The sequence below is a fragment of the Geodermatophilus sp. URMC 60 genome, assembly GCF_053502585.1.
In genome coordinates, this window is sequence record NZ_CP199958.1 from 3,705,323 (window position 1) to 3,936,008 (window position 230,686).

A 230,686-nucleotide genomic window follows, 5' to 3' on the forward strand; every position below is an offset into this window, starting at 1 on the left:
TTCGCGGAGCGGGCGACCGCAACGGCGGGCGACCCCTTCTGGCCCCGGGTCACCACCGCGGAGCTCGCCCTGACCCGGCACCTGGTCCACGGTGAACCGGACCCCGGCACGGTGGAGGACGCCTACCTCCGGGCCGCCGTGCTCCGCCCCACGCCGGACCAGGTCCGTGCGGTCCTCGACCAGTTCGACCTCTACGGCCGCCTGGGCGATCCGCCCGAGCTCCTCGAACGCCTGGCGGCTCGCTTCCGGCCGTTCCTGCCCCGGCGGCCGGACGCTCGGGCGACGCAGGTGTCCGCGTACCCCCGGCCCCCCACGTAGCGGTCCTGCTCCTCGCGGTCGAGCCCGCGTCCGGTGAGGGCGCAGGCGGCCCGGACGGACTCCTCCCCCGCCCGGAGCGGTGAGGGACCCCCGGGGATCGACCGTGCCGCCGTCCGAGCCGCGGTTCTGCTCCGGTCCGGTCACGTCGGCGGCACCCCCGATCGGCCGCTGTCCTCCGTTCCTCCACGGTGGTGACGTTCCCGTGACGGCAGAGGCGGCATCGTCCTCCCCGGCCGGACGGGTGAGCGTCCGGCGTGGCCGGGGGCGGAGGCCGGGGTGGACGACGGAGCGGCCGGACCCGGGAGCACAGCCAGTGCGGGAGCCACTCGCGCTCGCGGACCGGTCCACCCCCCCTGGCGGGAGGGCACGTGGACCCGCGCCAAGGAGATCGAGTCGCTGTGCAACTGGCTCCGGCAGAACACGGAGCACGACAAGTCGGACGTGCTGTTCGCGGCCGTCGGCATCCACCTCCGGGCGGCGGAGGAGACCGCGCTCCTGCCGCGTTTCCGGCTCCGGGACCAGGCACTCCTCGAGCGCGCGACGAGCAACCTGGACGCGGCCGAGGCCCTCCTGCTCGACGTCGCTCCGGCCGACTACGTCCTGGGCCGGCTCCCCGGGGTGCTCAACGACGTGGAGCGGCACCTGGCGCCCACGGACGTCCGGCGGCGCCACCTGGAGCACATCGCCCGGCAGGTGGGGATAGCCGACTCGTCCCGGCCGCTCCCGGACGAGACCACCACGCCGACCGTGAGGGACGTCAACGGCCTCGTCGAGCGCGAGCGCCCGACCATCGCGACGGCCTACCGCGCCGCCGGCTCGGCCGCGCTCCGCCAGCAGCTCCAGATCCGCAGCTTCCGGAACGTCCTGCTCGTCACGACCGCCCTCCTGACCCTGCTCGTCATCGCCCTGGCCGTGGCCGGCTTCGTCGCCCGGACCGCCATCCCCCTGTGCTTCCAGCCGGAGCGGGGCGGGGAGACCGTGGTGGTCTGCCCCACGGCCCAGTCGCAGGAGCTCGTCACCGGGCCGGGGGCGGTGCCGGGCTCCCGCGACGTGGACGACGTCGTCCGTGACACCGCCCGGCCGGCGGACGTGCTCGTCGTCGAGGTGGTCGGACTGGCCGCTGCGGCGGTGGCGGCGGCTGCGGCGATCCGCGGCATCCACGGGTCCTCCGAGCCGCACGGCCTCCCCGTCGCACTGGCGGTGCTCAAGCTGCCCACCGGGGCGCTGACGGCGGTGCTGGGGCTGCTGCTCATGCGCGGCCAGTTCATCCCGGGCTTGACCGCCCTGGACTCCTCCGCGCAGATCCTCGCGTGGGCGCTCGTGTTCGGGTACGGCCAGCAGCTGTTCACCCGCCTGGTCGACCAGCAGGCGCACACCGTCCTGGACCGGGTGCGCGGTGGATGGCCCGACCACCACCGCACTCCGCGGGGTGAGGCGAGGACGTCGTCCTCGGGGTGAGGTCGCCCATGGCACCGGCCGGGAGCGTGCTGCGGTGTCGTGACGCCTACCGCCTGCACCTCCCTCGGCCCGCAGAGCGGCCCGGGCGCCGCCACACCGTGGAGCGCGTCAGGGCGAGCAGGGCCCCGACCGCGAGGACGAGCCCGAACAGCAGCAGCGCCCCCACCGCGCCGCCCCCGCGCGCCCCGGCAGCCGCGTACAGGAAGGCGGGCGCGACGGAGCCCAGGACGCCGGCGCCCGTCGCCACGTACCAGCGCATCGTCGAGGTGCCGGCGAGGACGGCGACCGTCTCGGCGAGGACGGGGACGGGGCGGGAGACCACCACCGCGAGAACGCCCCACCGGGTGAGCAGGCGATCGGCGCGCCGGCGTTGCGACGACGTGGTCACCCGCGCCACCGCACCCCGGCCCCGCCGGCCCAGCACGAAGCCCACCAGGGTGGCACCCGCCCCTCCCAGCATCGACAGCACCGCTCCCGGGAGGACGCCGAAGATCGCGCCGTGCGCGATCATCACCAGGCTGGACGGAACGGGCAGCAGGACGTCGCCGGTCAGCAAGCCCACGCCGATCAGGGCCCCCCAGGCGCCTGCCCGGCGCATCCCGGGGACGGGATCGGTGAGGACCGGGAGCGCCGCCCACTCCACGAGGCCGAACAGGAGCAGTGCGGTCCCCGCCAGGACGGCCGTGACCAGCAGGTAGCCACCCCTGGGGCGCCTAGCAGTCGCGTCGGGTCCCGTGGCCGGGCCGGCGACCGCGGACGGGTCCCGCTCGGCCCCGGGCACCCGGGCGAGCCGGAGCGGTGGAGCCGGGCGGAGCCTCACGCCGGGCATGATGCACCCGCCGGGACGGTCTCGTGGCGCGGATGACGGAACCGTGACGCACGGGTGACGGCGTCGCCCTAGCGTGCGGCGCAGGCCCTGGCCACGGGGCGGTCGCCCGAGGTCCCCTGCCACGACGGTCGTGCGGGCGGAGGCCGCGCTCCGGACGCCTCCCGCGAGGGGCGAGGAGGTCGACGTCCGCGTCGTGGAGGAGGTCGTGGGGATCATGGAGGCGGCGTCCGAGGGCCTGGGGCGGGCCACCCTCGCAGGCCCCGGAGGCGACGTCCTCCGTCTGCCGTCGCGGGTCGCGGTCCGCGAGCCCCGCCGGGGCGCAACCGCTCCCCGGCCACGTCGATGAGCGCCCTCCACCTGCCCCGCCTCGTCTTCTCGGGCGACTTCCAGGCCGACGTCTCCACGGTGAACAACGACGTCCGCCACTACGACACAGCCACGTTCGAGCCCCGCTTCCAGCAGCCGGCGTCCGGTGCCACGCGGAACGGCTGGTGGAACCCGTCGGGCAGCGGGGCCTTCCGGCTGATCGGGTGCGCCGTCCGCTCCGTCGCCTCCCGCCGCACCGGCGCTCCGGGGGACGAGGACCCGGTCGCCACCTGTTCCGTCAGCGGCTCTCCGTCCTCCGTCAGCGGCAAGCTCGTCGACCTCGACCCCCAGTGGCAGATGGCGTCGGAGATCTGGGGTCTGACGATCCGGCTCGTCGACGCCCGGGGCGGCACGGTCCTCGAGGGCAGCTTCGAGCCGGCGCCCTTCCGCGACATCCACTTCGGCCGCCAGTCGTCCGGCCCGAACGGACAGACCGCCTCGGCCGTCTACACCTCCCGCCTGACGGGCCTGCGGTCACACCTGCCGCCGGGACGTTCCCCGTTCCTGGACGACCTGCTCGCCGCCTCGGACGACGGCACGCTCGCCGTCCGGCTGACCACGTTCGGCTACTCCACCAACCCGCGGGACCCGCGGTTCACCCTCGGCCGGGTGGTGGGCGCCCTCGGTCCCGCGCGCCGCGGGGAGCCCCACCGGTTCGTCCTCGGCCGGCGGCTGGCACCGGCCGAGGACGGCGTCACCGCTGCGAACCTCACCTTCGCCGACGCCGTGGTCGACCCCGAGGCGGGGCTGGTCACCCTCGACCTCGGCAACGCCCTGCCGATCACCGATCCTCTCGGCACCACAGCTGACATCGGGCCGCTCGCCCTCGCGGTGCTGCGGACCCCGGACCGGCCCGACGGCGCCGCCGGTGTGCGCGAGGGCGACCTCGTGCCCCTCGCGGACGTGCTGGTGCTGGGACTGATCGACCACGGCTCGCCCGACTGGCTGTCCCGGACGGCGGGCATCGTGGACCTGGCCCTCGACGAACCGGCCGCCGCGCTCGCCGCCGACCGCCCGCTGGCGCTGGTGAGCACCGTCGGGAACGGGGCGCAGGTCCTCCTCCGGGAGACGACCGGCGGGCTGCTCGCCCGGGCCGACGACCTGGTCCTCCGCGTCGACGCCCGCAGCGACGCGGCGGTCCCTGCGACGGTCCGGTTCTCCGCCGCCCGGTGGGGCCGGCCGCTGGCCGCCGCGACCATCCGGACGCGGCTGGCACCGCCGATGTCGGGCCTGGGCGGCGGTCCGGGCAACGACCCGGACCCACCGGCGGCGCCGATCCCCGACATCGGCGTCCCGCAGGAGGCCGTCGAGGCGCCGCCCTCGATCGTCACCGACGACGACGGTCGCGCCGAGCTGCCGCTCACGGTGCACGACCCGGGACGTGCCCGGGGGTACCTGGACGGCCAGGTGTACGTGATCACCTACTCCCTCGACGGGCAGGCCAGCGAGCAGCAGCACCGCTTCGACGTCGTGGTCCTGCACGTCCGGGAGGCCTACGCGGCGCCGGCACACCCCACCTGGGTCGACGACGTCCGGCCGGTGCTCGTCCAGTACGGCGACCTCTACCCGATCATGAGCCGGCGGCTGGTCGACCTCGGGGACTACGACGCCGTCCGCGAGCACGCCGCGATCATCGAACTGGCCTTCTCCCGGCCGCTCGACGACCCGAACCACATGCCCGTCACCAGGGAGCTGTCCGACGCCCGCCGGGAGATGCTGCTGGCCTGGCTGCGCGACCGCAACGGGTACGGCGAGCGCCGCCTCGTGCACGGTCCGCGTCCGGGCGCGGCGGCGCCCGCCGCGCCCGCACCGCGGACGGCGTCGGACTCCGCCGCTGCCCCGCCGTCCGACGACGGGCGCGGCACCGGGGACATCGGCGAGATCGGCGGGAAGGCCGTGGCCCTGCCGCAGGCCCTCGAGCAGCTGCTCCGGGCAGCCGGGAGGGACGGCTGATGCTCGCCGTCGACAGGACGCTGGTCTCCGGTGTGCGGGATGCCGCCGGCCGGGCGGATCTGCACCGCTTCGTCCAGCTGGCGGTCGAGCTCGAGCACTCGACCGTCCCGCCCTACCTCACGGCGTACTACACGCTCCGGCCGGGGACCAATGCGGAGATCGCGGCGGCCGTCCGCGGCGTGGCCGTCGAGGAGATGCTGCACCTGACCATCGCGGCGAACCTGCTGCTGGCCCTCGGGGGCCGGCCACGGATCGCGGCACCCGGGTTCGTCCCCGACTACCCGACGGTGCTGCCGATGAACGTCGGGCACTCCGTCGTGGTGGGTCTGGCCCCCTACTCGCCGGACCTCGTCCGCGACGTCTTTCTGCGCATCGAGGAGCCGGAGCTGCCGCTGCACCTCCCGGGCGGGTCGGCCGACCGTGCAGCAGACCCGGGGTTCGCCACGATCGGGGAGTTCTACGCAGCGCTGCGCGACAAGCTGACGGAGCTGGGCGACTCGGCGTTCGTGGGCGACCCCGCGCGCCAGGTGGTCGACCGCGCCTGGTTCCCGCCGGACCAGCTCTTCCCCATCCGCGACGTGGCCACCGCCGTGACCGCCCTGGAGCTGGTCGCGGAGGAGGGCGAGGGCACGAGCAGCAGCCCGCTCGACCGGGAGGGCGAGCCGGCCCACTACTACCGCTTCGCCGAACTCGTGCACGGGCGGCGGCTGGTGGCGGACCCGTCGGTGCCGCAGGGCTTCTCGTACACGGGCGCCCCGGTCCCGTTCGACCCGGACGGCGTGTGGCCGATGCCGCCGGACCCCGGCCTCGAGGCCCACCGGCCCGGCAGCAGGTCGCGGTTCGCGGCCGAGCGGTTCACCGACTGCTACACCAGGCTGCTGCAGGCTCTGCAGCTGACCTTCGACGGTGCACCCGGAGGCCTGCGGCCCGCCCTCGGCCTGATGTTCGAGCTGCGGCTGCTGGCCCAGGACGCCCTGGCGACTCCGGACGCCGACGGCCGCCCCACCGGCCTGTGCTTCCGGTACTGCCCCGCCCTCGGGACGACGCAGGGCCACGCTCCGGTCCTCAGCGGACCCGCCGGGACGCCGGCGGAGCGGTGACCGACGCGGTGGCGGCGAGCTCAGGAGTCGTCCGGCGCGTCCGCTGACCGGCCGCGCCGCCGGGCCCGGTAGTCCGTCGGCGTACCCCAGCGCTCGACGTGGGCGAGCCGCCGCCGCTCCAGTTCGAGGAGCCGGCTCTCGGGCGCGGCGACCACGAGGGCGTCGGCCTGGCGCTCCCAGACGTCGAGGCCGAGGGACAGACCGAGCAGGGTCGTGATGCTGTGCCCGGCCGCAGGCGTGATCCGCGCGACCCACGTCTGTTCGCTCCCGGGCACGTCGACCTCCCGCAGCTCGCTCCCCCGCCGTCCCCGCCGTCCGTCAGCGCGCCGGCCCGCCGAGGACGTGGTCGACGAAGTGCAGCGCGGCGGGACGGTTCTCCTCCCAGCAGGGCTGGATCTGGTCCGGCGGCAGGACGAACCCGCCGTCGAGCGCGGACGCCGGGCGGAGTTCGACGGTCAACGTCGGGGCGTCGTACTCACCGTAGGTCCAGTCGGCGGTGTCGCCCGCCGTGGGGTACAGCTGCGAGGACGGTTGCGGGGTGTACGTCGTCCCGTGCACGCCCTTGATCAACTGGTGCATCTCCTCCGCGAGCTCCCGCATCTCCCCCAGATCGGCCTCGTCCTCGACGGGCTCGGAGGTGTAGCCCCACGGGTAGAGGAGCAGCTGGGAGTAGCTGTGGTAGGTGAGGACGCCGCCGAACAGCTGGCGGGCGACGAGGTCGCGCACCGCGCGCACCTCCGGCTCGGAGAAGGCGCGTGGGCCCACGTACGTCTCGTCGGCGGGGACGTGGCTGGAGGTGTTCACGTCCAGCGTGCCCCACATGTAGCCGTAGTTCCGGTTGGGGTCGACGCCGATGCTGCCGTCCCGGTTCCGGCGTCGGTTCTTGCGCCACAGCCGGTTCTCGGTGCGCGTGTACTCGTGCCCGTCGGGGTTCACCATCGGAACCACCCAGACCTCGCCCTGCTGCAGCCAGCCCTGCACCGGCTCGGACGCGGAGTTCTGCAGCAGGTGCTCGGCCAGCAGGTACGGGACCTCCACGGAGATCCACTCCCGGGCGTGGTGGCAGCCGAGGAACGCGACCTTGCGGGTGCTGCCGCGGCGCTCACCGATGCGCAGCGCCCACAGCGGCCGGTTCTCGACGCTGCGGCCGATCTCGTGCAGCTCGGCGATCTCCGGGTGCTCCTCGGCGAGACGGCGCAGGTCCTGCTCCAGGGTCGCCACCGTGTGGTACCCGGCCGCGTCGGTCGCGAAGGCCGACAGGTACTGCTCGGTCATCCGCAGCTGCTCGACGTCGTAGCCCATTGCCTGCAGCCGGCCGGCCTGGGCCTCGTCCGCCTGCAGGACCAGGTGGTCCGCCCCCACCTCCCACACGTCCAGCCCGAGGGGGCTCGTGAGCAGGCGGGCGAGCGGAGCCCGGGTGCTTGTGGACGTGACCCTCGCGATCAGACTCGCCATCGGATCCTCCTCCGTACGAGAAGACGGACGCCGGTCCTCATCCGGCGCCTCCCTGCATTCGCGTGAAGCGCTCCCGCTGTTCCGGGGTGAGCAGCTCCAGGAGCCGTGCGGACCCGGCGTCGTCCGCGTCCCTCGCCCGGCCCCGGAGCCCGGACGAGTCGCCGCTGCGCTGCCCCCCGCGGCCCCGCACCGCGCCGACCTCGGCCAGCACGCGGGTGTACTCCCGCTCGTTCTCCTCGGCCACCGTCGCCAGCAGTCTGCGCTGCTCCCCCGTGAGGTGCAGGACATCGGCCACGTCCTCGTCCAGGAGCGCGTCGCCACCCCTGACCCGCCACGACAGTCGGCGCAGACGGGCGGCGCGCTCGCCCCCGAGCAGTCGACCGACCTCGCGCTCGACCTCCTGCCGCGCCGACCGCGCGGCGGGGTCGACGTGCGGCGGGCGCCACTCGCCCCCCGCATGGAGCTGCCTGAGGGCCTCGCGGTAGCGCCGCTCGATCTGCGCCGCCCGGGTCACCTCCTCCTCGGACATCCCGAGGAGGAGGTGGACGGCCGGGCTGACGAGCAGGGTCACCACCTCACCGGCCGCGGCGTAGCCGTCGCCCGCCACCCGCAGCTCGCCGGCCTCGGGGTCGTCGATCCGCAGCTCGCCGGCTCGGTAGGCCATGTCGTCCCGGTCCCGTCAGAAGGTGCCGGTCTCGAAGTCGATCCCGGCTCGCGCGGAGTCCGCGGCATCGGCCAGGACGGGGCCGAGCAGGTCTGGCCGGTAGAGCGTGACGTGCTCCTTGATCCGGGTGACCTGACCCGGGGAGAACTCCGTCATCCCGGCGTCGTCCGTGTAGTCCATGTAGTTGGTGGTCGGGTCGTTCCCGCCGTCGTTCGGGCACGTGTCGCGCGTCGGGTCGGCGGGCCCGTAGTTGGGGCTGGCCTCGAAGGGCGTGTCCGCGATCTCGTCACCCGGCGGCATGCAGCCACCTTGGAAGGTGTGGTAGAGGCCGAGCCAGTGGCCGACCTCGTGGACGGCGGTCAGGCCGAGGTCGTACGGGCTCGACGAGCCTCCCGGGAGGGTCGAGCAGAGGATCACGACGCCGTCCCTGACCGGGTCGCCCGCGAAATCGGTCGGGAACGTGGCCCATCCGAGCAAGGTGTCGCCGATGCCGGCGGTGTAGAAGTTCAGCGCCCGGTGCTGGTCCTTGCCCAGCGCGGCCTTCGCCTTCCGCTCGGCCGGGCTGTTCATCGTCATCCGGAACCACACCGGGTCGTCCGTGCGGTCCACCGACGCCCGGGTGAACACGATGTCGTGCGGCTTGAACCGGTCGTTGAGCACGTTGAGCTGGGCCTCCAGCTCCTGGTCGGTCAGGGCGCCCGCCGCACCGTCGTGGACCACGTGGAAGTGCACCGGGATCTCCAGGCGCGTCACGGCGGAGGCGTCCATGCCGTTCGCCCGGGCGGTGCGGAGGTGAGCGCGGACGCGCTCCCTCTGGAACTCGTTGAGCTCCGGCGTCCCGCAGCGACGCCCACCGCGGACGAATGCCTCCTGGCTGTCGAACTCGCGGTCCCCGATCACCAGCTTCCCCATGACTCTCCTCCATCTCGGCCCGGGCGTGCCGGAGGGGGTGACGTGCGACCGTCCGGCACCAGAGGGCCGTCCCAGGCACACCTCGTGGCGACGGAGGGAATGTTCGCGGCCGGCCCATCACTCCTCCGTCACGCGCGCATCACGGGCGATCGGGAGCGGCGGGTCAGCCGGCCCGGGAGCCGCCCGGACCGGCCCGCACACGACACCGCAGTGACGCCGCGGTGATGCTGCGCCGACAGGCTCCCTACACCGGGACGACGGCAGGGGGCGTCCCGCTGAGCCGCTGACGGAGGTCCACGATGATCCGTCCCGACGTGACGTGGCCGGCCTGACGTCGGCGTCCGCACCGGTCGCCGCGCCGTCGCGTGGCGTCGCTGCGCACCGCTGTGCGTCCCGGTCGAGGCCGCGATGGTCGGCCACCACGCGGGGCTCGTGCTCGGCGCCTCCGTCGCCGCCTGGTGGGGGGCGGGGCACCCGCGGATGTGGCGAGACCCCGTTCCCGCGCTGCTCCTCGCCGCCGTCGGCGGCCGCTCGCTGCTCCCCGGAGTCGTGCCCCGTGGCCGACCCCGACGCCGACGTCAGGCCACCCGGCGACGCCGAGCGCCACCCGCCCGTGCCGCGCATCGACCGCGCGGTTCCCTCCCGTTCCAGGTGGATGCCATGACCGCTCCCTCCCCGCGCTCGTTGGCCGGCGGCGCCGCCGCCTACTCCGTCGACGTCGGACGCGTGCCGGACCCCCAGGGGCCGCCGCCCCCGCTGCCGGACGGGCTCCCGTTCCTGGCGCGTGACTACCGCGCCGGGCTGGGCGACACGAGCGACAGCGGACCCGTCACGCCGACCCGCACGCTGCGGGGTGGCTGCTACTTCCTGCGCTACACACCCCTCCAGACCTCACCGACCCGCCCGGGTGCGGTCCACTACCTGGGGACGCTCCGGGTGCAGCGCGTCGGGACGACCCTCACCATCAGCGGCGACCTGTACCTCCGGCACGTGTCCAGAGGCCTCCCGGCGGACGACGCAGGCGAGCCGGACCCGGCCGACGGCATCCCGGTCCTCCCCCGCGCCGACTACCGGTACTACGTGCGCGCGACCAGGGTGTCCGACTCCCCCGGCGCACAGGAGAGCTTCACCCTGACGTTCGAGCTGTTCCGGTTCAACGCCGCGATCACCGCGTGGACCAACGAGGGCGTCTCGACGGTCCAGCTGTCGTGGACGACCGCGCCACCGGGCTACCCGTCCGGCGCCGACTACCTGACCGGCGACGTCGAGAACGCGGCGGGCTCGGTGACCGGGACGCTCTCGCTCGGGTGGGTCTCCCCCTTCCTGCGCCGCTGCACCCTGGAGGTCGACCGGGTCCCCGGAGGTGTGGCGCCGAGGACCAACGGCTCGGACGGGTACGGCTGGCGGCAGGTGTTCGAGCCGGTGGGCTGGGACCTGACCGTCGTGGAGAGCGACGACACGGTCGCCGAGCCGAGCGGTGAGTCGTGGGGCGACGCCGAGATGCACGCGGCCATGCTCGAGTACCGCGACCGACGGGAGGCGCTGCTCGACGTGGAGTGGCGTTACCACCTGCTGTGCGTGCGGCGCCTCGACGAGACCGAGCGGGGCATCATGTACGACAGCTCCGCCGTCGACCTGAACAGCACGGCCCGGGAGGGTGTCGGGATCGCCTGCGACTGGGTGTTCGAGCAGGACGAGCCCAGCTGGGGAGCCCTCAGGGGCACGCGGTTCGGTGACGATCCGCCCACCTACTTCCGGACCGCCGTCCACGAGCTCGGCCACGCCATGGGGCTGTACCACAACGCGTCGGACAACGGCTTCATGAACACGACGGACGTGATCGCCCGACGGGCGCACGCGGGGCGCCCGTTCCCGCAGAACATCCGGTGGGCGTTCCACCCGGACGACGAGAAGCGGCTCCGTCACATGCCGGACGTGTGGGTGCGCCCCGGCGGCATCCAGTTCGGCGAGGACTACTCGGTGGCACCGATCGCCGCGGACGACCTGGTCGAGCGGCCCGCGGGGTTGCGGCTCGAGGTGCGTCCCGTCGAGGAACTGCTGCCGCTCGGCGCACCGGCGCGCGTCGAGTTCGCACTGGTCAACGAGTCGACGGCGCCGGTGCTCGTGCCCGCGTCACTCGGCCTGCGGGGAGGCACCGTGCGGGGGAAGGTGATCGACCCGGCCGGGACGGTCCGCACGTTCCTCCCGCTCGTCCCGTGCGTCGAGAGCCAGCCCCTGCGCGTGCTCGAGCCGGGAGAGCAGGTGTCCTCCTCGGCGACCGTCACGCACGGGCCGCAGGGTGCCCTCCTCCCCAGTGCCGGACTGCACCGCATCGTCGTGGAGGTCCGGTGGGACGACGGGGGCACACCGCGCGCGCTCAGCGGCTCGGCCACCCTCCTCGTCACGGCGGCGGCATCGGTCGGGCAGGAGCGGGCGGCGTACGGGATCCTGTCGACCCCCGACACGCTGCTGGCCATCGCCGCGACCGCCGATGTCGGTAACGGCTTCGCGGCGATCGAGCAGGCCGCGTCGGACCCGACGCTGGGCCCCCACTACGCATGGCTCGACGCGAAGCGCACGCTGCGGAGCAGGGCGACGACCGGCGAGCCGTACCGCCGGGCGCTCGAGCGGCTCGTCGACGGCGACGTGGTCGTGAGCTCCGCGGAGCGACGCCGCGCCGTCGAGGCGCTCGACCGCGTCGAGGCCACGTGGGCGCTGCACGAGGAGGCCATCCGGGACGGGGAGGCGACCGGGACGGACGACGCGCCGGACACCGGATCGCTGCGGAAGCTCGCCGCGGCCGCTCGTCGGCAGATGGACGAGGCGGGACGGCCACGGTGAACGGCGCCGGATGGCACAGACTCTGCTCGTGAGCGGTACCGGCGTCACCCTCGGCGAGCTGGTCGGGCGGTGGGGCAAGGTCGACGACGGCGGGTCGACGACCCCCTTTCCGCAGCAGATCGAGTTCTTCCCGGATCGCACCTACCGCGCAACCGGCGACGGGGTGCGCCGGCCGGTCTGGGACGAGGCGTCGTTCGACGTCCTGCACGACGGCTCGGTGCGCATCCGGACGGCGGACGACCGCGCGTCCACGTACTCGGCGGACCTCAGGGGCGAGCTGCTCACCCTCTCCGCAGGCGACGACCGGGTGACCTATCGACGGGTGCCGTCCCGGCCTGACGACCGGTGAGCTGCGGGGCGCGTGCTGCACCACGGTCCCCCGCGGGCCGGCCGTCCGCCCGGTCCGCGGTCGGCGACCCCTCCGGCTCGACGACCGCCCCGGCCACGCCGGCGACGTCCATCCGCAGGACGTCCGGAGCGCGGTCGGGATCGGTGGCGCGGTCGGGATCGGTGGCGCGGTCGGGGTCGGTGGCGCGGTCGGGGTCGGTGGCGCGGTCGGGGTCGACTCCAGGGCGTCGTCCTCGGTGTGCACTGCGGTGTCGGCGCCGTCCTCTCCGTCGACGCTGAGGGGGCCGTGATGCCGGCCCCGATGGACCGGTGATGTTCCGGTGACGCCGGAACGGCAACCTGGGTCCTGACGTCGGTCGGACCCGCCAGGGGGTGTCATGCACAGCTGCTCCCCGTCGCGGGGCTCCCCCGCTCCGGTGTCCGTCGTCCCCGTCGCGACCGTCAGGGCGATCCCGAGGACGGGCCGCGGTCGCGGGGAGGTCGCCGCCCCGCACCTCGTCACCTCTGCCGCTGGAGGCTCCTGTGGTGTTCCGACACGCTCCCGCCGTCCGGGACGACGTCCTCGACGAGCGGGCGCTGCAGCGCATGGACAACCGGGAACTGGACCTGCTCTTCCGGTCCAGTCCCGCGGGGGACATCCCGCACGGGCGCCTGCCCGGGACGGGGTTGCTGTTCCCGGGGACCCCCCTCTGCACTCCCCTGGCCCGGCTGGTCGGTCTGCTGGTCTGGCAGGGCAAGGAGACCGAGGCCTCGGGCCCGTCGCTGCAGAACCTGATCGGGCCGCTGCGGACGCGGTCGATCCGCGCGCTGCTCTCCCACGACCGCAGCTGGGTCGACGGCGGGGAGTGCGTCCTCATCGACTACTCGACGACGTCGATGGTCGCGCGCATGGTCCGCGACGAGGTCCGCCTCGTGGCTCCCGGCCTGTACCTCGGCGTCGTCTGGTTGTGGAAGCGCCGGGTCGGCTGGTTCACGCTCCGCCAGCAGTAGCCCCGCCGGCAGCCGGCATCGGGAGCGACGGCGCCACGGTGCTCCCCGGCGAGGACGGGGACCTCGACCTCCGCCGCCCGGCCGCGTCCGTCGGCCCGTACGCGGTGTCCATCGGCTGATGAGGGGGCCGCCATGCCCGAGCAGTCCGCTGTGACGGTCCTCGCGCCGTTGCCGCACGAACATCGCGACCGTGCCGCCACCGCCCTGGCGGACCTGGCCGGACCGGACCGGCACGCGCTGGCCTTCGACCGGCTCGTCGGCCTGCACTTCGCCCGGCTGATGCTGCTGGACGGCGCCGTGAGCCCGTCCGGCACGAGGCTGGAACCCAGCTTGCTCTACACCGCCGACCTCGACGGCCCGGCTGACGCCCACCTGGAGGCGCTCGCCGACGTCTCCGGTCCGGGCCTGGACCGCGCGTTCTCCTGCTGCACCGACTACCCGACGCGGCCGGATCCGGCCAGCCGGACGGCGTGGCTGCGGGCACACCGCGTTCCCGAGGCCGCCTTCTACGTGAACACGGTGGGACGCGGTGTGTCACAGGTGCTCGCCGAGGCTCGGCTGCGGAGGGGCCTGGAGGCGTACCTGGACGAGCACCGGGACGGTCTCGTCACCCGCTCGCCGGCGGAGATCCACGCGGTCCTGCGCCGGCACGCGCTCACCGACCCGGACCTCCGGGTCGGGGTCGTACCCGCGCGGCGTCCTCCGCTGCGGTGGCGGGCCAGGGAGCTCTGCCACCTGGTGGCGGTCCCGGCGGTCCTCCTGCCGCTGCTCCCGGTCATCGTCCTGGCACTGCCGTTCGTGGCCGTCGCACTGCTCGTCCACGAGCTCCGGGACGTGCCCGACCGGCAGCGACCCGACCCGGCCGCGGTGGAGCGCCTCCGGGCCGGCGAGGACCACGTCGCGCACAACCCGTTCGCCGCCGTGGGGTTCCTCAAGCCCGGACCCTTCCGGGCCGCCCTCACCCGGACGGTCCTTTTCGCCATCAGCTACTCCGTCCGGCACGTGCTCAACCGCGGCAGCCTCGCCGGGGTCAAGACCATCCACTTCGCCCGGTGGGTCTACCTCTCCCCCGAGCGGATGGTCTTCCTCAGCGCCTACGACGGCAGCCTCGAGAGCTACATGGACGACTTCATCGACAAGGTGGCCTGGGGTCTGAACGCCATCTTCAGCAACGGCCTCGGCTACCCCCGGACCGTCCTGCTCCTCTGGCGCGGCGCCAAGGACGAGGAGCTGTTCAAGGACCACCTGCGCAACCACCAGGCCCTCAGCCACGTCTGGTGGTCGGCCTACGAGGACCTCACCGCGCTCAACGCCGGCTCCAACGCGGCGATCCGCCGGGGGTTGGCCCGCCGGACGCTCTCCGACGACGAGGCACGCGAGTGGCTCACCCTGCTCTGACGACCGCAACACCCGCACATCCGGAGGGAACGGCCATGGCACCGACCCGCAGCGCGGCGCCTCCGCGCGTCGACCGCGGCGCCCGGGGGCGGGCCGCGCCCTCATCCGGCCCCGCTCCTCGCAGTGGGCGCGGCGTCGACCGGGCCGACGTCCAGGGTATCGTGGGGAGCGGGTACGGGCGGCTCCCGGAGGCGGTGTTCCTGGGCCTGCGCGTGGACGACTGCGCAGCAGGACGCGCGTTCCTCGCCGACCTCCTCCCCCTGGTGACCAGCATGGCCGGCGACCACAGCACCCGGGCCCTCAACGTCGCCCTCGGCCACTACGGCCTCGCCCGGCTGGGGCTGCCGCAGGCGGCGCTGGAGCAGTTCCCCCTGGAGTTCGCCGGCGGGATGGCCACTCCCACCCGCAGCGTCTTCCTCGGTGACGTGGGCGAGCACGCGCCCTCGACCTGGACGTGGGGCGGCCCCACCAACCCCCGCGTCGACGTCCTGCTCCTCCTCTACGCGGTGTCCGACCAGGAACTGCGAGCGCACACCGAGGCGGTCAGCCGACTGGTCCCGGCCGACGGGGTCGAGGAGGTCGTCACGCTGCCGACCACCACCCTGGCGCAGCGTGACCACCTCGGTTTCGCCGACGGGATCTCCCAGCCCGCGGTGGCCGGCCTGCACGGGGAGGGCGCCGACGGTGACGTGGCCCTGGGGGAGTTCCTCCTCGGGTACCCGAACGCCTACGGCAAGCGCACCCGACGCCCCCTCCTGCCCGCGGCGGAGGACCCCGGCCGGCTGCTGCCCCCCGCCCCCGACGCCGAGACGCCCAGCGTCGACCTCGGGCGCAACGGCACGTACCTGGTCGCCCGGACCTTCGCGCTCGACGTCCCCGCCTTCCGGGCCCACACCGAACGATGGGCGGCACGGACCGGGCTGTCCGCCGCCCAGGTGGCCGCGAAGATGGTGGGACGGTGGCCCAGCGGCACGTCCCTGACGATCAGTCCCGACCACGACGACCAGGCCCATCCGGTGGACAACGCCTTCCGCTACCACCGCGACGGCGACGCGCTCGGCCTCGGGTGCCCGATCGCGGCGCACGCCCGCCGGGCCAACCCGCGGGACTCGCTGGACCCGCGCCCCGGCTCGGAGGCCTCGGTCCGGGTCAACGACCGGCACCGCCTCCTGCGCCGCGGCCGGCAGTACGCCGTTCCGCCGCGGACCCGGGACGCCGGCGACAGGACGGGGGCGGACACCGAGCTCGGGCTGCACTTCCTCTGCCTGAACGCCAACATCAGCCGCCAGTTCGAGTTCGTGCAGCACACCTGGCTGAACAACCCGGCGTTCGCGGGCCTGCAGGACAGCCCGGACCCGATCGCCGGGAACCACGCCCCGGACGGCGGTGTGTTCCCCCTCCCGGCCGACCCCGTCCGCCACCGCCTGCTCGACCTGCCCCGGTTCGTGCGGCTCCGCGGCGGCGGCTACTTCTTCCTCCCCGGCGTCCGCGCCCTGCACTACATCGCCTCCGGCCCCTCGGCCGACGGGAGGGTCCCCCGATGACGTCGAGCGCCGACCTCGCCCGCGTCCTGCTCGCGGGCGTCCGGCTGACGATGGGGTCGGCGGGCCTGCTCGCTCCCGGCCTGGTCATCCGCCGCCTGGACATCGACCCGGCCACCCAGCCGGGGATGCGCTACCCGCTGCGCATGTTCGGCATCCGGACCGTCCTCATCGGCGCCGAGCTGCTGGCCCCCGACGCCCGTCGGCGGGGGCACGCGGAGCAGCTGGCCCCCGTCGTCCACGGCAGCGACACGGTCGCGGCCTTCCTCGCCTGGCGCCGGGGCGACCTGCCCCGGCGCGCCGGGGCGATGGCCACCGCCATCTCCGCGCTGAACCTCGCGCTCTCGCTGGCCAACCTGGGCGCGCGGCGCCGCCACCCGCCCCGCCGCCCGTTCCGTTCCCGCTGACCCGCCCGCCGGCTCGTCGGAGATCCAGGAGGCGCACGTGGAAGCGCAGGTCCGGAACCCGGTCGTCGCTCGGATCGACGTCGGCCGGAGGGACGCCGGCCAGGTGCCGCTCGCCGACCTCGGCCAGGGAGGTGCGACGTGAGCCAGTCCGATCCCGGCCGACGTGGCGACCCGGCCCCGGAGCGGGTGGGGATGGTGATCGCCGGTGCCGGTGCCCGGGGGGCGTACGAGGCCGGCGCCCTGTCCGTGATCGTCCCGCGGCTGGCCGCGGCCGGTGCCCGGCCTCGGGTGTTCGTCGGCACGAGCGCCGGGGCGATCAACGCCACCCTGCTGGCCGCAGGCGCGCACCTGCCGGCCGACGAGCAGGCCGCGGCGCTGCTCCGCGTGTGGCGCCGGATCGGGCCGCGCGACGTGTTCGGGCCCCTGCTGGCCTCCACGCCGCGGACGGCCGGGACGTGGCTCGCGCAGCGGTTCGGCATCGGCGGCGTGCGGCTGACCGGCCTCGTGGACACCACGCCGCTGGCGCGCACCGCCGACGCGGCCGTCGACTGGGGACAGCTGCGCACCAACGTCGAGCACGGGGACTGCCAGGCGCTGGCCGTCGTCGCCACGTCCGGACGCACCGGCCGCACGGTGGTGTTCACCGACCTGGCGCCCGGATCGACCCTGCCGCCGGCCGACGAGGACCGGGCGCTGGACTACGTCGCCGCCCCGGTCGGCAGCTCGCACGTGCGGGCCTCGGCGGCCATCCCCGTCGTCTTCCCCCCTGTCCGGGTGACCGAGCCGCCGGAGCGGACCGGGTGGTACCTCGACGGCGGGATCCGTCTCAACGCCCCGCTCAAGCCGGCCCTCGACCTCGGCTGCGACGCCCTGGTCGTGGCCGCGACCCACCCGGGCACCCACGCCACCGGATCCGGCCCGGCCCATGCCCACCACGACCGGCCCGACGTCGACGACGCGCTCGTCATGCTGCTGGACGCCGCCTTCGTCGACCGGATGGTCGAGGACCTGCGAACGCTGACCAAGGTCAACGAACTCGTGGCCGCCGGTGGTGGACGCAGGAGCACCGGGCGGCCGCTGTCCGTGGTGCCGCACCTCTTCGCGGGTCCGCCGGAACGGGCCACCCTCAGCCGGCTGGCCGCCGATGTGTACCGGGACCACTTCACCGGGCTCCGAGGCGCGCTGCGCACCCTGCGGGAGCCCGACCTCCCGCTGCTGGCCCAGCTCCTCGGCGGGGACGGGCCCCGCCGCGGGGATGTGCTGAGCTACCTGCTCTTCGACCCCGAGTTCATCACCCGGGCGATCGCACTCGGGCAGCAGCACGCCACTGCGATGTTCGCGGAGGCCCCGGGGACGCACGTGCCGTGGCGCACCGAGCCCGGGGCGCCACCGACGACCCCGGTGCCCCTCGGCGGGCCCGCCACGGACGCCGGCACCGGGGACGGAGGCCCCGTGCCCCAGCCGCGACCGGCACGGGCCGGCGCACCGACACGCCCCGGAGGTGGCACGTGAAGGCCCGCTCCCGTCGGCTCCGGGCGCCACGCTCTCCGTCGGCTCGGTCGACGCCGTCACCGGCCTGCCGGACGTCCTCGACCGGGTCCGTGACGGGACCGCGGCGCGGGCGACACGGGCCGGTGGCCCCGGCGCGGCGAACCCGGACGCGCGCTCGCGTATCAGCGGACTGGCCGCCCCGCTCTCTCCGGAGCCGGCTCGGCTCGGCCCGCTGGACCAGCGAGACACCACGGCACCGCACGAGGCAACCGCGCACGCCCCGAGGAGGCATCCATGACCAAGGCGTCCACGACCGAGCCACCCAGCAGCAGGATCGCCGGCAACGGAGCACCCCGGACGACGGCCCAGCCCGGCACCGCCAGGGCCGCGAGCGGCTACCGGCCGGGCCTGCCGTGGCGGGTCTACCGCGCGGCGGCCCAGGCGCTGGACCGGGTCCTCGGCTGGGACCGGCTGCCCGTGCCGCTGGGGCTGGCGGTGCTCGCCGGCCTCCGTGACGCGCTGCGCCGGCACAACCTGCACGACACCGGCGCGCTGCCGACCACGCAGCCCCCGGCCGTCCCGCCGTTCGACCCGCAGGTCATGACCTCGCGGACGGTGGACGGCAGCTACAACGACCTCGCGGTCCCGTCCGCGGGGATGGCCGGCTCGCGGTTCGGGCGCAACGTGCCGCTCGTCGCGGCCGGCCGACCGGCGCCGGCCGAGGTCGTCGAGCCCAGCCCCCGCGAGGTCAGCCGGCAGCTGATGACCCGGAACGAGCTGATCCCCGCGACGTCGGTCAACGCGCTCGTCGCCCCGTGGCTGCAGTGGATGATCCGTGACTGGTTCAGCCACGGGAAGAGCCCCACCGAGGACCCGTGGCGGGTCGAGCTGGCCGACGACGACCCGTGGCCCGAGCGGCCCATGCTGATCATGCGCACTCCCGAGGACCCGACCCGCCCGGACACCTCGTCACCGCGGACGTCGGTCAACACCTGCACCCACTGGTGGGACGCCTCCCAGATCTACGGCGTCACCGCCGAGCAGCAGCGAGAGGCCCGGACGTTCGAGGGCGGCAAGCTGCGCGTCGAGGCCAACGGGATGCTGCCGACGCCCAGGAGCGACCACCCGACGCTCGAGGAACCGGGGTTCTGGCTCGGCCTGGTACCGCTGCAGACCCTCTTCACCCGCGAGCACAACGCCGTCTGCGACATGCTGGCCGACGAATTCCCCACGTGGGGTGACGAGGAGCTCTTCCAGCGCGCCCGGCTCGTGGTCGCCGCGCTGACCGCCAAGATCCACACCGCCGAGTGGACCCCCGCCGTCATCAGCCACCCCACCACGGTCGCCGCGCTGCGGGCGAACTGGTGGGGCTTGGCCGGAGAGCGCCTCAGCACGGTGTTCGGCCGGCTCAGCGGCAGCGAGCTGGTCAGCGGCATCCCGGGGTCGCCGACGCGGGACTACGGCGTGCCGTACTCGCTGACCGAGGAGTTCAGCGCCGTCTACCGCATGCACCCGCTCATGCCGGACCTGTTCGACCTGCGCTCGCACGAGGACGACCGGCGGTACCGGGCGGAGCCCTACGACCTGCGCGAGCTGGCCGGCCCGGGGTCGCTGGCACTGCTGGACACCGTGCCGGTGGCCGACCTCCTGTACTCCTTCGGCACGGAGCACCCCGGGGTGGTGACCCTGCACAACTTCCCGAGGTTCCTGCAGGAGTTCGTCCGCCCGGACGGGAAGGTCATGGACCTCGCCGCCGTCGACATCCTGCGCCACCGCGAGCTCGGCGTCCCCCGCTACTGCGAGTTCCGGCGGCTGCTGCGGCTGCGGGCGCCCGCCGGCTTCGAGGAGCTGACCGGCGATCCCGACCTCGCGCGGCAGATGTCGCACCTCTACGGCGGGGACGTCGAGAAGGTCGACCTCATGGTCGGACTGTTCGCCGAGCGCCTGCCCGAGGGGTTCGCGTTCAGCGACACCGCGTTCCGGATCTTCATCCTCATGGCGTCGCGCCGGCTCAACAGCGACCGGTTCCTGGCCGGGGACTTCACCCCGGCGGTCTACACGGTGCCCGGCATGCGCTGGCTGGCGGACAACACCATGGCCTCGGTGATCCTGCGGCACTACCCGCAGCTGCGACCGGCCCTGCGGTCGGTGCCCAACGCCTTCCTGCCGTGGCAGCGTCCCGTCGTCCGGGGTTGAGGAGAGCACGATCATGGTGGCGACCGGGGTGGACGACCGGCTGCGCGAGATCCGGGAGCGGTGGGACGCCAGCGAGGACCAGCGCGAGGCCGCCCGCAGAGCCATCGACCGACGGGACCTGAGCCTGGTCAACCCACCCGAGGACCTCCGGAGGCGCCAGGACCGGCTGCGGCGACGGCACCTGCGGCTGGAGGGCATCGTCGACCAGGACGACTCCGTCTGGCTGAGCTTCTTCGACTGCGGGCTGAAGGCGGCCCGCTCGGTCGGTCGGGTCGTCGAGGCGCCGCGGCGCCAGCCGGTCGTGCCCATCGGCACGGGATCGCTGGTCACCGACCGCCTCCTGCTGACCAACCACCACGTCGTCCGGACGCCGGACGAGGCCGCCGGGATGGCCGTGGAGTTCGCCTACGAGTACGACGAGGACGGCGAGTCCCGGGACGAGGACCGGTGGCCGCTGGCCCCGGGCGACTGCTTCGTCACCGACCCCGAGCTGGACTACACCCTCGTCGCGGTCGCCCTGCGGGCCGGCCGGCCGCCCGGCGAGACGTACGGCTCCATCCCGCTCATCGGACAGACGGGCAAGGCCGTCATCGGCGAGGTGCTCAACGTGATCCACCACCCCGCGGGCGAGCGCAAGCGGGTCAGCCTCCGGTTCAACCGCATGGTCGCGGAGGACGACCTGTGGCTGCGCTACGAGAGCGACACCCGGGAGGGCTCGTCGGGTGCACCGGTCTTCAACGACCAGTGGGAGATGGTCGCGCTGCACCACGGCGGGGTCGCCGCCACCGACGACGAGGGCTTCGAGCTGACCCGCGACGGGCAGCGCTGGACACCCGACATGAGCGAGGACGCGGTGGCCTACGTCGGCAACGAGGGGGCCCGCGTCAGCCGGATCGTCCGCAGCCTCCGCGGGGCCGACGTCCCGCCGGAGCAGCGCCGCCTGCTGACCCCGATCCTCGGTGAGGAGCAGTGAGATGGCCGCACCGACACTGGTCTTCCTCCACGGCCGTGGACAGGAGTTCAAGAAGCCGGAGCAGCTGCTCCGCAAGTGGCTGGCGGCCCTGAACGCCGGGCTCACCGCCGCCGGCGCCGACCCGCTGCCCGCCGAACGGGCGGTCCTGCCGTTCTACGGCAACGTCCTGTACCAGGTCACCGCGGCGTCGGCGGGCAAGGCCCTCACGCTGGAGTCGACGCGGCCGACGGACGAACCGGGACCGTTCTCCCCCGCCACTCCGCCCGAGACCGGCGCACTCGAGCGGGAACTGCTCATCGACCTCGCCCGGGCCGCCGGGATGGCGGTCCCCGACCCCGACGAGCCGCCGCCGGTCGAGCGGACGGGAGGTGGGGGCCGGCTGCGCGAGGAGGGCCTGCGCGACCGGATCCTCTCCTGGGGACCGGCGCGAGAGCTGCTCGTCTCGCTCGCCAAGCGGTCGCGGGTCGACCAGCTCGTGATCACCGCGCAGCTGCGCGACGTCGCGATCTACCTCGGCGACGGCCGGGACGAGGTCCTGCAGGTGGTCCGGGAGGCCGTCCCCCCGGACGGGCCGCTGCTGCTCGTCTCGCACAGCTTGGGCACGGTGGTGGCCCGGGACCTGCTGCACGACGACGACGTGCGCAGGCGGACCGTGCTGTGGGTGACGGCGGGGTCACCGCTGGGCCTCGAGGCGGTGCAGAAGAACCTCATCCACCCGGGCCACGAGCACCCCGGGGTCGAGTGGCTGACCGCCTACGACGTCAACGACGTGGTCGCCCTGGGGCACCCCCTGCAGAAGTCCTGGGGGGCGCCGCTCACCGACCTCGAGGTGGAGAACGACACCGACCCCCACTCGATCTCGCGCTACCTGGCGCATGCAGGGGTCGCCGGCCCCATCGCGATCGCCGCGACCCGCTCGGCCTGATGAACCCGACGGCAGCGCGCCGAGCACCCTCGACCCAGGAGGAGCCCCGGTGAGCCTCGAGATCCCCCTGCGCCGGGACGACACCGCGGTGCGCGTCAGCGACGGGACCCGGTCAGTGAGTCGGGTGCGCACGGAGCACCAGCACCAGGCCGTCCTCGAGGTCCTCGGAGGGTGCGGGGCGTGCCCGCCGAGAGCCGGTGGGCGGTCGTCGGCACAGCGGAGGTCCCCGGCCCCGGGGGGACGTCCTGACCCGGCGGCACCCGCCGCCTCCTGCCAACAGCAGCGGCGAGGGCCCGCGCCGACGGAGGAGCGAGCCCGCCGCACCTCGTGAGGGGGAAGACCTGTGCGACGCACAGCAGCCGACCCGTCGACCGGACGGGACCAGCACCCGGTGACTCCGGTGGCGCGGTCCGAACGCGCGCCCTCCCGGGCAGGACTCGCCACCAGGCTGGCCGACTCGGCACTGGGCAGCGCCCTGCTGCAGTTCCTCAACGACACCGTGTTCGGCGTCGCCGCGGTCGTTCGGCGGCAACCCGTCCTCAACCGGATGCCGGGGGAGGCCGGGAGCAGCCTCATCCGGGCGGTCGTGCAGTTCCTCAAGAACGCGTTCCGCCAGGACCTGCAGCTCGGGCCGGCGGAGGAGCTCATCCCCTCCGACGAATCCGCCGTGACGGAGGAGATCATCGAGGTCTTCCGGCAGAATCTGCTCCGCCGCTACTCGACGCGCAAGGCCGAGCGCGGGGCGAACGCGAAGACCTACGGCGTGGTGCGGGCCGAGTTCCGCGTGCTGCCGGGACTGCCGGACCACCTCGCGCAGGGCGTCTTCAGCCAACCGCGGACCTACCGGGCCTGGGTCAGGGTCGCCGACACCGGCAGCGTCATCACCCCTGACGCCGAGCACGTCGGCGTCGTCGGGATGGGCATCAAGCTGCTGGGTGTGCCAGGCCCCAAGCTGCTGGACGACGAGCGGAACACGCAGGACTTCACGGTGATCGGAGTACGGACCTTCACCGCTCGGGACACGGCCGGGATGGCGATCCTGCAGACGGCGATCCTGAAGATGCGGCCGGCGACGTACTTCTTCAACCCGCTGCACCCGAGCAGGTTCCTCGACTTCGTCATGCAGGCCCTCGACTCCCGCCTCCTGGGCAGCCCCCTGGAATCGCAGCTGTTCAGCTGCACGGCCCATCTGCACGGGGAGGGCTTGGCGGTCCACTACTCGGTCAAGCCCCGCGCCGACCGGAGGACCCCGGTCCCACGGATCCCGTCCGACAACTACCTCCGCGAGGCCATGATCGAGACGTTGCGCCACGAGGACGTGACGTTCGACTTCATGGTGCAGCTGCAGAAGGACCCGCACCGGCAGCCGATCGAGGACGGCTCGATCGAGTGGAAGGAGTCCGAGACACCCTTCATCCCTGTCGCCGAGCTCCGCATCCCCCGACAAGAGTTCGCGTCACTCGCCCAGCTGGACTTCGCCGACGTCCTGTCCTTCACCCCGTGGCACAGCCTCGCCGAACACCGCCCGCTCGGCGGCATCAACCGCAGCAGGAAGGCCCTGTACCGGGAGACGAGCCGGCTGCGGCAGCAGATGAACGGCATCGCCCACTACGAGCCGACGGGGGACGAGCACTTCGACTGACCGTGAGCATGGCCAGGTCGGTCCACCGGTGATGGGGCTGACGACCGGCGGCAGCGGGCGTGACCCCCGGTCGTCGACCGGCCGGCGGCAGGACGCCGGCAGCCGTCCTGCGGTCCCTGTCACCGGGGTAGGCGTGCTCGTCCGTCGCACCTGGGGCTCACCCGTCAGCGGCACCCGAGTCCATGGCCTGCCGGGTGAAGCCGTCGAGCCAGTCACGCACGGCGTCGAGCACGCCACCGGGAGACGACGCCACGGCGACCGTCACCTGCTCCGCGGGCGCCTCCGCGGTGGCGTCACGCAGGGTCATGAGCCGCGCCCTGAACTCTCCGGGGCCTTCGAGCCAGACGCGGATGAGCAGTGCTGCACTCGGGTCGTCGACCAAGTGATCTCTCCTACGGGGTGCCACGCAGCGTCGCGGAGTCAGCCCTCCGACAACCGCTCTATGCGGTCGACGTGCGAAGACCCATGCTCAGAGGTCACGCTGCGTGGCACAGTCCCCCATACGGATGACTTGCCGACGCCGACGGTGCGGCCGCCGGACGCTGGCCCGCGGAGGCTCCGACTCCCCGGACGGACGACCACCGACGACGGACGACGCCGCCGGCGGTCGGTGCGCACGGAGCGCCGCTGCACCCTGTCCCCGGTCGAGGACCCCGAACCCGTCCGGTCGCGGGACGGGGGGAGCCGGCCGTGCCGGTCCGCTGGCGTCAGTGCCTGCGCGTCGGCTCGGACGTCGTCCGGGGCTCGGGCAGACCGGTGCTGCCGATGGGACTGCGCCCCCTCGGGCAGCTCGGTGGCTGCACGGACAGCGTCCGGCGGATCCGCGGGATGCGCTCGACCAGCCGGGTCATCTGCTCGGTCGGGGGCACGCCCAGCTCGTCCTGCAGCAACGTCCGGAATAGCTCGTAGGCCCGGACGGCCTCGGCCACGTTGCCCTCGGCCAGGTGGACGCTGACCAGCGTCCGATGGGCGCTCTCCCGCAGCGGTTCGGCGCGGACCGCGGCATGAGCCGCCTGCAGGGCCTCGCAGTGGCGGCCGAGCAAGGCGAGTCGGGCCGCCACGGCCTCCAGCGCCTGCATGCGGAGCTGGCGGAGCCGCTCACGCTCGAGGAGGACCCAGTCGTCGTACCAACCCGGCAGGAGGTCGCCGAGGAGGGCAGCGTCGGGCACGGCGACGTCATGGGCACCTCGCGGCGGAGCGATCGCCCGCTGCGCCCAGTCGCTGAGGTCACGCACGTCGACCCGGACGTCCGCCGCCAGGTGGACCGCACTGCCGGAGGCCTCGACCAGACCCGGCGCCGCCTTGTTGAGACGCCACAGCGCCGACCGGAGACTCCCGTGCGCCTGCCCCTCGGGGACATCGGGCCACAGGTGACCCGCCATCACGGTCCGGGTCGGCCGGTGGGACAGGCACAGGTGTGCCACCAGGCGCTGCACTCCGCGAGGCAGGTCGTCAGCGGTCGACCGCTGTCCACGGGCGGGCAGCTCCAGCCCGAAGCCGTCGAGCAGCGTCACGCGGGCGGCTGGTGAACGGTCCACGTGAGAGCTCCTTCCTCTCGGGACGAGCAGGTGGATCCGAGGGAGCGCCGGCGCCATCCGTCTTCCGGCTGGGGATCCGCCGCTCGGGCGACCGCCGCTGCAGAACGGCGGGCACCTGGTGCTGGAGCGCCCGCGGGACGGACATCCCCGTCGGTGGGACCTCGGAGGTGCCGGCTGGGAGGCTGCGCGACCCCCGTCGCGGTGCAGCCGCGAGCGGCCACGGGCTCACGTGGAGGCCGTCGCGCCCCGGCTACTCCGGGATCGACCAGCGGCTCACGTGCCGCGGCTCGGTGGCGCCTGGCCGGCCTTCGCGCTGGTCGTCCTGGGACACAGGTGTACGACGCCGACCGACATGGTTCCCCCTGGACGCACGCGCACGAGCTGTGGAACAGCAACGCTATTCACGTCCGAGCGCCGGGACTGTACGCAGTTGTGCGTAGTCGCGCCACCCGACGGCGGCGCACACCAGGGAGACGTGCCCGGACGACCTCCACGGGACGGCGCCATCGGATTACGCTCAGCATCGTGTCGCGCACCACGAGGCGTCATGCAGCGTGGCTGGAGCTCGTCGGCGACATCCTGCAGGAGCAGCCCGGGGCACGGGAGTTCCCCCATGCGCAGGTGGCGGCCCTGCTCCTCGAGTCCTTCGGTGCGGCCTGCTGCTCGCTGAACGCCGTGGACCGCGCATGGGTGGACCACGTCGTCGGCGGCTGGCCGGTCGGCTACCTGCCGATGACGCCGCCGTCCGGTCCTCTCCCCGACGCCACCACGCAGCCGCTCATCCGCTGGTACTCCGTCACGGGCAGCTCCGCACCGCAGACGCTGGGCCGAGTACCCCGCGCGGTGGCCGGCCCGAGGATGTGCGCGGAGTGGTCGGCGTTCGCGCGTCCCTTGGGGATCACCCACCAGCTCGCGCTGCCGCTGCGGGTGGGCCACGGGATCGAGGCCTACGTGGTCAGTCGTCCCGACGACGACTACGACGACGCTGACACCGCCCTGGCCACGCTGGTCGTCCCGGCGCTGGCCGCGCTCGTGCGCCAGCACCGCGCGCTCCACGACGTGCCGGACGAGCAGGTCGAGCGCGCCCGGGACCGCCGCCTCACGGAACGCGAGTTCGCCGTCCTCACCCTCCTCGGGGCAGGTCTCACCGCTCAGGCGATCGCCCGGCGCCTGAACACCTCCCCCCGGACGGTGCACAAGCACCTCGAGCACCTGTACCGCAAGCTCGGCGTGCGGGACAGGCTGATGGCGGTCCAGCGCGCCAGGGAGGTCGGCCTCCTGGCCACGCCGCCCGAACCCGGTGGGCGACGCGGGGTCCCGCCCACCGTGCGTGTCTCCTCCCGCCTGGAGCGGGGACCACCTCCTCGCGACGCCGGGGCCGGTGTCGACGAGCGATCCACCCCCCGATCCGCTCGATGACGCACCGGCGGCGCACGGAGGACGTTCCCCAGCAGCGGGCGGGGACAGCGGCACTCGACGACCTGTACCGGGACGCGTGGAGCCGGCGGTCGACCGACTTCCCCGACGCGGCACCTCAGGACGCGGACCGGCGCGCTGCGCCGATGCCCCGGACGAGGCGGGTCATCTGCTCGGTGGGGAGCACGCCGAGCTCGTCGAGCAGCATCTCCCGGAAGAGTGCGTAGGCCCGCAGTGCCTCGGTGGTGTTCCCCTCGGCGAGATGCACTCGTACCAAGGTGCGGTGGGCGCTCTCCCGCAGCGGCTCGGCCTGGATCGCCAGGTGCGCGGCCTGCACGGCCGTGCCGTGGTGGCCTGCGGCGGCGATCCGGGCCGCGGCGGCCTCCAGCGCGTGCAATCGGAGTTGCCTGACCCGTTCCCGCTCCAGCAGGACCCAGTCGTCGTACCAGCCGGGCAGGAGGTCGCCCCGGAGCGCCGCGTCCGGCAGGAACACCTGGTCGGCCCGGGCCCGCGGGTCCAGGACCCGGTCGGCCCACACCTGCAGCTCCCGGACGTCGACGCGGACCCCGGCCGCGAGGGAGAGGCCGCACGGCGTCCCCTCGACGAGTCCCGGCGCGGTCCTGCGCAGGCGCCACAGCGCCGAGCGCAGGCTCGCCTGGGCCTGTGCCTCGGCGACGTCGGGCCACAGCCGGCCGGCGACCTCCGTCCGGGCCGGCCCGCGCGACATGCACAGGAACGCCACCAACCGCTGCACTCCCCGCGGGAGGTCGGTCACCACCGGTTCGGGAGCCAGGGACCGGAGGGTGAAGCCGTCGAGGAGCGTGATCCGGAACACCGAGGGGATGTCCACGTCTGATCGAGCGCGCCCGGGCGCCCGTGATACAGCCCGGGACCGATCCACGGGCAACGAGCGCTCCGGGTCCGGCGTCTCGGTGACGCTGCGTGGCCCGGTCCCCACAGGGGTGACCACGAGCGAGGCGGCGTGGCCCCCATCGTGGAGGACCGACGCCGCGCCGGCCGCGATGCGGGCGGGACGGCCACCTGCGTCTCAGCAGCAGGTCAGAGCCGGTACACCCGCCGGGCGTTCTCGTGACCGATGAGGTGCAGGACGCGCTCCGCATCGGGCAGGGCCCACTCCCCGTCCTGGACCCACTGCCCGACGACCCGGCTGATGCCACGCCGCCACAGCAGTGCACCGAGGAGGTGCAGCTCGCTCGGCCCCCAGGCGTCCGACGAGTACAGCTGCTTGGTGAAGGGCGCGACCTCGAGCGACTCGGCGACGATCTGCGCGCTCTGGCTGCCGGAGTAGAAGAGGCCCAGGCCCACGTCGAAGTAGACGTTGTCGAACATCTGGGCGAGATAGCCCGCCTCGCGGTGGTACGGGTAGTTGTGCAGCAGCATCACCGGGACGCCGGTCGGCTCCACCTGGCGGAGCCAGGGCATGAGGAGCAGGGGGTTGGCCCGGTGCAGGTCCAGATCGGGGTCGCCGTAGCCGCTGTGCAGCTGCAGGGGCAGGCCGCGGTCGACACCGCACCACAGGAGGTGGCGCAGGAGCACCGGGTCGTCGACCCGGATCCGGCCGGACGCGGAGCCGAGGAGGCGGTCGACGGCGTCGACGACCTCGGCGTCGTCGGGGCGTGCCGGGTCGACGTCGAAGCCGGCGCGGTAGGCGATGATGCTCTTGGTGCCGACGGCCGCGCGGGTCGCCTCCTCCAGGACGGACGGGTACTCCCCGACGAAGGCGCGCCCCGAGTCCACCTCCCCGAGCAGCCCCTCGGCCACGGTCTCGAGCCGGACGACCTCGTGCGCGGCCGCGCCGGCTGCCTCGGCGTGTTCCGCGGGCGTCAGGACGGCGTCCCCGAGGTACCCGGTCTCGACGAGGTAGGTGTCGGTGCCGGCCGCTCCGAGGAGCCGCCGGTTGACCTCGTCCTCCCCGAGCTCGCACCGGCGCGCCCAGTACTCGTCCGCAGGCGCGTGCGGCGGCAGGTCGAGCAGTGGCGCGCACCAGCGCCGGATGGCGAAGCCGACCTGCGAGTCGAACGCGGTCCCCGCCGAGTGCGGTCTCGGCCCCTCGGTGATCATCGACTCGAACGTCGGTCGGTCGACCGCCGCCCGCAGCGCGCCGTGCACGTGGTGGTCGACGAGGAGGAGGTCGGCCACCGTCTCGTCCAGCGGCCCGGGGTGTGCGGGGTGGTCCATGCTCACCATCCTGCGTAGGGCGCGACCTGGGCGTCGCTGACCTGGCCGGAGGACGCGTCCTCGATGCCCTGCGCGAGCAGCTCCACGGCGCGGTCCACCTCGTCGTCGGTGATCACCAGCGGTGGCGTGATCTCGAGGACGTTGCCGCCGACGTAGAAGACGACGCCACCGAGCTCCCACACCCGGTAGACGGTCTTGGCCGCGAGCGTGGTGTCGCGGCCGCAGCTCGCCCGGTCGCTCACGAGGTCCACGCCGATGGCCAGACCGCGCCCCCGCACGTCCCCCACGACGTCGAGGTGCGCGGTCGCCTCCCGCAGGCCCTGCCGGAGCCGCTCGCCGGCCTGCGCGGCCCGCTCCACCAGCCCCTCGGCCCGGTACGTGGCGAGGACCGCCCGGGCGACCGCGGTGCTGTAGGGGTTGCCCGCCTGGGTCAGCAGCGCGGACGCGCCGGGCTCGTCGAGCACCCTGGCCGGGCCGATCGCCGCCGAGATGGGCACACCGGCGCCCAGCGACTTGCCGAAGGTGACGATGTCGGGGGTGATCCCGTCGTGCTCGAACGCGTGCCACGTCCCGGGCCGGCCGAGGCCGACCTTCACCTCGTCGCAGATCAGCAGCGTGCCCGCCGCGGCGCACCGGGCGGCGACCTCGGCGAGGAAGCCGTCGGGCGGGACGACCAGGCCACCGTCGGACAGGATCGGCTCGACGAGCAGGCAGGCGACGTCCTGGCCGGCCAGCGCCTCGTCGAGGGCGGCGAGGACCTGGCCGTAGCGCTCGGGCTCCCGGTACGGATCCGGGTAGGGCGTGAAGCGGACGAGCTCGTCCGCGGCGACGCTGCCGCCCTCGACGTGCACGCCCGACGCCTTCATCGCGACGCCGATGCCGCCGTGGTAACTGCGCTCGAACGCGAGCACCGTCGAGCGGCCGGTGGCGTGGACGGCGCCCCGGATGGCCACGTCGTTGGCGTCCGACCCCGCGTGACCGAAGTACACCCGCCGGTCCCCCGTGCCGGGGGTGAGCTCGAGCAGTTCCTCGGCCAGCGCGACGGCGTCCTCGTGGACGGCGCTGAGTGCGCCCGCTCCGGCCGGCGCCGCCGCCACCCGGAGCAGGGCGTCCTCCACCGCGGGGTGGCCGTGCCCCAGACCGCACGCGGTCCAGGTCGCCGACAGGTCGAGCAGCCGGCGTCCGCCGGCCTCGACCAGCCAGGATCCCTGCCCGGACTCGAGTGCCAGCGGGAAGAAGCGCAGCTTCTCGACCCCGGCGATGACCCGGTCGCGGTCGTACAGACGCTGTGCGGTCCGGTGCATCAGCGCGTCTCGGTGTCCGCGAAGGTGGCTTCCCTGTCGACGTCCTCGAGTTCCCGGGTCAGCGAGGCGCCGATCCGCTGGGCGAGGCCGCCGGCGAGGACGGCGACCAGGAGGCCGAGGACGACCCAGCCGATGGCCACGAAGGCCGGCGACAGGCCGCTGGCGTCTTTCACGCTGTAGACGATGACGACCAGGATGAACAGGCCGCCCAGGGCCGGGAGCACGAGCTCGGCGGGGTTGAGCCTGACCTGGCCCGTGCGCCATGCGGCGAACACCGCCACCTCGACCAGCAGGTAGACGAACAGCAGGCAGGTCGCCCCCACGACGGCGAAGAAGAAGTACGCGTCGATGGCGGCGTCACCGGTGCCCATGACCGGCCAGCCGGTCAGCCAGGTGACCAGGTTGACGACGATGCCGATCCCGGCCATGGCCAGGACGGCGTTGCGCGGGATCCGGTGCGTCGGGTCGATCCGGGCGAACTGGGGCGGACCGAAGCCGTCGCGCGCCAGCGCCATCGCCAGCCGCGCCGAGGCCATCACCGACGAGAGGTTCGAGGCGAACGCCGACAGCACCGCCGTCACCAGGAGCAGCAGGGCGAACCAGTGACCGACGAAGCCCTCGCCCAGGTCGCCGAGGGTGTTCCCGGAGCCCTGGAAGGCGGCCAGGCCCTCCTCGTCGGTGCCGAAGCCGATCGTCTGGGCGAACATGACGACGACGAACAGGACGCCGGTGAGCAGGACCGAGCCGAAGAGCGCGCGCGGGATGTTGCGGCGGGGGTTGTCGGTCTCCTCGCCCAGCGCGGCACAGGCCTCGAAGCCGGCCCACGAGAGGAACGCGGCGACGACCGCGGCGAGCACGGCACCCAGACCGACGCCGTCCGGCGTGAACGTGGAGAGGTCGACGCCGGTCGACTCCGCGCCGCCCTGGCCGAAGACCGCGATCACCAGGACCAGCATGGCGGCGATGCCCACGCCCTCGATGGCGAGCAGCGAGCGGGACACCGTCGTGGTGTCGCGGGTGTTCATGTAGCCGGTGACCAGCAGGCAGAGGACGGCCGCGATGCCGTAGCCGAGGCTGGTGCCCTCACCCGTGAGCGAGGCGAGCAGCGCGTTGAGGAAGGCCCCGAAGACCGCTGCCGTGCAGATCGTGAAGAAGAGGTAGGTGCCGAAGAGCGCGAAGCCGGCGACGAAGCCGGCCCGCGGCCCGAGCGTCGCGCCCACCAGCGCGTAGGCGCTGCCGGCGTGGTTGTACCGCTGGGTCAGCCGGATGAACCCGTAGGCGACCAGGGCGACGCCGATGAAGCCCAGGAGGAACACGAGCGGGACGGCCTTGCCGACCGTGCCGATGATGCCCTGGCCGTTGCCGGCCATCGCCAGCGTGGGACCCATCAGGCCGAGTGAGAGCGCCAGCGCCTCCCACAGTCGCAGCTTCCGCTTGGCCATGACACTCCTCGTTTCGGACGGGTGGTGCACCGGTGTGCACGGGCAGGTGATCCGGGACGGCGGTGGTTCAGGAGGACCAGGCGAACCTGGTCAGCGCGTGGGCGTCCTCGCCCTGGAACAGCGAGGACTCGTACTCGCGGACGGCGAGGACGGCGGCGTGCAGCTCCGGGCCCAGGACGGCGCGAGCCGCGTCGCTCCGCGCGAACAGCTCGATGCGGGTGGCCGCGTCGCTCGGGAGCGGCACGACCGCCGCTGCCTCCGCCTCGTCCGGGGACAGCTGCGTCGGGTCGACGTCGACGGCGGGGAGCAGTTCCAGCCCCCGCTCGATGCCCTCGGCGGCGAAGCCGAGGACCAGGCCGGTCGCGAGGTAGCTGTTGGCACCGGCGTCGACGCACTTGACCTCGACGTTCGCGCCGTGGGGATTGCCGTTGTTCGCGAGCAGCAGCCGGACGGCGGCCTCACGGTTCTCCACACCCCAGCAGGCCGACGCCCCGGACCAGTGGCCCGGCTGCATGCGCTCCCCGGAGACGACGGTGCCGGCCAGCACGGCGGTGCTGCCGGGCAGGTTGCGGACGATCCCGGCGACGGCGGAGGCCCCCTCGGCGGTCAGGTCCGCGGTGAGCGGACCACCGGTGAACAGCGGGATCCCGTTCCGGGTGAGGGAGACGTGCATGTGGGCGCCGTTGCCCGAGCCGCCGGAGAAGGGCACCGGCGAGAAGGTGACCCGGAGCCCGTGCTCCCGAGCGACCCGGCCGAGGACGGCCCGGGCGAGGAGCACGTCGTCGGCGGCGCGGACCGGATCGCGCGGCGGCAGGGAGAGCTCGAACTGCCCGAGGCCGTACTCGGCGTGGATCTGCTCGACCGGGACACCGGCGGCGTCCAGCCGTTCGCACACGTCCGCTGCGAACCCGCTGAGCTCGCTGTACACGCCCGCCCCGTAGCAGGGCCAGCCGTCGCGCTCCCCCAGCGGCCGCCCGGCCTCGTCCAGCAGTCCGAACTCGAGCTCGTTGCCGACCAGGGCTTCGAGGCCGAGCGCCGCCAGCCGGTCCACCTGGCGCCGGGGAACGCTGCGCCAGCAGTACGGGGACAGCTCGCCGTCCTGGTCCCGCACGTCCGCGGGGGCCCAGCCGAACCCGTGGTCCAGCACGACCGCCCGCTCGAGGTCCGCGGTCAGCCGCAGATCCCCGACGACGCCGAGCTCGGGGGTCATCGCGATGCCGTTGTCGACGCAGAAGACCGGCCACGTCAACGAGGCGCCCATGCCGGAGCGGGCGAAGGACTCGATCCGGCGCGCCGGGACGGTCTTGGCCCGGATGACGCCGCCGGTGTCGCTCACGACCCCGGTCAGGGTGCGGAGGCCGGCTTCCCGGAGCCGCTGGGCATGCACCTCGATGTCACGCACCTCGGTGTCACGCACCTCGATGTCACGGCGGTGGACCGACGATTCGGTCGGAGAGACCACTGGCACTTGACGCGTCCGTTTCGTGAAGGCGATTCTCCAAGCCGATGTAACCTCTGTTACACAGCCGCGTCTTTATACCGGGCCTCGAACGGCATTGAGAAGGGGTGTTGTCCACTTGTGCCGGTTGCTGGGATACGTGTCGGAAGGTCTCGAGTCCGCTGTGGGGGGTCTCGGAGCCGCGGGATTCCAGACCTTCACCTCCCTGTCCGCCCTGCACGGGGACGGCTGGGGCATGGCGTGGTCCCGGCCTAGTGGCAACGGGATCGACACCGCCACCTCCCCGATGTCGGCCGCTGACGACCCGGCCTACTTCGAGTTGGCAGGACAGGCCCTGGGCCCGGCCGGGCTGGTGCACCTGCGCTGGGCCACGGACGGACTCGTCGTCCACCCCCTGAACACGCATCCGTTCACCGACGGCACCCGCGCGCTGGCGCACAACGGCAGCATCTCGCCGATCGACAGGCTGGAGGGCCTGCTGTCGGGAGCCAGCCGGGCGCGGCTGGAAGGCACCACCGACAGCGAGCGCTACTTCCGTCTCGTCCTGCAGTGCATCGAGGCGGACGGGGACGAGCGGGCCGGCCTGCTCCACGCGGTCGGGCTGCTGCACGAGCACTTCCCCGAGGCCAGTCTCAACGCGCTCCTCCTGACCCCGACGCACCTGTACGCGGTGCACGTCAACAGCCGGGCGGCGACCCCGCTCGACGACCTCCGGGAGCTGTTCGGGTCCGACGACGCCATGCCGCACGGGCACGCCGCCGCGTACTTCGACATGGCGTACAAGGTCTCCCCCACCGCGGTGCACGTGATCTCCAGCGGTCTGCCGGACGAGGGGTGGACGCCGGTTCCGAGCGACAGCATCCTGGCCATCGACCTGGCCTCCCGCGAGGTCGAGGTGCTCGACCCCCGGATCGTGACCTCCGGACAGTGATCCAGTGACCATCGGTGACGCCCTCAAGGCGGACCTGTCGTCGTTCAGCCCCCAGGAGCGACGGGTAGCCCGGGTCCTGCTCGCCGACTACCCCCGGGCGGCGCTCGGCACCAGCGCAGAGCTCGCAGCGGCGGCCGGGGTGAGCCCGCCGACGGTCGTCCGCTTCGCCCGGAGCCTCGGCCACTCGGGGTTCCCCGCTCTGCAGCAGGCGTTGCTCGACGAGCTGTCCGAGCGCGTGGCCTCGCCCCTGTCGCTCTACGAGGACAGCCGAGCGGACCGCGCCCATGGACACTGGCTCGACCGCGGGGTACAGGTCGCGACAGCCTCGATCACGCAGTCCCTGACCGCCATCCCCACGGCCGAACTCGACGCCGCAGTCGGCCTCCTGGCCGATCCCCGGATGCGGATCAGGGCCGTGGGTGGCCGGTTCTCCGGTCACCTGGCGGGCTATCTCGCGCGCCACCTGCGACAGATCCGCACGAACGTCTCGGCACCGGACGACGGGCAGACGATCGACGCGGCGGACGTGATCGACGCCGGCCGGCGGGACGTCTTCGTCGTGTACGACTTCCGGCGGTACCAGACGTCGACGGTCGAGCGTGCGACCGAGCTGGCCGACGCCGGTGCGCACATCGTCTGCATCACCGACGAGTGGCTGTCCCCCGTCGCACAGGCGGCCGAGGTCGTCCTGCCCACCTCGGTGCGGTCCACGGGCGCCTTCGACTCCGCCGCGGCCGCCTTCGTGCTCACGGAGCTGCTGGTGGACGCCGTCCTCGACCGGCTCGGACCGGCCGCCGTCGAGCGGATGGGCCGGTGGGAGGCGGCCAGCGCCCATGAGGTGCTGGTCTGACGCCGAGCACGGCCAGGGCCGCCCCTCGACGTCGGCACGGTGACGGTGGCTGCGCGGCCCCGCCGTGACACCGTTGATCGAGAAGCCCGAGATCACCGTCTGCGGTGCGTGCGAGCAGGCGGATGTCGACGCTCCGCCCCGAGCCCGCCCTCCGGCCACCCGCCGACCGGGGTGGGGTGGAGGCCTCGCGCCTCCCCCACCCCACCCCGGGTCCTGCTGCACCGGGCGGACGCCCCGGCGGCGACTACCGGCTGGTGGCGGCGTACTGCTCCGGCGCCCAGGGGAGCGCCGCGCCGGCGTACTTGGCGGCACGGACGTCGCCGGAGCGGGCGTGCCCCTCGAAGAGCTCCACACGGCTGGTCCGGCCGCACAGCTCACCGAGCGCCGCGCTGGACTCGCGGTTCCGGACCTCCTGGTAGGTCACCGTCTTGAGGTACTTCCCCACCCACAGGCCACCGGTGTACCGGGCGGCGCCCCGCGTGGGGAGGGTGTGGTTGGTACCGATGACCTTGTCGCCGTAGGAGACGCAGGTGCCCTCACCGAGGAAGAGTGCGCCGTAGTTGCGCATCTCCGCCAGGGCCCGGCGTGGCTCCTCGGTGAGCACCTGGACGTGCTCGGAGGCGAACTCGTCGGCGAGCGCGAACGCCTCGTCGATCGAGTCCACCACGTGGACCTGGCCGTGGTTGCGCCACGCGGGCTCGGCGAAGTCCTTGGTCGGCATGTCCGGGAGGATGCGCTCGATGTGGTCGACGGCCGCCCGGGCCACCTCCTCGCTCGTGGAGATGAGGATCGCCGGTGAGTCGGGACCGTGCTCGGCCTGGCTCAGCAGGTCGACCGCGACGATGAACGGATCGGCGGACCCGTCGGCGATGACGAGGACCTCGGTCGGCCCGGCGAACAGGTCGATGCCGACCTCGCCGAACAGCTGACGCTTGGCCTCGGCCACGTAGGCGTTGCCGGGGCCGGCCAGCATGTCGACCTTCGTGACGGTCTCGGTCCCGATCGCCATCGCCGCGACCGCCTGGACGCCGCCGAGCAGGTAGATGTCATCGGCGCCGGCCAGGTGCATCGCGGCCACGGTCGCAGCCGGCACCTCCCCGCGGATCGGCGGGGTGCACGCCGTCACGTGCTCGACCCCGGCCACCTTGGCGGTGAGCACGGTCATGTGCGCCGAGGCCACCAGCGGATAGCGCCCACCGGGCACGTACGCGCCGGCCGCGGAGACGGGCAGGTGCTTCTGCCCCAGGAACACCCCCGGCATCGTCTCCACCTCCAGGTCGTGCATCGAGTCCAGCTGCCGCTGGGCGAAGTCCCGCACGTTGCCCTGCACCGTGCGGATGTCCTCGATGACCTGCTCGGGGACCCCGGCGATGATCTTCTCGACGTCCTCGGCGGAGAGCCGGAAGCTCTCCGGAGCCCACTTGTCGAACTTCTGCGAGTACTCCCGCACCGCCTCGTCACCACGCCGGCGGATGTCCTCTATCACGCCGACCACGGTGTCGCGCACCGACGCGTCGGGCGCAGTTCCGCCCTCGGACCCGGCGGGAGCCTTGAGCACTGTCCTGGTCATGCGAATCCTCCTCGAGAGGTGTTCGGGGTGGCACGACCGTGTCTGCATACGCATGCAGTGTCAAGGGGGTACCTGGCGGGCCGGGTACGCTCGGCTGCGCAGGTGCCCTGGTCCAGGCGGGAGACGATGGCGGCAACGAGTTTTGACGTGGCCCGACTTGCCGGCGTGTCGCAACCCACCGTGTCGCGAGCCCTGCGCGGGGAACCGAGTGTCGCGGCCGAGACCCGCCGCCGGGTGGAGGAGGCCGCGGCCGCCCTGGGCTACGTCACCAGCCACCTCGGCCGGGGGCTGGCCACCCGGCGGACCCGGCGCATCGGGGTCGTCGCGGCCGAGCTCACCAACCCCTTCTATCCGCATCTCGTGGGCCCGCTGCAGCAGGAGCTGGAACGGGCGGGCTACCGCAGCGTCATGTACGTCGATCGCGGGGACGACGTCCTGACGGTGAACGAGCTGGCCGACGGTTCCCTGGACGGCGTGGTGCTGACCACGGCGACCCTGGAGTCGACGCTCCCCCAGTCACTGACCGACCGCGGCGTTCCCCTCGTGCTGCTCAACCGCGAGGTGGACGGCGTGGTGGCCGACGCGGCCGTGGTGGACAACGTCCGCGGCGCGGCGCTCATGGCCGACCTGCTGGTCGAGCTGGGGCACGAACGGATCGGCGGCCTGCTCGGGCCCCCGTGGACCAGTACCGGACGGGACCGGGAGCGCGGCTTCCGGCGGGCGCTGGCGGCGCACGGCCGGGAGCTGCCCGAGGAGCTGACCGTCCACGGTCCGTTCGGCTTCGAGGAGGGCAGCGACGGGCTGAAGGAGCTGCTGGGCCGCGGCGAGCCGCCCACCGCGCTCTTCTGTGCCAACGACGTCCTGGCCCTCGGCGCATTCGACGCCGCCACGCGGTCGGGCCTGCGGATCCCGGAGGACCTCACCATCGTGGGTTTCGACGACATCACCCAGGCGTCCTGGGCGCCGTTCGAGCTGACGACGGTCCGCTGCGACCTGCCCGGCCTCGCCGCCGTCGCCACCGACCTGCTGCTCAAGCGGATCAACATGCCCGCGGAGTACCACCACCGGGTCGCGCTCCCGGTCGAGGTGGTCCTCCGCAGCTCGCACGCCAGGCCGCGGGTGCACGCTCCGGGGGCTCCTCCCCCGGCGCGCACCTGACGCCGAGGCGACCGCCACCGCGCCGGCCGCCACCCCGAGGAACGGTCGGCAGGACCGCGCTCCGGACGACCGTCCCGGCTCCCGCTCGGGACCCCTGACGAAGCCGCTCCCGCTCTCGTCGCGGACGGGTGGCCGGGGCACAACCCCCCCTTGACACTGCACTCGTGGGCTGCCTACCGTTGTCCCGGGTGGTGCATACGCATGCAGCCGCGCCCGCCGCCAGGTCCCGCCCCCGCCTCACTCCACCTGGGGGACGGCGACCTCGTCCGTGACAGCAGCTCGAACCGCCGCCTGACTGCACCGGCATCCGCTTCCCCATCCGGCCGTACAGAGGGAGCCACACAGGTATGCAGAACAACAGCCCGACGTCCGGGACGGTCACCCCGTCCGTACGCCGCAAGGTCCTGACCTCGAGCGTCATCGGCAGCGTGATCGAGTGGTACGACTACACGATCTACGGGACCGCCGCCGCGCTCGTGTTCGCCTCGCAGTTCTTCCCCAACTTCAACCCGGCCACCGGCACGCTCCTGGCGTTCGGCACGTTCGCGGCCGGCTTCCTCGCCCGCCCCCTCGGCGGCCTGGTCGCCGGGCACTACGGCGACAAGATCGGCCGCAAGGCCATGCTGGTCCTCACGCTGACGCTGATGGGTGTGGCGACCGCGCTGATCGGGGTCCTGCCGACGTACGCGCAGATCGGCATCTGGGCACCGACCCTGCTCATCGTCCTCCGCCTGATCCAGGGCTTCGCCGTCGGCGGCGAGTGGGGCGGTGCCGTGCTCATGGCGGTGGAGTACGCACCGGACCGCAAGCGCGGGTTCTACGGCTCCCTGCCGCAGACCGGGGTGCCGGCGGGTCTGGTCCTCGGCACGGGCGCCTTCGCCCTGTTCTCCCTGCTCCCCGACGCCTCGTTCGACGCGTGGGGATGGCGCGTGCCCTTCCTGCTGAGCGTGGTGCTCGCCGGGGTCGGCATGTACATCCGGTTCCGCCTCGCCGAGACGCCCAACTTCTCCCAGGTCAAGGAACACGGGCAGACGGACAAGAGCCCCCTGCTCGACGTGCTGAGGACCCACCCGAAGGAACTGGTGGTGGCCTTCTTCGCGCGCTTCGCCGAGGCCGGGAACTACTACATCTACACGGTCTTCATCATCGCCTTCCTCGTCGACTACGCGGGAGCCGACCAGTCGGCCGTCCTGACGGCCGTCGTCATCGCCGCGGCCGCCGACGTGCTGGCGATCCCCTTCTGGGGGCGCCTGTCCGACCGCTTCGGCCGGCGGCCGGTGCTCATCTGGGGCGCGGTGTTCCTCGCCGCATCGGCCTATCCGATGTTCCTCCTCGCCGAGACCGGCGACCCGCTGCTCATCACGATCGGCCTGACGGTCGTGCTGGTGGTCGGCCACGCGGCGGTCTACGGCCCGCTGGCCGCCTTCTACGCCGAGTTGTTCCGCCCCTCCCTGCGCTACAGCGGTGTCTCCATCGGCTACCAGGCCGGATCGGTGCTCCTGGGCGGCTTCACGCCGCTGCTGGCGACGTCCCTGGTGGTGTGGGCCGGCGGGAGCGCCTGGCCGGTCGTCCTGATGGTGGCGGTCACGTCGCTGATCGCCGCGGTCACGTTCTTCCTGGCCCGCGAGTCCTCCCGCCGGAGCCTGGCGGAGGAGTCCTACGACGCACCGGAGCCGGTGAGGGTCTGACCGGGGTCGGCGGCCGACGCGCCAGGCGGCCGCCCGCGGGAGACCCGCGGCGCTCGAGGGGTGAGGTCCACGTGGCCTCGCCCCTCGGCGTGCGATCGGCCCGGACCGTCGCACCGCGACGCACCCGCCGAGAGGACGTCGCACGAGTGGGCCGGCGGGCTCCGGCGAGCCCTCCGGGGTCGGTGCAGGTCCCGGGCCGTGTCGCGGTCGGCTCCTTCCCGGCTGCCGCGGCTGGTCGGCGACGACCTGGGACGCTGGTCAGCACGTCGACCCCCACCCGGCCCGCCGGTCGCGTGCGGGGAACCGGCCGACCCGGCCCTCGATCGGGACGTGCTCGAGGGCATCGCCCTCGTGCTCCCCACCAGGATCGGTCGCCCCGAGCTGCCGGCGAGCTCGGTTCGGGCCTGCGCCGCGCCGACGACCGCGCGCCGGGAGTGCTCGCCGATGGTGCAGGCGCCGTACGGGCTGGGTCGGTGGGCGTGGGAGCCACTACCCCCGTGAGGACCGGATCGACGCGGCAGCGTCCGCTCCACGAGGCAGGCAGCGTGGTCCGTCCGGCTCGCCGCCCGTCCGGCGAGTGCAGCGGGGCGACGGACGGGCGAGACTGACTGCCTCAGGTGACCGTCCGGCGTGGGAGCTGGCGATGATGACTGTGGTGACGACCACCCGGCTGCGCCCGGGCGGGGAGGACGAATGGGACTCGGCGGTACGCGCCCGGTTCGAGTCGGCACGCGACCGGCCGGGCTGGGTCTCGGGACAACTGCTCACGCCGGCGGGGGAACCCCGCACCCGGGTCCTCGTGGGCACCTGGCAGAGCCGGGACGACTGGGAGTCCTGGCACCATGACCCCGCGTTCCTCGACCAACGATCGACGCTCGAGCGTCTCGAGGAGGAGCCGAGCCGGACGGACTGGTACGAGGTCGTCGCGGACGCGCGTCGCGACTGACGGGTCGAGCCCGTCCGGGCCCCGGGACGCCCGGGCCCGGACAGCGGCACGGCCGGGCGCGTCCCGTGCTGCGTGAGCTGCTCCGGGCCCACTCGACTGCCGCCCTGGACAGCGCCGGGGACCACCTGTTGGTGCGCACGGACGCGACCGGACTCGACCAGCTCGCCGAGTGGCACGCCGGGGTCGGCCGTCCGCTGACCGCTCTCGACGAACGGGTGACCACGGCGCGCTACCGGCCCGGACACCGGCAGGCCGTCGTCGAGGGCGATGCCGCGGGTGACGAACGCAGCCGGCTGTGGCTGCTCGACCTGGACGGTCCGGTGGCGCGCGACCGGTCGATGGTGAAGGCCCTCACCGGCCACCCCGGCACCGTGCACCGCCTCGCCGGGATGAGCCCGGACGGCCGGAAGGCGGCCGTCCTCGCCAACCGTCGGGACCGCGTCGCGTTCGACGTCTGGCTGCTCGACCTCGACACCGGCGACGAGCGGCTCCTGTACGACGGTGGCGGCTGGTGCCAGCCCGCCTCCGGCTTCTCCCCGGACGGCCGCTGGTTGTCCGTTCTGCGTCCTGGGCCACGCCCCATGGACACCGACCTGCTGCTCCTGGACCTCGCGACCGGTGCGTCACGGGTGGTGCTGCCCCACGCCCACGAGGCGGCCGTGGTGGGCGCTCCGGCCTGGGTCGACGCAGCGACCCTGGTGGTGAGCAGCAACGTGGGCAGGGACCGCCACGCCCTGATCCGCGTCGACCTCGCCACCGACGAGGCGACCGTCGTGCTGGCGGGGGCCTGGGACGTCGCAGGGTGGACCAGCCCGGACGGGGGGACGCTCCTGGCGGTGAGCAACGTCGACGGCAGCAGCGTCGGCGAGCTCTTCGAGGCCCGGACCATGGCACCCCGGGGCAGGCTCCGGCTCCCCGACCCCGACGCGGTGGTGGCCTGGAGCCACCTGCTGCCCGACCCGCTGGTCGCTGACGACGGGAGCGTGGTCGCGACGTGCAGCTCGCCGGGGATGCCGCCCGGCGTGTGGCGTCTCCGTGCCGATGTGCCGCCGGAGCCGGTGACCCAGCGCCCTCTCGAGGCCCGCTCGACGCGGCTGCGGCGCCCGGAACGGCACACGGTGACGAGCACGGACGGGCTCGCCGTGCCGCTGCTGCTCTACCGGCCCGGCACCACGGCCGGGGCACCGCCGTCCCCGGCCGTGGTGATGCTCCACGGCGGGCCCGAGGGGCAGTCGCAGCCGGTCTTCTCCCCCATCGTGCAGGCGCTGGTCGCACGCGGCTACGCCGTCGCGCTCCCCAACGTCCGGGGTTCGACCGGCTACGGGAAGCGCTACTACAGCCTCGACGACACCACCCGGCGGCTGGACTCGTTGCGCGACCTCGCCGCCGTGCACGGCTGGCTGGCCCACGCCGGGCTGGACCCGGCCCGGGTGGCGCTGTGGGGCACCTCCTACGGCGGGTACCTGGTGCTGGCCGGATGTGCGTTCCAACCCGGACTGTGGGCTGCCGGCGTCGACGTCGTGGGGATCAGCGACCTGATCACCTTCCTGGAGCGGACGGCGGACTACCGGCGCGCCCACCGCGAGCGGGAGTACGGCTCGCTCGGCACCGATCGGGAGTTCCTCGCCACCGCGTCCCCGCTGCGGCGGGCCGGGCAGATCCGTGCACCGCTGTTCGTCGTCCATGGCGCGAACGACCCACGGGTACCCCTGAACGAGGCCGAGCAGCTCGTGGCCGCCCTCAGGAGCCGGGACGTGCCGTGCGAACTGCTCGTCTACGACGACGAAGGGCACGGCCTGGCGAAGCTGGCCAACCGACTCGACGCCTATCCGCGCGCCATGGCCTTCCTGGACCGAGTCCTGGGACGACCCCGGATCGTGGGTACGGACGACCCCATGGACCCCACCGCGAGCACGCCGGTGCCCTCCGGCCACACCCCGGAAGGCGGGGTGCTGGTCGGCAGCGACGACGCTCGTCGTCGGCTCGTCGTCGTCGAGGACCCGCAGTGCCCCTGCTGCCGGCAGTTCGAGGAGGCGTCGGGTGACCTGCTGCGCCGGGAGGTCGCCGCCGGCGCGGTCGCGATCGAGTACCGGATGCGGTGCTCCCTGGGCCCGGAGTCGGTGCGCGCCAACAACGCGCTGGCCCTCGCCGCGGAGGCCGGCCGGTTCGACCAGCTGCGCCGGGAGCTGTTCGCGGCCCAACCTCCCGAGCACAGCGGCGGCTTCACCGCCGAGGACCTGCTCGGTCTGGGCAGGCGGGTGGACCTGGACGAGCCGGCATACGTGACCGGGGTCCGAGAGGGCCGGTACGAGGCCTGGGCGCTCGCGGTCGACCGGGCGTTCCGGGAGCAGGATCCGCGGGGCACGCCCGCTGGCCTGCTCGACGGCGAGCCCGTCGACCCCTCCACGCTGTACGACGAGCAAGCGCTGGGGGCGCTGCTGCGGGCCTGAGTGCGGGCGTCCTGCCCGGCGTCGGGATCGTGGATCCAGGGACGCGGTGGCCAGCCGGCAGAGCCCACCCGCTGCAGGGCCGGTCGAGACGATGGCCGGGAGGTCTGCGGCGCGTCGGACGGAGCCGACTCGGGCTGCTCGTGCGGCTGCGGCGTGACGCTCCTCGCCGCCGGGCGTCACCGCCCTTCGACGACGACGTGGTCGGGGCGCCCGGTCCGCGCCCAGCTGACGACGTTGTACGCCGCCTTGCGGCGCAACTCCGTCTCCGACTCCTCGGAGTACCAGGCCACGTGCGGGCTGAGCAGTGCCCGGGGATGGCTGAGCAGGGGGTGGTCGGCCGGCGGCGGCTCCTGGGGCAGCACGTCGAGGCCGACACCGGCCAGCCGGCCGTCCTCGAGCGCCTGCAGGACGGCGTCGAGCCGGACCAGCCCGCCCCGCGCGGTGTTGACGAGGTAGGACCCGGCGGGCATCCGGTCGAGCAGGTCCGTGTCGACGAGGCCCTGGGTCTCGGCGGTCAGCGGCAGGTGCAACGTGACCGCGTCGCTGCGCGCGAACAGCTCCGGGAGCTCCAGCCGCTCCACCCCGGGGGGCCAGGCGTCGTCCGGGAGGTACGGGTCGTACCCCACGCGCCGGCCGAACCACGGCGCGGCGCCCTCCAAGGTCGTGCGCCCGATCCGGCCGAGCCCCACGACCCCGAGGGTCAGCCCCCCCGGCCGCCGCAGCCGCCCCCCGAGCCGGTGGTCCCAGCGCCCGGCGTGCACGTGCCGATCGTGCCCGGCGAGGTTGCGCAGCAGGGCGAGCAGCATCGCCACCGCGTGCAGGGCGACCTCGACGGTCCCGTAGTCGGGCACGTTGCACACCCAGACGCCGCGGGCGCGGGCGGCGTCGGTGTCGACGACGTCGACCCCCACGCCGTAACGGCTCACCAGCCGCAGCCGGGGCAGGGCCTCCAGCACTTCCGCGGTGATCGGGGCGTACTGCACGAGGACGGCGTCGACGTCGTGCGCGGCCGCGATCACCTCTTCCGGCGTCCGGCACCGGGCGGTGAGCAGCTCGTGCCCGGCGGCGGACAGCACCTCCGCCTCGATGTCGAGGGCTCCGTAGTCCGCGTCGGTCACCAGCACGCGCACCCCGGGCCTCCTCACCTGGTCGCTGGTCCGGTCGGTCCGGCCACGGCGCGCCCCGCCGCGGCAACGGCGTCGAACGACGCCGGGACGGGGGTCAACGGCGGCCGCACGGTACCCATGGGGTGCCCGTGCCGCTGCTCGGCGACCTTCTTCAGCACCCCGGGCGCGTCGTGCTCCTTGGTCATCGCGCGTACCTGCTGCAGGTGGGCGGAGAGCGCCGCCGCCTCGGCCGACCGCCCGTCGCGGACGTGCCGGTAGAGCGCGACCACCTGCTCGGGGACGATGTTGGCCAGGGCGGAGATCGAGCCGTGCGCGGTCATCAGCCGCCCGGGCAGGTCGTCCTCCGTGCCGACGAGGACCCCCCGCCCCGCAGCGTGCACGTCGGCGGCGTAGCCCGGTTCGCCCCCGGAGTCCTTCACACCCCACACCGGCAGGCCGGTGACCAGCTCGGCCGGCAGCGGGACGGCGTACTTCGGGATGTGGTACATCACCACCGGGTGCCGGGTCGCGGCCAGGACGCGGTCGTAGAACAGCCGCAGCCCCTCGGGCGACACCGGCTTGAAGAAGTAGGGCGGCAGCACCATGACCGCCCGCACCGGCAGCTCCTCCAGCGAGGCCAGCAGGTCGAGGGTGTCCGGCAGGTTCCCCTCGGCGACCGTGGGGACGACCTGGAGGGGGCCCGCAGCGGGGACCAACGCCTCGAGCACGGCCTGCTTCTCCCGCGTGGCCACCGACGGGCCCTCGCCGTTGGTGCCGAACGGGATGACGCCGGTGACCCCTTGCTCGGCCAGCCAGCGGACGTGGCCGAGGTAGGCGTCCACGTCGACGCTGAAGCGCTCGTCGTCGCGGAACGGCGTCACGTTGGCGACGTAGACGCCCTCGAGGACGCCGGCCGGGTCCGGCTGCTGCATCGTCATCTCCCGAGGTCGACGGTCTGGTCGAGGAACGCGGTGAGCTCACGGCGGCTGGGCAGCCCCTCGTAGTCGCCGAGGTTCTGCACGCAGAACGCGCCCATCGCGTTGGCCGTGCGCAGGCGGCCCGCCGGCTCCTGCCCCTCCAGGGTCGCGGCCAGGTAGCCGGCGGCGAACGCGTCCCCCGCCCCGACCGGGTCCACCTGGCGCGCCGGGAACCCCGGTGAGGTCAGCCGCTCGCCGTCCACCACCGCCGCGCAGCCGCGGGCGCCCAGCTTGAGCACGACCTCAGCGGGGCCGGCGTCGGCGAGGCGGTCCAGGGAGGTGTCGTCGTCCCAGCCCCACAGTGCCCGGGCCTCCTCGTCGCCGACCAGCAGGACGTCGACGTGCGGCAGCATCGCCTCGCTGGCGGCCCGGGCCGCTGCCGGCTCCCACAGCCGGCTGCGGTAGTTGACGTCGTAGCTCACCCGGACACCGGCCTCCCGCGCCGTCCGCGCCGCCCAGGGCAGGAACTCCGCCGACTCCGGCGACAGCGCCCCGGTGATCCCGGTCAGGTGCAGGAAGGCGGCCCCGTCGAGCACCGCCGGGTCGAAGGCGCCCGGCGCCAGGGTCGAGGCCGCCGACCCGCGGCGGTAGTAGTACACCCGCAGCGCGCCGGCGACCTCCTCCCGCAGGTACAGACCGGTCGGCCGGTCCACGAGCCGGCGCACGGCGCTGGTGTCCACGCCCTCGGCACGCACCCGGTGCAGGACGAGCTCGCCGAGCTCGTCCTCCCCCAGGGCGCTCACCCAACGGGCCGGGACGCCGAGCCGCGACAGCCCGATGGCCACGTTGCTCTCCGCGCCGCCGATCGACAGGTGCACCGCGCCGGCGTGCCGCAGCCGGCCCGGGGCCGGGGGGACGACGAGCACCATCGTCTCCCCGGCGGTGACGACCCGTGGCGCAGGGGCCTCCCCCGCCTCAGCCACCGAACAGGTTCTGCAGCTGCTGGTTGAAGGTCAGCACGCACAGGAAGCCGAACAGCAGGAACGCCCAGATCAGGGCGGCCACCCGGCCGGCGCCCGGGCGGATCTCCTTCGGCAGGACCCGCTTGTTCACCAGCAGCAGCAGCGCCGAGTAGATGAACATCATCAGCCCGCCGGTGACCGCGGAGATCACCAGCAGGACCAGCGGCTGCGACAGCCCGGACAGGATCACGACGACGCCGATCACGACCAGGCCCCAGACCAGCGCAAAGTAGATCTTGCTCTCGTTCGCGCCCTTCAGGTACGCGGTCTTCAGCACGTCGGCGCCCAGCCGGCTGGTGTAGTCGACGATCCCCAGCGCCGCGGCGAACAGCGAGAACGCGCCGATGATCCAGAAGAACGTGCCGAACCAGCCGCCGACGGTCTCGTTGAGCGCGTTCCCCTCCGCCTCGAGGAAGGAGATGTCGCTGGCCAGCCCCTCCTGCCCGAAGACCGTGGCGTAGGCCAGCAGCGAGGTGAACAGGATGGTGAGGAAGCTGATCGCCACGAAGGTGCTCAGCTGCTCGATGTTGGCGAACTTCCACCAGCGCCGCCAGCGGCCCAGGTTCTCCGGGGTGGGCTCGAAGACGAAGCCGGTCGACGGCGCTGCCTCGGGGTGGCCGGTCACCGGGCTGACGATGCGCGGCACGTAGGCGCCCATGCCAAAGCGCTTGTCCCGGATCCAGTTGCTCTGGCACAGGTTCTGGCCGCCACCGGCGCCGGCGAACGCCAGCGCGCCCAGCAGCAGCGCGAACCCGAGCTCCTGGTGCGGCAGCCCCGCCCTGGTGACGATGTGCGGGACGTCCGCCCAGGTGGAGGCACTGATCGCGGCGAACGAGGCGACCACGATGAGCAGCAGGACGGCGGCGACCTTGACCATCTCGATCTTCTCGAGGGCCTGGTAGACCACCGGTGCCATGGTCAGGATGACGCCGATCAGCAGCAGGATGCCGATCGCGATCGGCGGCACGCTGCCGCCGACCAGGTAGGTGATCAGCGTGGCCGAGCTGGTGGCCCACCCCGGCCAGATGTTGGCGAAGTAGGCCAGGATCGCGAAGACCAGACCCCAGTGCCGCCAGTACCGGCTGAACCCGGTGAGCGCGGTCTCCCCCGTGGCCAGCGTGTAGCGCTCGATCTCCATGTTGAGGAAGTACTGGGTGGCCAGGCCGACGAACGCCGCCCAGACGAACACCAGCCCGACCTGGGAGGCGATGTAGGGATAGAGGATGAACTCGCCGCTGGCCATGCCCACGCCGGCCGCGATGATCCCCGGGCCGATGACGCTACGGAAGCGGGCCGGGGCCTCGGGCATGTCCCGCACCTTGGGTGCTTCCAGGTGCTTGGTCGGGAAGAGGTCCACCACCGAGGACGGCGTGCCCCCCGGCTGACGGGTGCTGACCATCATGCTCCTTCGCATGTGAGCTGGGCCACTCATGGCGTGGTACCGGGTTTGTGCACCTTCCCGCCGGTCCGCGCAAGACGGGCCGGGCGGCGCGATCAGACCGAGACGTTCGGGTAGTCCCCCGCGGCGTGCGGGGTGAAGGCGACGTGCCGGTCGGAGAGGTCCTCGCTGCGTCGCACGCCCAGCAGTTGCATCGACCGCTGGTACTCCTCGGCGAGGATCTCGTAGGCGCGCAGCACGCCGTCGCGGCCGCCGGCCATGAGGCCGTACAGGTAGGCGCGGCCGATCATCACCGCGTCCGCGCCCAGGGCCCGGGCGGCCACGACGTCCTGCCCGTGCAGGACCCCGCCGTCGATGAGCACGGTGGCCTGCTGTCCCACGGCGGCGCGGATCGCCGGCAGCACGTCGAGCGTCGCCGCGGAGCGGTCGAGCTGGCGCCCCCCGTGGTTGGAGACGACCACGCCGTCGGCGCCGTGCTCCATGACCTCACGAGCCGACGCGGGCGTCGTCACGCCCTTGACGACGAGATCGCCCCGCCACCGGGCGCGCAGCCAGTCCAGCGAGGTCAGGTCCAGGCCCGGGTCGAACATCATGCTCGCGACCTCGCCCGGGGTCGGGTTGCCCGGGACCCCGGTGAGCGAGGCGAAGGTCATCCCGCCGGTGGTCAGCTTGTTGAACCACCACACCGGGAACCGCGACATGTTCAGCACGGTGCGGGCGGTCAGCGTCGGCGGGATCGTGAGGCCGTTGACGACGTCCCGCAGCCGCATCCCGGAGACCGTGGTGTCGACGGTGAGCAGGATCGTCGAGTACCCGGCAGCCTCGGCGCGCGACAGCAGGTCCTCGTTGACCGCCGGGTCCGCGGTGAAGAACAGCTGGAACCACAGGTCGCCCTCGGGTGCGGCGGCCCGTACGTCCTCGATCGAGGTGGAGCCCACCGTCGAGAGCGCGTACGGCACACCGACGTGCTGGGCCACGCTGGCCACGGCCGCCTCGCCGTGGTGGTGCATCATCCGCGTGTAGCCGGTGGGCGCGAACACCAGCGGCAGAGCGATGCGCCGGCCCAGCACCTCCACGCTCGGATCGGGGTCGGCGACCGACCGCAGCGAGTCCGGGTGGAACGTGACCCGCCGGTACGCGGCGACGTTCCGCGCGGCGGTGATCTCCTCCTCGGCCGCGCCGTCGACGTAGTCGAAGACCGCCCGCGGCGTCGTGTGCCTGGCCGCGTGGCGCAGGTCGCGGACCGAGAGCGCGTTCTGCAGCCGTCGCGCGGTCCGGCCCAGCCGCGGCCGCTTGAACTGCACGACCTCGCGCAGCTCGGCGAACCTCGGCACCTGCCGGGCGGTCCTGACCGGCGGGAGCGGCGCCCTGTCCGTCATCGTCTCCCTCACTCCCCTTCCCGGCCGCTGGACGCATCGCGGACCAGGGCCACCGCCTCTGCGGTGAGCCGGCGGACGGTCTCGAAGTCCCCCGCCCTGATCCGGTCCCGGGGCACCATCCAGGAGCCCCCGACCGCGACGACCGCCTCGATGCCCAGGTAGTCCGCCAGGTTCGCCGGCCCGACGCCGCCCGTCGGGACGAACCGCACGCCGGGGAACGGCGCGGCCAGCGCGGCGATCGCCGGCGCTCCGCCCGACGTGCCGGCCGGGAAGAACTTCACCGTCGTGAGCCCGAGCTCCAGGGCCGCCTGCACCTCGGTCGCGGTGACGGCGCCGGGCAGGGCCAGCACGCCGTGCTCGGCACACCGTTCGACCACGGCCCGGCTCAGTCCCGGCGAGACGACGTAGCTCGCCCCGGCGGCCACGGCCTGGTCGACCTGCGCCGCGGTCAACACGGTGCCCGCACCCAGCAGGACGTCCCCACGGTCGGCCATCGCCCGGATCGCGTCGCCCGCGGCCGGGGTGCGGAAGGTCACCTCGGCGACGGGGAGTCCCCCGGCCACGAGCGCGTCGGCCAGCGGCCCGGCATCGCCCGCGTCGTCGAGCACCACGACGGGGACGAGGCGGGCCCGGCCCAGAGCGGCCGGCACGTCCGAGGCCGGGCGCTGCGTCGTCACCGGTCCACCACGTCCTGCGGTGCACCGCCGGTCACCAACTCCGCGAGGCCGGGCGCGATCCGCGTGTCGGCGCCCACCGGCCGTCCACCGGCGGCGTGCGGGGTGAGCATGCGGTGCGGCGCCTCCCGGAGCGGAGAGTCGACCGGCGGCCGTTCCACCGCGGTGACCTCGAGGGCGGCCCCGGCGATCCGGCCGTCCGCCGAGGCCGTGACGAGCGCGCCCTCCGCCGGGGCGGGATCCGCGGAGCTGCTCACAGTCTCTCCTGCCGACGGACGGGCGGGTGTCGAGCCGTTCATCGAGCGAGTGGACCCCGAGAACGCCACCGCAGTCGGCCTCAGTGCCGCACGTGGGATACGGTACGTTCCTACATACGGAACGCCGTTCCGGTTCCGATGAGCACCGTAGGGCGGGTCACACTGGGACGTCAAGCCGTCATCGGCGGGCGGCAACGGACACGGCGGCCGGCCCCAGGCGGGACGGGAGCGCGATGCCGACGCCATCAGGAAGCGAACGCGGGGCCACGGCCGCCGCGCTGCCCTCCGGGAGCACGGCGAAGTCACTCCTGGTCCTGCAGGCCCTCGCCCGGGCCGACGGCGCAGTGCAACTCGCCGAACTGGCCCGGGACTGCGGCGTCTCCAAGACCACGGCACACCGGGTCCTCGCCGGGCTGCGCGAGCTCGCCTGGGTCCGCGCGCACGAGGGGGGGCGGTACTCGCTGGGTCCGCAGGCGTACGCCTTCGCCGCGATGGCGTCGCCCGCGATCTCCATCGAGCAGACCCTCGCGGGGCTCCGGGACGCCGTCGGGCACACCGTGCACGCCGGCGTCCTCCTCGACGACCACGTCGTCTACACCCACGAGCTGGACGGCCGCGACCAGTTCGTCATGCGGTCCCGGGTCGGTGCGACGGCACCGCTGCACTGCACGGCCATGGGCAAGGCGCTGCTGGCCCACCTGCCCGACGACCGGGTCTCGGCGGTGGTGGCCGCAGGCCTCCCCCGCCGGACCGCGGGGACCCTCACCGACCCCCGGGCCGTGCGCGCCGAGCTGCGGGTGATCCGGGAGCGCGGTTACGCCGTCGACGACGAGGAGAACGAGCAGAACGTCCGCTGTGTCGCCGCCGTGGTGCCCGAGGCACTCGGCCATCCCCTGCGCGCGGTGAGCATCTCGACGGTCACCTTCCTCACCGACCGCGACCAGCTGATGAGCTACGTGCCCGCCCTCCTGCGGTGCGCGCGGTCGCTGACGGCCTCCTGAGATCCACCGGGTGCGGCGCCGAGGGCAGGCCGCTCCCGCCGGCAGCACACCGCCTCCGTGGACAGCGACCGCGAGGCCGTCCCACCGGGCCGCGACCCCGGCCGGGTCCAGGACGGCAGGCAGGTCGTGGCGGAGTCCGGGTCCTCCCGAGGGGGATCGGTGTCCTGTTCCGTCGGTTCCCCGGGTGTCGCGGGCCTGGGCAGCGATGACGCCGCGGGGGTGGGTGGAGGAGGAGGGCATGGAGACGACCACGGCGCTGCTCCTCGACGCCGTCTCCCCCGGCCGGTCAGGGATGCGCCCGGCGGTCGTCGGGCCCGCCGGAGCCCTCAGGTGGCAGCCCTGGTCACGGCTGCCGCCGCACCTGCTCCAGGCTCGTGGTCGACCGAGGCGGTCCCGTCAGCTCGGCCGCGCCTGCACCGGACGGGAGGAGCACGGGGAGCTGGGCGATGCCGACGTCCGGAGGAGATCCTGCAGGCTGAGGGTTCCCGCCCGGCGGTCCGGTCACCAGGGCTCCCATCGACGCCACCGCTGCCGGCACCGTGCCGGTGCGGGTACGCCCAGCAGGACGGAGAACACCATGTGGGCACAGACGCTCAGCGGTCCCTTCCGCTTCGAGCAGGTCGAGGTCGAGCCCCCCGACCCCGCCGCCCTGCCGCCCGGGCACGTGCTGCTGGCCACCCGCGCCGGTGCCATCTGCGGCAGCGACCTGCCCAACTTCCGCGGTGGCGTGTGGCCGCACCCGGCCGCCGAGGACGGTTGGGGGGCCACGCGGGCGCCGGGCTTCCCGATGCACGAGATCGTCGGGGAGGTCGTCGCCAGCAGGCATCCCGACCACTCCCCCGGCGACCTCGTCGTGGGCTGGGCGTCGATGTTCGACGGCATCGCCGAGCTCGTGGTCACCGACGGCGACGGCCTAGCCCGCTACGACACCGGCCTGCCGGCCACCACGGCGGTCATGCTGCAGCCCCTGGCCTGCGTGCTCTACGCCGTCGAGCAGCTCGGCGACGTCTCGGGGCAGACGGTCGCGGTGATCGGTCAGGGCCCGATCGGCCTGCTGTTCAGCTCCGTCCTCAAGGCCCGTGGCGCGGCCCGGGTGACCGGCGTGGACCCGGTGGACCGCAGCGACGTCGCGTCCGCCTTCGGCGTCGACGAGATGGTCACCGCGCGGGCCGAGCGGTGGGCGGGCTCGCTGTCCGACGCCGACCGGCCGTCCGTGGTCGTGGAGGCGGTGGGCCACCAGATCTCCACGCTGCAGCCCGCGCTGGACGCCGTGGCGCCCGGCGGTCAGGTCTTCTACTTCGGCGTTCCGGACGACCCGGTCTACCCGTTCGACATGATGACCTTCCTGCGCAAGAACCTGACCCTGCGCTCGGGTGTGACCCTGGAGCGGCGCCGGGTGCTGGCGGACGCCGGCACGTACCTGGCGGCTCACCCTGGCCTGCGGGACCGCTACGTCAGCCACGTCCACCCCGTCGCCGACGTGCAGTCGGCCTTCAGCGCCGCGATCGCTCCCCGGCCGGGGCAGTTGAAGATCGCGGTGGACATGACCTGACAGCAGTCGTGGCGTCCACGCCGGACCCGGACCCGGACCCGGACCCCGAGACCCAGCGCCCCCATGTCGATGCGGAGCGTCGTGGCGATGGTGACGACCGCCAGCTGGATGGCCAGGGACAGGACCTCGGGTGACATGCCCCCTCTCCGAGGACGCAGCGGGGTGCGACGGGGAGGCGGCCGCACCGGTCCGATCAGGAGCCTGCGGGGACCTGCGCGGGCGTCCGACGGACGGTCTGGACGGGTCGCCGGTGGCCCGCCCGCGTGTGGGCGAGCAGACCGCCGGCCAGGAGGAGCTCCCGCTCGCCCGGCGACAGCTGGAGCTCGACGGTCACCGTGCCCTGCCCCTCGACCTGCACGCCCAGCTCCTGCGCACCTCCGGCGACGGCCTCGCGCAGGCCCGGCAGGCGCCAGGTGTCGCCGACCGACGCCGTCCGGGACGCCTCCCCGGCGACCAGCGGGACGATCCCCTGGGCGATGAGGTTGCTCCGGTGGATGCGGGCGAAGCCGGCCGCGACGACGGCCCGGACGCCGAGGTAGCGGGGGTTCAGCGCGGCGTGCTCCCGTGAGGAGCCCTGCCCGTAGTTCTGGCCGGCCACGATGATCCCGCCGCCCCACGACGTCGCGCGCTCGAAGAACTCCGGGTCGTTGCGCTGGAACATGAACCGCGCGCAGGCGGTGATGTCCGACCAGATCGACATCGCGATCACGCCGTCGGGGGCCATGTCGCCGGTGGAGATGTCGTCGCCGAGGACGATCAGCACCCGTCCCTCGACGTCCTCGGGCAGCGGTCCGATGTCCGGCGGCGGCTGCTGGTTCGGCCCGCGCCAGATCTCCACCTGCCGGCGCTCCTCGGGCGGCAGGACGGCGGTGATGAAGCGGGCGCCCACCTGCGGGTCGTTCTCCGCGGGCGGGAGCTCGGGCGGCTCGCCGAGGGTGCGCGGGTCGGTGATCACGCCGGCGAGGGCGCTGGCGGCCGCCGTGGACGGCGAGCACAGCCACACGCTGTCGTCGACGGTGCCGCTGCGGCCGGGGAAGTTGCGATTGAAGGTGCGCAGCGACGGCTCGCCCTTCGTCGGGGCGTAGCCGATGCCCACGCACGGGCCGCAGATCGGCTCCAGCACGCGAGCCCCGGCGGAGAGCAGGTCGCCGTAGACCCCCGCACGGATGATCGTGTCGAGGATCTGCCGGGACCCGGGGTTGACCGTCACCTGCAGGTCCGGGTGCACCCGGCGGCCGGCCAACACCTCCGCGACGGTGGCCAGGTTCTCGTAGGAGCTGTTCACCGAGGACCCGACGCACACCTGCACGATGCGGGTACCCGCCACCTCCCGGACCGGGACGACGTTGTCCGGCGAGTGCGGTCTGGCGACCAGCGGCTCCAGCCCGTCGAGGTCGATGTGCACGACGTCGTCGTAACCGGCGCCCGGCTCGGCGGCCAGCGGCCGGAACTCCTCCTCGCGGGCCTGGGAGCGCAGCCAGGCCCGGGTCTGGTCGTCGGAGGGGAAGACCGCCGTCGTCGCCCCCGTCTCGACGATCATGTTGGCGATGGTCGCCCGCTCGGTCACCGGCAGGCCGGCGACCCCGTCCCCGAAGAACTCGAAGACGACCCCGATCCCGCCGCGGACGGTGGTGCGGCGGAGCAGCTCCAGGATCACGTCCTTGCCCTCGACCCAGTCGCGCAGCCGGCCGGTCAGCTCGACGCCGACCACGCGGGGGCAGGCCAGCGTGTAGCCGTAGCCGGCCATCGCCACGGCGACGTCGAGGCCGCCCGCACCCACCGCGAACATCCCGACCGCGCCGGAGGAGGTGGTGTGCGAGTCGGCGCCGACGAGGAGCTCGCCGGGGCGGGCGAAGTGCTCGAGGTGCAGGTAGTGCGATATGCCGTTGCCGGCCGGGGAGTACCGGATGCCGTGGCGGCGGCAGAAGGACTCCAGGTACTTGTGGTCCTGCAGGTTCTTGTCGTCGATCTGCAGCACGTTGTGGTCGACGTACTGGACCGCCAGCGGCACGCCGATGCCGTCGACCCCGAGCATCTCGAACTGCATCGCGGTCATCGTGCCGGTGGCGTCCTCGATGAGGACCTGGTCGACGGCGAGCGTCAGGGTCGACCCTGGTTCCAGCTCTCCAGCGACGAGGTGGTCACGGAGCAGCTTGCGGGTCAGGTTGTCCGGCATGGGTGCCGCTCCACTTCCGTCGGTCGGGCAACCGGCTGGGGGATCCGTCGGCGACCCGGATGACCCCGGCCGAGCGCAGGTCCTCCAGCTCCCGGGAGCTCAGCTCGAGCACGGACTCGACGGTGGACGCGTCGACGACCTGGCCTCGCCCCGTCCGGTGGCGGGCCGCGAGCGCCGCGACGGCGCCCGGAGCCGCCACGGTGCCGGCCGGTGGGTCCCCGATGCGCTCGTTCCGGCCGGGGACCCGCCACCACAGGGAGTCCCCGTCGGTGCCGTGCACGCGGCCCCACTGCCGCAGGACGTCCCCCACCTCCGGTGGCTCCGCCTCGATGACGTCCGCACCCAGGTCCCCCAGCAGTTGCCCGCAGGAGGGACCGGCGATGACCTGTCCGAGTTCGACGACCCGGAGGCCCGCCAACGCGGCCTGTGCCACGGATCCTCCAGCCCCGAGGAGGCGGTTCCTGGACCCAGGAGATGATGCCCGCGCGGAGGTGCCCTGTCCGCACCTCACGGTACGTATCGGCCGGATCGTCCGGACTCACGCTGAGGCGTCGCCTCCTCCGGTGGCTCCCCGTGTCGACGCGTCGCCGGAGCCCGGGCACGTCGACCGGGGAACGTGCAACGGCTCCCGCGGCGCCGGGCGCCTCCGGTCCCGGAGCGCTGCGGCGAGCGCCGTCGCCGAGCGAGCCACCAGCGGGCATCGACCGACGACCACGGCGGACCACCACGATGACCATCGGCCTCCGTCAGTCGGTCCCCACTTCGTCGGCTTTCCTGCGAAGCCGTGCCGGAATGGGGCTGTCGCCGTCCGACGCCGCGGTCGACCGTGGCGCCATGGACCTCCTCATCGCCGTCCTGAGCACCGCCGCGCTCCTCCCGGCCCTCGTCCTGCTGCACTCGCCCGCCGCGGTCCGGGCCGGTCGCGAGGCACTCGGCCGTGCCCGGCGGTGCGCCGTCAGGTACTGGCAGGCGCAGGTGCACCTCTGGGAGGCGTTCCTGACCCAGGGGCCGTGGGGTTCCTCGGACCCGGGTGGCCGTGCGGCCGTCGGCGACGACGTGCAACCCCTGCACTGGGTGGGGCAGGTCCTCGAGGGATCCGTCCTACCAGGTCGCCGCTGCTGATCCGGGCCGCACGCCGCCGGCGCGCTCCCGAGCGACCAGCGGGATGCGCACCCACGTGCACGACCGGATCCAGCAGGTTCCTGCGCTCCTCCGACCTGCTGGTCACCCCGACCCTCGCCGCGCTGCCCGCGACCAACGCCGAGGCCGGCGACACGGTCGGTCCGAGCAGCATCGAGGGCGTGGACGTCGACCCGCTCATCGGCTGGTGCCCCACCTACCTGGTCAACTCCACCGGGTACCCGGCTGCCTCGATCCCCGTCGGGGGACGTCAACGGGTTGCCGGTCGGCGTGCAGCTGGTCGCCCGTCGTCACGGCGATGCCGACCGCTCCGTGAGGGGTCTGCCGTCCACAGCGGACGACGAAGGCGGGGAGCTCCCCCGCTCCCCGCCACTTCCAACCTATAGCGCACCAGGGGGCTTGTGACAAGACCCGGGTCGAGCCGCAGAATCGGCCGGCCGAGGCCGGGACCTGCAGGACTGCGAGTCGCGACGTGCGCGCGCTCCCGTCGACGTGCCCGTCCCGTGGGACGTCGAACCGCTGGTGGGACTCGACATGCGGTTGCGGGCACCCGGCCCGCGGAGGGGGGGTGTGCGCGCCGCCGACTGCACGGAGCAGCCGGCCGAGACGCACCTCGTCGAAGGGGGATCCATGATCGACGTGATCATCGCCGGCGGCGGACCGACCGGTCTGATGCTGGCCGGCGAGTTGCGGCTGCAGGGCGTGCACGCGCTCCTGCTGGAGAAGGACGCGGAGCCCACCAGGTGTGTCCGCGCGCTCGGACTGCACGTGCGCAGCGTCGAGGTGATGGACCAACGCGGTCTGCTGGACCGGTTCCTCGCGCTCGGCCAGCGGTACCCGCTCGGCGGGTTCTTCGCCGGCATCGACAAGCCCGCGCCGGACCGGATGGACACCGCGCACCCGTACGTCCTCGGCATCCCGCAGACCACCACCGACCGTCTGCTGGCCGAGCGCGCCACTGAGCTCGGCGCCGAGATCCGGCGCGGCAGCGAACTGGTCGGACTGAGCCAGGACGACCAGGGGGTGACCGTCGAGCTGGCCGACGGCACGCAGCTGCGCTGCCGCTACCTCGTCGGTTGCGACGGCGGTCGCAGCACGGTGCGCAAGCTGCTCGGCGTCGGTTTCCCCGGCGAGCCGGCCAGGCGCGAGTGGTTGTCGGGCGAGGTGGAGCTCACTGCGTCGCCGGAGGAGCTGGCTGCCGTGGTCACCGAGGTCCGCAAGACCCAGAAGGGGTTCGGTGTCGGGCCCTCCGGAGAGGGGTCGTACCGCGTCGTCGTGCCCGCCGAGGGGGTGACCGAGGACCGCTCGGTCCCGCCGACCCTCGGGGAGGTCAGGCAGCGACTGCGGATGGTCGCGGGCACTGACTTCGGCGTGCACTCACCGCGCTGGCTCTCCCGATTCGGCGACGCCACCCGGCAGGCCGAGCGGTACCGGACCGGCCGGGTGCTCCTGGCCGGCGACGCGGCGCACATCCACCCGCCGACCGGCGGCCAGGGTCTCAACCTCGGGCTCCAGGACGCGTTCAACCTGGGCTGGAAACTGGCCGCCGAGGTCGCCGGCTCGGCCCCGGAGGGGCTGCTGGACACCTACCACACCGAACGGCACCCGGTGGCTGCCGACGTCCTGAACACCGCCCGGGCGCAGGCCGAGCTGCTGTCCACCGAGCCGGGCCCCCGGGCAGTGCGCCGGTTGTTGTCGGAACTGATGGACTTCGACGAGGTCAACCGGTTCCTGATCGAGAAGATCACCGCGATCGGGGTCCGCTACGACTTCGGCGACGGGCACGAACTGCTCGGCCGTCGGATGCCGGACGTGGGGCTTGAGCGGGGGCGCCTCTACGAGCGGATGCACGGCGGCCGGGGACTGCTGCTCGACCGGACCGGCCGGCTCTCGGTCGCCGGGTGGGCAGATCGGGTCGACCACGTCATCGACGTCAGCGATGAACTGGACGTGCCCGCGGCGTTGCTGCGACCCGACGGCCACGTGGCGTGGGTGGGCGAGGACCAGACGGATCTGCTCGGCCGGCTGCCCGAGTGGTTCGGCGCGCCCGTCGACTGAACGTGCAGTCCCGCCCGGGGGAGCGGGCGTCGTGGCGGGGTGCACCGCCGGGGCCGGGCGCGGTCGTCACCCGATCGCCGCGCCCCTGCCCGTGGCCTTGGGTGCCGATGCACCGGACAGCCGCCCGGACGGTCCAGGAGTGCACGGTCCTACCCCTGGGCGGCGGCCGGTGCACCGGTCACCCGGACGACCACCTGCTCGTCGTTCTGGGTGTAGCCCTCGTAGCGGAAGCCGACCCCGCTGGCGGCCACGAACTCCTGCCAGGCGCGGTGCTCGTGCTCCTCCCAGCCGGCGTAGTTGAAGTACTCGTCGAACAGGATCACGGAGCCGGGACGCAGCCTCGGGCCGACGTGCTCGAGCACCGTCCTGGTCGAGGAGTACAGGTCGGCGTCGAGGTGCAGGAACGCGACCGGCCCCGGATGGCCCGCGAGGAACCCCGCCAGCGTCTCCTCGAACAGGCCCACGACCAGTTCGGCGCCCGGGATCGTCGGCACGGCGTCGACCTCGAAGGCGCCGGCCGGGTAGCGCGACCGCCAGCCCTCGGGCAGGCCCGCGAAGGAGTCGAATCCGTAGACGCCCCTGCCGTCGCGGGCCTGCGCGATCACCGTCAGCGTGCCGCCGGTGTACACGCCGAACTCCAGCGCCATCCCGTCGTCGGGCGCCAGCCGCAGTGCGTGGTCCAGGGTCGCCGAGCGGTCCGCCAGCACCGAGGCGTTCGGCATCCGCTCCTGGGCGAACCGCGCGCTGGCCAGGACGGCCGCCCGCTCACCGGCCGACCGGATGTCGCGGCGCTCGCGCATCTCCGCTTCCTGCACCGCCGCGATCACCCGCTCGGCCTGCCGGTGCAGCATCTCCTCGACGTCCCTGCCGTGCTGCTCGACGAGGTCCGCGAGATCCGCCCGTGCCCGCGCGACCAGGTCCTCGAGCGTCCCGACGAGGGCGTCGTGCGCAGCTCCCCCTCGCCCGCCCGGCCGGCCCCGCCCGACGGCTTCGCGTGCTCGCGCCACCAGTGCACGACGGACTCGACCCAGCACCCTCGGCTCCTGTCGCAACGGCTTCCAGGGAGGACCCGACCCCTGCGCCACCGCACGAGGGATCATCGGGGCGGCTCCTCGGGACGACCGCCGTTCCGCGACCCGCCCTGACCTGTCGACAGCCTCTCAGCATCCGGACGGGCCGGCCTGCCGACAGCACGGTCGACACCGACGGTCAGCTGGTCGTCGTCGCGGTGGACGTACTGTTCGCCGACGACGACCGGGCCTGGGTCGCGGTGCAGGGGGTCAGGTCGGCGTGGTGACCGCTGCCGGCCGACGTCACCGCCCGATCCGGCGGCGATGCCGGGGAGGCTGAGGCCGCGAGGATCCCGGAGCTGCTGGACGGGCGCGGATCGACGGTCGACCGGGGTGACGAACAGGACGACACCGACGACCAGGAGCCGAACCCCGGCCGTCGGCCGCCCGACGCTCCACCGACGACGCCGTCATGCTGGGTGCGGCGGGACGGTCCACTGCTCCGACGGTGAGCGGCTGCCCGACGTGCCGCGGGGCGCACCATGGGATGGCGGCCGTTCGGGCCGCGTGCGCACCGGCCGGGTCGCCTGGGACGGGAGGCAGGGCATGCCAGAGCGGGCGCCGGCTCCTGTGGGCAACAGGGGCACGCGGCGGCGGAACGCGACCCCGCCGCCGGTCGGCCGGGCGACGCTGCTGCAGCGTGAGGCGACGGTGGCCGGTCGAGCTCTGGTCATCGGCCTGACCGCCGTCGGCGCGATCTGGTTGGTGCTGCAGGTCCAGTTCATCGCGGCCGCGACGATGCTCGGGCTCGCGCAAGTGGCGATGCTGTGGCCGATCGCCCGGTGGCTGCGACAGCGCGGCGTGCCGGCTGTGCTGGCCGCGATCCTCTGCGTCCTGGCCTACCTGGCGTTCTTCGTCAGTGTCCTGGTCTTCCTGGTGCTGCAGCTCATCGGCGCCTGGCCCGGCCTGGTCGCCGCGGGCATCGAAGCGGTCGACTCGATCACCGCCTGGGTCCAGGACCGGACGGACGACCTCGACAACGCCGGGCTGGACCAGGTGATCGACCAACTGGAGGCGTCGGTGGGCGCCGCGATGAGCGGCCTCGGCGGTGCGGCGGCCCAAGGCCTGAACGCCGTCGGCAACGTCGCCACCGTCCTGGTCATCGCCCTCTTCTTCACCCTGTTCGCCCTCACCAGCGGCGACCGGCTGTGGCGGCGGTTCGTCGGGGTGCTCCCCGCGGAGTACCGGGTGCCGACCGACGCGGCGTTCCGCGCCGGCATGCGCACGGCCGGCGCGTGGTTCTACGCGGCCACCGCCACCGGCCTCATCGACGGCGTCCTCATCGGGTTCGGGTTGTGGCTGCTCGACGTACCGCTGGCCCTCCCGATCGGCGCGCTGACCTTCCTGTTCGGCTACGTGCCACTGGTGGGGGCGACGATCGCCGGCGCGGTGGCGATCGCGGTGGCCGGTGTCACCGGTGGCTGGACCACGGCGCTCTGGGCGCTCCTCATCGTCGTCGTGGTGCAGCAGATCGAGGGCAACGTGTTGGCACCGCTGCTGCTGTCCCGCGCGATCAGCCTGCACCCCCTGGTGGTGCTGCTGCTGACGACCACCGCCGCCGCGGCGTTCGGCCTCCTGGGACTGTTCGTCGCCGTGCCGGTGACCGGGGTGCTCGCGGCCGCCGTCCTCGCCTGGCGTCGGGCGGCAGCGGAGTCCCCGGACGACCTGGACGACGCCGACGACCCGGACGACGCCGACGACGCCTCCACGGCGGTCGGCGCGGACCAGGGGCACGGTGCGGGAGCCACGCGGCAGCAGCCGCGCATCAGCGTGCGCACACGACCTCCGGCCGATGCAGGGGACGAGACGTAGGGGCCACCGGGCCGACCGCCGCAGCCGGGTACCAGCCGGGAGCCCGGCACGGGTGGACCTCGCCCCCGCCCCCTGGCCGCTGCCCCAGCCCCCGGTCCGCTGCCACCGTCCCCGTGGCCGCGTTCCCGGCCAGGCCGGTGGAGGTGTCCCTCCCGACTCGTCCGGCTCCCTCGGCGGGCGTTCCGTTCCTGGACCCGCGGAGTCCGTGGTCAGCGACGCGGTTCGGGGACCTGGGGTGTGCGCAGTGATCGGAAGCCCGCGCGGAGCTCCTCGGAGAACAGTTGCGGCTGTTCCCATGCCGCGAAGTGACCGCCTCTGTCGAGCTGGTTGTAGTGGACCAGCCCGGGATAGGCCTGCTCTGCCCAGCTGCGCGGAGCCTGGTACTGCTCGCCGGGGAAGACGCTGACCGCCACCGGGATCGTGACGCCCTTGGCGTCGAAGAAGCCCCCTCGGTACTCCCAGTACAGGCGGGACGCGGAGACCCCGGTGTTCGTCAGCCAGTAGAGCGTGATGTTGTCGAGGATCTCGTCGCGCGTCAGCTCGCCCGTGGCGCTCGCGGTCCGGTCCAGGGCGGCGACGACCGCCGCGGCCGGCTGGCCGTCGGCGTCGTTGTGGTCGAGCAGCCAGGCGGCCAGGCCGACGGGTGAATCCGCGATGCCGTACAGGGTCTGCGGGCGCGCCGCCATGTACCGGGCGTACTCGACCTGCCCGAACGTCCGCACCAGCTGGTCGTAGGCGCGCCGCTCCTCGGCGGAGAGGCCGGACGGCGGGGGCTCGCCCGCCAGGGCCGCGGCGTTGACGTCGGCGGGGACGGTGGCGGGCATGTTGGTGTGGATGCCGAGCAGCGCCGGGGGCGCCTGCAGCCCCATCTGGTCGACGACGAACGCGCCCCAGTCGCCGCCCTGGGCCACGTAGCGGTCGTAGCCGAGGCGCTGCATGAGCACCGCCCAGGCCCGGGCCATCCGCTCGGGGCCCCAGCCCGTGCTCGTCGGCCGGCCCGAGAAGCCGTAGCCCGGCATCGAGGGGATCACCACGTGGAAGGCGTCGGACGGGCTGCCCCCGTGCGCCGTCGGGTCCACGAGCGGGTCGATGATCTTGAGCTGCTCGATCACCGAGCCGGGCCATCCGTGGTTGACGACGAGCGGCAACGCGTCGTCGTGCTGCGAGCGGACGTGGATGAAGTGGATGTCCAGCCCGTCGATCTCGGTGACGAACTGCGGCAGCGAGTTCAGTCGCGCCTCGCACCGGCGCCAGTCGTAGTCGGTCGCCCAGTGGCGCGCGAGTTCCTGCACCATCGCGAGCGGCACGCCCTGCGACGAGTCCGGGACCGTCTCCCGTTCCGGCCAGACCGTCGCGTCGATGCGCCTGCGCATCTCGATCAGTGCCTGATCAGGCACGTGCACGGAGAACGGCCGGATGGCCCTGCTGGTCTCTTCCGCGACTGCGGTCATGGCTGGTCTGCCCTTCTCTGTGGGGGGCCGTGGCTCGTCTCGTGGGCCGGCCTAGCCGAAGGTGACGGCGTAGGCCTGGACGCCGGGGGTGGAGAAGGTGATCTCGAACGTGCGCGCGGTGACCGGGCCGCGCTGGCGGACCAGTTGGTACAGCCGCGGTTCGGAGACCGTGCCGGTGCCGTCGTGGTCGGTGTCCTCCCCGTGGTCGGGGCCCGGCGGCTGGTCGTCGAGGCGCACGCTGAACCGCACCTGGGTCCCGCGCGCCGGTGGGGTCATGACCAGGTGCAGGTCGCGGGCGGAGAAGCGGTGGTGGATCTGCCCGCCGGGTTCGTCCAGGTGCACGGCGTCCGGCTGCACCGTCCACCCGCCGGAGAGAGCCCAGTGGTCCGGGGCCAACCGGGACGGGGCGGTGTACCGCCGCGGAGCACCCGTGGCCGCGCGCTCGGGGGAGGCGAAGTTCTCGGTGCGCCCGGAGCCGAGGTAGATCTCCGCCGAGCCCAGGTCGGCCCAGTCGGCGGCGGCCTCGATGCCGCGGGGATCGACGGCAACCGGCGCGGGGATGGTGTCGCCGGCGCCGGCCTCGTCGAGCAGCCGTCGGACGACCTGCTCCGACTCGTCGTAGGCGCCCTCGCCGAAGTGGTGGTAGCGGATGTACCCCTGAGCGTCGACGACGTAGAGCGCGGGCCAGTACATGTTGGCGAAGGCGCGCCAGATCCCGTAGTCGCCGTCGACGGCGACCGGGTAGGTGATCTGCCGGTCCCGGACCGCCCGGCGGACGTTGTCGACATCCCGCTCGAACGGGAACTCGGGCGTGTGGACCCCGAGCACCACCGCGCCGGCGTTCCGGTACGCCTCCGCCCAGGCGCGGACGTAGGGCGCGGTGCGCAGCCAGTTGATGCAGGTGTAGGTCCAGAAGTCGACGACCACCACCCGCCCGCGCAGACCCTCCGCCGTCAGCGGCGGCGAGTTGAGCCATCCGGTGGCCCCGTCCAGGGACGGCATCCTCCCCCCGGCGGCACGTCGCCCGGGCGCCCAGCCGGGGCCGCGGACCGCATCGCGGATCGCGGTGAGCAGGGACTGCCTCGTGTCCATGACGGGTCCTCGATTCCGGTGTGGGGAGGGCCGCTCCCCGGTACCTCCCGACGCTCCGGTCGGCGCAGCGGCCGCGACGTCTCCCGCGGTTCCGCTGCTCGCAGGTGGCGACGTACCCACCGCGTCCGGTCGACGAGGTGGTGGGCGTGCGCTCGCGTCGCGCGGCCCTCAGCGGCGCTCACCACGGTCTGGTCACGACGCGAGCCGGCCCAGCGCCTTCGCGGCCGAGCTCGTCTCCCACTGCTGGGAGCCCGGCGCCCACGGCCGAGGACGCCAGCGTCCACCGACCTCCCGGACCGGACAAGGGACCTCCGGCACCGGGCGAACCCCCCGGGGGTGCCCCCGTGCCGAGCCGGCCTGCTGGCCGGCCGCCTCCGGGATCGGAGTCCGGGGACGACTGCGGCCGCGGCCGCGGCCTTAGGGTCACCCGTGGACTTCGCCGACCTGAGCCGGCCGTTCGTCATCGCCCACCGAGGCGGGGCCATGCAGGTGCCCGAGCACACGATGGAGGGCTATCGGGTCGCGGTGGGCCAGGGCCTACCGGTCATCGAGCAGGACGTGTCGACGCTCGCCGACGGCGGCCTCGGCGTCATGCACGACGGCACCGTGAACCGCATGACCACCGCCAGCGGCAACGTCGCCGACCACACGTCGGTGTCCTGGAAGCAGCTCGACATCGACGCCTCGGCCATCCTCGGCGGAGGCTGGCCCGACGGGCTGCGTCCTCCGCTGTTCGAGGAGGTGCTCACCGAGTTCGGCAACCGCGTCCTCCTCTGCGCCGAGGCCAAGAGCCGTGACGCGATGGGACCGATGATCGACGCGCTCGATCGACGCGGTGTCCGCCCGGCCTCGGTGCTGCTCCAGTCCCACGCGCTGGCCGACTGCCGGCTGGCGCGGTCGCGGGGGTGGGGCGTCATCTGGCTCGGGACCACCGACGTCGCCCGGGCCACCGCCGAGGGCATCGGCTGGATCGGTCCGGAGGCCGGCCACGTCACCCCGACCGTCTGTGCACGGGCACATGCGGTGGGGGTCAGCGTGGCCTGCTACACGGTCGACCGCCGACACCAGCGGGACGCCCTCGTCGCCGCCGGCGTGGACGCGATCTTCTCCGACGACCCGGTCTACATCACGGGGGACGCGGGGCGCCGCACCTCGGACCTGTTCGCCCGGCAGGTCTGGCTGCCCGGGATGCTGCCGGACGCCGGCCGTGGCCGGTTCTACCCGGACGACGCCTCGTGGGGCTTCGACGTCTCCGGCACCGCCACCTGCACGCTCATGGGCTTCCTCGCACCGCCGGACCCGGACTCGTTCACGCTGCACCTCGAGCTCCGCATGGACGAGACCCGTGCCGACGACCGCACGGGCTGCGGGGCGGTCTTCCTGAGCACCGACGACCACCCGTACCGACCGTCCGGTTCCTCGCCCGGCGCCGACGGCTACCTCTTCCTCCTGCGAGGCGACGGCACCCTGGCCGTCGACCGGGTCGCCGAGGGTGTCGCCACCACGTTGGCGTCCTCGACGGGCGGAGCGGCGCTCAGGATGGGCACCTACGTCCCGCTCCGGATCACCGTCACCGACTCCGGCGTCCGCTTCACCCGCGCAGACAACACCGGTGAGACCCTGACCTCGGCCGACGCCACCCACCGACCCGTGCCGGTCGTCCACCTCGGCAGCGCGTACGCCGGGGTCCGCTTCAGGAACCTGGTGTTCACGTGACCGACCCGTTCGCACGCCCGGGCCACGGCCCGGCCGACCCGGAGGGCTACCTCATCGAGGAGACGCCCGATGGCTACCGGTGGACGTGCCGCGCCGACGACCGCACCGCAGGCCCGTTCGCCAGCCGGGACGAGGCCGTCGTCTCCGCCGAGGCGGACCGCACCGCCTGAGGCGCCGGTCGGGTCGTCGACGGCGCCACCGGTCGGCCGGGCCGGCGGAACGGGGGGGACACCGCAGACGTCGACCGGCCGGCGCGCCGGTTCCCGGGTCAGATGACGGATGTCCGCCCTCCACGACCCGCCGAGACTGGACCGCGCGCCGGGACCCGAGGGAGGTGGTCCCCGTCGCCCAGCGTCCGGCATGGACCCGAGGAGGAGCGGACATGTCCACCAGCGGACCTCGGGGTGTGGCACCGGACGCCGGGACGGGCCAGCACACGCAGGTGGGGCAGCTGATGAGGCCCCCCGCCACGACCGTGGAACCACGCGCCCACCTGGCAGCGGCTGCCTACCTCATGAAGAGGTCGGGCGACAGCGCCCTCGTCGTCACCACGGACGACGGCACCCGGACGCCCCTGGGGGTCATCACCGACGCGGACATCACCCAGGCTGTCGCGGACGGGTGCGACCTCGAGCAGGTGCGGATCAGCGATCTCCTCGCGCGCGGGACGGTGGACGTCCCACCGGCCACGCCGGTCGAGGAAGCGACCCGGCTCATGCTCGACAGGGGCCTGCACCACCTGCTCGTCGTCGAGGACGGTGGACTCGTCGGCATCGTCGACGTGACCGACGTGTGCCGGGCGTTGATGGGACCGGTGTGACACCACCCGGCCGGAGCCGGCAGGTCCCCCCGTCAGTCCGCCGGCTCGGCCCGGGCGTCCCCCGGCTCGGCGACCACGTGCACTGCCGCTTCCTCCGCCGAGGCCCCTGCCGCGTCGATGCCCTCGTCCACGGCGTACAGCTCGGGCTCGACGTCCCCCCATGCACCCTGGTCGGCCTCGACGAGCCGGCCGGCGCGGACGTCGCCCACCTCGTCGTCGAGCAGTTCGCCGTCGGTGTCCGACGTGTCCCCCAGGCCGTCGCCCTCGTCCGCTGACGGGACCTCCGGGAGCTCACGCGCCAGGCGGCCCGCGAGCCCCTCCCCGGTGGTCTCCTCCCGTTCGGTCGTGCCCCAGTCGGCCACGGCCCAGGCGCGCTCGGCCGGCGACCACCCCACATCGAGGACGTCGGGCACGCCGTCGACGTACTCGAGGGTGTCCTCCGGCTCGAGGACACCGGTGGCCTCCTCGGGATCGGTCCCGTCCGTGCCGTAGATCGTGGGGTCCATGGCGTTCGCCCTCCCGGCGGTGCGGCCGGCCGGCGCGTCAGGGCGCCGGGTGGTGTGGAGCTCCCTGCCGGGGCTCCTCGTCCACGGCGGTCACCGCCACGGGCACCGTGAGCAGCCCCGCGCCGCGCAGGTCCAGCAGGATGCGCCCCTCCCGGGATGCGAAGCGCAGCACGACCTCCGTGCAGGTCGGGCAGCGCAGGACCATCGCCGGCGCATCGGCGTAGAGGTGGTGCGCGCCGAGCACCGACGTCGTCCCGCAGGAGGCACAGCGGGACGTGGCGACGGTCAGGTCCACGGCGAACAGGTCGGCCAGCGACCCCGCGGCGGCGTTGCCGTCGAGGCGACGTACCGAGGTGGGGTCGACCGTGCGGCTGGGATCGGTCATGACGGCTCTCCAGAGCTACCGAAGCGTTCGATCCTGATGGAGGACGGGTCGTGGCCCAGATCGACCAGGCTGGTGGCCATCGACTCGGCGAAGACGGTGGGACCGCAGACGAAGACCCGGGGGCGGGCAGCCGGTGCGAACGTGCAGCGGACGAGCATGTCGGCGTCGATGCGGCCGGTCTCGCCCCGCCAGCCGGGCGGCGCCTCCCTGGTCAGCGTGACCGTCGTCTCGGGACCGAGGACGTCGCGCGCCAGGAGGTCGTCCTCGGCGCGGGCCGAGTACAGCAGCTGCATGCGCGTCGGACTGTCGAGCCGGCGGTGGTGGTCGAGCATGGCGACGAACGGGGACACCCCGGCTCCCCCGGCGACCAGCTGCACCGGGCGCTGCCCCGCGTCGCCGTCGGCGCGGTCGGCGGCGGCCGACCAGACGAAGTAGCCACCGATCGGGCCGCGCAGCTCGAAGAGGTCGTCGGCCCGCAGCTCGTCGGTGAGGTAGGGGGACACCTCACCGTCGTCCAGCCGCTCGACGAGGAGGTGGAGCTGGGGCACCTCCGGCGGCGATGCGAGGGAGTAGCTGCGCTGGGCGGTGTAGCCGTCCTCGGCGGTCAGGCGGACGTCGACGTGCTGCCCGGGGAGGTGCCCCGACCAGCCGGGGACGTCGAGGACCAGCCGGTGCACCCGCTGCGTCTCCGCCCGGTTGTCCAGCACCCTGGCGCGCAGCCAGGTCAGTCGCCGCTGTACCGCTGCTCGCGCCATGGGTCCCCGTAGATGTGGTAGCCGAAGGTCTCCCAGAAGCCCGGCTGGTCGTGGTGGCCGAGGGTCAGCCGGCGGAGCCACTTGGCGCTCTTCCAGAAGTACAGGTGCGGCACGAGCAGTCGGGCCGGGCCGCCGTGCTCGGGAGCCAGTGGCTCCCCCGCGTACGTGTCGACGACCCAGGCCCGGCCGCCCGTCAGGTCCTCGAGCGGCAGGTTGGTCGTGTAGCCACCGTCGGAGGTCGCGACCACGTGGGTGGCGGTGGTCGGCACGTCGCGCAGCAGCGTGTCGATCGCCACGCCCTCCCACACCGTGTCGAACTTCGACCACTTGGTGACGCAGTGGATGTCCACCGTCAGCGCCTCACGCGGGAGGGCCCGGAACTCCTCCCAGCTCCACCGCCGCAGGACGTCGGTCTCGTCGTGCAGGCTGAGGTCCCACTGCGCCAGGGCCGTGCGCGGGGTCGGCCCTGCCGACAGCACCGGGAAGCCGTCGCCGACGTCGAACTGGCCAGGGGGCAGGCGGTCGTCGGCCGGGCGGGTCCTCCCCCGCCGCCCGAAGCCACGGGACAGCACCGACATGGCGTCTCCTCCCAGGGCAGAGCGCGTCGGGGGACGCCCGGCCCCGCGGGTGGAGCAGGTCCGGAGCCCTCCGAGGCGGGAAACGCTAGGGGACGACGCGGCGGCGGCCATCCGACATCCGACCCGTTCCTGCCGGGTGCCGGCGCACCGGAGGTCCGGTCGAGGGACGGTCAGTCGTCCGGCGGGCCCGCCGGGTGCGGGCGGTTCCCCAGTGCGTCCCTCAGGGCGGCCCGGGTCGAGACCCCGAGCTTGGGGAAGACCCGGTACAGGTGACCCGACACCGTGCGAGGCGAGAGGTAGAGGCGGGTCCCGATCTGCTTGTTGGACAGCCCGGAGGCCGCCAGCGAGGCGATCTCGTGTTCCTGCGGGGTCAACGTCGCCCAGTTCGGGTGGCCGGCCGGTGACCGGTGTGGCTGCCCGCCGGCGTGCAGCTCGTGCTCGGTGCGGGCGATCCAGGGCCGCGCGCCGAGGCGCTCGAACGTCTCCAGGGCCGCGGTCAGCTGGGGCCTTGAGGCGTGCGGCGCCCTCGTCCGTCGCAGGTGCTCGCCGTAGGCCAGCTGCACGCGGGCGCGTTCGAACGGGAACCGCTCGGCACCGCGGACGGCCAGTGCCTCCTGGTACAGGGCGCCGGCCTCCTCCGCGGAGGCGGCGAGCGCCGCGGAGCCCGCGGCGATCAACGCCAGCCGGGGGCTCCGCCGGAAGACCTCGGCCCGCTGGATCGCGGCGACGTGCGCCCCGGCCTCCTCGGCGCGCCCCGTGCGCACCGCCGCCTCGACCAGGTCCCTGGCGATCCACATGGCCACGGGGACGTGGGCCGCCAGGTGGCCGGCCGGGCTGATGGACGTCGTGAGGCGGTATGCCTCCTCGTAGTCCCCCCGGCCGAGCGCGGCGAGCGTCCGTGCCCGGCTGGCGAAGTGCTCCAGCATCGTCACGCCCCGGGGCGCGGCCCAGGCCACCATCTCCTCGGTGAGGGACCGGGTGGCCCCGTCGTCCCCGCGGCCCGCGGCGAGCAGGGCGAGGCAGTAGACGCCGGGCAGGGCGATGAGCTGGTACCCGAGCCGCTCGCTCCAGGCGATGCCCTCCTCGGCCATGCGCGCGGCCTCGTCCCACCGTCCCTCCCGGTAGGCGTCGTGGCAGAGCATCATCAGGGCGTTGACGGCCGAGGCGGCCGCCCCGCCGTCGCGCCCGTCCCGGACCACCCGCCAGAGGGACCGGCGACAGGCGGCCAGCCGATCGACGTAGAAGGCGGCGATGCCGACCCGCACGATGCGGACGGGATCGACCTCCTCGTCGACCGTGGCGATGAGGGCTTCGAGCTGGTCGAGGTCGGCGCTCGATGCGCCGGCCGGGTCGCCGTACACCCGGCCCGACACCGACAGCAGCGGTGGGACGCCGGATCCGAACCTGGCCAACGCCGCCTCGAAGGGCTGCCAAGGCTCCTCCCGGCCGCTGAAGTGGCACACCAGCATCAGGTTGTGGAGGGCCTCCTCCACCGCGCCCCCGGCGTGTCCCTGTTCCAGGGTGTTCTCGATCCCCCGGACCAGCACGAGGTGGGCGGTGTCGACGTCGCCCTCGCCGTTGAGCAGGTGGTGGGCGGCGGCCACCGCCATCTCCAGGGATCCCCGGGTTCCCGGGTCCGCCCGGCGGGCCTCCCCCAGCAGGCCCGGGACGCTGGTCAGCTGACCGGCCGCATCGGCGCCGACGTACGCCGCCGCGGCCAGCCGGCGGGCCCGGTCCGCGCCGCGGGGGCTGAGGTCCGCGGCGCGCAGGAGGGCGCGGACCGCCCGGACGGCGTCCCCCTTGTGGAGGGCGTGGTGAGCGGCGAGCTCGAGCAGGTCGGCGGCGGACCGGTCCGGGCCGACGACCGCCTCGGCGAGGTGCCACGCACGTCGTTCGGGATCGTCGGTCAGCAGGTCGGCGAGGACGGCGTGGGCCCGCCGGCGCTCAGCGCTGGTCGCCAGCCCCACGGCCGCCGCGCCGATCAGCGGGTGCCGGAACGCCACCCGGTCCGCGCCGGGGTCCATGCGGACCACCCCCTCCCTCTCGGCCGGCGCCAGGCCGTCGAGCCAGCTGTCGCCGGACGAGGCGGCCCGCAGCAGCTGGAGGTCGCCCGTCCCGTCGAGGGCGATCAGCAGGAGCAGGCGGCGGGTGACCGCCGGGAGTCCGCGCACCCGCTCGGCGAACAGCGCCTGCAGCTGAGCGCTCAGGGAGAGGAACGCCGGGAGGGGCTCGGCCGCCAGCCGCTGCGCCTCCGTCATCGTCCCCGGCAGTTCCAGGAGCGCGAGCGGGTTGCCCTGGGCCGCCGACACGACACGCCGCCGGACCGGCGCGGCGAGTCCTGGGAACCGGGTCTGCAGCAGCTGGGTGGCGCCCTCCTCGTCGAGCGGCGGCACGTCGTGCTGCGGCAGGCCGGCGTGCAGGAGGAAGGAGTCGGCCCCGCTCCTGACCGCCGCGAGGAAGCCGATGCAGCTGCCCTCGAGCCGACGGGCGACGAAGCCGAGGACGCGGGCGCTCGACCGGTCCAGCCACTGCAGGTCGTCGACGACGATCAGGACCGGGCTCTGCCGCGCGGCGAGCCGCAGCAGCGCCAGTGCGGCCGCCGACACGACGAGCCGGCCCGCGGCTGGTCCGGCGCCCACACCGAGGGCCACGGTCAGCGCGTCCCGGTGCAGGTCGGGGAGAGCCTCCAGTTGGTCGTGCAGGGGCAGGAACAGCTGGTTGAGCCCCGAGAAGCTCACCTCGGCCTCGAACTCCACCCCTGAGGCCCGCAGCAGTCGCACGCCCCGGGCAGCCGCCGTCCGGCAGGCCTCCTCGAGCAGCGCGCTCTTCCCGACCCCGGGACCCCCCGTGAGGAGGAGCGCACCACCGTGGTCGGTGGCGCGGCCGAGGAAGGACCGGACGAGGTCCAGGTCCGCACTCCGCCCAATCAGCTCCGGGGCTTCCTCGCGGCTGAGGGGTCGGACGTCTGCCATCGATGTCCCCCTGGATGGGCTCCGGGAGGACGAGTCTGTCGTCCCGGTCGGACGGCGACCAGTTCCCTTCGCCCCGTGCAGCAGCCAACTGACTCATGCCCCGTCAGCTCCGGGCCGGGCACACTGCGCCGCCAGTGCCGTGCCGTCGGCCGTGCGCCTGGGGAGGGAACCCGTGTCGGTCCCAGCCGGATCCACGAACGGACCTGCGCTCCCCGCAGGGTTCGACGACCTGCGACTGTCGCGCGTCCCCGTCAGCGGGGAGATCTCGCTCCGGGTCCGTGCGGGCGGTTCCGGCCCCCCGCTGCTCCTCCTGCACGGCTACCCCGAGACCCACCTCGCCTGGGGCCTGGTCGCCGGACACCTCGCCGAGGAGTTCACGGTCGTCGCCCCGGACCTGCGCGGCTACGGGGACAGCTCCAAGCCGGCACGGGTGCCCGGCCACGAGAGCTACGGGAAGCGGGCCATGGCGCAGGACTGCATCGCCCTGATGAGCCGGCTCGGGTTCGACCGCTTCGACGTGGTCGGGCACGACCGTGGCGGCCGGGTCGCCTACCGGATGGCCCTCGACTCCCCCGGGACGGTGCGCCGCCTCACCGTTCTGGACGTCATCCCGACCGGGGAGGTCTGGGCCCGTGCCGATGCCCGCTTCGCCCTCGCCTACTGGCACTGGGGCTTCCTGGCCCAGCCACACCCGATACCCGAGCGGCTCATCGAGCGCGACCCCGAGTTCTTCTTCTTCGACGCCGAGTTCGGAGGTGCGATCCGCGGGTTCCCGCCGGCGGCCGTCGCCGACTACGCCCGTTGCGCCCGCGACCCCGCGGCGATCGAGGCGATGTGCGAGGACTACCGCGCCGGCGCCACCTGTGACCGGCAGTGGGACGACGAGGACCGGGCCGCCGGCCGGCGCATCACCTGCCCGACCCAGGTCCTGTGGGCCGGCAGGGGCGCGCTCGCGGCCTGGTACGACACCCTCGCGATCTGGCGCGACTGGGCCGACGACGTCTCCGGCCAGGCACTGGACGGTGGTCACTTCCTGGTCGAGGAGTGCCCGACCGAGACCCTGGCCGCCATCCGGGGCTTCCACGCAGGAGACCGGGTCGCCGGCGGGTCGCCCGTCACGTCATAGCGGGGCGCCGCAGCCCAGCGGGGTCAGTTGACCGTTGCACCGCCCGCTCCCCCGGGACGAGCGTGCCGGTCGTCGCGGCCGCGAGGAGGTCGATCCACCGGGTGGAGGCGCCCAGCCCGAGGTCCCACCCCGGGCGCCGCACGGCCACGGCAGTCCCCACGAGGAGGAGTTCCACGCCGATCTGCCGGCCCCCCGGCCGGCGGAGCCCCCCACCGACGCCCCACACGCCACCCGGACCGGCCGCCTGCCCCGCAGACCCAGGAGGAGATCACCATGACCGAGGCAACGTCCACCACCGGCTCCGGCCCCACCGTCGCGCTCGTCCACGGCGCCTTCGCCGACAGTTCCGGCTGGAACGACGTGGTCGCGCAGCTGCAGGCCGCAGGTGTGGCGGTGCGAGCCGTCCCCAACCCGCTGCGCGGCCTCTCCCACGACGCCGCCTACGTCGCCAGCGCGCTCGAGCAGATCCCCGGACCGGTGATCGCCGTCGGCCACTCCTACGGCGGTGCCGTCATCACGAACGCGGCCGCTCGGGCCGGCAACGTCGTGGGCCTGGTCTTCGTGGCCGCCTTCGCGCCGGATGACGGGGAGTCCCTGCAGGACATCGAAGCCGACTCCAAGGACAGCGTCCTGAACTCGTCCCTGGTCCAACTGCGCTACCCGACGGGAGACGGCACGGAGCCGGGCGTCGAGTTCGCGATCGACCCGGACGCGTTCCACCACGCCTTCGCCGCCGACCTGCCGGAGGGCCAGGCCCGGGTGATGGCGGCGACCCAGCGCCCCATCTCCGCCCTGGGCTTCACCGAGCGGACCGGCACGCCCGCCTGGAGGACCCTGCCGTCCTGGGCGGTGGTGCCGACCGGGGACAGGGCCGCCGGCAGCGACGTCCTGCGCCGCATGGCGGAGCGGGCCGGGGCCACCACCACGGAGGTCGAGGGATCACACGTGATCATGATCTCCCGGCCCGGGGTGGTGGCCGACGTCGTCCAGCAGGCCCTCTCCGCGGCCCCCCGGTAGACGCCGGGGGCGAGGCGGGCGACCGCAGGGCGTCACCGCCCGTCCGCACGGACGACGCGCCCCCCGGGACTGCCTGCGACGGCTCGAGCGACGATCCGTCGTCGCGCCGCTCGCGGTGCAGGGCGACTCCGGCGATGACGAGCAGCACACCGCAGACCTCGCTGACCGCAGGGACCTGGGCGAGCACGAGGACGCCGATCACCGTGGCCGTCGCCGGTAGCAGGCAGACCATCAGGGCGTAGGTGTTGCGGGAGAGCCGGGTCATCGCCAGCTGGTCGCACGCGTAGGGGATCACCGAGGACGTGACACCGACACCGACTCCAGCGGCCAGTGCCATGGGGTCGGAGAAGGCCGGTGCGGCATCGCCGATGCCGATCGGCGCGGCGATGACGGCGGCGATGACCATGGACAGCGCCAGACCGTCGATGCCGGCCACCGCCCCGCTGCGGGCGACCCGGTGCGCCAGGACGACGTAGGTGGCGAACAGGCCGGCGTTCGCGGCCGCGAACGCCAGCCCGACCGGCGCACCGGCCAGGTGGACGTCGGTGAGCAGCCAGACCCCGGCGCCGGCACTGAGCAGCGCCGCGCCGTTGCGCCAGGTGCGGACAGCGATCGCGGCCAGGACGATCACCGGCAGGAACTCGACGGCGGCGACGGTGCCCAGCGGGAGCCGGTCGATCGCCAGGTAGAAGCAGCTGTTCATGACCGCCAGGACCGCTCCCCAGGCGAGCAGCAGCAGCCGGGTCCTCCGATCGAGCCGCCGCCACACCGCCCAGGGGCGGCGCCACAGGGCGAACACCAACGCTGCCGAGGCGATGCGCAGCCACGCCACACCGAGCGCATCGACGCGGGCGAACAGCAGGACGGCGAAGGCCGGCCCGAGGTAGTGGAAGACCGCGCTGGCGACGAACCACAGGTGCGGCGGCACCCGGTCGGTGACCCTCGCCCGCGAGGGAGGTGCCGCCGGTCCGGCCCCCGGCGACGTGGACGGCGCAGCCGCGTCACGACCGGATGACGACATGCACCTAGTGTCGAAGGTGCCGGCTCCCAGGACCATGCGCTTCGGAAGGGAGGAGCCGCTCATGGGTTCCGGACGCGGACCTCGACTGCCCGATCGCCTTCCGGACGGAAGGTCGATCCTCGACCCGACCAATCAGCGACTCCTGCAGGTGCTGACCGAGGACCCGAGGGCCAGCGCGGCAGAGCTGGCCCGGCGCGTCGGCATGTCGGCACCGGCCGTCCGGGACCGGCTCGCCCGTCTGGAGTCCGCCGGCGTCATCCGCGGCTACCGGCTCGATGTCGATCCGGCCGCCGTCGGCCTCCCCGTCGCGGCCTGGGTGCGCATCCGGCCCGGTCCCGGCCAGCTCCCCCGCATCGCCGAGCTGGCTGCACGGTTGCCCGAGGTGTCCGAGTGCCACCGCATCTCCGGCGAGGACTGCTTCCTGGTCAAGGTGCACGTCGCCAGCATCGAGGCTCTGGAGAGCGTGCTGGACCGCTTCCTCGTGCACGGGCAGACCACGAGCTCGTTCATCGTCTCCACTCCGGTTCCGCCGCGTCCACCCATGCCCGGCTCACCGTGACCACCGCGGCCGTCACCGACCGTCGTCGCGGTCACCGCCGGAGGCGAGCACCCCCTCGAGGTCGGAGGTGCCGGGCTCGGTCGTCGTCGGGCCCGTGGGGCGGTACGCGTTGCGGACCACCGCGTCGTTGACGGCCCTGACCTGGCCGACGTGCATCTTCGCCACCCGCCGGTCATAGGTGTAGAAGCCGTTGACCTCGTGCTCGACGTCGGTGATCTGGGTGTAGACGGCGCCGCTGATGCCGCGCTGCTGCGCGATCGGGATGAGCGCGAGCTGGTTGTCCACGTACAGCCGGGTGAGCTCGTCCTCGTCCTGCGCCATCCGGTACCCGCCGCCGTCCTGGAACCACATGTGGCCGGGCACCTCGAGCCCGAAGCCGCCGTGCTCACCGTCGACCGCCACGCGGTGCTCGTCGGGCGTGGGCTGCGCGGGACCGGTGTATGCGTGCCAGTCGATGACGTCGCCGCGGCCGCTGTCACCGTGCGAGGCGCAGCAGTTCACGCCGCTGTGGGCGTCCACGAGCCGCGTGGGGTCCTGGGCGGCCAGGGAGTCGGCGATCCGCCCGGTGGCCGCTCTGCTCCACTCACCCCAGCCCTCGTTGAACGGGATCCACCCGATCACCGAGGTCCAGCTGTCGTTCTGGTCCACGATCTCGTGCAGCTGACGCTCGAACTCGGCCTGCGCGTCCGGCGGCGGGATCCCGCCCGTCCGCATGGACGGCATGTCCTGCCAGACCAGCAGGCCGAGCGTGTCGGCGGCGTGGTACCAGCGGTCCGGCTCGACCTTGAGGTGCTTGCGGATGGTGGTGAACCCGAGGCGCTTGGTCTCGGCCACGTCGAACCGCAGCGCCGCGTCCGTCGGTGCGGTGTAGATCCCGTCCGGCCAGAACCCCTGGTCGAGCGTCGACATCGAGAAGAGGATCTCGTGGTTGAGCGTGATGCGGAGGCGGCCGTCGGCGCCCCGCGCGGTCCCGATCTCCCGCATGCCGACGTAGGACCCCACCCGGTCGACCACCTCCTGGCCGTCGAGCACGGTCACCTCCAGGTCGTAGAGGAACGGGTCGTCGGGTGACCACAGCTCGGCGTCGGGGACCTGCACGCCCAGACGCCGGCCAGGTGCTCCCGCCACGGTCGCGACCTCTCCGTGGCCGTCCCTGACCACGACACGGACCGTGAGCCCGGGTGCGTCCCCGCCGGTGTCCACGGTCAGCGCGAGCGTGTCCGTGTCGACGTCGGTCGCCATGTCCAGGTCCGCCACGTACCCGCGCGCGGTGACCGGCTCCATCCACACCGTCTGCCAGATACCGGAGGAGGAGGTGTAGAAGATGCCGCGGTCGGGGACGTTGCGCTGCTTGCCGACCGGCTGCCACGTCGCGTCGGTGCGGTCCTCGACACCGACGACGATCTCCTGGGGTCCCGAGGGCTCCAGCGCATCGGTGACGTCGGCGGAGAACCTGGTGTAGCCGCCGGTGTGCTCGGCGACCTGGGTGCCGTTCACCCACACGGTGGCCTTGTGGTCCACCGCGCCGAAGTTCAGCCGCAGCCGCTGACCCTGCCCGACCTGCCACGACTCGGGGACCGTGAACGTCCGCCGGTACCACATGTGGTCCTCGTGCCGCTGGATGCCGGACAGCGCGGACTCGGTCGGGTACGGCACCAGGATCCTCTCGGCGAGGTCCTCCCCCACGGGTGGCGCCTCCCCCGCCGAGGCGCCGGCGAACTGCCACACCCCGTTGAGGTTCTGCCAGCGGGCCCGCGTCAGCTGCGGCCGCGGGTACTCCGGCAGCGCGTTGCTCGGCGACACCTGGTCGGTCCACGGCGTCGTCAGCCGCGGCCGGGCCATCTGCCAGCCGTCGTCGTCCGGCGGCTCGGCCGCCGCGGTGAGCACGGGGGCCGCCCCGACCATGGCAGCCGAGACGAGCAGTGCGGTGGCTCGCTGCCGGCATCGCGCGAGAAGCGTCATGTCTCCCCCGTCGTCGTCGCACCGCCGTCTCCGACGCCCGAGGAGCCCGGTGGCCCGGGCCTGCGGCAGGACCTGGGGCGGGCCGACGAGCGGAGGGCCGGAGGCGGGCACGGATCGTCCGGTGGTCGGCAGGTGTCCGAGGCCGTCGACCGCCCGGGTGGGACCGTGTCCGCGCCGCCATCCTCCTCCCGTCCGCCCTGCCCGAGGTCTCCGTCGGGTGCGGTCTGCCGGAAGAGCAGCCGGACACGGTCGAGCCGATCGTCCTGGCGCGGCCGTGACCCGAGCACGCACGACGGAGGGCCCGCGGTCGTCGACCGCGGGCCCTCCGCGCCCACGAGCGCTCAGCCCTGCGCCGGGGCCTCCCGGCCGCGGGCCCGCGCGAGCGTCGGCCGGTCCACGGGCGGGCCGGAACGGGCGGCCCGCCTCACGCCACCACACGCGCGGGCGTGTGCGCACCGGGCTCGGGCTCGGCGACGATCCAGGCGGTGCGGCCGTGCAGCGGCGGGGTCTTGGTGCCGTCGGTGAACCACACCACGACTCCCCCGTGTGCCTTGCAGTGCGACCGCACGAACCGGACCTGACCGCCCTGCCGGGGCTTGGCCGGCCGGACCAGCGGGAGGCCGAAGTCCGTGCCGACCACGTCGGTCGTCAGCACCGGCTCGCCGGCGGGCAGGTTGGACGTCGAGACAGTGGTCATGCGGGCCTCCTGGGCATCGGGCCGACCGGCCTCGGACGCTTCCTCTTCGGCGGTGCGGCCGGCCGCGGTCGTACGAACACGTGTTCGATTATGTGCCCAGGGGGCGACGGATGCCGACCCCCTCCCCCGGACACGCGGGGTGACGTCCGCTCCCCGTCGGGGACCGCGTTCGCACCACCTCGGTCCGCGCCGCTCCCCGTCCTGCGGCCGGCTCGACCCGGAGCGCTCAGAGACCGAGCCGCGCGGATGCCGGGTCCGCCCAGCGACTGCTGGCGTCGTACCCCCGCATGGTGGTCACCGAGGCCCACCTGCCCGTCCGGGCCAGCTCGCGCTCGCTGACACCGGCCTTGTACCCCTCGGTCGCGAAGGACCGGCGCAGACTGTGCGGGCTCAGCCCCTCCAGCGGGACGCCGGCACGGTCGGCGGCACGACGCAGGACGAGCCGCACCGACGACCGGGCCATCCGCGTCCGGCCGATGCGCGGCCGGGCGCCTCGCCCGACGCTGCGGAACAGCGGCCCGGAGCCGCCGGCGAGGTCGGCCGCGTCGACCCAGGCCTGCAGTGCGCGCACCGGGCAGGTCTGCGCCCGGACCCCCGGCGCCAGTGCCAGCACCTCGCCGGAACCCTCCTGGTCGGTCTTCGACCACCGGATGGTGACGTCCAGGCCGCCGTGTCCGGCCGGGGCCAGGTCGATCACGTCCAACCCGCAGACGTCCGAGGCCCGGAGCGCGAGGGCGAACGAGGTGAGGATGAGGGCCCGGTCGCGGAGGCCGGCCACCCCGGCCGGGAGGTCCTCGACGAGTGCGCGGATCGTCTGGGTGTCGAGCGCCCGGGCCTTCTTCGGACGACGGCCGTCGCGGGCCGCGGTGCGACGGATGCCCCGGAGGACCTCCCGGGTGCCGGGGTGCTCGGACGGACTGGGGTGTCCGGCCTCCCGGTGCGCGTGCCCGATGCCGGACAGCCGCCGGGCGATGGTGCGAGGGCTGGCCCCTGCGTCGCCGAGCGCCGCGAGGTAGGCCGCCACGGCGGCGTCGGCCGCGGGCAGCGGTGCGAAGCCGCGCTGCCGGGCCCAGATGGACCAGGCGCGGAAGTCCGCGTCGTAGGCCCTCCTCGTGGACTCGGCCTTGGCCGCGGTGAGGTAGCGCCCCACCGACTCCACGTCCCCGGGGAGCACCAGGCCGCCGGTGGCGGCTCCGCCCGCCCCGAGCCCTCCGGTCGCGGCGGTCACCGGCAGGACCCCGGTGGAGGGCCGTCCGGAGGGCGTCGCGGCCCCCGCCGCCTGGGACTCCATAACAGTTGATTATGGAGCGCTTCGCTCCGCGGTGGTCAGGCGATCCCGGAGCACATCGGTCGTTCGTCCGTTCATGTCAACTGGCCGCGACGGACGAACGAGCGTTGACTCTCGGCCATGACCGCGGCCGCGACCACGTGCGCGTATCCGGACTGCGACCGGCCCGTGGCCCCGCCCCCGCCGACCGGAGGACGCTCGTCCTACTGCGAGCGGCCGGACCACAACCGCACGACCGCCTTCGCCGCCCGCCGGGCGGAGGCTGCCGGACGCACCTCCCCCGCCCCGGAGACCTCCGCCGCTGCGCAGCCGGCAGCGCCCACCGCCGAGACGCTGACCGAGATCGCCGACCGGCTCCGCTCCACCCTGGGCGCGATCGAGGACCAGGTGGGCCGTGCCCGCGAGGTGCTGACCAGGGCCGCCGACGCGGAGGTGTTCGAGGCGGAGCGGGCGGCCGTCCGCACCGACGCACGCCGCGAGATCGCCGAGGCCGAACAGCGCGCGTCCCTCGCCGACCGGGTGCGGGCGGTCGCCGAGAGGGCGACGCGTGAGGCCCTCGAGGTGGCGGCCAGGGCCGAGGCCGACGCCGACGCCGCCCGGGATGCTGCAGCCGCAGCGCAGGACCAGGCAGCCACGGCCCGGGAGGCAGCCGAGGCTGCGGACGCGGGAGCACAGCAGGCGCGCACCGACGCGGACGCGGCTCGAGCTGCCGCGACCGCGGCCGAGGCCGGGCGACGGGACGCCGAACGACAGCGGGACGCGGCCGTGCGCGACGCCGAGTCGGCCCGCACCGAGGCGGCCCGGGCGGGAGAGGCCCGGGACCGCGCGGTCGCCGACGCCGCGGCGGCACAGGAGCGGGCGACCTCCGCGGAGGCGGCACGGGACCGGGCGCTGGAGGCCGAGCGCGCGGCTCGGGCGGAGACCGGGCGGGCACGGGCCGACGCAGCACAGGCGGTCAGCCGTGCCGAGCAGGCGGAGGCGGCCGCCCGGCTGGAGACCACCGCCGCGGAGGGCCGGGTCCAGGCGGCGGCGGCCCGGGCCGATGCCGCGACGGAGCAGGCGAGCGCGCAGCAGGCTCGCGCCGAGCGCGCCGAGCGCCAGGCCGAGGAGAGCCGACGGGACCGCCTGCGGGCGGAGGAGGCGCGGGACCGGGCACTCGCCGAGGCGGCAGCGGCACGGGCCCGGCCGGCAGCGGCGGCCCCGGCGCCCGAGGAGGTGGGTGAGGAGAGGAGGTAGAGGTGGGGCACCGCCCGCGACGGCCCCCTGCAGGGTCCCGCCGCGAGCGTGCGAGCGGCGGGGGGCGTCCGTGCTCAGTCCCGCCGGGTGCCGTTCCGCGTGACCCGGATCGTCTGCGGGCTGCGGGTCCTCCGGGTGGGCAGGACCTCACCGAGCTCGACCAGCCGCTCGACCGCGGCCTCCTTGTCCACCTGCGTGCGCAGGCCGCCACCGGACCACTCGCAGTGCAGGTCGTCCGCCGGCCCGGACCGCCCCCGCAGCCGCTCCCGCGCGTACTCCTTGTGCCGCTTGGCCTCGTTCTCCGCCGCCCGCCAGGCGTCGTAGTCGTGGACGGCGACGACGAAGTCCTCGTCGGTGACCGTCAGGCGGGACTGGCGGGAGACCTCGCCCTCGTTCTCCGGGTCCACCGGCGGGCCCCAGCACAGATCGAGGAACGGGCACCAGTCGCACATGGTGTCCACACCGGGTCCGAAACCGTCACGGGGGACGGCGTCGACCCCGTCGTCCTCCACCGCGGCGTAGACGTCGGTGAGCCACATGATCGCCTCGGCGGTCAGCGCCGGGTCGTGGTCGGCCTCGAAGACGACGTCCTCGCCCGAGTCGCGGGACAGGTAGCGGATCCGCAGTCCGTCGACGTCCTGCCCGGCTCCGGCCGGCAGCCGGCGGTCGGCGATCTGCCCGGTCCGCAGCAGCCAGGCGTAGACGGCGACCTGGAACCAGTGCCGAACGGGGACGCCGCGGGTCAGGACCCGCTCGAAGCCGAACCGGGACGTCGTCTTGAGGTCCTCCACGACCGGGGCGTGCCACCAGTCGCAGCGCCCCTTGACCTGCTCTCCCTTCAGACCGACCTCGGTCAGCCCGCCGTACTGGCGGCGCAGTGCGCGCAGCACGCCGCGGTGCAGCTCGGTGCCCATGAAGGCCTGCAGCCCGGTGCGGGTGTTGGTCGGGCGGCGGCGGGCGATCCGGTAGGCCGCCCGGCGGCGGCACTCGCCGAGCTCGGAGGCGCCGATCATCCGCTGGCGGGAGCGGGCCCGGCGGCTGTCGAGGTCACGGACCGCGGCGGCCAGGCTCGGCGCGGCGCGGCGCTCGGCGGCGCTGGGGCGGGCGGGCAGGACGGCGGTCATCGCGTCTCCCTCGGGTCAGGGGCGGTGGAGCGGGGCCGGCTGGCCGGCCCCGCTCCACCGGTGCGGCTCAGGCGACGTCCGTGCGGTCGTCGCCCGCGGCCCGCTGCGCGGCGATCACGTCGCGCACGAGGGCGGTCAGCCGCTTGGTCGCCACCTGCTCGGCAGGCCGGCCGAAACGGGCGCCGATCTGCTCCTCGGTCACGCCCAGGGCCTCCAGGCTGGCCAGCACGCCACGGCGGGCGGCGTTGAGCCGGCGCTCCCGCGGGTCGTCCGGGGTCGGCGAGGGCTCGAGCAGCGGGTTCGTCGGCGTCTCCTCCCGGCCGGTGGACGGGCGGGCCGCCGCGGCGGCGGCCCGGGCGGACTCCACCACGGCAGCCGGCGTCTCCGGAGCGGGCGGCTGCGCAGCGGCCGAGGCCCTGCGGCGCCCGGCGGGGTGGGCCCCCATCGACGCCTCGAGGAACTCCTCGTGCCGGGCCTGGATGAGCTCGGCGACGGTGTACGAGCCGCTGGGGGTGGGCACGTCGACCTGCAGCATGCCGCTGCGGTTGGCCTCGGCCCACACCTCGCGCAGCTCGTCGTCGTCCCCGGCGTCGCCGATCCGCGCGATCAGGTCGGCGGCGTCGGGCTCGCGTCGTCCGCCCGCCCGAGCAGCCGGCCGACCGGCCGGGGCCTCCTCGGTCCGCTCGTGCTCGAGCAGCCCGCCGCCGTGGAAGGACACGAGGTCGCGGACGTGCGCGGTGCCCGGATCGCACTTCAGGGCGTCGAAGACCAACCACTCCAGCAGCCGGCCGTCCGCCTTCTTGTCGGTGACCTCCTTGGCCGGGTCGTCGTTGGGCTTGATGCCCACGTGCACGCTGCGCGCACCGACGATCAGCGGTCGGCGCCCGCGGCGCAGCCGCATCCACACGCTGGCCGCGTACGGGAACTCCCGGTGGGTCTGCACCGACCAGGTCTTGTGCCCCTCGATCGGGCGGCCGTTGGCGTCGACCTCGGTGACCTCCTTGCCGCGGGCGGTCACGACGACGATGCCGGGGAAGGTGAGCAGCTCGGTCTGCAGCTTGCGCCAGCGGGAGCCGGCGTCGTTCCACAGGTTCTGGCTGATCGTGATCTCGGCGTTGGGATCGCGCTTGAGCAGCTCGCGGTTGCGGGCCGACCTCGCGGCGCGGTCGCTGGCCCAGTCCTTCAGCCCGTCCCAGATCGCCGAGCCGGTGTCGATGCCGAGCACGACCGGCGGCTCGCCGGCGTCGGCGGCGCGGCGTGCCTGGGCCTTGACCGCCTGGACCGCGGCCAGCACCGCGGCGTAGGAGCCGTCGTGCTCGACCAGCTCGTACTTCGCGCCGGGGATCGCGCCGTACTCGTCACCGGCGCCCTCGTTGAGGTCGATCCAGTAGAGCGCGCCGATCTTGTCGCTGCTGCTGAACTGGGCCAGCGCCCAGCTCTTGCCCGCCTTCTCCTCCCCCTCCAGGAGGATGCAGGGCCACGGCACACGGCCGGTGGGCTTACGGGTCTTGAGGCCGGAGACGGCCATGGTGGACTCCTCGTCGACATGGGGAAGATGTCGACCCGAAAGCTATGAGGGGGTACTGACACATCCACCCGGCCATCGCGCAAGCACATCCGGGCCCCATCGGCGGAAGTGCAGGTCAGGGACGGCACAGGAGCCCGCATCGGCGTGTCGGCCGTTCGCTGTGGGCGTAACCGGCGCCCGTCTCGGCCGCATCCGGGCCCGCGCTCGTCGGCCCACCGGACCGGGGCGGTCATGGCAGCCACGGGAGCGGTGCCCGGACCGGGGGGTGACAGGCGTCCTGTGGGGACGCGGCACGGCTTGCTGAACCCGGGAGCAGACGGCACTAGCGTTCGGCGGCGTGAGCGGCTCCTCCCACGACGGTCCCGGTGGCGATGCGGTGGACGCCGTCTCACTGCGAGGAGCGACGCCCTACGACCTGTGGCAGTGGAGCCAGGAGACCTCGCAGCGCCTCGCAGAGGTGTACGAGCGGATCCTCGACGCCGGCACCCCGCAGGCGTGCCGGGTCGACGCCGCCGAGTTCCTGCGACTGACGCGCCGCCTGCTGGCGCTGCGGCTGATCGTGGTGGCCGCCGACCGGCGGCTGGCGTTCGAGCAGCGGATGCCGCCGGCCGACGGCGTCGCGGTGGCCGCGCTGTGGGCGGAGGTGTTCTGGGCGGCGCGGGCCGAGTCGCCGGATGACGACTCCGGTGTGCTCGAGGAGGCGGCCGCGTCCATCCGCGGCCTGCTGGGCCTGTCCACGGCCGACCTGGCCGACCTGCACGCCGTGTCGGCCTGGTGGGAGCGGCTGCGGCAGGTGGAGGAGACCCTCGACGGCCTGGAGATGCAGGCACAGGTGTCGCTCGAGGCCCGCCAGGAGCTGTACGAGCACGAGCCGGAGGAGCGTCGGCTGAACACGCCGTGACGCCCTCCCCGCTCGGTCACGGGTGCCCTACGGCCGGGACGGCTGCAAGGCGACCGGCGGGTGGCGCCTCCTCACGCCGCGGGGACCGGGGAGGACGGCCGGCCGCGCAGGCGGCGGGCGAGGGCGGTGTGCCGGCGTCCGGAACCGGTGGCGCGCACGGCCTGGCCGAGCGCCCGGTTCGAGCCGACGAGGACGACCAGCTGCTTGGCCCGGGTGACGGCGGTGTAGAGCAGGTTGCGCTGCAGCATCATCCAGGCGCTGGTGGTCAGCGGGACGACGACGCAGGGGTACTCGCTGCCCTGTGAGCGGTGGACGGTGACGGCGTAGGCGTGCACCAGCTCGTCGAGCTCGCCGAAGTCGTAGTCGATCGCCTCGTCCTCGTCGGTGACGACGGTGAGGGTCTGCCCGACGACGTCGATGGCGGTCACGACGCCCTGGGTGCCGTTGAACACCCCGTTGGCGCCCTTGTCGTAGTCGTTGCGGATCTGGGTGACCTTGTCCCCGACGCGGAACACCCGCCCGCCGAAGCGCTTCTCCGCCCGGTCGGGCCGAGCCGGGGTGAGCGCCTCCTGCAGCAGCTCGTTCAGCGCGGCGGCGCCGGCCGGCCCCCGGTGCACGGGGGTCAGCACCTGGACGTCCCGGCGTGGGTCCAGGCCGAACCGGGCCGGGATCCGGTGCACCACGACGTCCACGGTGAGGCGGGCGGCCTCCTCGGCGTCGTCGGTGCTGAACAGGAAGAAGTCCTCGAGGCCGCGGACCTGGGGCGGGCTGCCGGCGTTGATCCGGTGGGCGTTGGTCACCACCCCCGACCGGCTGGCCTGACGGAAGACCTGGGTCAGCCGCACGTGCGGGATCGGGGTGCCCTCGGCGAGCAGGTCGCGCAGCACCTCGCCGGCGCCGACCGAGGGCAGCTGGTCGACGTCGCCGACCAGCAGCAGGTGCGCTCCCGGCGGAACGGCCCGCACCAGCTTGTTGGCCAGCAGCAGGTCCAGCATCGAGGACTCGTCGACCACGACGAGGTCGGCCTGCAGCGGCCGCTCCCGGTCGAAGGCGGCGTCCCCGCCCGGTCGCAGCTCCAGCAGCCGGTGCACGGTGACCGCCTCGACCCCGGTCAGCTCGGTCAGCCGCTTCGCCGCGCGGCCGGTGGGGGCGGCGAGCAGGACGCGGGCACCCTTGGCCGCCGCGAGGGTGACGATCGAGCGCACCGTGAAGCTCTTGCCGCAGCCGGGGCCACCGGTGAGGACGGCGACCTTCCGGGTCAGCGCCAGGCGCACCGCCTCCTGCTGGCCGGCCGCCAGCTCCACACCCGTGCGCCGGTGCAGCCAGGTCAGCGCCGCGTCCCAGTCCACGCTCGCGAAGCCCGGCATCCGGTCGACGTCGGCGGCCGCCAGCCCCCTCAGTCCCGCGGACAGGGAGACCTCCGCCCGGTGGAAGGGGACGAGGTAGAACGCCACGGTCGGGGGCTCCCCGTCCGCGCCGGGGAACTCCTCGCGGATCAGGCCCTGGTCCGCGACCAGCACGGCCAGGCCGTGTCCGACCAGGTCTGCCGGGACCTGCAGCATCTCGACCGCCCGGGTGACCAGTTCGGTCTCCGGCAGGAAGCAGTGCCCCTGTCCGGTCGCCTCGGAGAGCACGAACTGCAGTCCCGCCTCGACCCGCTGGAGGCTGTCGTGCGGGATCCCCACCGCGGCCGCGATCGTGTCCGCCGTCCTGAACCCGATGCCCCACACCTCCGCGGCCAGGCGGTAGGGCTCGGCGCGGACCACGCCGATCGAGGCGTCGCCGTACTGCCGGTAGATGCGCACGGCCAGCGAGGTGGACACGCCCACCCCCTGCAGGAAGACCATCACCTCCTTGATGGCCCTCTGCTCCTCCCAGGCCGCCGTGATCAGTCGCGTCCGCTTGGGACCCAGGTTCGGCACCTCGGCCAACCGCGCCGGCTGCTCCTCGATCACCCGGAGCGCGTCGGTCCCGAAGTGCTCCACGATCCGCTCGGCCAGACGCGGGCCGATCCCCTTGACCAGCCCCGAGCCCAGGTAGCGGCGGATGCCCTGCACCGTGGCCGGCAGCACGGTCGTGTAGTCCTCGACCTGGAACTGCCGGCCGTACTGCGGGTGCGCCCCCCAGCGTCCCCGCAGCCGCAGCGTCTCCCCCGGCTGCGCGCCCAGCAGCGACCCCACCACGGTGACCAGGTCACCGCCCCGCCCGGTGTCCACCCGGGCCACGGTGTAGCCGGTCTGGGTGTTGGCGAACGTGATCCGCTCCAGCGTCGCCTCCAGGACCGCCCCGGTCCGCGCCTCTGCCACCGGCCATCCCCTCGCTGACGCACACCCGGTCCGGCCACCGATGGTTCCACCCATCGGGGACACCGCAGCGGTCCTCCGCCCGCCGGACCGGACGTGGGCCCGCGGCGCACCGGTCGGCGCCGGAGGAGCTCGTCCCTCCCGTGGGCACCGGAACGGGGCCTCTCCTCCTCCGGCCGTCCTCCTCCGACAGTCCTCCTCCGACAGTCCTCCTCCGGCCGTCCTCCTCCGACCGGGCGACGAGCCCGGAACCGTCGGTCGGTCCTCGTAGCCTCCGGTCGCTCACCTGAGCACGCACCGACGACACGGAGGACCGGATCATGGCCGGCGACACAGTCATCACCATCATCGGCAACCTGACCAGCGACCCCGAGCTGCGCTGGACGCCCTCGGGCGCGGCGGTCGCCAACTTCACCATCGCCTCGACCCCGCGCACCCTGGACCGCCAGACCCAGGAGTGGAAGGACGGCGAGGCGCTCTTCCTGCGCTGCAACGTCTGGCGGCAGGCGGCGGAGAACGTCGCCGAGTCACTGACCCGCGGGTCGCGGGTGGTGGCGCAGGGCCGCCTCAAGCAGCGCTCGTTCGAGACCAAGGAGGGCGAGAAGCGCACCGTCGTCGAGCTGGAGGTCGACGAGATCGGCCCGTCGCTGCGCTACGCGACGGCGACGGTCGCCAGGTCCGCCCGTCCCCAGGACCGTCCCGGCGGTGCGAACGGGGCCGGCGATGGTGCCTCCGGGGCCGGGCGAGCCGGCTCGGACGACCCCTGGGCGGCGTCGGGCGGCGACCTCAGCGAGGAGCCGCCCTTCTGAGCCGCACCACCGCGCGCACCGCATCACCGGTGCGCACCGCATCGCGACGAGGGAGAGCAGTCCGCCGGCACGCTCATCGCCGTGCCGGCGGACTGCTCCGCGTCGGCGGCCGGCGGCCTCCCCACCGGCGAACGCGGTCCCCAGAGGGCCGTGACCGGTCCCGCTGGGCTTCGGCCGGGGAGGGGCAGCGCACCGCCCTCCTAGCGGATCCCGTCCCAGAGGGCGCGCTGGGGACCCCGCGGATCCTCGACCAGCTGCACCTGCTCGCCGAAGTCCTGCACCGGCCGGCGCTGCGTCTCGTAGGGCGCCCAGCCGGGGTCGCCGTCGGTGACGAAGCGGACCCAGGCACCGTGCATGGCGTCGGCGAGTTCCTGCGGAGCGGCCGTGCCCATCAGCGCACCGTGCGCCTCGTGCTCCAGCGTGTCGAAGGTGAAGCCGAGCTCCAGGGCGTGGCAGGCGCCGAGCCGGCCGCTGAACTGCGGCGAGGGCCAGGAGAACTCGTACACCCAGGCCCGCCCACCGGCGGCCCCTCCCTGCTGCGTCACGGCCTCGGCCAGCCGGATCGCCGGGAGCCGGAAGAACCAGTCGGTGGCGATGTCGGCCAGCAGCTCTCCCGGCGTTCCCCCGGGGCGGGCCGCGCGGTAGACCTCGAGCGCCCGGTCGGCCGGTAGCCCGTACCCGGCGACGGCCAGCTGCAGCAGCGGGTCGGTCACCATGTCGACCACTCCGTTGGGCACCAGGAACAGCCGCTGCTCGTCGCGGTTGGCGCCCACGAGGACGGCGACGTCACGAGCTGACCCGTCCGCGATCGCCCGGATCGGGAGGTCGGGCAACAGCTCGCCGTCGATCACCGGCTCGAAGGCCATGAGGTTGACCGCGACCTCGCCGAAGCGGCCGGGGTCGGGCATGACCGCGACCTCCTGGGCCACCCCCTGCTGGGCGGCGATCAGCTGGTCGACGGGGACGGCGGCCAGCGCCTCCCGCGTGGCCGGCACGTTCAGCCGCTCGGCGACGTAGCCGCCGATCCTGGTGGCCGTGGCCGCGGTCAGCGCGTGGTGGCCGGCGCCGCTCTGCGCCACGGCCTGGCGGAACAGCCCGCGCGCCGAGGGCATCGCCAGCAGGGAGCCCACGCTCATCGCGCCGGCCGATTCCCCGCCGATCGTGACCCGGGCCGGGTCGCCCCCGAAGGCGGCGATGTTCTCCTGCACCCAGCGCAGCGCAGCCACCTGGTCGCGCAGGCCGCGGTTGGCCGGACCGTCGTCGGCGAACTGCAGGAAGCCGTCGACGCCCAGCCGGTAGTTGATCGTCACGCACACGACGCCGTCGCGGGCGAAGGCCGTGCCGTCGTAGACCGGGACCGCCCCGGACCCGTTGACGAAGGCGCCACCGTGGATCCACACGAACACCGGCAGCCCGGAGGCGCCCGGGTCGGGGGTCCAGACGTTGAGGTTGAGGCAGTCCTCGCCGGGGATCTGCGGCTCGGGCAGCAGGACGTCGTAGGGCGGCGCGTAGGGGGGCTTCGGGACCGTCGGTCCGTACTCGGTGGCCGACCGGACCCCGTCCCAGCGCTCGGGCGGCTGGGGCGCGGCGAACCGCCGGGGACCGAAGGGCGGGGCCGCGTAGGGGATGCCGAGGAAGGCGTGCACGGCGTTGCGGGCGATGCCGCGCACCGTGCCGCCGGAGGTCTGGACCGTCGGTGTCGTCGTGGTCACACCGCGGACGTTAGCCCTCCGCCGAGCGCGCACCGGGAACCGCCCGGCGGCCCGGACACAGCGTCCTCCCGCCCCTACCGGGACGCTGTCAGAAGGTCTCCGGGAGGCGCCCGACCGCAGCGCCGAGCCCGCGCGCACCGGAGCGCACCGCCGCACCCGGCGCCCCGACATGCTGTACCGGGCCCCTGGACCGAGTGCGACGCGTCGAGGTGACCGGTGGACACGAGCACGCCCCGCCGCTCGCCGCGTCGGCCGGCGTGGTCCGCGGAGGCACGGCTGGCGCTGTTCGTCGCCGGCCTGGTCGCGTCGTCGCTGCCGTTCTTGCTGCTGCTGGGGTCGATGCAGCTGGACGGGTTCGGGCTGCTGCTGCCGGCGAGCGCGCTGATGTTCGTGTGCCCCGTGATCGTCGCGACGGCGCTGGCGGCGATCGAGGGCGGCCGTGCAGGGGTGGCGACGCTGTGGCGCCGGTCGGTCGACGTCACCGCCGCCCGGCACGCCGGCTGGGTCGCCGCCGTCGTCCTGCTCCCGGCACTCGTGCTGCTCGCGGCGCTCCTCGACCACGGGTCGGTCGCACTCCCGCCTGCCGCGGTGACACTGGCTGCCGTGCCGTTCCTCGCCGTCGTCTACCTGGCGACGGCGCTGGCCGAGGAGGTCGGCTGGACCGCCTACCTGACCGACCGGATGCTCCCGCGCCTCGGCACCACGGGCACCGGGCTCGTCCTCGGTGCGGTCTGGAGTGCCTGGCACCTGGTGCCGTACCTGCAGACGGGACGCGACGCCGGGTGGATCGTGCGGCAGTGCCTGGGAACGGTGGCGGCCCGGGTCCTCGTCGTCGAGGTGTACTCGGGCTCCGGGCGCTGCGTGCCGATCGCCGTCGCCATGCACGCCGGCCTCAACGTCGCCACCGCGGCACTGCCCGGAGCCGGCCCGGACCTCGACCCCGCACCCGTCGCCCTGGTCCTGGGCGTCGCAGCCGTGGCCATCGGGCTCCTCCGCGCGGGGCGGGAGGGACGGGGCAGGCGCCGCGGCAGGGCCGGCCCCGGTGGGCGGCCGATGGGGGCGTCCGGTGGGTGACCGGGGTCGGCGCGATCGTCGAGCTGCTGCCCGACGCGGACCTCGTCCGCGTCGCCCGGCTGGCGCGCCACGGCCGTGGGGTGACGCTCGGCGGCACGGCCGGCGTGGCCGCGCAGTCCCCGCGCAGCCGAGGCGTCCGCCGAGCTGCCGCGTGTGCCCGGCTGAGGGGCCACCAGGATCACCCGCTGCCCTAGCCTCGGTCCGTGACGCTCGACGGCGAGCTCCGACCCCTGTCGACGACGACGGACGCCGTCGTCCCCGTGCAGCCCGGGGACGGAGACCACCGGGACGACGACGGCATGCGGGTGGTGGCCTTCTTCGACGCCCTGCTGGACGACGAGGTCGATGCCGCCGGCCTGGTCAGGCGCACGGCGTCCTTCGCCGGTTGTCCGGTCGGGATCAGCCTGCCGGCAGGCCTGGTCATCAGCGCCGGCCCCTCCGGCTGCCGGGGCCCGGGCTCGGTGCCCGCGGGAGCAGCACGCGTGCCGCTGCGCCGCGGCGGCGAGGTCTGGCTGCACCGTCCCGCCGATCCGCACCCGCTCGACGCGGTCGTCCTCCGACGCCTGGGCGTCGCCGCAGGCGTCGTGCTGGCCAGGGTCGCGGCAGAGGCCGCGGCGCACCGGGAGACGCTGCTCGAGCAGGCACTGAGCGACCGCACCCCCGAGGTGGACCGTTCGCGGTGCCTGCGGGGTCTCCGCCTGACGGTGACGACGACCGTGCGGGTGTTTGCCCTGGCAGGTCCACGCGATGCCCTCGGCGGGCTCGTCGACCAGATCCGCGCGGTGTCGCCCACGGTCCACGGAACGCCCCTGTCCGAGGTCACCGCCGTCCTCGCCGAGGAACCAGCCGTGCCCGGCCGGTGGGACGTGCCCGTCGGCACGCACCTGGCCTGGAGCCGGCCCTGGCTCGCGTTCGAGGCGCCGGCGGCGTGGCGTGAGGCGCGCACGGCACTGCGCTTCACCCTGCCCAGCACGCACGCGCGCGGCCCGTACACGGAGCAGGAGGGCGTGATGGTCGCCGCGGAGCGCGTCGGCGCGTTCGCAGCGCTCGCCGAGCACCTGCGCGCCGAGGACATCGCGCGCAATCCGGACGTCCAGGCGCTCGACCGACTCGTGCGCGAGGAGGGGCACGACACGGTCCGGATCCTGGAAGCCGTCGCGGCGACCGAGTCGCTGCGCCGGGCGGCCGGCTACGTGCACCTGCACCACAACTCCGTCGCGACCAGGGTCCGACGCGCCGAGCGCGTCCTGGGCTTCTCCGTCACGGAGCCCTACGGCCGCTGCCGGCTGCTGCTCGCCCTCGTGCTCCGTCGGCTCCGGGACACCGCTCCCCGCAGCTGAGGACCTCGCCACCTGGCGACGTCGACGGTCGAGCCCGCGCCATCTGGATCGTGACCTCCGTCACTCCCGCCGCCATGCTCGTCCCAGCGGCCTCCCGGTCGCTCCCGAGCACGTCCTCCCGGCAGAGCCCCCGGCGGTCGGGACGGCCGCGCCCCTCCCGTCCCGACCGGCGTCCGACGCCGGTCCCGGACCCATCCCCGCAGTTGGAGGACGACCATGCCCGCGTCCGTCGCCGACCCCCAGGCCCGCACGCCCTCGGTCCCGTCATCCGTCGACGTCGTCGTCGTCGGAGCCGGCTTCTCCGGCATGTACCTGCTGCACAAGCTGCGCGGCCTCGGCCTGTCGACCCTGGTGTTCGAGGCCGGCACGGACGTCGGTGGCACGTGGTACTGGAACCGCTACCCCGGCGCTCGCGTCGACGTCGAGAGCCTCGCCTACTCCTACTCCTTCGACGCGGAGCTGGAGCAGGACTTCGAGTGGCAGGAGCGCTATCCCACCCAGCCGGAGATCCTCAGGTACGCCCAGCACGTGGCCGACCGGTTCGACCTGCGCAGGGACATCGTGTTCCGCACCCGCGTGGCCTCGGCGCACTACGACGAGGACGCCCGGAGCTGGAAGGTCCGCACCGAGCACGGGGACGCGGTGACCGCCCGGTTCTTCGTGATGGCGACCGGCTGCCTGTCGTCCTCGAAACTGCCCGAGATCCCCGGTCTCGACTCGTTCAAGGGCACGACGTACCACACCGCGCACTGGCCGCACGAGGGCGTCGACTTCAGCGGGCTCCGGGTCGGCGTCATCGGCACCGGTTCCTCCGGCGTGCAGTCGATCCCGGTCATCGCCGAGCAGGCGGCCGACCTGACGGTCTTCCAGCGGACGCCGGCGTACTCCCTCCCCGCCCGCAACCGCGCCCTGCGCCCCGACGAGGTCGCGTCGATGAAGGAGAACTACCGGGCCTTCCGGCAGGCGCAGAAGGAGTCCGGGTTCGGCATCCCGGTGCCGCCGGCGACCAAGTCGGCGCTGGAGGTGTCCGACGAGGAGCGCGAGGCCCGGTTCGAGGAGGCGTGGGAGAGCGGCAGCCTGGTCAACCTCCTCACGACCTACACCGACCTGGCCCTCGACCAGGCGGCCAACGACACGGCCAAGGCGTTCGTGCACCGGAAGATCCGCGAGATCGTCACCGATCCGCAGACCGCCTCGGATCTGTGCCCGGACTACCCGGTCGGGACCAAGCGCCCCTGCCTGGACACCGACTACTACGCCACCTACAACCGGCCGAACGTGCACCTGGTCAACCTGCAGCGGGAGCCCCTGATCGAGGTGACCGAGAAGGGCGTGCGGACGGCGGCCGGCGAGTACGAGTTCGACGCGATCGTCTACGCCACCGGCTTCGACGCCATGACCGGCTCCCTGACCAACGTCGACATCCGCGGCAAGGACGGGCTCTCGCTCAAGGAGGCCTGGGCGGCAGGGCCGAGGACCTACCTCGGGCTCGGCTCCGCCGGCTTCCCCAACCTGTTCATGATCACCGGCCCGGGCAGCCCCTCGGTGCTGTCGAACATGATCGTGTCGATCGAGCAGCACGTCGACTGGGTCTGCGACGCCATCGAGCACCTCCGGGAGCAGGGGTTCACCTCGATCGAGCCGACCCCCCAGGCGCAGGACGAATGGGTCGACCACGTCAACCTCATCGCCTCGCACACCCTGTACCCCAAGGCCAACTCCTGGTACATGGGCGCCAACGTGCCCGGCAAGCCGCGCGTCTTCATGCCCTACGCGGGCGGCGTCGGCGAGTACCGGAAGAAGTGCGCCGAGGTCGCCGCCAAGGGCTACGAGGGCTTCCTGCTCGACGTGTGACCCAGCACCCCGGACGTCGTCCGGGCCCCGGGCGGAGTCGCCCCGGCCCGGACGGCCACGGTCCGCACTCTGCGTCGGCCCTGCCCGGGCCCGTCAGCTCGCCCGCCACCCCTCGCCCCCGGACGCACCGCGGCCGGTCGTACCCAACCCACTCACCGCACCTGATCGGATGGAGCCTCCATGTCCCGTCGTGACCTGATCGACCCCGAGTGCCGCGTTCCGCTCGACGGGCTGCTCGAGGCCCTGCCCGGCGGCTTCAACTCGATCCCCGACATCGTCGCCCGTCGGGCGGCCGTCGAGCAGCTGCTGGGGGCCATCGAGGTCCCGGAGAACCCGAACGTGACCAAGGAGGACCGGTCGGTGCCCGGCCCGGACGGCCAGCCGGACATCACGGTGCGGATCTACCGGCCCGCCGGTGCGTCGAGCGGTCTACCGGGCATCTACTACATCCACGGCGGTGGCATGGTCCTGGGCAACGTCGCCGGGGAGGACGTTCCGGCGACCCTGCTGTGTGACCAGGTCGGCGCCGTCGTCGTCTCCGTCGAGTACCGCCTGGCTCCGGAGAACCCGCACCCGGCGCCGGTTGAGGACTGCTACGCCGGCCTGGTGTGGATGGCCAAGAACGCCTCGGATCTGGGAATCGACCCCGACCGCATCGCCGTCTACGGCGCGAGCGCCGGCGGCGGCCTCACCATCGCCACCGCGATGCTGGCGCGCGACCGCGGCGGCCCGGCCCTGCGGTTCATGATGCCGATCTACCCGATGATCGACGACCGCAACGAGACGGCGTCCAGCCAGGAGATCACCGACATCGGCATCTGGGACCGCGGCGGCAACATCGAGGCCTGGGGGTGGTACCTCGGCGGCAAGCCCGCCGACCAGTACGCAGCACCCGCGCGTGCCGAGGACGTGTCCGGGCTGCCGCACGCCTTCATCGACGTCGGCACCGTCGACCTGTTCCGCGACGAGGACATCGCGTTCGCCCAGCGCCTGATGGCCGCGGGCGTGCCGTGCGAACTGCACGTGTACCCCGGCAGCTACCACGCGTCCGAGACGTTCGCCCCCGACGCGGCGCTGTCCCAGCGCATCTGGGCCAACCGCATCGACGCCCTCGCGCGCGCCCTCGCCTGACCACCGCACGCGCCGGCGCCCGGCCGCTGACCGCGGCCGGGCGCCGGGTCGAACGCGACCCGGCCGGCGGCCCCGGCCCGGGGTCGCCCCGCAGCCGTGATCGTCGGAGCCGCGCACGGGCCTCGAGCCCCCCGGTGGGGTGCGGCGAGTGTCCGGCAGCGCTCAGTGGCGGCTGGTGGGTTCCGACGTCGACCTCCCCTGCGCGGATGCCGAACTCGACCGGAGTCGGTGCCCCGCCCGGAACCGCGACGGCGAGATGCCGAACCTCCCGGTGAACGCCTGGCGGAGCGACTCGGCGGAGTGGAAGCCGCACCGGCGGGCGATGGTGGTCAACGGCTCCCGGGTGTCGGCCAGCAGGCGGGAGGCCGCCTCCAGGCGGGCCTCGCGGACCAGCCGCGCGGGTGTCTGGCCCATGTGTTCGGCGAACAGCCGGCTCAGGTGCCGCTCGCTGACGCCCGCCAGCGCGGCCAGCCGTCCGGTGCTGAGGTCGCCGTCGAGGTGACTGATCACGTGGTCGACGACCCGGCGGACGAGGGCCTGCTCGGGGCGCGGGGTGCTGGTGAACAGGCTCACCTGGGTCTGGTCGCCGGGCCGTTGCAGGTAGGTGACCATGCCCATCGCGACCCAGCGGGCCAGCTCCGCGCCGTTGTCCTCCTCGACGAAGGCCAGGGTCAGGTCGAGGGCGGCCGTGACGCCACCGGAGGTGGCGACCGTCCCGTCGCGGATGTAGATCGGCGCCGGGTCGACGTGCACCTTCGGGAAGCGCTCGGCGAACTGACGGGCGTGGTACCAGTGCGTCGTCGCGCGACGGCCGTCGAGCAGACCCGCGGCGGCCAGGACCGTGGCCCCGGTGCAGACCGACGCGACCCGCCGGGAAGCAGCGGCCAGGCGTCGGACCTGACCGATCAGCCGCGGGTTGGCGGCGGCGGCCTCGTGGCCCAGCCCGCCGGAGACGATCAGGGTGTCGATCCCGTCCACGACCCCGTCGAGTCGGCCCTGGCCGCGCAGCTCGAGCCCGGAGTCGCTGCGCACCGGCCGGCCTGCAGGAGTGGCGAGCACGACCTCGTACGTCGGGCGCGCGCCCAACCGGTTCGCGTGCTCGAATCCGCTGGTCACGCAGGCCACGTCGACGAGTTCGATGCCGTCGAAGCCCACCACGACGATGAGCCGGGCGTCCACGCCGTCACCGTAGGACGGGCCGGCGCGGCCCGGCGGACAGGAATCCCAGGATTCCGGACGGCGCGACGACGACCGCTCGTCGGCAGCTCGGGCGGAGAAGACGATCTCCTGCGTGACCAGCGCTGACGGGACGGGACCCCGCCCATGGCCGCGGGCGCCGGGGTGGACGCGTCGGGATCGGGTGACCGTGACGACGCCGGCCGGTCGCGCCGATGAGCTCTCCTGCAGCTGAGGGCGCTGACCCGCGCGAGGGGCGACACATGGCACCGGAGGACCGGCAGGCTCCGCCCGTGGGCGTGCCGTGCGACTACGACACCGCCCCGGAGCGCTACCGGCTGGGGATGCGGAGCGCCCGGGCGCACACCGCGGCCGACCTGCACGGCCGCGTCGCGAGGCTGCTCGGTGAACTCGGCGCGAGCACCGTTCTCGACGTGGGGTGCGCGGACGGCGCGTTGCGCGCCGCCCTCTCCGCGCCCGGGCCGTGGCTGGTGGGCCTGGACGCGTCGGAGACCCTGCTGCGACATCACCCGCCGCCGGTGCTGCGGGCCGACGCCACCCGGCTGCCGCTGCCCGACCGCGCCGTCGACGCCGTCACCGCGCTCAACGTCCTCTACCACCTGCCCGACGTGATGCCCGCCCTGCGCGAGGCGCGCCGCGTCCTGCGCGCCGGCGGGCACCTGGTGGCGGCGACGATCGCCCGCACCGACTCACCGGAGTTCTCGACGTACTGGACCCGCTCGGCGACGAGCTTCGACGCCGAGGACGCACCCGGCTTGCTCGCCGAGGTCTTCGACCCGGTCGCCGTCTTCTCCTGGGACGCGCCCCTGGTGACGCTCCCCGACGCGGCGGCGGTCCGCGACTACCTGGTCGGCCGACAGGTGCCGGCCGAGGTCGCCGTCACGGCGGCGCACGAGCTGCCCACACCTCTGCGCGTCACCAAGCGCGGCGCTCTGATCGTGGCCGGCCGCGGCCGCTAGCCACGCCCGGCCGCCTCTCCACCGATGGTCAGGGACCGATGGTGAGGTCGTCGGCGCGGCCGGCCCCCAGCCGCGACCACTGGGCGATGGGGCGTCCGTCGATCCGCGTGTTGGAGCCGTCGACCCGCCACTGCTGTGGCCAGCCGGGAGGTGAGTCCTCCCACGGCTCCTGGCGTCCGAACACGGTGAGGTCCATGAGCGCGTAGCTGTAGTCCATCGCCTCGACCCCGCGACCCGTGGTCCAGTAGGTCTCGAAGACGCGGTGGCCGTCGCGGAGGTAGCACACGAGGTGCATCCGGCCGTGGCGGCCGAGGAGGAGCGCGTCGAGGGAGGCCTGCGCCGAGTACCACGGCACGTCCCAGCCCATGAACTCGCGGTACCGGCTGCTCTCGTCGTAGGGACCCTGACAGAAGACCGCGTAGGTGATGTCGCGAGAGTGCAGGTAGGACAGCTCCGCGACCTGGGTGGTGCACCACGTGCAGCCCTCGCACTGCTCGGCCGCGGGGTGACCGGTGTGCCACATGAAGGTGTAGGCGATGAGCTGTCGGCGCCCCTCGAAGGCATCGAGCAGGGTGAGCGGCCCGTGCGGCCCGACCAGCTCGAGGGCGGCGTCGACCTCGACCATGGGCAGGCGCCGTCGGGCCGCGGCGATCGCGTCGCCCTCCCGGGTGTGCGTCTTCTCCCAGAACCGCAACTCCTCCAGCTCGGCCTCGAAGGCGGCCCGGTCGACGGCCGTGGGCAGCCTGGGTGCAGTGCTGCCCCCGACCGCCGGCCCGCTGGCCGGCGAGGAGGCACCCGCGGCACAGCGGGCGGTCAGGTGTGTCGATCCGTCGTCCACGACTGTCTCCTCTTGTCGGGTCAGCGCCAGCGCCCGTCGGGCGGCCGCGGGTGAGGTCGTTCCGGACCCGGGCTGACGACGAGGGGGCCGGCGACGGAGCGCCGGTGCCGGTTCTCCGGGGCCGACCGGTCACAGCCGTGGCGCTCAGCGGGTCCGACCCCGGGTCGGCGTGGTGCCGGGTGCCGGCTGGGGTGCTGCGTCGTCAGCCGTCGTACTCGTCGGGGTCGACGGGCGGACCATGCGGCGGGAGTCACGCAGGCATCGTCTGTCGCGCCCCGGCTCACGGCGAGCCACCGCTGCCGAGCAGTCCGGTTTCCCGGGATTCCTGTCCGCCCGACAGCCCCCACCCGCCCGCCGGACGTGCGCGGGCACCCGACCGGTTCCGCTGGTGGGACCGCCTGCAGTGCCGTGGCCGGACCGGCGGCGGGACGCGCAACCCCCGCCGCCGGGTGTCGGTGTGCGCGGTCGACCACGTCCACCGGCTGGTCCTGGGCCGAGGTCCCGACCACGACGAGCCGACCGTCCCCGTCGCCGTAGGACGGGTGCCGTCCCGGCGGACAGGAATCCCAGGAATCCGGACGGCGTGGTGGCGATCCGCTCGGCGCCAGGGCGACCGGCGACAGGCTCGGTCCATGTTGCTGATCACCTGTCCCGTGACACGTCGGGACGAGTTGGTCGCCGCCCGCCGGATCGGCGCCGCCGTCAACCACCCCACGCACATCGCTCTGACGGTGACCTGTCCCTGCGGAGCAGCCCACGTCTACCGGACCGGGCGCCGCTGGGAGCAGACCCGCGCCGCAACCGTCGGCCACGGGCAGGACGGGCCTCGCCGCAGCGGCTCCCGAGGTGGGTGGTGACGCGGTGGCGGACGGTTCGCCGGGCAGCCGCGGTGATCGTGACGGGGCTGGTCGCCTCGGTCGCGGTGGGCGCGGTGGGGGTCGCAGGGGCGACGGGAGGGATCTACCCGCCGCGGAGCAGCAGTGCGCCACCGATCGCGGCCGACACGGCCGGGCCGCCGTCGCCCGGCCCGGGCAGGCCGACGGCGGTGGTCGTGCTGGGGTCGGAGGGCGCGAACGCCGCGGACGTGCTCGCCCCGTACGAGGTGCTGGCCGCCACCGGGGCGTTCGACGTCCACACCGTCGCCGAGCGGCGCGATCCGGTCCCGCTCACCGGTGGCCTGGACCTCGTTCCCGATCTCACGTTCGGTCAGCTGGCCGACCGACTGTCCGGGACGCCGGACGTGATCGTCGTGCCGCAGCTCCCGGGCGCCGGTGAGCCGAGCACCGCGCCGGTGGTCGAGTGGTTGCAGCGGCAGCGCGCGCAGGGCGATCCGCTGCTGGTCAGCGTGTGCACCGGCGCCGACGTACTGGCGTCGGCCGGCCTGCTCGACGGCCGCCCCGCGACGTCGCACTGGCTGGGCCTCATCGGGCTCCGCAGGGACCACCCGGCGGTGCGCTGGCAGGACGGTGTCCGCTTCGTCGACGACGGGGACGTGATCACCACGGCGGGGGTCCTGTCCGGGGTGGACGGCGCACTGCGGGTCGTCGAGCGGACGCTCGGCGAGGCCGCGGCAGCTCAGGCGGCTCGGGCGGTTCGCTGGCCGGACTACGTGCCGGGCGAGGCCGCACCGATCCCGCGGTCGCGGCCGGCGCCGGCCGATGTCGTGGGGTTGCTCAGCGCCGGGTACCGGTGGGACCGCCCGAGCATGGGGGTGCTGCTCACCGAGGGCGTCGGGGAGATCGAGCTGGCCTCGGCGTTCCGCCCCTACACCGAGCTGTCCTACCTGGCCCGCCCGGTCGCGGTCACCGTCGACGGGCGGCCGGTCCGCTCGCGGCACGGTCTGACCTTCGCGCCGCGCGCGGAGCTGACCACCGCCGCACCCGGGCTGGACCGGCTGGTGGTCCCCGGCGCCGACGCGGCCCGCCGCGCCGCTGCCGACGGGCTCGATCTGCCCGAGCGGCTGGCCCCGGTCTACCTGCACGACCGGCCCGGCTTCGCCTTCGACGGGGCGCTGGCCGACATCGCCCGCAGCGGGGACGTCGCCACGGCCCGCTGGGTGGCCAAGACGCTCCAGTACCCCACCACGAACCCCGAACTGTCCGGTCCGGGCTGGCCCTGGGCCCTCACCCTGCGTCCCGTGCTCGTCGCCGCGGCCGCCGTCGGAGCCACCGCCCTGGTGGTCCGGCTCCTGACCCGACGACGGCCCACGGCGGTCCCCGGGACAGCCGCACCCCGTCGCTCCCCTGCCCGAGGAGGCCGGCGATGACGACTCCCCGCTCCGCCCGGACCCGCGCCGAGCGGTGGCGCTTCGCGCGCCACTACCTGGAGATGGTCGTGGCGATGCTGCTCGGGATGGCGGTCCTCGGCCCCCTCGAGTCCGCACTCCTGGACCCGCTGGGCTGGCAGTCGGTCCGCGCCGTTCCCGAGCTCGACGCACTCGTCATGGCCACCAACATGACCGCGGCGATGGTGGTGTGGATGTGCTACCGCGGCCACAGCCGGGCCGCCACCGGCCTGATGGCCGCCGCCATGTACCTGCCGTTCGTCGTGCTGTTCGCACCGCTGTGGCTGGGAGCTCTCTCGCCGACCGGGATGCTGGTCGGCGGCCACGTGCTGATGCTCCCCGCGATGGCGGGCGCGATGCTGCTGCGCCGCGACGAGTACACCGGCCCCCACCCGCCGGTTCGGTCGTGACCGCACCCTGCGAGATCCGTCCCGCACCGCGGCGGGAGGAGGCCTGCGGCCTTGACCTCGAGTGCACTCGAGGTTCCAGGATCGGTCCCGCACAGCCCGCACGGGACGACGGGACCGGTGTTGATGAGTTCGGGCCGGCCACGGAGTCCTACCGACCACAGCGTCCTACCGACCACGGCGTCCTACCGAGGACGGCGACTCCGTCGACCTGGTGAGCCGGCGGTGACCGCCCGGAGGCCCGACACGCGGAAGGAGGTGCCCTGCCGATCCCGCACGACCACCGCCCCTGAACGGGACCTGGCTCGGCCTGGTCCCGCGCGCACCCGACCGGCTCGACCACCACGAAGGAACACGACCATGACCACCATCGACCGCACCGGGCTCACCCGGAACACCGGCCTCGTCCAGACCACCCGCGACCTCGTCCTGCTCGTCGCACGAGTGGGGCTCGGCGTGATGATGGTTGCGCACGCCAAGCTCGAGTACGACTTCGGCGGGAGCCTCGCCGGGGTCGGGCGGCTCTTCGCGGAGTCCGGCGTCCCCCTGCCTGCCCTCACCGGGCCGGCCAACGTGCTGTTCGAACTCGTCGGCGGGATCGCGATGATCCTCGGTGCTGCGGTCCCCGTCGTCGGCGTCCTGATGGCGCTGAACATGGCCGGCGCCTGGGTCTTCGTGCACACCAGCGGCCTGTTCGCCATGGACCGCAACGGCCCGGAACTGGTCATCGCGCTCGGCCTGCTCAGCCTCGTCCTCGCCGTGACCGGCTCGGGCCGCTTCGGGGTCGACCACCTGCTCGTCCGGCGCCGCCACCGGACGTCGCGGGCAGCGCACTGACACCCGTCGCCGTGGTCCTGACCGTGGCCGCCCGGGTCCACCGTGCGTGGTGCGTGCGGATGGGTCGGGCGCGACGGACGGAGGGGCAGTGCACGCGCGCCGTCGTCGCCCGCGGGGTGGCACGGCGTCGCACTGCCCGCCCCGTCGGTCACCGGATCCGGCATCGATCAGCCCCTGCGACAGGAGAACGTGAGGTGTCGACCATGACCGTCACCTGGGCCTACGTCTACGAGCACCCCGGAGCCGACCCCGTCTCCGATCGGTTCGTCATCGACCGCCACGGCCAGCGCACCCTCCTGGTGCCGGTGGCCGCGGCGGACGACGCCCCCGCCGTCGCCCTCGACCTCGTGGCGGAGGGCGTCCAGCTCATCGAGCTGTGCGGCGGGTTCACCCTGGTGGCCGCGGCCCGGGTCACCGAGGCGGTCGGGGGACGTGTTCCCGTCGGCCACGTCACCTTCACGGTCGATGCGACGGCCGGCGCCGCCGCCTACAGCGCTGCCTTCGACGACGACGACCAGGTACCGGCTCCCCGGAGGTCGACCTCCGGGGGCTGACCCTCAGGTGACCCCCCGGCGCGACGGGTCGGGCGCGCGGCCGGGTGGGGCAGCTCGCGGCCCTGAGCCGGGAGCTGCTCGGCCGGTCAGGCCAGCAGCGCCGCCAGCGCGGCGTCGGAGCCGGCGAGCGCGGCGCGGTCGTAGGTGGCGCCGGTGGCGAGCAACTCGTCGGCACCGGTGCGATCCGCGAGCTGCTCCAGGCGGCGGCGTACCGATCCCGGGCTGCCGGTGGTGACGGCGTCGAGACCGCGCTCGAGCCGGTCGGCGAGCTGGTCGTCCCAGCGCCGGTCGCGGATGGTCGCCACCGGCTCGAGGGCGTCGAAGACGCCGGTGCGCCGCGAGCGGACCATCGCCCACACCTCGGGGAGCGCCAGCTCGCGGGCCTCGGCGTCGTCATCGGCGATGAGCACGTCGAGCGAGACGGTGACGTGCGGACGGCTCCCGTGATGTGGACGGAAGTCGCGGCGGTACGCCGTGAGCAGGTCCCCCAGGTCGGGCCGGTCGAGCACCGGGCCACCCAGCACGACCGGGAGCCCGAGCCGCGCGGCGACGTCGATCCCGCGGCCCGTGGCGAGCACGAAGAGCGGGACCGGCGCCTGGGAAACGGGGTGGGCGGTGACCGGCGCGGTGCGCTCGAGATAGCTCCGGAGCTCGACGACGTCGTCGGCGAACGTGTCCGGCTCATCGCCGGAGCGACGCAGGGCACGGCGTACGGGCGCGGTGAAGCCGAGCGAGCGGCCCAGGCCGAGGTCGATCCGGCCGGGGTACAGGCCGTCGAGCATCAGGAACTGCTCGGCCACGACGAGAGGCTGGTGGTGCGGCAGCATCACCCCGCCCGACCCGAGCCGGATCGTCGCCGTGTGCGCCCCGATCGCCGCCAGCAGCACCGCGGGCGCTCCGGACGCGACACCCGGCACGCCGTGGTGCTCGGCCACCCAGAACCGGTGGTAGCCGAGCTCCTCCGCCCCGACGGCCCGCTCCACGCTGTGCGTCAGCGCGGCCCCCTCGGGGCAGCCGGCGCGGGTGCGGGAGCGGTCGAGCAGCGAGAGCCTCACACCAGGCGGCAACCCGGGGCGCGACGTCCGGCTTCCGGCCGGCACTGAGCCGCGGGCGGTTGGCCGCGACGGCGGCGTCGGAGGCACTAGCCTTGCTCCCCCTGTCGATCGAGCCAGCGATCGAACCCTCCGTCAACTCCACGCCGCGCAGATCCGGCGCGCGGTGGTCACGGCACCCTCCGGACCCCGCCGCCGTCGCCGGCGCTTCCCCTCCAGGAGCACGCAGGAGGAACTGTGATCAGGTACCGGCACTACGACTGGGACACGTTGCCGCGGGTGACGAGGTCGCACCCGTCCACGGGGCTGGCGAGGCTCTACCTGCCGGTCCGACTGGACGTGGACCCTAGGCTCCGGGTGTCCCCGACGCTGGTGGCGGAGTGGGACGGTCACCGCGTCCGGCTGGACGGGGCGTCCTCCCGGGACGGCCGGATCGTCACCGTGGACCGCGCCTTCCTCCAGCGGCACGGACAGCAGGAGCCCGGCCGTGCCGGTGAGCCGTTGCTCCGGCCGTACCTGGCGATGCGCGACGGCCTCGAGCGGCGCGCCTGCCAGTACTTCGAGGCTCGGCTGGACCACGTGCCGATCGGCGCGGAGGTCTCCTACGGCTTCTCCTTCACCGCGGACGGGTACGCCCCACCGACCGCGGCGGAGGCGGCGGAGACGCCGTGGTCGCTGTACGCCTCCGTGCCGACGTGGGCCTACGAGCACCTGATCGCCATGCACGCGCCGCACCCGTCCCTGGAGGGGGAGTTCTCGTGGGCGCTCTACCACCAGGTCGAGGACGGGCTGCACCACGTCCGGATCGACCTGAGCGACGTGGAGAGCCGCCTGCCCTCCCTGCGACTCACCATCGGCGAACGCCACGTCGACTTCACCCCGATGGCGTCGATGGACCGGCAGTGGACGGACCGGCGGCAGCTGCCCTGCATCGACCGCGGCAACGACTACGTCGTCGTCTCGCTGCCGGCCGGGGAGTCGGTCAGCCCCCTGACGGTGCGCAACGACATCCCTAGGCGTGACGCGGACGAGTTCCGGGTCGACGACGTCCAGCAGGCGCACGAGAGCCCGAAGGACGTCGGCACCGCGAACGTGATGCTGATCCAGTTCTGCATCCAGGCGCTCAACGACCTCTTCGAGGGACCCGTCCAGACGCGGGAAGAACTGCACGGGCCGTTCAGGGGGTGGAACACCTACATGCAGATCACCATGCGGGACCTGCAGGCCACGTACTCGAGCCGCCCGGAGTCCGAGGAGAACGGCGAGAAGGACGGATACGCCCTGACGTTCGAGGCCCATCGCAATCTCCAGGTGCCCTACCTGTGCACCTTCAACGCCGGTGTACTCGCGATGCTGGCCCACGACTGCCCAGCTGACCTCCAGAAGCTCCGCACGGACGTCCGGAGGCGGCTGCTCGACCCCACCGTGGTCGGCTGGGCGGGTCACCGCCTGGCCTACTTCCAACCGGCCACGAACAGGTACGTCATCGACCTGGGGGTGCGGATGATGCACCGCTACCTCGGACAGGAGGTCGGCGGTCGGTGGCAGGGCGGTGCGAACGACATCTTCTATCCCGACTCGCGCTTCTACCGGAGAGACACGGACAGGGAGCCGCTGAAGCAGGCCGGAGCGCGCTACCTCGTCGTCGACGCCGAGACGACGCTCGAGCTCGACACCCACCGGCGGACGGCCAAGCCACCCGTCGGTTCGCTGGTCGACGACCGCTACCTCGACCACCAGTACCTGTGGCAGGACTCGGCGTCGGATCTGTACCTCCTCATGATCCAACGTGACCTCCGTGAGGGGTTGTTCGCCCACAAGGAGAAGGAGTACGAGCAGGGCAAGCTCCCGCTCGACCTCCGGAGGAAGTTCCTCGGCTTCGCCGCCACGCCCGTCCGACGGGGCAACCTGCTCGTGTACGCGGACGACCTCGACAAGTGCGCGGGCAACGGCTGGTTCGACGGGAACTACGCCGGCACGAAGATCCGGTTCAACGACCGGTGGCGGGCATCCCTCGAGTGGATCAGCGCCCACCCGTGGGTCCGGCTCGTGACCTCCTGCGACCTCGAGGGCTCTCCGACCCCGCCCAGGAACGGCATGCCGCCCATCCCCTGCGTCGGCACCTTCGAGCTCGGCAGCGCCATCGATCCCTCCGTCGACCCCGAGGGGATCGAGTCGACGGACAGCTGGGGCAAGCCGCTGCACTTCGACGCCTGGTACGACGCGTACAAGAGCTACCGGACCCCGTGGCTCGACCAGACCCTCGAGGAGATCTCGCAGGAAGCGGAGTTCGCGGTCCTCGACTGGCCGGAGCGCTACCGCGAGCAGACCAAGATCTACGAGCTCGCGCAGATGTGTTTCGCCACCGTGACCCACGAGCTGCCCTGGAACAAGCAGCCGTTGGAGAACGTGAACCCCAACCACACCGACGTGCTCCAGCCCGAGGACTTCGTCGTCGCCGCGGGCCTGCAGGTGCGCAACACCCACGTCTACCTGGCGGCCACGGTGTGGGCGGACTGGGCTGCGGGAGAGGGCTCCCCCTGGACCGCCATGAGCGGCTCGGGGACCTTCTGCAACCGAGGCCCCGTCCTCTACAACCTCACCCGCGAGCGCTACTCCACGGACAACCCGATCCCCGCGCTCCGCGGGTCCCCGCTGCAGGCGGACGGGCTGTGCTGGGACCACGACCTGCTGCGCAACGTCATCCTCTACAACAAGGAGGTCCTCGTCGTCCTCGACCGCAACGGTGGCCGGATCACGCACATCTTCTGCATGGTCGACGGGGAGCCGCGCTGCGTGAGCGGCACCTTCAAGACGTACCAGTTCAAGAGGCCACACTGCGTTCAGGGGGAACTGCTCAACTGCGACGGACCGGTCCTGCAGAACACGGTGTTCACCCCGAACCACGCCTACGTCGCGACGGACGTCATCCAGAGCCACGGCATCCCGGGCACCTATCACGACCCGCGCGAAGAGGAACCGGGAGCCTGGTGGTACCCGGACAACTTCAACGTGTACGAGGACGGCGTGATCGGGGGCGATGGCGAGCGCAGCGTCGAGTTCCTGTACCGACCGGGGACCCCTCCCCCGCTGACGATCGACCTGCAGGAGTTCAACGCGCTCCTCGCGCAGGACCGGCGGGCCCGGCTGGGGTCGGGCGAGTCCCCCGTGGTGTGGCACGACCCCGCGTTCGGCTCCTTCGCCAAGAAGGTGACGCTCGACGGCCGCGTGCTGACCGTCTCGTACAGCCACGTCCAACCCGGGCACCTCGTCGCCAACGAGTTCTGCGTGGACCTGTGGACGGCGGTGATGGAGGGCGCCCAGCTGGACCGCGCTGTCGATGTCGAAGGGCGCCGCGGGACCGTCACCCTGCACGGGAGCAGGATCGCCGTCGCCGTGGAGCCGCGGGACGGCTGCGAGTTCAGCGAGGACACCAAGGCGAAACCGGGCGACCCCGACCGGTACCTGCGCGTGCACCGGGTCCTCACCGACCGGCTGGACATGGTGTGTCCCGACGGCGGGGACTTCTCGTACACGATCACCCTGCCCTGAGCGGACCGTCGGCCCCCTGATCCACTCTCGCGGCGCGGAAAATCCGGCCGACAGCCCGCCTGGGCGTGGGAGGCTGTGCACCGCACGCGACCGGGAGCTGTCACCAGCCGAGCCGCGGGGGGGAGGTGAGAGCCCCTGTCCCCGCAGGTGGAGTTCCGGATCCTCGGCCCGCTGACCGTCACCGTGGAGGGCGTCGCGGTCCCCCTCGGTGGGCCGCGGCAGCAGTCGGTGCTCGCCCTCCTCCTCCTCGCCCAGGGCGAGCCGGTCAGCTCGGAGGAGCTGCTCGACGCGTTGTACAACGGGCAACCGCCGCCCAGCGCCGGCAGTGCCCTGTACGCCTACGTGTCGCGGCTGCGGGGCGCCCTCGGGTCCGCGGGACCCCTGGTCGCCAGGACCGAGCGTGGGTACGTCCTGGCGGCCGATCCCGGGACGGTCGACGCGTGGCGCTTCTGCGACCTGGTGGAGGCCGGGCTGCGGCTCGACGCCGCCCGGCCCGAGCGGGTGATCGAGCACCTGGCGCCTGCCCTCGGGCTCTGGCGGGCGCCCGTCGTCCTCGGCTCGCTGCGCGGGGAGCCGTGGGCCGAGGTCGAGGCAGCTCGCCTGGAGGAACAGCGGGCCATCGCCATCGACGCGCTGGCCGACGCGGAGCTCGCCGCCGGGCGCGACGCGGCCGCCGTGCTGCGGTTGCAGCAGGCGGTCACCGAACAGCCGCTGCGCGAGGGAACCGTCGAACGCCTGATGCTCGCCCTGTACCGCTCGGGCCGGCAGAGCGACGCGCTGTCGGTCTACGAGCGCTGCCGCAGGGCGCTGGCGGACGAGCTCGGCGTCGACCCCTCCCCGCCGCTGCGCAGGATGCACGCCGCGGTGCTGAGCCAGTCCGAGGGGCTGGTCGAACGGCCCCGGGCAACGACCCGGTCGGTGGTGCGGATCCCGCCCCGGAACCCGAGCTTCGCCGCGCGGACCGAGCTCCTCGCCGACATGGAGTCCCTCGCCCGAGACCAGGGCACCGGCTCGCCCCGGCTGGTCGTCCTCCACGGGCTGGGCGGGGTGGGCAAGACCCAGACGGCTCTGGAGTTCGCGCACCGGCACCGCCCGCGCTACACGGTCACCTGGTGGGTCCCGGCCGAGCACGACAGCACGGTCCTCTCCTCGCTGGTCGAGCTGGCCCAGCGGCGCGGGATCGACGTCGGACCGGAGCAGCAGGACCTCCTCTCCGCGCTCTGGGACGACGTCCGCACGGGCGGCCGCTGGCTGCTCGTGTTCGACAACGCCGAGGACCCCGCGCACCTCGAGCCCTACCTCCCACCGGCCGGTGAGGTCGACGTGCTCGTCACCTCGCGCAGCCCCGCGTGGGGGAGGTACGGGACGCCGCTGCAGGTCACCCCCTTCGACCGCCGGGCCTCGGTCGACTTCCTCCGGTCCCGGTCGGGCACCTCCGACGACGACACCGCCGAGGCCCTCGCCGAGGCGCTCGGCGACCTGCCCCTCGCCCTCGAACAGGCCTGCGCCTACGTCGAGCAGACGGGCCTGGCGCTCGAGGACTACCTGGAGCTGTTCCGGACCCGCCGCGAGCTGCTCATCTCGCGGGGCGCACCGGCGGGGTACGGCGCCACCGTCGCCGCCGCCTGGCGGCTGGCGTTCGACCGCGTCGAGGCGGAGTCCCCGCTCGCCGCCCGGCTCCTGGAGACGTGTGCCTTCCTGGCCCCCGACAGCATCCCCCTGCTGCTGCTGGGCGGGCTGTTCCCGGAGGGCACCGCCGACCTGGAGATCGACGAGGCCGTCGCCCACCTGCGGCGCTTCTCGCTCGTCGACCGGAACCGGGCGGCCCTCGGCGTCCACCGCCTCGTCCAGGCCGCCGTCCGCGCCCGGCTGTCCCCCGACCGGCGCGCGGCGACCCTCCGCGACGTCGCGGCCCTCCTGGTCGGCGCCGAACCCGCCGACCCCACCGAGCCGGGCACCTGGGCGAGCTGGTCGCAGCTCGCTCCGCACGTGCTGGCCGCCGCCGCGTTCTGCGAGGAGCTGGTCCCTCCTCCCCCGGGCCTCATCCCCCTGCTGCGGCACATCGCCTGCTACTTCCAGGAGCGCGCGTCCTTCCGCGCCGCCCGGGACGCACTGGAGACCGCGCTGCGCCTGGCAGAAGGCGTCGGCACCCACGACGTCCTCGTCGGCGAGCTGCAGAGCGACCTCGGCGAGCTGCTCGATCTGCAGGGTGACCTGGGGGCCGCGATCGCGCGGCACGAGCTCGCCGTGGCGGTCCTGGAGAGGTCCCTCAGCCGCGAGGACGTGCGCGTGGCCTGGAGCCGCGCCCGGCTCGGGCACTGCCTGAACTGCGCCGGCGACCCCCACGGAGCGGTGCGGGAGTGCCACCAGGCCCTCGTCGTCCTGCGTGCCGCCGGCGAGCCGTCGGAGACCGCGCGCGTCCTCGTCGAGCTCGGCTACGCCCACTGGGCCACCCATGCGCTGCAGCCGGCCGCGGACGCCTTCACCGAGGCGCTCCACCTGCTGCGCGCGTCCGGCCGCGGTGACCACGCGCTGGCCGCCGCGGCGACCGCCGGCCTCGGCACCGTGCGTCAGGACCAGGGGGACCTGCACGTCGCGCGGGCCCTGCACGAGCAGGGGCTCGCGATGCTGCAGCGGATCCACGGCAAGGACCACCCCGACATCGGGCAGTTCTGGGACAAGCTCGGTTACGTGCTGCGGCTGCTCGGCGACCCGGCGGCCTCCGTGGCCGCCCACCGCCGCGCCGAGGAGATGCTGGCGGCGACCCTCGGCCCGGCCGATCCCCGCGTGGGCATGGCCCTGACCAACCTGGGACTGGCACTGGCCGCGGCCGGGGATGCCGCCGGCGCCCGCGAGGCCCAGGAACGTGCCCGCGACATCTTCGTCGCTGCGTACGGGGAGGAGCACCCCCACACGCACCTGGCCAACCGCCGGCTCGCGGTCGCCCTGCTGGACGCCGGTGCCCCGGAGGCGGCGCGCGCGCTGGCCCGGGCCGAGCTCGAGCACGCTCGCAGGGCGCTGGGGGACGACGACCGGGAGCTGGGGAACGTCCGCTCCGACCTCGCGCCGGTCCTGGGAGCCTCGGCCTCCCGCTGACCCGCCAGGGCACCGCCACGCGGGCTGCCCGCGGACTCCGACCCGGGGCACGGGCTGCAAGGTCGCTGCAAGCCTGCCGCAAGCGCTGCGGAGAAGTGTCGTCGGCGCCGCTCCCCGCGGTTCCGGCCCGAACCGGCCGGACCGATCGCCCCAGATTGGCATCGCGATGAGCACGATGACCCTCGACGCCGCCACGACCGGCTGCAGCACCACGACGCTGCTCGAGCGGGCCGGGCAGGGCGACCAGTTGGCGTGGCAGCAGCTCGTCCACGATTACGACGGCCTCGTCCGGTCGGTCGCCCGGTCCTTCCGCCTCCAGGCGGCGGACGTCCACGACGTCGCGCAGACGACCTGGCTGCGCCTGGTCCAGCACCTCCACACCATCCGTGACCCGGAGCGGCTCGCGGGCTGGCTCGCGGTCACCGCCACGCGTGAGTCGCTGTCGGTCCTGCGCCGGGCCGCAGCGCACGACCTCACCGAAGCCGCGGACGAGATCCCGGACTCGGCCGCCGATCTCGAGACGGCCGCCCTCGATCGCGACACCGCGCGCGACGTGTGGGCAGCGGTGTCCGAACTGCCGAGCCGGCAGCGGAACCTCCTCCTCACGCTGTTCCGCGAGGAGGTCGGTTCGTACGACGAGGTGTCGACGAGGTGTGCGATGCCGATCGGGAGCATCGGCCCGACGCGCGCACGGGCGCTGTCCCACCTCCGCCGCAAGCTCGAGGAACGGGGTCTGGGACTCACCGACCTGTGATCGCGCCCCCGGCCCGGTCACTCCGTCACGTAGACCTTCGCCTCCCAGGAGAAGACCGGCTCGCGCCCCACCCACTCCGGGGGCACGGGCCGGTCCTGGCCGACCTCCCGCCAGCGGCGGCCGGGCGGGGTGGCCGGCCAGGTGGGCACCACGTACTCCGCGGACGGACCGGGGGGCGTCGTGTAGTCGGAGAAGTTGGCGACCACGACCACCACCTGGCCGGAGCCGGGCACGCCCCGCTGCCAGACGACGACCCGCTTGCCGTCCAGGTCGACGTGGACCACCTCCACGTCGTTGACCGCCAGAGCGTCCGCGCTCGTGCGCAGGCGGACCAGCCGCCCGACGTAGTCCTTGATCCGGCTCCGCCACTCCTCGCCCAGCCGGGAGTAGTTCACCGGGTCCACCTGCTTGCCCCCGGCCTCGGTGACGCGGCCGGAGACGTCGACCAGGTCGTGCTGGTCGGCGAACTCGTCCCCGGCCAGGATCTGCGGGACCCCGACCGCCGTCAGCAGGCAGGCGAAGGCCAGCTTGACGCGCTTCTCGCAGTCGACCACGCCGTTGGACCGCAGGTAGTCCAGCAGCCGCTCGTTCCGGAACCCCTCCACGTCGTGCGAGGTCAGGTAGATCACCGCCTGCGCGAGGTCGGCGTACCCGCAGGCGCGGCAGTCGACCATCCGGCGGACGGTGTCCTCGAAGCCGAGGCCGTCGGCGCCCTGCCCGAGCAGGGCGGCGCGCACGTACCGCTTGAAGCCCTCGTGCCACAGGCCGTCGAGCCGGTTCTGGTGGAGGAGCGCCTGCGGTTCGGTGAGCTCCTCGCCCACGACCAGGAAGCGGGCCTCGGCCTCCGGGTCGCCGGCCGGCGCGCCGCACCGCTGCAGCCACAGCGCGCGGGCCAGGTCGCGGTAGGCACCGACGAAGTCCCAGCTGGCGACGTTCTCGATGCTGTCCATCCGGATGCCGTCGACGTGGAAGTGGTCCATCCAGCGCACCAGCGCCGTCCGCATGAGCGCCGACGCCGGGGAAAGCCGCCGCCGGTTTCCGGTCAGCGGGTCGTAGGACTCGTGGAGGGTCTCGAACCGGAACAAGGTGCTGCCGAACCCGTGGCGGATCCCGCCGCGGGAGTCGTGGCGATCCGGGTCGTCGGGATCGGCGTGCTGCGGGTCGAGGATGAAGAAGTCGTCCGTCGCGGCGGCGAGGTAGGGGCTGGAGCGCGCGAACGCGGTCACGGAGTCGACGAAGAACCGCATCCCGCAGCCGTGCAGCCGCGCGACCAGGGCCCGGAGGTCCCGGTCGGGCGTCGGGTGGGAGGAGTCGATCGGGAACCCGAGCTCGAAGTCCGGCGCCAGGAAGTTCGTCGTCCCGTACCCCCACGTGCGCTCGTAGGCGCTGTCGGCCGGCGGCAGCAGCTCCAGCGCGTTGACGCCCAGCTCGTCGGCGAGGTACGAGCGGCCCGCGGCGAGGACCTCCAGACCCGGGAAGTTGGCACCCGGCGCATCCGGGTCGACCAGCGCCTGCACGTCGCGGAACGTGCCGACCCCGCGCTCGTAGATGCCGTCGCCCCTGGTCGCCGCCCAGGCCGTCGGGAGCTCGTAGATGACGATCCGGTTGTTCGGGGGCAGCTGCGCCGGGGGCACCTCGGCGAGCTCGCCGCTCTCTCCCCCGGCGTCGCACGGCACGAGTTCCCCACCGCGGAACCCGGTGACCGCCGCCGGGTACCGGTCGTCGTCCGTGTACTCCGGGCCGGCGGGCCGTGGCGCCCGGAGCCGCCAGTCCACCGTCGTGGCCATCGGGTCGGTGACGCGGATGCGCTGTCCGGTCCGTCGGGGATGGGCGTCGGTGACCTCGAACCAGTAGTGGTACACCTGCCCGTCCGCCAGCCCGCAGTCCTCCGCGGCCAGCGACCACAGGTCGGGGTGCTGATCCGACGGCGACAGGTCGAACCGCTGTTCACCGGTCAGCGTGACCGGAGCCCCCGGCTGCAGCCGCCCGATCACGAGCGTCGGCACGGGTGACGTCCTGGCCGGGCGCCACAGGACGAAGTGCCGGGTCCGGAGGGTCAGCACGTGCGCGTCCATCGGCCTCCGATCGCCGGCACAGCCAGGGCGGCACCAGGATCCGGCACCGCCGCGGCCCTGTGAAGCGCCGGCGCGACGACCCGGGGCGGAGCCCGGACGGGAGCGGATGCCGCCACCAGCGTCGCTCGGATCTCCGGGGGCGGGTGGCGCGGACGGGCACCTCCGCCCGGACGGCCGGGCCGACCGTCCCGCGGCACGGGATGAGGACGGCCTGCACCGGGGCGGCCGTCAGGCGCGCGACGGCGACGTCCACGAGAAGACCCTCGGGGCCTCACCGGACGCCGTTGCGAGGGCTCCGCCGGCCTCTCCGAGGAGGGCCGGCAGGTAGCGGCGCTCCAGCACGTCGGTGGGCACCCGGACGCCTGCGACCGTGATTGCCTCCGGGACCGGGGTGGTGCCCAGCGCCGCGAGCGCCTCCGGCTCGACGCGCTTCTCCTCCACCGTGAACTGCACCGACAGCTCCGGTGTCCGGCGGCCGTCGGTCACCTTGTAGCCGATGCCGATGGAGGCGACGTTCGGGTCGTCCAGGTAACACTGCCCCTCGGTCCGGAGGAACCGGCGGAGGGCGGCGAGCAGGTCCTCGTACGGCACCTCGAGGTCCTCCGGACCGTGCGCGTGCGCGGGCATGGACCACCTCCCCGGGTGGGTTCTGGCCAGGAGCCGCGGCGGGACCGGCCACACCCCCGAGACGGTGGCCGGCCCGCGCCTGTACCAGGGAGGGCCGGGTGGGGTCGCCTGATACACGCCGACGTCGGCCCGGTTCCCACGAGGCGTCCCGTCACCTCCCGCCGAGCCCGTGGAGGGATCCGGTCCCCGTCGGAGCGTGCGGGGAACGCTTCCCGGCGTCAGTCCGCCGACCGGTCCCCAGCGCTGTCGGGTGGCGGAGGGCGGCGTCCAGGATGCGGATCAACTCACCGACCCGTCCGCCCCCGGCCGGTGCCGCCGGAAAGCGGGTGAGCACGTCCACGACGACGGGTGTCGCACGATGCGCCACCTGCTCGACGTGTTCGGCACCGACGGTCGGATCGTCCCCGGCGACGAGCTCGGCCGCTCTGGCCGCGTGCGCACCTGCCCCGAGGATGTGCTCGACCTGGGTGGCGTGCGCCAACGGATGCAGGTAGGCGGCGCCTGCCGCAGCCATCGCCGCCCGTCCTGCCTCGCGCGCAGCCGCGGTGTCCGCGCACCTGGCCGCCCTGAGCGCCGCCCACGCCGTGTCGCGCAGGGCTCTGCCGCGCTCACCCCCCGAGCGAACTCCCACGCGGCATCGATGGCGTCCCGGGGCCGCGAGTCGTCCGGCTGACCGGCCTCGAACACCTCGAGCACCACCTGTGCACACCCCGCGGCGAAGGCGGTGACCTCACGGAGCTCCTGGGTGCTCAGGACGATCTCGCTCGCCTCCCTCGACACGGCTCCATCCTCGACCCCGGGCTCCTGGCCGGCCGGAGGGGACGTCCCGCTCGCGGAGCAGGGACCATCCCGGCTCCGTGCTCGACCTGCTCACGCCGGGTGGGCTCGGATCGCACCGCGCCGAGGCCTCCGTCCGGCCGGTCACGCCGGGCGACGGCGCGGCGGGGCCGAGTGGGTCGCGCGCTGACCGCGGAGGTCGGGACGCCCGGTGTCAGCAGGCTCACGAGGGGGCCGTCCGAATGGCGGTGGACCGGTCGGGTAGGACTCGATCCACCGAGGGCGGCGCGAGCAGGAGTCGTCCCATCCGAGGACTGGACCCCAACACATGGGCGGTAATGCCACACACAGGTTCGGCAACACGGCTGTCCTGGCACTGCAGACGGCTGACCCCACCCGGGTCGTCACCTCCGACGCGCTCGACACCGCGCTCGCCGACACCTACCGGCGGGTGGGGCTGCGACCCGGCCTGCTCGAGCACCTCGCCGGCATCCGGGAGCGCCGCTGGTGGGGCGCGGGCGTCACGTTCGTCGACGGTGCCGCCGAAGCCGGCGCGAAGGCGATCAGCGAGAGCGGGGTCGACCCGGCCACGATCGGCGTGATGATCAACACGTCGGTCAGCCGCAGGTACCTCGAGCCCTCGACCGCGGTCGCCGTCCACCACGCGCTCGGCCTGCCGCGGTCGTGCCAGAACTTCGACGTCACGAACGCCTGCCTGGGCTTCGTCAACGGCATGGAGTTGGCGGCCGCCATGATCGACTCCGGGTTGGTCGACCACGCGCTCGTCGTCAACGGCGAGGACTCGCAGCCGGTCCAGGAGCGGACCATCGACCGCCTCAACGAGCCGGGCACCGTCTCCAAGGACGTGATGGCGCAGTTCGCCACCCTGACCCTGGGCTCGGGCGCCGTCGCCATGGTGCTCGGCCGTGCCGACCGGCACCCGGAGGGGCACCGTCTCGTCGCGTCCGTGAGCCGAGCGGGGACCGAGCACCACGAGCTGTGCGTCGGTGACAACGAGCTGATGCGGACCGATCTCAAGGGGCTGCTCGACGCCGGTCTGCAGCTGTCCGAGGACATGTGGGCCGACGCCGCGGCGGAGGTCGACTGGGCCGGCGGCATGAGCCGCTACGTCGTCCACCAGGTCTCCAAGGTCCACACCAAGGCCATGTGCGACCGGTTCTCGATCGACCCGGCGCTGGTGCCGACGACGTTCCCGACCCGGGGCAACCTGGGCCCGGCGTCGGTCCCCTACACGCTGGCCGGCGAGCAGGACTCCCTCGTCGACGGCGACCGGGTGCTCCTCATGGGCATCGGCTCGGGGCTCAACGTCTCCTGCCTCGAGATCGCCTGGTGAGGGCGGCCGCCCCGCCGGCGCTCCCGGGACTGGACCCGGCCTGGTCCCGGCTCCTGACCGTCGCCGACGCCGACGGCGTCGACCACTGCTGGCACGTGCTCGACAACGGCGTGCAGGACCCGGTGGGCACGCTGCTGTGCGTCCACGGCAACCCCACCTGGTCCTACCTGTGGCGACGGCTGCTCGCGGCCGCCCCGGCGGGCTGGCGGGTCGTCGCCCCCGACCAGCTCGGCATGGGCTGGTCCGACCGGCTGGCCGCGCCGCGGCCCCTGCGGGAGCGGGTCGCCGACCTCGGCGACCTCACTGCAGCCCTCGGTGTCACCGGCCCGGTGGTGACCGTCGGGCACGACTGGGGCGGGGTCGTCTCCCTGGGCTGGGCGCTCGAGCACCGCGCCCAGCTGCGGGGCGTCGTCCTGGCCAACACCGCCGTCGCCATGCCCGAGGGCGACCTCGGGCCGGCCCTGATCCGCCTGGCCTCCGCGCCGGGCGTGCGCACGGCGGTCACCGTGGGCACGCCGGTGTTCGTCCGGGCGACGACGGCGCTGTCCCGGCCGGCCCTGCCCGCCGACGTCCGGCGCGCCTTCGCCGAGCCCTACCGCTCGCCGGCGAGGCGACGCTCCGTGGGCGACTTCGTCGCCGACATCCCGTTCTCCCCCGGGCACCCGTCCCGCCCGGTGCAGGAGGCCATCGCCGAGGGGATCCGCACGCTCGACGTCCCGGCCCTGCTCCTGTGGGGGCCTCGCGATCCGGTCTTCGGCGAGCGGTACCTGGCCGACCTGCGCAGCCGCCTGCCGCAGGCCCGGCTGCACCGCTACGAGGGCGCCTCCCACCTCCTGCCGGAGGACGCGCCGCAGTACGCGCAGGCCGTGGCCCAGTGGGTGGCCGACCTCGACACCGGCGGCTCCGTCCCGGAACGGCCGGGCACCGAGGGCGCCGGAGGACGACGGCTGTGGTCGGCCCTGGACGAGCGGGCGGACGACGACTCCCCCGCGGTCGTCGAGGTCGGCGGCGCGACGGTCGGCTGGTCGGAGCTGTCCCGGCGGGTGGACCGTCTCGCCGCCGGACTCGCGGCGACCGGCGTCCGCGCGGGACACCGCGTCGCACTGCTGGTGGAGCCCTCGGCCGACCTCACCGCGACCGTCTACGCCGTGTGGCGGGCCGGGGGCGTGGTCGTCGTCGCGGACAAGGGCCTCGGGCTGGCCGGGATGCGCCGGGCGCTGCGCAGCGCGGCGGTCGACTCCGTCGTCGGCAGCCGGGCGGGCCTGGCCGCCGCGCGCCTCATGGGCCTGCCCGGCTCCCGGGTCGCCGCCGGTCCGGGAGGACGGACGGCGCTGCGCGGACTGGGCGCCGCGCACACGCTCGACGAGCTGGAGGTGCTGGGCCGGTCGGCACCGGCGCCCGCCGAGCCGCCGCTGGACGCCGACTGCGCCGTGCTGTTCACCTCCGGGGCCACCGGACCGGCCAAGGGCGTCGTCTACACGCACCGCCAGGCCGCCGCCCAGCTCGAGCTGGTGCGATCCACCTACGACCTCGCCGCGGACGACCGGTTCGTGGCGGCGTTCGCGCCGTTCGCGATCCTCGGGCCGGCTCTGGGCATCGGGTCTGCGGTGCCGGACGTCGACGTGACCGCGCCCGGCTCGCTGACCGCAGCGGCGCTGGCCGACGCCGCGGCCGCCGTCGACGCGACCGTGGTCTTCGCCTCGCCCGCGGCGCTGCGGCGGGTGGTCGCCACGGCTGCCGGCCTCTCCGCGCGGCAGCGCACGGCGCTGGCCCGCATCCGGCTGCTCATGTCCGCCGGCGCGCCCGTCCCGGCGTCCCTGCTGCGGTCGCTGCGGGCGGTGCTCCCGGGCGCCGAGCCGCACACGCCGTACGGGATGACCGAGGCGCTGCCGGTCACCGACGTCTCGCTCGCCGGCATCGAGGCCGCGGGCACGGACGACGGGGTGTGCGTGGGCCGGCCCCTGCCCGGCGTCGACGTGCGGGTCAGCCCGCTGTCCCCCGACGGGCGGGCCGACGGCGAGCTCACCGACCGCCCGGGCGTCCCTGGCGAGGTCTGCGTGCGGGCCGCGCACGTCAAGGACCGCTACGACGCGCTGTGGGCGCTGGAGCGGGCGACGTCCCGCGACGCCGGCTGGCACCGCACCGGCGACGTGGGCCACCTGGACGGGGACGGGCGGCTGTGGATCGAGGGCCGTCTCCAGCACGTGGTCTCCACGGCCGGCGGTCCGGTGACGCCCGTCGGGATCGAGCAGCGGGTGGAGGCGGTCGAGGGGGTGTCGGCCGCCGCGGCCGTCGGCGTCGGGCCCGCCGGTGCCCAGGTCGTCGTGGTCGTCGTCGTGCCGTCCGGGCGTCGGCCCCGGCTGGCGGGCCGACCGGCGCGGCCGGCCCTGGCCGGCACGGAGCTCACCGACGCCGTCCGGGCGGCCGCCGGCGTCGACGTCGCCGCGGTGCTGACCACCTCGCGCCTGCCGGTGGACGTCCGGCACCAGTCGAAGGTGGACCGGGGTGAGGTCGCCCGCCGGGCCGCACGCGTGCTGGCCGGCGTCCGGGCCCCCCACCGACCGTGAGGGTGCTGGTCACCGGCGCGAGCGGGATGCTCGGCCGGGCCACGGCCACCGGGCTGCTCCAGCGCGGGGACGAGGTGACGGTCCTGCAGCGCCGTCCCGCCGGGCTGCCGTGCGCGGAGGTGCTCGGGGACGTCGCCGACCCGGGCGTCGTCGGGCGGGCCGCCCGGGGACAGGACGCCGTCCTGCACCTGGCCGCGAAGGTCGACGTCACCGGTCCGTGGGCCGAGTACGCGCACGCCAACATCGAGGGCACCCGGACCGTCCTCGACGCGTGCCGGGCCGCGGGCGTCGGCCGGCTCGTGCACGTCTCGTCCCCGTCGGTGGCGCACGCCGGGACGGCCCTCGCCGGGGTCGGCGCCGGACCGGCGGACCCCGCGCGGGCCCGTGGCCGCTACTCGCGCTCCAAGGCCGTGGCCGAGCTCGACGCGCTGGCCGCGGACTCCCCCGCGCTGGCCGTGCTGGCCGTCCGCCCCCACCTCGTGTGGGGCCCGGGCGACACCCAGCTCGTCGGCCGCATCGTCGAGCGCGCGCGGGCCGGGCGGCTGCCGGTGATCGGGTCGGGCGCGGCGCTGATCGACACCACCTACGTCGACAACGCCGCAGCGGCCCTCGTCGCCGCCGTGGACGCGTGCGGACCGGTGCACGGCGAGGCGCTGGTCGTGTCGAACGGGGAACCGCGCCCGGTCGCCGAGGTGCTCGGCCGGCTGTGCCGGGCGGCCGGGGTCCCGGGGCCGCGCGGCCGGGTGCCGTTCGGTGCGGCCTGGGTGGCCGGAGCCGCCGCGGAGGCGGTCTGGGCGGGGACGCGCCGACGGTCGGTCCCCCCGCTCACCCGCTTCCTGGCCGAGCAGCTGGCGACCGCCCACTGGTTCGACCAGCGGCGGACGCGGGCCGCTCTGGGCTGGCGCCCGCAGGTGGGCCTGGACGAGGGCTTCGCCCGCCTGCGGAACTGGTACCTGCGCACTCGTGCCGCGCACTGACGGCGCCGCTCCGACCGGACCCGCCCGGCCGTACGCGCCCGCGGCACGTCCCTACCACCGGGGCCGGCGGCACGGGAGCTGGCACCATCACGTCATGAGCTATGGCCACGCCGTCCAGGAGGAGCTCCGCGAGCCGGCGCGCGCGCTGCGTCGCGCCATCCCCGAGGTCTACGACGGCTACCGCCAGATGCACACCGCCGCCTACGCCGCGGGTGCGCTGGACGAGAAGACCAAGGAGCTGATCGCGCTCGCCATCGCGGTCAGCAAGGAGTGCGACGGGTGCATCGCGTCGCATGCCCGCGGCGCCGCCCGCACCGGCGCGACCGAGTCGGAGGTCGCCGAGGCGCTCGGCGTCACCATCGCGATGAACGGTGGACCGGCCACCGTGTACGGCCCACGCGCGTTCGCGGCCTTCCAGGAGTTCGCGGAGCGAGCGGAACGGACAGACGCCCAGCAGGGATGACCGGCGGTCGCCTCGTGAGGGCCGGGACCGGCTCGGCGGCCACCGGTGGCCGGGCCGACGTGCACGGTCGGATCACGCACGGGCAGCGCCGGGTCCCCTACCGCTGTGCCACACCGACCAGACCAGGGCGAGGGTGCTCCCGGTCAGGGCGACCGTGCGGAGCAGGTTCGCCCGGAGCAGGCTGTCGACGGTGGCAGCGGACCGGCCGACCCGGTCCAGCCGGTCGTGCATCGGGATCGCCCAGAACACCGTCGACGCGATCGACACGACCCCGGCGACGCTGACGACCGCCGCGACGGGCCGGGGCACCTCGGGCGGTCGCGTCCAGTAGAACGCGGCGCCGGCGAGGAAGGAGGCGAAACCCGGCGCGACCACCACGAGGGGGATCGCCTCGTCGTACTGCCGGTGGTAAGCGGCGAACTCCGCGTCCCCCACGGCCCGGTACAGCGGGTACGACACCACCTGCGCCTGCCAGCCCAGCGCCGTCGAGTAGGCCGTGAGCGCGGTCAGACCGGCGAGGTTCAGCTGCCGCCACCGGCGGGCAGGGCGAGCGGACCGGTGCGGGAGGACGAGCCCGGCGTCCGGCATGGGGACTCCTCGATGCGGTGGGCCTTCAGGATCGGTTCCGCGGATCCTCCTCGGTGCGGTCGCGGAGCCACGGGCTGATCGCCGCGGTGACGCTCCCCGGCGGCGCGACTCCGCGGACGGAACCGGGCAGGAGTGCGTCCCGCGACGCCGGCACGGGTCCCGTCCGGGGATCGCGCCGGTGGGAGGCCCAGGTGTGCTCACCGGACGGGCAGCGGGAGCCGCAGGACGATCTCGCCGTCGTCGACCTCACCGGTGGGCTGGAAGCCGAACCGCTGGTAGAAGGGCCACGGCTCACCCTCGCCGGGCTCGTAGCTGGTCAGCAGCTCGGTGCCGCCGTCGGCCCGCACCAGGTCGACGATCTGCGTCAGCACCTCCCGGCCGATCCCGCGCCCCTGGTACCGCTTGTCGATGAGCAGCCGCCACAGGAAGTGGCGCCCTCGGAACGGGCCCTTCCGCGCCTTCCAGGACAGCATCACGAAGCCCACCGGCTCGTCGCCGCAGTACACCGCCCGGAACCACGGATTGGCCTTCGGCGTCTCGGCGGCGTCGCGGAGCGAGCGGGACACCGAGGCGACGAACCGCTTCTGGCGCCCTCGCACGCGCAACGCGCGGACCGCCTCCCGGTTGTCGTCGGTGATCTCCCGCAGGTGCACGCCGGGGGTCGTCGTGCCGCCCCCCTTCGTCCCCCCGCCAGTCGACTCCCGCTCCGGGAGCACACCCCCGTCGGGCTCGGAGCCGCACGGCGCACCCGGCAGCCGGACCAGGTCGGCGAGGACGCTCCCGTCGTCGGTCAGCCGGGCCGGGGCCGGGCTGTCGTAGACGACCAGCAGGCGCGGGCTGTCGGCGGGACCGAGCAGTCCGATGCCCTCGGCGTGGTCGTGTCCCTCGCCGTGGGGCAGCTCGAGCTCTCGCGTGAGCAGGTCGCCGCGGACCACCTGTGGCGTGTCCGCCCGCAGTGCCCCGTGCCAGCGGAAGACGTGCACCGGTCCGTCCAGGTCCATCGTCGGCCCGGCCAGCACGAGCAGGTCGTCGCCGTGCGGGCAGAGGTCTCGGATCCCGAGGCCGCGCAGTCGCAGGACGTGCTTGCGGTACGGACGGCCGTCGTCGACCGCGGTCAGGCGCAGCCGCTCCGGCGCGTCGGGGTCCACCTCGGGGCGCAGCTCCAGCACCACGGCCCAGCCGCGCAGCACCGGCCCGCGGAGGCCCAGGTACACCCGCGGCCCGGCGACGGCGATGCCCTCGACGTCCAGCCCGTTGTCCTTGCCCGGCAGCGGCAGGAACGGGCCCAGGTGCTCGTCGTCGGCCAGTACCTCCCGCAGGTCGGTTCCGTGGACGCCGAAGGACGCGGCGCGGTGCCGGACGCCGTCCTCCTCCAGCTCGGGCACGACGGTCGGCAGGCCGTCCACGAGGCCGACCGGCAGCCGGACGAGGATTTGCCGGTTGGGCTGGCCGGTGACCTGGGCGAGCCTGCCCAGGGCCTTCTCGCCGCTGTGCGCGGCCTTGATCTGCTTGCGGCGCAGGCTGTGCGACCCGACCGCCCACAGGAAGCGGCCGTGCCGGGCCAGGCCCTCGATGTCGGCTTCGTCCTCGGTGCCCGAGTCGTCGGCGGCAGGCAGCTGCACGAAGTCGGCGAGCCGGAAGCCGGTCTGCTGCGCGTAGCGCTGCGGCTGGTCGGGATCATCGGCGACCAGCCGTTCGATCGTCGCGGTCTCGTCCCCGGCCACCCAGAGGACCGCGGCGTCGCCGCGGACGGCCGAGAGGTTGCTGTGGGTGCCGGCCATCCGCGCCGACTCCTCGAACTGCAGCCGGACCGTTCGCTCCACGGTCATGCCGTCAGCCTGGCACGGGGACGGCCCGGCAGGCGCTGCCCGCAGCCGGCCGATCCGCGAAGCCCGCCGACGCGGTGCACCGCACCGCCCATCCGAGCGGCCGGCTGTACCGGCCCGGAGCCGGGTGGCGGCCGGTCGCTCCTCGGACACCAGAATGACTGCATGATCAGCCGGCCGACGCCGTCACGAGCAGTTGCAGCTCTGGTCACCGGAGCAGCCACCGCCCTGTACTACGCCACGCCCGACCTCATCTCCTCTCGCACGGCTCGCGGCTGGGCGAAGGCAGGGCTGACAGCTGTCTCCGTCGCAGCATCCGTGCCGGACCTGCGGGCGGCATGGGCCAGCGCACGCGAGCGGCAAGCGCTCGACGGCGAGGTCCTCCCCTCGGGAGCGTTCAGCGCGCTGCCCGCCGGCAGCAAGGCCGTCGTCCTCGGGTCCGTGGCCGCCGCGGTCGCCTGTTCGGTCGGCGGCGTGCTCACCGCGGAACGCTGGGTCTTCCGCCGCGGACAGGCACGGGCAGCCTCGGGCAAGCGGCTGCCGCACACCGGCCCCGCGCTGCTGTACGGGCTGCTGGCGGGCGGACTCTGGCTGGTCCCGACCCCATCGGACACGCAGTGACGTACGAGCGCAGGACGCCCCCGTGCGCGGGAGCCCTCGCCCGGGCCAGGTCCCGTGGGCTCGGCCTGCGTGCGACGGTCACCGCCCTGGCGCCACCGTGTGCGACCGTGGCGAGTCGCCCCTCGGGCACAGCATCGCCCCGGGGTTCCTGACGGTCAGGAACCCGGAGCCTCCCCGTGCCCGGCCGACACGCGCAGCGCATCCGTCAGCAACGCGACCAGCGCCTCGAGTTGCACGTCGGCCGACGACGAGACCTCCTCGTCGGACCCGTCCAGCGCCCGAGCGGCGAGCCCGGCCTTGCTGTCGATCAGCTCGGCGATCCGGGCATCGACGGTCTGCGCGGCGATGATGCGCCACGCGGTGACGGGCTCGGTCTGCCCGATGCGGTGGCTGCGGTCGATGGCCTGGGTCTGCTCCGCGTCGGTCCAGGAGAGCTCGGCCAGCACGATGTTCGAGGCGACCTGCAGGTTCAGGCCCACGCCGGCCGCGGTCAGCGAGCACACCGCGACGGCGACGCCCGGGTCGTTCACGAAGGCGTCGATGTTCGCCTGCCGTGCCGTGGGGGTCTGGTCACCACGGATCGCCGAGAACCGCACTCCCTGCCGGGCGAGGGTCTCCTCCGCGGCGTCCATCACGTCGACGTGCTTGGCGAAGAAGACGACCTTGCCGGCGCTGCGGGCCAGCTGCGCCGCGTAGTCCGCGGCGAGGCCGGCCTTCGCCCGACCGATGCGTCGCATCATGCTGAACACGTTCTCCCCGGACTGCGCGGTCGTCGCGTCCTTCAGCTCCGACCGTGCCACCCGGCGGACGAGGTCGTGGTCGGTGCCCTCGACGACGGCGTCGGAGGATCGGCTCGCGCGCGCGGCCTCGTACCGCGCCACCATCCGGCGGGCGAGGTCCCGCTCGGCCGCCCGGATCGACCGGCCGACCGGTCCGTCCAGCTCGACGGGGAGGTCGGCGATGCGGCGGGCGGGGATGTCGGCGGCCACCTCGACCTTGCGGCGGCGCACGATGCCGAGATCGATCACGCACTGACGCGCCGCGGCGGAGAAGCCCTGGTCCGCGGGCGTCAGGCCGGTGCTCTCGAGCGCGTCCATCAGCTCGTCGAGTGGGTTGTCGTCGTCGATCCAGCCCAGGAACCGCCAGATCGCCCGGAAGTCCTCGATGTCGTTGATCAGCGGGGTGCCGGTCAACGCCATCAGCAGGGGCCGCGCGCCGCGGGACCGCAGGCGGTCGGAGAGCGCGAGGACGTGCTGCGAGCGCTGGGAGGTCTGGTTCTTGATGAAGTGGGCCTCGTCCACGACCATGCCGCGGAAGCCGAAGTCGCCGAGCCAACCCACGTGGCGGTCGAGCACCTCGTAGTTGACCACGACGACGTCGGCGAAGCCGTCGACCGTCTCGCCGTCGCCCTGCACCACGGTGGCCCGGCGGCGGGGCGTCCAGCGGGCCGCCTCACGTGCCCAGTTGGTCTTGACGACGTTCGGCACGACGACGAGCAGCGGGTAGGCGTTCGCCGCCTCCGCGGCCAGCAGTGCCTGGGCCGTCTTGCCCAGACCGGGCTCGTCGGCGAGCAGGAACGTCCGGTGGCCGGCGCTGGCCGCGGCGACCAGCTGCCCCTGGTGCGGCATCAGCTCCAGGCCCGCCGGCGTGAACCGTGCCGTCGGCGCCGGGAGCGTCATGCACGCCGCTGCTCCCTCGCCGCCGCGCTCGAACGAACTCAGCAGCGGGCCGAGCAGCTCCCAGCCGGCCAGGCGGCGCGGACGGTGGTCGCGCTGCGGAACGCCGGAGAAGTCGGGGGCGAGGAAGGGGTTCGCCAGCTGCCGCGAGACCACCGACTGCGGCACGACCCGCCGCTCCGTGCCGGCGGGAGCGGTCGCGGTCTCCGCCGGCGCGACCTCGTCGGGCGCCGTCTCGATGCCGAGGTCCCGCAGCATGTCCCGCTTCATCGACCGGGCCGCGTCGGAGACGACGGCGTCCTCGGCCAGCAGCGCCAGCAGCCCGGCGTCCCGGACGGCGGTCGTCGCGAGGACGGTCGCGATGCCGTCCAGGCGCTTGAGCTGCTCGGCCCGACGGCTGTCGCTGCCGGCCGTCTCCGCCCGGACGCGGGCGCGCTCGTCCCGCAGCAGCAGGGCGACGGCGTGGAACTTCGTGCGTACGGCAGGCGTCACGCGGCCGCGCTGGGCGGCCGCCTCGATCTCCCGGACGGTGCGGGCGAGCACCGCGACGACGTCGCGGCGGTGGCGGACCCGTCGCTGGTTCCGCGGGGTGGTACGGCGAGCGCTCGTCTGGCGCTGGCCTGGTCGAGCCACAGACTCCTCCTCTGGGATGCCGGGCACGGTGGCCGCGGCAGCATGCTGCACAGTCCCCCCGACGGGGCGAGGACGTCCCGAGGGGAGCCGGCTGCTCCGAACGGGGCCGGCTCGGGATCTCCAGGGATCGTCGCCGCCGTGCTCGGTGGGCCTCCCACGGGGACCCGGGGCCGCCGGTGGATGGCCGGCACGGGGCACGTGTGAGCCACAGTCGGAGGACCGGGCTCGGTCCCTCGTGGGTGTCCCCTGTGTCAACGCGTCCGAGCGTGCACGATTCCCGGCCCGTTGTCCGCTCGGCGGGGAACGGCCGGGCGGTGAGGGTGACGCGAGCTGGGCCCTGGAGCGGAGTCGAGCAGATCGGCTCAACAGCTGCCTCACAGCCGTGTGCGTGTGTACCGAGTCGGTCCTCGGACACTCGGAGAGGCCCTGCGGTCGGTGACCACGGGGCCTTCGTCGGTGCCCGCGCGGGAGTTGACCACCCCGGCGGTGCGGGTATCCCGGTGCCGTTCCGGCCGCGGGCCGGAGCAGCCGCCGAAGAGCGCCGGCCTCCCGGCCGCGCTGGACCCGGAGGGATTCCTGTGACCCAGCAGCTGAACAGCCTGTCCCTGGACGACGCCCGCCGCATCGTCGCGGCCGGGGAGGCACGCGCCGCGGAGATCGGGCAGCCGATGAACATCGCCGTCGTCGATGCAGGGGGCGACCTCGTCATGCACGTGCGGATGGACGGCGCCTGGCGCGGCAGCGTCGACATCGCCATCAACAAGGCCTTCACGGCCCGGGCGTTCGACATCGCCACCGCCGAGCTGGCCGAGCTGGCCACACCGGGCGGGCCGTTCTACGGCATCCAGGCGTCCAACAACGGCAAGGTGATGGTCTTCGCCGGTGGCGCCCCGGTGCGCGCGGACGGGGTCATCGTGGGCGCGGTCGGGGTGAGCGGTGGCACCGGCGAGCAGGACACGACGGTCTGCGAGGCGGCCGCGGCCGGCTTCTGACGTCGTCGGACCGACCGGGTCGGCACCCGGGTGGTCTTCACGGGAGCGCAGCGCCCCGGGCGAGCGGACGCCTACACCGGCAGTCGGCTCGCCCGGCGCAGCGCGGCCAGGCCGTCGGGCGTGCCGGGCCAGTGCCGGGCGATCGCGGCCGCGCCGGCGCGGCGGACCACCGAGCGCAGCACCAGGGCGACCACGATCGCGTCGTCGGCGTGGCCGAGCACCGGCACGAAGTCGGGCACCAGGTCGATCGGGAGCGCGAGGTAGGCCAGCAACAGCCAGAGCCGCACCCGGACGCCTCGCGGCAGCGTGCCGTCGCCGGCCAGCCGGTGCACGAGCCTCAGCACGTCGGGTAGCAGGCGCAGCAGCTCCCGCAACCCCAGCTCGTCCGGGCAGGTCCTCCACAGGACCGCCACGAGCACCACCCAGCACAGGAGCAGGCCACCCAGCACTCCGACGAGCGTCCACGCCCAGTCCGGCATCCCGCCGCCACCTCTCCACTGCCCATCCACCGGCAGAGACGGTGGCCCCCTTGCAGGGTCCCGCCGCGAGCTCGCGAGTGGCGGGGGGCAAGGGGGTCCTTACCCCATCTCGACCGGGACCTCACCGAACGCGACCAGGCTGACCACCCAGTACACGACGTAGAGCGCCAGGAGGATGCCGCCGTGCCACCGCGTCAGCCGACCGGTGGAGAGCAGGTACGCGGCCAGAGCGGTGAGGACGACGAGCGCAGGCAGGTGCCAGGTGAACACGTCCGAGCCGACGACGATGCCGCCGGCCAGGAGGGTGATGCCCAGCTTCCCCGTGACCGAGAAGACGACACTGCCGATGACGTTCCCGACCCCGATCTCCGGCACGCCCCTCCGGAAGGGCTCCACCGTCAGGAAGACGTCCTCCATGGTGAGCACGGCGGTGACGATCGTGGCGCCGAACACCGTGCCCTCGAGCCCGTAGGTCTCCAGGATCCCCTCGGTCCCGGTGCTCACCGTCGCCGCGCCGACGATGAGGCCGGCGAGTGCGACCACCGCCAGTCCGAGGTGGGCCCAGCCGGCGGGCAGCTCACGTGCCCCGGCGCGGGGCTCGTCGACGATCTGCTGCGCCCGCTCAGCGCCGGTCCGTGCTGCTGCCCTGGCCGGCTGGTCCTGCAGTACGTGCGTGTCCGCTCCGTGTCGGGGAGGCGTGCCGTCTCCGGCCTCGGCGGCGGCTTCGCACACCTCCTCGTCGCGGAAGACCGCGACGCTCCTGCGGAGTTCCCGGGCGGCGACGTAGGCGATGAACAGGACGAACAGACCGAGGAGGAGCAGGCCGTCGGTCACCGTGAGCGGCCCGGTGAGCGTGAACGCGACCATCATGAGCGGTGCGGCGGCGAACACGGCGAGGTAGTCGCGCGGGATGTCGACGACGCTCGGCCGGAGGATCGCGGCGACCGCGAGGACGACCCCGGTGAACGAGAGCGCCGTCCCGAACACGACACCGAGGGCGACACCGCTGAGCTCCTCGAGGTTCAGCCCGACGCCGAGCGCGATGTCGTCGAACTCGACACCGGTGAAGACGATGGCCAGCAGGAACAGCGGGATCCGGAGACCACTCGCCGCCCCGACGAGGTGGGTGATGAGCTTCTCCGCGCTGACCACCAGCAGCGTCGCCCCGGAGATGAAGACGAACACCGAGGTCATGGCCGGAGCTCCTCCTCGCGACGGCCCGCTGGGCAGGGACGTGGACGGGCGGTCACCGGCTGCGTCCGGCGGCGGGGTACCGCCGCGGGGTCAGCACCGCCGCACCCGACCGCTCCTCCTCGTCGGCGGCGGCCACCGCCTCGGCCACGAGGCCGTGGTCGGGCGAGAGGTGGCAGACCGGGTCGGTGCGGGCGGCGTCGCCGGTGAGCTGGAAGGCCTGGCAGCGGCAGCCGCCGAAGTCGAGCTCGCGGCGGTCGCAGCTGCGGCAGGGATCGGGCATCCAGTCCGTTCCGCGGAAGCGCTGGAACAGCGGTGACCGCTCCCAGATCCACTCCAGTGGGTGCTCCCGGACGCTGGCCCGGGGCAGGGGCAGGGTGTGTGCGGTCGGACAGGGGAGGACGCCGCCGTCGGGCACCACGGTGAGCTGACGCCGGCCCCAGCCGCCCATGCAGGGCTTGGGGTAGCGGCTGTGGTAGTCGGGCAGCACGTAGATGACCTCCATGCGCCCCTGCAGCCGCTCGCGCGCCGCCCGCACCACGTCCTCGGCGCGCTCCAGCTGCGCCCTGCTCGGCAGCAGCCCGTCGCGGTTGCGCAGGGCCCACCCGTAGTACTGCGTGTGGGCCAGCTCGATCCGGTCGGCCCCCAGCTGCTCGGCCAGGTCGAGGATGCCGGCGACCCGGTCGACGTTGTGCCGGTGCAGGACGACGTTGAGCGTGAGCGGCCAGCCCAGCTCCTTCACCAGCCGGGCGGCGACCAGCTTGCGCTCGAACGACCGCACCCCGGCGAGGCGGTCGGACACGGCGGCCTCGTCGGCCTGGAGGCTGATCTGCACGTGGTCCAGGCCTGCGGCCAGCAGCTCCTCCGCGCGGCGGGGCGTCAGCCCGAGGGCGCTGGTGATCAGGTTGGTGTACAGGCCCAGCTCACCGGCGCACCGGACGATCTCGGCGAGGTCGCGGCGCAGGAGCGGCTCACCGCCGGAGAGGTGCAGCTGGAGCACGCCGAGGTCCCGGGCCTCGACCAGCACCCGCTGCCACTCCGCCGTGGTCAGCTCGTCGGCGTAGGCGGCGAGCTCGAGCGGGTTGGAGCAGTAGGAGCAGTGCAGCGGGCAGCCGTAGGTCAGCTCGGCCAGCAGGCCGAACGGCCGGTCCACGGCGCCCTCCGCGGCGCTAGGCACCGCCGGCCTCCGCGTCCCCGATCTCGAGCCACCGCCGGGCGGTGAGGCGGTCGACGAAGGCGCGCACCTCGTCGTCGTCCACGGAGGCGTACCGACCGCGCAGCACGGTCACGATCTCGTCCACCGTCCGCTGCCCGTCGCACAGCTCCAGGACGGCTGCCCCCGTGCCGTTCAGCACGGTGACCGCCTCCGGGGTCAGCAGCACGTGCCGCCCGCGTGCCCGGTCGAACCTCAGCCGGACGTGGCGGGCCAGCCGGGGGCGGTCGGCACTCTCAGCGGTCTGCACAGGCGCGGTCGATCGCATCGAGCATGCTCCAGAGGACGTCGCACTTGAAGGACAGGGCCGCCAGGGCAGCCGCTTGCGTCTCCGGCGTCCGGCAGTGCTCCGTCACCACCTCCAGGGCGTGTGCGGAGTCGCGAGGCGCCTGCGTCAGGCGGGCCCGGAAGTAGGTCAGCCCCCGCGGGTCGATCCAGGTGTAGTGGCGCTCGAAGGCGGCGAGGCGCTCGGCCATCAGGTCCGGCGCGAACAGCTCGGTCAGCGAGGAGGCCACCGCCTCGACCCACGGCCGGGTGCGGGCGAAGGTGACGTAGGCGTCGACGGCGAACCGCACGCCCGGGACGACGTGCCGCTGGTCCTCCATCTCCTCCCGGCCCAGGCCGACCGCCTCGCCGAGCCGCAGCCACGCCTCGATGCCACCCTCACCGTCGGCGGTGCCGTCGTGGTCGTGGATGCGGCGGATCCAGCGGCGGCGCACCTCGCGGTCCGGGCAGTTCGCGAGGATCGCGGCGTCCTTGCGCGGGATGGCCGCCTGGTAGGCGAACCGGTTGGCCACCCAGCAGCCGATCTGCTCACGGCCCAGCTCGCCCTCGTTCATCCGGCGGTGGAAGGGGTGCTGGTCGTGGTAGCGCCGGGAGTGCTCGCGCAGCGCGGCCACGAACTCGTCGGTCGCCGTCGCGGTCAGTGTCATGAGGGGCCTCACACCTCCAGTTCGAGCCCGTCCACGGCGACCTCCATGCCGTGCTCCTCGACGGTGCGCCGCTCGGGCGCGTCCTCGAGGAGGATCGGGTTGGTGTTGTTGACGTGGACGTAGATCCCGCGCTCGATGGGCAGCCGGGCGAGCTGCTCGAGGCTGCCCCCGGGACCGCCGATCGGCAGGTGCCCCATCTCGCGTGCCGTCCGGCCGGCCAGGCCGAGCCGGATCAGCTCGTCGTCGGACCAGCAGGTGCCGTCGACGAGCAGGCAGCAGCCGACGAGCTCGTCGCGCACCTCCGGGGTCAGCTCCTGCAGCACCGGGAGGTGGACCAGCGCCCGGCCGCTGCGCTCGTCGGTGAGGCGGTAGCCGACGACCCGCCCCTCCCGGGAACCGGAGCGGAACCGGGCGCGCTTGGTCGTGGGGACGTCGAAGGCCCGGTACGACAGCCCGTCCGCCAGCGGCACGTCCACCCCCGGAACGACCGGTCGCCACTCGACCGGGCAGTAGGCCTCCAGCGTCCGCAGCAGCGACGTCCCCTGGCGCAGGGTGTCGTGGATCGCCTCGGTGGCGTGCAGGACGAGGCCTTCCCCCTCGCGGAGCAGCAGCAGCCCGAGCGTGTGGTCCAGCTCGGCGTCGGTGAGCAGCACGGCCTGCAGCGGCACCACCCGGGCGCCGTCGGGGCCGCTGGAGGGGTGGAGGGCGGGGAAGGACTCGATCTGGGCACGGATGTCCGGCGAGGCGTTGAGCAGGAACCACCGCCGGTGGTCCGCGCTCACCGCGATCGACGACTGGGTGCGCGGTCGGGCCGGCCGGGACCCGTCGCGCACCGCGCGGCACGGGGGGCAGGCGCAGTTCCACTGCGGGTACCCGCCTCCCGCCGCCGAGCCCAGCACCCGCACCCACATGTCGATCGGTGGTCCCTCCCGCAGTGCGAAGACGGAGCCGTGCGGAGACGGAGAGGCGCCGGACCGCACCGCCCGACGCCTCTCCGCCCGGTCCCGGACGTGTCCGTCTAGTCCCAGTCGTCCTGGACGCCCATGTACGCGGTCGCCTCAGCGGACACCCGGATCTCCTCGAAGGAGGGGGCTTCCCACTCGTCTGCGCAGGACGGGGAGGCACAGAGCTCCTGGTCCATCACGGTCACCTCCCCCCCGCCGAGTCGATGTCCTCGGGCAGCGAGAAGACGAACATCGCCTGGCCGTGCGGACCGCCCATCATCCCGGGCAGGAAGCCCTCGACCCAGGCGCCCCAGCCGACCGGGACGGCGATGTACTGCTTGCCCTCGACGCTGTAGGTGATGGGGCTGCTGTGGTGGCCGCTGCCGCAGTTGAACTGCCACAGGAACTCGCCGCTGCGGGCGTCGAGGGCCACGAACGTCCCGGACGGCGTACCGGCGAACACCAGGTCGCCGGCCGTGGCCAGCACCGACGCGCACATCGGCAGGTCGTTGCGCCAGCGCCACACCTCCTCGCCGGAGGCGTTGAACGCCGACACCGACCCCGCCATGTCCTTCGCGTCCACGGTCACGGCGGCGCCCCAGTACGGGATGCTCTCCTTGAACTCCCTGCGCCGGCGGGCGACCGTCGCACCGGTGTCCTGGACCGGGACGTAGAACAGCTCCGTCCGCGGGCTGTACGCCGCGTGGGTCCACTCCTTCGCCCCGGCCGGCCCGGGGTAGAAGTGCACCTCCTCCCCTTCCTTGTCGGGGTAGATGCGGGGCGTCACCTGTCCGTCGGGGCTGATCTCGCCCCAGGTGATCCGGTCGACGAAGGGGAAGATCCGCACCCGCTCCCCGTTGGTGCGGTCCAGGATGAAGCAGTACCCGTTCTTGTCGAAGTGGGCGAGCAGCTTGCGCCCGTCCTGCTCGAACAGGATGCACTCCATGTTGCTGTCGTAGTCCCACAGGTCGTGCGGGGTGCACTGGTAGTGCCAGCGGATCTCACCGGTGTCGGCGTCCACCGCGATCACGCTGTCGGTGTAGAGGTTGTCGCCCGGACGGACCTCCCCGTCGAAGTCGGGCGCCGGGTTGCCGGTCCCCCAGTACAGGAGGTTGGTCTCCGGGTCGAAGGTGCCGGTGATCCAGCCGTTGCCACCGCCGCGCGCCCACGCCTCGCCCTCCTGCGGCCAGGTCTCCGAGCCGGGCTCACCGGGCTTCGGGATCGTGTAGCACCGCCAGACCCGCTCCCCGGTCTCCATGTCGTAGGCGTCGAGGTGTCCCCGCACCCCGAACTCCCCGCCGGAGCTGCCGACGACGATCCGGTCCTTCACGACCAGGGGCGCCACCGTGAGGCTCTCCCCGGCGCGCACGTCGCCGCTGGTGACGTCCCAGAGGCACTCGCCGGTGGTCGCGTCGAGCGCGACCACGTGGGCGTTGAGGGTGCAGACGAAGACCTTGCCGTGTGCCACGGCGACACCGCGGTTGACGTTGCCGCAGCACAGCGAGACGTCGAACGGGATGGCGTGCTTGTACTGCCACAGCAGCTGCCCGGTCTTGGCGTCGAGCGCCCAGACCCAGCCGTCCCACCCGGAGACGTACATGACGCCCTCGACGACGAGCGGGCACGTCTCGAAGGCGTAGGTCGACTGGCCGGCGTGCAGCCCGTGGGGCGAGAAGCTGAACACCCAGGCCGGTGTCATGCGGACGACGTTCTCCGTGGTGATCTGGTCCAGCGGGCTGTACCGCTGCCCGTCGTAGGCGCCGTAGTAGGTGAGCCAGTTCTGCGGCTCCGAGCGGGCGTCGAGGATGCGTTCGTACGTGACGTCCTGGGCCACCGGCGGCGCGGTCCCGGGCGCGGAGGTCAGGGACCCGAAGTCGACCGCCGGCGGGGCCTCTCCGTACTCGATGTCGGTCCTGTCCTGGATGTCGGTCATTGATCCGGTCCTGTCTACGGTCGGGGCTGCTTCGGGCGGTCGAGCCGGGCGGACTCCGGGACGTCGCCCCTCACGACGATCGCCCCGATCAGGCCGCGGCCCTCGTCGTTGCCGATGTTGGAGCTGAACCAGTAGTAACCAGGGCCGTCGAGGGTGACGGACATGGTCCCGCGCGAGTAGTTCGGCAGCCACATCCACTTGCTGTCGCCGTTGCTCGGCACGAGCGCGCAGTGCGTGTTCTGGTCGTCGTTGACGAACTCGATGTCCAGGTGCCCCCCGTGGGGCAGGACGAGGACCGAGGGGTCCCAGATCAACTGGTCGGGCACGATCCGGATCCGGGCGCGCATCCGGCCGTCGTCGCCCTCCTCGGCGTGTGCGATGTTCCCGGTGGCCAGCAGCCGACCGATGGTCGCCTGGTTCTGCCCGTCCAACCCGAGCTCGCTCAGCGCCGCGGATCGCTCCGATGCGGTGGTCGTCATCGACCTCACCTCCTAGTGCGGTTCTCCTGTCGAAGCGGACTGATGGGGTGGTGCCTGGCGGTGCCGGCGACGGTCACGGCCAGGCCCCCGGACGACGGTCCGCCCTACCGCGCTCGGTCAGGACCTGGGTGGCCATGGCACCTCCTCCCCTCCGGTTGCTGCAGCGACGCGACGATCAGGCGGCATCGGGTCTGAGCACGACCTTCGTGTAGCCGTCGACGCACTGCTCGACCTTCGAGTAGGCGTCCGGCGCGGCGTCCAGCGGCAGCTCGTGGGACACCACGAAGCTGGGCCTGGCCCGGCCCTCGGTGATCAGGTCGCGCAGCTGCCGGTCGTAGCGCCTGACGCCGGCCCGCCCGGTGCCCAGGCGCAGGCCCTTCTCGACGAGCGTGTCCATCGCGACGAGCAGCGTGCCGGGCCTGGCGTCCCCGACGACCCCGTCCGGTTTCCAGCGCACGCACGGGCCGGGGACGCCGAGCCCGCCGGTGGGCCGCACCGTGCGCACGAGCTGCTCCAGCACCGCCTCGGGCCGCTCGCCCCCACCGGTCTCGGTGGGTACCGGGAACCCGACGGCGTCGACACCCGCGTCGGTGCCCTCACCGCCGGTCAGGTCCTTGATCTGCTGCGCCGGGTCGCCCGCGGAGGAGTCCACGGCGACGGCCCCGATGTCCCGTGCCCTGGCGAGACGCTCGGGTGCGCTGTCGACCACGAAGACGCGCGACGCACCGCAGAGCAGTGCGCAGTACGCGGCCATCAGCCCCACCGGGCCGGCGCCGTGGACCGCGACGGTCTCCCCCGGCGAGACGCCCGCGAGACGGCAGCCGTGGTACCCGGTGGAGAAGACGTCGGAGAGCAGGACGTAGTCGGACTCGTGGTCGGTGCCGGCGGGCAGCGGCAGGCAGTTGACGTCCGCGTACGGGACCCGCAGGTACTCCGCCTGGCCGCCGGCACACGGTGCCGGGGTGACGCTGCCGTACGCGCCGCCCGCCCGGCGGGACGAGGCGACCGTGAGGCAGGAGCCGGTGGAGCCCGCCCGGCAGTTTCTGCAGAAGCCGCAGGCCACGGTGACCGGCATCACGACGCGGTCGCCCTGCTCCAGGGCGGTGACGCCGGCGCCGACCTCCTCGACGATGCCGAGGCTCTCGTGGCCGAACACGGTGCCCGGCTCGGCACCCGTCCGCCCCTCGTACACGTACAGGTCGGCTCCGCAGATGCACGTCGACGTGATCCGCACGATCACGTCGTTCGGCTGCTCGATCCGGGGGTCGGGGACCTCCTCCACCGACACCTCGAAGGGCCTCCGGTAGACCACTGCCCGCATGGCCGCCCGCCCCCTCGCTGCCGTGTGCGTTCTGGAAGCGAGCCCGGCCCGCTAGCCTGCTGCTCCTTCGACCGCGACCCGAGCCTGGGACGCTTCCCCCTCCAGCCCAAGGGGAACGGGATGAACGGCGCGAAAGGTCGGACGAACGGCGCACTCCCCGCGACGAACGGGGCCGCCCTCTCCGACGACAACCTCAAGCGGATCGCCACGGCCCGGGAGCGCTTCGCCGCCGGGGCGGACACCGTCCACGGGGTCCGGTCCGAGATCCTCATGTCCTGGTACCGGTGCCGCGAGGAGTACGAGGTCGACCCCGAGCTGGAACGGGCACCGGCCGCGGCCGAGGGCAGCGTCCACTCGATGGGGCACGACGTGGTGTTCGCCGAGCTGGGGGGTTCGGCGGCCTGCGCGGCCGGGGAGGTGGACGGCCTCGACGGCCTGGTCACCGTGGCCGACTGCGACGGCCGCGTCCTGGCCTGCTGGGGCAGTCGGCGGATGCTCCGCCTCGCCGCGGACAGCAACCTGACGGCCTGGTCGGCCTGGGGCGAACGGACCAGTGGCACCAACGGGATGGGGACCTCGCTGGAGAGCCAGCGCCCGGTCCTGGTCAGGGGCCCGGAGCACTGGTGCCGCAACTTCGAGGCGTGGACGTGCGCCGGCGTCGCGGTGCGCGACGTCGTCACGCACGAGCCGCTCGCCGTGCTGAACGTCTCCTGCTGGAGGACGTCGCCGTCCGATGCCGTGGTGCCGTGGCTGAGCAGGGTCGCCGCGGCCACCGAGGCCAAGCTGCGACAGCGGGCGCGGCACACGGGCACGCTGCTGGCCGCCGCCTTCGCCGACGCCCGTCTGCCGTCCGCGACACCGCTGGTCGCCGTGGACACGGCCGGGAAGGTCGTGCTGGCCAACAGCGAGGCCGCCGTCCTGATCGGCACCCCCGCCGACACCCCGGCGTACGCCCCCGCACAGCGGTGGACCCCGCAGGTACCCGGGATGCCCGAGCTGGTCCGCCTCGTCACCGAACGCGCCCGGCAGGATCCCCGCTGGACCGGGTCCACGCGGGTCTACGTGCCCTTCCTCGGCACCCCCCTCCCGGTCACCGTCCGCCCGGTGCTGACGGGGACCCAGGTGATCGGCGCGCTGCTGGCCCTCGGCTCCGCCGACGGGTCCGACGTCTACGGGTCCCACGTCGGCGGGTCCGGCACCGGGGCGGTCCCCGGTCCGTCCCGGCCCTCCCTGCCCTGTCCCCGCCCGCTGCCCAGCCGGGTCGTCGCGCAGCGGGAGGACCGGTGGGTCCTGCTCGATCCGCGGGAGATCCGTTTCGCCGAGGCCGACCACAACAACGTCTGGCTCACCAGCGACCAGGGGCGGCTCCTGGCCGCCGCCCGAGGTCTCGACCGCCTCGAACAGGAGCTCGCGGACAAGGGGTTCCTCCGGGTCCACCGCCGCTTCCTCGTCAACCTGGGCCGGGTCAGGGAGATCGAGCAGGGCTTCAAGGGGACGCTGTTCCTGGCCACGGACACCCGCGCCCACGAGACCGTCCCGGTCTCCCGCCGGCACGCGCCGTCCGTCCGCCACGCCCTCGGGCTGTAGGACACCTCGGGAGGACCGGGATGGGGAGTGGACCCGCCGCGGCACTGGCCACGGCACGCGACCTGGTGCGCCGCCACCCGCTGGTCGACGGCCACAACGACCTGGCGTGGAAGATCCGCGAGGAGTTCGGTTCGGACCTGCGCCGGGTGGATCTCACCGCTCCGGTGGCAGGCACGCACACCGACCTGCCGAGGCTGCGGCGTGGTGGGGTCGGCGCCCAGTTCTGGTCGGTCTACGTGCCCGGCACGCTGCAGGACGGGGCGGCGGTCACCGCGACCCTCGAGCAGATCGACCTCGTCCACCGGATGGTCGGCAGCCACCCGGCCGACCTGGAACTGGCGCTGAGCGCCGACGACGTCGAGAGCGCGTTCTCCCGCGGGAGGATCGCCTCGCTGCTGGGCGCCGAGGGCGGGCACTCCATCGCCGGTTCGCTGGGCGTCCTCCGGATGCTGCACCGGCTCGGCGTCCGGTACCTGACGCTTACGCACAACGTCAACGTCCCCTGGGCCGACTCGGCGACCGACGTCCCCGCCACCGGCGGGCTCAGCGCGTTCGGCCTCGAGGTGGTCCGGGAGATGAACCGGCTCGGCATGCTGGTCGACCTGTCGCACGTGGCCGACAGCACGGCCCGCGATGCGCTCCGGGTCTCGGAGGCGCCGGTCGTCTTCTCGCACTCGGGCGCCCGCGCGGTGTGCGACCACCCGCGCAACGTCCCCGACGACGTCCTCCGCGGCCTGGCCGCCGACGGAGGCGTGTGCATGGTGACGTTCGTGTCGGACTTCGTGTCGCCGCGGTGCCGCGCATGGACGCTCGGGCTGCGCGCCGACATGGAGCGCCGTGGGCTCGACCCGAGGGACGCCGGCACGCGGGCCGCGGCGGCGGCCGAGTACGCCGCCGGCCATCCCCGCCCGCGCGCGACGCTCGCCCAGGTCGCCGACCACGTCGAGCACGTGCGGCGGGTGGCCGGCGTGGACCACGTCGGCATCGGCGGGGACTACGACGGCGTCCAGGACCTGCCGGACGGGCTGGAGGACGTCGCCTGCTATCCCGCGCTGCTGGCGGAGCTCCTCGAGCGGGGGTGGAGCCAGGACGAGTGCGTCGGGCTGATCGGCGGGAACGTCCTGCGGGTGCTCCGTGTGGCCGAGGCCGTGGCGCGGTCCTCGTCCGCCCGGCGGGGTCCGTCCACGGCCGGCGTCGAGGGCCCCGCCGGCGCCTGACCGTGCCGGGCCGGCACCCGGGTGCGCCGGCGGGACAGCACCGCGGCCGGACGTCGCCCGGCGGCACGCGCAGGGGCTACGCCCGGGACGGAACCGTGCCGTCGGACAGCAGGTGCGTCCAGCTGCTGGCGAGGACCTCGAGGACCCGCACCCGTCGGTGACCCAGCGGCCGGAGGGGCTCCCCGAGGAGGTCGACGTCCTCGACGTCGGCTGCGGCCCGGCCGGGATGGTGCTCGCCGCACAGCTGGCTGCCTTCCCCGACATCCGGACGGCGATCGTCGACCGGCGGGACGGTCCGCTCGCCGTCGGCCAGGCCGATGGGTCGTCTGCCGGACCGTGGAGGTGTTCGAGGCATTCGGCCTGGCCGACCAACTGGTTGCCGAGGCCTGCTGGGTCAACCAGGTCTCCTTCTGGCGGCCGGACCCGAGCGACCGGATCCCCGGCCCCCCGGGGCGCGCGACGCAGGCGTGCGGCAGGATCAGCGACCGACCTGCGGCCGACGGATCCACGGCGGCTCGCCACACGTCCCGCCCGGAGGTACACGTGACGGACCGGCTCCCGCCGCTGCCCACCATGGTCGTCGGCAGCCTGCCGCAGCCCGACTGGCTGATCGACCGGGACCGGCTGGGTCACCAGTTCCCGCCGCGCGTCCGTGCCACGGAGCTGTGGCGCATCCCCGCCGAGTTCCTGCAGGAGGCGCAGGACGACGCCACCCTCGTCGCGATCCGCTCGCAGGAGGAGGCCGGGCTCGACGTCCTCACCGACGGGGAGATCCGCCGGGAGTCCTACTCCAACCACTTCGCCACGGCGCTCGACGGGCTCGACCTCGACCACCCCGGCACCGTGCGCAACCGGTCGGGCATCGACATCCCGGTCCCGCGGGTGACCGGGGAGATCCGGCGTCCGCAGCCGGTCCAGGTCGAGGACGTCCGCTTCCTCCGCGCGCACACCGCCCGCGCCGTCAAGATCACGGTGCCCGGCCCGTTCACGATGGCCCAGCAGGCCCGGAACGACCACTACCCGGACGACCGCGCCCTGGCGCTGGCCTACGCCGACGTCGTCCGAGAGGAGGTCGTCGACCTGTTCGCCGCCGGCGCCGACATCGTGCAGCTGGACGAGCCGTGGCTGCAGGCCCGCCCGGAGGTGGCTCGGAAGTACGGCGCCGAGGCACTGACCCGCGCTCTCGAGGGCGCCGCCGGACCGGTGCACGTGCACCTGTGCTTCGGCTACGCGGCCATGGTCGCCGAGCGCCCCGAGGGCTACTCCTTCCTGCCCGAGCTGGCCGACACCCCCGCGGACGCCATCTCGGTGGAGACGGCGCAGTCCCACCTGGACCCCACGTCCCTCCGGCCGTTGCGCGGCAAGGGCATCGCGCTGGGCGTCCTCGACCTCTCGACGCCCGAGGTGGAGACGCCGGAGGTCATCGCCGACCGGGTGCGGCGAGCCCTGGACCACGTCGACGTCGACAGGCTGATGCTCTCCAGCGACTGCGGCCTGAAGTACCTGCCCCGCGGCTCGGCCGCCGGGAAGATGCGCGCGCTCGCCGAGGCGGCGGCCCGGCTGCGGGGCGAACTTGGGTAGTCCGGCTCAGCTCCCGCAGGGGTGATGCAGGGACCGGACGCCTCCGGCACGGCCCGGCGTCGCGCACCGAACCGGGCCAGGCCCGGGATCGCTCCCCTGCGCCCGTGCACGCAGGACGGGGTTTCTCGACGTGGCCCGCGACCCGGAGGCGACGCCGTCCTCGCGCGAGCTGCCGCCCGTGCTCCGCGATCTCGCCTGGCCGAGCGTCGGGTGACCCGACCGCTCCCCACCGCGCAGGCGCTCGCCGAGCGGGGGTCCGTGGACGCCGCCTGGTCCGGAGCCGTCAAGGCCGCCATGGACCGGCTCGACGACGCGCAGCGCGCCTCCCTGGAAGCCGCGACCGGCGCACTCGAGACACTGGAGCGCGGCCCTGCGGATCTCAGCGGCCGTCCCGCGGCACCGGCCCCGGCGAGCAGCCGGTCCGCACGCTCCGGACCCGGGCTCCGGTCGCCGGCGGAGGTCGTCGGGAGGCGGAGGACGAGCAGCACCGTCCGCCGGCGGATCAGTCCGCCCGGCGCCCGAACGTCGTCAGGCGGACGCTCTCCGGGAGCGCCCCGAGCGCGGCCAGCAGGGTCGGGGGCAGGTCGTCGTTGACGTCGGTGACGGCGTAGCCGAGCTCCCCGCGGGTGGCCAGCACCTGACCGTCCACGTTCAGGCCGTGCTCGCCGACCACCGCGTCGACGCGCGCGAGCACACCGGGCACGTTGCGGTGCAGCAGCGCGAACCGGGCTGCGGACGAGCCGTGCAGGACCACGGTGGGCAGGTTGACGCTGAGCGTCGTCGTCCCGGTCGCGGTGTAGTCGGCGAGCTTGCCGGCGACGAAGCGCCCGATGTCGTGCTGCGCCTCCTGGGTCGACCCACCGACGTGCGGCGTGAGGATCACGTTGGGCAGGCCGCGCAGCACGGAGGTGAACGCATCGCCCTGCTCGCGCGGCTCGTCCGGGAAGACGTCGACCGCGGCGCCGGCGATGTGGCCGCTGAGGACGTGCTCGCGCAGCGCCTCGTGGTCCACCACGAACCCGCGGGAGAGGTTGAGGAAGAGGCTCCGCCGGCGCATCCGCTCGAACTGCTCGGCGCCGAACAGCCCCGCGTTCCCGGCCCGGCCGTCGACGTGCAGGGTCACCGTCTCGGCCTGCTCGAGCAGCTCCTCCAGGCTGCCGCAGGCCTCGGCGTTGCCCAGCGCGAGCTTGTCCTCGAGGTCGTAGAAGAGCACCCGCATGCCCAGGGCCTCGGCGACCACCGAGAGCTGGCTGCCGATGTTGCCGTAGCCGACGATGCCCAGGGTCCGCCCGCGGATCTCGTGACTGCCCGCCGCGGACTTGTCCCAGGTCCCGGCGTGCAGCGCACGGTCCCGGTCGACCAGCCGCCGGGCCAGGCAGATGATCTCCGCGATCGCCATCTCGACCACGCTGCGGGTGTTGGAGAACGGCGCGTTGAACACCGCGACCCCCGCCGCAGCGGCCGCGGGCAGGTCGATCTGGTTGGTCCCGATGCAGAAGGCGCCCACCGCCGCCAGGCCGGGGCGGTGGCGCAGGACCTCCGCGGTCACCTGCGTCTTCGACCGGATGCCGAGCAGGTCGACGCCGTCGAGGGCGGCGATCAGGTCGGCCTCGTCCAGCGCTCCCCGCAGCGACTCGACCTCGTAGCCGGCAGCGCCGAGCAGGTCGGCCGCCACCGGGTCGATGTTCTCCAGCAGCAGGGCTCTCGACACGTTCACGGACCTCCTCCACCGCGGGACCGCCGGTGGACCGCGTCGGGACGAGTATCCCGTCGCGGAGGGGAGGCGGTGGCGACCGGGGGGGCCGACGGTCACCCCGGGTCCGGCTCCGGATGGCCACGGGCGACGCCGAGGTGGTGCGCCACGGCCTCGCGGAGGGAGACGGTGTCGGCGGCGACCGTGACGATGGTCGCACCCTCGGCGGCGTAGCCGGCGGCCTCCTCACCGCCGTAGGCGTGGACGCCGACCGGCACGCCCGCGGCGCCCGCCCGGGCGACGATCGAGGAGAGCACGCCGCGCAACTCCTCCCGGCGCTCCGGACCGGTCAGCTCCAGTGACAGGGAGAGGTCGCCCGGACCGACGTACACGCCGTCCAGCCCATCGACGGCGAGGACCGCGTCGAGGTCGTCGAGCGCGGTCGCGGCCTCGACCATCACGATCACCAGGGGCTGGTCGGCCCCCCCGGAGAGCCGGCCGACCGACCGCCTCCCGGCAGGTGCGTACCGGCCGGCGGCGACGACCTCACGGGCATGGTCGGCGTCGCGCACGTTCGGCACGATGACACCCCGCGCGCCCAGGTCGAGCGGGCGGCCGACGTCGGCGAAGGCCGGGCTGCGGGTCCGGACGAGCGGCACCGAGCCCGCCGCGGTGATCGCCGCCGCGACACCCGGCAGTTCCGCCTCGGACATGGCGCCGTGCTGCAGGTCGACGACGACGAAGTCGGCTCCGGTCCGTGCCAGCAGCTCGCCGGTCACCGCCCCGGGCAGCTGGCTCCACAGGCCGTGGCACGGCTGCCCGTCGGACCACCGCCGTCGCAGGTCGACCTCGCTGACGGCCATCCCAGGACCTCCCATCCCCGCCGGCTCCGTCCGGGGCGGCGTCGTCGGCCACCGCCCCGGGACCCCGCCGGGACGATCCTGCTCGGTGCCGCCCGCGCACGCGACCGAGAGCTGCCGGACCGGCGGCCGGTGTCCGCTGCCACACCGGCGGTGCTCGTCGGCGACATCCCGGTGGGGCCCACGCCGGCCCGATCCCGGGGCGGCGGCTCAGCGGTCGGGGATCCAGCTGCCGTGGAAGCCGAGCGGGACCCGGGCCGGCAGGTGGACGCGGGCGACGGGGTCCCCGGCGAAGTCCTGGGCCGCGAGGACCACCAGGTCGGCGGCTCCCCGGTCGGGATCGTGCACGAAGGCCAGGACGTAGCCGTCGTCCTCGGCCGCGTCGGGTGCCGACGGGGCGAACACGGCCTCACCCACGGTGGCGTCGCGGCCGAACCGGTGCACCTCGACCCGGCCCGTGGCCAGGTCGTGCTTGAGCAGCTCGTCGGCGAACGCGCCGTCGGCGAAAGTGCCGTCCACCTGCACGGTGGCCCGGCCGACCTCCCCGGTCACCGCGCTGTAGCCGTAGCGGTGCGGCCGCGAGACGACCCTCTCGTCGGTGCGCGGGAACTCCTGCGGGCGGTCGTCGAGACGCTGCTGGCCGACCCGGCCCGCGATGGGGTCGATGGTCCAGCGGTCCAGCGTCAAGGGGCCCCGCCCGGACAGCGCGGACAGGTCGTAGGAGCCCTCGTAGCGGCAGAGGTCGACGACGACGCGGTCGCCGTCGTCGTACGCGTTGAGGGTGTGGAAGACCCAGCAGGGGTCCACCTCGAACCAGCGGACCTCGCGGGCGGTGCCCCCCCGGGGCAGCAGCCCGACCCGGGCCTGGTGCGCGGGGTTCCACCCGTAGGGCAGCGACGAGCCGGCGGCCGCGGCGGCCATGCTGAAGGTCACGGGGAGGTCGAACAGGACGACGTAGCGCTCGGTCAGGGCGAAGTCGTGCATCATCGGCCCGTCCGCGACCGGGACGTCGGTGGTGCCGCTGACCCGCCCGTCGGGGCCGATGACGACGTGCTGCACGTGGTCCCATCCCCAGAAGTAGGCGACGGCGTGCAGCTCCCCGGTCAGCCGGTCGAGCTTGGTGTGCGCGGCGTAGCCACCCGGCAGCGTGCCGCCGAAGTCGCACGGACCGACGGTGTCGAGGTCGTCGGTGAGCTCGTAGGGCAGCGCGCCGGCCTCGACGGTGGCGAGGGTGCGCCCGGCGTGGGCGACGACGTGGGTGTTCGCGGCGAAGTCCATGCCGGAGTGCACCGGCCCCCCGGGCCACCGCTCCCCCAGCGCCTCCGCCACCTCCCGCGACCGCACCCAGCGGTTGCGGTACCACTCGGCCTGGCCGTCCCGCAGCCGGACCCCGTGCACCATGCCGGGACCGAGGAACCAGTGCTGGACCGGGTCGTCGAGACCCAGGGGGTTGGGTCCGTTGCGCAGGTACCGCCCGTCCAGCTCCGCGGGCAGCGAGCCGGTCACCGGCAGGTCGACGACCGTGAGCTCCTCGGTGACCGGGGCGAAGGGCCCCTCCAGGAACCTGCTGCGGTCGAGCATCGGGTGGTCGGGCATCCGGTGGTCGGGCATCGGGTGGTCGGGCATCGGGTGGTCGGGCATCGTGGTCTCCCCGGCGGTCGGCGGCCTGGACCCCGTGTCCTCGCCCCGCACCCGGGAGTGTGGCCCTCAGGCGCCGCGCAGGAAAGCCGCCTCCGGCGGCTCGGGACGTCCGGACCGTGGCACCGGCCCTGCTTCGAGGACGGCCCCGGTCGAGACCGATGCCGATCGGGACCGGTCTCGACGGCGGGCCTCCCCGAGACGCGCTGACCGCGCCCGCCTCAGCGGTCCGCCGGCCGGAACGCGCGGTCGACCACGGCCTCGGCGACCCCGGTGCCGATCTCCCGGGCGTCGTCCATCGCGTCCCGGAAGTGGAACCCCACCCAGATCCGCGCGTTCGCGACGTCGTCCAGCCAGGCCTCCGCGTCGTCGTAGACCCGGGTGGTGTCCGTGACGGTGCTGCGGATCGCCATGTCCAGCTGCCCGGGACCGAACAGCTCCTCCAGCGTCCCGGCGACGGCCGAGCTGACGCAGCCGTGACCGCTGGGGTTGTCCGGGTACGGCGGGGCCGCCCGGAGCGACGTCCACGCCGGGTCGGCCGTGGTCGCGTCGTTGCCGTCCCGGTCCGCCTGCTGGATCGCGGTGACCGGGCGCCAGAAGGCGGTGTCGTACTTGACCCGCCAGCAGGTGATCTGCGTGTCGGCTCCGGCGGTGTTGACGGCGGCGAACACCCGCGCCGTGCCCCTGATGTCCACGGGGTGGCGGGCCGCCCGCTCCCGTAGCGCGTCCTGGTACTGCCGGACCGGGTTGTCGCTCCAGAAGAGCGCGAGGTCGGTCTGCTCCGCCGTCCGGACGGTGCTCGTCGCGGACCCCATAGCCGCCACCTCGGCGAAGTCCGCGGCGTACTCCGCGCTGTCCAGGGCGTCGGGCCCGTCCGTGGCGAACTCCTCCGGCGACTCGACGACGAGCGGCTCGGTGAAGCCCAGCCACGGGGCCTGCATCTCCCCACTGCCGGTGGGCACCCACATCCCGGGGGGCGGCTCGGCCGGCCGGTCGAGGGTGATCGGCGCGTCCCGCCCGTCGTCGACGCGGGTGGCGACGAGGGCCGCGGCGGTGTCCTGACCGACCTGCAGGCCGTGCCGCCGCTCCGCGGTGTCCGGGACGGTGCCGAGCCAGGCGGCGAGGTCGGCGTCCAGGGCGGCCCGGGACGCCGGGAACCAGTGGACGAGGACGTCGTGCGCCGCGGTCGCCGCGGCCACGTCGGAGGCGGTGGGGACGTCGGCCTCCTCGGCGGTGACGACCGCGTCGTACACGGCCGTCGACACCAGGCCGAGGTACAGCTGCGCCACGGGCGGCGGCTTCTCGCCCTCGACGCCGATGGTGCGCCAGGCGAGGGCGTTCCAGCTGAGCACCACCCCGGGATCACCTCGCGGGGACGCCGGCTCGTCCCCGGCCGCCGCGGTCGGCGTCCCGGCGAGGAGGAGCAGCGCGGCGGCCACGATCGCCTGGCGTCGCGCGGTGCGGGTCCTGGTCATGGCGTGCCTCCTGGCCCCGGCCCCTCCCGCCGTCCGGGACCGGGCCGGACAGTGTCCGCGGGTGCCCGACGTGCCGCCGTCGCCCGCCACCCGTGGTCCACCTCCCCGGGCGGTGGCGGTCGTGGGCGCCTGGCCGGACGCTATTCCGGCGGGGGTGCCGTGGACAGGGTCCCACGCCCCCGCCCGCGACGTCCTCGGCGGGGGGCGGTCAGGAGACGATCGGGTCGACGTCCCGCGTGCAGAACATGCAGACCGCGGCGTCCACCGGGATGAAACTCTTGCAGTGGTCGCACTCCCTGCTGCCCTGCGCGCCGGCGGTCTCCCGGCCGGTGGCACGCCGGATGGCCTGGACGATCAGCATGATCGTGAGGGCCAGCAGCAGGAACGAGACCAGCGCCGTCAGGAACGCCCCGTAGCGGATCTGGCCGCCGTTCACCGTCAGCACGAGCGCGTCGAAGTTCGGTTCCCCGAAGATCGCCGCGACGAGCGGCAGGATCACGTCGCCCACCAGCGACTCGACCACCGTCGCGAACGCCGCCCCGATCGCCAGGCCCACGGCCAGGTCGATCAGGCTGCCGGAGAACGCGAAGTTCCGGAAATTGGTGAGCAGTGTGCGCACGTGTCCTCCTGCCGACGCGGGAGCCGGAGCCCAGGGATGAGGGGCCGGACGGCCCACGTCCCCACGTTCCCACCGCGCGCGGCGCTACCCGCGCAGGGGCGCCCGAGTGGTCGCACCGGGACGCCGGACGGTCCGACGGCAGCCGGCTCGCGTCCGCGCACCTCACGGCTGCGGCGGGTGACAGCGAGGCGGCGGCCCGCTCCCTGCACCCGACACCGGCGCGCGGGCGGGGTCCGCCCACCACGCAGCGCCTAGCCTCGGAGCGTGGGGTTCACCGTTCCCGACGCGCACCTGCTCGCGCTGCGCGCGCACGAGGGCCAGGTCGACAAGCAGGGCCGCGACTACTACCTCGCGCACCTGCGGCCGATCGCCGAGTCGCTGCGCCCCCACGGCCCTCACGCGGAGATGGCCGGCGCGCTGCACGACATCGTCGAGGACACCCGCGACCACCCCGACCCCGCTCGCCGTTACGACCTCGACCGGCTCCGCGGCCTCGGCGTCCCGGAGGTCGTGGTCGAGGCGGTCGACGCGGTCACCCGTCGGCCCGGCGAGCCCTACATCGCCGGTCTGATCCGCCGGGCCGCGGCCCACCCGCTCGGCCGCCTGGTCAAGCTGGCCGACAACGCGCACAACCTCGCCTCCAACGCCGAGCTGGCGCAGGTCGACCCCGAGAAGGCCCGCAGCCTCCGCGAGGGCCGCTACCGCCCGGCCCGCCGGATCCTGCTCGCCGCCGAGGCCGCCGACTCCCGCTGCGGCCGCCGCGTCCTCGTCTGACGCCGGCTCGTCCGACGCTGGGCGGTGGACGAGGCACCCCTGCAGGCGCTGACCTCCCGGGGCCCGTGGGCCAGGCCCCGGCCCGGGTGCGGGCCGCCCGGACGCTCCGAGTCGAATGCCCGCAGAGGTACCCGGCACCGGGGATCGAGCGCTACGGTCGGGTCACGTGTGATGCAGCTCACAACGGAGGTACCGTGACGACGACCCCGTCCCGCCCGCGCACGTCCGGCCGGCCCCGGCCCACCGCGACCGCCGACCGGCCCGCTCCGGAGGAGGCCGGTGCGCCGGCTGCGGTGGAGGGTGGCGAGCCCGTCGGCATCCCGTCCCCGCGAGGCATGGTCCGGGGGCTGGTCTCGACCTTCACCCAGCCCGGGCCGATGGCGCGCGAGGCCGTCCGGCTCGGGCGGGACACCGTGCGCATCCTCCGGGGCACCGACGAGATCGCCCCCTCGCCGAAGGACAAGCGGTTCGCCGACCCGGCCTGGTCGTCACACCCCGGGTACCGGCGTCTCGCCCAGTCCTACGTCGCGGCGACGGCGTCCCTGGACCGTCTGGTCGGTGACTTCGAGGCCGGCAGCTCCGACTGGCGCGAGGTCGAGCAGGTGCGCTTCGTCCTGAACGCGCTCACCAGCGCCATGGCGCCCACCAACACCCTGGTCGGCAACCCGGCCGCGCTCAAGCGGGCGTTCGACACCGCCGGGGTCAGCACCGTCCGCGGGCTGCGCAACATGCTCCACGACCTCGTGCGCAACGGCGGGCTGCCCCGCCAGGTGGACCGCAGCGCCTTCACCGTGGGCGAGGACCTCGGCATCACCCCGGGAGCCGTCGTCCACCGGGACGAGGTCGTCGAGGTCATCCAGTACACCCCGTCGACGCCGCGCGTCCGGCAACGGCCCCTGGTCATCGTGCCGCCGCCCATCGGACGCTTCTACTTCCTGGACCTGCGGCCGGGACGCAGCCTCGTCGAGTACGCGGTCAGCCGGGGCCTGCAGGTGTTCATGATCAGCTGGCGCAACCCGACCCGGGAGCAGTCCGAGTGGGGCCTCGACGAGTACGCGCAGGGCGTCGTCACCGCCGTCGACGTCGCTCGCGAGGTCACCGGCTCCGACGACGTCACCACCCTCGGCCTCTGCGCCGGTGGCCAGGTGATGACGACGGCGCTCAACCACCTGGCCGCGAACGGCGACGACCGGGTGCACGCCGCCGGCTACGCGGTGACCCTCCTCGACTTCTCGAACCGGGCTCCGCTCGGCGCCTTCTCCGGCCCCCGCCTGCTGGAGGTCGCCCGGCGCAACTCGCGCCGACGGGGCGTCATCTCGGCCCGCCAGATGGGCTCGATGTTCACGTGGATGCGCCCCGACGACCTGATCTTCAACTACCTGGTCTCCCAGTGGCTGATGGGCGAGGACCCGCCCGCGTTCGACATCCTCGCGTGGAACGCGGACGGGACGAACCTGCCCGCCCGGCTGCACGAGCAGTTCCTCGACATCTTCGGGAACAACGCACTGGTCAAGCCGGGAGCGCTGCGGGTGCTGGGGACGCCGGTCCACCTGAGCCGGATCACGCTCCCCACGTTCGTCACCGGCGCGCTCACCGACCACATCACCCCGTGGGACGGCTGCTACCGGACCACCCAGCTGCTCTCCGGGCCGAGCACCTTCGTGCTCAGCCACAGCGGCCACATCCAGAGCCTGGTCAACCCGCCCGGCAACCCGAGGGCCAGGTACTGGACCGGCGGGGAGCCCGGGCCCGACCCGCACGCCTGGCGCGCGGCGGCCGAGGAGCACACCGGCAGCTGGTGGGAGCCCTGGGCGGAGTGGGAGCTCGAGCGCTCCGGCGACGAGGTGCCGGCCCCGGAGACGCTGGGCAGCGCGGCCCACCCGCCCCTGGAACCGGCACCCGGCTCCTACGTCCGGGACCGCGTCCCGACCCCGGCCTAGCGGCGGCCGGCCTCCCGGGCCACCAGCGCCCGCAGCTCCTCGACCATCACCTCGGGGTACTGCAGCGGCACGAAGTGGGTGCCGGCGAGGGTGCGCAACCGGGCGCCGGGCACCGTCCGGGCTGCCGCCCGGACGTCGGCGGTGTCGACCAGGGTGTCGTACCGGCCGGCCACGAACGTGACCGGGCAGCTGACGGGTGCGACGTCCAGGGGCGCGTGCTCCGCGACCGCCAGGGCCAGGTGCCGGTACCAGCGCCAGTCGTGCCGCGAGAACTCCTGCAGCACCGCGTACAGCGCGGCCGGGTGGGTGGCCTCGCGCGCCGGGCCGCTGATACCCGCCGGCGTCAGCAACTCGTGCCACGGCGGCAGGCTGGCCACGAGCACCGGCAGCAGGGGGCCCACGACCGGCAGCAGCCGGCTGCTCAGCCGGCCGGCCGGGGCCCGCAGCCGCCGCGGCACGCCGAAGGGGGCGTACATCGCGGAGAAGCTGCCGCCGGGCACGCCGGCGACGGCGAGGAGCGACCGGACGCGGGCGGGCTGCTCGAGCGCGAGCTCGAACGCCACGTTGACCCCCAGGGACCAGCCGACGACCGTCGCCGACGGCAGGTCGAACGCGTCGAGGACGGCGCGGGCGTCGTCGGCGTGGTCCTCGACCCGGACCCGGCCGCGGTCGGCCGGCCGCTCGGAGCCGGCCAGGCCGCGGTGGGCCCAGGTGACCACCCGGAAGCCGCTGTCCCGCCCGACGATGCCCGGCCAGGCCGCGGCCGGCGCGCCCAGGCCGTTGCACAGCAGGACCGGGATGCCGTCCCCGTCGTTGGTCCAGGCGCGCAGCCGCGTCCCGTCCGCGCCGCGCACCGTCCTGTGGCCTCCCTGCGGGGTCCCGCCGTGAGCTCGCGAGTGGCGGGGGGCAGGGAGGTCCTCCATCAGGTGAAGGCCTCCCGCATCCCCTCCGAGGCCGACTCGGACTGCGTCTCGTCGGCCGGCGCCGGGGCGGGCATCTCGCCGTGCTCGTGCGGTGCGGACGACGACTGGACGGCGACCACCGCCGGGTCGACCCGCATGACGGCGTACCCGGCCACCGCACCTGCACCGAAGCCCGGCGCGAAGACCCGCACCGGCTCGCTGATCACGCCGTCGCGCACCGCGTCGTGGATGGCCAGCGGGATGCTGGCCGACGACGTGTTGCCGACCTTCTCGATGTTGAAGTAGAGCTGGTCGGCGGTCAGCCCGGCCCGCTCGGCGAGCTGGATCACCATGGTCTTGTTCGCCTGGTGCGGAACGATCAGGTCGATCGCGTCCATCAGCGACCCGTCCCGGCCCTCCGGCGCCGGCAGCTGGCCCAGCTCGTCGATCATCTGGCTGAGATAGCGGCCGGCCAGCGCCTTCACCTGCGGGCCGAACACCGTGATGTTGTTGTCGAACTCGGGGTTGGGCCAGAGGATCGAGTTCACCTCGCTGGCCGGGCCGCTGGCGTAGGTCTTCATGTAGTCGATGTCGCCGTCGGCGCCCTCGCCGGCCGGGCCGACGACGAGCGCCGCGGCACCGTCCCCGAAGATCATCCGCGAGGTGCGGACGTTGCCGATCTTGTCGGAGAACTTCTCGACGCAGACGACCAGGACCGGCCGCTCGACCTCCTGCAGCATCCGCACGGCGTCGGCGACGCCGTAGGGCATGCCGGCACAGGCGGCGATGATGTCGTAGGCCGCGTAGACCTGGTGCATCCCGAGCTGGCCGCACAGGTACGTGGCCAGCGAGGGGATGAGCCGGGAGCTGGTGCAGGTGCAGACCAGGACGCCGCCGATCTCCTCCGGCTGCCGCCCCGCCTTGTCCAGCGCCGCCTCGGCGGCCTGCAGGGCGAGGTCCTCCAGCGGCAGCGAGCTGTACTCGCGCTGCTCGATGCCGGTCTTGGACGCGATCTCGTCGGCGCTCATCGGCGACCAGTTGTAGGCCGTGTTGCGGATGAGGTCGTCGTTGCTGCACACCTGGTCGCCGTGCACCGCGGCCAGCGCCTCGATCCGCGGCTGCACCGAGAAGCGCTGCCGCACGTCGAGCTCGGGGTACGGCCGCACCGGCGGCCGGGACTCACGGGGTCCGGCGACGTGCCCGGCCTGGGTACCGGCGCGCAGCCGGCGCAGGAAGGCCCGCACCTCCTTGTCGCGCGGGTGGAAGGCGACCACGTAGTCGTCGTCCTTGAGGTCGCCGGCCGCGGTCAGCTCCATCTTCGACCGGTCCCACGGGTACTGGTTGTGCAGCACCATGGCCCAGCGGTGCAGCGCCTCGAGCTCGGGGACGTCCTCGGAGACGTCGAGGATGTCGGTGTAGTCGTAGACCGGGAAGTCCGGGTCGTAGTCCGGCAGCCGGAAGGTCAGCGCGTCCGGCTGCTCCAGGAATTCCGCGACGGTGGGCTTGACCGCCGGCAGCGTCGAGGCGTGGTGCTTCCGGTGGCCGTAGACGTCGAACAGGATGTCGAAGATGCGGTCCTCGCAGCCCTCGTTCCACCGCGACGGCAGCTGCGGGTAGGCCTGCTCCACCGCGGCGATCTTCGTCTCGCCGTCCTCCCAGGGCTCGAGGATCGGCAGGAACACGTCGGGGCGCGACCGGGGGACGTCGGCCCAGCGGGTGGGCCGCTTGTCGTACATGGTGATCGAGAAACGGTTGGCCCAGAAGAGGTTCAGGGCGAGGTCCCGCATCAGGTCGTAGCGGGTGGCGTAGGCCCCGGTCCGCACCCGCTCGAGGATCTCGGTGCCGCTCGGGGCCTTGGTCTCGAAGTCCCGGCGGATCACGCTGTCGAGCTGCTCGAGCGTCTCCAGGGTGGAGAAGTCCAGCTCGGGCATGATGTTCGAGGGGAACACCATGCGGCCGTGCTGGTTCAGGACGAAGGCGTTCACGAGAGTCCTCTCTGTGTTCGGTCAGGACGTGGCGGCCCGCTCCATCCCGCGCTCGACAGCGGCGATGAGGCGGGGCCGAAGCTCGGCGGCGGGGATGATGGCGTGCACCGAGCCCGTCCGGCGGGCGCGCTCGATGTCGTGCACGGCCTCGAACTCGGCGGCCACCTCACCGAGCTTCTCCGAGCGGACGGCGCTGCGGAGGGTCGCCAGCTGCGACCGGAGGTGGGCCTGCTCGACGGCGTCGGCCGCGGCGATGGCGTTCTCCAGCTCGCGCACCCTCGGGTCGGCGGCGGTGCGCTTGTCGACCTCTCGGGAGAACACCACCGCCGCGGCGGGCGCACCGCCGATCACCGAGGCGTAGGAGCCCTCGACGGCGAGGACCTCCATGTTGTCGTTGAGGACGCCGGAGAAGACGACGAAGGCGCCGCCGTGGTAGCGGGAGACCACGCAGAAGACGATCGGTCCGTCGAAGTTGGTGATCGCCCGGCCGATCTCCGCGCCGTACTCGAGCTGGATGTTGCGCAACGACTCCGGCGACCCGTCGAAGCCGGAGAGGTTGGCCAGGACCACGAGCGGCCGGTTGCCGCTGGCCGCGTTGATCGCGCGGGCGGTCTTCTTCGACGAGCGCGGGAACAGCGTCCCCGCCGTCCACTGGTCGGGCCCGTCGGCCGGGTGGCTGCCGCGCCGCGGGATCGGCCGGGACTCCACCCCGAGGACGGTCACCGGGTACCCGCCGAGGTGGGCGTCGAGGACGACGGCGGTGTCGGCGTCGGCCATGCCGGCCCACCGCTCGAGGACCGGGTGGTCCTGGTCGGTGACCGCGCGCATGACGGTGCGGATGTCGAAGGCCTTCTTGCGCTCGGGGTTGGCCTCCGCCGAGAAGACGTCGCCGACGGTGGTGAACTCGCTGTCCGGGTGCGTGTGCGGGAAGGAGCGCACGTCCCGGTCGCGCGGGTCGGACGTCTCCGCCGCCCGCGGCCAGCGCTCCCCGGGCGCCCGGTAGGCGTGGTCGTAGTGCCGGAACAGCACGTCCAGCGCGGCGGCGAGGTCCGGCGCCCAGTACTGCGCCTGGCCGTTGGGCCCCATCACCCGGTCGTAGCCGCCGATGCCGAAGTTGTCCTCGGCCGACACCCCGCCGGAGTAGTCCAGGGAGTGCTTGCCGGTGAGCACCATGGCGCTGTCCGGTGTCATGACCAGGATGCCCTTGGTGTGCATCAGCATCGTGGCCTCGGCGTTCCAGTACGGCTGGGCGCCGACGTTGATCCCGGTGACGACGACGTTGATCTCGTGTCCAGCCTGGGTGAACTCGATGATCCGGCGCAGCGCCCGCGACACCCAGTCCATGTTCTCGGTGCCGCTGTCCATCGAGATGCGCGCGCCCGAGGACAGCGCGAACCACTCGACCGGGATGCCCCGCTCCTCGGCGAGGTCCAGGGCGGCCACGACCCGCGCGCACTCCGGCTCGGCGACCGTGCCCAGCGCCTTGGTCGGGTCGCCGAACAGGGCCACCCGCGTCATGCCCTCCGGGTAGCGCGGCGTCGGCGTGGTCACCAGGCCGACGACGATTCCGGCCTTGTTCTGCCCCGGCGGGCGCTCGACGGGCGTGAGCCGGCCGTCGGCGTCCAGGTCGTGCTCGACGAACGAGCCGTCCGGCCCGGCCAGCTGGGGGGCCAGCTCGTACGGGTAGGGCGCGCCGCGGGCCCGCGAGCTGAGCACCTTGGCGGTGTAGTCGTCGAGGACCTTGAGCGGCGCGGTCGGGCGGTCGGTGACCCGCATCTGGACCCCGGTGCCCGGGCGGGCGGAGAAGCGCAGGGCCACGTCGCGCGGCGGGCCGCTGTCCTCCTGCAGCCGCGCCAGCAGCACGATCTGGTCCAGGCCGGCGCCGTAGGTCAGGGGGGCGGCGGTGCGCGCGAACTCGGCCACCTCGGCCAGCGGCACCTCGATCGACGGCCAGGCGTACAGGTGGATGCGGTTGTTCTCCAGCGGCCGCCGGGACCGCCGCTGCGACTGCGCCCGCCGCAGGCCGTCCAGGCAGGACATGAGCTGCCGCTCGATCGTCGGGAACCCGACGACCCCGCCGTGCTCGTCGCGCACCGGGGTCAGGTCGCGGACCTCGGCCATGGCGATGAACCGCTCGTCGTTCGGGTTCTCCTTCGCCGTGATGTGCAGCAGGTAGGTGTCCTCGGGGGACGGCACGCGCTCGCCGTCGAACTCCTTGAGCCGCCAGATGTCCAGCCGCTGCGCGGTCAGCGGGTGCAGGCCGCGGATGACGCGCTCCTCGGCGAGCGCCGTGGCCGGGCCGCCCTCCCCTGTCGGGCTCTGTGCGCGGTCCGCCGTCCGCCGGAAGGTGACCGTCTCGACCTCGCCGTCCGGGGTGCAGACCGTGACGGTGACCCGGCGGCCGGTCCGCAGCGCCGGGACACCCTCGAGCTGCCCGCGCAGCCGCTCGGAGACCTCGTCGTCGTCCGCGGGTCGGTCGGGCCAGTTCACGTAGAGGTCGACGACCACCTGCGTCGGGTCGGCGACGTCGGCCAGCGCGCCCGCCACCGCCGCGAGCGCGTCCGGCAGCCGCGCCGCGTCGGTCATCAGCGCCAGCAGGTGCAGCCGGCTGCCGTGCAGGTCGAACTCCGCCGTGACGCAGGTGTCCCCGTCGAGCAGCGTCGAGCGCACGTCCTCCAGGTCCCGGCTGCGGTAGTAGCGGCGGGTGAGGACCTCGAGCACCGGGTCCGGGACGGAGGTCGGCCGGCCGAACCGCTGCGCCAGCAGCCGCACCAGCGGCTCGGGGCTGGCGACCAGCGCCTCCATGCGGCTGATCTCCTCCGCGGTGTCGCCGCGCCCACCGGCCTCGTCGAGCTCGTCGAGCAGCCGCGCGGCCCGGTCGAGGACCTCCTGCCGGGCCGCCCGGACGACCGGCTCCTCGAAGTGCCGGTAGCGGACGGCGCGGGCCAGGTCGCCGACCGCGGGGTAGCGCAGCTGGGTGGCGACGACCAGGCGGTCGAGCACCTCCCCCAGCTCCGTCCGCGCCGGCCCGTCGGGCAGCCGGTCGGCGGTCAGCCAGCGGTCCAGCAGGGCGGAGACGGCGGACAGCTGCTCGCCGACGCGCTGCTGGGCGAGGAAGACCCGGTGCACCGCCTCGGTCAGCGCCGCGCTGGGCTCGAGGTCCTCGACGCCGTAGTGGGCCAGCGCCCGCCGCAGCCGGGCGCGGAAGGCCTCCGGCAGCCCCTCCTGCTCCACGTCGAGGGAGTGCAGGTAGGCGTGGAAGTACTCCCGCGGGCTGTGGACCTGGGTGTCCTCCTCCTCCTCCGCGGTGGCCGGCCGGTTGCGGGAGAGCTCGGAGATGTCGGCGAAGGTGACCAGGACGTCGAGCTCCGCCGACAGCAGCTGCGCGTCGTCGACGGGGAGCTCGTCGCGGGCGGTGGCGTACTCGGCGACCAGCTGCTGGGCGTGCCTGCCGCTGACGTCGTAGCCGGTGACCAGCGCCCGCAGCGCGGCCAGCCGGGCCAGTGCGCGGGCCCGCGGGTCGCCGTCCGGCACCTCGTCGGCACCTGGCAGGGTCACCCGCTCGCCCTGGGCCTCCTCGACGTCACCGCCGACCCGGTCGAGGGCGAGCAGCGGGGCGCCGGCGTCGACCTGGCTGTTGACCGCGGCCCGCACCTCGCGGACCCGGCCGGCGAACGGCGCCCGCACCGCCGTCTCCATCTTCATGCTCTCGAGGACCGCGACCGGCTGGCCGGCCTCTACCTCGTCGCCCGGCGCGACCCGGACGGCGACGACCACGGCCGGCGCGGGAGCGCGGACCACCCCGCCGACGTCCCGGCTCACCCGGTGCGTCTCGCCGTCCACCTCGACCAGGGAGGACCCGGGCGCCTCGGCGGCGACCACGGAGTACCGCCGTCCGCCGGTGGTGAGCCGGCTCTCCAGGGGGCCGAGCCGGTCGACCTCGACGTCGACGACCCGGCCGTCGAGCCCGACCCGGTACCGGTCGCGGTCCACGGTGGCGACCGTCAGCCGGTACACCTGCCCGCGCATGCCGAGCTCGATGGTGCGGCCGACCTCGTGCGGCGCCCGCGGCCGGCCGCCGCGCGCCGAAGCCAGGAAGGCCAGCCGCTCCTGCTCGACCTCGGCCTCGGCCAGGTCGAGCGCCACCTGCACGAGCGCGACCCACGCGCTGCCGGCGGGGCGGGCGGGGGCCGTGCCGGTCCGGTCGAGCCACCCGGTGTCGGCGGTGCCCTCCACGACCTCCGGACGGTCGAGCAGGTCGAGCAGGAAGGACTTGGTCGTCGTCCCGCCGGCCAGCACGACGGTGGTCTCCCGCAGGGCGCAGCGCAGCCGGGCGAGGGCCTCGGGACGGTCCCGGCCCCAGGCGATGACCTTGGCGATCATCGAGTCGTACTGCGGCGGGACGACGTCGCCGGCGCTCAACCCGGTGTCCACGCGGATGCCGGGGCCGGTCGCCAGCCGCAGCAGCTCGACCCGACCGGGTGCGGGCGCGAAACCCTGCTCGGCGTCCTCGGCGGTGAGCCGGGCCTCGACGGCGTGCCCGTTGACCGGGGGCGGGTCGCCCTCGAGCCGACCGCCGGCGGCCACGTGCAGCTGCAGCTTGACCAGGTCCAGGCCGGTGGTCGCCTCGGTCACCGGGTGCTCGACCTGCAGCCGGGTGTTGACCTCGAGGAAGGTGGTGAGCTGCTCCTCGGGCTGGTACAGGAACTCGACGGTGCCTGCGCCGACGTAGCCCGCCGCGCGGACCAGCGCGACGGCGGACTCACGCAGGGCGGCGTCCTGCTCCGGGGTGAGCGCCGGCGAGCTGGACTCCTCGATGATCTTCTGGTTGCGCCGCTGCACCGAGCAGTCGCGCACGCCGGGGGCCCAGACGGTGCCGTGCTGGTCGGCGATGACCTGCACCTCGACGTGCCGGCCGCCCTCCACCAGCCGCTCCATGAACACGACCGGGTCGCCGAAGGTGCGCTGCGCCTCGGTCTGCGTGCGGGTCAGCGCGTCCTCGAGCTCGTCGGGCGAGCGGACGACGCGGATCCCGCGGCCCCCGCCGCCGCTGCGGGCCTTGACGATCAGCGGGTAGCCGATGACGTCGGCGTGCCGCCGGCCGTCGTCGAGCCCCTCGACCGGACCGTGGCTCCACGGCGCGACCGGGACACCCACCTTGTCGGCGAGCACCTTGGCCTCGATCTTGGCGCCGAGGAGCCGCATCGCCTCCGGCGACGGCCCGATGAAGGTCACGCCGAGGTCGGCGCACAGCTCGGCGAAGGCGGGGTCCTCGGCGACGAAGCCCCAGCCGACCCACGCCGCGTCGGCGCGGCTGGCACGCAGGGCCCGGCCCAGCTCCGCGTGGTCGAGGTAGGGCGACCCCGCGCCGGTGTCGGCCAGGAGCACCGCCTCGTCGGCCGCGCGCACGAAGGTCGCCCGCCGCTCGGCCTCGGTGTAGAAGGCGATGACGCGGGTCCGCGTGCCGTGTTCGGCGTCCAGCTCCCGCACCGCTCGGATGAGCCGCAGCGCTGGCTCCCCACGGTTGACGACGGCGATGCGGTCGAACACCGGAGCACCTCTCCCTGGTCGATGGGTCGGAACGGGGCCTGCGGCTACATGTCCAGCCCGCCGTTGACCCCCCAGACCTGGCCGGTGATGTAGCCGGAGGCGTCGGCGGCGAGGAAGTGCACGACGCGGGCGACCTCCTCCGGCTCGCCCAGCCGGCCGAGCGGGATCTTGCCCTTGAGATTGTCGAGCACCTTCTCGGGGACGCTCTCGAGCATCTCGGTGGCGGTGTAGCCGGGCGTCACGGCGTTGACCGTGATGCCAAGGCCGTCGGCCTTGCCCGAGCGCTGCACCTGCATCGCCGCCTCCCGGGCCAACGTCTTGGTCAGGCCCAGCAGCCCGGCCTTGGCCGAGGAGTAGTTGGACTGGCCGATGCCGCCCATCTCCCCGATGACCGAGGAGATCATCACGATGCGCCCGCTGCCGCGTTCGAGCATGTGCTTGAGCGCGGCCTGCGACAGGTAGAAGGCGCCGGATAGGTTGACGTCGATGACCCGGCGCCAGTCGTCGTCGGTCATCTTCAGGACGGTCCGGTCGACGGTGATACCGGCGTTGTTCACCAGGATGTCGAGCCGGCCGTGGCGCTCGATCACCTCGTCGATGGTGCGGCGGCAGTCCTCCGGGTTGGCGATGTCGCCGCGGTGCACGCTCATGTTGCTGTCCGGGTAGGCCCCGGCGAAGTCCTGGGCGAACATCTCCGCCCGCTCGGTGTTGCCGCTGTAGCCGGCCGCGACGTCGGCACCCTGGGCGGCCATGCTGCGGCAGATCGCCGCGCCGATCCCCCGGGTACCTCCGGTCACGAACGCCACCCGGCCGGAGAGCTTGTCGCCCGTCCTGCTGGTGCGTGCCTGGGTCGCTGTCACCGGCTCCTCCATGGGGCTGGGGCGCGTGCGCCTCGTTCCTGGGCCGGAGTCGGCCGGCGAGTGACGCCGACGACTCCAGCAGCGGGTACGGGCAGCATGGTGCCGAGCGGGCGGCACGGCAAGACAGGGCACGGCTCCCTCCCCCGACGACACGGCGCGCCGTGCCGTCGCCGCCGTCCTCGGGCGTGTCCGACACGCGCGGTCGCCGACGCGCGGGGTCCCACCCCGACCCGGGGCGTCCGGTCGTGGCCGTCCGGGAGGGACGGGAGAGTGGCCCGCGCTCCCGCCCCCGACGGACAGGAACGGCATGAGGACTCGAACCCGCCGCACCGTGACCACCACCGCCGCGGGCTTGACCGGCCTGTGCGCCGCCGTCCTGGTGCCTACGGTCGCCGCCCCGGAGGCCGCCGCCCACCCCGGCCCCGAGCCGCACGGCTGGGTGGAGACGGCGTGGCTCACCGGGTACAGCCTGGAGGACAACTCGCCCGCCGGGACCCGTACCACGTCCTCCGGCCGCAGGGCCGGCGGCAGCGGGACGTACGACGACCCCATCACGCTCGCGGTGGGCTACGCGTACGGCGACGAGTTCCCGGTCGGGACGGTCTTCTACGTGCCGCTGGTCCGCGCGTACTTCGTGGTGGAGGACCGCTGCGGCGGCTGCTCGGACGCGACCGACGAGGGTGAGTACACCGTCGACCTGTGGGTCGGCAGCGACCCGGACGCGTCCTGCATGTACGCGATCACCGGGCCGCACACCGTCGTCCGCGACGCCGGTCCGGGCTGGGCCGTGGAGTACCGGCCGTACGAGCTCGGCTCGGACTGCAGCCTCTTCGGGGAGACGCCGAGGGCGGCCTGACGCGGGTGCGCGGGTCGCGTCCGCCTGCGGCCCCGCGGTCCGGTCAGTACGGTCGGCGCACGTCCCGAGGGAGGTGGCCGTGCCCGACCAGCGCACACTCCCCGCCGGCTGGTCGCGGCGGGCCCTCGCGGCGGCCAACCGGGCCCAGACCGCTCTGGACCGGGTGCTCTCGGCCCGGGCCCGTGCCCGGGGCTGGACGACCGCCGCGCTCGGCTACCCCGGCTACGCCGCGGGGGGCCGGGCCCGGGTGCGCGGGCGGTTGCTGCTGGCCCCGCCGGGCACCGACCCGAACGCCCGCCTCGACATCCCCGGGTGGCGCCGGCTGCTGACCCTCGAGCAGCCGCACGGGGAGATCGACGTGAGCCTGGACGGGGCGCGGGTCCGGGCCAACGCCGACGAGGCCGGCCTGATCGACCTCGTCGTCCCCGCGGAGCTCCCACCCGGGCGGGCGGCGGCGCTGCTGCACCCGGAGGGCCGCCCGCCGGTGCCCGCACCGCTGCACGTCGCCGCCCCGGACGCGACGGGCGGTGTCGTGTGCGACATCGACGACACCGTGTGGATCACCGGCATCCGGCACCCCTTGCGCGCCGCCTGGCGCACCTTCGCGGGCAACGGCTCGACCCGCCGTCCGGTGGCCGGCATGGCGGCGCTGCTGACCCGGCTCGTCGAGGGGGGACCGCACGCGCCGGTCGTCTACGTGAGCAACGGGCCGTGGAACCTGGCCGGCCCGATCACGCACTTCCTCGAGCGGCACGGCTTCCCGGCCGGTGCCCTGCTGCTCACCGACTGGGGCATCAGCCCGCGCGCCTGGTTCCGCAGCGGCCAGGCGCACAAGCGGGGGGCGCTGGAGCGGCTGGCCGCCGACCTGCCCGGCGTGCGGTGGGTGCTGGTCGGGGACGACGGTGAGCACGACCCGGAGATCTACCGCGACTTCGCCCGGTCGCACCCGGAGCACGTCGCCGCGATCGCGCTGCGCACCGTCGCCCCGATCGGCACGGAGGCGCCGGAGGACGAGAGCCGGGTCGGGGCCGTCCCCGTCGTCCGCGCCGGAGACGGCCGGGCGCTCGCCGCCCTGCTCGACCGCGCCGGCCTGCTCGCCCCGTCCGGCGCCGGGGGGTAGAGGGCTGCGTCAGGCGGGGCGGACCTCCAGCGGCAGCCGCGAGACGGCGACCATCGTCCACGGGTTGCGGTGCTCGACCGGCTCGTCGGCGGCGACCTCGATGTCGCGGTACCGCTCGAGCAGGATGCGCAGCGCGACCCGCGCCTCCAGCCGGGCCAGCGGCGCGCCGAGGCAGAAGTGGACGCCGTGCCCGAAGGTCAGGTGCGGGTTGGGGCGGCGGTGGAGGTCGAACCGCTGCGGCTCGGCGAAGACCCGCGCGTCCCGGTTGGCCGCGGCCAGCCAGGGCAGCACCACCTGCCCGGCCGGGATGCGCACACCGCCCACCGAGGCGTCGGCCGTGGTCATCCGGGCCAGGCGCGGGAACGGCGTCCGCAGCCGCAGCACCTCCTCGATGGCGGCGGGGAGCAGGGCCGGGTCGGCCCGGACCGCGGCTGCGGCGTCCGGCGCGTCGGAGAAGGCCATGACGGCGTTGCCCAGCGTCGCCGTGGTGGTGATGTGGCCGGCGATGAGCAGCAGGCCGACGAAGCCGACGATCTCCTCGTAGGCCAGCCGCTCGCCGTCCACCTCTGCCTGCACCAGCCGGCTGGTCAGGTCCTTGCCCGGGTGCAGCCGCCGGGACCGGATGTGGGCGAGGAAGTACTCGTTCATCTCCCGGACGACGGGAGCGACGGCGGTCATCGCCTGCTCGCCGGCCTCGATGAGGGCCTGGTCGGGGTCGATGTCCTGGCCGAGCAGGACGTCGGCCCACCGGCGGAACAGCGCCTGGTCCGAGGTCGGGACGCCGAGCAGCTCGGCGATCACGATGACCGGCAGCGGGTAGGCCAGCGCGTCGACCAGGTCGAAGCGCTCCCCCGCGTCGTCGAGCAGCCCGGTGGTCAGCGCGGCGATCCGCGGCTCGAGGTCGGCCACGACGCGCGGGGTGAACGCCTGGCTGACCAGGGAGCGCAGCGTCCGGTGCCGGGGCGGGTCCATCCGGACGAGGTTGCCCCGCTGGAACAGCGCGAAGTCGTCCTGGGCGGGCTGCAGCGAGGTGAGGTCGGAGGAGAACACCGCCGGATCGGAGAGGACGGCGCCCGCCTCCGGGTGGCCGAGGACGTGCCAGCACTGCTGGTGCTCGTCGAAGTGAACCTGACCCTGCTCCCGGCCGGCCTCCAGCCAGGCCAGGAACTCGTCGAACGTGGGCCGGGTGGTCGTCATGCGGGTCACCTCCGGGGAGAGGCCCGACGGTCCTCCCCTTCCGCACCGACCACCAGGGACGACCGGCACTGGTGCGGGGCGCCGGGTGCCAGCGCCACGACGAGTGGCCGGCGTTTCGCCCGGCCGGCGGACAGGACCGAGGGCCGGGGAGCCGGCTCGGTCGTGACGGTGCCTCCGGGCGGGGCGGCGCGGCGGGCGGACGGCGCGGCGGGCGGGAGCCGGTGGTGGGTGTACCGCGGACGACGCGCCGGGCGGCGGGGGCACCCACAGATGCCGCCAGAACCGGCGGCCGCTTTCGTCCGGTTTCTGCCAGTGCGTCCGGGGACCCGGTGTCCGTAACGTCACGGAAAGCAACGAGGCCGTACCGGTCCGTCACCCGAGATCCGACTCCCCCTTCCTCGAGGAGCCCGCCGTGTCCACGTCCGCACACCCCCACCTGTCCCTCGTCCCCGGCTGGGCCGACGCCCCGGCCCCCGCGCACGACGCCTCGCCGTGGACGGACCCGTCCCCCGTGGGCGACGCGTCCTGGCGGCTCTCGGCGCTGTGCGCGGAGACCGACCCGGAGGCGTTCTTCCCGGAGAAGGGCGGCTCCACCCGCGAGGCCAAGCGGGTGTGCACCGGCTGCACCGTGCGGGCCGAGTGCCTGGAGTTCGCGCTGGCCAACGACGAGCGCTTCGGCATCTGGGGTGGCCTGTCCGAGCGCGAGCGGCGCCGGCTGCGCCTGCAGCAGCGCACCCACCTCAGCGCCTGACCACCCGGGTCCTCATCGACGCGACGGACCCCACCGGACGACGCGGGGATCCTCGTCCGTCACGACCCCCGCAACGCGTCAGGGCGGCGCCCCGGGGCCGGTCGGGACGGTGGCGACGCCGGGCGCGTAGCGTGATGCCGGCGAGCCCGCTCGGTGCTCGCACCATCGACTCCCGCCCGGTGGCAGCGCGACGCGCGCCCGGGCCGCTGGCGCCGACCGGCGCCTCCCGCCGCGGAAAGGCCCCGGCCCCCGCCCGTCCCAGTCAGGACACTGCATGAGCGCACCCGCTCTGACCTTCCTCGCTCCCCCGCCCACGGGGTACGACCCCGACGCCGACGCCCCGGACGTCGAGCCCCGCACCTCCCCGACCCGCCTGGCGGGAGGCTCACCCCGGGACCGGCAGGCCCCGGCACTGCGGATGACCCGCGGAGCCCGGGAGGCCGCGACCGGCATGGGGATCGCCGATGCCGACGTCCAGCGCTGCCTCGACGCGCCCGACGACGTCTCGCCGCACCCCGACGCCCCGACGCGGACCCGCTTCCGCCGCGCCTCGCTGGTCGTCCTCGTGGGTGCCGACGGGATGGTCCTACGCGTCAGCCGCCGCAACCGCTGACCGACGCCTGGCGCGGCGTCGGACGAGGCGTCGGGCAACGGGGGTAGCGTCGCCCAGGAGACGAGGAGGCACCATCGCCCCACACCGTGGACGCTGCGCCGAAGCCCACCTCGGATGCCCGTGCCGAGGCGACGAGACGATCCACGAACAACGGTCCCGCGAGATCACCGAGGCCCGCAGCCGATCCGGCGAACCCGTCGACTGCCCGGAGTGCGGGTCGCCGACGACGCCGCTGGCCATCGTCTCGTGGGGCAACTGCCGGGCCTGCCGCACGGCACACTCCCGACTCGTCGACCCGCTCCGCTGGTGAGCGCGCCGCTCCCCGGCCGGCGAGGGACGCGCCGCCGGCCCGGCCTCGACGGACCGGGCCGGCGACCGGAGAGCTCAGGAGCGCCGGACCCGCGGCGGTAGGACCATCCGCCGGACGTCGACCAGGGCCAGCGCGACCAGCCCGACGACCGGCAGCAGGGTCAGCTGCAGGAGGGCCGCTCCGTCCCACCCGAGGCCGGCGACCAGCCGGGAGAACAGCAGGCCGGAGAAGGCTGCCGCGACGTAGTACGTGAGCATGAACAGACCGGCTCCGCGCCCGACGTGCTCAGGGCGCACGGCACGCTGCAGAGCCGTCGTGCAGTTGGTGAAGAGCACGCCGCTGGCGAAGGCGCCCATGAGGAAGGCCAGCACGTAGTGCGCCCCCACCGCATCGGTGAAGCGGTACGCCATCAGCGCCGTGAGCGACGAGCCGATGAACCCGACGGCCAGCAGCAGGCGCTGGTCGTAGCGGTCGGCCAGCCAGCCCACGGGCAGCGCGACCATGGCCCCGAAGCCGACGAGGGACGCCGCGAGCGCCGCCTGCGCCGGGTCGAAGCCGAGCTGCTCCCGGAGGAACGTCGGGTACAGGCCGAGGAAGCCGTAGAAGACCAGCCCGGAGACCGCCGACGCGATCCCGAGGCCGAGGGTGGCGCGGTTGTAGGGGCTGGCGGGCACGTGGTCGTAGGCGCCGGGGTTCGCGGAGCCGGCGGCTCCCGCCACCGCCTCGCTCATGGTGCGCGGCACGGTGACCAGCAGGACGAGGGCCATGACCAGCCCGGCGAGGCCGAAGACGAAGAACGGGGCACGCCAGCTGTCGGCGGCCGAGGCGAAGGCCTGGCCGACGAGCGGTCCCAGGAAAACGCCGAGCCCGAAGGCGACACCGATGAACCCGGCGGCCACCGCACGGCGGTGGAAGTAGTAGGCGCCGATGATCGCGTAGATCGCCGTGGCCTGGACACCCTCACCGACGCCGGACAGCAGCCGGTACGCCGCCATGTCGGCGAAGCCGGAGGCGAACGGGATGAGCACCGTCCCCAGCGAGTACACCACGACGCTGACGATCACGATCGACTTGCGGGACAGCCGGTCCAGCAGGTAGCCGGCGGGGAGGCCGGTGAGCGCGAGACCCAGCGTGAAGCCGGTCGCCAGCAACCCGGACTGGTCCAGGGAGAACCCGAAGTCCTCCCGGATCTCCGGCAGCAGGGGGTAGAACACCTGCCGGTCCATCGCGTTCAGCATGTAGGACAGGCAGAGGACGGCGAAGCCGATGGCCACGGAGGCCGTGGTCGCCCGCGCGGCGCTGGTGCCGGGCGCGGGACGGGTGGACTGGGACACGAGGGCTCCTGGGCGACTCGCACTCGTCCGCTCTACGGACGAGTGTCCGGATTGCTGACCCATGGTCGGCACGCCGTGCGCGGGTGTCAAGCGCCACACCGAGCCGGAGGTCCCCCCACCGTTCGCCCGCCCCGTCGGTGGGGTCCTGCACTGGCGAGCAGGACCCCACCGACCGGGACTCAGCCGGCCGCGCGGCCGAGGACGGCGGTCAGCGCGTCGCGGAGCCAGCCGTGGGCGTCGTCCGGCGAGGCCGGCGAGGACAGGTGCCGCGCCGCGACGTACATGTCGGGACGCACCAGCAGCACGCCGCCGTCCTCGATCTCCCGCAGCTCGGCCCAGGTCCCGTACGGGTCCTCGAACTCCTGCCCCGGCCCGATCGAGACCGGGGTGATCGTCAGTCCGAGCTCCTCGCCGAGCACCCGCGCCGCACCCAGCCAGGCCTCCCCACCGATGCCGGTGACGACGCTGAAGCGGCCGCGCCCCACCAGGTCGAGGGTGGACACCCTGCGGCCGCCCCTGGTGACCCACGTGTGCGGGATCTTGGCCCCGGGCCACGTCGTGGGCTGCGCGAACAGCTCCGGGTCGCGCCGGTACTCGGGCATCGGCGTCCCGTCGGAGACGACCGCCGAGGAGGCGTACCGCTGGTTGTGCTCGACGCCGTGGGCGTCGAACTCGTACGCCTTGTAGGCGATCGCCTCGCGGAGCGCGGCGCGCACCTTCTCGCCCTCCGGGCCCGGCGCCTTCCGCAGCGCCAGCTGGGCCTCGAGCTTCTCGACGTCCGTGGTGTCGGACAGGTCGAGCGCGCTGATGATCTTCCCGGTGTCCGCGATGCTCTGGTTGGCCCGTTCGACGATCTGGCGCGCGACGGGCGCCCGCTCGGCGTCGTAGGACTCCAGGAGCGCCGGGGACGCCACCCCGGAGACGACGTGCGCGAGCTTCCAGGCCAGGTTGTAGGCGTCCTGGATCGAGGTGTTGGACCCCAGCCCGTTCGTCGGCGGGTGCCGGTGGATCGCGTCGCCGGCGCAGAACACCCGGCCCTTGGCGATCGTCGTGGCGAAGTGGTGGTTGACCGTCCACGGCGAGCGCGACTTCACCCGCATCTCGAAGTCGTCGGTCCCGACGAGCTTGACCGCCAGCTCCCGGACGACCTCGTCGGTGAGCTCGGGCGGCCCCGCGGCCACCTCGTAGCCCCACATGAGCATCCACTCGTCCCAGGGCTTGATCATGCGCAGCACGCCCAGGCCCACGCCCTCGCGCTCGGCCCCCGGCTGGAGCATCCAGTAGAGGACGGCGGGCCGGTGCGCGACGAACCGCGAGAGGTCGGCCTCGAAGACGATGCTCAGCGCACCGGCGACGGCACCGGGGCCCTCGTACGGCAGGTCCAGGTCGGCGGCCACCGTGCTGCGGGCGCCGTCGGCCCCGATGAGGTACTTCGACCGGATGGTGTACTCGGCACCGGTGAGCCGGTCGCGGACGGTGGTGCTGACCCCCTCGTCGTCCTGGACGTGCGTGAGGTACTCCGTGTCGAACCGCACCTGCGCCCCGCGTTCCTGCGCGGCCTGGACCATGATCGGCTCGGTGATCGTCTGCGGCGCGTCCAGCATGGTGCACGGGCTCTGCAGCTCGTAGTCGGCGTGCCGGACGGTGTCGGTGCCCCACGAGGGGATCCGGCCCAGCTCCTCGCCGGCCAGGCTGGTGCAGAAGGTCGTGTTCCCCATGAACTCCCAGGGGGTGGCCTCGCGCATGAGGCGCTCCTCGACGCCCATGTCGCGCATCGCCTCCATCGTGCGCTGATTGGTGATGTGCGCACGCGGGGTGTCGGACAACCGGCCGTACTTCGTGACCAGGAGCGTCGACGTGCCGTAGGTCGCGAGGAAGAGAGCCGCCGACGCGCCTGCCGGCCCGGAGCCCACCACCAGCACGTCGGTGGTGACCGCGCGTGCGGCGGGTGAGGTCGTGGCCGTGGTCGGAACTGTCATCGACGTCCTCTCAGGAGACTGGTGCGGACAGTTGTCCGCACACTGTTGGTCATTGGATGGACCCGCGGGCCACTGTGTCAAGGGCCACACCGGCACGGCGGGGCGGGTCGGCGGGAGCCCGTGCCGGCGACCACGCACGGAGCGTGCAGCACCTCCGCCGAGTGGCTCGGCGCCGCGAGGGGAGGGTGGCGGCGGGCCACGGATACGATCCCCCGCACGGCTCCCGCGTCCCGTCGTCGGACGCCGGAGCGACGCACGCGGTGGACGGGAGCGGTCGATGGCGGGACGTGGAGCCGGTCCGGACTTCGTCGAGGCGCTCGCGCGCGGCCTCGACATCCTGACCGGTTTCGGCGCCGACCACCGCACCATGACGTTGAGCGAGGCGGCGGCCGCTGCCGGACTCGCCCGCCCGACCGCCCGGCGACTGCTGCTCACCCTGGAGGAACTGGGCTTCGTCCGCTCCGCGGGTGGGACCTTCCAGCTCACCCCCAAGGTGCTCACCCTGGGGACGGCCTACGTCGGCGCGCTGAACCTCTGGGACATGGCCGAACCCCACCTCAAGGCACTGGTGGCGCGCACCGGCGAGTCCTCCTCGATGTCGCAGCTGGACGGCTCGGACATCACCTACGTGGCCCGCGTGGCGGTCCCCAAGCTCATCACCCTGCGCGTCGACATCGGCACGCGGTTCCCGGCCGCCCTCACCTCCCAGGGCAAGGTGCTGCTGGCCGCCCTCGAACCGGACCGGGTCGAAGCGGTGCTGGCCCAGCCCAGCCGCTCCGGGCTCCCCCGCTCCGTCGACCCACCGCTCGAGCAGCTCCAGGCGGAGCTCGAAGAGGTGCGTGCCCGCGGCTGGGCACTGGCCGACGAGGAGCTGGCCCCCGGCGTCCGCTCCGTCGCGGTTCCCGTGCGGGACCGGACGGGCTCCGTGCGGGCAGCCATGAACGTGACCGTGCACGCCGCGGAGACCTCGACCGAGCGGCTGGTCCACGACCACCTCCCCCTCCTGCTGCAGACCGCCGCCGACATCAGCGCCGACTGGGCGCTGTGGCAGTCGCGGCCACACGTCGTGCTCCCCCGTGGCGGCGAGGCCGGGTCCGACGCCGGCAGCGCCTGACCCGGCTCGCCGGTCAGCCGCCGACCGCCGGCGAGGGCAGGTGGCCCATCCGCTCGCGCTTGGTGCGCAGGTACCGCACGTTGTGGGGCGTGACGACCGATGGCAGCGCCACCCGTTCCACGATGGTCAGGCCGTAGCCGTCCAGACCGCCGTACTTGGCCGGGTTGTTGGTGATCAGCCGCAGCCGGTTGACCCCGAGGTCGCCGAGGATCTGCGCGCCGATCCCGTAACTGCGCGAGTCGGCCGGCAGCCCCTGGGCGGTGTTGGCGTCCACCGTGTCCAGCCCCTGCTCCTGCAGGGCGTAGGCGCGGATCTTGTGACCGAGGCCGATGCCGCGCCCCTCGTGGCCGCGGAGGTAGACCACGGCCCCGACGCCCTCCTCGGCGATCGCCCGCAGGGCCTGCTCGAGCTGGCCTCCGCAGTCGCAGCGCAGTGAACCGAGGATGTCGCCGGTCAGGCACTCCGAGTGGACCCGGACCAGCGCTCCGGCCGCCGACCGCCCCGCGGCGGCGACGTCCCCCATGACCAGGGCCAGGTGTTCGGTCCCGTCGACGGTGTTCCGGTAGGCCATCGCACGGAAGTCCCCGAACTCGGTCGGCATCCGCGAGCCGGCGACCAGCTCCACGAGCTGCTCGGTCGCCCGGCGGTACCGGACGAGGTCGGCGATGGCCAGGACGGGCAGCCCGTGCTCCTCGGCGAACCGGGTGAGCGACTCGCCCCGGCGCATCGAGCCGTCCTCGTCGACGATCTCGCCGATCACGCCGACACCGGACGCCCCGGCCATCGTGGTCAGGTCCACGGCCGCCTCGGTGTGCCCGGCGCGCACGAGGACGCCGCCGGCGCGCGCCCGCAACGGGAAGACGTGGCCGGGCCGCCGCAACCGGTCGGGCGTGGTCGTGTCCTCGGCCAGGGCCCGGACCGTGCGGGCGCGGTCGGCTGCCGACACACCCGTCCCGGTGTCGACGTGGTCGACGCTCACCGTGAAGGCGGTCCCGTGCGAGTCACCGTTCTCGGTGACCATCTGCGGCAGCTGGAGCTCCTCCGTGCGGGCCGCGGGCATCGGGGCACAGACGATGCCGGTGGTGTGCCGGACGAGGAAGGCCATCTGCTCGTCGGTGACCAGCTCGGCGGCCACGACGAGGTCGCCCTCGTCCTCCCGCTCCTCGTCGTCGACGACGACGACCATCCGCCCTGCGGCGATCGCAGCGACCGCCCGCTGGACCGACTCCGCCGGCGTGCGGTGGGCCGTCACTCCTGCTCCAGGGCGGCGTGGGTGCCGAAGACGCGACCGTGGTAGGTCAGCGGCTGCCCCTCCGTGGTCTCGGCGGCGACCACCAGGCCGAGGGCCACGACGTGGTCACCGCCGTCCACGAGGGTCTCGACCTCGCACGCCAGCCAGCCCGGGGCGCCGGGCAGCCGGGGCAGGTCGTGGTCGATCTCCCAGCGGACGCCGTTGAACTTGCCCGTCCCGCCCTTGCGCGCGAAGGCCAGCGCGATCGAGGACTGGTGGGCGCCGAGCACGTTGACGCCGAAGCGCCGGGACTCGCGCACCATGGCGAGCAGGTCGGAGCTCCGGTCGAGCGACACCAGCACCATCGGCGGCGTCATCGACAGGGAGGCGAAGGCGCTCACGGTGGTGCCGTGCGGCAGCCCGTCCCCCATGCTCGTGATGACCGAGACGGGAGTGGGCACCCCCGCCATCACCTCGCGGAAGCGGGCCTGCAGGTCGGGGTCGACGGACATGGTCATCGGAGTGCGTCCTCCTGGGGAGCGGGCACGGGGCCGGACGGGACGGAGGGGTCGGTCACTGGAGAGGCGAAGGGGCGGATCGGATCGCTGCCGTCCCAGGCCAGGGAGGCACGCCAGAAGGCGGTGAAGGTCTCGTCCATCCCGGGCCCGTACTCGATGAGCTCGATCATCCCGGGCAGCGCGGTTCCGCCGTCCAGGTAGGCCACCTCGCCGCCGGTCGGCACGCCGGCCCGGAAGGCCAGCGTGTGGCCCCGGGACTCGAGGTCGGCGATCGCCGTGTCGACGTCGTCGGTGACCACGCCGAAGTGGTGGAAGCCGTAGCCCCGCTGGTCCACCGTCTCCCGGTGGACCGACGGGTGGTCGTCCTTGGGCTGGATGAGCTCGATCTGCATGTGTCCGGCGAAGCCCATCGCGATCGCCACGTCCGCGCGGCTCGGCTGCCCCCGGTACACCGGGTCCACCCCGGTGAACGAGTCGAGCAGGAACCACGGGCCCACCCGCAGCACGGTGGTCCAGTGCGCCATGGCCGCCCTGATGTCCTCGACGACGTACGCCAGCTGGATGATGCCGTCGCGCGGCTGGCCGAAGCCCAGTTCCGTCATCTCCCCCTCCGATCGAGCACGTGGCCGGGCGGCCGGTCGCCCGGCTCCCGGTCAGTTGCGCCGCAGGTACCGCGAGATCGCCACGGCCGCCACGAGCGCGCCGCCGTAGAAGAGCTGCTGGGCCCAGTCCTGCGCACCGAGCAACTGCAGCCCGGCGGTGCCGGTGGCCAGGAACAGCACGGCGACACCGGTGCCCAGCGCGTTGAACCGACCCGGCTGGATGGTCGTGGCGCCGAGGAAGACCGCGGCGTAGGCGGGCAGCAGGAACGTCTCGACCGACGTGGGGCCGGCCGAGCCGGTGGTGCCGACGTAGAGGATCCCGGCCAGCGCGGCGATCACCCCGGCGAGGGTGAAGGCGCCGAAGCGGATCCGGTCGGCGTTGATGCCGCTGAGGACGGCCACATCCCGGGACTGGCCGACGAACAGGTTCCGCACGCCCAGCGGGGTGTGGTTCATGACGTACCAGATGAGGAGCATCACCAGCAGGCAGTAGTAGAACTGCACCGGCACCTGGCCGATCTGGCGCAGGTAGGTCCACATCGACAGGTCGCGGTCGACGCCGACGACCGTCGTGGAGTTCGCGATCCAGAACACCAGGCCGCCGAACAGCGTGCCGGTGCCGAGCGTCATGATGAACGGCTCGGTCTTGAACTTGACCACGAACAGCCCGTTGAACGCCCCGCAGAGGGCACCGGCGGCGACCGCGGCGAGGCACGCCGCGGGCAGCGACACGCCGTGGTCGACGTTGAGGACCGCGACGAGGATCGCCGACAGCCCGCCGATGCTGCCCAGCGACAGGTCGAGGTCCCCGGAGCGGGTCGGCAGCAGCGCGGCCAGCGCCAGCATGAACAGGATCGACTGGGAGCCCAGGATGTTGGCGATGTTCCCCATCGAGAGGAACGTGTCCGGCGCCAGGATCGCGAAGACCACGAACAGCACCGCCCACGCGATGGGCAGGGCCGCCTTCTCGCCCCAGCGGCCGCGGACCCGCCCGCTTCCCTGGGCGACGCTCGGCGCCGGCTGGCTGTCCTTGGTCTCGACGACGTCGGTCGAGCTCATCGTGTCACCTCTTCAACGGTCGGGAGGATGGTGGACTCACTGGTGCTGGCCCCGTAGACGGCGGAGGTGATGGCCTCCGGGGTGATGTCCTGGAGCGGGATCTCGCGGGCCGCGATCCCGCCGCTGACCACGACGACGCGGTCGCAGACGGCGGCCAGCTCGTCGAAGTCGCTCGAGACCCAGACGACGGCCATGCCCGTGCCGGTGGCTCGCTTGATGACCCGGTAGATCTCGGCACGCGCGGCGACGTCGACGCCCTGGGTGGGCTCGTGCAGCAACAGCACCCGCGGGCCGATCTCCAGCCACTTGCCGACGACGACCTTCTGGGCGTTGCCGCCGCTGAGGGTCCCGACGGGCAGGTCGGTGCGGCGCGGCCGGACGTCGAGCGCCTCGGCCCGTTCGTCGGCGGTCCCCCGGAGCCGGCCGTTGTGCAGCCGTCCGCCCTTCTGGAAGCGGCGGACCACCAGCAGCATCATGTTCTCCGCGACCGAGACCGCCGGGGCGATGGCGTCGCGGCGCCGGTCGGCGGGGATCAGTGCGAGGCCCGCGCCGACGGCCGCGCCCGGCTGCTGCCTGGCCGCCGGGACCGTGCGTCCGTCGAGGGTGAGCTCGCCGTCGGTGGCGCGCTTCGCGCCGAAGAGCAGGTAGGGCACCTCCTCGGCGCCGGAGCCCAGCAGCCCGGCCAGCCCGACCACCTCGCCCGGCGCCACGTGCAGGTCGAGCCCGCGCACCTGACCGCCGCGAAGCCCGGTGACGTGCAGGCCCACGCCGGGCGCCCGGTCGAAGGTCCGGGGCGGCTCGCTCGGGGCCTGGCGCCCGCCGTGCGCGTGACCGTGTCCGAACGTGTCGAGCCCGGCGATGGCCGGCCCGACGATCAGCTCGACGACCTGGTCGTCGGTGACGTCGCTCATCGGGACCACGGCGGCGAGCCTGCCGTCGCGCAGGACGGCGGCCCGGTCGGAGATCTCGCGGACGGCCGGCAGGTCGTGGGAGATGAAGACGACGCTGGCGCCGGAGTCCACGATCGTGCGGACGAGGTCGAAGAGGAACTGCACCTCCTCCTCGGGCAGGAAGACGGTCGGCTCGTCCAGCACCAGCACCGAGGACGTGGCGCCGGTGCGCTCGCGGTACTGCTTGAGCTCCTCTGCCGCGCGGGCGATGGCCACCAGGGCCTGCTGGACCGGCGGGAGTTGGTCGACCACCGCGAGCGGGTCGACGTCCACCCCGTAGCTGCGCAGCATCGCGCGGGCCTTGCGCGCCTCGGCCCGCCACCTGATGCGGACCCGGGAGCCGCTGCGCTCGGCGACCCCGCCGAGGAGGTTTTCGAGCACGGTCAGGGGCTTGGCCAGTCCGAGGTCCTGGTGGACGAAGCTGAGTCCCAGGTCGCGGGAGGCACCGGCGTCCAGCGGGAGCGGGATCTCCCGGCCGTCGACGAGCATCCGGGCGCCGGGCTCCGGGTCGTACACCCCCGCCATGACCTTGACCAGCGTCGACTTGCCGCAGCCGTTCTCACCGAGCAGCGCGAGGACCTCACCGCGCTCGACGGTCAGGGTGACGTCCTGGAGGGCCTTGGTCGCCCCGAACGTCTTGGACACGTCGTGCAGCTCGAGGGCGGTGGTCATCCGGGGCTCCCCTGGGTCGGAGCGCGGCGCGGCGGGGCGTCGCTGGGTCGGGACGGGTGCCGGGAGGTCCCGGGCCGGTCGGCCGGGGACCTCCCGTCGTCGACTCAGGTGGCGGGGGCGTCCAGCCAGAGGCCGCGGTAGCCCTGGATGAAGGAGTCGCCGAAGCCGTCGTTCGGCCCGGACAGCTCGTCGACGTTCTCCGGCGTCCACAGCCGGTACGGCGAGTAGGCCTCGGCCGCGGGGATCGGCTCCTGACCGGTGAGGACGCGGAAGAGCTGGTCGGCCCCCGTGTAGGACATCCAGTCGAAGTTCGGCCCCATGTCGGTCCCCATGGGATTGGCCTCGTCGGCCATGAGCTGGACGAAGGTGCGGTCGGCGCCGAAGGCGTAGGTCTTGGCGGGCACGTTCGACGACTGGATGGCCGGCAGCACGAACGGCGTCTGGGCGTCGAAGACGGTGAAGACCGCCCGGATGTCGCGGTTGCCCACCAGCGCCGAGGAGACCGCGCTGGTCAGCTCGGTGGCGTAGTCGGGGATCGGGATGTTGATCGACTCGACCCCGCACGCGTCACCGCAGAGCTCGGCGAACTGGTCCTTGACCGTCTGCTCCATGCCGATGGACGGGGGGTTCTCGTTGGACGTGATGACCAGCGCGTCGATCGGCCGCCCCTCGGACTCGACCAGCGCCTGCGCCACCCCCAGCTCCATGGCCCGGTTGAACTGGCCGTTGGTCTGCGCGGCGATGAGGTCCGACGGCGGTTCGGAGACGTCGGCCAGGTGCATGTCGACGACCGCGATGCCGGCCTGCTCGGCGGCCTCCATCTGCGGGGCTAGGGCGGCCGGGTCGATGCCGCAGACCAGCGCGACGCCGTCGTAGCCCTGGTTGATGGCCAGGTTCATGCCCTGCACCCACGCCTGCGGGCCGCCGTCGTTCTGGAAATAGGTGCTGTCGGTCATCCCGACGCTCTTGGCGAGCTCGACGACCTGGCGCGCCATCCGGTCGCAGCCCTCGAGCTGGCTGCTCACCGGCATCGACAGGATCTTCTTGCCGGCCAGGCCGGCGACGGAGAACGGCTCGCCGGCGGCCTCGAACTGCGGCTGCGCCATGGCCTCCTCGACCTGCGCCTGCAGGTCGCGGAGGACGTCCTCGGAGACGACCGCCTCGGCGCCGCTGTCGGAGCCGCCGCCCTCGTCGGTGGCCGTGGGCGCGCAGGCCACGGTGGCCAGCGTGAGAGCTGCCGCGGCGGCCGGCAGGGTCAGCCGCCGAGTGCGCGGCGAACGGAACAGGCGATGAGCCATGGGGTCGTCCTCTTCGTCGGGGTCGCACAGCTTCGAGGGGATCGCCGCGCACGATCCGCCGGGGCCGCAGGAGCGGACGCGGCCGTGCTGGTGGCGGAACAGTGACAGCGACCACAAGCCCTTGTCAACCGTCATGCGTACACCTGTCCGCAAAGCCGATGAGGGGTACGGCAGCCGTGTTCCAGAACTGCGTTCCCGGCCCCGGAGCCGTGTGGGTCCGTTGACATGGCCACGTGTCTTGCGTCACGGTGACCGTGCGCGGACGACTGTCCGCGCACGCTGACGAGGCAGGAGTTGACGTGACAGTTCCGGGTGCTGGACCGACCCCGACCAGGCTGCCCATGGGCTCCGGGGAGATCAGCCTCCTCCGCCGGGGATCGGGGCGGCCGGTCCTCTTCCTGCACGCCGCCGGCGGGGCGGGCAACTGGGAGCCGTTCCACGAGCGGATGTCCCAGTCGGTCGACCTGATCGCCCCCGACCACCCCGGATTCGGCCGCAGCGACGAGCTCCCCGAGGTCGCCACCATGGCCGACCTCGTCCAGCACTACGTGCGGCTGCTGGACGAGCTGGGCGTCGACCGGCTCGACGTCGTGGGCGCCTCCTTCGGCGGCTGGACCGCCGCGGAGCTGACCAGCACCATCCCGGACCGCGTCGAGCACCTGGTGCTCATGGCGCCGGCGGGCCTGGAGGTGCCCTCGGCTCCGCCGGCCGACCTGTTCGACATGGCCCCGCCGGACCTGGTCCGCGCGCTCTTCTACGACGACGCGCTCGTCGAGGCCGCCCTCTCGGCGCCGCCCACGCCGGAGCAGATCGCGCAGACCGACAAGGACATGGCGGCCTTCGCCCGGTTCGCGCGCGACCCGTACCTGCACAACCCCGAGCTGCCGGCCCGGCTACCGCGCATCACCTGCCCCACGCTGGTCATCGCCGCGGAGATCGACACCATCGTCCCGCGGGAGCACAGCGAGGCGTACGCGAAGGCGATCCCCGGAGCCGAGCTCCGCGACCTGCCGCGCACGCGACACGGCCTGCACCACGAGCGGCCGGACGAGGTCGCCGCCGAGGTCCTCGGGTTCATCCTCGGCCAGGACGCCGCCACCCGATGAGAGCCGCGGTCACGGAGGGCCCGGGCTCCATCAGGCTGGTCGACCGGCCGGAGCCGGGCCCTCCGGGGCCGGGCCAGACCCTGCTGCGGGTCGAGACCGTGGGGATCTGCGGGTCCGACGTGCACCTCTACCGGGCCGACCTCGGCCCGTCACACGACGGCCTGCTCCCCCGCGTGCAGGGCCACGAGTTCTCCGCCGTCGTGGCCGCCCCCGACCCCGCGGGCGGTCCGGCCACCGGGGAGCGGGTGGCGGCGTGGCCGGTCCTGCCCTGCGGCGAGTGCCGCCCGTGCCGGGACGGGCGGGTCAACGTGTGCAGCCGCCTGCGGCTCCTGGGCGTCCACCGCGACGGCGCCCTGCAGGAGTACCTGCTGGTCGACACCGCCTCGCTGGTGGTGACGACCGGGCTCCCCGCCGAGCTGACCGCGCTGGTGGAGCCGGCGTCGGTCGCCGTGCACGCCGTCGCCCGCGGCCGGCTGGCGCCCGGGGAGTGCGTCGTCGTCCTCGGGGCCGGGCCGATCGGGGCGGCCTGCGCACTCGCCGCCCGCGACCGGGGCGCCGACGTGGTCGCCGTCGACACGGTGGCCGCCCGGCGGGACCTGCTGGCAGGCCTCGGCTTCCCCACGGCCGCACCGGACGACCCCGACCTGCCGCAGCTGGTCCGCGACCACGCCGGCCCCGAGGGCCCGCACGTGGTCATCGACACGACCGGCGCGCCCGCCGTCCTGGGCACGGCCGTGGACCTCGTCGGCCACGGCGGCCGGGTGGTGATCGTCGGCATGACCGCGGCCACCGCACCGTTCGGCCCAGGGCCGCTGCCCATCAAGGAACTGGACGTGCTCGGCGTCAGCTGCTGCACCTACGAGGAGTTCGCCGCGGCCGCCGACCTCGTGCGGCGCTCGGCCGGCGCGATCGACGCCCTGGTCAGCCATCTGGTGCCCGTGGCCGGGGTGGCCGAGGCCCTGCAGCTGCTCGAGGACGGCACCGGGGACGCCGTGAAGGTGCTCGTCGACCTCCGCACCCCCGCCGCCTGTCGAGGAGAGGCCCTCGCATGACGACTGCACCCCCCGACCCGCGCCCCCTGCCCGACCGGCTGCGCATGGACGGCCGGCACGTCCTCGTGACGGGGGCCGCCAGCGGGCTGGGCCTGGGCATCGTCGAGGGGCTCCTGGAGTGCGGTGCGTCGGTGACGATGGTCGACGTCGACGCCGCGGAGCTCGAGCGCAGCGCCGGGGGTCTGGCCGGACGCGGCGGGCAGGTCGGCACCCGCGTCTGCGACGTCTCCCGCGCGCAGGACGTGGCGGCGACGGTGGCGGCGGCTGCCGAGGAGTTCGGCGGGCTGCACGCGGCGTTCGCCAACGCCGGCATCGCCGGCGGCCCATCGGTCTCGATGCCCGAGGGGCGCATCTACGACCTGGACTGGGCGGTCTTCGACGGCGCCCTGGCCGTGAACCTCGTGGGGACGCTGGCCACCGTCCGGGCGGCCGCGGAGGTCATGCGAGGCGCCGGCGGCGGCTCGATCGTCGTCACGGTCTCGACGGCGGGGCTGCGGGCCGACGCGATGGTCGGCTACGGCTACAGCGCCTCCAAGGGCGCTCTGGCCAACCTCGTGCGCCAGGCGGCGGTGGACCTGGCCAGGGACGGCATCCGGGTGAACGGCATCGCCCCGGGGCCCTTCCACACGAACATCGGGGGGCGGGGCCCGATCGATCCGCAGGTCGAGCAGGCGTGGGCCGACACGGTGCTGCTGGGCCGCATGGCCGTGCGCCAGGAGCTGCAGGGCATGGCCCTGCTGCTCGCCTCCGACGCGTCGTCGTTCATGACCGGGACCGTCTATCCGGTCGACGGCGGGGCGCTGGCCGGAGCCTTCTGAGTTCCGCGTACCCCACGTCGGAGGGGGCGTCGCCGGTCCTCCGGTGACGCCCCCTCCGACGTGTGCGGCCAGGTTCCGGGGCATCGGCCCCGAGGACGACGGAGGGCCGGACCGGTGATCCCGGTCCGGCCCTCCGGTCAGCGGCTCAGGCCTTGGGCACGAGGTTCATGTAGAGCCACGTGTGCTCCGGGGCCAGGCCCGCCAGGTACTTGCCGCACCCCTCCAGCACGTGGGGGGCCGACGTGACGTGCTGCGTACCGGCGTGCATGTCGCGGAAGTACTGCTGCATCGGCCCGGTGCGCAGTGCTGCGGTGCCCGCGGCCTTGTAGACCTCGACGCTGATGGCCTCGGCCGTCCAGGTGGCGTTGTAGAGCGCGAGCCGCAGCTTGGTGCGCTGCTCCGAGTCCAGCTCGCCACCGTTCTGCAGCGTCTCGGTGGCGTCCCGCCAGACCTCGTTCACGAAGGCACGGGCGGCGTGGTACTTGGCCTCGAGCTCGCCGTACACGGCGAGGAAGCGGGTGCTGTCGGCCATCGATCCGGCACGGCCGGCCTTCGCGCGCACCTGCTCCGCCAGGTCGTCGATCATGCGGCGCGCGACACCCAGCGCCCAGCCGGAGTGGCCGATGAGCGCGAAGTGCATGATGCCGAGCTTGAAGATCCAGCCGCCGCGCAGCGGGGTCTCGACCGGGCCGAGGTGGGTGAACGCCTCGGGCACGAACACGTCCCGGATCTTGTAGTCGATGCTGCCGGTCGCCTTGAGACCCATGACGTCCCAGGTCTCGAGCAGCTCCGCCTTCTCCACCGGGAGGACGAAGATCCGCGGCTCACCGGTCTCCTGGATGATGCCGAGTGTGTGGATCCACTGGGAGTGCTTGATCCCCGAGGCGAAGCTCCAGTCACCCGAGAGCCGGTACCCGTCGCCGTCGGTCACAGCCGTGCCGGGGCGAGTGCCCTGCCCGGCGACGACGGGGAGGCGCTCCCCCGAGAACATCTCCTTGACCGCCTCGTCCTGGAGGTAGGCGCCGCCGGTGCCGATGGCCAGGGAGGCAGCCATGTGCACCCACGCGGTCGACGGGTCGGCCTCCGCCAGGGTCTGCACGATCTCCAGCGAGGACATCGGGTCGCACTCGGCTCCACCGAGCTCCTTGGGCGTCCACATCCCGAACAGCCGCGTCTCGTGCAGCGCGTCGTCGACGGCGTCGGCGAGCCGGCCGGCGGCCTCGTTGGCGGCGGCGTTCTCGCGGACCAGCGACTGGATCTCGCGCGCGGCGGCCACGAGGTCGGCCGGCTCCCGGCTGCCCGAGTGGCCCAGCGCGGTGTCGGGGGCAGTGGTCGTCATGGGGGACTCCTGTTCTCGTGGACCTACGCGTGCGGGTCGGGACCGGATGTCGGCGGAGGGGCAGAGAGCCGGCCGCCGGACTCGCGAGGAGCTCTGTCCGCTGAGCGGACATCCGTCCACTCAAGTGTCTGGGTCTCGTTCGAACGTGTCAAGGGACACATTCCCGCGGTCGGCGCCTCGGCGGCTGCCGCTCAGACCGCGGTCAGCAGCTTGCGCAGCTTGGTGATCGACAGCGGGCTGTCGACGCCGGCCGCGCCCACCGGCGTGCCGTGGGCATCGCGCCAGCGCAGTACCGTGCCCGACGACGCGGGCACCTGTTCGGGCGTGCCGGTCCTGGCCACGGTGCCCACGAGCTTGACGTGGTGCCCGAACTGCTCGGTCCAGAAGTACGGTCGCGGCACGTGGGGCACGCCGTACCCGAGCAGCACCTCGACGGCGGTGATCGCCTGGTCGAAGGCCGCCTGCCAGTACGGGCTCCGCGACGCCCCGGCGTCCCCGGGGAACGCCACGCAGTCACCCGCGGCGACGATCCCGGGTCCGACCCGGAGGCACTCGTCCACGACCAGCCCGCGGGGACCGGCGTCCAGGCCGCTGCCCTCGAGCCACTCGACGTTGGGCCGGCAGCCGACGGCCACGAAAGCCACGTCCCCGTCGACCCGGCTCCCGTCGGCGAGCACGGCGACCGGGCGGCCGGCGCCGTCCTGCTCCAGGGCGCCCACCGGCTGACGGACGATCCGCACGCCGGCTGCGGTGGCCGCCTCGACGAGCAGCCCGGCGAGCTGGCCCCCGAGGAGCGCCTCCATCGGAGGCGTGTCGCTCACCAGGGTCACCTCGGCGCCGAGCTCCCGGCCGACCGAGGCGACCTCCATGCCGAGCGGTCCGCCGCCGACGACCAGCAACCGGGCTCCCTCACGGATGAGCTGACCGAGGCGCTGTGCGTCGTTGAGGTCCCGCAGGGTGAAGACGCGGTCGCCGCCACCGGGCAGGGTCCGGGCCCGCGCCCCGGTGGCGATGACCAGCCCGTCGTACCCGACCTCCCGCCCGTCGGCGAGGCGGATGCGGCGCGCGACCGGGTCCAGACCGGCAGCGGGTACGCCCAGCAGGAGCTCGACGTCTTCGAGTGCGGGCAGGTACGCCGACTCCGGGGTGTCGGTCCCGGTGAGGACCGCCTTGGACAGCGGTGGCCGGGCGTAGGGCGGGTGGGCCTCGCTGCTGATCAGCGTCACGCGTCCGCCGTGCCCCCGGTTCCGGAGGGTCCGCGCCGCGGTGGCGGCGGCGATGGACCCGCCGACGATCACCACGTGACCGTCCGCGGGCACCGGGGTCACTGCACGACCCGCAGCGCCGCAACCGGGCACGCCGCCGCACCGCGAGCGGCGTCGGGCGCCAGCTCCTCGGGGACGTCCTGACCCTCGAACCGGTAGATCAGGTCACCCTCGTCGTCGAGCTCGAAGACGTCCGGCGCCTGGTCCTCGCAGAGGCCGTGCCCCTCGCAGCGCTTGTAGTCGACCTCGATCTTCACGTCAGCTCTCCTGCGTCGTGGCGGCGACGTCCACCGTGACGTCGACCTTGGCGAAGGCGCGGATCAGGTTGTTGAGCGCACGCTCGGTCTCCCCGAGGTGGAACCGGGTCACCCGCTTGGCGAGGGCGCGGAGCAGCGACTCGGCCTCCATCCGCGCCAGCCCCTGACCCGCGCACCCGTGCTCGCCCATGCCGAAGCCGAGCTGGTGGACGGCGTTGGCACGGGTGACGTCGAACTCCTCGGGCCGCTCGAACGTCCGCTCGTCCCGGTTCGCGGACGCGTAGATCACCAGGACGCGGGACCCCTCGGGGATCTGCACGCCGCCGATCTCGGTGTCCTCGGCGGCGAGCCGGCCGAACGAGCGGATCGGCGACTCGATGCGCACGACCTCGTTGACCGCGTTCGGGATGAGGCCGGGGTCCTCGCGCACCTGGTCCCACTGGTCGGGGTTCTGCGCGAACAGCCAGACGGCGCTGCCGACGGCGCTGATCGTGGTGTCCAGCGAGGGCGCGAGGTAGTCGAGCATCAGCATCATGGCCTGCTCGGTGGAGATCGCGCCCTGGTCACGGGCCTCGATCACGCCGGCGCCGAGGCTGCCCGGCAGGACGTTCTGCGTGCGGACGATCTCCGCGCCGAACGCGGCCATCTCGCCGCACTGCGGCAGGGCCGCCTGCGTCCGGGCGTTCATCGGACCGAAGGAGTCGAAGTTGGCGCCGGCCCAGCGCAGCAGGTGCTCACGGCCCTCCTGCGGCCAGCCGATGAAGTCCGGCACGATCGACAGCGGCAGGGCACGGGCCAGGTCGGCGACCGCGTCGAAGGAGCCCTTCTCGACCAGGCCGGCGACGAGCTCCTCGGCCTTCCCCGCGACGGTCTCCCGCATGGGCCGCAGCGCGCGCGGGGTCAGCCGGTGGGCCACCACCTGGCGGAGGTGCGCGTGCAGGTCGCCGTCACTGGCCAGCGTGCACCCGAGGATCGCCTGGTTGGCGGGCTCGTTGAGCGCGATCCCGTTGGCCGACCGGAAGGTGGCGGAGTCCATGAGGACGGCGCGCGCCTCGTCGTAGCGGGACACGGCATACGCCCCGTGCTTCTCGAGCCAGACCGCCGGGCCGAGCTCGCGCAGCGCGCGGTAGTGCTCGTACGGCTCGAGGAGCGCCTCGTCCGTGTAGATGTCCTCCCCGTAGGCCGGGGCGGTGGTCGGGGCGGTCGTGGTCATGAACGAGGGGTCCTTCCAACGCGCGGAACCGCTGCTGTGCGGGAGTGGACAGTTGTCCGTCTCGCGGACAGTGGGACGATGCCCGACCGTTCAGGGCTGTGTCAAGGAGCACATCGGTCGCGAGCAGCCGCGGGATCGTGGCAGCGACACCGGCCTGCCGCGCCTGGGACCCGACGGCCTGCTGACCCACGGGGACGCGGTCAGGACGAGGTCGTCAGGGGGTGAGCACCAGCCGGTGCCCGGCGCCGCGGGCCGTGGCCGTCCACGCCTGCTCGGCCTCCTCGAGGGGCAGCACGCGGTGGTCCACGGCCAGGACGCCGCGCTCGGCGTGCTGCAGGACGGCGGTCAGCGCCTGTGCCCGCTGCTCGGCCGAGAGCGCGTTGTTGGTGTAACCGAGGATCTCGGCGCTGCGGCCGCGCAGCACCGAGGAGGAGAAGGCCGCCTCGTCGCCTGAGGCACCGCCCAGGTTGACCAGCCGGCCGAACGGCGCGAGCACCCGCGCGGCAGCGGTGGCCGCCGTGCCGAACACCGGGTCGACGACCAGGTCGACACTGCCGCCGCACGCCTCGCGCAGTCGCGCGGTGAGCTCGTCGACGTCGTCGGTCGACGGGACGACCTCGTCGGCCCCGGCCCGCCTCGCCCGGTCCTGGGACGCCGCCGACCGCGCCACCGCCACCACCCGGGAGGCTCCGATGACCCGGGCCGCGCCCACCGCCACCTGGCCGACCGCACCGCCGGCACCGAGCACCAGGACCCCCTCCCCCGCCTGCAGCCGGCCGCGCCAGGTCAGCGACATCCAGGCCGCCACGGCGGACAGCCCCAGGGACGCCACCACCGCGTCCGGCACGTCCGCCCGGATCGGCACCACGTCGGCGTCCGCCACCGCGCACATCTCCGCGAGGCTGCCGTCTCCCGGCGCCATACCGGCCGAGGTGGCGAAGAAGACGCGGGTGCCCACCGGGTGGGCGTCCGAGGACTCCACCACGCCGACCCCCTGGACCCCCGGGACGTACGGCGTCGCGGGCCGTCCGAAGTACGACGTCCCGGAGGCGCAGAGCTGGTCGAGCGGGACGACCGGTGCCGCGGTCACCCGCAGCAGCGTCCGACCCTCCCCCGCCTGCGGATCGGGGCGCGTGCCGAACACCGGCGGGGAGCCGGGGCTCTGCAGGACGGCGGCGCGCATGGCGGTGGCAACTCCTCGGGAGGCGGGGCCGCCCCCGCCCCGGTGGCAACCGGGACAGGGGCGGCAGGTCGGTCAGGGCCGCGCCGGCTCAGGTGGCGATGCGGCTCAGGTGGCGATGCGGCTCAGGTGGCGATGTCGGGATAGGGCATGGAGATGTGCTCCATCGCCTTGCCGTAGGCCTTCTGGTACTCCAGCGGCCCGTGGTCGCGCTCGAACATGGCGATGAACAAGGTGAGCGTGAGGAACGGGTGCGCGCCCATCTGGAAGAGGGTCACGTGGTCGTGCTCCCGCAGCGCCCTGCGCTCCTCCTCGGTGAACGACAGCCAGGTGGACTTCTCGGCGTCGATGCAGTTGAGGATCTTGTTGGCCATCTCGGCCTCCCACCACTCCACCGTGCCCGCCGGGTCCTCCCGGTAGCGCTCGACCAGCTCGGGGTCGCGGTCGACGGTGAAGAGGAACTTGTCGAGCAGGTACTTGCTCATGCCGGTGTCTCCGTTCGGTCCCTGTCGCAGTCGTCGCTGTCCGCGGCCTCAGGCCGGAGCCCCGTCGGGGTACCAGGTGAAGTAGGCCTCCATGGTGTGGAAGAGGTCCAGCGTGTCGACGTGGTCGGCCTTCTGGCCTTCGCCGGCGACGCCCATCATGAGCATGAAGTCCATGAAGCCGTGGGTGGCGTTGCCCGGGTGGTGCAGGCTCTCCAGGCTGACCTCGGCCAGGCAGCCCTCGATGTCGCCGCTGGCGATCCACTCGACGGCCTTGCGGTCGAACTCGGGGTCGGGCCCGTGCTCGCCGAACTGGCGCGGGCCGCCGAGCTCCAGCGACAGGTGACCGGTGCCGATGATCGCCACCCGCTCGTCGCTCTCCCAGGACTCCACCATCTGGCGCAGCGCCTTGCCGAGCTCGACGAAGCGCTTCGGCTGCGGCAGCGGCGGGGCGAAGATGTTGGTGTAGACCGGCACGATCGGCAGGTCCGCTTCGGGCCGCAGGGCGATGATCGGGCACGTGATGCTGTGGTCGATCCGCAGCTCGTTGCTGAAGGCGAGGTCGAAGCCCCGGTCGAGGCCGTCCCGGAGGATGTGCGCGGCGAGGTCCTCCTGACCGCGCAGCTTGAGCCGCGGGAGTCCGAACTCGCGCTCCTCGTTGTACCAGTTGGCGTCGAACCAGGGCGCCTTGCCGACCAGGAACTGCGGCATGTTGTCCAGCCACAACTGGTGGAAGTGGTCGCTGCCGACCATCACCAGGACGTCGGGCTCGGCCCGGTTGAGCGTCGCGGCGAAGGCATCCTGCTTGGCGACCCACTCGTCGGCGAACGGCGGCCGGTCCGCGCCGGTCGACGTCTTGGCCCGGTAGAAGAACGGGTGGTGCGTGGACGCGATGACCGCGGCGACTTCAGCCATGACGACCTCCAGTGGTGTCGATGTCCGAGGTGGTGCCCGGGAGGGGATCCGGGACGTAGGGGTCCGGGGCGACGGAGCGGTTGTTCAGGTCCACCGACAGGAAGACCTCGTTGGCCACCGGGTTCCGCAGCTCCTCGGCGAGCTGACCGACCAGCCCCGCGGTGCGGGCGAGCAGGGCGAACCCGCGCAGGAGCTGCAGCGGGAGACCGAGGTCGGCCAGCGCGGCGCCGCAGACACCGGCGCCGTTGAGCGGCAGGGTCTTGCCGAGGACCTGGGGGTGGACCCGGCCGATCGCGGCGAACAGCGAGAGGTGCGGGCCGTACAGCCCCTCCTCCGCGGCGATCTGGAACAGCCGCGGGGTTCGCGGGTCGCCCTGCTTGTGCACGTGGTGGCCCAGGCCGGGCACGAACCGCCGGGCCGCACGCTGCGCGGTGACCGTGTCCGACGCCAGGGCGTCCCAGCCGGCGTCGTCGGTGGGCAGCGCGCCGTCGACGGAGGTCAGGACGTCGTGCAGGAAGCGGCCGCAGTCCTCGGTGACCCCCAGGAAGCGCGAGCCGCCACCGAGCAGGCCGGCCGCCAGCGCTCCCTGCACCGAGTCCGGCGCGGACAGGTAGGTCAGCCGGGTGACGATCGCGGTCGGGGTGAAGCCGTGGTCGGCGAGCGCGGCCAGCACGGCCTCGAAGACCCGGGTCTCCCCCTTGGTCGGCCGTCGCTGGGTGGCCAGCCAGAAGGCGAGCTCCCCGAAACCGACCTCGCCCATCACGTCCCGAGCGAGGTCCTGGCCCAGCAGGGTGATGCTCTCCAGGCTCGAGGCCCCGAGCGCAGTCGGGTACACCGGCCGGTCGGCGTCGGTCATGCCGAGCGCTCCCTGTCGTCGCTGCTCGCGCCCACGGGCGCCGACAGCCAGCGGCGGATCTCCGCACCGTGCTCGTCCAGGCCCGGCGGCGGCAGGCGGTACTCCGCCGCGGTCTCGGAGAAGGTGATCGGGTTGCGGACCGAGGGGACGGCGGCGTCGCCCTCCCCCACCGTGACGACCGGGTCCAGGCCGACCTCCTCGGCGAACGCGACGCCCTGGTCGACGGTGTTGATGGGCCCGCACGGCACCCCGGCAGCGATGATGTCGCGGAACCACTCGTCCTTGGTACGGGTGCGCAGCCGCTCCACCAGCAGCGGCCGCAACTCGTCCCGGTTCGCCGTCCGGTCCTCGTTGCGGAGGAAGCGCGGGTCGTCGGCGAGCTCCGGCACACCCAGCACCTCGACCAGCTTGCGGAACTGCCCGCTGTTGCCGGCGGTGATGATCAGGTCCCCGTCGGCGCAGGCCAGGGGCTCGTAGGGGAACAGGCTGGGGTGGCTGTTGCCCATCCGGAACGGGACCACGCCGCCGGCGACGTAGGCACTGGCGTGGTTCACCAGGCCCGACAGAGCCGAGGAGAGCAGGTTGACCTCCACGTGCTGCCCGCGGCCGGTCTCGTGCCGGACGTTCAACGCACTGAGGACCCCGATCGTGGCGTGCAGCCCGGCCATCACGTCGAAGACCGAGATCCCCGCGCGGTACGGGGACCCGTCCGGGTCACCGGTCAGGCTCATCAACCCGGATATCGCCTGGACGATGAGGTCGTAACCCGGCAGCGCCGCACCCTTCGGGCCGCTGCCGAAGCCGCTGATCGAGGCGTAGACGACGCCCGGGTTGTCCTCGGCGACGGTCTCGTAGTCGAGGCCGAAGCGGGCCAGCCCCCCGGGCTTGAAGTTCTCGACGAAGACGTCCGCGCGGCGGGCCAGCTCACGCGCGGCCGCGCGGTCGTCCTCGTCCTTGAGGTCCAGCGCTATCGACCGCTTGTTGCGGTTGACACCGAGGTAGTAGGTGGCGACCCCGTCGCGGACCGGCGGCGCCCAGCTGCGCGTGTCGTCGCCCGCCGGGCTCTCCACCTTGACCACCTCGGCACCCAGGTCGGCCAGCAGCATCGTCGAGTAGGGGCCCGCGAGGACACGGGAGAAATCGGCGACCAACAGCCCCGCCAGAGGCCCCCGCCCCGTCCGGGCGCCGGGAACGGGTTCGTGTGCGGTCATCGTGGTGCACCCCTCCTCGCTGCCGACCGCTATACGGACGACGGTCCGCGTTTCCTGTCCGATCCTTCGGCGAGTACCCCTCAGTGTCAAGCGACACTCGTGCCCCCGGTCGGGGTTGCCCGACCGGCCACGACCTTGACAGCGGCGCTCCGAGGCCAGCATCGTGGCGACTCCGTCATGCTGACCGGTATACGGACGCAGGTCCGCAGTCGGTGTGCGGCTCGAGGAGGAACGATGACCAATCCTGACGCCGACACGCCCGCTCCGCAGGCGGGTCTACCCGTGCTGCTGCGTGGCGGCACGGTGCTGACGATGGACGACGGGTCCACGGTGCTGGAGAACGGCGACGTCCTCGTCGTCGACGACCGCATCGCCGCCGTCGGCACCGCCCTGGACGTGCCCGAGGGCACCCAGGAGATCGACGCCCGCGGCGGCATCGTCATGCCGGGCATGATCGACACCCACCGGCACATGTGGCAGACCGCCATGCGCGGCTACGGCGCCGACTGGACCCTCACCCAGTACTTCGTCTGGTACTACCTCGAGCACGGCAAGCACTTCCGCCCGCAGGACATCGCCGCCGGCAACCGGCTGGCCGCCCTCGAGGCGCTGGAGTCCGGCGTCACCACGGTCGTCGACTGGTCGCACGGCCTGCAGACCGTCGACCACGCCGACGCCGCCGTCGACGCGCTGCTGTCCGTCCCCGGCCGGTACGTGCTCGCCTACGGCAACATCCAGGCCGGGCCGTGGGAGTGGACCGCCGACCCCGAGGTCCGCCGCTTCCTCGGCCGGCGCCGCACCGGCACCGGTGACCGGCTGGGCTACCAGATCGCCTTCGACGTGACCGGCGACCCCGCCTTCCCCGAGAAGGCCGCCTTCGAGGCCGCCCGCGAGCTGGGCCTGCCGGTGACCACGCACGCCGGCGTGTGGGGAGCGACGAACGACGACGGCATCCGGCTGATGCACGAGCACGGCTTCATGACCCCGGAGACCGTCTACGTCCACGCCGCGTCCCTCTCCCCCGACTCCTACCAGCGCATCGCCGCGACGGGTGGATCGATCTCGGTGTCCACCGAGTCGGAGCAGAGCGCGGGCCAGGGCTACCCGCCCACCTGGCAGGTCCGCCGGTACGGCATCCCGGTGTCCCTCTCCATGGACACCAGCGTCTGGTGGAGCGGCGACCTCTTCTCCGCGATGCGCACGACGCTCGGTGCCGACCGGTCCCGCCAGCACTTCGAGGCGCACCTCAAGGGCGAGACCGTCACCCACCTGGCGCTGCGCGCTCAGCACGTGGTCGAGTGGGCCACGCGCGGCGGCGCCCAGGCCCTGGGCCGGGACGACCTGGGCACGCTCGAACCGGGCAAGAAGGCCGACGTCGTGCTCGTCAAGAACGACGCGTCGCTGGTGTCGTTCCCCCTGCTCAACCCCTACGGCCACGTGGCGTTCCAGGCGCAGCGCGGGGACGTGCACACCGTGATCGTCGACGGCCGGGTCGTGAAGCACGCGCACCGACTGGTCGACGTCGACGTCGCCGCGGTCCGGCGGGAGGTCGACGCCACGGTCGAGCACCTGCGCTCCAGCCTCGGCGACGAGGCCTGGGCACAGGGGATGTACCCCGACCTGCCCACGACCGAGGTGCTCGACAACCCGTACCAGTACACCGACTACAGGTCCGAGTCGACGCACGCGGCGCGCGAGGGCGTCTTCGAGGAGCACCTGTCCGAGAGTTGACCCGGACCACCCGCCACACCTGCACCACGGCGGGGCCGACGTGACTCGACCGCTGGCGGTCGGGGGGACGAACGGGTGCACTGAGCCGGATGCGACGCGGACCGCGCCGCATCCGGCCGGCCCGGAGCGGGCACGGGAACGGGGACCTGATGCCTCCGGGGGGACACCGGAGGACACCACGAAGGGGGAAGTGAGATGGCGGGACGGGGCACCGGGCCGGACTTCGTCGAGGCCCTGGCACGGGGGCTCGACGTGCTGGCCTGCTTCAGTGCCGACCACCGGACCATGTCGCTCACCGAGGTGGCCACGGAAGCGAGACTGGCGCGGCCGACGGCCCGCCGGCTGCTGCTGACGCTGGAGGAACTGGGCTACGTCCGTCCGGTGGGCGCCTCCTTCGAGCTGACCCCGAAGGTGCTGACGCTCGGGATGGCCTACGTCAACGCCCTCGGCCTCTGGGACATCGCCCGACCGCACATGGAGGAGCTCGTCGGTCGCACCGGGGAGTCGTCGTCGATGTCCCAGCTGGACGGCTCGGACATCGTCTACGTCGCTCGGGTGTCGGTTCCGAAGCTCATCGCCATCCGCGTGGAGATCGGCACCCTGTTCCCCGCGGCGCAGACGTCGCAGGGCAAGGTCCTCCTCGCCGCACTGTCCTCCGACGAGCTGGCCAGGACGCTGGCCGAGCCCAGCCGGGCCGGGCTCCCCCCGTTCATCCGGCGCTCGCCCGACCAGCTCCGCGACGAGCTCACCGAGGTGCGCGCCCGGGGATGGGCCCTCGCCGACGAGGAGCTCGCGCCGGGGATCCGCTCGGTCGCCGTCCCGGTTCGCGACGGCACCGGAGCCGTGCGGGCTGCCATGAACGTCACCGTGCACGCCGCCGAGACCCCGATCGAACGGCTCCTCTCGGAGCACCTGCCGTTGCTCCTGCGCACGGCCGGCAACATCAGCGCCGAGTGGGCCCACTGGCAGAGCCAGCCCCGCCTCGAGGTCACCCGCGAGACCGACAGCTCGGCGACGGCCTGACCGTCCGGCCCCGGGACCGCGTCCCACGCTCCGGAGCCTGCTCTGCCCCGCCTCGGTGGTGCGCAGAACGGCCCGGGCGCTGCGGCACGGACGGCCATCGGCCCCGCCCACCATGCTCGTCGGTGCGGTTCACCGAGGCGCTGGGCCGAGCCGTACCCCGCCGCCTGGCCGGTACGGCGCCGGCGGGACAGGTGGCCTGACGGCCACCGGCGAACCGAACCGGATGCCTCGACGGTCCGCTCAGCCGATCAGCAGGGCGATGCCGACCAGCACCGGGACCGACAGGACGGTGCTCAGCAGGACGACGTCCCGGGCGAGCAGCGTGCCGCGGTCGTGGGTCGCGGCGTAGACGAAGACGTTCTGCGCCGTCGGCAGCGCCGAGGTCACCGTGACCGCCAGCAGCGCCACCCCGTCGAGGCCGGCGACCCAGCGGCCGAGGGCGTAGGCCAGCGCGGGTTGCCCCACCGTCTTGAGCGCCACCGCCAGCCAGACCGGCCCGGCGCCCTCACCGGACGCCGGCCGCGGCGCGCCGTGCAGGCTCATCCCGTAGGCGAGCAGGGCCGCCGGCACGGCCAGCCCGGCGGTGAGCTCGACCGGCTGCAGCACCAGCGCCGGCAGCTCGACCCCGGTCGCGGCGACCAGCACGCCGAGGGCGCAGCCGATGACGACCGGCGTGGCCAGCGGCCGGGTCAGGACCCGCCAGCGGGACCGCCCCTGCGCGCCCGACCCGGCCAGCACGGCCAGGCCGACCGGGGCCATGACCAGCACCTGGAACAGCAGCACGGGTGCGACGAACGAGGCGTCGTCCAGCACGTACACCGAGATCGGGACGCCGAGGTTGCCGGCGTTGACGTAGGAGGACGCCAGCCCACCCGCGGTCAGCTCGGCCGGCCGCAGCCGCCAGCGCCACCGCGCCAGCCCGACGAACAGCAGCGCGGCCAGCACCGCGCTGCCGGCGGTGGCGACCAGTGCGGGCGACACCAGCACGCCGGGATCGGCGTCGGCGAGGGTGAGCAGCAGCAGCGCCGGGGTCGCGACGACGTAGGAGAGCGTCGACAGCACCGCCGCGGCATCCCGCCCGAGGGTGCCGGTACGGGCGACCAGCCAGCCGACGGCGATGACCGCGGTGAGGGCGGCGAAGCCCCCCACCACCCCGTTCACGCGGCGATCGCGTCCCCGACCGCACGGACCAGCCGGGGCAGCGCCTCCGGCGGGGCCTGCGGGAGGAACAGGTTGGGCTCGGTGAGCTCCACCTCGAGCACCACCGGCCGGCCGGCGGCGTCGGCGACGAGGTCGATCCGCGCGTAGAGCAGCGGCGCGGCATCGCGCCCCCGCGAGGAGAGGGCATCGCGCCCCCGCGAGGGAAGGGCATCGCGCCCCCGCGAGGGAAGGGCATCGCGCACCAGCGCGGGGACGGCGTCGACCACCGCCTGCGCCACCTCCCGCTGCTCGGGCGTCGCGGTCGCCGGCCGCACGCCCCGGCGGCCGCTGCGGTCCTGCCGCACGCCCTCACCGCGGCCGAGCATCGGGGGCTTGCACGCGGCGTGCGAGAACCGCCCGCCGAGGAACAGCAGCGCCGTCTCCCCCGCGTCGTCCACGCTGGCCTGGTACGGCTGCACCATCGCCGTCCGGCCGGCCGCCATCAGCTGCGCGGCGTGCGCCAGGACGTCGCCGGGGTCGGTCCAGCGCGCGGTGTCCCGGGCGCCCGCGGACACCGACGGCTTGACCACCCATTCCCCCGCCTCCGGCAGCTCGGCGGCGCTCGTCGGGTCCCACACGGTGGGGACGACGGGGAGGCCGGCGCGCTCGACGTCGCGCAGGTGCGTTTTGTCGGTGTTCCAGCGCAGCACCGCGGCCTCGTTGCGCAGCCGCGGCACGGCGCCGGCCCAGGCCAGGAACTCGGCCCGCCGCCAGGCGTAGTCCCAGCAGGAGCGCACGACGGCCATGTCGTAGCCGGCCCAGTCGACCGCCGGGTCGTCCCAGCGCACGCAGTCCACGGTGAGCCCGGCCCCCTGCAGCGCCGGCGCGGCGAGCGGGAGGTCGGGGTCGAGCCGCAGGCCGCGCTCGGAGCTGACGAGGGCGACCCGGGGGGTCACCGGGGCAGGACCAGCACGCCGTCGATGCGCCGCGGGATGCCGGTGAAGTCGTCGGTGAGCTCGGCCGGGAGCACCTCCTGCGGGGCGCCCTGCCAGGTGACCGGGCGCAGGAACCGGCGGATCGCCGTGGTCCCCACCGAGGTGTGCTGGGAGTTCGTCGACGGCCAGGGGCCGCCGTGGTGCTGCGCCCAGGAGACCGCGACCCCGGTCGGGTAGGCGTCGTAGACCAGCCGGCCGGCACGGGTGCGCAGCTCCTGCGAGACGGCGAGGGGCAGGTCGGTCTCCCCCGCGCCGCGCAGCACGGTGGCGGTCAGCGAGGACGGCATGGCCTCGAGCGCGGCGAACAGCTCCTTCTCGCCGTCGTAGCGGGCCACGACCGACACCGGCCCGAAGCACTCCTCGGTCACCTGCTCGGGTAGCGCGGCGGCGGTGGTCTGCAGCAGCCGGGGCACGGCCTCGAACCCCCGGCCGGAGGGGTCGCCGCCGCGGGCGATCTCCTCGACGCCCGGCGCCCCGGCCAGGCCGTCGGAGATGCGGCCGTAGGAGGCCGCAATGCCCTCGTTGAGCAGCACCGGGGCGCTCGTGCCGCGCACGGCGTCGGCCATCGCGTCGACGACGGCGTCGCCCTCGGGCCCGGCCGGCACGAACGCCAGGCCCGGCTTGGTGCAGAACTGACCGCCGCCGAGGGTGAAGGAGCCGACCAGCTCGGTGCCGATCGTCGTCCCCCGCTCGGCGGCAGCAGACGGCGTGACGACGACGGGGTTGAGGCTGGACAGCTCGCCGAAGAACGGCACCGGGTCGGGGCGCCGCTCGATGATCTCGATCAGGGCGCGGCCGCCGTTGACCGAACCGGTGAAGCCGACCGCGCGGATGGCGGGGTGGGCGACCAGGTCGGCACCCCCCTGCAGGCCGTGCACGATGCCGAGCGTGCCGTCGGGCGCCCCGGCCTCGCGGGCGGCCGCGTCCAGGAGGTCGAACACCAGCTGCGAGGTCGCCGGGTGCGAGCCGTGCGCCTTGACGACGACGGGGCAACCGGCCGCCAGCGCCGAGGCGGTGTCGCCGCCCGGGACGGAGAAGGCCAACGGGAAGTTGCTCGCCCCGAACACCGCCACCGGGCCGATCGGGACGAGCATCCGGCGCAGGTCCGGGCGCGGGCCCATCGGGGTGTCGCCCGGGTGGTCGATCGCCGCCTCGAGGTAGCTGCCCTCGTCGAGCACCTCGGCGAACAGCCGCAGCTGGTAGCAGGTGCGGGTCAGCTCGCCGTTGAGCCGCGTCGGGCCGAGGGCGGTCTCCCGGTCGGCGACGGCGACCACGTCGTCCCGCCGGGCCTCCAGGGCGTCGGCCAGGGCGCGCAGCAGCGCCGCACGGCCGGCGCGGCCGAGGGCGTCCAGGCCGGGGGCGGCGGCGAGCGCGGCGGCGCAGAGCCGGTCCACCTCCGCGGTGGTCGTCTCCTGGGCGACCACCTCGACGGCCTCGCCGGTTCGGGGGTCGGTGCTGACGACTCCGCGGTCGGGGGATGTGGACACGGGTGCCTCCTGTGCGGTGGTGCGGGGTCAGCGGATGGCTGCGGTCGTGCGGGGAGTCAGCGGATCGCGCCGACGGTGACGCGGTCGACCGTCCAGGCGCGGGCCTGCTCGCTGAGCGTGATGCCCAGGCCCGGCCGGTCGGAGATGTACATGCGCCCGTCGCGGGTCTCCAGGCGCTCGTCGAACAGCGGGTACAGCCAGTCGAAGTGCTCCACCCACGGCTCGCGGGGGTAGGCCGCCGCCAGGTGGGCGTGGATCTCCATGGCGAAGTGCGGGGCGAGCTGCAGGTTCGCGGTGTCGGCGAGGGTCGCGAGCTTGAGGAACTGGGTGATGCCGCCGATGCGCGGGGCGTCGGGCTGGAGGACGTCCACGGCGCCGTGCCGGATCAGCTCGGCGTGCTCGGCGACGCTGGTCAGCATCTCGCCGGTGGCGATCGCGGTGTCCAGCGAGCGGGCGAGCTGGGCGTGGCCCTCGGCGTCGTAGGCGTCGAGCGGCTCCTCGATCCAGACCAGGTCGAACTCCTCCAGCCGGCGGGCGACCCGCATGGCCGTGGGCCGGTCCCACTGCTGGTTGGCGTCGACCATCAGGGGCACCCCGTCGCCGAGGTGCTCGCGGACGGCGCGGACCCGGCGCAGGTCCTCCGCCGTGTCCGGCAGGCCGACCTTGATCTTGATGCCGCCGATGCCCTGCTCCAGGGTCCGGGTGGCGTTGTCCCTCACCTGCTCGACCGACTCGTGCAGGAAGCCGCCGGAGGTGTTGTAGCAGCGGACCGAGTCGCGGTGCGCGCCCAGCAGCTTGGCCAGCGGCAGGCCGGCGCGCTTGGCCTTGAGGTCCCACAGCGCGACGTCGATCGCGGCGATGGCCTGCGTCGAGGCGCCGCTGCGGCCCACCGAGGCGCCGGCCCAGACGAGCTTGGTCCACAGCCGGCCGATGTCGCTGGGGTCCTCGCCGATCAGGTCGGGCGCGACCTCGCGGGCGTGCGCGAACTGCGCCGGGCCGCCGGCCCGCTTGGAGTAGCTGAAGCCGACGCCCTCGTGGCCGGCCTCGGTGGTGACCTCGGCGAAGAGGAACGCCACCTCGGTCATCGGGCGCTGCCGGCCGGTGAAGACCTTGGCGTCGCTGATCGGGTCGGGCAGCGGCAGGGTGACCGAGGACAGGGTCACCGACTCGATCCGGTCGAGCACCGCCGGGGCGGTGGCGCGCTGCGGTGCGGGGACGGTCGTCGTCATGTCGGGGCTCCGGTCTTCGGTCAGCGGACGAGGCTCAGCGGACGAGGCTCAGCGGACGAGGCAGGGGCGCTTGGGGTCGAACGCCCAGCCGGGAACGAGGTACTGCATCGCCACGGCGTCGTCCCGGGCACCGAGGCCGTGCTCCCGGTACAGCTCGTGGGCCGCGGCGACGGCGTCCCGGTCGAGCTCGACACCGAGACCCGGCGTGGTCGGCACGGCGATCGCGCCGTCCCGGATCTGCAGCGGCTCGCGGGTGAGCGCCTGCCCGTCCTGCCAGATCCAGTGCGTGTCCAGCGCGGTGATCTGCCCGGGGGCCGCCGCCCCGACGTGGGTGAACATCGCCAGCGACACGTCGAAGTGGTTGTTCGAGTGCGAGCCCCAGGTCAGCCCGAACTCGGAGCACAGCTGGGCGACCCGGACCGAGCCGCGCATGGTCCAGAAGTGCGGGTCGGCCAGCGGGATGTCGACGGCGTTCGATCGGACGGCGTGCGCCATCTGCCGCCAGTCGGTGGCGACCATGTTGGTCGCCGTGGGCAGGCCGGTCGCCCGCCCGAACTCGGCCATGACCTCGCGGCCCGAGTAGCCGCCCTCCGCGCCGACCGGGTCCTCGGCGTAGGCCAGCACGCCGTGCAGGTCGCGGCAGAGCTCGACCGCCTCGGCCAGCAGCCAGCCGCCGTTCGGGTCGAGGGTGATCCGGGCGTCGGGGAACCGCTCCGCCAGTGCCCGGACGGCGGCGACCTCCTCCTCGCCGGCCAGCACGCCGCCCTTGAGCTTGAAGTCGGAGAACCCGTAGCGGGCCTGCGCCGCCTCGGCCAGTGCGACGACCGCCTCCGGGGTCAGCGCCGGCTCCCGGCGCAGCCGCTCCCAGTCGTCGGCCGGGTCGGCCTCGGACAGGTAGGGCAGGTCGGTGGCCGACCGGTCCCCGACGTAGAAGAGGTAGCCCAGCATCGGCACGGCCTCGCGCTGCTGGCCCTCCCCCAGCAGCTCGGCCACCGGGACGCCCAGGTGCTGGCCGAGCAGGTCGAGCAGCGCGGACTCCAGCGCGGTGACCGCGTGGATCGTCGTCCGCAGGTCGAAGGTCTGCAGGCCGCGGCCGTCGGCGTCCCGGCCCGCGAAGGTGGTCGCCACCTGCCGCAGCAGGCTGCCGTACCGGGCGACCGGCTGCCCGGTGAGCAGGGCGCCGGCGTCCTCGATGGTGCGGCGGATCGACTCACCACCGGGCACCTCGCCGACGCCGGTGCGGCCCTGGCTGTCGGTGACGATCGCGATGTTGCGGGTGAAGAAGGGGCCGTGCGCGCCGCTGAGGTTCAGCAGCATGCTGTCGTGCCCGGCGACGGGCACCACCTCGACGCGCGCGACGGTGGGCGTGCGGCCGGTCATCTTGTCCTCCACAGGGGTCACCACCGGGGGCTCCGGGTGGTGTACGAGGGGTCGATCCGCTGCATGTAGCCGGTGTCGTCGCGCTCCCGCAGGCCGCAGTCGAGGTACTGCTGGTGCAGCCGGGCCAGGCCGTCCGGATCGAGCTCGACGCCGAGCCCGGGTGCGGTCGGCACCGCCACCGCACCGTCCACGAACTGCAGGACCCCCGGCACGACGACGTCCTCGGCCGGGTCCTTCCACGGCCAGTGGGTGTCGCAGGCGTAGTCGAGGTTCGGCGTCGCCGCGGCCAGGTGCGTCATGGCGGCGAGGCTGATGCCCAGGTGGGAGTTGGAGTGCATGGACAGACCCATGCCGAAGGTCTCGCAGACCGCCGCCAGCGACTGGGACCGGCGCAACCCGCCCCAGAAGTGGTGGTCGGACAGGACCACCTGGACGGCGTCCTGCCGGACCGCCGGCGGCAGGTGCTCGAAGGCGACGACGCACATGTTGGTCGCCAGCGGCATCGGGACCTCCTGGGCGACCGCGGCCATGCCCTCGATCGTCGGCGTGGGGTCCTCCAGGTACTCGAGGACACCGTCGAGCGCCCGGCCCACCTCGATCGAGGTCTCGACGGTCCAGGCCGCGTTCGGGTCCAGGCGCAGCGGGTGGTCGGGGAACTCCGCGCGCAGCGCCTCGATCGCGGCGACCTCCTCCTCGGGTGGGAGGACGCCTCCCTTGAGCTTGATCGCGGTGAACCCGAACTCGTCGACCATGCGCCGCGCCTGCGCGACCAGGGCGCCGGGGTCGAGGGCAGCGCCCCACTCGTCGTCGGGAGCGCCCGGGTGGCCGGCCCACTTGTAGAACAGGTAGGCGCTGTAGGGGACGGCGGAGCGCACCGCCCCGCCGAGCAGGTCGCTCACCGGGCGGCCCAGGAGCTTGCCCTGCATGTCGAGGGCGGCGACCTCGAAGGGCGAGGACACCCGGTCGGCGGTCGCCGACCCGGTGACCATGCCGCTCATCCCGTGCCCGCCGCGGCCGTCGTCGGCCGAGAGGGACCGCAGCACGCGCTGCCGGAGGCCGGGCAGGTCGAAGACGTCGAGCCCGACCAGCTCGTCGGCGGCCCGGCGCAGCCGGGTCAGGTGCGGGAGGTCGCCGTAGGACTCACCGAGCCCGGAGACGCCCGCGTCGGTGTGGACCTGCACGACCGACCGGAGCGCGTGGGGCTCGTGCACGCCCACCGCGTTGAGCAGCGGCGGGTCCCGGAAGGCGACCGGGGTGATCTCGACCCGGGTGACGCGCGCACCCGCGGTCGGCCGGGGAGGGACGGACATCAGGAGACCTTGTCGACCAGGGCGGCGAGCTCGGCCCGCTCGGCCTCGGTGAGGTCCGACAGCGGCGGGCGGACCCGGCCGCCGTCGCGCCCGACCGCGGTGAGGCCGGCCTTGACGATGGAGACCGCGTAGCCCCGGGCCCGGTCGCGGATGTCGAGGTAGGGGATCACGAAGTCGTTGAGCATCCGGTAGACCGCGGCGCGGTCCTGGGCGCGCACGGCGGCGTAGAACCGCAGCGCGAACTCGGGCAGGAAGTTGTAGAGCGCCGAGGAGTAGGTGCTCACGCCCAGCTGCAGCAGTGGCAGCGCGAAGGTCTCGGCGGTGGGCAGCCCGCCGACGTAGATCAGCCGGTCGCCGACGCGGGCGTAGGTGCGGGTCATCTGCTCGATGTCGCCGACGCCGTCCTTGAGGCCGATCAGGTTGGGGTTGCGGTCGGCGACCTCGGCGACGGTGGCGTCGGTGAGGACGGCGTTGGCACGGCTGTAGACGATGACGCCGAGGTCGGTGGCCCGGCAGACGGCGCTGACGTGGTCGGCCAGGCCCTGCTGGCTGGCCTCGGTGAGGTAGGGCGGGAAGAGCAGCAGCCCGGAGGCGCCGGCGGCCTGCGCGGCCTGCGCCTGGGCGACGGCGACGGCGGTGCCGCCGGTGGCCGGGGCGAGGACCGGGACGCGGTCGGCCACCTCGTCGACGGCGACGCGCACGACCCGGTCGATCTCGGCCGAGGTGAGCGAGAAGCCCTCACCGGTGCCGCCCGCGGCGAACAAGCCGGCGACGTCGTAGCTGGCCTGCCAGGCCAGGTGCTCCCGGTACCGCGCCTCGTCGAACTGCAGCTCGGCGTCGAAGTGGGTCACCGGGAAGGAGAGCAGGCCGGACTTCAGCCGGTCAGCGAGGGCGTCCGGGGGCAGCAGCGTCACGGGAGTGTCCTTGGGTCCGACGGGTCCGCAGCCGGATCCTCCGGCGGTGCGGGCTGTGGTCGGGGCCACCGTAGAAACGACAGACGATGCACGTCCAATCGCCTTTGCGCATCGCGCGATGCCCGGTCGGTATCAGAGTCGACCGGCCCGCTGCTGCAGCACGGCGAGCGCCCGCCACAACGCGGGGTTCTTCGAGTCCTTGGCCCAGAGCAGGTGCAGCTCGACCGGTTCGGGCACCGGCGTCTCCAGCCGGACGAACGCCACGCCCTCGATCGGCAGCCGCGCCGCGGACTGCGGGACGAAGGCCACCCCGCGGCCGGCCGCCACGAGCCAGAGCATGGTGAGCACCTGGCTCACGGTGTGCACGGTGTTCTCCGCGGCGATGGGGACGAGACCGGCCACCAGGTCGTAGAAGTACCTCGCCTTGGTCGGCGAGTGCATGACGACCGGCGTCGACGTGAGGTCCGCGGCGGTCACGGGGCGCCCGAACCCCAGCAGCCGGTGCCCCACGGGCGCGGCCACGAGCAGCGCCTCGCGGTGCAGCAGCCGGTGCCCGAAGGCGTCCTCGTCGAAGGGCGGGCGCGCGAGGCCCAGGTCGACCTCCTCGTTGAGCAGCCCGGCGACCTGCTCGCGGGTCACCATCTCGGCCAGGTCCACGTCGACGTCGGGCAGCTCGGCCGCCAGGTCGTTGAGCAGCTGGCCGAGGATGCCGTAGGTCGAGGCGGCGGTGAAGCCGATCCGCACCACGCCGCTGGCCCCCGACGACACCCGCCGGGCGAGCTCGGGCGCGGAGTCGGCCAGGCCGAGCAGCCGGCGGGCCTCGACCAGGAACACCTGCCCCGCGGCGGTGAGGGTGACCCGGCGGTTGTCCCGCTCGAGCAGCTGGGCGCCGACGACCCGCTCGAGCTTCTGGATCTGCCGGCTCAGCGGCGGTTGGGTCATCTTCAGCCGAGCGGCGGCCCGGCCGAAGTGCAGCTCGTCGGCGACGGCGACGAAGCCGCGGAGTTGCTCCAAGGTAAAGCCCATGCAGTCAAGGTATCAATCGATGCCTCAATGGATTTGGACAGGCATGAGCCGGCCTTCCTAGGCTCGCCGACGACCCGGCGTCCGTGATGCCACTCACACCACCTGCGGCCCGGCCACGGCTGCTCTCCGAGGAGAACGACATGACGACGAACACCCGCGCGCGCCGGTGGGCGACGGCCGGTACCGGCCTCGCCCTGGCCCTGTCGCTGGCCGCCTGTGGCGGCAACGTCGGCGGCGGCAGTTCCGACGCGGCCGCGTACCCCGACGCCCCGGTCACCATCCTGGTCGGCGCCGACCCCGGTGGCAGCACCGACCTGATCGCCCGCGCGGCGGCCGAGGGCATGTCCGACGACCTCGGGGTCGCGGTCACCGTCGAGAACCGCCCCGGAGCCAACGGTGCGCTGTCCCTCGAGGAGCTCGCCGGCGAGGAGCCGAACGGGCAGACCCTGGCGATCTTCAACGGCAGCCTCGCGTACATCACGCCGTTCGCGGTGTCCGAGGACGAGGCCGTCTCGATCGAGGACTACGAGGTGGTCCGCGGGCTCTCGCTCGACGACTACGTGCTCGTCACCGCCCCGGACTCGGGCTTCGCGACGGTCGAGGACCTGGCCAACGCCGGCCGGCCGGTCACCTTCGGCACCACCGGCGTGGGCACCGGGAGCCAGCTGTCCCAGGAGCTGCTGTTCAACCAGGCCGGCATCGAGGCGACCTCGGTGCCCTTCGACGGCGGCGCCCCCACCCTCACCGCGGTCCTCGGTGGCCAGGTCGACGTCGGCTCGATCCAGCTGGGCGAGGCCATCGAGCAGATCGAGGCCGGTGAGCTGACCCCGATCGTGACCTTCGCCGAGGAGCGGCCGAGCTACCTGCCGGACACCCCGACCGCGATCGAGGCCGGCTACGACGCGCCGGTGCAGCAGTCGCGGGCGCTCGTCGCCCCGCAGGGCACGCCTGCCGAGGTGGTCGACCGGCTGAACCAGGCGCTGGACGCGACCTTCGAGACCGAGGCCTACCAGCAGTTCAACGCGGACAACCAACTCACTCCCTGGGAGGTCGACGGCGCGCAGGTGACCGAGGAGTACACCTCCAACCTGGAGAAGTACCGCGCGCTGATCGAGCAGTACGGCATCGACCTCGGCTCGGAGCAGTGAGCACCGCCCACGGCGGGGCCCCCGTGCCCGGGAGCCCCGGCGGCCGCTCGGCCGCCAGGGCCACCCCGGCAGGCCACCCGCAGCCCGAGGGCACGACCGCTCCCACCACCTCCGGGCCCGGCCCGACGGACCTCGATGACCTGCCGCTCGAGGAGATGAGCCTCGAGGAGGCCATCCACCGGGTCGAGGAGGCCGAGCACGAGGGCCGCCCACCGGTCGCCGGCACGCTCAGCAACCTCGTCACGGCCGTCGCGGTCATCGCCCTGGGTGTGACCGCCCTCGCCGGCGCGGCCGGCCTGGGCCTCGGCGCCGCCGCGGCGCCCGGCCCGGGCACCTGGCCGATGCTGGTCGCCGTCGTCACCGTGCTGATCGGCGTCGCCCTGGTCGCGACCGCCCGCCTGGCACACGACAGCGAGCGTTTCACGCGCAGCAGCCTGCTCGTGCTCGTCGGGCTCGCCACGATGGTGGTCTTCGTCGTCCTGCTGCCGGTCATCGGCTTCGAGATCCCGGCCACGCTGCTCTGCTTCGTGTGGCTGCGCTTCCTGGGCGCCGAGAGCTGGCGGATGTCGCTGGGCCTGAGCGTCGGCCTGGTCGTCGCGTTCTACGTCATCTTCGTGGGCGCCCTCGGGGTGCCCATCCCCCACCTGTTCTAGGAGTAGCCGTGGACTTCGCCCCGGTGCTCGACGGCTTCAGCGTCGTGCTCGAGCCGGTCAACCTCCTCTACTGCCTGATCGGTGTCGTCATCGGCATGCTGGTCGGCGTCCTGCCCGGCCTCGGCCCGGCGGCGACCATCGCCATCCTGCTGCCGATCACCTTCGGCATCGAGCCGGTGACGGCGATCATCATGCTCGCCGGCATCTTCTACGGGGCCCAGTACGGCGGCACCATCACCTCGGTGCTGCTGCGGCTGCCCGGTGAGGCGTCGTCGGTCGTCACCGTCTTCGACGGCTTCGCCCTCGCCCGCCAGGGGCGTGCGGGGACCGCGCTGGGCATCGCCGCCATCGGTTCCTTCGTGGGCGGCACCGTCTCGATCGTCGCGCTGACCCTGGTTGCCCCTCTGGTCGCCGGCTTCGCGCTCGACTTCGGCCCGCCGGAGTACACCGCCCTCGCGCTGCTGGGCATCCTGCTCGTCGCCACCGTCAGCGGTGGCAGCCGGCTCAAGGCCGTCGTGGCCGCCTGCGTCGGCCTCCTCCTGGCGACGGTCGGCCGCGACACGTTCACCGGCGTCGAGCGGTTCACCTTCGGCGACCTGAACCTGGCCGACGGGCTGGACTTCGTCCCGATCGCGATGGGCCTTTTCGGCCTCGGCGAGATCCTCTACAACCTCGAGGAGCGGCACCGCACGGTGCACGCGCCGGCCAAGGTGGCCAACGTCTGGCCGTCGACGCAGGACCTCAGGCAGTCCTCGGGCGCGATCGGCCGCGGCTCGGTGCTCGGCTTCTTCCTCGGCATCCTCCCGGGCGGCGGCGCGACCATCGCCTCGCTGGCCGCCTACGCGCTGGAGAAGCGCCGGTCGAAGACGCCCGAGCGGTTCGGCAAGGGCGCCGTCGAGGGCGTCGCCGCACCGGAGTCGGCGAACAACGCGGCCGCGACCTCATCGTTCATCCCACTGCTCACCCTGGGCATCCCGGCCAACGGGACCATGGCGGTCATCTTCGGCGCGCTGCTGATCCAGGGCGTCGCCGTCGGCCCGCAGCTGGTCACCCAGGAGCCCGACCTCTTCTGGGGCGTGGTCAACTCGATGTACATCGGCAACATCCTGTTGCTGATCATGAGCATCCCGCTGGTCGGCCTGTTCGTCCGGATCCTGCGGGTGCGGCCGGCGATCCTCGCGCCGATCACCGTGATGATCACGCTCATCGGCGTCTACACGGTGAACAACAGCGTCTTCGACATCGTCCTGGTGATCGCGTTCGGCGCCCTGGGCTACGTCATGAAGAAGCTGGGCTTCGAGCCGGGCCCGCTGGTGCTCGCCTTCGTCCTCGGCTCGCTGCTGGAGGACTCGCTGCGCCGCTCGCTGCTCATCTTCGAGGGCGACCCGACCGGCTTCCTGACCCGGCCGATCTCCGGGACGCTGCTGGTCCTCTTCGTGCTGGTCGCCCTCCTGCCGGCGATCCAGGTCATCCGCCACCGCCGGCGCGCCACGGCCCACGCCGTCGCCGCCACCGACCACAAGGAGCTCGTGTGACCGTCCTCGTCGCCTACGTCCCGACGCCCGAGGGGGACGCGGCCTTCGCCGCGGCCGTCGAGGAGGCGGCCCGCCGCGGGGAACGGCTGGTCCTGCTCAACAGCCCGCGCGAGGGTGCCCCGATCAGCACGGCCATGGCCGGGGAGGACACCGTCCGCACACTCGGCGACCGGGCCTCGGCCGCCGGCGTCGAGCTCGACGTGCGCCAGCAGGCGCACACGGGCGACACGGCCGACGAGGTGGTGCGGGTCGCCGGCGAGGTCGACGCGTCGATGATCGTGATCGGCATGCGCCGCCGCTCCCCGGTGGGCAAGCTGCTCATGGGTAGCACGGCCCAGCGGATCCTGCTCGACGCCGATCGCCCGGTGCTCGCCGTCAAGCCCTGACGTCCGCGGTCCACCGGCCGGCCGGTCGGTCGTCCTGCGAGCTCACTCCTCGGGGACGACGGGCCGGCGTCCGGCGTCCCGGCCGGGGACGCCGACCGGGTCGGGCCGCAGGCCCGGCCCCCGCAGCGGGCGCTCGCCGACCGGCAGCCGGAACGCGAGCACGGTGAGGAGCACAGCGGCGACCGACACGAGGCTCAGCGTCACCGTCTGCAGGACCGCGTCGCTCGTCGTGTGGAGCAGGTGCAGGGTCAGCTGGTGGTAGAGCTGGTGCGGCAGGTAGGCCACGACCGCGGCGAGACCCGTCGCCCGGGCGAGCCACACCCCGCCGGTCGCCAGCGCGACGAGGGCCACGACCCCGAGGGCGAGGTTGCCCTGACCGACGTCCCGGAGCAGGTGCTCGTTGTAGGGACCGTCGACGCTCACCCAGGTACGGCCGAAGCCCGGGAAGTCCTCGTAGAAGGACCGTGGCGCGAGCGTCTGCCATCCGCCGACACCCAGGCCGAAGACCACGAACCAGGCCAGCAGGACACCGACGGCGCGACGCACGGAGCCTCCTCCCGGGATGCCCGGCGCCGACCGCGACGGCCGGCCGGTGCGCGTCCACCGGGCCCGTCGCACGATCGTCCTGCCGCCGTCCGGGCGCCCACAAGGGACGACCGGCACTGGCGGCACGAGGTGCACCGGTCCCCGTGGGTCCGGCGTCGAGGCGAAGCCGGCACCACGGGGTCGGGCCGCGGGGACGGGGTCGGGCTGCCCTTCCCGATCGGAGGACGCCACGGTAGAGAGGAGACGTCCCGACGCTACGACGTCCCGCGGCGCCGACCGCGCCCGGGCGGCCGACAGGAGGCCCGCGATGGGTGAGCACACGACCTGCCTGGTGGTCGGCGGCGGTCCGGCCGGCATGGTGCTGGGCCTGCTGCTGGCCCGGGCCGGCGTCGAGGTCACCGTGCTGGAGAAGCACGCCGACTTCCTCCGCGACTTCCGCGGCGACACCGTGCACCCCTCGACGCTCCAGCTGCTCGACGAGCTCGGCCTGGCCGAGGAGTTCGACCGGCTGCCGCACACGGAGGTCGAGCAGGTCGTCATCCCCACGGCCGACGGGGGCACCGTGACCCTCGGGGACTTCCGCCGGCTGCACGTCCCCTACCCCTACATCGCGATGACGCCGCAGTGGGACCTGCTGGACCTGCTCGCCGACGCCGGCCGCCGCGAGGCGACGTTCACGCTGCGGATGTCGACCGAGATGACCGACCTGGTCCGCGAGGGCGACCGGGTCGTCGGCGTCCGCTACCGCACGGCCGACGGCGGCACCGGCGAGATCCGCGCCGACCTCACCGTGGCCTGCGACGGCCGGCACTCGCTGGCGCGGCGGCGGGCGGGGCTGCGGCCGAGGGAGTTCGCCGTCCCCATCGACGCCTGGTGGTTCCGGGTCCCCCGCATGCCCGACGACCCCTCCGCCCTGTCCCCGCACGCGGCGCCCGGCCGGTTCGCCGTGGTCATCCCGCGGGAGACGTTCCTCCAGGTGGCCTACATCGGCCGCAAGGGCGCCGATCCGGAACTGCGGGCACGCGGCATCGAGGCGTTCCGGCAGGACGTCGCCGAGCTGATCCCGGAGTTCCGGGACCGGGTGGACGCGCTGCGGTCGATGGACGACGTCAAGCACCTCGACGTGCGCGTCGACCGGCTCGTGCGGTGGCACGTCGACGGGCTGCTGTGCATCGGGGACGCCGCGCACGCGATGTCGCCGGTGGGGGGTGTCGGCATCAACCTCGCCGTCCAGGACGCCGTGGCAGCCGCTACCCTGCTGGCCGAGCCGTTGCGGAACGGCACCGTGGATCCCTCCGACCTGGCCCGGGTCCGAACCCGCCGGATCCTGCCGACCGTGGCCGTGCAGACCCTGCAGCGGGCGCTGCACCGCGGCTTCGTGGGCCCGCTGGTCGAGGGACGGCGGGCCGGCCCGCCGAAGCCGGTGCTCGCGCTGGTGCGCCGGTTCCCGCAGCTGTCCGTCGTCCCGGCGTACCTGATCGGCGTGGGGTTGCGGCCCGAGCACGCGCCGGCGTTCGCCCGGCGCGCCGCGGTCCCCGGCTGACCCCCGGGACCTCCGTACCTGGCGCCGTCCGTCCGCCGCCGACAACCTCGGGCGATGGACCTCGCCACCCCCGTCGTCCCGCTCGACGCCGCCTTCTTCGCCGATCCGCACGAGCTCTACGCGCGGCTGCGCGTCGAGGAGCCGGTCGCACGGGCGGTGACCCCGGTCGGCATGCCGGTCTGGCTGGTGACCCGGTACGACGACGTCCGGGAGGCGCTCACCGACCCGCGGCTGGCCAAGGACTCCGAGGGCTTCGCCCGGGTGCTGGAGAGCAAGCCGCTGCCGCCGGGGGCGCAGGCGGTGTTCACCCAGGAGCTCAACCGGCACCTGCTCAGCACCGACCCGCCCGACCACACCCGGCTGCGCAAGCTGGTCAGCCGGGCGTTCACGGTGCGGGCCATCGCCGCGCTCCGCCCGCGGATCGAGGAGATGGCCGCCCGGCTCGCCGACGCGATGGCCGCCGGGCCGGCCGAGGTCGACCTGCTCGACGCCTTCGCCTTCCCGCTGCCGATGGGCGTCATCTGCGAGCTGCTGGGCGTGCCCGACGCCGAGCGGACGTCGTTCCGCCGCTGGTCGAACACGCTGCTGGCCTCCGACGGCGCGGTCGACGAGCGCACCGCCGCCGGCATGTCGATGGCCGTGTACCTGACCGACCTGGTGGCGCAGAAGCGGGCCCGGCCGGCGGACGACGTGCTGTCGGCGATCGTCGCCGCCTCCGAGGACGCCGACCGGCTCTCGGCCGACGAGACCGTCTCGATGGCCTTCCTGCTGCTGGTCGCCGGCCACGAGACGACGGTGAACCTCATCGGCAACGGCGTGCTGGCGCTGCTGCGCCGTCCCGACCGGCTGGCAGAGCTGCTGGCCGACCCCGACCTGGTGCCGGCCGCGATCGAGGAGTTCCTCCGCCTGGACGGTCCGGTCAACCTGGCCACGTTCCGGCACACCACCGCACCGGTCGACATCGGCGGCACCACCATCCCGGCCGGCGAGGTCGTGCTGGTCTCGCTGGCGTCGGCCAACCGCGACCCGGAGCACTACGCCGACCCCGACGAGCTGGACCTGCACCGCGAGGCGGGCCACCTGGCCTTCGGGCACGGCATCCACCACTGCCTCGGCGCGCCGCTGGCCCGCCTCGAGGGCGAGGTCGCGTTCCGGACCCTCCTCGACCGCTTCCCGGACCTCACCCTGGCGGTCGACCCCGCGGAGCTGACCTGGCGGCAGAGCATCCTCATGCGCGGCCTGACCCGCCTGCCCGTGCGCATCCGCTGATCCCCGAGGACGGGCTCCGCAGGGGACGACGTCCGGGCCTCCGCGACCCAGGCCGCGTCTGACTGCGGAGGCGGCCGTGAGGCACGACGCCACGCCCCTGTGCCGCTGGAGGCGTGGGCGCGCCGGCACCCCTCTCCCCGGCAGGGGGTGCCGACGCACGTGGGACGCACGTCGATCGCCGGCGTCCACACGGTCACGGGCGTGAACACCTCCACCCCGCCCAGCGGCGGGACGACGGCGGCGACCGGCACCATCCGATCGTGACGAGCGATCGCACGATGCCCCCGCTCCAGACCGATGAGCGCGCCACGCTGGAGGGCTGGCTCGACTTCTACCGGGCCACGCTGGGCATCAAGTGCGACGGGCTCGCCGACGATCAGCTGCGGACAGCATCGGTGCCGCCGTCCCCGCTGACGCTCCTCGGGCTGGTGCGGCACATGGCGGAAGTCGAGCGGAACTGGTTCCGCCGCATCCTGCGGGGCGAGCCGGTCCCACCGATCTACGACCCGGCCGCCGACGCCGACGGCCCGGACGGCGGGTTCGACCTCACCGACGACGTCACCGCCGCCACCGCTCGGGCCACCTGGGAGGGCGAGATCGCCCAGGCCCGGATCAACTGTTCCGGCCGTGGTCTGGATGGGACCAGTCCCTTCATGGGTGGCCAGGTCACTCTGCGGTGGATCTACACCCACATGATCGCCGAGTACGCCCGCCATGCCGGCCACGCCGACCTCATCCGTGAGCGCATCGACGGAACGACGGGGGTCTGACCACCACAGGTCCCGGCGGGCGCGATCCCGACACCTGCCGTGGTGCCCCTGGGTGGCCGCTCACGGACAGGCCGCGGCTCCAGGGACGGCGGGACGTGCCCCCGGAGCCGCGGCGGACCGGGTCAGCTGCGCGGTTCGGGAATCCGAGGTGTGCGCAGCGGGTGGAACGCCGCCCGGATCTCGGTCGCGAACAGCTCGGGCTCTTCCCAGGCGGCGAAGTGGCCGCCCCTCTCGGCCTCGTTGAAGTAGGTGAGGGTGGGGTAGGCCTTCTCGGCCCAGCTGCGCGGTGTCCGCCAGATCTCGCCGGGGAACGTGGTGAACCCGACCGGGAGCTCGACCTGCGGAGGAACCTGGCCGGCCGCGGCCGCGGGAGCGTCGGCTCCGTAGCTCTCCCAGTAGGAGCGGGCGGCCGAGGCGCCGGTGCCGGTCAGCCAGTACAGCGTGATGTCGTCGAGGACGTGGTCCCGGGTGAGGTTGCCCGAGGGCTGCCCGTCGACGAACGCGCGGGAGATCTTGTAGTAGGCGTCGGTGTCGTGGTCGATCATCCAGGCGGCCAGGGCGGCGGGCGAGTCCAGCAGGGCGTAGCCGATCGTCTGCGGCCGCGTGGCCTGCTCCTGGAAGTAGCCGCTGCCGGTCGTCCGGAAGGTGTCGACCGCAGCGGCCGCCGCGCGTTCCTGCTCGGTGTCGGTCGGCTGGGGGCCGCCCAACGCGGTGACCAGCAGGTTGGTGTGGATGCCGACCAGCCCCTCCGGTGCCTGGCGCCCCATCGCGTCGGTGACGCCGGCGCCCACGTCGCCGCCCTGGGCGACGTACCGGGCACACCCGAGGCGGCGCATCAGCTCCGCCCACGCCCGCGCCACGCGACCGACGTCCCACCCCAGCTCGGTCGGTTCGCCGGAGAAGCCGTAGCCCGGTAGGGACGGCAGCACCAGGTGGAACGCGTCCTCGGCCCGGCCGCCGTGCGCGGTCGGGTCGGTGAGCGGTCCGACCGACTCCAGCAGCTCGACGACCGAACCGGGCCAGCCGTGCGTCATGATCAGCGGCAAGGCGTCCTCGTGCCGCGACCGCACGTGGACGAAGTGGATGTCCACCCCGTCGATCTCCGTCGTGAACTGCGGCAGCGCGTTGAGCTTCGCCTCGCAGGCACGCCAGTCGTACTCGGTGGCCCAGTAGCGGCACAGCGCCTGCAGCGTCGCCAACTGCACCCCCTGGGACCGATCGGGGACCAGCTCCCGGGAGGGCCAGCGCGTCGCGGCGAGGCGGCGGCGCAACTCGGTGAGCGACTCGTCCGGGAACTCCACGTGGAACGGCCGGATGGCGCTGCTCTGTGCTCGGACTGCGGTCATGGCTGACTCTGCCCCTCGACTCGGATGCGGGGAAGTCGCAGACCGCGCCAGACCAGCAGGCGCACAACTGCACCGGCACTGTCGAGGCTTCCGGGACCTGACCACCGTGGCCCGGGTCGTCGTGGTGCCGGCAGGGGCGAAGGGTCGTGTTCGCGCATGTCGGCACGTCGAGTCACCGGAGGATCCCAGCGGGCGCCCGCTGGGCACCGGGCTCGACGTGGGACTCGGGTCGCTCGCCCTGGACGGACGCTCGGGGCGCGCGGCCGTGCCCGTCGCGAGCCCCTGACCGGGAAACCCGTTGCGCCTCCCGATAGGACGGGGAGGTGCAGATCGTGCAGACCGGCCCCGACGACGAGCGCTTCGCGGCGTGGTGCGAGGTGTGGGCGGCGACCCAGCGCGCCGACCGCCCGGAGGAGCGCCCGCGGCCGGCGCGCGAGCACGTCGCCCTGGGACGCCGGCTGGTCGAGCCGGGCGGCTCGATGGACGGCACCCACCGGGCGGCTGTCGTCGACGGCACCGTCGTCGGTGCGCTGCGGTTGCTCCTGCCGGTGCGGGACAACACGACCGTCGCCTACGCCGACCTGGCGGTGCACCCGGCCTGCCGCTGCCGCGGTGCCGGCAGCGCGCTGCTCGAGGAAGCGGGGGGCGACTCGCCGCGGCGGCCGGGCGGACCACGGGGATCGCCGAGGTGGACGAGCCGGTGCCCGACACCCCCGGCCGCGCGTTCGCCCTGCGGCACGGGTGGCGCTGCGACCTGCAGGAGAGCCGCCGCGACCTGGTGCTCCCCGTGGACGAGCAACGGCTGTCGGCCCTCGAGGTCGAGGCCCGTGCTGCGGGTGCGGACTACGAGGTGCTCACCTCGCGGAACCGGACGCCGGACGCCCTCGTCGAGGACCGGGCGCTGCTCGGCCGCCGGATGTCGACCGACGCGCCGAGCGGGGACGTACCGGTCGAGGAGGAGCACTGGGACGCCGCACGGGTCCGCGAGGGGAGGCCGCCACGCCGCCCGGGGCCGCACGGTGCTCACCGGCGCCGCCGTGCGCGACGGCCGGCTGGTCGCCTACACCGAGCTGCACGTGCCACCCGCGCAGCCCGGGCGCCCGCAGCAGGACGCCACGCTGGTCCTGTGCGAGCACCGCGGCCACCGCCTGGGCGCCCGCACCGAGGTCGCCGTGCTCCGGGAGGTCGCCGCGAAGCTGCCGGCGGTGCGGCGGATCAACACCTACAACTCCGACTCGAACCGGCCGATGGTGGCGGTCAACGAGGCTCTGGGTTTCCGCCGAGCGGGTGGTCTGACCACCTGGTCGCGCCGGATCTGACCGTCATCGGGAGGTACTCGCCGTCGAGGAAGTCGGTGATCATGCCGGCGATCTCGGCCGGGCGCTCCAGGATGAACAGGTGTCCCCCGCCCCGGACGACGTGCAGCCTCGCGTCGGGGATGCGCCAGGCGAGGATCCGCCCGTTGATGAGCGGTATGATCGGGTCGTCGTCCCCGGAGATGACCAGCGTGGGCTGTCGCAGGGTGTGCAGCCACGGCATGCTGCTCCACCCGGTGATCGCGTAGAGCTGGCCCATGTACCCGATCGCCGACGGAGGCCGCACCCGGCCGATGACCGTGTGCAACAGCCGGTGCGGGTCGGTGCGGGCCATGCCGCCGTAGATGCGCCCGGCGATCTGCAGGTAGTGCTCGGCATTGCGGTAACGGCGCGGCGTCGCCAGGGCGAGCAGGGCCGACGGAGCGCCCGGCATGCCGCCCAGTCCCGGCGCGGTGGCCGCGAGCACCAGGCCCCGCACCCTGTCCGGCGCCTGCTTGGCCAGCTGCTGGGCCACCACGCCGCCGAGGGAGATGCCGAAGACGTCGACCTCGTCGAGCCCGAGCGCGTCGAGCAGCCCGGTGACCGTCCGCACCAGGCCCGGCATCCGCCGCGGACTCCGGTACGGCGTCGACCCACCCATGCCCGGCGCGTCGAAGCTGATCACCTGCCGGCCGCGGGCGGCCAGCTCCCGCTCGAACGGCTCGGCCAGCTCCAGGCTGGCGCCCAGACCGGTGATGAGCAGCAGCGGCCGTCCGGTGCCGCGGACCGAGGTCCGCAGCCGCACCTCCTCGACGCGGACGGTGCGGAACTGCTGCGCCCCCCTCACGCGAACGCCGAGGCGCCGGTGATGTCCCGCCCGACGATGAGGGTCTGGATCGTCTCGGTGCCCTCGAAGGTGTGGATCGACTCGATGTCGGCCATGTGCCGGATGACGTGGAAGTCCAGCAGGATCCCGTTGCCGCCGAGCAGGTCGCGGGCCTCGGCGAGCACCGCGCGGGCGGTGCTGGTGTTGTGCGCCTTGGCCAGGCCGGCCAGCGTCGGCTCGACCCGGCCGGCCAGCGCCAGGTCGGCCAGCCGCCGGCAGTACAGCTGCATCGAGGTGACCTGGGCGAGCATCCCGACCAGCCGCTCCTGGATCAGCTGGAACTCCACCAGCCGCTTGCCGAACTGCCGGCGCCGCCCGGCGTAGGTCAGCGCCGCCTCGTACCCGGCGACGGCGTGGCCCAGGGCCATCCAGGCGCAGGAGCCGCGGGTGGTCGCCAGCACCGCGCCGGTGTCCTTGAAGCTGCGGGAGCCCGGCAGGTGGTTCTCGGCCGGGACGCGCACGTCCTCGAGCTCGATCTCGGCCTGCCACACCGCGCGCAGCGACCCCTTGCCCTCGATCCGGCGCGCCCGGTAGCCCGGCGTTCCCTTCTCGACGAGGAAGCCCTTGACCTGCCCGTCGTCGGCGTCACGGGCCCAGACCACGACGACGTCGGCGATGGTGCCGTTGCCGATCCACTTCTTCGACCCGTTGAGCACGTAGGAGTCGCCGTCCTTGCGGGCCGTCGTCTCCAGGGCGATCGAGTCCGACCCGTGGTCGGGCTCGGTGAGCGCGAAGGCACCCAGCTCCTCGCAGCGCGCCATCGGCGGCAGCCACCGCTGCTTCTGCTCCTCCGAGCCGAGCATGGCGATCGACTTCATCGCCAGGCCCGCCTGGACGCCGAGGAAGGTGCCGAGGCTGCCGTCTCCGCGGTTGAGCTCCATGTGCACCAGCCCGGCGGAGAGCGCGTCCATCGGCGGACAGCCGTAGCCCTCGATGCCGTCGCCCACCAGGCCGGCCTCACCCAGCTTCCCGGCCAGCTCCCGGGGGAACTCGGCGCGCTCCCAGTAGCCGTTGATGACCGGCAGCACCTCGTCCTCGACGAAGGCCCGGGTGCGCAGCAGGTGGTCCATCTGCTCGGGCGAGAGCTCCTCGCGCAGCTGGAAGTAGTCGGTGGAGAGCGCCCTGCCGATGCCCTCTGCGAGGTCGTCGCCGATGCCCTCTGCCAGTGTCACGTCGTTCGTCTCCCGTCGGGGCGTGCCGGTGCGCGTGTCACTTGTCCCGCACGTAGCTGCCCGGGGCGTCCTCCCGGACCCGGAACCGGGCGCTGCCCAGCTGCTCGGGGGCCGGCTTGTCCGGCCCGGAGCGCTCCCCGAGCCACGCGGAGTAGTCCGGCCACCAGGAGCCCTTCTCGGTCCGCGCGGTGTCGCTCCACTCCTCCACCGCGGCCGAGTTGTCGTCGGTGACCCGGTAGCTGGACTTCGGGTTGCCCGGCGGGTTGACCAGCGCCGCGATGTGCCCGTTGGTGGAGAGCACGAAGCGCATCTTGCCGCCGAGCAGCTGGCTGCTGCGGTAGCACGACTGCCACGGGCAGATGTGGTCGGCGGACCCGGCCAGCACGTAGGAGTCGACGGTGACCTGGCTGAGGTCGACCTCGGTGCCGAGCAGGGTCACGCTGCCGGGCCGGGTCAGCTTGTTGCCCAGGGCCATGTCGACGAAGTCGGCGTGCAGCCGGGCGGTCATCCGGGTGGTGTCGGAGTTCCAGGACAGGATGTCGAACTTCGGCGGCCGCTTGCCCTGCAGGTAGTTGTTGACCCAGTAGTTCCAGATCAGGTCGTTGGGCCGCAGCCAGGCGAACACCTCGGCGAGCCTCCGGCCGTCGAGGTAGCCGGCGCGCCGGGAGGCCTCGACGGCCTGCGCGGCGGTGTCCGGGTCCATCGTCGCGCCGAGCAGGCCGGCGCGCGTCTGGTCGAGCACGGTGACCAGCAGGCTCAGGCTCGCCAGCCGCTCCTGCCGGCCCGTCGCCGCCAGGACGGCAGCGGTCATGCTGGCCAGGATGCCGCCCGAGCACGTGCCCATCAGGTGGGTGGCGTCCTCGCCGCTGATCTCCTCGACCGCGTCGAGCGCGTCGAGGATGGCCGTGGCGTACGTGTCGAAGCCCCAGTCGCGGTGCCGGGCGTCGGGGTTGCGCCAGGACACCATGAAGACCTGCTGGCCCTGGCCGACGAGGTGCTCGACCAGGCTGCGCCCGGGCGCGAGGTCGAGCACGTAGAACTTGTTGATCGTCGGCGGCACGATGAGCACGGGCACCGCGCGGACGTTCTCCGTCGTCGGCCGGTACTGGATCAGCTCGAAGACCGGCGTGCGCAGCACCACCGCGCCGGGGGTGACGGCGAGGTCCCGGCCCACCTCGTAGGCATCCGGGTCGACCATCGTCGGCACCCGAGGCGGGCTGGCCAGGTCGCGCACCAGGTTCCGCGGCCCCCGCACCAGGTTGGCACCGGCGGTGTCGATGAGGGCCTTCCACGCCACCGGGCTGATCAGCGGGTTGTTGCTGGGCGCGAGCGCGTCGACCAGGTTGGTGCCGGCGAAGCGCACCCGCTCGGCGTCCTTCCACTCCAGCGGCACGTCGTGCAGCAGCCCCAGGGCCGTCTCGCCCGTGACCAGGTAGGCCTGGACCAACCGCCGCAGGAGCGGGTTCTCCGTCCAGGCCGGGTCCGCGAAGCGCCGATCCCGCTTGGAGGGGGCCACCTCGCAGGTGCCGACGGCGATCTGCGCCAGCTGGCCGGCCAGCGACCGGGCCCGCGCGGCCACCTTGTCCGGGCGGCGCGCCAGGCCGCCCAGGAACTTCAGCCCCGGCTTCCCCGGGGACAGCCGGCGCAGGCTCCCCTGGGCCGCCTGGGTCAGCAGCAGGTCGAGGGGCCCCGCTGCCCCGGCGACCTCGCGCGAGTCGTCCACCGATGTCATGACAGCTCCTCCGGGACGTCGATCAGCACCCCACACCTACCACCCGGCGGCCCGAGTCACACGGCGCCGACGGGATCGCCTTCGCGATCAGACCAGCCCGAGGGCGTGCACCGCCTCCGCGACCTGCAGGAAGCCCGCCACGTTGGCGCCGAGCACGAGGTCGCCCGGGGAGCCGTACTCCTCCGCGGTCTGGTGGCAGCGGGTGTGGATGTCGCGCATGACCTCCTCGAGCCGGGACTCGGTGTGCTCGAAGGTCCACCGGTCGCGGGAGGCGTTCTGCTGCATCTCCAGCGCGGAGGTGGCGACCCCGCCGGCGTTGGCGGCCTTGCCGGGGGCGAAGGCGATCCCGGCCTCGCGGAAGACGCGGACCGCGTCGGGGGTCGAGGGCATGTTGGCGCCCTCGACGACGTACCGGCAGCCGTTGCGGGCCAGTGCCGCGGCGGCGTCGCCGTCCAGCTCGTTCTGCGTGGCGCTCGGGATGGCGAGGTCGCAGGGGACGTCCCAGATGCTGCCGCCCTCGACGAAGGTCGCGGAGGCCACCCGGTCGGCGTAGTCGCTGATCCGGCCGCGCTCGACCTCCTTGACCTGCTTGAGGACGGCGAGGTCGAGGCCCTTCTCGTCGACGACGTAGCCGCCGGAGTCCGAGCAGGCGACCGCCGTCCCACCGAGCTGGTGCACCTTCTCGACGCCGTAGACGGCGACGTTGCCCGACCCCGAGACGACGACCCGCCGCCCGTCGAAGGACTCGCCGCGCGCCTTCAGCATCTCGTCGGCGAAGAAGGCCGCGCCGTAGCCGGTCGCCTCGGTCCGCACCAGCGAGCCGCCCCAGCCGAGGCCCTTGCCCGTCAGCACGCCGGACTCGTAGCGGTTGGTGATCCGCTTGTACTGGCCGAACAGGTAGCCGATCTCGCGGCTGCCGACGCCGATGTCGCCGGCCGGCACGTCGGTGTACTCGCCGAGGTGGCGGTAGAGCTCGGTCATGAACGACTGGCAGAAGCGCATGATCTCGGCGTCGGAGCGGCCCTTGGGGTCGAAGTCGGAGCCACCCTTGCCGCCGCCGATGGGCATCCCGGTGAGGGCGTTCTTGAAGATCTGCTCGAAGCCGAGGAACTTGATGATGCTCAGGTTCACCGACGGGTGGAAGCGCAGACCGCCCTTGTAGGGACCCAGGGCGGAGTTGAACTCCACCCGGAAGCCGCGGTTGATGTGCACCTCGCCGCGGTCGTCCTGCCACGGCACGCGGAAGATGACCTGCCGCTCGGGCTCGCAGATCCGCTCGACGGTCTTCATCTCGGTGTACTCGGAGTGCCGCGTCAGCACGACGGCGAGGGACTCGAGCACCTCCCGGACGGCCTGGTGGAACTCGATCTCCCCCGGGTTGCGGCGGAGGACCTCGTCGTAGATCTGCTCCACGATGGGCGGCACGTCTGCGTTCACTGTTCTCCGATCCTCGCGCGCCCGGCCTCTCCGGAGCGGTCCCGGAGCGACCGTACGAGCCCCCCGGAACCGGAGCGTCCGCGGGGCCCCACGTCGGTCAGCGGGCCAGCTGGCGGCTGATCACCAGACGCTGGATCTGGTTGGTGCCCTCGAAGATCTGCATGACCTTGGCCTCCCGCATGTAGCGCTCGACCGGGAAGTCGCGGGTGTAGCCGTAGCCGCCGAGCACCTGGACGGCGTCGGTGGTCACCTTCATCGCCGCGTCGGTGGCGACCAGCTTGGCGACGCTGGCCTGCCGGCTGTAGGCGCGGCCGGCGTCGCGGCGGCGGGCCGCGTCGAGATAGCTGGCCCGGGCGGTGTCGACGGCGGCGGCCATGTCGGCGAGCAGGAAGCCCAGCCCCTGGTGGTCGATGATCCTCCGGCCGAAGGTGCTGCGCTCGTGCGCGTAGTCCACCGCGGTGTCCAGCGCGGCCTGCGCCAGCCCGGTGGCGACCGCGGCGATGCCCAGGCGCCCGGAGTCCAGCGCGGAGAACGCGATCGGCAGGCCCTGCCCCTCGGCGCCGATCAGCCGGTCGGCCTCGATCAGCGCGCCGTCCCAGTTGGCCATCGTCGTCGGGATGGCGTGCAGGCCCATCTTCTGCTCGGGCCGGCCGAAGGAGAGGCCCTGGACCCGTCCGGGGGCGAGGAAGCAGGAGATGCCCCGGGACCCCTCGCCGGTGCGGGCGAACAACGCGTAGAAGTCGGCCTTCCCGCCGTGGGTGATCCACGACTTGGTGCCGGTCACCCGGTACCCGCCCTCGGTCCTCTCCGCTCGGCAGGCCAGCGCCGCGGCGTCGGACCCGGCCTGCGGCTCGGACAGCGAGTAGCCGCCGATCAGCTCACCGGCGAGCATCCGCGGCAGCCAGCGCTCCTGCTGCTCCGAGGTGCCGAAGGTGGCCAGCGGGTGGCAGGAGAGCCCGTGCACCGACACCGCCACGGCCACCGCCGCCCACCGCGCGCCGAGCTCCTCGAGCACCTGCAGGTAGACCTCGTAGGGCAGCCCCCCGCCACCCAGTTCCTCGGGGTAGGGCAGGCCGAGCAGGCCGAGCCCGCCGAGGGTGGCGAACAGCCCCTCGGGATAGGTCTCGGCCCGCTCGTGCTCGTCCACGCGGGTCGCGAGCTCCTTGTCCGCGACCTCGCGGACGAGGGCGAGCAGGTCCTCGGCCTCCTCGTTGGGCAGCAGTCGGTCGACGGTCACGGCGGTCCCTCCAGGGGTCGGTTCAGCTCTTGAGCTCGGGGAACTGGTCGTCCCGCCACTCCACGCCCGAGCGCGGATCGGCGGTGGCGAGCTCCTCCTCGCGGGCGCGCAGCTCCACCCGCCGGATCTTCCCCGAGATGGTCTTGGGCAGTTCCGCGAACTCGATCCGCCGCACCCGCTGGTAGGGGTTGAGCCGCTCGCGGGCGTACCGCAGCACCGACAGCGCGGTCTCCGCGGTCGGCTCGTGCCCGGGTGCCAGCGCGACGTAGGCCTTGGGCACGGCCAGCCGCAGGGCGTCGGGCGCGGGGACGACGGCGGCCTCGGCGACCGCCGGGTGCTCGATGAGCACCGACTCGAGCTCGAACGGGCTGATCTTGTAGTCGCTGGCCTTGAAGACGTCGTCGGTGCGGCCGACGTAGGTGATGTAGCCGTCGGCGTCGACGGTGGCGACGTCCCCGGTGTGGTAGTACCCGCCGGCCATCGCCTCGGCGGCGCGCTCCGGATCGCCCTGGTAACCGGTCATCAACGGAACCGGGTGCTGGGCGAGGTCCAGGCAGATCTCCCCCTCCCCCGGGCCCTCGACGACGCGGCCGGTGACCGGGTCGACCAGCACCACCGGCACACCCGGCAGCGGGCGGCCCATCGAGCCGGGCTTCACCTCCGAGCCCGGGGTGTTGCCGACCTGCGCGGTCGTCTCGGTCTGGCCGTAGCCGTCGCGGATGGTCAGGCCCCAGGCCCGGCGCACCTGCTCGATGACCTCGGGGTTGAGCGGCTCGCCCGCCCCGATCACCTCCCGCAGCGCGCCGGGCCCGCCGGAGAGGTCGGCGTTGATCAGCATCCGCCAGACCGTGGGCGGCGCGCAGAAGGTGGTGACGCCGTGCTCGCGGACGAGCGCGAGCAGGGCTGCGGCGTCGAAGCGCCGGTAGTCGTGCACGACGACCGTCGCCTCGGCGATCCACGGGGCGAAGAAGCAGGACCAGGCGTGCTTGGCCCACCCGGGCGAGGAGATGTTGAGGTGCACGTCGCCGGGCTGCAGGCCCAGCCAGTACACCGTGGACAGGTGCCCCACCGGGTAGGAGACCTGCGTGTGCTCCACCAGCTTGGGGCGCGACGTCGTCCCCGAGGTGAAGTACAGCAGCAGCGGGTCGCCGGGTGCCGTGCCGGGGTGCTCGACCGGCACGTGCTCCAGCTCGGCGGAGGCGTGCAGGTCCGCCCAGCCCTCGGCCGGCCCGACGCTGATCCGGGTGTAGTCGCCGGGGACCTCGTCGAACTTCCCGACGTCGGCGGCGTTGCAGACGACGTGCCGTGCCCCGCCGCGGGTGATCCGGTCGGTCAGGTCGGCGGAGCCGACCGCCGTCGTGGTGGGCATGATGACCGCCCCGAGCTTCATCACCGCCAGCATCGCCTCCCACAGCTCGACCTGGTTGCCGAGCATCAGGAGCACCGGGTCGCCCCTGCGCACGCCACGGCCGGCGAGCCAGGCGGCCAGCTGGCCGGAGCGGTGGGACATCTCCGCGAAGGAGCGCCGCGTCGTCGTGCCGTCCTCGGCCACCAGGACCAGGGCGGGGCGGTCGTCGTCCCGCGCGAAGGCGTCGAACCAGTCGACCGCCCAGTTGAACCGCTCCCCCAGCTCGGGCCAGCGGAACTCCGCGACGGCCGCCTCGTGCCGGCCGCGCAGCGCCAGCAGCTGGTCCCGCGCGGCCCGGTAGGCCTCGGTGACGTCCATCGGCGTGTCCTCCCTGTGCGTGGTCGAGCCGGGGTCAGCGTGGTCCATGGTGGCGCAGGTCACCACCCGCGTGCGGGGGACGCCGGCCCGGATCGGGTGGTCGTGGCGAGCGCTCCGCGGAGGTCGTGCGTATCGTCCCGCGGGTGTCCCGGGACGGCGAAGGCGCAGGTGGAACGGCTGTGACCGGCTGGCCTCCGGTGTACTCGACGCTGCGGGTGGGGTCGGCCGCGGTGCGGGTCGCGGTCGTCGGCGAGGGCCCGCCGCTGCTGCTGCTCACCGGTATCGGGGGCAACATCGAGATGTGGGAGCCCGCCGCCCGCCACCTGACGGGGCGGCGGCTGGTCATGCTCGACGTCCCGGGCACCGGTTGCTCCCCCGCGCTGCGGGTCGGGCTCCGGATGCGCGGCTACGCGCAACTGGTGACGCAGGTGCTCGACGCGCTCGGGCTCGACCGGGTCGACGTCCTGGGCTACTCCTGGGGCGGCGCGCTGGCCCAGCAGCTGGCCTACCAGGCGCCGGAGCGGGTGCGGGCGCTGGTGCTCGCCGCGACCACGCCGGGGGTGGGCGGCCAGCCGCCCTCGCGCCTGGTCCTGGCGCTGATGAGCTCGCCGGCGCGCTACTACTCGCGCACCTACCTCCGGCTGACCGCGCCGCTGCTGTTCGGCACCAGCGCCCGGGCGGCCGCCGACTCCGCGCACGGCGAGGCGCGGCTGCACCGGCCGCCCAGCCCGGTGGGCTACACGCAGCAGCTCTACGCCATGTCCGGCTGGTCGAGCCGGTGGTGGCTGCGCCAGGTCGACTCCCCGACCCTCGTCATCGGCGCGCGGCAGGACCCGCTCGCGCCGCCGCGCAACGCGCTCATCATGGCTGCGGCCCTGCCGCACGCCCGGCTGGAGATGGTCGACGGCGGCCACCTCTTCCTGTTCGAGGACCCCGAGCAGGGATGCGCACTGGTCGAGGACTTCCTGCGCGACCAGGACGCCGGGACGGCCCCCGTGCCCGCCGGGCCCTCGCCGGGCAGGCCGGGGTCCGGTCCCTGACCCGGCGTGCGGGGCGGCCGAGGCGCGCCTTCCCCGGTGGTCGGACGCCCCGCTAGCTTGTGGCCGGGCTCACTCTCCTCGGCCCCTGACCAGTGCCGACTCCTGGAGGCTCCCCGTGTTCGACGACGCCCTGACCACGACGATCGCGCGGGCCCGCCGGCACGCCCTGGGCGACCTGCTGCGCCGTTCCGCGGCCCGGGTGCCGGCGAAGACGGCCCTGCGCTACCGCGACCGGTCCCACACCTACGCCGAGCTCGACACGCTCGTGGACCGCACCGCGAACGCGCTCACCGCGCGCGGCGTGGCCCGGGGCGACCGGGTGGTGCTGCTGTCCCACAACGACGACGGGTACGTGGTGCTCACCTTCGCGCTGGCGCGGCTCGGCGCGATCGCGGTGCCGGTGAACTTCATGCTCCAGGCCGGCGAGGTCGCCTACATCCTCGAGCACTCCGGAGCCACCGCCGTCGTCGCCGAGTCCGCGCTGCTGCCGGTGGCGCAGGAGGCGATCGAACAGGCCGGGCGCGCGGAGGCGGTCCGGGTCCGCGGCGTCCTGGGCAGCGGGGCCGGCGCCCTCCCCGGGGGCTGGGAGGCGGTCCAAAGCTGGACGGCGCACGACGACGCCTCCGCACCGGAGGAGGACGTCGCCGACGACGACGTCCTCCAGCTGATGTACACGAGCGGGACCGAGTCGCGGCCCAAGGGCACGATGATGACCAGCCGCGGCCTCGTCACCCAGTACGTCAGCTGCATCGTCGACGGCCGGTACTCCCCCGACGACGTCGCGCTGCACGCGCTGCCGCTGTTCCACGTCGCGGCGCAGCACGTCTTCCTGATGCCGGCCCTCTACCTCGGCGGCACGAACGTCGTCCTGGACGGGCCGGACCCGGCCACCGTGCTGGAGACGATCGAGCGGGAGCGGATCAGCAGCCTGTTCTGCCCACCGACGGTGTGGATCGGCCTGCTCCGCCACCCCGACTTCGACCGGCGCGACCTGTCCTCGCTGGCCAAGGGCTACTACGGCGCGTCGATCATGCCGGTCGCCACCGTCGAGGAGCTGAGCCGGCGGCTGCCCGGGATGGCGCTGTTCAACTTCTACGGCCAGACCGAGATGTCCGCCCTCGCGCTGGTGCTCTCCCCCGAGGACCAGCTGCGCAAGCCCGGCTCCGCCGGCACCCCGGCGCTCAACAGCGAGACCCGCCTCGTCGACGACCTGGACCGGCCGGTGGGGCCCGGCGTCGAGGGCGAGATCGTGCACCGCAGCCCGCACGCCACCGTCGGCTACTGGAACGACCCGGAGAAGACCGCGGAGGCGTTCCGCAACGGCTGGTTCCACAGCGGCGACCTCGGCGTCATGGACGAGGACGGGTACATCACGGTCGTCGACCGCAAGAAGGACGTGATCAAGACCGGCGGGGAGAACGTGGCCAGCCGCGAGGTCGAGGAGGTCCTGTACCAGCACCCCGCCGTCGCGGAGGTCGCCGTCTTCGGCATCCCCCACCCGCGGTGGATCGAGGCCGTCGCCGCGGTCGTCGTCCCCCGGGACGGCCAGCCGGTCGATCCGGAGGCGCTCGTCGCCTTCTGCCGGGAGCGGCTGGCCGGCTTCAAGACGCCCCGGTACGTGACCGTCGCCGACGGGCTGCCCAAGAACGCCAGCGGGAAGATCCTCAAGCGCGAGCTCCGGACGACCTACGCGGACCTGGCCGGCTGACCGCGCCGGCGGGTTGTGGCGGGTCCTGGCGGGCCCGCCCCGGAGCCGTCGGTTAGCGTCGTCCGGGTGTGGCGCGGGCCACACGGGAACGGCCTCGGGAGGCGGACACCTGTGCTCTACACCGCGTACGAGTGGCAGCGGCGGCTGACCGCTCCTGCCCGGACGACGTCGGCGCTCACCGCGCGGGCCCTGGAGGCCCTGCCGGCGCCGCTGGCCGCGCTGCCCGGTCCCCGCCGGCTGCGGGCGGCCTGCCGGGTCGTCGCCGACGCGCGCCCCACGCACGTCCGCCCCGACTGGGACATCGACTCGGTCGACGTCGACGGGCGACGGGCCGAGGTGGTCGCGGAGCCGGTGCTGTCGACGCCGTTCGCCGACGTCGTCCACTTCACCAAGCCCGACATCGCCGGCCAGCCGCAGGTGCTGGTCGTGGGTCCGGTATCCGGGCACTTCGCCACGCTGCTGCGGCCCACGGTCCGCACCCTGCTGGCCGACCACGACGTCTTCGTCGTCGACTGGCACAACGCCCGCGACGTCCCCGTGACGGCGGGGCGGTTCGGGCTCGACGAGTACGTCGACCACGTCCTGCAGGCCATCCGGCACCTCGGCCGCGACACGCACGTCCTGGCCGTGTGCCAGCCTGCCCCGCTCGTGCTCGCGGCGGTCGCGCTGATGGCCGCGGACGGCGACCCCGGCCAGCCGCGCAGCCTCACGCTGATCGCCGGCCCGATCGACACCCGGGTCAACCCGAACCGGGTCAACGCCGGCGCCGGCCGCCGCCCCCTGTCGCTCTACGAGCGGCTGCTCACCACGACCGTCCCGGCCCGGTACCCCGGCGCCGGACGCCGGGTCTACCCGGGTGTGGCGCAGCTGACGGCGTTCATGTCGATGAACCCGCGCCGGCACCTGGGTGCCCACGTGGGCATGTACCGAGCCATGGTCGCCGGGGACGAGGCGACCGCGGCCGCCACCCGCGCCTTCTACGACGAGTACGGCGCGGTCATGGACGTGCCCGCGGAGTTCTACCTGGAGACGCTGCAGCGGATCTTCTTCGAGCACGACCTGCCCCGCGGCGCCCTGACCTGGCGCGGCCGGCGCGTGGACCCCTCGGCCATCCGGGAGACCGCGCTGCTCACCGTCGAGGGCGCCCAGGACGACCTGTGCTCGCCCGGGCAGACCGAGGCGGCGCACGCGCTGTGCAGCGGGCTCCCGCCGGAGCGGCGGCGCCACCACCTGCAGCAGGGCGTCGGCCACTACGGCGTCTTCGCCGGTTCGCGGTGGGAGGCGGAGATCTACCCGGTGATCCGCTCCTTCATCGCCGAGCACGACACCGAGCGGACGGTCGCGCCCCTGATCTGACGCTCCGCGCGGCCGTGGCCCGGCGCCGGCTCACGGCCGCGTCGCGACGAGCGCCGTCCAGCAGCCGGCGAGCCGGGTGTCCTGCGCGGTCACGGTCAGCCCAGCCGCCCGGCAGGCGGCGGCGAGGCCGTCCGGGGTGGGACGGTCGCCGTCGGCCGGGTGGCGGGACACCGCCCGCAGCGGCCGGCTGTCGACGAAGCGCGCGGTCATCTCGCAGGAGTAGAGGCGCCCGCCGGGCCGCAGCACCCGCGCCGCCTCCCGGACGACGTCGCGCCAGGCATCGGCGTGGTGCAGGACGTGGTAGCCGAAGACCGCGTCGTAGGAGCCGTCCGGCGCGGCCAGCGACGTCGCGTCGCCGCGCCGGACGTCGGCCCGCCCGCCCAGGTCGCGCACGGCCTCCCGGCACGCCGCGACGCTGGCGTCGTAGCGCTCGACCCCGTCGGCGTGCGCGGCGCCGAAGACCTCGAGCGCCAGGCGCAACCCGGTGCCACGTCGGCCGGTGCCCAGCTCGAGCACCCGGCCGCCGGGCACCGGCCCGCCCAGCCGGAGCAGGACCGGCGCCTCGACGCGGCGCTGGACCAGCGCCCGGACGCGTGAGTCGACCCAGAGCCGGTTGGCGTCGACGAGGGTCGGCGGGACGGGACGGGACGAGCTGGTGCCCATCCTGCCGTCCTGCCCCGCCGGAGCGGCGGGCAACCGCAGGTCAGCCGCGGTAGTTCACGTGCGGGTGGTCCATGTGGTTGGCCGTCGCGCCGCCGCGGTCGGCCATCGCCTTCCACGAGCCGTTCGGCGAGGACAGCATCCGCTGCTGCCAGATGATGTAGTCGACGCCGAGCTCGTCCCAATGGGCGATGTGGTACTCGACGATCGCGTCGCCGAGGGCGGCGTCGGACATGACCATGTAGTCCAGCGCCAGGCCCGAGGGGTGGCCGCCCGGGTCGGCGGCGCTCGGCCGGGTGCCGCCCAGGGTGATCGAGCCGGCGCCGGGGACGTTGCTGACGACGGCGTTCGCCGCGGCCTGGACCACCGCGGCGACGGGGCCGGCGGAGTTCTTGATCTTGGCGGCGGCGCCCGCCGCGGCGGCAGCCCGGGGCGCGGCGGCCGCGGGAGCGGCCCGGCCGGCCTGCGCCGGGGCGGCCTGCCTGGCAGCGGCAGCGGAGGCAGCCGCGGCCTCGGCGGCCGCCTTCGCGGCGGCCTCGGCCTCGGCCTTCGCCTTGGCGGCGGCCTCGGCCTCGGCCTTCTGCCGGTCGAGCACCGCCTGGTCGGCGGCGGCCTGGGCCTGCTGCGCGGCGGTCCGGGCGGCCTCGCGGGCGCTGCGGGTGGCGGCGAGGTCCTGCAGCGGCTGCAGCTCCGTGGTGACGTCGACCGGGCCGGACTGGGCGGTCAACCCGAGCTCCCGGGCGACGCTCACGGTCTCGGACGGCGCCGCCTCGGCCTGCGCGGCCGGCTCGATGCCGACTACGCCGACCAGGACGGCGCCGGCGGTGGCCATCCCGAGGTACAGACCGGGACGGCGGACGGCGGCGGGCGGACGGCGGCGCGAGCGGGCGGTGCGGCCAGGGGTCGTGGTGCGGGTGTCCATGGGGAACGGGTTCTCCGGGGTGGGGGCGCGACGGGGCGACGGGGGCGCGCACGTCTGCGGGAGGCTGCGGGCGGGCTGTGGCCGCGCGGCGAGCGCCGGGCAGGCACACCGGGGAAGCGGCGAGGTACCGGTCGAGCGCGGGTGCTCGGGCGCGGTGGGCCTGCGGGGCGGCGTCTGCTGCGGACGGCCGCGGACTCCTCAGATGCGGGAGCGCTCCCGGTACCGGAGCCGGTGGGATGGTGCAGCAGGGCAAGGGCACGCCATCCGGCGGCTCTCCGTTTCTTCCGACGGCCGCCTACCGGGTTAGCTGACGGGTTCGGGCGGGAAGCAGCCCTACCCGCTCCGGACGTGCGTCCAGGAGCGGGATTCACCCCAGTACTGCGGTGGGTCCCCGGCTCGCCCCTGAGGGCGACTCGGCGGCGTCCGCTCGGGCCCCCTTCGGGGGCGGAACGACCGACCGGACGCGACGACCGTAGCTTCGTTATCGAGCTGTGACAATCCGCGGCCCTCGATTCGTCAAGTGACGCTCGTCGCCCACCTCCTCGATCGACGGCCGGGGGCCGACGTCACCGCCGGGCGGTCCCCTCCCCCGTGCGCGCGAGGACGACGAGTGCGGCCGCGGCGAGGGCGAGCGGGACGGCCAGGGGGAGCAGTCCCGGCTGCGCACCTCCGGCGTCGGTCACCCTGCCGCCGACGAGGGGTGCCAGCAGGCCGGCACACCCCCACGCCGTGAAGACCCGGCCGTAGACCGCCGGGAAGGCAGCGGCCCCCACCCGGTCCGCCGTCGCGGCCGGGACCAGCGCGGAGACCGCGCCGTAGGCCAGTCCGACGACGAGCAGAGCGGTCAGGACGACGGCGGGCGCGGCCGCCGCGGCGAGCCCGGCGAGCGCGACGGCGGTGGCCGCGAGCGCGGTCCCCAGTGCGGGGAGGCGCCCGACGCCGTCCGACCACCAGCCCGCACCCAGTCGGCCGGCCAGGTTGCCGACGGCGAGCAGGGAGACGGCCGCTCCCGCGGCTGCGGGACCCAGACCCGCTGCAGTGGCCAGGGGCGCAGCAGTGGCGAAGACCACGAGACCCGGCGCGGCGCCTCCGGCGAAGAGGACCCACAGCGCCAGCACCGCCGTCCCGGGCACCGGCTCCTCCACGCGGTCCGGGCGCCGCTCGACGCCCGCGTCGGCCGGGGCGAGGGCGGCGGCGAGGCCCACCAGACCGGCGACGAGCACGGCGAGGACGGCCAGCGGGGTCCGCCAGCCGACGTCCGGGAGGACGTGTGGCGACAGCAAGCCGAGCACCACCGGCCCGGCCGCGTACGCGCCGACCACCAGACCGCTGGCCGTGCCACGGCGTCCGGCGGGGACGGCCGCGGCGAGGGCGACCGCGACGCCGTAGGCCAGCCCGTTGGCCGCGCCGAACAGCAGCCCCACCCCCAGCCAGGGAGCCTCGGGCCGCTGCACGGCCGCGGTCACGGCCAGCCCCGCCCCGGCGGCGAGGGAGGCCGCGGCCAGGAGTGGGCGCGGCCCCACCCGCGCCAGCCAGCGCCCCACCCCGAGCAGGACGACGGTGAACACCCCGAGTGCGAGGGCGAACACCGCCGGGCCGCTGCCCCGCGGGGCCCCAGCGTCGGCCACCACCCGGGGCGACACCAGGCTCCAGGCGAACAGCGTCCCGACCGCGAGGTTGGCCACCACGCCGGCAGCGACCAGGCGGACGGTCCCCGGCCGGCCGGCGGGTCCCCGGGTCACGGCGCCGGTGCGCGGACGGACTGGCGTCCGCCCGCGCCCGGCCGCGAACCCTCGGTCAGGAGGTGACGCAGACCTGCCCGCGGTCCCTGCGCTGCGGGCCCTGGCCGCCGGGCCGGATGTCCTCGTCGAAGATCTCCGTCGGCAGGAAGACCGAGCAGCAGGCGTTGGGGATGTCCACCACGCCGCCGATGCGGCCCTCGATCGGCGAGGTGCCGAGGATGAGGTAGGCCTGCTCGCCCGTGTAGCCCCACTTCTCCAGGTAGCGGATGGCGTTCAGGCAGGCGTTGCGGTAGGCCAGCGTCGCGTCCATGTAGGCGTTCGTGTCGTCGCGGTGGTCGACCGAGACACCGATGAACGTCAGGAACTCGGAGTAGCGCGGCTCGACCCGCCCGGGCATGAAGATCGGGTTGGTGGTGACGCCGTAGGTCTCCATGCCGCCCTTGATGAGGTCGACGTGGAAGTCGATGAAGCCGCCCATCTCGATGGCGCCGCAGAAGTTGATCTCACCGTCTCCCTGGCTGAAGTGCAGGTCCCCTCCGGAGAGCAGCGCGCCGTCGACGTAGACCGGGTAGAAGACCCGGCTGCCGCGGGTGAAGTTCTTGATGTCGTGGTTGCCGCCGTTCTCCCGCGCCGGCACGGTGCGGGCGCCGTCCCGCCCGATCGCCTCGAGCAGGTCGCCGGTGGCCGTGCCGCCCAGGACGTTGTCCGGCAGCGGCGGCAGCCCCAGGGGCGGCACCCGGTCGGGGTCGGTGGCGATCAGCGCCCGCTCCCGGGCGTTCCAGCGGGCCAGCAGGTCCGCCGACGGCGCGGTCCCGAACAGGCCGGGGTGCGTGATGCCGGTGTACTCGACCCCGGGGACGTGGCGGGACGTGCACTTCTGCCCGCGGAAGTCCCAGATGGCCTTGTAGGCGTCCGGGTAGTAGTCGGTGAGGAAACCGCCGCCGTTGACCTTCGCGAAGATGCCCGAGTAGCCCCAGCCCTCCCCGCAGTTGGGACCCTGGGCCTGCGGCACCGGCCCGAGGTCGAGGATGTCGACGACCAGGAGGTCACCGGGCTCGGCCCCCTCCACGGCGATCGGCCCGGACAGCATGTGGGCGTGGGAGAGGTCGACGTCCCGGACGTCGTTGGACGAGTCGTTGTTGCCGATCTGGCCGTCGGTCCACTCCTTGCACTCCACCCGGATGTCCTGCCCCGGCCGGATCGTGACCGCCGGCGGGATGTCGGGGTGCCAGCGGTTGTGGCCGGGCACGGCCTGGTCCCGCATGGACCTGCTCTGGTCGACGCTGAACACGACCTCGGGCATGGCGGTTTCCTCTCACTGGGCGCCCGGTGCGGCACCGGGCTGGGTGGGGGCCGGGGAAGCGGGGGCGGACAGGGTCCGGCTGAGCGGGGCGCTGACGGCGAGCAGGAGCACGCCGAGGACGGCGACCACCAGGACCGTGGCGAGCGAGTCGCTCCACCAGCCGGTGATGATCAGGAAGGCCGGGACGGCGGCCGTGAGCAGGCCCTCGCCCAGGGCCAGGACGCCGACCGCGCCGGTGAGGTGGTCCTTGTGCCCGGCCAGCAGCAGGAAGAAGCCGAACCACAGGACCGCCCACAGCAGCCAGATGACGCCGAAGGTCCGGTCACCGACCGCCAGCCAGGAGTGGACGGCGAACCCCACGGCGGCGGCGGCCACGACCAGGGAGAACCAGCCGAGCCCCTCGCCCGGCCAGCCGGTGATGCCGTTGATCCCCACCCACAGGTAGGTGAAGCCGAAGTAGTAGAGCCCGGCGGCGAGCGCGATCTGCGCCTGGTCGCCGTTCGCGGCGATGATGAGGTAGGTCGGCGTGACCACCTGGAGCGCGCCGACGAAGAGGTTCAGCGGTGCGGCGCTGGCGGGGCTGACGTGCCCCAGCAGCATGACGCCGTTGACCACCAGCACGGCACCGACGTAGAGCAGGCCGACGGCGCCCACGGGTCACCAGCGCGGCAGCGAGGGGTGCGGGCCCGCGGGGCGGTGCGCCGCGTGGACGGGGGCGGCGCCGGTGGCGGGGTTCCACCGGCGGCTGCGCGGCCGGGGCCTGCCGTCGGGGATCGACCGGACCACCTGCGGCGACTCCGCGCTCGCGTCGGCGGTCGCCACCGCGCGGTGCAGGGCGGCGGGTGTCGTCGCCAGAGCGGGCGCGGTCCACACCCGGCCGGACTCCGCCGCGCACGTCGGACAGGGGTGCGTGGGGCCCACCACGGACATCGGGACCACCACCTCGAACACCGAGCAGTCGGGACACCGGAACACGTACGTGGCCATGGCTCCTCCTTTCCTTTCACGGACAACTTATTCACGTGGAAGGAAGTGTCAAGAGGGCGCTGGGGCGACCCCGGCTAGAGCGCGGCGAGGACGTCGAAGTCGTAGCCGTCGGCCACGGCCAGGTGGACCCGCTGCTGGAGGTGGTTGCCGGTGAAGGACACCGGGCCGCGCGGCCCGTCGTACCCGAGCCCGTCGGCGACGGCGACCATCCGGTGGACGTCGAGGCTGCCGGCCCGCCGGGCGAGGGCCGCCAGGGCCATGAGCCCCTCGCAGCAGGACTCCGCGGCGTTGTTCAGGGGAGGCGCGTCGGGGCCGTGCTGGTCGACGTAGTCGCCGCAGAACTCCAGCGCCGACGCCGTGGCCAGCGACCGGAAGTAGGAGGCGCAGACGAAGAGGTTCCTCGTCGCCTCCGCCCCGCTGGCCAGGAGCATGTTCTCCTCCATGAGCGGGGTGAAGCGGACCAGCCTCTCCTGCAGACCGTGGTCGGCGAACACGCGGTTGAACTCGACGGCGTCCTGCCCGACGAGGTAGAGCAGCACCCCCTGGGCGTCACTGGCGCGGATGCGCTCGACGACGCCCCGGTAGTCGTCGGTCCCCAGCGGCACGTAGCTGGTCCCGACCAGCTGCAGGTCCAGCCGCCGGGCGTACTCCCGCGTGACCTCGACCGAGGCCCGGGGCCAGATGTAGTCGTCGCCCACCACGAACCAGCGCCGCACACCGCACACGTCGCGCAGCCAGCGCAGGGCCGGCGCGATCTGCCGAGCAGGCGTCTCGCCGGAGCAGAAGACGCCCGGCCGGGACTCACCCCCCTCGTACAGGGAGGTGTAGACGTACGGGATCCTCCCCGCGGTCACGGGCGCCACGGCGTGGCGGACCGCCGAGATGTGCCACCCGGTCACCGCGTCGATCCGCCCGGCGTCGACCAGCCGGCCGACGGTGGCGCCCACCTCCTCCGGCCGAGCGCCGCCGTCGATGACCTCCACGGCCAGCTCCCGGCCGAGGACGCCGGCGTCGTTGATGGACCGCACCGCCGTCGCCGCGACCGCCTCGCACGAGGGGCCGAAGAGGCCCGCGGGCCCCTGGAGGGGCACGACCAGCCCGACCCGCGCGACCTCTGCGGACCGGCCCATCGATCCCCCCAGGCGTGGCGTGCGCGGGCGTTGGTGCGGGACGTTCCGGGATGCTGCGACAATCGACCCGAGTAGGGGATCACTATGCTGACCCGCCCTGGCCGTGGGAAGGGTCCCGGGCGAGGGAGAGGCGAGCATGCGGCAGGAGACGTCGGGGGGGTCACTGCCCCACGTCGACCTGCTACGGCAGGTGACCTCCGGTCTGACGTCCCGCGTCGAGGAGATCCTCGTCGGGAGCGACCTCACCCTGGACCAGTGGCGGGTGCTGCACACCCTGACCGAGGTCGGCCCGCTGTCCATGAGCGACCTGGGTGGCCGCACCCGGATCCCCGGGCCCACCGTGACCCGCATCGTGGACCGGCTGGTGGAGCGCTCGCTGCTCTACCGCAACGTCGACGCCGCCGACCGTCGCCGTGTCGTCGTGCACGCCGCCGAGCGCGGCCGGGCGTTGTGCCGGTCGCTGACCCCGCGGATCGCCGAGGCCGAGCACGACGGGCTCGCCGCGCTGTCCTCGGCCGAGGCGCGGACCCTGCGCCGGCTGCTGGAGCGGCTGGCGACCCCCTGACCCGGGCGTCCGGGGTTGCGCTGCGCACGGCGCGGCGAGCAGGCTGGCGAGACTCTTTCACCTGGAAGGAATACGCCGTGCCGGCTCCGACGGACCACCAGCTGTTCGACCTCGGCGACCTGCCGCTGCAGAGCGGGGCGACGCTCCGGGGTGCACAGCTGGCCTACAAGACGTACGGGACCCTGAACGACGACCGGTCCAACGTGATCGTGCACCCCACCTGGTTCAGCGCGTGGCACGACGCCAACGAGTGGTCGATCGGCCCGGGCCTGGCCTGCGACCCGGAGCGGTACTTCATCGTCGTCCCGAACCAGCTCAACAACGGCCTGTCGACCTCGCCGAGCACCACCCCTCCCCCGTTCGACGGTCCGCACTTCCCGCCGGTCACCTTCTCCGACCAGGTCGAGGCCCAGCACCGGCTGCTCACGCAGCAGTGGGGCATCGAGTCGGTCGAGCTCGTGCTCGGCTCCTCCATGGGCGCTGGCCAGACCTACCAGTGGGCGGTCAGCCACCCGGAGATGGTGAAGCGGGCCGCCCCGATCGTCGGGTCGAGCCGCACCAGCGAGCACAACCAGGTCTTCCTGAAGAGCCTGCGGGCCACGCTGACGCTCGACCCGGCCTTCCGGGGCGGCGAGTACTCACCCGACGCGCGCCCCACCGCGGGCATGCGGGCCTTCGCCCGGATCTACGCCGGGTGGGGCCTGTCCCAGGCGTTCTACTGGGAGCGCGAGTACCGGTCCATGGGCTACTCCTCGCTGGAGGACTTCCTGGTGGGGTTCTGGGAGGGCTTCTGGCTCGACGAGGACCGGGACCCGAACAACCTGCTGGCGATGCTCTGGACCTGGGAGCACGGCGACGTCGGCCGGACGCCGGGGTTCGACGGGGACACCGAGGCCGCCCTGCGCTCCATCCGCTGCCCCCTCGTGGCCATGCCCGCCCGGACCGACCTCTACTTCCCGCCCGAGGACGAGCAGTGGGCCTCGCAGTTCATCGCGCAGGGGGAGGTCCGGGTCATCGACACGATCTGGGGACACTTCGCCGGCCTCGGTATGAACGCCGCCGACAACACCTTCGTCGACCGGACACTGCGGGAACTGCTCGACCGTCCCGCCTGATCGCGCCGGTTCCCCGCGCGGGGCGACCTGCGAAGCTGGCGGGCGGGGCTCGCCCGAGGTCGTCCCGGGGCCCCGCCCGCGGACAGCATGCGGGAGACGGAACCGTTCCGCAACAGATGTCTAGGACGTCTGGCCGCTGCCGCGCCGGGCCCCGTCGCCTCCGCCCGCCCGACCCGTCGGGACGGGAGCCGCCGCGGCCCGGGGAGCCATCCGCCGGCGGCACGTCGCCGCGCACCGGCGGTGGGTGGTGCGGACGTCCGCCTGACGCATGCCGCGGTCGCCCTGCGGCTCCGGCCGGCCGTGCTCGTCGCGGCGCAGGTGGGGCCGGTCGGCGTCCCCGGGCAGGTGGCCTCCACGCTCGCGCACCTGCTCGTGCCCTTCCTGCCCTGGGTGCCGGACCTGCTCGTCGCCGAGTGGTGCCCGACCCCCGGAGCACGGTTCCGCGCGGCCCGGCGGGGCACCTCCTCCCCATGAGCGAGATGGACCCGCGGGACCCGAGCACCCTGTACGCGGAGGGCCCGGTCGCGCCCGAGCCGCCCGAGGACGACCTGCCCGACACCTCGCCGCTGCGCGACTCCGGTGGCACCGGTCCGGGCCCGGACGACCTCGACGCGCTGCTCTGAGAGAGGCCCCGTCCTCCTAACCCCTCGCAGGCTCGGGGCGGTGCCCTGGACGGGGCCGTGGCGCGTCAGCCGGCGCCGTCCGCGGCCCCCCGTGCACCGGCGGCCCCCACCCGGAAGACGGGTGGGGGCCGCCGACGTGCGGGCCGGGGACTCAGCCGACGTAGTTCACGTGCACGTGGTCCATGTGGTTCGCCGTGGCGCTGCCGCGGTCGGCCATGGCCTTCCACACGCCGTCCGGCGAGGACAGGATCCGCTGCTGCCAGATGACGTACTTCACCCCGAGCTCGTCCCAGTGGGCGATGTGGTAGGCGGTGATGGCGTCGCCGAGGGCGGCGTCGGACATGACCATGTAGTCCAGCGCCAGGCCCGACGGGTGGCCGTTCGGGTCCGTGGCGCTGGCCCGGGTGCCACCCAGGGTGATCGAGCCGGCGCCGGGCACCTCGCTGATCACGCGGTTGGCCGCGGCCTGGACCTGCGGAGCCACGTCACCGGCGCTGTTGGCGATGCGCGCGACGGCCGCGGGCGCGGCGGCCGGAGCCGCAGCGGCGAGCGGAGCGGCCGGGGTGGCGGGCGCAGTGTTCCCGGCCGACCCGACGGCCGGGGCCGCGGCGACCGGCACGGAGCCGGCGGTGTGCAGCACCTGACCCGGGAAGATCCGGTTCGGGTCGGCGCCGATGACGTCGGTGTTGCGCTGGTAGAGGTCGCGCCACGTCTGGCCGTGGGCGGCGGCGATCTTCCTGATCGTGTCGCCGCGGACGACGGTGTAGCCGGCCGTCGAGGCGTCGGCGGCCGCCGTCGCGACAGGGACCTCGATGGCGTGGGCGGGGATCGGGCCCGTCGTCCCGGCGAGCGCCTGGGAGGGGGCGCTCAGGACGCCGAACCCGACGACGGTGGCGCCGGCGGCGACGGGCGCCTTGGCGATGACCTTCTTGGTGCGGACATAGCGGGGTGCGCGGTGCTTGGCCATGGTGATCTCCGATCACCGCCGGCGAGGTCAGCTGTCGGGTTCGGGCGATCGGTGCCCGGCCGCGGTCCGCGGCTTCACCCCGAGACGGGCCCCCTCGAGTCGTGGACTCGAGTCGTGGCGCGCCGTGGTCGTGGGTCCCCCACCCCTGCCCTGGGAACGGGTTGGCGTCCGGTGGGCAGGGTTTGGCGGACCGGCGCCGCGCTCTCTCCTTTGCTGAGCGCACACAAAACGCTACGTGGAGTCATGTGCACTGTCGCCGTGACGCCGGTCACAAACGGCCGCCGGAACGGCGCGCCGCAGGTCAGCGCGGCGTGTCGCGCCGGTGTCGCCGTCGTCACGTCCGCGCCGTCCGCGCGGACCCTCCGGCGGCCGGCGAGCGGTCAGGACGACGTGCGGTGGGCGTCGAGCCAGGTGACGACGTCGGCCAGCACGGCGTCCTTCTCCGGCTCGTTGTGCGGCTCGTGGAACAGCCCCTCGTAGGTCCGCACCGTGAGGTCGGGCGAGCCGGCGTGCGCCCGGACGACCTCGCTGGCGACCGGCGGCACCAGCCGGTCGGCGGTGCCGTGCAGCACGAGCAGCGGCACGGTGAGCGCGGGCAGCCGCCGCGGCATGGTCAACGCGGCGGCCATGAGCTCGGCGCCGGTGCGGGCGACCATCCTGCCGTTGTGGTTGAGCGGGTCGGCCCGGTAGTCGCGGACCACCGCGGGGTCCCGGCTGACCGCCTCGGCGTCGAGCCGGAGGACGCCGAGGTCGGGCAGGAACCGGGACAGCAGCGGCGCCACGGTCCGCTGGACGGCGTTCGCGGCGCTGGTGTCGAGCGCCGCCGCCGAGATGACCGCGCCGGCGATCCGGGGGTCCGGCGTCCCGGTCAGGTACTGCAGCGCGATCAGTCCGCCCAGGCTGTGCCCGTAGACGAACAGCGGGGCGCCCGGGTGCTGGTCGCCGGCGGTGCGCACCAGCTCGGCGACGCCGTCGACGGCGGCGGCCATGCTGCCGATGTTGCCGCGGTTGCCCGGGGACCGGCCGTGGCCGGGGTGGTCGACGGCGTGGGTGGCGTAGCCCGCGGCGGCCAGCCGCTCGGCGACGTGCCGGTACCGACCGCCGTGCTCGTGCGCGCCGTGGACCAGCACGACGGCGCCGACCGGGTCCTCGACGGTCCAGGCCTGCCGGTACAGCCCCGAGGCCAGCGTGCCCTCGGTGTGCGTGGGGGTCGGGGTCCCGCCCGGACGGGCAGCGGTCATCGGGGAGCCTCCTACGGCAACGGACTGGTGGGCATCCTCCAGGAGGCCTGGACCTCCAGGAGACCTGGACCGGTGCGGCCGGTCGGTCGGTCCTAGGTTGGACACCATGCCGACCACGTCACCGGGGACCACGCCCGGGAGGACCGTCAGCGACCTCGGCCTCCCCCCGCGGGCGGTCACCGCGCTGACCCGGGCCGGGATCACGACCACCGAACAGCTCGCCGCTCTCACCCGGGCCGACCTCGTGGCGATCAACGGGCTGGGCCCGGGCACCATCGCCGCCATCCGCGGCGTCGTCCCGGAGCCGCCCGGCCGCTTCCCCGCGACCGAGCGCGAGCACCAGTCGTCGGTCCCGGAGCCGCACCCGGACGACGAGGAGTCGCCGGCCGCGCCGGCGATCCCGTCGTTCGAGTCGCTGCGCAGCACCCGCCGCCGGACGACGGTCGACCTGATCGTCCCCGCGACGCCACCCCCGCCCGACCCCACGCCGACCGCACCCCGCCCGCCGGACTACGCCGACCTGTGGCGCCTCGGCGTCCGGGTGGGGTCGACCCTCGCGACCCTGCCGGTGCGGTTGACGCTGCGGGCCGTCCAGGCGCCGGTCCGCCGGCTGCGCCGCCTCGTCGGCGGGTAGCGCGGGCTCTCCGGGTACTCACCGGGCATGGATCCCGACACCACCACGCCGCACGTCGAGGGCCCGCGGCAGACCGCTCCCCCGCTGCCCGACGACCCCCGCGTGCCGAAGCCCGAGGACGCCGAGTCGGGCCGGAGCAAGGAGCTCGGCGGCGCCGCCCCGGCCGTGGGCCCGGAGACGCCGGAGCTGCCCGAGACCGACTGAGCCGGCGCACCCGCGCTGCGGGACCGGTCACCTCCTCTGACAAGCTCGCGGTCCCGTACCCACACCGTGCAGGAGGACCCCGTGCGCGCCGCCCAGATCACCACCCTCGACGGCCCCTCTGCCATCTCGGTCGCCGACGTCCCCGAGCCCGACGCGGACGGGAAGGTGCTGATCGACGTGCACGTCGCCGGGGTGACCTTTCCCGAGGTGCTGCTCAGCCGCGGTGAGTACCAGGTCAAGCCGGAGCTGCCGTTCGTCCCCGGCAGCGAGGTCGCCGGGACGGTCCGCAGCGCCCCCGCGGGCAGCGGCCTGCAGCCCGGGCAGCGGGTGGCCGCCTTCCCCGGCTTCGGCGGCTTCGCCGAGGTGGCGGAGGCCGACCCGGGCCTCGTCTTCCCGCTGCCCGACGGCGTGACCTTCGAGCAGGGCGCGGCCCTGCCGATGAACTACCTGACCATGCACTTCGCGCTGGCCCGCCGGGGCCGGCTGCAGTCCGGTGAGACCGTGCTGGTGCACGGCGCCGCAGGCGGCCTCGGTACCGCGGGCATCCAGCTGGCCAAGGCGTACGGCGCGCGCGTGCTCGCGGTGGTGTCCAGCGAGGCCAAGGGCGAGACCGCCCGGGCCGCCGGCGCCGACGAGGTCGTGCTCGCCGACGGCTTCCGCGACCGGGTCAAGGAGCTCACCGGAGGCCGGGGCGTCGACCTCGTCGCCGACCCGGTGGGCGGGAACCGCTTCACCGACTCGCTGCGCAGCCTGGCGCGCGAGGGCCGGCTGCTGGTCCTCGGTTTCACCGGCGGCGAGATCCCCACGGTCAAGGTCAACCGGCTGCTGCTGAACAACGTCTCGGTCGTCGGCGTCGGCTGGGGCGCGTTCTGGATGGGCGAGCCCGGCTACGTGCAGGAGCAGTGGCGCGACCTGCAGCCGCTGCTCGAGCGCGGCGCCCTCGACCCGGTCCTCGGCTCGGTGCACGACCTGGCCGACGCCGCGGCCGCGGTCACCGAGCTCGACGAGCGGCGTGCCACCGGCAAGGTGCTGCTCCGCGTCCGCACGTGATGAAGGACCCCGTCCCCCCCACCCCTCGCAGGCTCGGGGCGGGACCCGGGACGGGGCCAACAGCCCCT

The 230,686-nt window shown here is 74.0% G+C and carries 197 protein-coding genes, 2 pseudogenes and 2 riboswitches (1 of these 201 only partly in view); of the genes and pseudogenes, 89 read left to right on the plus strand and 110 right to left on the minus strand.

The window, feature by feature from the left end; translation table 11 throughout:
* Positions 1-318, plus strand: the 3' portion of a protein-coding gene (locus ACWIX3_RS17585; protein WP_448608628.1) for a tetratricopeptide repeat-containing protein. Its footprint begins 1,689 nt before the window's first position; the window shows 318 of its 2,007 coding nt (coding positions 1,690-2,007); the start codon falls outside the window, past its left edge; the stop codon is at positions 316-318.
* Positions 319-594: 276 nt separating this feature from the next.
* Complete coding sequence (locus tag ACWIX3_RS17590; RefSeq protein WP_448608629.1) at positions 595-1,776, plus strand: hypothetical protein; 1,182 nt, start codon at positions 595-597, stop codon at positions 1,774-1,776.
* A 46-nt stretch (positions 1,777-1,822) separates the two neighbouring features.
* Here ACWIX3_RS17590 and ACWIX3_RS17595 read toward each other — a convergent pair whose 3' ends face one another.
* Positions 1,823-2,374: a TVP38/TMEM64 family protein gene (locus tag ACWIX3_RS17595; RefSeq protein WP_448608630.1), complete on the minus strand. Its 552-nt coding sequence runs from the start codon at positions 2,372-2,374 to the stop codon at positions 1,823-1,825.
* A 573-nt stretch (positions 2,375-2,947) separates the two neighbouring features.
* Between ACWIX3_RS17595 and ACWIX3_RS17600 the strand changes: the two genes are divergently transcribed.
* Complete coding sequence (locus tag ACWIX3_RS17600; protein WP_448608631.1) at positions 2,948-4,924, plus strand: hypothetical protein; 1,977 nt, start codon at positions 2,948-2,950, stop codon at positions 4,922-4,924.
* A complete protein-coding gene (locus tag ACWIX3_RS17605) occupies positions 4,924-6,024 on the plus strand; it encodes a ferritin-like domain-containing protein (protein WP_448608632.1) in 1,101 nt (366 codons plus the stop codon). The genes ACWIX3_RS17600 and ACWIX3_RS17605 overlap by 1 nt, the downstream gene beginning before the upstream one ends.
* 20 nt (positions 6,025-6,044) lie before the next feature.
* On the opposite strand, the gene ACWIX3_RS17610 is transcribed toward ACWIX3_RS17605, so the two are convergent.
* Genes ACWIX3_RS17610 through ACWIX3_RS17625 form a run of 4 tightly spaced genes read right to left on the minus strand, consistent with a single transcriptional unit; the run spans position 6,045 to position 9,055 of the window.
* Positions 6,045-6,299 (minus strand): hypothetical protein, encoded by a 255-nt coding sequence (locus ACWIX3_RS17610; RefSeq protein ID WP_448608633.1) that lies wholly within the window; start codon positions 6,297-6,299, stop codon positions 6,045-6,047.
* Between the two features lie 43 nt (positions 6,300-6,342).
* The gene (locus ACWIX3_RS17615) at positions 6,343-7,479 is read right to left on the minus strand and encodes a M14 family metallopeptidase (RefSeq protein ID WP_448608634.1); all 1,137 of its coding nucleotides are present in this window, start codon (positions 7,477-7,479) and stop codon (positions 6,343-6,345) included.
* Between the two features lie 37 nt (positions 7,480-7,516).
* Complete coding sequence (locus tag ACWIX3_RS17620) at positions 7,517-8,143, minus strand: hypothetical protein (RefSeq protein ID WP_448608635.1); 627 nt, start codon at positions 8,141-8,143, stop codon at positions 7,517-7,519.
* 15 nt (positions 8,144-8,158) lie between these two features.
* Entirely contained in the window at positions 8,159-9,055 is an 897-nt protein-coding gene (locus ACWIX3_RS17625) for a zinc metalloprotease (RefSeq protein WP_448608636.1), read from the minus strand.
* 660 nt (positions 9,056-9,715) lie between these two features.
* On the opposite strand from ACWIX3_RS17625, the gene ACWIX3_RS17630 reads away from it, so the two are divergent.
* From ACWIX3_RS17630 to ACWIX3_RS17680, 11 genes are all read left to right on the plus strand, one after another.
* Positions 9,716-11,896 carry a hypothetical protein gene (locus ACWIX3_RS17630; protein ID WP_448608637.1) on the plus strand — a complete coding sequence of 727 codons (2,181 nt, stop codon included), beginning with the start codon at positions 9,716-9,718 and terminating at the stop codon, positions 11,894-11,896.
* A gap of 28 nt (positions 11,897-11,924) precedes the next feature.
* Complete coding sequence (locus tag ACWIX3_RS17635) at positions 11,925-12,245, plus strand: hypothetical protein (RefSeq protein WP_448608638.1); 321 nt, start codon at positions 11,925-11,927, stop codon at positions 12,243-12,245.
* A gap of 524 nt (positions 12,246-12,769) precedes the next feature.
* Complete coding sequence (locus ACWIX3_RS17640; RefSeq protein ID WP_448608639.1) at positions 12,770-13,234, plus strand: hypothetical protein; 465 nt, start codon at positions 12,770-12,772, stop codon at positions 13,232-13,234.
* A gap of 132 nt (positions 13,235-13,366) precedes the next feature.
* Complete coding sequence (locus tag ACWIX3_RS17645; RefSeq protein WP_448608640.1) at positions 13,367-14,632, plus strand: hypothetical protein; 1,266 nt, start codon at positions 13,367-13,369, stop codon at positions 14,630-14,632.
* A gap of 161 nt (positions 14,633-14,793) precedes the next feature.
* The gene (locus ACWIX3_RS17650) at positions 14,794-16,176 is read left to right on the plus strand and encodes a Dyp-type peroxidase (protein ID WP_448608641.1); all 1,383 of its coding nucleotides are present in this window, start codon (positions 14,794-14,796) and stop codon (positions 16,174-16,176) included.
* Positions 16,173-16,580, plus strand: coding sequence for a hypothetical protein (locus ACWIX3_RS17655; protein WP_448608642.1), 408 nt, complete (start codon positions 16,173-16,175; stop codon positions 16,578-16,580). Before ACWIX3_RS17650 ends, ACWIX3_RS17655 begins: the two co-directional genes overlap by 4 nt.
* A gap of 138 nt (positions 16,581-16,718) precedes the next feature.
* Positions 16,719-18,092 carry a patatin-like phospholipase family protein gene (locus ACWIX3_RS17660; protein ID WP_448608643.1) on the plus strand — a complete coding sequence of 458 codons (1,374 nt, stop codon included), beginning with the start codon at positions 16,719-16,721 and terminating at the stop codon, positions 18,090-18,092.
* 273 nt (positions 18,093-18,365) lie between these two features.
* Positions 18,366-20,267: a peroxidase family protein gene (locus ACWIX3_RS17665; RefSeq protein ID WP_448608644.1), complete on the plus strand. Its 1,902-nt coding sequence runs from the start codon at positions 18,366-18,368 to the stop codon at positions 20,265-20,267.
* A 13-nt stretch (positions 20,268-20,280) separates the two neighbouring features.
* Positions 20,281-21,240, plus strand: a complete 960-nt coding sequence (locus tag ACWIX3_RS17670) for a trypsin-like serine peptidase (RefSeq protein WP_448608645.1) — start codon at positions 20,281-20,283, stop codon at positions 21,238-21,240.
* A gap of 1 nt (position 21,241) precedes the next feature.
* Positions 21,242-22,165, plus strand: a complete 924-nt coding sequence (locus tag ACWIX3_RS17675; protein WP_448608646.1) for a hypothetical protein — start codon at positions 21,242-21,244, stop codon at positions 22,163-22,165.
* Positions 22,166-22,565: 400 nt separating this feature from the next.
* Entirely contained in the window at positions 22,566-23,807 is a 1,242-nt protein-coding gene (locus tag ACWIX3_RS17680) for a catalase family protein (protein ID WP_448608647.1), read from the plus strand.
* A 157-nt stretch (positions 23,808-23,964) separates the two neighbouring features.
* Here the strand turns inward: ACWIX3_RS17680 and ACWIX3_RS17685 are convergent, their stop codons facing one another.
* Positions 23,965-24,189 (minus strand): hypothetical protein, encoded by a 225-nt coding sequence (locus ACWIX3_RS17685; protein WP_448608648.1) that lies wholly within the window; start codon positions 24,187-24,189, stop codon positions 23,965-23,967.
* A 325-nt stretch (positions 24,190-24,514) separates the two neighbouring features.
* Positions 24,515-25,345 (minus strand): AfsR/SARP family transcriptional regulator, encoded by an 831-nt coding sequence (locus tag ACWIX3_RS17690; RefSeq protein ID WP_448608649.1) that lies wholly within the window; start codon positions 25,343-25,345, stop codon positions 24,515-24,517.
* A gap of 525 nt (positions 25,346-25,870) precedes the next feature.
* Here ACWIX3_RS17690 and ACWIX3_RS17695 point away from each other — a divergent pair.
* Positions 25,871-26,764 (plus strand): response regulator transcription factor, encoded by an 894-nt coding sequence (locus ACWIX3_RS17695; protein ID WP_448608650.1) that lies wholly within the window; start codon positions 25,871-25,873, stop codon positions 26,762-26,764.
* 115 nt (positions 26,765-26,879) lie between these two features.
* Here the strand turns inward: ACWIX3_RS17695 and ACWIX3_RS17700 are convergent, their stop codons facing one another.
* The 5 genes from ACWIX3_RS17700 to ACWIX3_RS17720 form a co-directional block, all read right to left on the minus strand.
* Complete coding sequence (locus ACWIX3_RS17700; protein ID WP_448608651.1) at positions 26,880-27,611, minus strand: AfsR/SARP family transcriptional regulator; 732 nt, start codon at positions 27,609-27,611, stop codon at positions 26,880-26,882.
* Between the two features lie 209 nt (positions 27,612-27,820).
* The gene (locus tag ACWIX3_RS17705; RefSeq protein ID WP_448608652.1) at positions 27,821-28,960 is read right to left on the minus strand and encodes an amidohydrolase family protein; all 1,140 of its coding nucleotides are present in this window, start codon (positions 28,958-28,960) and stop codon (positions 27,821-27,823) included.
* A 2-nt stretch (positions 28,961-28,962) separates the two neighbouring features.
* Positions 28,963-30,264 (minus strand): aspartate aminotransferase family protein, encoded by a 1,302-nt coding sequence (locus ACWIX3_RS17710; protein WP_448608653.1) that lies wholly within the window; start codon positions 30,262-30,264, stop codon positions 28,963-28,965.
* Positions 30,264-31,706 carry an APC family permease gene (locus ACWIX3_RS17715; protein WP_448608654.1) on the minus strand — a complete coding sequence of 481 codons (1,443 nt, stop codon included), beginning with the start codon at positions 31,704-31,706 and terminating at the stop codon, positions 30,264-30,266. Before ACWIX3_RS17715 ends, ACWIX3_RS17710 begins: the two co-directional genes overlap by 1 nt.
* A 67-nt stretch (positions 31,707-31,773) precedes the next feature.
* Complete coding sequence (locus ACWIX3_RS17720; RefSeq protein WP_448608655.1) at positions 31,774-33,042, minus strand: glutamine synthetase; 1,269 nt, start codon at positions 33,040-33,042, stop codon at positions 31,774-31,776.
* A gap of 148 nt (positions 33,043-33,190) precedes the next feature.
* On the opposite strand from ACWIX3_RS17720, the gene ACWIX3_RS17725 reads away from it, so the two are divergent.
* Together ACWIX3_RS17725 and ACWIX3_RS17730 are read left to right on the plus strand one after the other, a co-directional pair.
* A complete protein-coding gene (locus ACWIX3_RS17725; protein ID WP_448608656.1) occupies positions 33,191-34,096 on the plus strand; it encodes a class II glutamine amidotransferase in 906 nt (301 codons plus the stop codon).
* Positions 34,097-34,100: 4 nt separating this feature from the next.
* Positions 34,101-34,946: a MurR/RpiR family transcriptional regulator gene (locus tag ACWIX3_RS17730; RefSeq protein WP_448608657.1), complete on the plus strand. Its 846-nt coding sequence runs from the start codon at positions 34,101-34,103 to the stop codon at positions 34,944-34,946.
* Between the two features lie 244 nt (positions 34,947-35,190).
* Here the strand turns inward: ACWIX3_RS17730 and hisD are convergent, their stop codons facing one another.
* A complete protein-coding gene (gene hisD, locus ACWIX3_RS17735; RefSeq protein ID WP_448608658.1) occupies positions 35,191-36,516 on the minus strand; it encodes a histidinol dehydrogenase in 1,326 nt (441 codons plus the stop codon).
* A gap of 126 nt (positions 36,517-36,642) precedes the next feature.
* Between hisD and ACWIX3_RS17740 the strand changes: the two genes are divergently transcribed.
* The 4 genes from ACWIX3_RS17740 to ACWIX3_RS17755 all read left to right on the plus strand — a co-directional run bounded on the left by ACWIX3_RS17740 (position 36,643) and on the right by ACWIX3_RS17755 (position 42,758).
* On the plus strand, positions 36,643-37,674 hold the full coding sequence (locus ACWIX3_RS17740; RefSeq protein ID WP_448608659.1) for a LacI family DNA-binding transcriptional regulator: 1,032 nt from the start codon (positions 36,643-36,645) through the stop codon (positions 37,672-37,674).
* 347 nt (positions 37,675-38,021) lie between these two features.
* A complete protein-coding gene (locus tag ACWIX3_RS17745; protein ID WP_448608660.1) occupies positions 38,022-39,362 on the plus strand; it encodes an MFS transporter in 1,341 nt (446 codons plus the stop codon).
* Between the two features lie 643 nt (positions 39,363-40,005).
* Complete coding sequence (locus ACWIX3_RS17750; RefSeq protein ID WP_448608661.1) at positions 40,006-40,308, plus strand: antibiotic biosynthesis monooxygenase family protein; 303 nt, start codon at positions 40,006-40,008, stop codon at positions 40,306-40,308.
* A gap of 65 nt (positions 40,309-40,373) precedes the next feature.
* Positions 40,374-42,758, plus strand: coding sequence for an alpha/beta fold hydrolase (locus ACWIX3_RS17755; protein WP_448608662.1), 2,385 nt, complete (start codon positions 40,374-40,376; stop codon positions 42,756-42,758).
* A gap of 176 nt (positions 42,759-42,934) precedes the next feature.
* Here the strand turns inward: ACWIX3_RS17755 and ACWIX3_RS17760 are convergent, their stop codons facing one another.
* The 7 genes from ACWIX3_RS17760 to ACWIX3_RS17790 all read right to left on the minus strand — a co-directional run bounded on the left by ACWIX3_RS17760 (position 42,935) and on the right by ACWIX3_RS17790 (position 49,512).
* Positions 42,935-43,888 carry a C-terminal binding protein gene (locus ACWIX3_RS17760; protein ID WP_448608663.1) on the minus strand — a complete coding sequence of 318 codons (954 nt, stop codon included), beginning with the start codon at positions 43,886-43,888 and terminating at the stop codon, positions 42,935-42,937.
* An 11-nt stretch (positions 43,889-43,899) separates the two neighbouring features.
* On the minus strand, positions 43,900-44,796 hold the full coding sequence (locus ACWIX3_RS17765; RefSeq protein WP_448608664.1) for a dihydrodipicolinate synthase family protein: 897 nt from the start codon (positions 44,794-44,796) through the stop codon (positions 43,900-43,902).
* A 2-nt stretch (positions 44,797-44,798) separates the two neighbouring features.
* Entirely contained in the window at positions 44,799-45,764 is a 966-nt protein-coding gene (locus tag ACWIX3_RS17770) for a sugar kinase (RefSeq protein WP_448608665.1), read from the minus strand.
* The gene (locus tag ACWIX3_RS17775; protein ID WP_448608666.1) at positions 45,757-47,205 is read right to left on the minus strand and encodes an Nramp family divalent metal transporter; all 1,449 of its coding nucleotides are present in this window, start codon (positions 47,203-47,205) and stop codon (positions 45,757-45,759) included. Before ACWIX3_RS17775 ends, ACWIX3_RS17770 begins: the two co-directional genes overlap by 8 nt.
* A gap of 92 nt (positions 47,206-47,297) precedes the next feature.
* Entirely contained in the window at positions 47,298-48,581 is a 1,284-nt protein-coding gene (locus tag ACWIX3_RS17780) for an alpha-hydroxy acid oxidase (protein WP_448608667.1), read from the minus strand.
* A gap of 8 nt (positions 48,582-48,589) precedes the next feature.
* A complete protein-coding gene (eda, locus tag ACWIX3_RS17785) occupies positions 48,590-49,258 on the minus strand; it encodes a bifunctional 4-hydroxy-2-oxoglutarate aldolase/2-dehydro-3-deoxy-phosphogluconate aldolase (RefSeq protein WP_448608668.1) in 669 nt (222 codons plus the stop codon).
* Positions 49,255-49,512 (minus strand): NAD(P)-dependent oxidoreductase, encoded by a 258-nt coding sequence (locus ACWIX3_RS17790; RefSeq protein WP_448608669.1) that lies wholly within the window; start codon positions 49,510-49,512, stop codon positions 49,255-49,257. Before ACWIX3_RS17790 ends, eda begins: the two co-directional genes overlap by 4 nt.
* 233 nt (positions 49,513-49,745) lie before the next feature.
* On the opposite strand from ACWIX3_RS17790, the gene ACWIX3_RS17795 reads away from it, so the two are divergent.
* Entirely contained in the window at positions 49,746-50,513 is a 768-nt protein-coding gene (locus ACWIX3_RS17795; protein ID WP_448608670.1) for an IclR family transcriptional regulator, read from the plus strand.
* Between the two features lie 577 nt (positions 50,514-51,090).
* The gene (locus ACWIX3_RS17800) at positions 51,091-52,065 is read left to right on the plus strand and encodes a zinc-binding dehydrogenase (protein ID WP_448608671.1); all 975 of its coding nucleotides are present in this window, start codon (positions 51,091-51,093) and stop codon (positions 52,063-52,065) included.
* A gap of 193 nt (positions 52,066-52,258) precedes the next feature.
* Here ACWIX3_RS17800 and ACWIX3_RS17805 read toward each other — a convergent pair whose 3' ends face one another.
* Together ACWIX3_RS17805 and ACWIX3_RS17810 are read right to left on the minus strand one after the other, a co-directional pair.
* A complete protein-coding gene (locus ACWIX3_RS17805) occupies positions 52,259-54,241 on the minus strand; it encodes an aconitate hydratase (RefSeq protein ID WP_448608672.1) in 1,983 nt (660 codons plus the stop codon).
* Entirely contained in the window at positions 54,207-54,674 is a 468-nt protein-coding gene (locus ACWIX3_RS17810) for a CoA transferase (RefSeq protein WP_448608673.1), read from the minus strand. The genes ACWIX3_RS17805 and ACWIX3_RS17810 overlap by 35 nt, the downstream gene beginning before the upstream one ends.
* Positions 54,675-55,075: 401 nt before the next feature.
* Between ACWIX3_RS17810 and ACWIX3_RS17815 the strand changes: the two genes are divergently transcribed.
* Both ACWIX3_RS17815 and rox read left to right on the plus strand, forming a co-directional pair.
* Positions 55,076-55,363, plus strand: a complete 288-nt coding sequence (locus ACWIX3_RS17815) for a hypothetical protein (RefSeq protein ID WP_448608674.1) — start codon at positions 55,076-55,078, stop codon at positions 55,361-55,363.
* A gap of 648 nt (positions 55,364-56,011) precedes the next feature.
* Entirely contained in the window at positions 56,012-57,439 is a 1,428-nt protein-coding gene (rox, locus tag ACWIX3_RS17820; RefSeq protein ID WP_448608675.1) for a rifampin monooxygenase, read from the plus strand.
* A 149-nt stretch (positions 57,440-57,588) separates the two neighbouring features.
* Here the strand turns inward: rox and ACWIX3_RS17825 are convergent, their stop codons facing one another.
* Complete coding sequence (locus tag ACWIX3_RS17825) at positions 57,589-58,446, minus strand: class I SAM-dependent methyltransferase (RefSeq protein WP_448608676.1); 858 nt, start codon at positions 58,444-58,446, stop codon at positions 57,589-57,591.
* A gap of 609 nt (positions 58,447-59,055) precedes the next feature.
* Here ACWIX3_RS17825 and ACWIX3_RS17830 point away from each other — a divergent pair.
* Positions 59,056-60,321 carry an AI-2E family transporter gene (locus ACWIX3_RS17830; RefSeq protein ID WP_448608677.1) on the plus strand — a complete coding sequence of 422 codons (1,266 nt, stop codon included), beginning with the start codon at positions 59,056-59,058 and terminating at the stop codon, positions 60,319-60,321.
* Between the two features lie 209 nt (positions 60,322-60,530).
* Here ACWIX3_RS17830 and ACWIX3_RS17835 read toward each other — a convergent pair whose 3' ends face one another.
* Together ACWIX3_RS17835 and ACWIX3_RS17840 are read right to left on the minus strand one after the other, a co-directional pair.
* On the minus strand, positions 60,531-61,772 hold the full coding sequence (locus ACWIX3_RS17835) for an epoxide hydrolase family protein (protein ID WP_448608678.1): 1,242 nt from the start codon (positions 61,770-61,772) through the stop codon (positions 60,531-60,533).
* 51 nt (positions 61,773-61,823) lie between these two features.
* The gene (locus ACWIX3_RS17840) at positions 61,824-62,864 is read right to left on the minus strand and encodes a thioredoxin family protein (RefSeq protein ID WP_448608679.1); all 1,041 of its coding nucleotides are present in this window, start codon (positions 62,862-62,864) and stop codon (positions 61,824-61,826) included.
* A 429-nt stretch (positions 62,865-63,293) separates the two neighbouring features.
* Here ACWIX3_RS17840 and ACWIX3_RS17845 point away from each other — a divergent pair, with 429 nt between their 5' ends.
* The 3 genes from ACWIX3_RS17845 (at position 63,294) to ACWIX3_RS17855 (ending at position 65,400) form a co-directional block, all read left to right on the plus strand.
* Positions 63,294-64,580 (plus strand): glycerophosphodiester phosphodiesterase, encoded by a 1,287-nt coding sequence (locus tag ACWIX3_RS17845; protein WP_448608680.1) that lies wholly within the window; start codon positions 63,294-63,296, stop codon positions 64,578-64,580.
* Positions 64,577-64,750: a hypothetical protein gene (locus tag ACWIX3_RS17850; protein WP_448608681.1), complete on the plus strand. Its 174-nt coding sequence runs from the start codon at positions 64,577-64,579 to the stop codon at positions 64,748-64,750. Before ACWIX3_RS17845 ends, ACWIX3_RS17850 begins: the two co-directional genes overlap by 4 nt.
* A 284-nt stretch (positions 64,751-65,034) precedes the next feature.
* A complete protein-coding gene (locus tag ACWIX3_RS17855; protein ID WP_448608682.1) occupies positions 65,035-65,400 on the plus strand; it encodes a CBS domain-containing protein in 366 nt (121 codons plus the stop codon).
* A gap of 32 nt (positions 65,401-65,432) precedes the next feature.
* On the opposite strand, the gene ACWIX3_RS17860 is transcribed toward ACWIX3_RS17855, so the two are convergent.
* The 5 genes from ACWIX3_RS17860 to ACWIX3_RS17880 form a co-directional block, all read right to left on the minus strand.
* Complete coding sequence (locus tag ACWIX3_RS17860) at positions 65,433-65,906, minus strand: DUF5709 domain-containing protein (protein ID WP_448608683.1); 474 nt, start codon at positions 65,904-65,906, stop codon at positions 65,433-65,435.
* A 37-nt stretch (positions 65,907-65,943) separates the two neighbouring features.
* Positions 65,944-66,291, minus strand: a complete 348-nt coding sequence (locus ACWIX3_RS17865) for a DUF6510 family protein (protein ID WP_448608684.1) — start codon at positions 66,289-66,291, stop codon at positions 65,944-65,946.
* Positions 66,288-67,046 carry an FAD-binding oxidoreductase gene (locus ACWIX3_RS17870; protein ID WP_448608685.1) on the minus strand — a complete coding sequence of 253 codons (759 nt, stop codon included), beginning with the start codon at positions 67,044-67,046 and terminating at the stop codon, positions 66,288-66,290. The genes ACWIX3_RS17865 and ACWIX3_RS17870 overlap by 4 nt, the downstream gene beginning before the upstream one ends.
* Entirely contained in the window at positions 67,016-67,624 is a 609-nt protein-coding gene (locus ACWIX3_RS17875; protein ID WP_448608686.1) for a molybdopterin-dependent oxidoreductase, read from the minus strand. Before ACWIX3_RS17875 ends, ACWIX3_RS17870 begins: the two co-directional genes overlap by 31 nt.
* 170 nt (positions 67,625-67,794) lie before the next feature.
* Entirely contained in the window at positions 67,795-70,596 is a 2,802-nt protein-coding gene (locus ACWIX3_RS17880) for a helix-turn-helix transcriptional regulator (protein ID WP_448608687.1), read from the minus strand.
* Between the two features lie 172 nt (positions 70,597-70,768).
* Between ACWIX3_RS17880 and ACWIX3_RS17885 the strand changes: the two genes are divergently transcribed.
* On the plus strand, positions 70,769-71,722 hold the full coding sequence (locus tag ACWIX3_RS17885; protein ID WP_448608688.1) for an alpha/beta fold hydrolase: 954 nt from the start codon (positions 70,769-70,771) through the stop codon (positions 71,720-71,722).
* A gap of 273 nt (positions 71,723-71,995) precedes the next feature.
* Positions 71,996-72,739, plus strand: a complete 744-nt coding sequence (locus ACWIX3_RS17890; RefSeq protein ID WP_448608689.1) for an alpha/beta fold hydrolase — start codon at positions 71,996-71,998, stop codon at positions 72,737-72,739.
* Here ACWIX3_RS17890 and ACWIX3_RS17895 read toward each other — a convergent pair.
* Positions 72,672-73,667, minus strand: a complete 996-nt coding sequence (locus ACWIX3_RS17895; protein ID WP_448608690.1) for an EamA family transporter — start codon at positions 73,665-73,667, stop codon at positions 72,672-72,674. The two genes, ACWIX3_RS17890 and ACWIX3_RS17895, sit on opposite strands and share 68 nt — an antisense overlap.
* A gap of 154 nt (positions 73,668-73,821) precedes the next feature.
* Between ACWIX3_RS17895 and ACWIX3_RS17900 the strand changes: the two genes are divergently transcribed.
* A complete protein-coding gene (locus ACWIX3_RS17900) occupies positions 73,822-74,319 on the plus strand; it encodes an Lrp/AsnC family transcriptional regulator (protein WP_448608691.1) in 498 nt (165 codons plus the stop codon).
* A gap of 12 nt (positions 74,320-74,331) precedes the next feature.
* Here the strand turns inward: ACWIX3_RS17900 and ACWIX3_RS17905 are convergent, their stop codons facing one another.
* The 3 genes from ACWIX3_RS17905 to ACWIX3_RS17915 form a co-directional block, all read right to left on the minus strand.
* Positions 74,332-76,281, minus strand: a complete 1,950-nt coding sequence (locus tag ACWIX3_RS17905) for a glycoside hydrolase family 2 protein (protein WP_448608692.1) — start codon at positions 76,279-76,281, stop codon at positions 74,332-74,334.
* A 424-nt stretch (positions 76,282-76,705) separates the two neighbouring features.
* Positions 76,706-76,978 (minus strand): hypothetical protein, encoded by a 273-nt coding sequence (locus ACWIX3_RS17910; RefSeq protein WP_448608693.1) that lies wholly within the window; start codon positions 76,976-76,978, stop codon positions 76,706-76,708.
* 226 nt (positions 76,979-77,204) lie between these two features.
* Positions 77,205-78,206, minus strand: a complete 1,002-nt coding sequence (locus ACWIX3_RS17915; protein ID WP_448608694.1) for a site-specific integrase — start codon at positions 78,204-78,206, stop codon at positions 77,205-77,207.
* Positions 78,207-78,386: 180 nt separating this feature from the next.
* On the opposite strand from ACWIX3_RS17915, the gene ACWIX3_RS17920 reads away from it, so the two are divergent.
* Positions 78,387-79,502 (plus strand): hypothetical protein, encoded by a 1,116-nt coding sequence (locus ACWIX3_RS17920; RefSeq protein WP_448608695.1) that lies wholly within the window; start codon positions 78,387-78,389, stop codon positions 79,500-79,502.
* A 74-nt stretch (positions 79,503-79,576) separates the two neighbouring features.
* On the opposite strand, the gene ACWIX3_RS17925 is transcribed toward ACWIX3_RS17920, so the two are convergent.
* Positions 79,577-80,626, minus strand: coding sequence for a PD-(D/E)XK nuclease family protein (locus ACWIX3_RS17925; RefSeq protein ID WP_448608696.1), 1,050 nt, complete (start codon positions 80,624-80,626; stop codon positions 79,577-79,579).
* Positions 80,627-80,693: 67 nt separating this feature from the next.
* The gene (locus ACWIX3_RS17930; protein WP_448608697.1) at positions 80,694-82,154 is read right to left on the minus strand and encodes a hypothetical protein; all 1,461 of its coding nucleotides are present in this window, start codon (positions 82,152-82,154) and stop codon (positions 80,694-80,696) included.
* 337 nt (positions 82,155-82,491) lie between these two features.
* Here ACWIX3_RS17930 and ACWIX3_RS17935 point away from each other — a divergent pair, with 337 nt between their 5' ends.
* Complete coding sequence (locus ACWIX3_RS17935; protein WP_448608698.1) at positions 82,492-83,055, plus strand: hypothetical protein; 564 nt, start codon at positions 82,492-82,494, stop codon at positions 83,053-83,055.
* Positions 83,056-83,126: 71 nt separating this feature from the next.
* Here the strand turns inward: ACWIX3_RS17935 and recD2 are convergent, their stop codons facing one another.
* Positions 83,127-85,361, minus strand: a complete 2,235-nt coding sequence (gene recD2 / locus ACWIX3_RS17940; RefSeq protein WP_448608699.1) for an SF1B family DNA helicase RecD2 — start codon at positions 85,359-85,361, stop codon at positions 83,127-83,129.
* A 317-nt stretch (positions 85,362-85,678) separates the two neighbouring features.
* On the opposite strand from recD2, the gene ACWIX3_RS17945 reads away from it, so the two are divergent.
* Positions 85,679-86,167, plus strand: coding sequence for a single-stranded DNA-binding protein (locus ACWIX3_RS17945; protein WP_448608700.1), 489 nt, complete (start codon positions 85,679-85,681; stop codon positions 86,165-86,167).
* A gap of 200 nt (positions 86,168-86,367) precedes the next feature.
* Here ACWIX3_RS17945 and ACWIX3_RS17950 read toward each other — a convergent pair whose 3' ends face one another.
* Complete coding sequence (locus ACWIX3_RS17950; RefSeq protein ID WP_448608701.1) at positions 86,368-87,879, minus strand: carboxylesterase/lipase family protein; 1,512 nt, start codon at positions 87,877-87,879, stop codon at positions 86,368-86,370.
* A 216-nt stretch (positions 87,880-88,095) separates the two neighbouring features.
* On the opposite strand from ACWIX3_RS17950, the gene ACWIX3_RS17955 reads away from it, so the two are divergent.
* The 5 genes from ACWIX3_RS17955 (at position 88,096) to ACWIX3_RS17975 (ending at position 93,278) form a co-directional block, all read left to right on the plus strand.
* On the plus strand, positions 88,096-88,953 hold the full coding sequence (locus ACWIX3_RS17955; RefSeq protein WP_448608702.1) for a CPBP family glutamic-type intramembrane protease: 858 nt from the start codon (positions 88,096-88,098) through the stop codon (positions 88,951-88,953).
* The gene (locus tag ACWIX3_RS17960; RefSeq protein WP_448608703.1) at positions 88,950-89,147 is read left to right on the plus strand and encodes a hypothetical protein; all 198 of its coding nucleotides are present in this window, start codon (positions 88,950-88,952) and stop codon (positions 89,145-89,147) included. The genes ACWIX3_RS17955 and ACWIX3_RS17960 overlap by 4 nt, the downstream gene beginning before the upstream one ends.
* A 9-nt stretch (positions 89,148-89,156) precedes the next feature.
* On the plus strand, positions 89,157-90,293 hold the full coding sequence (locus ACWIX3_RS17965; protein ID WP_448608704.1) for a helix-turn-helix domain-containing protein: 1,137 nt from the start codon (positions 89,157-89,159) through the stop codon (positions 90,291-90,293).
* Positions 90,294-90,509: 216 nt separating this feature from the next.
* A complete protein-coding gene (locus ACWIX3_RS17970; protein ID WP_448608705.1) occupies positions 90,510-92,147 on the plus strand; it encodes a flavin-containing monooxygenase in 1,638 nt (545 codons plus the stop codon).
* 180 nt (positions 92,148-92,327) lie between these two features.
* Entirely contained in the window at positions 92,328-93,278 is a 951-nt protein-coding gene (locus tag ACWIX3_RS17975; RefSeq protein ID WP_448608706.1) for an alpha/beta hydrolase, read from the plus strand.
* Between the two features lie 162 nt (positions 93,279-93,440).
* Here ACWIX3_RS17975 and ACWIX3_RS17980 read toward each other — a convergent pair whose 3' ends face one another.
* Entirely contained in the window at positions 93,441-94,457 is a 1,017-nt protein-coding gene (locus ACWIX3_RS17980) for a GlxA family transcriptional regulator (protein WP_448608707.1), read from the minus strand.
* Positions 94,458-94,747: 290 nt separating this feature from the next.
* Between ACWIX3_RS17980 and ACWIX3_RS17985 the strand changes: the two genes are divergently transcribed.
* Positions 94,748-95,434, plus strand: coding sequence for a class I SAM-dependent methyltransferase (locus tag ACWIX3_RS17985; RefSeq protein ID WP_448608708.1), 687 nt, complete (start codon positions 94,748-94,750; stop codon positions 95,432-95,434).
* 28 nt (positions 95,435-95,462) lie between these two features.
* On the opposite strand, the gene ACWIX3_RS17990 is transcribed toward ACWIX3_RS17985, so the two are convergent.
* Complete coding sequence (locus tag ACWIX3_RS17990; RefSeq protein WP_448608709.1) at positions 95,463-96,272, minus strand: DUF899 family protein; 810 nt, start codon at positions 96,270-96,272, stop codon at positions 95,463-95,465.
* Positions 96,273-97,161: 889 nt separating this feature from the next.
* On the opposite strand from ACWIX3_RS17990, the gene ACWIX3_RS17995 reads away from it, so the two are divergent.
* The 4 genes from ACWIX3_RS17995 (at position 97,162) to ACWIX3_RS18010 (ending at position 100,354) form a co-directional block, all read left to right on the plus strand.
* Positions 97,162-98,538: a DJ-1/PfpI family protein gene (locus ACWIX3_RS17995; RefSeq protein WP_448608710.1), complete on the plus strand. Its 1,377-nt coding sequence runs from the start codon at positions 97,162-97,164 to the stop codon at positions 98,536-98,538.
* Positions 98,535-98,966: a hypothetical protein gene (locus ACWIX3_RS18000; RefSeq protein ID WP_448608711.1), complete on the plus strand. Its 432-nt coding sequence runs from the start codon at positions 98,535-98,537 to the stop codon at positions 98,964-98,966. Before ACWIX3_RS17995 ends, ACWIX3_RS18000 begins: the two co-directional genes overlap by 4 nt.
* 357 nt (positions 98,967-99,323) lie before the next feature.
* The gene (locus tag ACWIX3_RS18005; RefSeq protein ID WP_448608712.1) at positions 99,324-99,800 is read left to right on the plus strand and encodes a DoxX family protein; all 477 of its coding nucleotides are present in this window, start codon (positions 99,324-99,326) and stop codon (positions 99,798-99,800) included.
* Positions 99,801-100,003: 203 nt separating this feature from the next.
* Positions 100,004-100,354, plus strand: a complete 351-nt coding sequence (locus ACWIX3_RS18010; RefSeq protein ID WP_448608713.1) for a DUF6506 family protein — start codon at positions 100,004-100,006, stop codon at positions 100,352-100,354.
* A gap of 86 nt (positions 100,355-100,440) precedes the next feature.
* Here the strand turns inward: ACWIX3_RS18010 and ACWIX3_RS18015 are convergent, their stop codons facing one another.
* On the minus strand, positions 100,441-101,409 hold the full coding sequence (locus ACWIX3_RS18015) for an MsnO8 family LLM class oxidoreductase (protein ID WP_448608714.1): 969 nt from the start codon (positions 101,407-101,409) through the stop codon (positions 100,441-100,443).
* 234 nt (positions 101,410-101,643) lie between these two features.
* Here ACWIX3_RS18015 and ACWIX3_RS18020 point away from each other — a divergent pair, with 234 nt between their 5' ends.
* The 3 genes from ACWIX3_RS18020 (at position 101,644) to ACWIX3_RS18030 (ending at position 108,808) form a co-directional block, all read left to right on the plus strand.
* The gene (locus ACWIX3_RS18020) at positions 101,644-104,958 is read left to right on the plus strand and encodes a hypothetical protein (RefSeq protein WP_448608715.1); all 3,315 of its coding nucleotides are present in this window, start codon (positions 101,644-101,646) and stop codon (positions 104,956-104,958) included.
* A 147-nt stretch (positions 104,959-105,105) separates the two neighbouring features.
* Positions 105,106-108,054: an FxSxx-COOH system tetratricopeptide repeat protein gene (fxsT, locus tag ACWIX3_RS18025; protein WP_448608716.1), complete on the plus strand. Its 2,949-nt coding sequence runs from the start codon at positions 105,106-105,108 to the stop codon at positions 108,052-108,054.
* Between the two features lie 166 nt (positions 108,055-108,220).
* The gene (locus ACWIX3_RS18030; RefSeq protein WP_448608717.1) at positions 108,221-108,808 is read left to right on the plus strand and encodes an RNA polymerase sigma factor; all 588 of its coding nucleotides are present in this window, start codon (positions 108,221-108,223) and stop codon (positions 108,806-108,808) included.
* Between the two features lie 17 nt (positions 108,809-108,825).
* Here ACWIX3_RS18030 and ACWIX3_RS18035 read toward each other — a convergent pair whose 3' ends face one another.
* The 4 genes and pseudogenes from ACWIX3_RS18035 to ACWIX3_RS18050 form a co-directional block, all read right to left on the minus strand.
* On the minus strand, positions 108,826-110,814 hold the full coding sequence (locus ACWIX3_RS18035) for a hypothetical protein (protein ID WP_448608718.1): 1,989 nt from the start codon (positions 110,812-110,814) through the stop codon (positions 108,826-108,828).
* A 297-nt stretch (positions 110,815-111,111) separates the two neighbouring features.
* On the minus strand, positions 111,112-111,510 hold the full coding sequence (locus ACWIX3_RS18040; protein ID WP_448608719.1) for a hypothetical protein: 399 nt from the start codon (positions 111,508-111,510) through the stop codon (positions 111,112-111,114).
* Between the two features lie 151 nt (positions 111,511-111,661).
* Complete coding sequence (locus ACWIX3_RS18045; protein WP_448612512.1) at positions 111,662-112,024, minus strand: hypothetical protein; 363 nt, start codon at positions 112,022-112,024, stop codon at positions 111,662-111,664.
* A 152-nt stretch (positions 112,025-112,176) separates the two neighbouring features.
* Positions 112,177-112,290, minus strand: a pseudogene (locus ACWIX3_RS18050) (putative immunity protein); the annotation flags it as partial.
* A gap of 325 nt (positions 112,291-112,615) precedes the next feature.
* Between ACWIX3_RS18050 and ACWIX3_RS18055 the strand changes: the two are divergent.
* From ACWIX3_RS18055 to ACWIX3_RS18070, 4 genes are all read left to right on the plus strand, one after another.
* Positions 112,616-113,641 (plus strand): 3-oxoacyl-ACP synthase III, encoded by a 1,026-nt coding sequence (locus ACWIX3_RS18055; protein WP_448608720.1) that lies wholly within the window; start codon positions 112,616-112,618, stop codon positions 113,639-113,641.
* The gene (locus tag ACWIX3_RS18060; RefSeq protein ID WP_448608721.1) at positions 113,638-116,208 is read left to right on the plus strand and encodes an alpha/beta fold hydrolase; all 2,571 of its coding nucleotides are present in this window, start codon (positions 113,638-113,640) and stop codon (positions 116,206-116,208) included. The genes ACWIX3_RS18055 and ACWIX3_RS18060 overlap by 4 nt, the downstream gene beginning before the upstream one ends.
* Complete coding sequence (locus ACWIX3_RS18065) at positions 116,205-117,185, plus strand: NAD-dependent epimerase/dehydratase family protein (RefSeq protein ID WP_448608722.1); 981 nt, start codon at positions 116,205-116,207, stop codon at positions 117,183-117,185. The genes ACWIX3_RS18060 and ACWIX3_RS18065 overlap by 4 nt, the downstream gene beginning before the upstream one ends.
* A gap of 94 nt (positions 117,186-117,279) precedes the next feature.
* On the plus strand, positions 117,280-117,648 hold the full coding sequence (locus ACWIX3_RS18070; protein ID WP_448608723.1) for a carboxymuconolactone decarboxylase family protein: 369 nt from the start codon (positions 117,280-117,282) through the stop codon (positions 117,646-117,648).
* 72 nt (positions 117,649-117,720) lie between these two features.
* Here ACWIX3_RS18070 and ACWIX3_RS18075 read toward each other — a convergent pair whose 3' ends face one another.
* Positions 117,721-118,236, minus strand: coding sequence for a hypothetical protein (locus tag ACWIX3_RS18075; protein ID WP_448608724.1), 516 nt, complete (start codon positions 118,234-118,236; stop codon positions 117,721-117,723).
* Between the two features lie 197 nt (positions 118,237-118,433).
* Positions 118,434-120,065: a GNAT family N-acetyltransferase gene (locus tag ACWIX3_RS18080; RefSeq protein WP_448608725.1), complete on the minus strand. Its 1,632-nt coding sequence runs from the start codon at positions 120,063-120,065 to the stop codon at positions 118,434-118,436.
* Positions 120,066-120,380: 315 nt separating this feature from the next.
* On the opposite strand from ACWIX3_RS18080, the gene ACWIX3_RS18085 reads away from it, so the two are divergent.
* On the plus strand, positions 120,381-120,683 hold the full coding sequence (locus tag ACWIX3_RS18085; protein ID WP_448608726.1) for a hypothetical protein: 303 nt from the start codon (positions 120,381-120,383) through the stop codon (positions 120,681-120,683).
* A gap of 155 nt (positions 120,684-120,838) precedes the next feature.
* Here the strand turns inward: ACWIX3_RS18085 and ACWIX3_RS18090 are convergent, their stop codons facing one another.
* Positions 120,839-122,992 (minus strand): DEAD/DEAH box helicase, encoded by a 2,154-nt coding sequence (locus ACWIX3_RS18090; protein ID WP_448608727.1) that lies wholly within the window; start codon positions 122,990-122,992, stop codon positions 120,839-120,841.
* A 578-nt stretch (positions 122,993-123,570) separates the two neighbouring features.
* On the opposite strand from ACWIX3_RS18090, the gene ACWIX3_RS18095 reads away from it, so the two are divergent.
* Positions 123,571-123,984, plus strand: coding sequence for a GlcG/HbpS family heme-binding protein (locus ACWIX3_RS18095; protein WP_448608728.1), 414 nt, complete (start codon positions 123,571-123,573; stop codon positions 123,982-123,984).
* A 71-nt stretch (positions 123,985-124,055) separates the two neighbouring features.
* On the opposite strand, the gene ACWIX3_RS18100 is transcribed toward ACWIX3_RS18095, so the two are convergent.
* The 10 genes from ACWIX3_RS18100 to ACWIX3_RS18145 all read right to left on the minus strand — a co-directional run bounded on the left by ACWIX3_RS18100 (position 124,056) and on the right by ACWIX3_RS18145 (position 132,476).
* Positions 124,056-124,463 carry a YkvA family protein gene (locus ACWIX3_RS18100; protein WP_448608729.1) on the minus strand — a complete coding sequence of 136 codons (408 nt, stop codon included), beginning with the start codon at positions 124,461-124,463 and terminating at the stop codon, positions 124,056-124,058.
* 99 nt (positions 124,464-124,562) lie between these two features.
* On the minus strand, positions 124,563-125,657 hold the full coding sequence (locus ACWIX3_RS18105; protein WP_448608730.1) for a sodium:calcium antiporter: 1,095 nt from the start codon (positions 125,655-125,657) through the stop codon (positions 124,563-124,565).
* Between the two features lie 52 nt (positions 125,658-125,709).
* The gene (pqqE, locus tag ACWIX3_RS18110; RefSeq protein WP_448608731.1) at positions 125,710-126,831 is read right to left on the minus strand and encodes a pyrroloquinoline quinone biosynthesis protein PqqE; all 1,122 of its coding nucleotides are present in this window, start codon (positions 126,829-126,831) and stop codon (positions 125,710-125,712) included.
* Positions 126,824-127,117, minus strand: coding sequence for a pyrroloquinoline quinone biosynthesis peptide chaperone PqqD (gene pqqD / locus ACWIX3_RS18115; RefSeq protein ID WP_448608732.1), 294 nt, complete (start codon positions 127,115-127,117; stop codon positions 126,824-126,826). The genes pqqE and pqqD overlap by 8 nt, the downstream gene beginning before the upstream one ends.
* On the minus strand, positions 127,104-127,799 hold the full coding sequence (pqqC, locus tag ACWIX3_RS18120; RefSeq protein ID WP_448608733.1) for a pyrroloquinoline-quinone synthase PqqC: 696 nt from the start codon (positions 127,797-127,799) through the stop codon (positions 127,104-127,106). Before pqqC ends, pqqD begins: the two co-directional genes overlap by 14 nt.
* A gap of 8 nt (positions 127,800-127,807) precedes the next feature.
* Entirely contained in the window at positions 127,808-128,710 is a 903-nt protein-coding gene (gene pqqB / locus ACWIX3_RS18125) for a pyrroloquinoline quinone biosynthesis protein PqqB (protein WP_448608734.1), read from the minus strand.
* Between the two features lie 107 nt (positions 128,711-128,817).
* The gene (gene pqqA, locus ACWIX3_RS18130) at positions 128,818-128,940 is read right to left on the minus strand and encodes a pyrroloquinoline quinone precursor peptide PqqA (protein ID WP_448608735.1); all 123 of its coding nucleotides are present in this window, start codon (positions 128,938-128,940) and stop codon (positions 128,818-128,820) included.
* A 5-nt stretch (positions 128,941-128,945) separates the two neighbouring features.
* Positions 128,946-130,676, minus strand: coding sequence for a PQQ-dependent dehydrogenase, methanol/ethanol family (locus ACWIX3_RS18135; protein WP_448608736.1), 1,731 nt, complete (start codon positions 130,674-130,676; stop codon positions 128,946-128,948).
* A gap of 14 nt (positions 130,677-130,690) precedes the next feature.
* Positions 130,691-131,155 (minus strand): MSMEG_3727 family PQQ-associated protein, encoded by a 465-nt coding sequence (locus tag ACWIX3_RS18140; protein ID WP_448608737.1) that lies wholly within the window; start codon positions 131,153-131,155, stop codon positions 130,691-130,693.
* A 175-nt stretch (positions 131,156-131,330) separates the two neighbouring features.
* Positions 131,331-132,476 (minus strand): glutathione-independent formaldehyde dehydrogenase, encoded by a 1,146-nt coding sequence (locus ACWIX3_RS18145; RefSeq protein WP_448608738.1) that lies wholly within the window; start codon positions 132,474-132,476, stop codon positions 131,331-131,333.
* Positions 132,477-132,596: 120 nt separating this feature from the next.
* Between ACWIX3_RS18145 and ACWIX3_RS18150 the strand changes: the two genes are divergently transcribed.
* From ACWIX3_RS18150 to ACWIX3_RS18160, 3 genes are all read left to right on the plus strand, one after another.
* The gene (locus ACWIX3_RS18150; RefSeq protein WP_448608739.1) at positions 132,597-134,063 is read left to right on the plus strand and encodes a LytTR family transcriptional regulator DNA-binding domain-containing protein; all 1,467 of its coding nucleotides are present in this window, start codon (positions 132,597-132,599) and stop codon (positions 134,061-134,063) included.
* 20 nt (positions 134,064-134,083) lie between these two features.
* Positions 134,084-135,280, plus strand: coding sequence for a dipeptidase (locus ACWIX3_RS18155; RefSeq protein ID WP_448608740.1), 1,197 nt, complete (start codon positions 134,084-134,086; stop codon positions 135,278-135,280).
* A gap of 543 nt (positions 135,281-135,823) precedes the next feature.
* Positions 135,824-136,861: a uroporphyrinogen decarboxylase family protein gene (locus ACWIX3_RS18160; protein WP_448608741.1), complete on the plus strand. Its 1,038-nt coding sequence runs from the start codon at positions 135,824-135,826 to the stop codon at positions 136,859-136,861.
* A 502-nt stretch (positions 136,862-137,363) separates the two neighbouring features.
* Here the strand turns inward: ACWIX3_RS18160 and serA are convergent.
* The 5 genes from serA to mscL all read right to left on the minus strand — a co-directional run bounded on the left by serA (position 137,364) and on the right by mscL (position 143,146).
* Complete coding sequence (gene serA, locus ACWIX3_RS18165; RefSeq protein ID WP_448608742.1) at positions 137,364-138,578, minus strand: phosphoglycerate dehydrogenase; 1,215 nt, start codon at positions 138,576-138,578, stop codon at positions 137,364-137,366.
* 92 nt (positions 138,579-138,670) lie between these two features.
* Positions 138,671-139,417, minus strand: a complete 747-nt coding sequence (locus tag ACWIX3_RS18170; RefSeq protein WP_448608743.1) for an HpcH/HpaI aldolase family protein — start codon at positions 139,415-139,417, stop codon at positions 138,671-138,673.
* A gap of 207 nt (positions 139,418-139,624) precedes the next feature.
* On the minus strand, positions 139,625-141,055 hold the full coding sequence (locus tag ACWIX3_RS18175) for a carotenoid oxygenase family protein (RefSeq protein WP_448608744.1): 1,431 nt from the start codon (positions 141,053-141,055) through the stop codon (positions 139,625-139,627).
* A gap of 218 nt (positions 141,056-141,273) precedes the next feature.
* A complete protein-coding gene (locus ACWIX3_RS18180; protein ID WP_448608745.1) occupies positions 141,274-142,527 on the minus strand; it encodes a vanadium-dependent haloperoxidase in 1,254 nt (417 codons plus the stop codon).
* 208 nt (positions 142,528-142,735) lie between these two features.
* Positions 142,736-143,146, minus strand: coding sequence for a large conductance mechanosensitive channel protein MscL (mscL, locus tag ACWIX3_RS18185; RefSeq protein WP_448608746.1), 411 nt, complete (start codon positions 143,144-143,146; stop codon positions 142,736-142,738).
* A gap of 264 nt (positions 143,147-143,410) precedes the next feature.
* On the opposite strand from mscL, the gene ACWIX3_RS18190 reads away from it, so the two are divergent.
* Positions 143,411-143,920: a phosphohydrolase gene (locus ACWIX3_RS18190; RefSeq protein WP_448608747.1), complete on the plus strand. Its 510-nt coding sequence runs from the start codon at positions 143,411-143,413 to the stop codon at positions 143,918-143,920.
* A 194-nt stretch (positions 143,921-144,114) separates the two neighbouring features.
* Entirely contained in the window at positions 144,115-145,860 is a 1,746-nt protein-coding gene (locus tag ACWIX3_RS18195) for a PHA/PHB synthase family protein (protein ID WP_448608748.1), read from the plus strand.
* Here ACWIX3_RS18195 and ACWIX3_RS18200 read toward each other — a convergent pair.
* The 4 genes from ACWIX3_RS18200 to ACWIX3_RS18215 form a co-directional block, all read right to left on the minus strand.
* Complete coding sequence (locus ACWIX3_RS18200) at positions 145,857-146,714, minus strand: alpha/beta fold hydrolase (protein WP_448608749.1); 858 nt, start codon at positions 146,712-146,714, stop codon at positions 145,857-145,859. The two genes, ACWIX3_RS18195 and ACWIX3_RS18200, sit on opposite strands and share 4 nt — an antisense overlap.
* 68 nt (positions 146,715-146,782) lie before the next feature.
* Entirely contained in the window at positions 146,783-148,747 is a 1,965-nt protein-coding gene (locus ACWIX3_RS18205; protein WP_448608750.1) for a 3-oxoacyl-ACP synthase III family protein, read from the minus strand.
* Between the two features lie 21 nt (positions 148,748-148,768).
* Positions 148,769-154,297: an ATP-binding protein gene (locus ACWIX3_RS18210; protein WP_448608751.1), complete on the minus strand. Its 5,529-nt coding sequence runs from the start codon at positions 154,295-154,297 to the stop codon at positions 148,769-148,771.
* Positions 154,298-154,341: 44 nt separating this feature from the next.
* On the minus strand, positions 154,342-155,157 hold the full coding sequence (locus tag ACWIX3_RS18215; RefSeq protein WP_448608752.1) for a 3-oxoacyl-ACP reductase family protein: 816 nt from the start codon (positions 155,155-155,157) through the stop codon (positions 154,342-154,344).
* Positions 155,158-155,464: 307 nt separating this feature from the next.
* Here ACWIX3_RS18215 and ACWIX3_RS18220 point away from each other — a divergent pair, with 307 nt between their 5' ends.
* Positions 155,465-156,013, plus strand: a complete 549-nt coding sequence (locus tag ACWIX3_RS18220; RefSeq protein WP_448608753.1) for a hypothetical protein — start codon at positions 155,465-155,467, stop codon at positions 156,011-156,013.
* 79 nt (positions 156,014-156,092) lie between these two features.
* Positions 156,093-157,133: an App1 family protein gene (locus ACWIX3_RS18225; protein ID WP_448608754.1), complete on the plus strand. Its 1,041-nt coding sequence runs from the start codon at positions 156,093-156,095 to the stop codon at positions 157,131-157,133.
* A gap of 9 nt (positions 157,134-157,142) precedes the next feature.
* On the opposite strand, the gene ACWIX3_RS18230 is transcribed toward ACWIX3_RS18225, so the two are convergent.
* Positions 157,143-158,330, minus strand: coding sequence for a cytochrome P450 (locus tag ACWIX3_RS18230; protein ID WP_448608755.1), 1,188 nt, complete (start codon positions 158,328-158,330; stop codon positions 157,143-157,145).
* A 412-nt stretch (positions 158,331-158,742) separates the two neighbouring features.
* Between ACWIX3_RS18230 and ACWIX3_RS18235 the strand changes: the two genes are divergently transcribed.
* Complete coding sequence (locus ACWIX3_RS18235; protein ID WP_448608756.1) at positions 158,743-159,081, plus strand: WhiB family transcriptional regulator; 339 nt, start codon at positions 158,743-158,745, stop codon at positions 159,079-159,081.
* Positions 159,082-159,355: 274 nt separating this feature from the next.
* Entirely contained in the window at positions 159,356-159,694 is a 339-nt protein-coding gene (locus ACWIX3_RS18240) for a hypothetical protein (RefSeq protein ID WP_448608757.1), read from the plus strand.
* A gap of 384 nt (positions 159,695-160,078) precedes the next feature.
* Here ACWIX3_RS18240 and ACWIX3_RS18245 read toward each other — a convergent pair whose 3' ends face one another.
* Together ACWIX3_RS18245 and ACWIX3_RS18250 are read right to left on the minus strand one after the other, a co-directional pair.
* Complete coding sequence (locus ACWIX3_RS18245) at positions 160,079-161,338, minus strand: MFS transporter (protein WP_448608758.1); 1,260 nt, start codon at positions 161,336-161,338, stop codon at positions 160,079-160,081.
* 179 nt (positions 161,339-161,517) lie between these two features.
* A complete protein-coding gene (locus ACWIX3_RS18250; protein WP_448608759.1) occupies positions 161,518-163,317 on the minus strand; it encodes an FAD-dependent oxidoreductase in 1,800 nt (599 codons plus the stop codon).
* Between the two features lie 277 nt (positions 163,318-163,594).
* Here ACWIX3_RS18250 and ACWIX3_RS18255 point away from each other — a divergent pair, with 277 nt between their 5' ends.
* Positions 163,595-164,431, plus strand: coding sequence for an IclR family transcriptional regulator domain-containing protein (locus tag ACWIX3_RS18255; protein WP_448608760.1), 837 nt, complete (start codon positions 163,595-163,597; stop codon positions 164,429-164,431).
* A gap of 13 nt (positions 164,432-164,444) precedes the next feature.
* Here ACWIX3_RS18255 and ACWIX3_RS18260 read toward each other — a convergent pair whose 3' ends face one another.
* The 6 genes from ACWIX3_RS18260 to ACWIX3_RS18285 all read right to left on the minus strand — a co-directional run bounded on the left by ACWIX3_RS18260 (position 164,445) and on the right by ACWIX3_RS18285 (position 170,896).
* A complete protein-coding gene (locus ACWIX3_RS18260) occupies positions 164,445-165,683 on the minus strand; it encodes a bifunctional 3,4-dihydroxy-2-butanone-4-phosphate synthase/GTP cyclohydrolase II (protein WP_448608761.1) in 1,239 nt (412 codons plus the stop codon).
* Complete coding sequence (locus tag ACWIX3_RS18265) at positions 165,680-166,180, minus strand: flavin reductase family protein (protein ID WP_448608762.1); 501 nt, start codon at positions 166,178-166,180, stop codon at positions 165,680-165,682. The genes ACWIX3_RS18260 and ACWIX3_RS18265 overlap by 4 nt, the downstream gene beginning before the upstream one ends.
* Positions 166,177-166,782, minus strand: coding sequence for a VOC family protein (locus tag ACWIX3_RS18270; RefSeq protein ID WP_448608763.1), 606 nt, complete (start codon positions 166,780-166,782; stop codon positions 166,177-166,179). The genes ACWIX3_RS18265 and ACWIX3_RS18270 overlap by 4 nt, the downstream gene beginning before the upstream one ends.
* A gap of 51 nt (positions 166,783-166,833) precedes the next feature.
* Positions 166,834-167,841, minus strand: coding sequence for an ABC transporter permease (locus ACWIX3_RS18275; protein WP_448608764.1), 1,008 nt, complete (start codon positions 167,839-167,841; stop codon positions 166,834-166,836).
* Positions 167,838-169,463 carry a sugar ABC transporter ATP-binding protein gene (locus ACWIX3_RS18280; protein WP_448608765.1) on the minus strand — a complete coding sequence of 542 codons (1,626 nt, stop codon included), beginning with the start codon at positions 169,461-169,463 and terminating at the stop codon, positions 167,838-167,840. Before ACWIX3_RS18280 ends, ACWIX3_RS18275 begins: the two co-directional genes overlap by 4 nt.
* Positions 169,464-169,567: 104 nt before the next feature.
* Positions 169,568-170,896, minus strand: a complete 1,329-nt coding sequence (locus ACWIX3_RS18285) for a sugar ABC transporter substrate-binding protein (RefSeq protein WP_448608766.1) — start codon at positions 170,894-170,896, stop codon at positions 169,568-169,570.
* 164 nt (positions 170,897-171,060) lie between these two features.
* On the opposite strand from ACWIX3_RS18285, the gene ACWIX3_RS18290 reads away from it, so the two are divergent.
* The 3 genes from ACWIX3_RS18290 to ACWIX3_RS18300 are packed head-to-tail and all read left to right on the plus strand — an operon-like array spanning position 171,061 to position 173,737.
* Complete coding sequence (locus ACWIX3_RS18290; RefSeq protein ID WP_448608767.1) at positions 171,061-171,867, plus strand: alpha/beta fold hydrolase; 807 nt, start codon at positions 171,061-171,063, stop codon at positions 171,865-171,867.
* Positions 171,864-172,919: a zinc-binding dehydrogenase gene (locus tag ACWIX3_RS18295; protein WP_448608768.1), complete on the plus strand. Its 1,056-nt coding sequence runs from the start codon at positions 171,864-171,866 to the stop codon at positions 172,917-172,919. Before ACWIX3_RS18290 ends, ACWIX3_RS18295 begins: the two co-directional genes overlap by 4 nt.
* Complete coding sequence (locus ACWIX3_RS18300; RefSeq protein ID WP_448608769.1) at positions 172,916-173,737, plus strand: SDR family NAD(P)-dependent oxidoreductase; 822 nt, start codon at positions 172,916-172,918, stop codon at positions 173,735-173,737. The genes ACWIX3_RS18295 and ACWIX3_RS18300 overlap by 4 nt, the downstream gene beginning before the upstream one ends.
* A 145-nt stretch (positions 173,738-173,882) precedes the next feature.
* Here ACWIX3_RS18300 and ACWIX3_RS18305 read toward each other — a convergent pair whose 3' ends face one another.
* From ACWIX3_RS18305 to ACWIX3_RS18345, 9 genes are all read right to left on the minus strand, one after another.
* Positions 173,883-175,076: an acyl-CoA dehydrogenase family protein gene (locus ACWIX3_RS18305; RefSeq protein ID WP_448608770.1), complete on the minus strand. Its 1,194-nt coding sequence runs from the start codon at positions 175,074-175,076 to the stop codon at positions 173,883-173,885.
* Between the two features lie 191 nt (positions 175,077-175,267).
* Positions 175,268-176,395 (minus strand): NAD(P)/FAD-dependent oxidoreductase, encoded by a 1,128-nt coding sequence (locus ACWIX3_RS18310; protein WP_448608771.1) that lies wholly within the window; start codon positions 176,393-176,395, stop codon positions 175,268-175,270.
* A gap of 5 nt (positions 176,396-176,400) precedes the next feature.
* Positions 176,401-176,598, minus strand: coding sequence for a ferredoxin (locus ACWIX3_RS18315; protein WP_448608772.1), 198 nt, complete (start codon positions 176,596-176,598; stop codon positions 176,401-176,403).
* 1 nt (position 176,599) lies between these two features.
* Positions 176,600-177,811, minus strand: coding sequence for a cytochrome P450 (locus ACWIX3_RS18320; RefSeq protein ID WP_448608773.1), 1,212 nt, complete (start codon positions 177,809-177,811; stop codon positions 176,600-176,602).
* A 214-nt stretch (positions 177,812-178,025) separates the two neighbouring features.
* Positions 178,026-178,994, minus strand: a complete 969-nt coding sequence (locus ACWIX3_RS18325) for a quinone oxidoreductase family protein (protein WP_448608774.1) — start codon at positions 178,992-178,994, stop codon at positions 178,026-178,028.
* Positions 178,995-179,116: 122 nt separating this feature from the next.
* Positions 179,117-179,476 (minus strand): hypothetical protein, encoded by a 360-nt coding sequence (locus ACWIX3_RS18330; RefSeq protein ID WP_448608775.1) that lies wholly within the window; start codon positions 179,474-179,476, stop codon positions 179,117-179,119.
* Positions 179,477-179,524: 48 nt separating this feature from the next.
* Positions 179,525-180,388 (minus strand): DODA-type extradiol aromatic ring-opening family dioxygenase, encoded by an 864-nt coding sequence (locus tag ACWIX3_RS18335; RefSeq protein WP_448608776.1) that lies wholly within the window; start codon positions 180,386-180,388, stop codon positions 179,525-179,527.
* Positions 180,381-181,244 carry a citryl-CoA lyase gene (locus ACWIX3_RS18340; protein WP_448608777.1) on the minus strand — a complete coding sequence of 288 codons (864 nt, stop codon included), beginning with the start codon at positions 181,242-181,244 and terminating at the stop codon, positions 180,381-180,383. Before ACWIX3_RS18340 ends, ACWIX3_RS18335 begins: the two co-directional genes overlap by 8 nt.
* Positions 181,241-182,455 carry a CaiB/BaiF CoA transferase family protein gene (locus ACWIX3_RS18345; RefSeq protein WP_448608778.1) on the minus strand — a complete coding sequence of 405 codons (1,215 nt, stop codon included), beginning with the start codon at positions 182,453-182,455 and terminating at the stop codon, positions 181,241-181,243. Before ACWIX3_RS18345 ends, ACWIX3_RS18340 begins: the two co-directional genes overlap by 4 nt.
* Positions 182,456-182,689: 234 nt before the next feature.
* On the opposite strand from ACWIX3_RS18345, the gene ACWIX3_RS18350 reads away from it, so the two are divergent.
* Positions 182,690-184,186, plus strand: coding sequence for an amidohydrolase family protein (locus tag ACWIX3_RS18350; RefSeq protein ID WP_448608779.1), 1,497 nt, complete (start codon positions 182,690-182,692; stop codon positions 184,184-184,186).
* 195 nt (positions 184,187-184,381) lie between these two features.
* Positions 184,382-185,209 carry an IclR family transcriptional regulator domain-containing protein gene (locus ACWIX3_RS18355; protein WP_448608780.1) on the plus strand — a complete coding sequence of 276 codons (828 nt, stop codon included), beginning with the start codon at positions 184,382-184,384 and terminating at the stop codon, positions 185,207-185,209.
* 240 nt (positions 185,210-185,449) lie between these two features.
* On the opposite strand, the gene ACWIX3_RS18360 is transcribed toward ACWIX3_RS18355, so the two are convergent.
* The 8 genes from ACWIX3_RS18360 to ACWIX3_RS18395 form a co-directional block, all read right to left on the minus strand.
* The gene (locus tag ACWIX3_RS18360; RefSeq protein ID WP_448608781.1) at positions 185,450-186,370 is read right to left on the minus strand and encodes an AEC family transporter; all 921 of its coding nucleotides are present in this window, start codon (positions 186,368-186,370) and stop codon (positions 185,450-185,452) included.
* Positions 186,367-187,305: an ATP-grasp domain-containing protein gene (locus tag ACWIX3_RS18365; RefSeq protein WP_448608782.1), complete on the minus strand. Its 939-nt coding sequence runs from the start codon at positions 187,303-187,305 to the stop codon at positions 186,367-186,369. Before ACWIX3_RS18365 ends, ACWIX3_RS18360 begins: the two co-directional genes overlap by 4 nt.
* On the minus strand, positions 187,302-188,831 hold the full coding sequence (locus ACWIX3_RS18370) for an aldehyde dehydrogenase (NADP(+)) (RefSeq protein WP_448608783.1): 1,530 nt from the start codon (positions 188,829-188,831) through the stop codon (positions 187,302-187,304). Before ACWIX3_RS18370 ends, ACWIX3_RS18365 begins: the two co-directional genes overlap by 4 nt.
* Before the next feature lie 56 nt (positions 188,832-188,887).
* The gene (locus ACWIX3_RS18375) at positions 188,888-190,060 is read right to left on the minus strand and encodes an L-talarate/galactarate dehydratase (protein WP_448608784.1); all 1,173 of its coding nucleotides are present in this window, start codon (positions 190,058-190,060) and stop codon (positions 188,888-188,890) included.
* A gap of 48 nt (positions 190,061-190,108) precedes the next feature.
* Positions 190,109-191,464, minus strand: coding sequence for an enolase C-terminal domain-like protein (locus tag ACWIX3_RS18380; RefSeq protein WP_448608785.1), 1,356 nt, complete (start codon positions 191,462-191,464; stop codon positions 190,109-190,111).
* Complete coding sequence (locus ACWIX3_RS18385; protein WP_448608786.1) at positions 191,458-192,750, minus strand: glucarate dehydratase family protein; 1,293 nt, start codon at positions 192,748-192,750, stop codon at positions 191,458-191,460. The genes ACWIX3_RS18380 and ACWIX3_RS18385 overlap by 7 nt, the downstream gene beginning before the upstream one ends.
* Positions 192,750-193,664: a 5-dehydro-4-deoxyglucarate dehydratase gene (gene kdgD, locus ACWIX3_RS18390; protein ID WP_448608787.1), complete on the minus strand. Its 915-nt coding sequence runs from the start codon at positions 193,662-193,664 to the stop codon at positions 192,750-192,752. Before kdgD ends, ACWIX3_RS18385 begins: the two co-directional genes overlap by 1 nt.
* Positions 193,665-193,796: 132 nt before the next feature.
* Positions 193,797-194,690 (minus strand): LysR substrate-binding domain-containing protein, encoded by an 894-nt coding sequence (locus ACWIX3_RS18395; protein WP_448608788.1) that lies wholly within the window; start codon positions 194,688-194,690, stop codon positions 193,797-193,799.
* A 140-nt stretch (positions 194,691-194,830) separates the two neighbouring features.
* Between ACWIX3_RS18395 and ACWIX3_RS18400 the strand changes: the two genes are divergently transcribed.
* From ACWIX3_RS18400 to ACWIX3_RS18415, 4 genes are read left to right on the plus strand one after another with little or no spacing between them, the layout of a single operon-like run.
* Positions 194,831-195,838, plus strand: coding sequence for a tripartite tricarboxylate transporter substrate binding protein (locus ACWIX3_RS18400; protein ID WP_448608789.1), 1,008 nt, complete (start codon positions 194,831-194,833; stop codon positions 195,836-195,838).
* On the plus strand, positions 195,835-196,491 hold the full coding sequence (locus ACWIX3_RS18405; RefSeq protein ID WP_448608790.1) for a tripartite tricarboxylate transporter TctB family protein: 657 nt from the start codon (positions 195,835-195,837) through the stop codon (positions 196,489-196,491). The genes ACWIX3_RS18400 and ACWIX3_RS18405 overlap by 4 nt, the downstream gene beginning before the upstream one ends.
* Before the next feature lie 8 nt (positions 196,492-196,499).
* Entirely contained in the window at positions 196,500-198,026 is a 1,527-nt protein-coding gene (locus ACWIX3_RS18410; protein WP_448608791.1) for a tripartite tricarboxylate transporter permease, read from the plus strand.
* A complete protein-coding gene (locus ACWIX3_RS18415) occupies positions 198,023-198,412 on the plus strand; it encodes a universal stress protein (RefSeq protein WP_448608792.1) in 390 nt (129 codons plus the stop codon). The genes ACWIX3_RS18410 and ACWIX3_RS18415 overlap by 4 nt, the downstream gene beginning before the upstream one ends.
* A gap of 42 nt (positions 198,413-198,454) precedes the next feature.
* Here ACWIX3_RS18415 and ACWIX3_RS18420 read toward each other — a convergent pair whose 3' ends face one another.
* On the minus strand, positions 198,455-198,958 hold the full coding sequence (locus tag ACWIX3_RS18420; protein WP_448608793.1) for a hypothetical protein: 504 nt from the start codon (positions 198,956-198,958) through the stop codon (positions 198,455-198,457).
* Positions 198,959-199,265: 307 nt separating this feature from the next.
* Between ACWIX3_RS18420 and ACWIX3_RS18425 the strand changes: the two genes are divergently transcribed.
* From ACWIX3_RS18425 to ACWIX3_RS18435, 3 genes are all read left to right on the plus strand, one after another.
* Positions 199,266-200,501 (plus strand): FAD-dependent oxidoreductase, encoded by a 1,236-nt coding sequence (locus ACWIX3_RS18425; protein WP_448608794.1) that lies wholly within the window; start codon positions 199,266-199,268, stop codon positions 200,499-200,501.
* Between the two features lie 54 nt (positions 200,502-200,555).
* Entirely contained in the window at positions 200,556-201,770 is a 1,215-nt protein-coding gene (locus tag ACWIX3_RS18430; RefSeq protein WP_448608795.1) for a cytochrome P450 family protein, read from the plus strand.
* Between the two features lie 260 nt (positions 201,771-202,030).
* Positions 202,031-202,540, plus strand: a complete 510-nt coding sequence (locus tag ACWIX3_RS18435; RefSeq protein ID WP_448608796.1) for a DinB family protein — start codon at positions 202,031-202,033, stop codon at positions 202,538-202,540.
* Between the two features lie 122 nt (positions 202,541-202,662).
* On the opposite strand, the gene ACWIX3_RS18440 is transcribed toward ACWIX3_RS18435, so the two are convergent.
* Positions 202,663-203,886, minus strand: coding sequence for an epoxide hydrolase family protein (locus ACWIX3_RS18440; protein WP_448608797.1), 1,224 nt, complete (start codon positions 203,884-203,886; stop codon positions 202,663-202,665).
* 479 nt (positions 203,887-204,365) lie between these two features.
* On the opposite strand from ACWIX3_RS18440, the pseudogene ACWIX3_RS18445 reads away from it, so the two are divergent.
* Together ACWIX3_RS18445 and ACWIX3_RS18450 are read left to right on the plus strand one after the other, a co-directional pair.
* A pseudogene (locus tag ACWIX3_RS18445) lies at positions 204,366-204,515 on the plus strand (GNAT family N-acetyltransferase); the annotation flags it as partial.
* A 390-nt stretch (positions 204,516-204,905) separates the two neighbouring features.
* The gene (locus ACWIX3_RS18450; protein WP_448612513.1) at positions 204,906-205,205 is read left to right on the plus strand and encodes a hypothetical protein; all 300 of its coding nucleotides are present in this window, start codon (positions 204,906-204,908) and stop codon (positions 205,203-205,205) included.
* On the opposite strand, the gene ACWIX3_RS18455 is transcribed toward ACWIX3_RS18450, so the two are convergent.
* The 6 genes from ACWIX3_RS18455 to ACWIX3_RS18480 form a co-directional block, all read right to left on the minus strand.
* On the minus strand, positions 205,144-206,028 hold the full coding sequence (locus tag ACWIX3_RS18455) for an alpha/beta fold hydrolase (protein WP_448608798.1): 885 nt from the start codon (positions 206,026-206,028) through the stop codon (positions 205,144-205,146). The two genes, ACWIX3_RS18450 and ACWIX3_RS18455, sit on opposite strands and share 62 nt — an antisense overlap.
* Entirely contained in the window at positions 206,025-207,239 is a 1,215-nt protein-coding gene (locus ACWIX3_RS18460; RefSeq protein ID WP_448608799.1) for an acyl-CoA dehydrogenase family protein, read from the minus strand. Before ACWIX3_RS18460 ends, ACWIX3_RS18455 begins: the two co-directional genes overlap by 4 nt.
* A gap of 37 nt (positions 207,240-207,276) precedes the next feature.
* Positions 207,277-208,971 carry a PHA/PHB synthase family protein gene (locus ACWIX3_RS18465; protein ID WP_448608800.1) on the minus strand — a complete coding sequence of 565 codons (1,695 nt, stop codon included), beginning with the start codon at positions 208,969-208,971 and terminating at the stop codon, positions 207,277-207,279.
* 87 nt (positions 208,972-209,058) lie between these two features.
* The gene (gene gdhA, locus ACWIX3_RS18470; protein ID WP_448608801.1) at positions 209,059-210,408 is read right to left on the minus strand and encodes an NADP-specific glutamate dehydrogenase; all 1,350 of its coding nucleotides are present in this window, start codon (positions 210,406-210,408) and stop codon (positions 209,059-209,061) included.
* 97 nt (positions 210,409-210,505) lie between these two features.
* On the minus strand, positions 210,506-211,645 hold the full coding sequence (locus tag ACWIX3_RS18475) for an acyl-CoA dehydrogenase family protein (protein WP_448608802.1): 1,140 nt from the start codon (positions 211,643-211,645) through the stop codon (positions 210,506-210,508).
* A gap of 22 nt (positions 211,646-211,667) precedes the next feature.
* Positions 211,668-213,371: an AMP-binding protein gene (locus ACWIX3_RS18480; RefSeq protein WP_448608803.1), complete on the minus strand. Its 1,704-nt coding sequence runs from the start codon at positions 213,369-213,371 to the stop codon at positions 211,668-211,670.
* Between the two features lie 179 nt (positions 213,372-213,550).
* On the opposite strand from ACWIX3_RS18480, the gene ACWIX3_RS18485 reads away from it, so the two are divergent.
* The 3 genes from ACWIX3_RS18485 to phaZ all read left to right on the plus strand — a co-directional run bounded on the left by ACWIX3_RS18485 (position 213,551) and on the right by phaZ (position 217,475).
* Positions 213,551-214,411, plus strand: coding sequence for an alpha/beta fold hydrolase (locus tag ACWIX3_RS18485; RefSeq protein ID WP_448608804.1), 861 nt, complete (start codon positions 213,551-213,553; stop codon positions 214,409-214,411).
* A 115-nt stretch (positions 214,412-214,526) separates the two neighbouring features.
* Positions 214,527-216,119, plus strand: a complete 1,593-nt coding sequence (locus ACWIX3_RS18490) for an acyl-CoA synthetase (RefSeq protein WP_448608805.1) — start codon at positions 214,527-214,529, stop codon at positions 216,117-216,119.
* Between the two features lie 111 nt (positions 216,120-216,230).
* Positions 216,231-217,475, plus strand: coding sequence for a polyhydroxyalkanoate depolymerase (gene phaZ, locus ACWIX3_RS18495; protein WP_448608806.1), 1,245 nt, complete (start codon positions 216,231-216,233; stop codon positions 217,473-217,475).
* Between the two features lie 30 nt (positions 217,476-217,505).
* Here phaZ and ACWIX3_RS18500 read toward each other — a convergent pair whose 3' ends face one another.
* The 7 genes from ACWIX3_RS18500 to ACWIX3_RS18530 all read right to left on the minus strand — a co-directional run bounded on the left by ACWIX3_RS18500 (position 217,506) and on the right by ACWIX3_RS18530 (position 224,219).
* The gene (locus ACWIX3_RS18500; RefSeq protein ID WP_448608807.1) at positions 217,506-218,138 is read right to left on the minus strand and encodes a class I SAM-dependent methyltransferase; all 633 of its coding nucleotides are present in this window, start codon (positions 218,136-218,138) and stop codon (positions 217,506-217,508) included.
* Positions 218,139-218,178: 40 nt separating this feature from the next.
* Positions 218,179-219,057 (minus strand): hypothetical protein, encoded by an 879-nt coding sequence (locus tag ACWIX3_RS18505; protein WP_448608808.1) that lies wholly within the window; start codon positions 219,055-219,057, stop codon positions 218,179-218,181.
* A gap of 277 nt (positions 219,058-219,334) precedes the next feature.
* Positions 219,335-219,486, minus strand: a riboswitch (cyclic di-AMP (ydaO/yuaA leader).
* 137 nt (positions 219,487-219,623) lie between these two features.
* Complete coding sequence (locus tag ACWIX3_RS18510; protein ID WP_448608809.1) at positions 219,624-220,799, minus strand: MFS transporter; 1,176 nt, start codon at positions 220,797-220,799, stop codon at positions 219,624-219,626.
* Positions 220,800-220,854: 55 nt separating this feature from the next.
* Positions 220,855-222,102 (minus strand): formamidase, encoded by a 1,248-nt coding sequence (gene fmdA, locus ACWIX3_RS18515; protein ID WP_448608810.1) that lies wholly within the window; start codon positions 222,100-222,102, stop codon positions 220,855-220,857.
* A 12-nt stretch (positions 222,103-222,114) separates the two neighbouring features.
* Entirely contained in the window at positions 222,115-222,756 is a 642-nt protein-coding gene (locus ACWIX3_RS18520; RefSeq protein WP_448608811.1) for an AmiS/UreI family transporter, read from the minus strand.
* Between the two features lie 3 nt (positions 222,757-222,759).
* Complete coding sequence (locus ACWIX3_RS18525; protein ID WP_448608812.1) at positions 222,760-223,089, minus strand: zinc ribbon domain-containing protein; 330 nt, start codon at positions 223,087-223,089, stop codon at positions 222,760-222,762.
* A gap of 74 nt (positions 223,090-223,163) precedes the next feature.
* Positions 223,164-224,219: a substrate-binding domain-containing protein gene (locus ACWIX3_RS18530; protein ID WP_448608813.1), complete on the minus strand. Its 1,056-nt coding sequence runs from the start codon at positions 224,217-224,219 to the stop codon at positions 223,164-223,166.
* A gap of 190 nt (positions 224,220-224,409) precedes the next feature.
* Here ACWIX3_RS18530 and ACWIX3_RS18535 point away from each other — a divergent pair, with 190 nt between their 5' ends.
* The 4 genes from ACWIX3_RS18535 (at position 224,410) to ACWIX3_RS18550 (ending at position 226,522) form a co-directional block, all read left to right on the plus strand.
* Positions 224,410-224,784: a MarR family transcriptional regulator gene (locus tag ACWIX3_RS18535; RefSeq protein WP_448608814.1), complete on the plus strand. Its 375-nt coding sequence runs from the start codon at positions 224,410-224,412 to the stop codon at positions 224,782-224,784.
* A gap of 77 nt (positions 224,785-224,861) precedes the next feature.
* The gene (locus ACWIX3_RS18540) at positions 224,862-225,899 is read left to right on the plus strand and encodes an alpha/beta fold hydrolase (protein ID WP_448608815.1); all 1,038 of its coding nucleotides are present in this window, start codon (positions 224,862-224,864) and stop codon (positions 225,897-225,899) included.
* A gap of 240 nt (positions 225,900-226,139) precedes the next feature.
* Positions 226,140-226,373: a hypothetical protein gene (locus ACWIX3_RS18545; protein WP_448608816.1), complete on the plus strand. Its 234-nt coding sequence runs from the start codon at positions 226,140-226,142 to the stop codon at positions 226,371-226,373.
* A complete protein-coding gene (locus ACWIX3_RS18550; RefSeq protein WP_448608817.1) occupies positions 226,370-226,522 on the plus strand; it encodes a hypothetical protein in 153 nt (50 codons plus the stop codon). The genes ACWIX3_RS18545 and ACWIX3_RS18550 overlap by 4 nt, the downstream gene beginning before the upstream one ends.
* A 151-nt stretch (positions 226,523-226,673) precedes the next feature.
* On the opposite strand, the gene ACWIX3_RS18555 is transcribed toward ACWIX3_RS18550, so the two are convergent.
* Both ACWIX3_RS18555 and ACWIX3_RS18560 read right to left on the minus strand, forming a co-directional pair.
* Positions 226,674-227,489: a LysM peptidoglycan-binding domain-containing protein gene (locus tag ACWIX3_RS18555; RefSeq protein ID WP_448608818.1), complete on the minus strand. Its 816-nt coding sequence runs from the start codon at positions 227,487-227,489 to the stop codon at positions 226,674-226,676.
* 1 nt (position 227,490) lies between these two features.
* Positions 227,491-227,619, minus strand: a riboswitch (cyclic di-AMP (ydaO/yuaA leader).
* 250 nt (positions 227,620-227,869) lie between these two features.
* Positions 227,870-228,730 carry an alpha/beta hydrolase gene (locus tag ACWIX3_RS18560; protein ID WP_448608819.1) on the minus strand — a complete coding sequence of 287 codons (861 nt, stop codon included), beginning with the start codon at positions 228,728-228,730 and terminating at the stop codon, positions 227,870-227,872.
* A 106-nt stretch (positions 228,731-228,836) separates the two neighbouring features.
* Between ACWIX3_RS18560 and ACWIX3_RS18565 the strand changes: the two genes are divergently transcribed.
* From ACWIX3_RS18565 to ACWIX3_RS18575, 3 genes are all read left to right on the plus strand, one after another.
* Positions 228,837-229,364: a DNA-directed RNA polymerase subunit alpha C-terminal domain-containing protein gene (locus ACWIX3_RS18565; RefSeq protein ID WP_448608820.1), complete on the plus strand. Its 528-nt coding sequence runs from the start codon at positions 228,837-228,839 to the stop codon at positions 229,362-229,364.
* A 27-nt stretch (positions 229,365-229,391) separates the two neighbouring features.
* Positions 229,392-229,568, plus strand: coding sequence for a hypothetical protein (locus ACWIX3_RS18570; protein WP_448608821.1), 177 nt, complete (start codon positions 229,392-229,394; stop codon positions 229,566-229,568).
* A gap of 81 nt (positions 229,569-229,649) precedes the next feature.
* Positions 229,650-230,618, plus strand: a complete 969-nt coding sequence (locus ACWIX3_RS18575; protein WP_448608822.1) for an NADPH:quinone oxidoreductase family protein — start codon at positions 229,650-229,652, stop codon at positions 230,616-230,618.
* Positions 230,619-230,686: the final 68 nt, after the last annotated feature.

Bases quoted from the DNA above. Each gene is read 5' to 3' on its own strand.
- ACWIX3_RS17595 (WP_448608630.1), bottom strand. From the start codon at position 2,374: ATGCGCCGGGCAGGCGCCTGGGGGGCCCTGATCGGCGTGGGCTTGCTG.
- ACWIX3_RS17600 (WP_448608631.1), top strand. From the start codon at position 2,948: ATGAGCGCCCTCCACCTGCCCCGCCTCGTCTTCTCGGGCGACTTCCAG.
- ACWIX3_RS17605 (WP_448608632.1), top strand. From the start codon at position 4,924: ATGCTCGCCGTCGACAGGACGCTGGTCTCCGGTGTGCGGGATGCCGCC.
- ACWIX3_RS17615 (WP_448608634.1), bottom strand. From the start codon at position 7,479: ATGGCGAGTCTGATCGCGAGGGTCACGTCCACAAGCACCCGGGCTCCG.
- ACWIX3_RS17620 (WP_448608635.1), bottom strand. From the start codon at position 8,143: ATGGCCTACCGAGCCGGCGAGCTGCGGATCGACGACCCCGAGGCCGGC.
- ACWIX3_RS17625 (WP_448608636.1), bottom strand. From the start codon at position 9,055: ATGGGGAAGCTGGTGATCGGGGACCGCGAGTTCGACAGCCAGGAGGCA.
- ACWIX3_RS17630 (WP_448608637.1), top strand. From the start codon at position 9,716: ATGACCGCTCCCTCCCCGCGCTCGTTGGCCGGCGGCGCCGCCGCCTAC.
- ACWIX3_RS17645 (WP_448608640.1), top strand. From the start codon at position 13,367: ATGCCCGAGCAGTCCGCTGTGACGGTCCTCGCGCCGTTGCCGCACGAA.
- ACWIX3_RS17655 (WP_448608642.1), top strand. From the start codon at position 16,173: ATGACGTCGAGCGCCGACCTCGCCCGCGTCCTGCTCGCGGGCGTCCGG.
- ACWIX3_RS17665 (WP_448608644.1), top strand. From the start codon at position 18,366: ATGACCAAGGCGTCCACGACCGAGCCACCCAGCAGCAGGATCGCCGGC.
- ACWIX3_RS17670 (WP_448608645.1), top strand. From the start codon at position 20,281: ATGGTGGCGACCGGGGTGGACGACCGGCTGCGCGAGATCCGGGAGCGG.
- ACWIX3_RS17675 (WP_448608646.1), top strand. From the start codon at position 21,242: ATGGCCGCACCGACACTGGTCTTCCTCCACGGCCGTGGACAGGAGTTC.
- ACWIX3_RS17705 (WP_448608652.1), bottom strand. From the start codon at position 28,960: ATGGACCACCCCGCACACCCCGGGCCGCTGGACGAGACGGTGGCCGAC.
- ACWIX3_RS17710 (WP_448608653.1), bottom strand. From the start codon at position 30,264: ATGCACCGGACCGCACAGCGTCTGTACGACCGCGACCGGGTCATCGCC.
- ACWIX3_RS17715 (WP_448608654.1), bottom strand. From the start codon at position 31,706: ATGGCCAAGCGGAAGCTGCGACTGTGGGAGGCGCTGGCGCTCTCACTC.
- hisD (WP_448608658.1), bottom strand. From the start codon at position 36,516: ATGACCAGGACAGTGCTCAAGGCTCCCGCCGGGTCCGAGGGCGGAACT.
- ACWIX3_RS17740 (WP_448608659.1), top strand. From the start codon at position 36,643: ATGGCGGCAACGAGTTTTGACGTGGCCCGACTTGCCGGCGTGTCGCAA.
- ACWIX3_RS17745 (WP_448608660.1), top strand. From the start codon at position 38,022: ATGCAGAACAACAGCCCGACGTCCGGGACGGTCACCCCGTCCGTACGC.
- ACWIX3_RS17750 (WP_448608661.1), top strand. From the start codon at position 40,006: ATGATGACTGTGGTGACGACCACCCGGCTGCGCCCGGGCGGGGAGGAC.
- ACWIX3_RS17765 (WP_448608664.1), bottom strand. From the start codon at position 44,796: ATGCAGCAGCCGGACCCGGCCGGCGTCCTCGAGGGCGTCTACGTCGCC.
- ACWIX3_RS17775 (WP_448608666.1), bottom strand. From the start codon at position 47,205: ATGATGGTCAGCACCCGTCAGCCGGGGGGCACGCCGTCCTCGGTGGTG.
- ACWIX3_RS17780 (WP_448608667.1), bottom strand. From the start codon at position 48,581: ATGACGGACAGGGCGCCGCTCCCGCCGGTCAGGACCGCCCGGCAGGTG.
- ACWIX3_RS17795 (WP_448608670.1), top strand. From the start codon at position 49,746: ATGCCGACGCCATCAGGAAGCGAACGCGGGGCCACGGCCGCCGCGCTG.
- ACWIX3_RS17800 (WP_448608671.1), top strand. From the start codon at position 51,091: ATGTGGGCACAGACGCTCAGCGGTCCCTTCCGCTTCGAGCAGGTCGAG.
- ACWIX3_RS17805 (WP_448608672.1), bottom strand. From the start codon at position 54,241: ATGCCGGACAACCTGACCCGCAAGCTGCTCCGTGACCACCTCGTCGCT.
- ACWIX3_RS17815 (WP_448608674.1), top strand. From the start codon at position 55,076: ATGGACCTCCTCATCGCCGTCCTGAGCACCGCCGCGCTCCTCCCGGCC.
- rox (WP_448608675.1), top strand. From the start codon at position 56,012: ATGATCGACGTGATCATCGCCGGCGGCGGACCGACCGGTCTGATGCTG.
- ACWIX3_RS17830 (WP_448608677.1), top strand. From the start codon at position 59,056: ATGCCAGAGCGGGCGCCGGCTCCTGTGGGCAACAGGGGCACGCGGCGG.
- ACWIX3_RS17835 (WP_448608678.1), bottom strand. From the start codon at position 61,772: ATGACCGCAGTCGCGGAAGAGACCAGCAGGGCCATCCGGCCGTTCTCC.
- ACWIX3_RS17840 (WP_448608679.1), bottom strand. From the start codon at position 62,864: ATGGACACGAGGCAGTCCCTGCTCACCGCGATCCGCGATGCGGTCCGC.
- ACWIX3_RS17855 (WP_448608682.1), top strand. From the start codon at position 65,035: ATGAGGCCCCCCGCCACGACCGTGGAACCACGCGCCCACCTGGCAGCG.
- ACWIX3_RS17860 (WP_448608683.1), bottom strand. From the start codon at position 65,906: ATGGACCCCACGATCTACGGCACGGACGGGACCGATCCCGAGGAGGCC.
- ACWIX3_RS17865 (WP_448608684.1), bottom strand. From the start codon at position 66,291: ATGACCGATCCCAGCCGCACGGTCGACCCCACCTCGGTACGTCGCCTC.
- ACWIX3_RS17870 (WP_448608685.1), bottom strand. From the start codon at position 67,046: ATGGCGCGAGCAGCGGTACAGCGGCGACTGACCTGGCTGCGCGCCAGG.
- ACWIX3_RS17875 (WP_448608686.1), bottom strand. From the start codon at position 67,624: ATGTCGGTGCTGTCCCGTGGCTTCGGGCGGCGGGGGAGGACCCGCCCG.
- ACWIX3_RS17880 (WP_448608687.1), bottom strand. From the start codon at position 70,596: ATGGCAGACGTCCGACCCCTCAGCCGCGAGGAAGCCCCGGAGCTGATT.
- ACWIX3_RS17890 (WP_448608689.1), top strand. From the start codon at position 71,996: ATGACCGAGGCAACGTCCACCACCGGCTCCGGCCCCACCGTCGCGCTC.
- ACWIX3_RS17900 (WP_448608691.1), top strand. From the start codon at position 73,822: ATGGGTTCCGGACGCGGACCTCGACTGCCCGATCGCCTTCCGGACGGA.
- ACWIX3_RS17905 (WP_448608692.1), bottom strand. From the start codon at position 76,281: ATGACGCTTCTCGCGCGATGCCGGCAGCGAGCCACCGCACTGCTCGTC.
- ACWIX3_RS17910 (WP_448608693.1), bottom strand. From the start codon at position 76,978: ATGACCACTGTCTCGACGTCCAACCTGCCCGCCGGCGAGCCGGTGCTG.
- ACWIX3_RS17920 (WP_448608695.1), top strand. From the start codon at position 78,387: ATGACCGCGGCCGCGACCACGTGCGCGTATCCGGACTGCGACCGGCCC.
- ACWIX3_RS17925 (WP_448608696.1), bottom strand. From the start codon at position 80,626: ATGACCGCCGTCCTGCCCGCCCGCCCCAGCGCCGCCGAGCGCCGCGCC.
- ACWIX3_RS17930 (WP_448608697.1), bottom strand. From the start codon at position 82,154: ATGGCCGTCTCCGGCCTCAAGACCCGTAAGCCCACCGGCCGTGTGCCG.
- ACWIX3_RS17945 (WP_448608700.1), top strand. From the start codon at position 85,679: ATGGCCGGCGACACAGTCATCACCATCATCGGCAACCTGACCAGCGAC.
- ACWIX3_RS17970 (WP_448608705.1), top strand. From the start codon at position 90,510: ATGCCCGCGTCCGTCGCCGACCCCCAGGCCCGCACGCCCTCGGTCCCG.
- ACWIX3_RS17975 (WP_448608706.1), top strand. From the start codon at position 92,328: ATGTCCCGTCGTGACCTGATCGACCCCGAGTGCCGCGTTCCGCTCGAC.
- ACWIX3_RS18000 (WP_448608711.1), top strand. From the start codon at position 98,535: ATGACGACTCCCCGCTCCGCCCGGACCCGCGCCGAGCGGTGGCGCTTC.
- ACWIX3_RS18005 (WP_448608712.1), top strand. From the start codon at position 99,324: ATGACCACCATCGACCGCACCGGGCTCACCCGGAACACCGGCCTCGTC.
- ACWIX3_RS18010 (WP_448608713.1), top strand. From the start codon at position 100,004: ATGACCGTCACCTGGGCCTACGTCTACGAGCACCCCGGAGCCGACCCC.
- ACWIX3_RS18030 (WP_448608717.1), top strand. From the start codon at position 108,221: ATGAGCACGATGACCCTCGACGCCGCCACGACCGGCTGCAGCACCACG.
- ACWIX3_RS18040 (WP_448608719.1), bottom strand. From the start codon at position 111,510: ATGCCCGCGCACGCGCACGGTCCGGAGGACCTCGAGGTGCCGTACGAG.
- ACWIX3_RS18045 (WP_448612512.1), bottom strand. From the start codon at position 112,024: ATGGCTGCGGCAGGCGCCGCCTACCTGCATCCGTTGGCGCACGCCACC.
- ACWIX3_RS18055 (WP_448608720.1), top strand. From the start codon at position 112,616: ATGGGCGGTAATGCCACACACAGGTTCGGCAACACGGCTGTCCTGGCA.
- ACWIX3_RS18070 (WP_448608723.1), top strand. From the start codon at position 117,280: ATGAGCTATGGCCACGCCGTCCAGGAGGAGCTCCGCGAGCCGGCGCGC.
- ACWIX3_RS18075 (WP_448608724.1), bottom strand. From the start codon at position 118,236: ATGCCGGACGCCGGGCTCGTCCTCCCGCACCGGTCCGCTCGCCCTGCC.
- ACWIX3_RS18080 (WP_448608725.1), bottom strand. From the start codon at position 120,065: ATGACCGTGGAGCGAACGGTCCGGCTGCAGTTCGAGGAGTCGGCGCGG.
- ACWIX3_RS18100 (WP_448608729.1), bottom strand. From the start codon at position 124,463: ATGCCGGACTGGGCGTGGACGCTCGTCGGAGTGCTGGGTGGCCTGCTC.
- ACWIX3_RS18105 (WP_448608730.1), bottom strand. From the start codon at position 125,657: ATGACCTCGGTGTTCGTCTTCATCTCCGGGGCGACGCTGCTGGTGGTC.
- pqqC (WP_448608733.1), bottom strand. From the start codon at position 127,799: ATGACACTGACCGCGACGGCGACCGACGAGTTCGTGGCCGCGCTGCGC.
- pqqB (WP_448608734.1), bottom strand. From the start codon at position 128,710: ATGTGGGTGCGGGTGCTGGGCTCGGCGGCGGGAGGCGGGTACCCGCAG.
- pqqA (WP_448608735.1), bottom strand. From the start codon at position 128,940: ATGGACCAGGAGCTCTGTGCCTCCCCGTCCTGCGCAGACGAGTGGGAA.
- ACWIX3_RS18135 (WP_448608736.1), bottom strand. From the start codon at position 130,676: ATGACCGACATCCAGGACAGGACCGACATCGAGTACGGAGAGGCCCCG.
- ACWIX3_RS18140 (WP_448608737.1), bottom strand. From the start codon at position 131,155: ATGACGACCACCGCATCGGAGCGATCCGCGGCGCTGAGCGAGCTCGGG.
- ACWIX3_RS18145 (WP_448608738.1), bottom strand. From the start codon at position 132,476: ATGCGGGCAGTGGTCTACCGGAGGCCCTTCGAGGTGTCGGTGGAGGAG.
- ACWIX3_RS18150 (WP_448608739.1), top strand. From the start codon at position 132,597: ATGAACGGCGCGAAAGGTCGGACGAACGGCGCACTCCCCGCGACGAAC.
- ACWIX3_RS18155 (WP_448608740.1), top strand. From the start codon at position 134,084: ATGGGGAGTGGACCCGCCGCGGCACTGGCCACGGCACGCGACCTGGTG.
- ACWIX3_RS18170 (WP_448608743.1), bottom strand. From the start codon at position 139,417: ATGGCCGTCAGCGAGGTCGACCTGCGACGGCGGTGGTCCGACGGGCAG.
- ACWIX3_RS18175 (WP_448608744.1), bottom strand. From the start codon at position 141,055: ATGCCCGACCACCCGATGCCCGACCACCCGATGCCCGACCACCGGATG.
- ACWIX3_RS18180 (WP_448608745.1), bottom strand. From the start codon at position 142,527: ATGACCAGGACCCGCACCGCGCGACGCCAGGCGATCGTGGCCGCCGCG.
- ACWIX3_RS18220 (WP_448608753.1), top strand. From the start codon at position 155,465: ATGAGGACTCGAACCCGCCGCACCGTGACCACCACCGCCGCGGGCTTG.
- ACWIX3_RS18230 (WP_448608755.1), bottom strand. From the start codon at position 158,330: ATGACGACCACCCGGCCCACGTTCGACGAGTTCCTGGCCTGGCTGGAG.
- ACWIX3_RS18240 (WP_448608757.1), top strand. From the start codon at position 159,356: ATGAGCGCACCCGCTCTGACCTTCCTCGCTCCCCCGCCCACGGGGTAC.
- ACWIX3_RS18250 (WP_448608759.1), bottom strand. From the start codon at position 163,317: ATGACAGTTCCGACCACGGCCACGACCTCACCCGCCGCACGCGCGGTC.
- ACWIX3_RS18255 (WP_448608760.1), top strand. From the start codon at position 163,595: ATGGCGGGACGTGGAGCCGGTCCGGACTTCGTCGAGGCGCTCGCGCGC.
- ACWIX3_RS18265 (WP_448608762.1), bottom strand. From the start codon at position 166,180: ATGACCATGTCCGTCGACCCCGACCTGCAGGCCCGCTTCCGCGAGGTG.
- ACWIX3_RS18270 (WP_448608763.1), bottom strand. From the start codon at position 166,782: ATGACGGAACTGGGCTTCGGCCAGCCGCGCGACGGCATCATCCAGCTG.
- ACWIX3_RS18275 (WP_448608764.1), bottom strand. From the start codon at position 167,841: ATGAGCTCGACCGACGTCGTCGAGACCAAGGACAGCCAGCCGGCGCCG.
- ACWIX3_RS18280 (WP_448608765.1), bottom strand. From the start codon at position 169,463: ATGACCACCGCCCTCGAGCTGCACGACGTGTCCAAGACGTTCGGGGCG.
- ACWIX3_RS18285 (WP_448608766.1), bottom strand. From the start codon at position 170,896: ATGACGGTTGACAAGGGCTTGTGGTCGCTGTCACTGTTCCGCCACCAG.
- ACWIX3_RS18295 (WP_448608768.1), top strand. From the start codon at position 171,864: ATGAGAGCCGCGGTCACGGAGGGCCCGGGCTCCATCAGGCTGGTCGAC.
- ACWIX3_RS18300 (WP_448608769.1), top strand. From the start codon at position 172,916: ATGACGACTGCACCCCCCGACCCGCGCCCCCTGCCCGACCGGCTGCGC.
- ACWIX3_RS18305 (WP_448608770.1), bottom strand. From the start codon at position 175,076: ATGACGACCACTGCCCCCGACACCGCGCTGGGCCACTCGGGCAGCCGG.
- ACWIX3_RS18320 (WP_448608773.1), bottom strand. From the start codon at position 177,811: ATGACCACGACCGCCCCGACCACCGCCCCGGCCTACGGGGAGGACATC.
- ACWIX3_RS18325 (WP_448608774.1), bottom strand. From the start codon at position 178,994: ATGCGCGCCGCCGTCCTGCAGAGCCCCGGCTCCCCGCCGGTGTTCGGC.
- ACWIX3_RS18330 (WP_448608775.1), bottom strand. From the start codon at position 179,476: ATGAGCAAGTACCTGCTCGACAAGTTCCTCTTCACCGTCGACCGCGAC.
- ACWIX3_RS18335 (WP_448608776.1), bottom strand. From the start codon at position 180,388: ATGGCTGAAGTCGCCGCGGTCATCGCGTCCACGCACCACCCGTTCTTC.
- ACWIX3_RS18340 (WP_448608777.1), bottom strand. From the start codon at position 181,244: ATGACCGACGCCGACCGGCCGGTGTACCCGACTGCGCTCGGGGCCTCG.
- ACWIX3_RS18345 (WP_448608778.1), bottom strand. From the start codon at position 182,455: ATGACCGCACACGAACCCGTTCCCGGCGCCCGGACGGGGCGGGGGCCT.
- ACWIX3_RS18350 (WP_448608779.1), top strand. From the start codon at position 182,690: ATGACCAATCCTGACGCCGACACGCCCGCTCCGCAGGCGGGTCTACCC.
- ACWIX3_RS18355 (WP_448608780.1), top strand. From the start codon at position 184,382: ATGGCGGGACGGGGCACCGGGCCGGACTTCGTCGAGGCCCTGGCACGG.
- ACWIX3_RS18375 (WP_448608784.1), bottom strand. From the start codon at position 190,060: ATGACGACGACCGTCCCCGCACCGCAGCGCGCCACCGCCCCGGCGGTG.
- ACWIX3_RS18385 (WP_448608786.1), bottom strand. From the start codon at position 192,750: ATGTCCGTCCCTCCCCGGCCGACCGCGGGTGCGCGCGTCACCCGGGTC.
- ACWIX3_RS18395 (WP_448608788.1), bottom strand. From the start codon at position 194,690: ATGGGCTTTACCTTGGAGCAACTCCGCGGCTTCGTCGCCGTCGCCGAC.
- ACWIX3_RS18400 (WP_448608789.1), top strand. From the start codon at position 194,831: ATGACGACGAACACCCGCGCGCGCCGGTGGGCGACGGCCGGTACCGGC.
- ACWIX3_RS18425 (WP_448608794.1), top strand. From the start codon at position 199,266: ATGGGTGAGCACACGACCTGCCTGGTGGTCGGCGGCGGTCCGGCCGGC.
- ACWIX3_RS18430 (WP_448608795.1), top strand. From the start codon at position 200,556: ATGGACCTCGCCACCCCCGTCGTCCCGCTCGACGCCGCCTTCTTCGCC.
- ACWIX3_RS18440 (WP_448608797.1), bottom strand. From the start codon at position 203,886: ATGACCGCAGTCCGAGCACAGAGCAGCGCCATCCGGCCGTTCCACGTG.
- ACWIX3_RS18465 (WP_448608800.1), bottom strand. From the start codon at position 208,971: ATGACATCGGTGGACGACTCGCGCGAGGTCGCCGGGGCAGCGGGGCCC.
- ACWIX3_RS18480 (WP_448608803.1), bottom strand. From the start codon at position 213,371: ATGGACGTCACCGAGGCCTACCGGGCCGCGCGGGACCAGCTGCTGGCG.
- ACWIX3_RS18500 (WP_448608807.1), bottom strand. From the start codon at position 218,138: ATGGGCACCAGCTCGTCCCGTCCCGTCCCGCCGACCCTCGTCGACGCC.
- ACWIX3_RS18505 (WP_448608808.1), bottom strand. From the start codon at position 219,057: ATGGACACCCGCACCACGACCCCTGGCCGCACCGCCCGCTCGCGCCGC.
- fmdA (WP_448608810.1), bottom strand. From the start codon at position 222,102: ATGCCCGAGGTCGTGTTCAGCGTCGACCAGAGCAGGTCCATGCGGGAC.
- ACWIX3_RS18525 (WP_448608812.1), bottom strand. From the start codon at position 223,089: ATGGCCACGTACGTGTTCCGGTGTCCCGACTGCTCGGTGTTCGAGGTG.
- ACWIX3_RS18530 (WP_448608813.1), bottom strand. From the start codon at position 224,219: ATGGGCCGGTCCGCAGAGGTCGCGCGGGTCGGGCTGGTCGTGCCCCTC.
- ACWIX3_RS18550 (WP_448608817.1), top strand. From the start codon at position 226,370: ATGAGCGAGATGGACCCGCGGGACCCGAGCACCCTGTACGCGGAGGGC.
- ACWIX3_RS18555 (WP_448608818.1), bottom strand. From the start codon at position 227,489: ATGGCCAAGCACCGCGCACCCCGCTATGTCCGCACCAAGAAGGTCATC.
- ACWIX3_RS18560 (WP_448608819.1), bottom strand. From the start codon at position 228,730: ATGACCGCTGCCCGTCCGGGCGGGACCCCGACCCCCACGCACACCGAG.
- ACWIX3_RS18565 (WP_448608820.1), top strand. From the start codon at position 228,837: ATGCCGACCACGTCACCGGGGACCACGCCCGGGAGGACCGTCAGCGAC.
- ACWIX3_RS18570 (WP_448608821.1), top strand. From the start codon at position 229,392: ATGGATCCCGACACCACCACGCCGCACGTCGAGGGCCCGCGGCAGACC.